The sequence below is a fragment of the Domibacillus sp. DTU_2020_1001157_1_SI_ALB_TIR_016 genome, from assembly GCF_032341995.1.
Classification (GTDB): Bacteria; Bacillota; Bacilli; order Bacillales; family Domibacillaceae; genus Domibacillus; species Domibacillus indicus_A.
The window spans coordinates 3029869-3260554 of sequence record NZ_CP135439.1 but is presented as its reverse complement, the minus strand read 5'-3'; the positions used below and the strand labels follow the sequence as shown (position 1 = coordinate 3260554).

Below are 230686 nucleotides of genomic sequence, written 5' to 3'. Positions count from 1 at the left end.
ACTCCTATGGGACTAGCAGGCAGCAGAGACCGGTGGAGCCGCAGGCGAAGTCGGGCTCAGCGCCTGCCCCATGGAAAGCGGAGCTGCCTGGACGCCGCCGATCCATCCCATTCATGTGCACGGTCATCCATATCATTTGTCTACAGTCTGAGCAGCTGGGTAAAGCCCAGCTGCTTTTTTTTGTAGTCTTGCATGAAAATTTAAATAAGCGCTACAATGTACGAAATTAGAATCAAAGAAAGAAGGAAGCAGGATGGCAACCATTTTAGATGTAGCGAAGAGAGCCGGTTTATCGAAAACAACCGTATCCCGTGTAATCAACAATCAGGATTATGTATCTGAAGAAAACCGTGCCCTTGTTCTGCAGGCGATGAAAGAGCTCGATTATCATCCAAACCCGGCTGCCAGAAGATTAAGAGGGCAGCTGACGATGACAATTGGAGTTGTGGTTCCAGCTGTTACCGACCCCTTTTTCGCTTCTTTAACCGCAGCTGTTGAGCAAACGGCGTATGAAAAGGGCTATAAAACGATGATATGCCAGAGCAGCGGAGACAAAGAAAAAGAACGTCTTTTCTTAAATCTGCTGAAAACAAAGCAGGCAGACGGTATGATCATAGCCGCTTTAGAAAACGATTGGAAGGATGTTCAGCCGTTTGTGAAGCACGGCCCAATTGTGCTGTGCGACGAAGATATTCTCGAATCGTCTGTTCCGGTTATTAAGTTTGATCAATTAAATGGAACGTATGCAGGCATTAAACATTTGATTCAACAAGGGCATCAAAAGATTGGTTATTGCACCGGCGCTCTTTTTGCTGAAAAAGGAAGAGACAAGGACCGCAACCAGGGCTACCAAAAAGCAATGGCAGAAGCAGGACTTTCTATTAATCCTGCGTGGATCTTCGTCGATCGGCATACAACCGAAGATGGAAAGCAGCTGCTTACTCATGTGATGAATATGGAAGATCGGCCTACTGCTGTTTTTACGGGAAGCGATGACATTGCTGCCGGCATGATCACACAAGCAAACGAGCAGGGGGTCCGCGTTCCAGAAGATCTGGCGATTATGGGTTTTGGCAACCAGCCGATAGCTCAGTGGATCACTCCGACATTAACAACAATCCAACAGCCTGCTGATGGCATGGGTCAAAAAGCGACCCAGGTCATATTAGAGCTGCTTCACAACAACCAGGCAGAGATGGAGCAATATGAGCTGCCGAGTGACATTATTGTTCGGAAATCTACTTAATTGCGGGATTTTTTCCCGCAATTTTTTAAAAAACAGTATGGGAACGATACCAACGCTGATTTTATAGGGGTTATATTTTTAAAAATAGTTTATTCCAATTTATTGAAAAAGGGAGTAAAAGAGCTGAAAAACCGCATCTGGGAACGATACCATAGGTGAAAATGAAGGTTTTAAACTAGTTTTATAACTAGAAAAGCGGGCTTTTTCATAAAAGGGCTGGAGAGAAGGTTTGTTTCCTGAAAAATGAGCTTTTTCTCGTACAATTAAAATAGTGGACATTCTTTGGAGGAATACGTACATAATGAGAAAGAGATCGAGATGATATTGAGGTGACGGGGTCATGTATAAAGCAATTGTTTTAGATTTGGACGGAACAACATTAACAGAATTTAACACGGTGAACGATACACTGACGGATTATGTGGCAGAACTTCGGCAAAGCGGCATGCTCGTGTTTATTGCTACGGGCAGGACATTAAAAGAAGCAAGGGATGTGCTGCCGCCTCGTTTTAAAGTAGACGGCATCGTGACAGCCAACGGTATGTCCGCTTTTTTAGGCGAGAAACAAATTTCACAGCACGCATTGCCGCCGGAACTGGTGCAGAAACTGGCCTTGAAGGCAGGAGAATGGGGCATTTATTATGAAATTCATCCGAACGAGGGACCGCGGACGGCACTTGAGAAAGACCAGGCGTTTATGACAGAGATTGCAACAGAGCCGAAGCCTGAAGCCGTTCACGAGAATGAATGGCTGTCCCGCCAGGAAGCGGTTCAGTCTAAAATCCGGTGGACGAGTGAGCTGCATGCCGAGAATGCAGCGAAGATTTACTTTTTCAGCCGGGACAAAGCGGTAATGGATGGATGGAAGGCAGAGTTGGAACAGGTAAAAACAGATATCGCTTTTACGACTGCTTCGTCTACACACCATAATGTGGAGGTAACAGTAGAAGGAGTTTCAAAAGCAACGGGTGTGAAAAAGCTGCTTGATCGCTTTTATTTGAACAGGGAAGAGATATTGGCAGTAGGCGACGGAGAAAATGACCTGCCGCTTTTCGAGCTGGCCGGTTATTGTGTGGCCATGAAAAACGCCACGGATTTTGTGAAGCAGCAGGCAGATGAAGTAACAGAGTTTTCGTATAAAGAAGATGGATTGTACCGCTTTTTAAAGAAAAAGCTCATCTAAAAAAATAAAGAGAAAAGCCTAAAGGAATTTATCCTTTAGGCTTGAGAGTATAGACAAAATAAGAAAGCAGGCTGATTGAAAACGTCTGTCTCTCCAGGAGCGTCGCCGGCTGGGAAGCAGAGTGACCTTTTCGGGGCCATGAGCATACACAGCAGGCAAGTGACGCTGAAAGCGGGCGTTTGTCAACAGCCTGAGCCTAAAGGAGTTCACCCTTTAGGCTTTTCGTGTTGGTTAAGACTGTTTGCGGAAGCGAAGTGCTGCCACAGTAGTAATAGATGCGAGCAGCAAGCCGGCTAACAGCCACATATATGGCATATTAGATTGAGAGCCGCCAAGGCCGGTTTGCGGCATTTCTTTCGGCATTGCTTCGCCGGAGAACTTATCCGGGAACTGGTCCACAATAGCCGCGGATAATCCTGCGGCCGGCATGCTCATGTGGGCGTATGCTTCACGGATGGAGCTGTATGCTGTTTCATAGTCACCCGCAACGTAGGAGTCAAAAGCCCGGAGCAGCTGATCCACGTGCATCGTCAAGCCTTCTTCAAGGTCTGCTGCCGGTACGCGTCCTTGTGTGGCTGTATCAAGGAAAGCGGCCTGCTCTTTAATGTACTCATCAAGGTCTGCTTTTGCTGCTTCCTGGGCTTTGGCATCTTTTGTACCTGTCGCTTTCACGTAATCCACAAAATAGCCGATATGGGAATTCCAGATTTTTGAAAACTGAGCTCCTGCTTCTTCACCGTAAACAGATGCTACAGCGGCAGACAAGTCATCTGCGTTAGCAGTCAGGGCTGCAGCAGCCTGCTCAAAGCTTTTCGCTCCATCGGCTCCGTCCTGCATCGCCATAGCAGCCAGGCCGGCATGCTCGGTAAATACAGAGTTTAATTGCGAGCGAAGGTCAATGGCTGGTGTGTCAGGATTCGAGTTTTTAAACTTGTCCGGGAATTGACCAGCAATGACAACTGATAATGTTTCAGCAAACATGCTCATATGATGGATGGCTTCGCGTTCATGTGTGTATGCCGTTTCAAAATCGCCTGCTGTGTATGCATCAAATGCGCCGACGAGCTGGTTAAGGTGCATGGACAGCCCTTCCACAAGCGCTGATTCAGGAAGGCGGTCTTCTGTTGCTGTTGCGAAAAAAGCAGCTTGTTCTTTTTTATACTCTTCCAATTTATCAAGTGCTGCCTGTTTCGCTGCTGCATCCCCAGCGCCTGTCGCTTTCACATAGTCAACAAGATAGTTGATGTGAGAATTCCAGATGTCTAAAAACTGTTTTCCGGCTTCGTCTCCATAAACGGATGAAACAGCAGCGGCAATATCATCGGAGTTGGCCATAAGCGCCGCGGCCGTTTGGTCAAAATCTTTTGCACCATCTGCGCCTTTGCGCATCGCTTCAACCGCTAGAAAAGCGTGTTCTGTTAAAGCGGTATCCAACGTGATGCGAAGCTCTGCTGCTGGTGTTGCTGTACTTTGTGAAGCGGCTGCTGCTTTGTTTTGATGATTCATTTCATGATGCTGTTCACCGCTGTCTGCAAATGCGGCAGTTGGAACAACGAGTGAAAATGCAAGCGGGGCGATAAGGAATTTTTTGTTCATTTTTCTTTTGTTCAAAGTAAACCTCTCCTTTTTTAACATAGGATTTGTTGTTCTTGTAACAGCTAACGGAAGAAGATTTGGATTGGATCACTTTTTTATAAAATTTTTTAAAAAGAAAAAATAAAAAAGAAAAAGCAGCGTGCAGTAAGAAAATATTGTTTTATAGGGAGCACATTTGGTTGTTTCCGTAAGAACACAAGTGGGTATGGTGGGGGAGGGGGGTGGGCCTATTGTCTGAATTAAGTCGTGATCGCATAGAACAATTGTATGGGAAATATTCATTGTTAATATGGAATGTTGCCCATGCAGCTTTGAGAGATACATATTTAGCGGAGCGAGTCGTTAGACTTGTTTTTCAAGAAATAAGAAGAAGCCCGGATAATCTAGGAAACGAAAAAAAGCAATCTATTTACTTTGTGAAACTGTGCCGGGAAAAAATCATGTATATTCAAGCAGAGGCTCAAAAAAAGCGTGAATGATAGCCGCCAGACAGCGGGCCTTCATTCACGCTTTTCGGTTAAGAAAGAAAAACAGCTCCGTAAATAAGTGAAGACAGGACGACCAGGCCGGGGTGGATTTTTCTTTTTTCCATCAGCCAGTAGCTGCCTGCCGCCAGAATGAAAATATGCAAAGGGCTGATTTGAACGTATGAGTCGAAAAAAGCTTGAAATGCCATCACGCCAAGTAAAACAGCAATAGTCGGCTTTACATAAGCGGTCATTCGTTTTACACGCGGGGAGGTCCGGTTTTTATACAAAATGCCCATTAAAGAGATCATTAATAGAAGAGAAGGCAGTACAGTGGCCAGCACCGCCAGCACGGCACCCAGCCAGCCTCCTTCCTGAAATCCGATATAACCGCCCATCTTCGTGGCGATGGGGCCGGGCAGTGCATTGCCCATCGCGAAAGCTTCGTTAAATTCCTGTACGGTCATCCACCCATAGCGGTCCACGACTTCTTTTTGAATAAGCGGAATTGTAGCTGGGCCACCGCCGTAGCCAAGCAGATTCGTCATGAAAAATACCCAGAAAATATGCAAATAAATCATGCGGGCCGTCCTTTCTTTTTGTCAGCTGTTTTATCTTTAACCGGCTTAAAGAAAGCAAACAGCAACAAAGTGGCAATTAAAATAGCAGGATGAATATGAAGAAACTCAATCAATAAAAGTCCAATCACAACATGAACAGCGACCGTTCCCCACTTCAATCCTTTCATCGAGCTTTGAAGAAAGTCTTTTGTTAACACGGCCAGCATGATGCCGACGACGGGCAAAACACCCCGTGTCATTCCTTGCACCCAGGCCAGGTCTTTAAAAGCCGTTAAGGTCGTCAGGAGAAAAATCATTAATAAAATGGTCGGCAGAATGGTTGCTAAAATCGCATTGATCGTGCCCAGTACCCCGCCGACCCGGTATCCGATATAGCCGGCCATTTTTGTATTAATGGGGCCTGGAAGTGTGTTGCCAATCGCTAAAATATCTCCGAATTCTTCATTATCCATCCATTTAAACCGCTCGACCACTTCTTTTTGAACAAGTGGGATGGTCGTCGGGCCGCCGCCGTAGCCGAGCATGCTGCTGCGGAAAAAAGCGATAAAAATATCGAGCTGCTTCATAAAAACATCCTTTCTATCATCGTGGTGAAAGTGAAACACGTTTAGAAGAGATTTTGTATTGCCAAACCAATTGTATTGTTTAGTACATCTTAACATTCGAATTGTAATAAAAAAAGATAAAATGATTACGTTTCGAATAAAATCTATGGAAGATTTTCTGCCGAAAATGAACAAGAGGCTGTTTTTTTTCTTTATGCTGTTCCTATCAATTTATGAAAAGGGGCACCGTACATGAAAAAAACACATCCTGCAGTTGTTATTTTTCTTTTTTTCCTTGGCTGGGTCTTTATGTATGCAGATCGGAATATTCTTTCACCTGTTATGGGAAGTATCGGTGAAGAGTGGAGCCTTGATAAATCGCAGCTTGGTTTAATGTCAACTGTGTTTTTCGCTGCTTATGCTGCGATGCAGATTCCAACCGGCTTTTTGGCAGACAGGTTTGGTCGTGTAAAAGTGCTGGTCATCGGCTATTTAATATTCGGCGTGGCAACTTATTTAAGCGGGATGGCGACAACCTTTCTTATATTTTTAATGATGCGCGCGCTGACGGGGCTTGGAGAAGGAACGTATTACGGCTCCCAGTACGGCATTTCTTCTACGATTACACCTAAAAAATACCGGGGCCTTGTATCGGCCCTGATCAACAGCGGGATGGCCTTCGGTATTTCACTTGGTTTTATGGCGTCCAGTTATTTTACGTACACTTTAAATAAAGGATGGCAGTATCCGTTTTACGTGTTTGCGGTACCGACTATTATCGTTGCTATTTTAATTGCGGTTTTTGTACGGGATGACACACATAAGAAAAAAGAAGCATCAGCGGAAAAAGCAGAAAAGCTGGATATGAAAAAACTGTTTACGAAAAATCATATTCTTGTCTATGTGCTTATTTTCTGCTCGCTTTATGGATTTTTCGGCATGCTCACATGGCTGCCTTACTATTTGCAGACGGTCAGAGGTGTAGAAGCTTCCCAGACAGGTATCATTGCTTCATTGGTGCCATGGGCGTCCATTCCAGGCGCTATCTTATTTGGCTTTTTGTCCGATAAAATTAAAAACAGAAAGCCGTTGATTATTTCACTGGCACTGGCCGGAGCTATCTGTCAATTCGCCATTCCATATACGGAAAACTACTCGCTTTTGCTTGTAGGTCTTGCCCTATACGGACTGCTTGGAAAACTGGCACTCGATCCGGTGCTGATCTCGTATATGGCTGATATTACACCGCCTTCTATGTATTCAAGAGTGTACGGTTTTTTTAACTTCAGCGGCATGCTGTCTTCAATTTTTGCTCCCTACATTACCGGCTTTTTTGCAGATGTGACCGGGAAATTGGAGTTTGGTTTTTATTTATCAGGGGCACTGCTTATTTTCGGAGCGATTATGTTCCTGTTTACCGATCATAAAGGCAGCCAGGAACAAGAAGGTCAAGAATTTACAGAAAGTGAGAAAGTGGTGTAAAGAAAGGAGACAACAAAAAAAGAGGCTGCCCAGCAGCCTCTTTTTCATATGTGAAAATCGTTTGCTATGTGATTACAGTTTCATGCCCATTCGGCTTTTGTACCGTTTAATTAAAATCTGGCAGTCAACACTTACGACGCCCTGAAGCGGATACAGCTTTTCTGCTAAAAAGCGCTCCATCTCCTGATTGTCTGTAAAAATCCCGTGCATATGAAGCTTGCTGGGACCGGTCATATGATACAAGCTTGTCACAGCCGGTTCATTTTGAAGGTGGTCAGCCACTTTTTCTAAAAATTGAGGCTCTACTTCTACATTGAAAAAAGCAGATACGTGCATACCGATCTTTGCCGGATTAATGACGGTTGTGAATTTTTCAATGACACCCTGCTCCATTAAGTTATTAATTCTGGCTTGAACAGCAACACGGGAGAGGTCCACTTGCTTTGCGATATCCGTGTAGGAAATGCGGCTGTTTTCATGCAGAATAGACAAAATACGTTTGTCTATTTCGTCAATATTCAAGTCGGGAATGCTGTATTTTGATAACATACTGTGTCAGCTCCATTATAAAAGTAGTGCGCGTTTAGTGTATCACGATCTGTTTATGTGTATAAACTTTTAAGCAGAAAAAGACCGATCGCCAGCTTCTATCATAGTGGAACGAGAAAAAAGAATACACCCGTTTGGCAGGTTTTCTGTCCATAAAAAAAAGAACCTGCTCAGGCAGGTTCTTTCAGACTGTAGACAAATTATAGGGATGACTGGGCCTATGAATGGGATGGATCGGCGGCGTCCAGACAGCTCCGCTTTCCATGGGGCAGGCGCTGAGCCCGACTTCGCCTGGCGGCTCCACCGGTCTCAGATGCCCGCTCGTCCCATAGGAGTCTGCGCTGCCTTCCCGCCGCCAGTGGCTTGCGACAAGATTGTATAAAGCTAACAAGGTCGTATCTTTCTGTTTAAAAAAGAGAAAACGTTTATTCAGTCTTTGTTTATTGCTCTTCAACACCATTTAGTGAAGCCTGCCGGACGAAGACTCCTGCGGGAAGTACGGTGAGTCGGGAGACCCCGCAGGCACAGCCGAGGAGGCTCCCACACTGCCCTAAGGTGCGCGAAGTCCGGCAGGCTCCACTTATCGGCTCTTTTTTAAAAGCGAAAGACTTTGTCTACACATTGAGAGAACCTGCTCAGGCAGGTTCTTTTTTTATAAAAAGCGCTGGCGTACTTCCGGTGATGGAAGCATACAGTGGTCGCTTTTTTTGCCAAACCATTTGTACCGGTTTGCCGCCACATAATCATATACGAGATTACGAAGCGGTGCTGGAACGGCTACCAGCGCATAAAGCAATTTCCATGCTCCATCCAGGCGGCGTGCTACCCTTAAAGCAGCAGTTGATTTAATATAAGCCTGTCCATCTTCTACAAGCACAAAACTATCAAGGTTTTCCGGTATATTGTGCTCTTTTAGCAGCTTTTGGCCGACATCGCTTTGAAGCGATGCGTAATTAAAATAGCCTTTCGAATCACGCTGTATAATAAATTGAACGCTAGCATCGCAAAAATTACAATCCCCGTCGAATAAAACGATTGCTGTCATGATTAAATTCCTCCTCATTTAAGCAGTCTGCTCTTATTAGTCTAACCGATTTTTCCCCTCTTCAAACTATAGACCAAAATGGAGGTGATTCAGGACAAAAGTTTAATTAAAAAATACTCATTATTTTTCCGGTAAAGTTTATAAGGTATCCAAAAAGGGGACTTAAGTAATATTCGCTATTTTTAGTGTTTATTTTTAATAAAAAGGAGTATATACACATGCCGGAAAGCTGTATTGAATGCCGGGTTCCCATTCGATTTTATGAACCGGGCCGCCTGTTTATTTCAAATGAGAAAGATTGGTCATTTGTCGATTTTCAAACGATGAAAGAAGCGGAGAAAAAGCTTCAAACTGTTCAGGAGAAGCAGGAAGGGACGTTAATAGGCGGGATCGGGCGCCCGGATGACGAGGCGCCGCTTCGCACCGCACCCATTAGAGAAGTGGCAGAATGGTTTTCTCACCAGGAAGTGATCCGTGTCATTGAAAAAGGGCAATTTGTCAGCTTTCTCCAGCCGATTGTTGACGCAGGCACCGGCAGCATATACGGATATGAATCGCTTCTGCGGACAAACAAAGAAGCTGCAATCCCGCCGGGCCGTCTGTTTGCTGCCGCTCAAAAGCTGGGCATGCACTCCTACTTGGATAAGCAGGCAAGAGAAAGTGCCATCATTGCCCGTAAAAAATACATCCGAAATGGACAGAAAAGCTTTATTAACTTTTTGCCTTCCACCATTTACAATCCGGAATTCTGCCTGCAGCATACGTTTCGGATTATCGAAAAATACAATGTAAATCCTGGCGATCTTGTGTTTGAAGTGGTTGAAACGGAGAAGATAGAAGATATTGAGCACCTAAGAAAAGTGCTGAATGTTTATAAGCAAGAAGGCATTAAAGTAGCGCTTGACGACGTCGGGGCCGGTTTTTCTACGATTGAAATGCTTGAGAAGCTAAGGCCGGACTACATTAAAATTGACCGTTCGTATGTCTCATTTTGTGATCAGGACGGGGATAAACAATTATTTATTGAAAGAGCGCTGAAAACGGCGTCAAATCTGGGAATTAAAACACTCGCAGAAGGCATTGAGCGCAAAGAAGAATATGAGTATTGTCTTGCGGCAGGCATCCCGCTTGTGCAAGGATATTACTTTGGAAAGCCCTCTGCAGAACCTGCAGCGGGTTAAAAGAAAAACCGTCCAGATTAAGAGCTGCTGGACGGTTTTTTGAGTGATTGGCTAAACACGAACACGCCTGCTGCTACAAGAAGAAAGCCGGTCCCTATGAAGCCTTGCAGCGGGGAAAGAGCAAGAGCGCCGGTTACGGAAGAACCTGCCACCACGCCAAGTGAGAAAAAAGCATAAAAGCAGCCGTACGCCCTGCCCCTGCTTTCCACTGTGACAGCGTCCACAAGCAGGGAATTAATCGAAGGAAATAAAAAAGCGAAGCCGACTCCATATATGGCCATTATGCTATGAAGAAGGACAGGCACTTCCGCCTGGCTGATAAGCAGAAGGCTCACGCCCATCATGGCCGCTCCGAACGGAAACGTTTTTTCCGGCCTTAGCCGGTCAAACAGCCGATTAACCGGAGAAAGAAAAACAACAATGGCTGTTAATCCAAACGTGCTGAGGAGCAGGCCGCTTGTCTGCGCTCCATAGCCAAGCCGTTCTACTTTAAGCGGCAGCATATAAGCAAGCACCCCTTGGGAAAACATAAGCAGAAAAGCGCCGATAAATGCTTTGCGTACAAGGGGGCTTCTGAAAAGGACAAGAAGCGGAACGCTCGCTGTTTGAGGTGAATGAGGAACAGCGGGCCGCTTTTTTTTCAGCATCACCATGGCTGTGCTCCCAAGTACCGCCATTATCACCCCTATGACGGTCAACACATATATTTCACTTGTGCGGCTGGCTAAAATGCCGCTGAAAGCTGGACCGGCAATGGCCGCTATGCCGATAAAAGCACCGGAAACAGCAGCGCCCTGGCCTTTTTTTTCATTTGCCGTATGATTAGCCAAATAAGTAAAAGCGGCTGGCGTAATGAACCCGGCAGCCAGGCCATGAACAAAACGAATGAAAAGCAGTGTCCATGCGTTTACAGCTGCCCCATAAAAAAACAAGGCTGCACCGGTCGACAGCAGGCCGATAACCAAAACGGTAAAAGGCCCGAGCTTGTCCGTCCAAAAGCCGGACAGTATATTGCCGATTGTATTAGAAAAAGAATACATGCCAACAGTCAGTCCTATTAAGAAGGGCGCCGCACCGAGTGATTCGGCAAGCGGACTCATAATAGGCAGCTGGGCAAAAAGGTCAAAAAAAGAAAAGAAGACAATAAGATAAACAAACGCCCGCATCATCGGCCGCCTCCGTTCGATCAATCGCTCATTTTACTATAGCATGGGCCAGGAACAAAAAGAAAATGAAACAGACTCCGCCAATGGAACGTATAAAAAAATAAATGAAGGCGGGAGGCAATGAATAAAAAAGCAGAAAAAAAGCGTAAAGATAAGTGGGATACAGCCCATGTTTTGCTTGAACTCATTACTTCTGGCGGGGAACTCGTTATATATGGGATCCGGGCTCTTGTGCGCTGGTGGAATTAAAAACGGCTTTGTATAAAAGAGAAAAAGCCCTTTATTCAACGATTTTTGTTGAAGTGTTTTGAAAATACAGAGTTTAAAAACTTTACATGACGGTGAATATTTTCCTTTCGATTGGGTAATTATTACTAAAAGGCTAAAAAGAAAAGTCATGCAAAGGAAGTGACAGCCATGGGAATAGCAGCAGATCGGTGTATTTTTAAGCAGGAGCTCACGTTGTTGTACATGGACTATGCACGCTGCCACAACGGCGCTATTAAAAAACAAATTGCCAAAGACATTGAATTGCTTCAAAAAGCGATCGCGCTTATTTTATAGAAAAAAGCATCCGGCTTTCACCGGATGCTTTTTTATTTGCTTTTTGACTTTTTAGCAGAACTGCTTTTGCCTCCGCTGGATGATTTAGCGGAAGGAGCAATAGACAGTGCTTTGTCTGCTTTCTCAATATCGTGTGTGACCTGCTCTTCTATGTCATACGCGTGATACATTTCATTATCAATCATATACTGGGCCATTTTATCATGCAGATCAATTGCATTATCAAGTTCTCGACGCAGCAGCTGCTTCACTTCTGGCGTAGCCGTTTCTGTAATGGCTACGGCTAAGTTTCGCACACCGGCTTTAGCCGTAATAAGAAAATCAGTCGCGATGGCCAGGTCGTCGAGTACTACATCTTTTTCACTTTTTTTTGCCATCCATGCTTACCTGCCTTTCGCTGTTTGTTTTTGGTCGTCTTCGAGCACAGATTGTAAATCTTTAATCGCTTTTTTAGAAAGCTTAATATCTTCCTTCAGCAATTTTTTTAGAATTGAATCCTTGACAAGGTCAAGCATGGCGGTGCTTTTTGTCAAGCAGGCTGTTTTAAATAAAAGAACTTCATGAACTTCCAGCTTCTCATGCATTGCTAACGATTTGGCCATGCTCATCACTCCTTTTTATTTATCAGTTGCTTTTCCGTCTAAATCATGGTGAATTGCAGTCGGAGGAACAGCCGGCATCGGTTTTTGACCTTGCGGCGCTGGATCTTTTAAATAGACATAGTCACCGGTTCCATCTGGTGCACTGCCTTTTGCCCAGCGTCCTTCAGCAGATTCCGACCCTTCTGAAAGATCCCAGAACTCAAACGCGTGCGGCTGTGCTTCCAGCTCTGCTTCTGGAGGGAAGGAGGCTGGCACGGCTACGCCGTTTTTTTCTTCCAGCTCCGCAATGGCTTCCATCCATTGATATTGGTGATAGCGGTCACGGGCAAGCATTTTACGGAATACAGCCCGGACGCCTTCGTCTTTTGTCATATGGTAAAGGCGTGCAACCTGCAGGCGTCCTTGAGATTCAGCGTGCAGATTGGAGCGCATATCAGCAAGCAGGTTGCCGCTCGCTACAATATAGTTTCCGTTCCACGGCACACCGTTTGAATTAGTTGGCAGGCCGCCAAGTCCGCTCACAAGCAAGTGCTGCGGATTAATACCGCCCATAATGGCAGCGATGGCGGGGTCTTCCGCTGCTTCGGCCTGTGCCTCTGGCGATGCTCCATCTAGAAGCTGGCTGATCAGGGCGCAAAGCATTTCCACATGCCCAATTTCCTCTGTACCGATATCCATCAGCATATCCTTATACTTTTCTTCTCCCCGGCAGTTAAAGCCCTGGAACAAATATTGCATCATGACGGTCATTTCACCAAACTGGCCGCCGAGCACTTCTTGAATCTGGCGGGCAAGCAGCGGGTCTGGACGTTCTACTTTTACTTCAAACTGTAATTCTTTCTGGTGACGGAACATAAAAAAATCCTCCTTCAGCATCATAGAATGTTGTGTCTTTATTTGTCGTACCCTCCTTTCCTGCTCCAAAATCCTTAAGTCGCAAAAATAGGAAAAAAATCACTTGCATAAACAAGTAATAAATTAATTAGAATTGTATGAACATTGTGAAAGAATGGTAACCATGATAGAGTGAAAGTGTACATAAGAATTGGAGGGACTCTGCTATGCCATTGCTTCGTTTTGATGTCATCGAAGGAAGAACTGAAGAAGAGCTGAAAGGGCTGCTTGATGCGGCTCACCGGGGGATGCTCAAAGCATTTCAAGTACCAGAACGTGACCGCTATCAAATTGTTCACCAGCATCCGGCTCATGAAATGATTATTGAAGACACCGGACTTGGGTTTGAACGCTCAAAAGACGTCGTGGTAATCAGTATTGTAAGCAAGCAAAGAACAGAAGAACAAAAACAGAAGCTGTATCAGTATATTGTGGAAGAATTGCAGGAAAGCTGCGGAATCGATCCAAAAGATGTCATGATTTCTCTTTCCATCAATGGAGATGCCGATTGGAGCTTCGGATTTGGTAAAGCGCAGTTTTTAACAGGTGATCTTTAACCTGCCATCCATTTCAGATGCTTTCTGAAATGGATTTTTTAAGTGCTTTTTAAAAGCGGGTCTTGCCCTTTCTGGAGGATCGAGCCGGAAGTGGCGGGAATGACCGATCCGTATATAAATAAACAAAATCATTTATTATAAGAAGAAGTACAAACAGGCTCTTTTTTGTCAGCGCTGACAAAAAAGAGCCTGTTTTTTTAAAATAAAAAATCATTTGCAACCACATTTTTTTCCGAGTAAAATATGAAAAACTAGTGAGAGAATTCACAAATGCCGACAGAGCAGAAAAAATAAAGGGGGAAGCGGCATGACAAATGCACTGAAAAGATTGATCGAAACAGCACAGCGCCCGGAGGAAGCGGATATTATTATTCGAAACGGGACAGTGGTAGACGTTTTTTCACTTGAAACGTTTCAAGCGGATGTTGCGATCAAAGATGGCTGCATTGTCGGCATCGGCACGTATCCAAAAGGAAAAAAGATCGTAGATGCGTCGGGCAAGTATGTGATGCCGGGCTTTATCGATGGCCATATCCATATTGAATCAACGATGGTGACACCGTCGGAGTTTTCGCGGGCTCTTATTAAACACGGCGTGACGACTGTTGTAACAGACCCACATGAAATTGCCAATGTGGCGGGACGAGTTGGCATCGACTTTATGCTGGAGGATGCAGCCGGGACGGATGTTGATATTTTAATGAAGCTGCCTTCCTGTGTACCGGCAACCCCGTTTGAGCAGAACGGTGCCACGTTAACGGCGGATGACCTGCGCCCATACCTGCTTCACAAAAATGTGATCGGCCTGGCAGAAGTTATGGATTATCCTTCTGTTTTAAATGGAGATACAGGCATGCTTGCCAAAATTGAGATGACAACAGAAGCAAATTTAACTGTAGACGGTCATGCGGCGGGACTGCCGGATGCAGCGTTGAACGTTTATAGCACAGCCGGCATCCGCAACGACCACGAAGCCGTAACAGCAGAGGAGGCGGTTGCGCGTGTACGCCGGGGGATGCATGTTCTTGTACGGGAAGGTTCAGCTGCTAAAGACCTGCTTGCCCTCCTGCCGGCTATTCATGAGCGAAACAGCAGCCGGTTTTCTTTTTGTACAGATGATAAACATTTGGATGAGCTGGCTGAAGAAGGAACCGTTAATTTTGCGGCACGCCTGGCAATCGAGCATGGGCTCGATCCACTGATTGCCATTCAAATGGCGACGATCAATAATGCGGTATGCCACGGCTTGAAAAACAAAGGAGCCATTGCTCCTGGATACACAGCAGATATTTTGATCGCGGGCAGCTTGAAGACACTCGAGCCGGAAACGATTATAAAGGACGGCCGGGTGCTGGATCTAGCTGCTTCTAAAAGCCGACGTGCTGCCGTGCCAGAATCGGTTCAATCATCGCTTAATATAAAGAAGGTTACGAAAGAATCCTTGCAGATTCCGCTGAAGGACGGACAAAAAGCCATGATCATCGGCGTTGTACCGGGACGGATTATTACAAATAAAATAGAAGCCAACGTAAAAGTAGAAAATGGCTTTTTTGTGCCGGATGCAGCGCGCGATCAGCTGAAAATTGTGGTGTGTGAGCGCCACCATGCAACCGGCAGCATCGGCGCAGGTATCGTCAGCGGGCTCGGACTGAAGCGGGGTGCGATTGCGTCAACCGTCGCCCACGATTCACATAACCTTGTCGTAGCCGGAACAAATGACGAAGACATTTTGGCAGCCATTGAAGCGTCAGAGCGCATGCAGGGCGGCCTTGTCATTGTAGAAAACGGAAAGGTTCTGGCATCAGTTCCTCTTCGTGTCGGCGGCATTATGTCAGAAAAGCCGTATGAAGAAGTGATCGAGGAGCTGCACCACCTGCATGAACAGCTGTCTCTTGTAGCGGAGGAGTCACAAAATATTTTTATGATTTTATCTTTCCTGTGCCTGCCTGTTATTCCAAGCTTAAAGCTGACAGACAAAGGATTGTTTGATGTAGATGCTTTCCGTCATATTGAAGTAGGAATTCCGGAGTGACGCCATTTACAGAAGACGTCGTTCGTGTACTCAAAAGTATTCCAGAAGGTATTGTTGTCACATATGGACAGGTAGCGCGCCTGGCGGGAAGTCCCCGTGCTGCCCGCCAGGTAGTCCGCATTTTGCATTCGATGAGTGAAAAACATAATCTGCCCTGGCACCGGGTTGTAAATGCCCGGGGCGAAATAAACGTGCCGGGTGAAGAAGCAAAAGCCGAACAGCGCCGCCGTTTGAGGGAAGAAGGCGTTTCTTTTACAGAAGACGGGCGCGTCGATTGGAATAAAATAACCCAAAAAGCGGATCAGCCAAAAAAGGGCTGATCCGCTTTTTTGGCTGTTTACAAGCCTGTCCGGCAGATTCACCCTTTTTTTGGTATAGTGGAAGTGAAAAAATATGGAAGTTGAAGTTTGGCAAAAGGGGCGCAAAAACATGAAAAAAGGGTTATTCGTTTGCTTGTATGGTGTTTTATTTACCGCTTCTGTTTATCTTTACAGCCACGTTTATTCCCGGCCAGCCGTTGAAGATGCAGGGCGTCTCCTGCCTGCGCAAGTGAAAACAATTGAACAGGCGGATGGTGAACAAACGTTGAAGAAAATTGTACAGGAAGCAAACCGTGCAGGGACTCAGCTGACGATTGCAGGAATGCAGCACAGCCAGGGCGGACAGACCTACTATCCAGGAGCCGTTATGATTGATATGAAGCCTTTTAATAACGTTATTGACTTTGATCCGGAGGAAAAATGGATTACTGTTCAAAGCGGAGCGACATGGGATGATATCCAGCGGTACATCAATCCTGATGGCCTTTCCGTAAAAGTGATGCAGTCCCAAAACATTTTTACGGTTGGCGGCTCATTAAGCGTGAATGTACATGGCCGGGATATTCGGAACGAGGCCCTTATCACGACAGTAAAATCATTTCGGCTGTTAAAGCCGGACGGCACCATTATCCGCGTCAGCAGAGAGGAAAATGCAGAATGGTTTCCTTACGTGATTGGCGGCTACGGCTTATTTGGCATTATTTTAGATGTTACGCTTTCTTTGACGGAAGATGAACTGTATCAAAAAAGAACGAGAGAACTTGATTATCGAGACTACACCCGCTATTTTGGGCAGCAGGTAAAAGAAAATGAAGCGATAAAAATGCATTTGGCACGTATTTCGGTCGCCCCTTCTTCTTTTCTGCGCAGCATGTATATAACAGATTATATAAAAGCCCAAAATCAGGACATGCTGACAAGCTATAACGAGTTGAAGGAAGAGCGGATTGTGGCGCTGCCAAAGCTTTTCCTCGGCTTGTCTCGTTACAGTGAATGGGGAAAAGAAACGTTTTGGGATATTCAAAAGCAGTATATGCTTCAAGAAGATGGATCATTTGAATCGAGAAATAACGTTATGCGTTCGGAAACGGATTTTATGGACTATGAAAGCGGCGAGAGAACCGAAGTGCTGCAGGAGTACTTTATTCCGATAGGTGAATTTGCTTCTTATATCGATGATATGCGGAATCTTCTTGAAAAAAAAGATGAGTTTAACCTTTTGAACATTACCATCCGCTACGTGGAAAAAAATGATCAGGCTGTTTTGTCTTATGCAAAGGAAGACATGTTTGCACTTGTACTTTTAATCAATCAAGGAAAGTCAAAGCAGGAAGTGGAGCAATCAAAAGCGGTTATACAGGAAATGATTGATATCACCTTGAACCACCGCGGCAGCTATTATCTGCCCTATTACTCCTTTCCAACGAAGGAACAGCTGAGGAAAGCGTACCCGCTTGCTCCTGCTTTTTTTAAGAAAAAGCAGGAGATGGACCCCAAAAAGCGATTTACAAACTATTTTTATGAGGAGTACCAGCAATGAATTATCGTCGGTTTGTCACGTCTCAAAGTCTCGTTTTAATGGCAGGAAGCATGATTTTTCCATTTTATGTTCTGCTGCTGAGGAATGTCGGGGACAGCTACTCACAGTTTGGATGGGCGTACGGACTTTTTGCGTTAACGTCTGCTCTCGCTTATCCGGTTATTGGAAAAGCGGCAGACCGATTAGGAGACCGTGTCCTGCTCGTTTTTTACTCAATGGCCATGGCTGTGCTGCTGCTGTTTTTCCCGCTTGCCACAAGTGTATGGCAGGTATATGGGCTTCAAGTGTGCATGGGGGTGCTAGGTGCTGTGCAAAAAAATACTGAAAAAGCGGCTTTAGCCCGGCATGCAGACCAGAATCAAGCCGGTGCCGATATGGGCCGCTATCACTTCTGGACTTCTATTACCGCAGCCGCGGCGGTCATCATTACCGGTTACCTTGTTGATTTCTTAACGATCGCAACCATTTTCTATCTGGCATCCCTTATGTACATTATGAGCGGACTTATCATATGGAAAGAGCCGAAAACCGGCTGATCATATTAAAACCTTCTTGCTTATAGGTACAATGCCGCTGTCAGAACAAGCAGGTGAAAGATTTGATCCACAATCATTCCGAGCCAGCCTGATTCCGGTCCCCGGGCTTTCATAACGGTCCGCACTCTCCAGGCAACGAGTGTCCGGCGTTTAATGATTACATGAGTGAGGAAAATAAAAGCAATAGCCAGCGGAGAGAGGCCGCCAAACGTCAGCCAGGAAAACAGGGAAACAATGAATGTGTATAAGAAGCAATGAGCAAGCAGTGGTACCCATCTGGATACTTTGTGCCGGGCCATCCAGCTCGTTTGAAACAAATAATCACCTATTAAATGTGCCAGTAAAAGCAGATTAAAACGGCTCCATTCCTTCATCTTAGCCAACAAAATAGATTTCTGTACTCTGGTAGAAAATATGATATATTTAAAATATCATGCTATAGATTTAGGTAATAAGGACTCTTTCGTGAGGTGTATTTTTTGAAAAAGGGCGGAACGGTTCAGCCGTTTTGATCCGCATTTGGTTGACCTGTTTCTTAATAACCTGGACGTGTTTACCTCTATAAGAGAACAATTCGCAGACGCAATTTAATTTCCCGGGAAAAGGCGGGTTTACGAGGCCAAAAGAAAAAATGAAGTGGGCGTCGTCATTAAAGTCGGATTGTTTACAGGGCTGACGAACGCGGTTAATGCGAACGGCCTGTTTGATTATTTTGGGTATACTGTAAATATGGCTGCCGTATTCAGCAGCAAAGCGAAGGCGGCGATATTATAGTCAGTGCCCCGGAATGGGAACGGGGATCGTTTGCCGGGATTGTGAAGAAATTTTCATTCAGCGCGGAAAGCACGGTTAAAAAATTATCTGGCATTCAAGACAAAGTGCAAATTGTGCAGCTTACGCCTATACCAGGGGCTGGTACATGTGCAGTTTTTCAAGGCCGGATGATGGAGGGCTGAGTATGGATATTAAATTAAAAGATTACATCAGCATTTTTATTCACCAAACAGATTTGAAAATCACAAACTGTGTAAAAGAACGCCTCGCCCCATTTCAGCTCGCCCCGGAGCAAAATTTAATTATGATGCTGCTTTGGGAGCGGGACGGACGGACTCAGCAGGAGTTGTCCGAGCAGCTTGAAAAGGACAAAACAAATATTACCCGTATGGTATCAAGCCTTGAGCAAAAAGGGTTTATTAAACGGGTTACCGAAGCCGGCGACCGGCGTTCCGTACGGATTTTTCTTACTGAAACCGGCACAGCTCTTCAAGATGACGTGATACCGGTTGTTGAATCCTTTCATCGTGCTGTTACAGAAGGCATTACAGCAAAAGAGCTGGAGGAAGTACGCAGAATTTTAACAAAAATGCGGACCAATATGGAATAAAAAAGTCCGCGCCAAATAGTTGCTATAGCAACTAAGTGTGTGGTACAATCCTTTTAGTAATAAAAAGTAACAAAATAACTGGAGGAAACAAAAATGACAAACGTTTTATTTGTAAAAGCCAATTCACGCCCAGCGGATCAAGCAGTCAGCGTGCAGCTATATAATGCATTTCTAGAGGCGTACCGCGCTGAGCACCCGGCGGATACGATCACAGAATTAGATCTTTTTGCAGAAAACCTTTCGTACTACGATAACGATAAAATTAACGGCATGTTCAAATTAGCCCGTGGAATGGAATTAACCGAAGGCGAAAAAGCAGCAACAGACCTTGTTACAAAATACTTGAAGCAATTTTTGGAAGCAGACAAAGTAGTTTTCGCTTTCCCTCTTTGGAACTTCACGATTCCAGCTGTTCTTCACACATACCTTGATTACCTTGGCCAGGCGGGGCAGACGTTTAAATATACGGCAGAAGGCCCAGTCGGTCTTTTACAGGATAAAAAGGTAATGCTTTTGAATGCACGCGGCGGTGTTTATTCAGAAGGCCCAATGGCAGACCTTGAAATGTCGGCAAAATATGTACAAACTATTATGGCTTTCTGGGGCGTAGAAGATGTACAGACCATTGTCATTGAAGGACATAATCAATTCCCGGACCGTTCAGCAGAAATCATTGCAGACGGTATTAAGCTCGCAGCAGAAGCGGCGCGGACATTTTAATTCATGAAGCTGTTCCTGCCAAAGGAACAGCTAAGACTGACGACAAAGTCGTCAGTCTTTTTTTATGAAAGTTTTCAAAGCCGAAACGAGCAGAAGACTTTTCGGGAAACATCGCTTCTTAAAAAGAGCCGATAGGGGGAGACGGCCGGGCTGAGCGTACCTTAAGGCATTGCGGAAGCCTGCTCGGTGCACAAGCCTATGGGTGAAAAAATTTTCCGTAAAAAGGAAATGAAAACATTTTCTTTTTTTGAATCGCTTGCTTATTTTTTGAAAAGCTGTTATGATAAATAAGAATTATTTTTGTTCGAGAGGTACAAGTGCTGTAAAAGCTTATTGTCTTGATATTGCTTTGAGCAGGAATAGTATTATTTTGTGCAGATGCACAACGGGAGGCAACATAACATGGAACAAGGTAAAGTAAAATGGTTTAACGCAGAAAAAGGTTTCGGCTTCATCGAGCGCGAAGCTGGAGACGACGTATTCGTTCATTTCTCAGCAATTCAAGGCGAAGGCTACAAAACTCTTGACGAAGGTCAAGAAGTAACATTCGAAGTTGAACAAGGACAACGTGGTCCTCAAGCAACTAACGTACAAAAAGCATAATTTTATATAACATCGTAAAAAGGCGGCCTCTTTGAGGCTGCCTTTTTTGTTTGCTCGCTTGAGCGAAAGTTTCTGTTCCATGACGAGCAAAAGAAGCGTTCCATAAAAAAAGCCTGCCGCATAAACGGATCAGGCTTAGTTATCAAAAAAGTTTTCCGTGAAGTAAGGCTGGTTTTCGCTGTTTAGCGCAACTCCTACTCCTAAGTAGTGGAAATCACCGTTTAAAATGTTTTTTCGATGGCCGGCAGAGTTCATTAAGCCCTCGTGAGCAAAAATACTGCTGAATTGCCCATAAGCAAGGTTTTCACCGGCAGTTGTAAAGTGAATGCGGTCTTCTTCCATCCGGTCAAATGGTGACTGGCCTTCAAGGTTTGTATGATCAAAATACACATGCTGGGCCATATCCTGGCTGTGCTCCCGTGCGGTGCCACTGACCGGATCATCCCATGTGAGTATCGGCAATCCGTGCACAACCCGGGCGGCGTTCGTCACATCAAACAGCTGGTATTCAAACCCTTTGCGCAGTACCGCACTGTTTTCACCATACATGCCCTTTTTTTCTGCTTCTAGATCTTCAGCTAAAATAAGAATGGCTGTGACGGTATCCTGTTCGTGTACATCATAAAAAATGGTTACGTAGCTGTCGTCCATATGGTAGTAATCATGTTCATTTGTTTCATTTAAAATATAATACGTCAGCCCTTTACGCATTTTATCCATTGGTTCGCCAAGCTTTTCACGGACGTTTTCCTGAGGTGTATTCAAGGCAATACCGTTTTTCGAGGAAATCAAGTTGTGGTTCGTATAAAGCCCGTTCACGCGGTTTTCTTCATCATAGGACACCATCAAAAAGTTTTGATAATTTTCGTGATAAGCATACCATTCGGTTCCATACTCATTTTGAGAATGGCGTTTCGGTGCCCCGACTTCCTGCTCCACCTTTGAACGGCTGTCCCCAATTTGAATATTGTAAACGGAAAACGTCTGGGATTCCGGAGCAGCCAGCGCCGGCTGTTCAGCTCTCTCTACAGTTTCTGGCGCTATGCCCACGAGGCTTTTTACTTCGCTTGTCACTCTGTCTACAGTACCAGTTACAGCAGAACTTTCTCTTATGTCTTCCAGCTCGTCTCTAATTACATCCACAAAAGCCAAATTCACATACGGCTCGGCATATTCTTCCCACAGCGGCCGTGTATTAAAAGCCACAACAAGCAGCAATACAACAGATAATAATTTTTTCAATCATTCACACTCCGTTCTTTCTTTATTTTAACGGAAATATGTTTATTTTTCACGCAAAGCGGCAGCAGCTGAGCAGGAAGAGCGTATGGCCTAAAACGGACCCAGCTTCTTTTAAACAGTTTAACAGATGGATTCGCACCTTTGATATCGACAGAGTACATTCAAGGAAAACCATAAAGCAGAAAATAAGCTCATTTTTATTAATATAGTTTTTCCATTAGAAGAATCATTATACATAACGGGCAAAAATCATCAGGAGAAAGAGATATAGATTTACATGTGAATAAATTCACATAGTTTTTTAAGTTTTTTATGCAGAAAAATCAGATTGAAAGCGCTATGATAGAGAAAGGAAGTTTTTTATTTTAATGGAGGTAAAACAAGCATGGCATACAATAAGTTAATTCGTACGTTAATGATCGAAATTCCATCCGTTCCGGGCAGCCTTGGAAAAGTAGCAACGGCTATCGGGCTGCGTGGCGGTGATATCGGGGAAGTAGAAACGATTAAAGTAGGCCCGGCTTACACGCAGCGGAACATCACCGTGCAGATTGAACAGGAAAATCAGCTTGCAGGCATTATTGAAAGCATCAACGAACTGGAAGGATTCCGTGTGCAGGCAGTATCGGATGAGGTGCTTCGCGCCCACGAAGGCGGTAAAGTGCAGATGAAAAGCCGGGTGCCAATCCAGACACTCGCAGACTTGAGCCGCGTGTACACACCAGGGGTAGCGGACGTGTGTAAAGTGATTCAGGCGGAGCCGGAAAAAGCGAAGATTTATACAAACATCGGCAACAGTGTGGCCGTTGTCACAGACGGAACGGCCATTTTAGGACTGGGTGATATCGGCCCGGTTGCCGGCATGCCGGTGATGGAAGGGAAAGCGGCGCTTTTTGATCAATTAGTGGATATTAACGCGATTCCGATCCTGCTCGATACGAAAAACCCAGATGAAATTGTGGAGACGGTTAAGCATATCGCACCCGGCTTCAGCGGCATCCTGCTGGAAGATATCGGCTCACCGCACTGCTTTGAAGTAGAAGAGCGGCTGAAAGCAGAACTCGATATTCCGGTTATGCATGATGACCAGCACGGCACAGCGGTTGTGACACTGGCAGCTGTCATCTCGGCCTGCAAAAGTGCCGGCGTAGACTTAAAAGAAGCCACAGTCGGCCAGATCGGGCTCGGGGCAGCCGGTCTTGCGATCTGTCGCATGCTGATGGCGTACGGCGTAAAATCGGTGTACGGTGCAGACCTGTCAGAAGAAGCGAAGCAGCGGCTCGAGCAGTACGGCGGCACACCGGTTAACGACCTTGGCGAACTCATGGGCCAGTGCGACATTGTCATTGCGACAACAGGTGTGCAGGGGCTGATTAAAAAAGAATGGGTGCAGCAGGGGCAAATTATTCTGGCGCTTTCAAACCCGAATCCGGAAATTGCGCCGACAGAAGCGCTTGAAGCCGGGGCGGCTTACGCGGCAGACGGACGCTCTGTCAACAACGTACTAGGGTTCCCGGGTATTTTCAGAGGCGTATTGAATGCAAGAGCAAATGATGTCACGCACCCGATGCTCGTAGCAGCGGCAGAAGCCATTGCATCCTGCACAAAACCGGGCGATCTTGTTCCGCATCCACTAGACCGGACTGTTCATGAACGCGTAGCAACAGTGGTGGAACAAGCAGCAGCTGCGGAGAAAATTGCGGTAAAGTAACCAGTAATGGACAAGGTAAACGAAATCAAGTATGATATGACTATACAATCGAACGAAAACTCCTAAAGGGGAGTAGCTTTAGCGGATTGGTCGTCATTTCAGAGTCTTGACTCTCGGCTTTTCCGGCAGCAATAAGCTGTTAGCGAGACCTTTACCCAGCCGGTAAAGGTCTCTTTTTATGAAAAAAACCTTTACTGGCATCGGTAAGGGTTTTTTTCTATTTTATTTGTCTATACTAATTCCAAACAAAAGGGTGGAGGAACATGATTATGATGCTGCGAAAATATATGTCACTGCTGGGGATTGGCTCAGCTCAAATTGACCTCGTTCTGCCAAAGCAGACGTACAGACCTGGAGAACAAATTGAAGCCTACTTTTTAATTCAAGGAGGAACGATTGAACAGCGGATCATCCGGATCGATTGTGACTTGATGCTGGAAAACCATGCGGATGAAACAAGCAAAACGATTGAAAGCCGCACGATTCTATCCAGCCGCACCATTGCTGCGGAAGAATTAAACAAAGTGCCATTTACATTCCGGCTGCCAGAAGTCCTGCCGGTTCCAGGCCGTGATGAATCCTATCGATTTAAAACGAAGCTGACATTTGATCAAGGCGCAGAAAGCGTCGATCAGGATTGGATCAAAATTGTCGTGTAAAACAGCGCGTCCAACTAGGCGCGCTGTTTTACATGATCCCGGCTTTCTGACCACGGAAGTGAATCTTTGAAAAACAGCATACATTCCGCCAGAAGAAGCAGAATAAGAACGGGAATGCCGGATTGAACGATCAGCTGCTGTACCATCACAAACGGGGCAGGTGCATGGGTAAAATCAATATGTATAGTAAACATGTAAAATGTGCCGAATGTAAAATTACGTGCCCATTGGGAAACATGGTAGCGGCCAATCGCTTCATGAAGAGAATAAGCTTGAAGACGGGCAGCCATACGCCATAACTCAATGCTTTCAATAATGAAAAATAATAAAGCCGCCCATATCCACATCACAAGTATAACTTCACGTGTAAAAGCTCCTGAAACAATCGCTGCTATACCTGAAATAGACATGGCCCCGTGTATGATACAATTCGTATTTTTCCAGCCATCGAGAATATCTCCCCGTCGAAAACGCTGAAAGCGGATTATAACAAGAACGAGATTTAAAAAATAAAGGGACAATCCGCCGGCAATCACAAATCGGCTGAGTAACTGCAAAACCGTTGTTTGAAACAGAGTATTAAATAGTATCACAAGCGATTGTGTACTCACTGTCGATAAAAAAACGATGCCGTGAATCCGTGTGTAATACTTAGCGGAAAGGATCACCTTGTAACTTTTCAGGCATAGAACCATATAAAACGCCCAAAGTCCTGTATTCAAGAGGGCAACAGTGAAAATAACCGGCTGTAAAAAAGGGAATTGATGAAATAAAACAAGGCATAAAATCGATGTAGCGGCTACCCATGTGCCAACGGCAAAGCTCTGGACGGGATGGGTTAAATACCGCTTTCGAAAAACACCCCTCAGTGCTGCTTTCATAAAGGAAAAAATTAAAAACAGCCAAATAAAAAAAAGCACTGCATCAATCAAATAGGAAGGCAGTACGAGCGGAATATGAAGCTGGGGAAAAACCCCGATTGAGAAAATGCCAATGGCCATAATCATCGCACCATAGGACGCATCTATACGGGTTCCCCGAAACAAGGGAGATTTAATAATTAAAAGAAGCAAAAATAAAAGCAGTCCAAAGAACAACCGATACATAACAACAGTCTCCTTTTTCCTTTTTCGATCTGTTTACTAGGTTTTTAGGAAAACAAGTACCAAAAATACTTGTTTAATCATAGCAACGGAAAAAAAGAGTGTCAATACTTGATTCGAAAGGAAGTAAGAGACTCCAGCGGTACATATTCCTCTTCAATATGATGAACTTTTGCAAAGTGGTTTCCTTTTTTTAAATCTGCTACAAAGGCGTCCAGCTCTGCCGGGGAACCCTCTGCATGAACAGCGACTGCGCCATTATCAAGGTTTTTCACCCAGCCGGAAACACTATGATCGGCAGCAGTCATTTGGGCAAAATAGCGAAAACCAACTCCCTGTACTTTTCCAGAAACCGTTAAGTGACGAGCCTGTTTCATATAAACCCTCCTTTTTGCACGTTCATCTATCCAATAAAAACCCTATTCAAAAACAATGATGTTCTGTTACTTTGGCGATTATTATAATACCCGCTTTGGGCAAACAGGTAAACAAACCGCCAGACAGCAAGCAAGTAAGTAAAATCGTTTGTCAGCATATCCCTTTATTTCTTTTGCACGCAAGGGGTGCGGCTGGCTGGATAAAAGATGATAAGGCGGCGGGCCGCTTCCCTATAGGCCCTTTTTAAAAAGTGATGCTTCCTGAAAAGCCGCTTGCCTGCTTTCTAATTTTGTCTACACTTCAAGACAGGTATAACCTGTCTCTTTTCTTTGTTTCTGGAGGTTTGAACCGTTTTTCTTCGATTATTGAAACAAAAACCTTTATACTAGTACTAATAACTGGAACAAAGAGGGGTATGAGTGATGAACGGACAAAACAGGAGTGAGATTAAACCCGGCTTGAAGGTCAACGTCATTTTAAAGAAGGACCAGCGGACCGGCACTAAAACAAGCGGTACGGTCAAAGACATTTTAACAAAATCCAGTTTTCATCCGCACGGCATTAAAGTCCGTCTTGAAGATGGGCAGGTTGGACGAGTGTGTGATATTTTATGAGCTATATTGTTCATTCCATTGTCAACGTGCCGCCGGATAAGGTTGATGAAACCATTTCTATTTATCAAAACCGGTCCAAGCTTGTGGACGAGTATGAAGGCTTCGTATCTTTCGGGCTGCTTCAAAATGAAAAGCGTCCATCTGAATTAACCGTTCAGCTCGTCTGGGAATCAAAAGAGGCTTATATGAAATGGGTAACAAGCGAAGCTTTTCAAAAAGTACACGATCTAGAAAAGAATTACCCGGATCAGGAGCTCGCCTCGATCGTCCCACAAGTGCAAAAGTATCGTGTGGTGGCTACATGAATCAAAGCCGGATTGACCAGTGTATTGATGTAATTATGAATGGAATGTACCGTGATTATCCAGAGCTTGAGGAACGATTTGGTGAGTATGGGAAAGTAAAATGCCGCGAAGACAATCATCACCATTTTCACCATTTAAAAACGGCTTTTACGCTTCGAAATGGACAGTTTTTCATTGACTATGCCCATTGGCTGACGAATCTGCTCGTTTCACGTGGAATGAAAGCGGCGCATGTGATCGATAATTTTGAACGAATTTATCATGTTTTGGAAGAGGAGCGTTCAGACGAGGCGGTATTTTACCGCACGGTGTTGACAGAGGCGATAGCCGATATTGAAAGAAGGGAAGCGAAATGAACACAGAAGCAGCGCAACTAGCCCATCTGCTGCTTGATGGCGATGTGGATGCAAGCTTTGCTTTTTTATGTGATCTTCGCGAAAAAGGGTGGACGTCGGTCGATATTTACCAGTCTATCGTCGGTGGGGCGATGCAGCATATCGGGTCTCTGTGGGAACAGGATGATATCTCCGTGGCAGATGAACATTTAGCAACGGCTACGTGTGATTTTATGATTTCCCGTTTTCATGCACAAGCGAAACGAAAAACATCCAGCCGTAAAGTGATGTTTTTATGTGTAGAAGAAGAGCAGCACACGCTCGGCATGCGGATGGCATCGCTGCTGTTTGAAGAAAACGGCTGGAGAACGCGGATGATGGGGGCGAATTTACCACTTGAACACGCCGTTTCTGCTGCAGAAAAGTGGAAGCCGGACGTGATTTGTTTATCCGTCACGATTCTGTATCATGTACCGGTCTTGAAATCGTATGCAGAAGCATTGGAGTCCTTGCCGTTCCGCCCGAAAATCATTGTCGGAAGCCGTCTTTTATCCATGTATGATTTATCACCTTATTGCACGCCGAACACGCTTTTTATAACGGATTATAAAAAGTTAACTGACTGGATGAATGATCAAAGCGAGGGGAAAGCAAGTGGGGCATCTTAAGTCTATGCCGCTGCCGACTTTTCGAGTAGATCGAAAGCTGAATGTTCTTGAATGTTCCGACTCGGCACAACGCCGATTCGGGAACCAGCGGAATTTGGAATCGATCGTAGATGAAGGAAGCCAGCGGAAATTAGCAAAACTGCAAGAACAATCAACAACCATTGAACTGGCTCTGTTAACTGTTGGGTTAAAGCCCGAAGCTTTTTCAGTGTCCGTTCAATGGGACGAGCATGAAGGGTATCTGCAGTGTGTCGGGCTTGACCGCCGGCTCACCCGTTTGGAGAAAATGGTGCACCAGCAGCAGATGAGGCTTGCCGAAGCCGATTTTCAGCTTCTTGAAAAAAAAGAAGAAGCCGAAGCCGCGCTCATTAAAATGAAGGAGCGCTCTGCTCCGCTCATTGCACTGAGCAGCACGACGGCACTCATTCCAATGTTTGGCGATCTGGACTCCGCCCTGATGGAGCACACAAAAGATGTATTATCACAATGTTTTTACGACGGGAATTATGAATACCTGTACATCGATTTTACAGCAGTGGATTTGATTACACTGTCCGGTATTGAGCATTTTAACCAGCTCGTTGACATTCTGCTCTTACTTGATGCGAACATACGAATTGTAGGGGTGAAACCTGTCCACGCGCCGTTTTTAAAAAACCATCGGCACAGCGGTCTTGTTTATGCCAGCTCCATTCAAATAGAAAGCGAAAGCCTGTCGGAGAAATAAGGCTTTCGCTTTTTTCGTGCATTATTCTTTCCAAAATGGCTCCTGAACTTTTTTCAATGTTTGCACGCTATGATCAAATAACTCTTTTTCACGTTCACTGAGTGGAATCTCCACTACATCCCGGACACCATAGCGGTTAATGACAGCCGGCACACCGATATAAACATCATGATGGCCAAACTCTCCTTCGAGAAGAGCAGAGACAGTCAGCACGACGTCCTGGTTTTGCAGGATTGCCCGGGAAATACGAGTAAGCCCCATCGCAATTCCGTAGTAAGTAGAGCCTTTTGCTTCAATAATTTCATACGCCGCATCCCGAACCTGTACAGCAATTTCCTTCATTTTTTCTTCCGGGTTTTCATGCTCATCCCGCGCAAGGTAATCCTTCAGTGGAATCCCGGCAATGTTGGCGCTGCTCCAAACTGCTACTTCGGTATCACCATGCTCGCCAATAATAGATGCATGGACGCTGTGCGGCGCAACACCAAAGTTTTCGCCAAGCAGATAACGGAAGCGGGCCGTATCTAAGATTGTGCCAGAGCCGATGACACGCTCTTTTGGCAGGCCGGAAAATTTCCACGTCGCATACGTTAAAATATCCACTGGATTTGTAGCAATCAGAAAAATGCCATCAAAGCCGGAAGCCATTACTTCACCAACAATATTTTTAAAAATCGCCATGTTTTTTTCAACCAGTTCAAGGCGTGTTTCACCGGGCTTCTGGTTAGCGCCTGCGCAGATCACGACGAGAGCTGCGTCCACGCAGTCTGTATATTTACCAAAGCTTACTTTTGTAGAAGTAGGAGCATAGAGGACGCCGTGATTCAAATCCATTACATCGCCCATTGATTTTTGTTCATTTAAATCAATCAGGACAAGCTCATCGCATACACCCTGGTTTAACATGGAAAACGCATAGCTTGATCCCACTGCACCTGTACCAATAAGAACGACTTTGTTGCCTCTGATTTCGATCATCCTAAAACACTCCTCTATTTGATAAGTAAGGGAATTGAGTTGCTAATGTGAATTTATTCACAAACTTATTATAAAACGCCGAAATACAAATTTCAATCCCATTTTTTAAAGATTGTGACAGTACACGTTTACATTTAGACACACTTTTTACATTATTCCCCCAGTTAAGGGTAAATAAAACAATGAAAAAGACATGGGGGAATAGATACAAGCAAGTTAAATAAAAAGAAACGATTTCCGTTCGAAATCCTCTTTCTCTTTTAATGAAAACTTGTAATCTATGGAATTACATATAAATAATAATAATATTTCCTCTTTTCAGAAAAAATAAGACTATTTTAAAATAATAGTAATTTTCAGAAGGAGGTTCGCAAGATGAAGAAACCTGTTTTAAAGCTGACAATAGCAGCTGCTATCACAGCCGGTACATTTAGTTTTCAAGCTGCAGCAGTCCAGGTGGAACCTGTTTATGCGCAGCAGCCGGTAAATGTTTTGGATCATAAGATTGTTCAACATTTTAACGTGGAAAATGTGTATCAAAACATTGATTATTTATCGAAAGAACCTCGTATTGCTGGAACAGAATCAGAAGAAAAAGCAGTTCAATACATTCAATCTCAATTTCAATCCTATGGTTATGAAACAGAGATTCAGCCTTTTACGTTTTTAAGTTACACGGAGCCAGAATCTATTTTTCTCTCCATCGAAGGCTCTGATGAAACATTTACACCCTCTGCTTTTACATACACAGTGAGCGGCAGCATCACAGGAGAGCTGGCGGTGGCCGGTCTTGGTAAAAAAGAAGAGCTTGCGGACTTGAATTTGACAGGAAAAATCGCTCTTATTCAGCGCGGAGAAATTAGTTTTGCCGAAAAAGTGCTTAATGCAGCCGGAAAAGGCGCTGCCGGCGTGATTATCTATAACAATACGGATGGTGCCCTAAATGGAACATTAGGAGAAGCGAATGACGCATACGTGCCGGCTGTTTCTTTAACAAAAGCCGAAGGAGAAGCGCTTGCTGCGAAAGCAGCAGCGGAAACACTGACGGCTTCCCTGACCGTTGAAGGAGCAAGCGTTGACGAAAAAACCTCGCATAATGTGATCGCGGTGAAAAAGCCAACAAATCAAACCAAAGCAACGAATGACATTATCGTCGTTGGTGCTCACCATGATTCTGTACCGGGCGCTCCCGGTGCAAACGATGATGCGTCAGGGTCGGCCATGACGCTGGAGCTCGCTCGGTTGTTTAAAGATATTCCAACCGATACGGAGCTTCGCTTTATTACATTCGGAGCAGAAGAAGTTGGACTGATTGGTTCCGAATACTATGTAGACGGGCTGCCGAAAGAAGAAGTTTCGCGCATGATCGCGAATTTTAATTTAGATATGGTCGGAAGCAGAGATGCCGGTGATTTGGTGATGATGACAGCGGATGGTGAACCCAATCTGGTAACTGAGCTGGCACAGGCATCGAGCACGCGCTTGAATGGAGAAGCAATACCTTATCTTGAAGGCGGCCGCAGCGATCATGTTCCATTCGCGGAAGCGGGGGTTCCTGCTGCTCTGTTTATTCACGATCCAGCGGAGCCTTGGTACCATACACCGGATGATACAATTGATAAAATTAGTAAAGAAAAGCTTCAGGACGTGGGTGAAATTGTTGGAACGGCCATTTATGAAAAAGCCCGTTTTGATAATCAGGAGATCAAAGTGAAGAAAGCGAACAAAGTAAAAGTTCCTCATTTATACCATAACGAAGACATTCAGTAAGACGTAAAGCAAAAAAGCCGGTGTTCCCGATTCGGAACACCGGCTTTTAGTATAGAATCAGTCGCCGTCTCCGCCGATAAAATCAAACAGCCCGGACAGTCCGCCCTCACCCTTTGATCCGCCGTTTTGCGGCATTGCCGCAAAAACACGGCTGGCCAAGCGGCTGAATGGAAGAGACTGTACCCATACCGTCCCAGGTCCCTGAAGCGTCGCAAGGAACAAGCCTTCACCGCCAAACAGGGCTGTTTTTACGCCGCCAACTGCTTCGATGTTGTAATCAACATCACCAGTCATAGCGACCAGGCAGCCCGTATCTAAACGAATCAATTCGCCCGGAGCAAGGGTTTTTTCATAAATCGTTCCGCCGGCATGAACAAACGCCATACCGTCGCCTTCGAGCTTCTGCATAATAAAGCCTTCACCACCGAAAAAACCGGTGCCGAGCTTGCGCTGCAATTCAATGCCGACTGATACGCCTTTTGCCGCTGCCAAAAATGCATCTTTTTGGCAGATAATCTTGCCTTGATGTTCACTTAAATCCATAGGAACGATTTTCCCGGGATACGGTGAAGCAAATGAAACATGTTTTTTGCCGCTGCCTTCATTGGTAAAGGTCGTCATAAACAAGCTTTCACCTGTCAGCATACGTTTCCCTGCGCCGAGCAGCTTGCCCATCAAGCCGCTGCCGCGGTTTGAGGAGCCATCGCCAAAAATGGTCTCCATCCGAATGCCATCATCCATCATCATCAAACTGCCGGCTTCAGCGATAACCGTTTCCTGTGGATCAAGCTCTACCTGTACAAACTGCATATCATCGCCAAATAATTGAAAGTCAATTTCGTGATTATTCATGATTTATCCTCCTTATGATCAGCTAAATGTACGATTTGTTCGTGTAAAAAGTTTCAGTTCAGTCAAACATTTCTTTTGAAGATTCAGTTCCGCGCAGAAAGAATTGTAAGATCGTCTCCACCTGTTCCACTGACCACAATGTCTGCGGAGTCAGTAGGGTTTTGTTCACGCATATACACTTTCTCTGCCGGCATCCACAACTCCTCCCAAAGATGCCGCTTTTCCTCGCCGTCCCGCTCAATCCCACGCTCGAGCCGGAGTTCTTCCGGGCTTTCCACCCATATTTTAAAGTGATAGTAAGGCAGAAGAGGCCGAACCATTGTATAGCAGCCTTCTACAATCACAAATCCGCCTGCCGGCACATCGTGTGCTTCTGCAAGCTGGTCCGTTTCCCAGTCATATCGTTCATACCGGGCCGGCTTGTTTTGACTAAGTGGTTTTAACACCTGTTCTTCGAGCCGCTTTAAATCCCAGCCGCCTCCAATTTCGCTGCTTCGCCTGCTCGAAAGCGCATAAAAATCATCCGCATGAACAATTACGGCTCCGCTGCTAAGTGATTGCTGCAAGGCGCGGGCGAGCGTGCTTTTTCCAGCACCGCCTCCGCCATCAATCGCAACCAGATAGGTATGCTGTTCTTTCTTGCTAAATAAAGCGGTTAATCCATTGATATCCATAAAAAACCCCCTCCCCCTAGAAATTATACCTTATCTCTTGACGGAAAACCGTTTACCTTCTAAACTAAATGCGATAAGTTTAGGGGGTAAACAATATGGAGAAACAGCTGCGTGAAGCGGTGGAATTGTTTGAGGAAGTGATCGTTTACGGAACCGAGCGAATCCTTAAGTCGATTGACGATCCGATTGTGCATGAATTTTCACCGGAACAAATTCAAATGATGAAAATTATCGAAAAGCATGGGCCCATTACATCAGGCAGCCTGGCGGTGATGCAGGGGGTGCATAAAAGTGCTATTTCCAATCGCATGAAAAAGCTGGAGGAAAAAGGACTGATCCAAATGGTGAGATCAGAAAGCGATCAGCGGACAAAATGGGTAGAGCTGACGGAGGAAGGCCGGGAATTTATTCAAAAAACGAGAGAATGTGTTTCAGACTTTATTTCTTCGCTCCTATCCAGTCATATTGATGAACAGGAAGTGGAGCAGTTTGTGAATATGTTCCGCAAGCTAAAAGAAATTATAAAGATAGGTGAGGATCATAGATGAGAAGGATCATTCAATGGCGCTGGCCGATTTTTGTCAGCCTGCTCGTTTTAACAGCAGCCCTGTTTTTACTGGCGCCTAATTTATCCAAGCAGGCCGAACAGGCAGGGTCATTCCAGCTGCCAGGTGACGCAGATTCACAGCGGGCAGCCGACCTGCTTGAGCAGGCTGGAGCTGGAGAAGAAACCATTTCGCTTGTTTTCCAGTTGGATCAGCCACTTACGGAACAGGCACAGCAGTTCATTGCCGGAAGTGTAGCATCCCTTGAGAAAATGGACGGTCCGATTACAGATGTAATGGATCCGTTTGAAAGTGAAGAAATAAAAAAGCAGCTTATATCAAAGGATCAAAAAACCGTTCTTGTGCCGGTTACAGTGGATGGAACGCAGGATGAGATTAATCGTCTGGCCGATGAGATCCGCGCGGAGGTGCTGCCGGATGATCTGACTGCATACGTAACGGGCGAAGCCATCATCAATAATGATGTCAATAAAAGCTCGCAGGAAGGGCTTAAGCGGACTGAGCTCATTACAGTTGGGTTGATTTTCGTTCTGCTTTTAGCTGTTTTCCGGTCGATTGTCACACCGCTTATTCCGCTTGCGGCTGTCGGTTTTACGTACCTGCTCAGCCAGTCACTTGTGGCATTTTTCATCGACTGGTTTGGGTTTCCTGTTTCAAACTACACTCAGATTTTTCTGGTCGCGGTGCTGTTCGGAATTGGAACAGATTACTGCATTTTGCTGCTCAGCCGGTACAAAGAAGAGCTGCAGGCAGGTCATTCGGTTGAAGACTCAATCGTGAATACGTACAAAACAGCCGGACGTACGCTTTTGGTCAGCGGCATTGCTGTTTTTATCGGCTTTTCGGCGATCGGTTTTGCGGATTTCCCAATTTTTAAGTCAGCAGTCGGCGTTGCCGTGGGGATTGCCGTGCTTATTGTTGTGCTGTTTACCCTTGTGCCGTTTTGTATGGCTGTTTTAAGAGAAAAGCTGTTTTGGCCGTCGAAGAAGTCTGTTTCCCATGACGACAGTAAGCTGTGGGCCTGGTTCAGCAAATTATCTGTTCGCCGTCCGCTTCTTTCTATGCTTGTTGTTGCCGTTATTACCGTACCGCTTCTGTTTACCTATGACGGCAAGCTTTCGTTTAACACGGTAGATGAGATTGGCAGTAACTATGAATCTGTGAAAGGACTGGATGCCATTGCAGAAGGGTTTGGCAGCGGCGATTCACTTCCAGTTACCGTGCTCATAAGCGGGAAAGAAGATATGGCAACTGAAGAAACGGTTCCGTACCTTGAATCCATCAGTAAAGATATTTTAAAAGTCGATGGTGTAAAGTCGGTGCGGACCCTTACCCGGCCAACGGGTGAAGCACTTGATGAGCTATATGTAGATAACCAGCTGGGCACACTGACAGATGGTCTTGTGGACGCGAGAGACGGCCTGCTGCAAGTGCAGGATGGCCTTGCGGATATTCAAAACGGGTTAACACAGGCAGAGGGACAGATTCCATCTGGAAGTGAAGCTGCTTCTGGTGCAGAAGGGCTGCAGCAGGCAGCATCGGGCATCGGGCAGGTCAACGAACAGATCGGCCGTATTTCTGCCGGCATTGAGCAGTCGGGCAATGCAGAGCAGGCAGCTGCCCAGCTTGGAGCTGTGCAGCAGCAGATTGGCAAAATCAGCCATGAAATCAATGCGGCGGCAGGAGAACTTGAAGGAACTGCCGGTCAGGTCGGCCAGCTTGGCGGAGGACTATCCCAGCTTGCCTTTGGAGTAGGGGATGCAAACGATGGGCTGGCAGAGATTGCACAAGGTCTTACAAAAGCCGCTCAGACGACCCGGTCTATGAGCCAATCGAAAAGTGTTCACGATACCGGTATCTATATTCCTGACGGTACATTGGAAAGAAAAGAATTTAAAGATGTGCTCGACCGCTATACATTAAATGACGAAAAAACGATTAAACTGGAAGTAGTGCTGTCTGAAGACCCGTATTCTCCTCAAGCGATTGACAGCATAGAGGAAGTGAAGCGGGCTGTGAAACGGGCATCCATTGATACTCCGTTTGAGGGAGCAACATTTGCTTACAGCGGTATTTCCAGTGTAAATAGTGATTTAAAAGATATTTCATCGAACGATTTCAGCCGTACAGTGATCATTATGCTTGCCAGTTTGTTTATTGTGCTGACGCTGCTGTTCCGTTCGGTTATTATGCCGCTTTACATGATCGGTTCGCTGCTTTTAACATATTATACATCCGTTGCTGCAGCAGAATTAATTTTTGTAAATGGGCTTGGCTATGACGGCGTCAGCTGGGCCGTTCCGTTTTTCGGATTTGTGATGCTGGTGGCGCTCGGTATTGACTATTCGATTTTCCTCCTTGACCGTTTCCGGGAAGAAGCGCGGGATGGTGTCAGCGTTCAGCAGGCGATGTCTGTGTCCATGGCTAAAATGGGCACTGTGATTATTACGGCAGCGATTATTTTGGCCGGCACCTTTGGCGCGATGATGCCGTCTGGTGTGCTTAGCCTAGTTCAAATCGCGACAATCGTAATTACAGGCCTTCTCCTGTATGGACTCATTGTTCTGCCGCTGCTCATTCCGGCGGTGACCGTCTCCTTTAACCAGGGGGTCTGGTGGCCATTCAAGCGAAAATAAAAAAGCTGCTCCGCTATGGCGGAGCAGCTTTCAGATTGTAGACAAAAGGTATGGATGACCGTGCACATGCATGGGATGGATCGGCGGCGTCCAGGCAGCTCCGCTTTCCATGGGGCAGGCGCTGAGTCCGGCTTCGCCAGGCGGCTCCACTGGTCTCAGCTGCCCGCTCGTCCCATAGGAGTCTGCGCCGCCCTCCCGTCGCCAAGTGGCTTGCAACAAGATTGTATAGAGCTAACAAGGTCGTGTTTTTCTGTTTGAAAAAAGAGAAGTTTCTATTCGGTCCTTGCTTATTGGTCTTCAAGACTATTTAGTGAAGCCTGCCGGGCGAAGACTCCTGCGGGAAGCACAGTGAGTCGGGAGACCCCGCAGGCGCAGCCGAGGAGGCTCCCGCACTGCCTTAGGATGCGCGAAGTCCGGCAGGCTTCACTTATCGGCCCTTTTTTAAAGCGAAAGACTTTGTCTACACACTAAAGCTGTTCCGCTATTGCGGGGCAGCTTTTTTGCTTAATCAATAATAACGTGCTGAAAGTCTGTCATTTTTTTATCACGGCGGAAGCTGTCAGCAGACATGCCGATCATTTTCTTAAATACCTTGCTGAAATAGTTCGCATTGTCATAGCCGGTTTGAAGAGCGATTTCATGAATGGTTTTGTTTGTGGTCGTTAATAGCTCCATCGCTTTTTGCATGCGGACTTTAGCCAAGTGCTGAATGGGTGTTGTGTTCATATATTTATGAAACTTGTTTGTAAAGTAATACTTGGAAAGCCCCGCATGATGGGCAATCTCATCAAGAGACAGCGGCTGGTCGTAATGGGCAGCCATAAATTGCAGGGCCGTCCGAATGTCATCCGGCATGCTTGCTTTTGGCTGGTCCAGTCCTTTGGCAAACCGGTATAGTCCCATAATAAATTCGTACGCACGGGCAGAAGACGTAAACGTGTCTTCAATACCTTCTTTCAGGGCAAATTGATAGGTTTTCTGCAGCAAAAAAACAAGTGGAGAGGCGTCTTCGAGCTGAACAATCGGGCCGAGCTCGTTTGTTAACTGAGTCCAGCATTCTTTTGCTTTCGTTCCTTCCAGTGTAATAAAGAGAAACTCCCATTCTGGACTTTCCGCCGGCAGGTAGTAGCAATGGTCACTTGGAACTTCTACGATAAAGGCTTCCCCCGGCCGGACCGCCATCGTCCGGTCTCCGACGTGGATTTCTCCCCAGCCTTTTACAGTATATTGAAAAATAAACGTGTTATGGTCGTTTAGCCGCATGCGCCCGTCCCAATAATAATCGGTGGAGGTGCGTTTTTCAAAGCCGATCGAAGCAATGCGGGCTGAATCTGTTAAAGGTTCCTTTGAATGGTGATAAACAAAACTATGGTGAGGATCATCTGGGAGTGAGAACAATATATTACCCCTTTTCAGATTTTATTTACCATTGTTCGAAAAATGAAAGCGTTATATTATTTGGTATAAGAAATACATTAATTAAAATTTACTAAAATTTCAACATGAACTTTTAATGGAGGCGGGCAAATGAAAAAAATTACGTTTATTGGCGCAGGAAGCACAATTTTTACGAAAAATGTGTTAGGTGACTGCATGATGTCCCCGGCACTTCAGGACTTTGAATTTGCACTGTTCGATATTGATGAAAATCGCCTGTCAGAGTCAGAAGTATTGCTTAAGGCACTGAAGAATACGCTGAAGTCCGGTGTTACGATCAACACGTACACAGACCGGAAGGAAGCGCTGAAAGATGCCAAATATGTAATCAACGCTATTCAAGTTGGAGGCTATAAGCCAAGTACGGTCATCGATTTTGAAATCCCGAAAAAATACGGCTTGCGCCAGACGATCGCGGACACCATCGGTATTGGCGGCTTGTTCCGGGCGCTGCGCACCATCCCGGTTATGCTTGATATTGCAAAAGATATGGAAGAGGTGTGCCCGGATGCATGGCTTTTAAACTACACCAATCCGATGGCTACATTAACAGGTGCTGTTTCCCGCTACACAAATGTAAAAATGGTTGGGCTTTGCCACAGCGTACAGGTATGCACAAAAGACCTGCTGAAAGATCTCGGCATCCCGCATGAAAATATTGAAGAGCGCATCGCCGGCATTAACCATATGGCATGGCTTCTTGAAATTAAATCCAATGGCAAAGATTTGTACCCGGAAATTAAAAGAAGAGCAAAAGAAAAGCAGCAAACGAAGCATCATGACATGGTGCGGTACGAGCTGATGGATAAATTCGGCTTTTATGTGACAGAATCTTCTGAACATAATGCTGAATATCATCCGTTCTTTATTAAAGAAAAGTATCCAGAGTTGATTGACCGCTTCAACATCCCGCTTGATGAGTATCCACGCCGCTGTGAAGAACAGATCGACAACTGGCTGAAAACAAAAGAAGAGCTGATGAATGACCAGAACTTAACACACGAACGCTCTCACGAATATGGCTCGCGTATTATTGAAGCGATGGAAACGAACGAGCCGTTTGTATTTGGCGGAAATGTGTTAAATACGGGCGGACTTATTTCAAACCTTCCGGAAAAAGCGGTAGTAGAAGTGCCGTGTATCGCCAATCGAAACGGTATTACTCCGGCTTATATGGGTGAACTGCCTGAACAGCTGGCGGCGCTGAACCGCTCTAACATTAATACGCAGCTGTTAACGATTGAAGCAGCGATTACAAAATCGACAGAAAAGATTTACCAGGCAGCCATGCTTGACCCGCACACAGCAGCAGAGCTATCGATGGACGACATTATCAGCTTGTGTGATGACTTGATTGAAGCACATGGCGACATGCTGCCAGAATACCAATCCTCTAAACAGCCGATCAGACAGTAAAACTGTCTGATTTTTCAAAAAATATTTTGTAAGCGCTTATCATCCGTGGTATGATCGTTTTGAAGAGTAAAATTTACTAAACGATCAGTGAGGGATGCCACATGGTAACAATCAAAGATATTGCTAAACGGATAAATGTATCTCCTTCAACCGTATCGAGAGTGTTGAATCACGACGAAACACTTTCCGCTTCTCCGGAAACAAAACAAAAGATTTTTGACACAGCAAAAGAGTTAAATTACCGGACGGTTAAAAGCAGACGGCTGCAAAGCCAGCCAAAGAAACAGGAAATTTTGAAGCATGAAACGGTTAATATCGGTATGGTGCTTTTGCAAACAAAAGAAGAAGAAGCAAGTGATCCGTACTGGCTGTCTATTCGGGAAGGAATCGAAAAAGAATGTGCAGTCCGGGGGATCAGCTCATTAAAGCTGATCCGCCTTCAGCAAATGGTGAAAGCAAGAGAGGAGCTGGCTGAGCTTGACGGGCTGCTTGTCGTTGGCCGGATCGACTATCTGATTTTGCAAACCATTCGCGAGTACAACCGCAATATTGTACTGATTAACCAGGATACCTACGAAGATCAATACGATTCGATCATTTTTGATTATGAAAAGGCCGCCAGCCAGGCAATGGATCACCTGGCGGCACAGGGATATGAACGGATCGGCTATATTGGCGGCACAGAGCGAATTTCCGTCGAACAGGAGCAGTCATTAAAAAAAATTTATACGCCTGATGCGAGGAAAACGATTTACGAAAGCAAAATGAAGGAACGTGGCTTGTATGACCCAAGCCTGCTGTTTGTTAAAGAGTATTCCATTCAGTCCGGCTACGATTTGATGAAAGAAGCCATTGAGCAGGGAAATGTGCCGGACGCTTTTTTCATTGCCAGCGATTCGATGGCCATTGGCGCGATGAGGGCGCTTCACGAAGCCGGTGTTCAGGTGCCGGATGACGTTGCGATTGTCAGCTTCAACGATATTGAAATGGCTCAATTTACATCTCCACCGCTGACCACCGTTAAAATACCGACTGAAGAAATGGGAAGGCTCGGTGTCCGAATTATGCTTGACCGGCTGGATGGCCGGGACATGCCTATTAAAATTATGGTGCCAACAGGGCTGGTTGTCCGTGAAAGCTGCGGAGCACTGCGCCAGCAGGAACGACAATAATATTCAATGAAAATCGGAGGGAATTCCATGAAAAAACGAGTCACATTATCTGTTCTTTCTTTATCTGCTATGATGGCTTTGTCGGCTTGCGGCAAGGACAGCGCAGAGGGCGGCGGCAGCGGAGACCAAGTGAAACTGACGATGATGTCGACGGCCACAACAAAAGCAGACCAGCAGATTTTCAAGGAAATCGTAGCGGATTTTGAAAAAGCGCATCCGGAAATTGATATTGAAGATACATATCCAGGCGACGGCTATGAGGACCTGGCTCGCGTTAAAATGGCCGCAGATGATATGCCGGATCTTTTTGATACACATGGCTGGGCGAAAAGCCGGTACGGGGAATATACAGAAGATTTAAGCGGGATGGACTGGGTCAAAAACCTGGATGAAGCGATGAAACCAATCCTAACTGATGACAAAGGAAAGCTTCATGCGTATCCGGTTAACCAGGCACTGGATGGAATGTCTTACAATAAAACGCTGTTGGACAAGTATGGAATCGAGCCGCCGAAAACGTTTGATGAATTGATGGCGGCGCTTGAAGAAGTGAAAAAGAAAAGTAAAGGAGAAGTGGTGCCATTCTGGCTCGGTGGCTCTGATAAAAGCCAGTTCGGCCAGTATTTTGATGAATTCGCCACACCTCTTCTTATTACAGATAAAGAAAACAGTCATGGTGAAGCTCTGCTCGACGGCTCATTTGACTGGTCCAACTACACATACCTGCCTCAAAAGCTGAAAGAAATGAATGATAAAGGGCTGTTGAATAAAGATGTCCTGACGGCACAGGTAACGCAGGGCGCTGAATTGATGGCACAAAACAAAATTGCCTTCACGATGCTGAATGGATCAGTCGGGCGTGAAGTATCCGAATTAAATCCAGAGGTCCAAGTTGGCACGATTCCGGTACCGGCCATTCATGAAGGAGACTCGCCAAGCTGGATTGGCGGTGAGCGCCATACATTTGCCATCTCAAAAAATTCCGAGCATAAGGAAGAAGCAAAGCAGTTTATTGAATACCTGACTCAGCCGGAAGTGGCTAAAAAGCTGGCAGAAGGCACATCTCTTCCAGACGCACTGACAAATGTAGATGCAGATAACTATTTCGCCGAATTTTACAAAGAGTATGAAGGCACGCAAATTCAGCCGTACTTCGACCGTGTCTACCTGCCAAGCGGCATGTGGGATCCAATGGGAGCAACCGGCCAGGAGCTGATCGCTGGAACGATGAAGCCAAAACAGGTATCCGAGAAAATGGAAGAGGAATACAAGCGTTTAAGAGCAGAATAAGGGCCGGAACAGGGAGGCAGGCAGCTGCTTCCCTGGCCGACCGGCTCGTAAAGGAGATGGATAAAAATGGCCGAGCTGACGAAAGCACCCGAAAAAACAAGCATGAAAACAAAAAGCGCCAAGTTGAAAAGAAGCCGCCGGGAATCGTCTCTTTGGTGGATGTATCTGCCCAGTGTCCTGATTGTTGTTTTGTTTATTGTATATCCGTTTATAGATGGAATTCGTATTTCCTTTACCAACTGGAACGGGTTCTCACAAACGTACGATTACATTGGGCTTGATCAATATAAGCGTATGTTCGCTGATCCTGACACATGGCTTGTTGTAAAAAATACATTGCTGTACGGCATAGGCAGTACGATTTTACAAAACATTGTCGGACTGGGTTACGCTTTATTGCTCAATCACAATTTAAAAGTACGCTCTTTCACACGAACGGTTATTTATCTGCCGGTTATTATCAGCCCGCTTATTATGGGCTACATCTGGTATTTCTTCTTTGCGTTTCAAGGAGGAGCATTAAATGATATTTTCCTTCTATTTGGAAAAGAGCCGATTAACGCGCTCGGCAACCCCGCTGTAAACCCGTATATTATTGTTTTTGTGAACACTTTCCAATTCGTCGGTATTGCCATGATTATCTATTTGGCAGGACTGCAAAGCATTTCAAAAGATTATTACGAAGCAGCGAACATCGACGGAGCAACCGGCTGGCAAAAGTTTAAAAACATTACGATTCCGCTTCTTATGCCGTCTATTACTATTAATATGGTACTGAATATTATTGGCGGATTAAAGCTGTTTGATGTAATCGTCGCTTTGACAAATGGCGGACCGGGGAATGCTTCCCAGTCGATGTCTACTTTTATGTACAATCTTTATTTTTCACGCCAGGATGCAGGCTATGCGGCGACCCAGGGGGTTTTAATGGCGGTTATTATTTTAGTCATCAGCATGGCGGCGCTCATCTACTTTAAACGAAAAGAGGTTGAAGCATAATGGAACACATATCTTCAAGGACAAAATGGCTGCTGACCGGGCTCGCTCTTGTCATTACGCTTTTTCACCTCGTCCCGTTTTATATACTGATCACCACATCGCTGAAAAAAGTGGGGGATTTCACGTCAAAATGGGCGTTTCCCACTTCCTTTGATACTGAAAATTTCGTGCTTGCCTGGGAGCAGGCAAATCTCGGCAACGCGTTTATCAACACGGCGATTATTACTATTTGCTCAGCCGTTTTATTGATCTTTTTTGGCTCAATGGCGGCGTATGCATTGGCACGCCGGACAACAAAGCTGAATAAATATGTGTACATGCTGTTTGTTGGAGTGATGGTAATTCCACCGCTAACAGCACTTGTACCCCTGTACCGGCTTGTTGTCGATGTCGGCTTGATGAACACCCACCTTGTTGCGATCTTAAATAACGTGGCAGCTTTTATGCCGCTGACGATTTTCCTTTATGCTGGCTTTATCCGTTCGACGATTCCGAAAGAATTGGAAGAAGCGGCGCGAATCGACGGAGCGAGTACACTTGGTGTTTTTTTCAGGGTTGTATTCCCACTTTTAAAGCCAATTACGGCGACTGTGTTAATCATTTCCTCCGTTTATATTTGGAACGACTATCAATTTGCGATTTTCTTCCTGCAGGATTCGAGCGTGCAGACCTTAACGGTAGCCCTGGCTGGTTTCTTCGGACAAAACTCAAGCCAGTTGAATTTAGTAGCAGCCGCCGCCCTTATGGCTTCGCTGCCAATGGTGATTGTGTTCTTGTTCCTGCAGCGTTTCTTTATTGAAGGACTTGCAGCCGGCAGTGTAAAAGGATAATAAAAACGGCCTTCTTATGAGAAGGCCGTTCCAAATTGTAGACAAATGATATGTATGACCGTGCACATGAATGGGATGGATCGACGGCGTCCGGGCAGCTCCGCTTTCCACGGGGCAGGCGCTGAGCCCGACTTCGCCTGACGGCTCCACCGGTCTCAGCTGCCCGCTAGTCCCATAGGAGTCTGCACTGCCCTTCCGTCGCCAAGTGGTTTGCGACGGGATTGTATAGAGCTAACAGGTTCGTATTTTTCTGTTTAAAAGGGAAAATGCCTGATCATTCCTTGCTTATTAATCTTCAGCACGACTTAGTGAAGCCTGCCGGATGAAGACTCCTGCGGGAAGTACAGTGAATCGGGAGACCCCGCAGGCGCAGCCGAGGAGGCTCCCGCACTGCCCGTGGAACGCGAAGTCCGGCAGGCTTCACTTATCGGCTCTTTTTTAAAAGTGAAAGACTTTGTCTACAGATTGAAACGGCCTTCTTATGAGAAGGCCGTTCTTTTTTTGGACGAATCAGCGGGAAGCAGGCTCGTCGTTGACTGAATAAAACTACATACATCTTATTTTTCTTGTGATAATATATACGTATAAGTTATAGGGAAAAGAAACAAAACGGGGAGGTGATCGCTTGGCAACCAAACACAGCATCGTGAAACAAGCGATTCAATCGCGCATTTTGGATGGTACATTTTTGCCTCACCAAAAAATCAGTTCGGAAAGTGAGCTGATGAAGGAGTTTGGAGTCAGCCGCCATACGGTCAGGCTTGCAATAGGCGATCTTGTCAACAAAGGCTGGCTTTACCGGGAGCAGGGAGCAGGCACATTCTGCGCTGACCGTCAGGCAAACGGTGCGGTTTTGGACCCGGCTGGACAGAAAAATATTGCCCTTATTACAACGTATATTTCAGATTATATTTTTCCGTCCATTATTCGGGGTGCGGAATCTGTATTAAGCGAGCAGGGCTATCATGTTACACTTTTCAGCACAAACAACAATCATCAAACAGAACGGGAGATTTTAGAGAAAATACTGTCCGGTTCATTTGATGGAGTGATTGTTGAGCCAACCAAAAGTGCATTCAGCAATCCGAATATCAACTATTATTTAAATTTAGAACGGCAGAACATTCCTTATGTGATGATGAATGCCTACTATGATGAGCTTGAGCCTCTTTATGTCGCAGTGGATGACGAACGAGGAGGTTTTCTGCAGACAGAGTTTTTAATTAAGCAGGGGTACCGGAATATTGCCGGTTTTTTTAAAACCGACGATATCCAGGGGGTCAAACGGATGAAAGGCTTCCTGAAAGCACATCGGAAGCATCGGATTCCCATTGAACCGCAAAATATTATTACGTATTACACCGAAGAAAAGGAAAGCAAGCCGGCTCAGGAACTGGATCAGCTGCTCAAACAGCAGGGAGACGGGGCACCGGATTCTCTTGTATGCTACAATGACCAGCTGGCGCTCAGCCTGCTGAACCTTCTGCGTGAGAAAAAACTCCGTGTCCCGGACGATATCGCCATGGTTGGATACGATGACTCCTTTTTAGCGGATGTATCTGAAGTCAAGCTTACCACAGTTACACATCCAAAAAGTGATCTTGGCAGGGAAGCGGCGCGGCTCGTTTTAGAGCTTGTTCAAGAGAGGAAAGGGTCAGCGGCACAGAGGGAACCAAAGCAGGAATCCATTTTATTTGAACCGGAGCTTCACATTCGGTCATCGGTTAAAATAGCAGAAGAAGCACATAAACAGTAACTTGTTTATGTGCTTTTTGTTTTTTCTGCAAGTTATTGAAAAATTATCATAATAGATATTGATTATGCGTACATATTGTACTATTATGAATCTTAAGAAGTAAATATATACGTACAAGTTGGGATAAGGAGGCTTATTATGCTGGATCAATTAAAACAGGAAGTGCTGGAAGCAAACTTATCTCTTCCGAAGCATGGACTCGTTACTTTTACCTGGGGTAATGTAAGCGGTTTCGACGAAAGGGAGCAGCTCGTTGTCATTAAACCGAGCGGCATTGCGTATGACCAGCTGACTGTAGAAGATATGGTTGTCGTAGATTTGGACGGAAATGTAGTAGAAGGGACGTTAAAGCCTTCATCAGATACAGCCACGCACTTAATTCTATACAAGCATTTTTCGGGAATTGGCGGCGTGGTTCATACTCACTCTCCCTGTGCTACAAGCTGGGCGCAGGCGGGCAGAGCCATTCCGGCGCTTGGAACCACACATGCTGATTATTACTATGGAGAAGTTCCCTGTACCCGCCCGCTGACAAGGGAGGAAATTGAACAGGCATATGAAGTGGAGACCGGTAATGTCATTATTGAAACCTTTACACACCTTGATCCAAAAGCGATGCCTGGTGTTCTCGTGTACGGACATGCGCCGTTTAACTGGGGAAAAACGCCAAGCGAAGCGGTTCATAATGCAGTTGTACTGGAAGAAGTGGCTAAGATGGGCTTGAATACGTTTCAGTTGAATCCGGACACTGAGCCGATTGACCAATTTTTGCTGGATAAGCACTATTTGCGGAAACACGGAGTTAACGCCTATTACGGGCAAAAAGGATAAACCGTTATAGCGTCGTTGATAAGGGCTTCGGGACCTGACTATAAATGAACCCTTCAGCACCCGGCAAAGTCTAATGAGGAATCGTACATTATCGATTAAAAGGAAGTGGCTGAATGATGAATAAGCTGGATCTAATAAAAGCTGATATCGCTAGCAGTCGAACAGCTTTAGGTATTGAGTTTGGTTCTACTCGCATCAAGGCCGTTTTGATTGACTCTAATCACTCGTCCATAGCTTCTGGAAGCTATGAATGGGAGAATCGTTTGGAAGAGGGAATATGGACATATTCTCTTGATGACATTTGGAAAGGTCTTCAAACAAGTTATCAAGAGATGGCAAATGAAGTGAAAGAAAAGTATGGCGTAATCCTTCAAAAGGTTGGTGCCATTGGCTTTAGTGCGATGATGCACGGCTATATGGCGTTTAATAAAGACGGAGAGCTGCTGGTTCCATTCCGTACATGGAGGAACTCGATCACTGAACAGGCAGAAAAAGAATTAACAGCCCTTTTTAATTATAATATCCCGCAAAGATGGAGTATTGCTCATTTATATCAAGCGATTATAAACGGAGAAGAACATGTAGAAAATATTGATTTCTTCACAACATTAGCTGGCTATATCCATTGGAAACTGACCGGCAAAAAAGTTTTAGGGGCTGGAGATGCTTCTGGTATGTTTCCAATTGATGTGGAAACAAAGGATTACGATACAAGGATGATTCAAGCTTTTGATGATTTGATCATGGAAAAGAATTATCCGTGGAAATTAAAAGAGATTTTACCGCAGACGATGCAGGCGGGTGATGAAGCTGGGCAATTATCAGAAGATGGCGCCAAGCTATTAGACGTGAGTGGCAGCCTTCAAGCTGGCATTCCGCTTTGTCCTCCAGAAGGCGACGCAGGAACGGGCATGGTCGCAACCAACAGTGTTGCCCAGCGTACAGGAAATGTTTCAGCGGGAACGTCAGTGTTTGCGATGATCGTGCTGGAAAAAGAATTGAAAAAGGTTTATCCAGAAATCGACCTCGTGACTACGCCTTCTGGAAGCTTAGTTGGTATGGTTCACGCGAATAACTGTTCTTCTGACATCAATGCCTGGATGAAGCTGTTCGAAGAGTTTTCAGAAGCCCTGGGTTATCAAGTAAATAAGGATAAACTGTTTGAAGTCTTGTTCAATAGGGCTCTTGAAGGGGATAAGGATTGCGGAGGACTACTGTCTTACGGTTATTATTCTGGTGAGAATATTACAGGAATGAGAGAAGGCCGGCCGTTATTCGTCCGTTCGCCAGAAAGCAATTTTAACCTTGCAAACTTTATGCGTGTACATTTATTTTCGGCACTTGGCACTTTGAAAATCGGGATGGACATTCTTTTACATGAAGAAAATATTGGGATCGACAAGATTTTGGGACATGGAGGTCTGTTTAAGACCAAAGGTGTTGGACAGAAGATCATGGCCGCAGCCATGAATGCGCCTGTATCTGTTATGGAAACTGCTGGTGAAGGCGGTGCTTGGGGAATTGCGCTGCTTGCATCTTTTACAGCTAATAAAGAAGAAAATGAATCATTAGAAGAGTATCTGGATAAAAAGGTATTTGGCGACAATGTCGGTGTGGAAGTAGAGGCAGACGAAGAAGATGTGGAAGGTTTTGAAGCCTTTATGGATCGTTATAAGCAAGGACTTGCCATTGAGCAAGCCGCTATTGATCATTTACTCATTCAGAAGAAAGTAGAGCAGCTGGTTTAAAGAAAAGGTTTCTTAGGCCGGTCTTGAATGAATCAAATATATTGAATGCACCTGTTAGGGGCGAAAATAACTCAAGGGAGCGAGAAGTATGTTAGCAATAGATAAGAAAGAATTTTGGTTTGTTACAGGAAGCCAGCACTTGTACGGAGAAGAAGCGCTGCAAGAAGTTCAGAAAAATTCAGAGGAAGTCGTAAATGGACTAAATGGAGAGGCTGAGCTGTCTTACCCGATTGTTTTTAAAGAAGTACTGACAACATCCGGAGATATTCACCAGTTGATGCAGCAGGCGAACAGCGATGAAAACTGTGCCGGCATCATTACCTGGATGCATACTTTTTCTCCGGCGAAAATGTGGATTGCTGGTTTGAAAGCGCTGCAAAAGCCGCTTCTTCATCTGCATACACAGTTTAACCGTGAGATCCCGTGGAGCAGCATTGATATGGACTTCATGAATCTAAACCAGGCGGCACATGGAGACCGTGAGTATGGATTTATCGGTACACGTATGCAAATTGGCCGCAAAGTCATTGTCGGTCACTGGCAGGATGAGTCAGTTAAGAAAAATGTAAGCGACTGGATGAATATCGCCGCTGCGGTAACTGAGGGGCCGAATATCCGGGTTGCCCGCTTTGGTGACAATATGCGGAACGTAGCCGTTACGGATGGTGACAAAGTAGAAGCGCAAATTAAATTCGGCTGGGTCGTAGACTATTATGGCATTGGTGATCTTGTAGAAGAAATGAATAACGTCACACAGGACCAAATCGATTCTCTTTATGAAGAATACAAGCAGCAATATATATTTGAAGAAAGTGATGATATTTGCGCGGCGATCAAAGAACAGGCACGAATCGAGATCGGGCTGCGTTCGTTCTTGGAACGGGGAAATTATAACGCGTTCACAACAAACTTTGAAGATTTGCACGGCATGGAGCAGCTGCCAGGCCTTGCTGCACAGCGGCTGATGGCAGACGGCTACGGATTTGCTGGTGAAGGCGACTGGCGTACAGCCGCTCTGCTCCGCATGATGAAAATCGCGGCAGGCAACAAACAGACATCGTTTATGGAAGATTATACGTATCATTTAGAAGCCGGCAATGAAATGATTCTTGGCTCGCACATGCTTGAAGTGTGCCCGACTGTTGCCGCCTCGAAACCGCGTATTGTTGTGAATCCATTGTCCATTGGAGGCAAAGCAGACCCGGCCCGTCTTGTGTTTGATGGTATGAGCGGCCAGGCAGTTAACGCATCACTTGTTGAGATGGGCGGGCGTTACCGGCTGATCGTCAATGTGGTAGACGCGGTTGAGTCACCGCAGCAAACGCCGAATCTGCCGGTTGCTAAAGTGCTGTGGAAGCCGCAGCCGTCTTTGAAAACAGCCACTGAATCCTGGATTTACGCAGGCGGAGCCCATCACACTGTTCTTTCATTCGCTGTCAGCGCTGAGCAGCTGTATGATTTTGCAGAAATGGCCGGCATTGAATGCATTATCATTGATAAGGATACAAAAACCTCCCAGCTTCGCAACGAGCTGAAGTGGGGAGAAGCAATCTGGAAATAAACAAGAGGGAGAGGCTGTCTCATTCGTGGGCCGGCCTTTTTTCTCATAAGGAAAGGAATGGACATTATGACAGGCACCATTAATGGCATCAATATAAAAGAGTTTACGCTGTCAAATAAAAATGGCATGACTGTGTCGTTTTTAGATTATGGCTGTATCATTACGAAAATCGTTGTGCCGGACCGGGAAGGAAAGCTGGAAAACGTTGTACTCGGCTATGAGAATGCAGATCGTTATGTTCAAAATCCATGGTATTTGGGGGCGATAATTGGCCGGTTTGCCGGACGGATCGGCAGCGGATCATTCGAGCTGGACGGAAAAACGTATACACTTGAACAAAACGATGGGAATAATCATCTGCATGGCGGCAAATCTGGTTTTGACAAAGTAGTTTGGAAATCGGAATGTATAGCAGGCGGTGTCCGGTTCACCCATGAAAGTCCTGATGGAAAAGGCGGATATCCGGGGAATGTGAAAGCAGTGGTTACGTACACGCTGAATGATGAGAATGAATTTGCGATTCATTACGAAGCGGTCTCGGACCAGCCGACTCTTCTCAATATGACCAACCATACGTATTTTAATTTAAGCGGCGATTTAAAGCGGGATATTACCGACCACGTGCTCCAGCTCGACAGCGACCGGTATGGGGAGCTAAATGAGGAACTTCTGCCGACCGGCATGCTGCGGCCGGTTGAAGGCACGGCTTTTGATTTCCGCGGCGGCCAGTCCATCCGAGCCGGTGTAGAGTCAGATGATCCGCAGAATAAGCTGGCGGGTGAAGGATATGATCATCCATTCTTGTTAAACGGGCAGGAGGATATCATCCTATCAGATGAGGGAAGCGGCCGTGTGCTGCGTATGAAAACGGATCAGAACTGTGTTGTTTTATATTCTGGCACGCAAATAACAGACGGAGAAAAACTGGATGGCGGAATTTCCCGAAAGTATGCAGGTCTTTGCCTTGAAACTCAGGAACTGCCAGATTCTGTTCACCAGCCGCACTTTCCGCAAAGCATTATCCGTGCAGGAGAAACGTATAAAGCCCACACGATTTATCAATTTAGCATCCAATAATGTTAAAAAGCGGACGTTTCATGTGAAATGTCCGCTTTTTCTCAAGTGCTTATAAATAGTAAAGTTTAAATACAATATCCTGGGCATGATTTCCGAATTTTTTTCCGAAAAGGGTAGCGCCTCCAACGTGTTCGGCACCTTCCTTCACTTCGATTCGAAACGTCCATCTGTCACAGGTTGTATCCAAGTTTTCCACAGAAAGATCGGATAACGGATCGCCATCGATATATGTGCCGTGTTTGGTAATACGGATTGTCTTCAACAGTCCGTATTGATTGATGTTATGCGGCCACCAGTCAGGCGTGTATTTTCCTCTTGTATCCGCAAAGTCGCCCGGGCTTACCCACGTGCCCAGCTCGATTCCATTTAGAGTAAACGTAATGTCTGAAGGCCAGACATCGTTAGAAAAAGGAAATTCCGAAGATAGTTCCAACGCAATCTCTAATTGCTGCAATGTTTCACCCGGTTTTAAAAAGTTGGCTGTATTATATTGAACAAACCCCTGGGTAAACCAGAGAATTTCTGCATCCACCCGCTGCGGATCCATAAAATACTGCGGTTCATCCACCCGGCCGATAAATTCTTTTTCCGTTGCAAGCCCGCACGTCGGCTTTACATTGAAATCAGTGTAGTGGCCGATCGGAATGGAAGACTCATACGAAGCAAACGAGTGAAAGATCTTTTTCGGAAAGTTAATCTCAATATGATCAACTTTTAAGATGGAGATTTTTTGCTGACCGGATTTTCCGGGCACTTTTTCCGTTTTAATGATTCCTGCTTCTTCAAGCTTTTTAATGTGTTTGGTGACGATCGGGCTGCTGATGCCGAGTTCCTCAGCCAGCTCTTTAATATTCATCTTATTCCGTGAAAGCAGCTGAATGATCTTTAAGCGGACTTCGCTTGCCAGCGCCTCATAAACAACGAGCGAAGAGCTGTCGATTTCTAATTGCATAAGCACTCCTTCTTTCTGTCGGAACTATGATTAACATAAACAATAACTTTATAATGATTAATTAAAACATAAAATAATTAAAAAGTTAATTATTTTTTTTATTTATGTTTTTTCAACCATGTAGTTAACATATTTATTAATCAAATAAAAATAATTAAATACATAATTTATAAATAAGTTATTGACAGCGTTTTCAACATGAAGCTATAATATGACTAAGTTAATTGATCAAAGGCCGAAAATCAATTGTCTAAACAGAATTGGGACGAATGAGGAGGAGAACATTTTGAAAAAAAGCTTTAGCCTTTCGTTGATCATTGTTTTTCTTGTAACAACCATTTTGGCGGGGTGCAGCGGCAGTGATAAAAACACAATCACGTTTTGGACACCGCTGACTGGAGAAGACGGTGCATACATGGATGAGCTTGTTAAAGCCTATAACGAAACAGATCCAGAAATTAAAGTGAAACATGTTGTAACAGCGGATATGTACACAAAAATGTCTACTGTCCTGAATTCTGGCAAAGGTGTACCGGATTTATCCATTATTCACGCAGACCGTGTACCAGGCTTTGTTAAACAAGATGTATTAAAGCCGATGACCGATATTATCTCCTCAAAAGAAGGATTAAAAGAAGAAAACTACCTGCCGCAGGCCTGGTCATCCGGAAACATCGATGGAACACAGTATACAGTACCACTCGATATCCACAGCAGTGCCATGTACTACAACAAAGATCTGCTTGAAAAATACAATGCGACAAGTTTTCTTGATGATAATGTCGTAACGATTGACGAAATGCTTTCTCTGCAAGGCAAGCTTGATAAAGGCGATTATGTTGTCAACGATGCACTTCTTGGCTGGGTAATCTTAGCACAGATCCAAAACTTCAATGGAGACATTCAAGAAAACGGCAAACCGGCAGTTGATACAGATGTAATGAGAAAAGCACTTGAATCTGTAAAAAGCTTGAATGATGCGGGAATCATGACGCCGCACGGGGAAGATGGATATTTAATGTTCCAATCCGGCAACGTATTATTCTCAACAGATGGAACATGGAGCTCTACTGCTCACGCAGATGTTGAAGGGTTGAACTTCGGCGTTACAAATGTGTACTCCCCTACTCCTGAGAAGTTTACAAACAGAGCATCTTCGCACTTGTTCGCGATGCTGAAAAATGAAGAAAGAACAGAAGAAAAAGAAAAAGGGATTGCCGAATTCCTTGATTTTATCCGTAAAAATTCAATTAAATGGGCGGAAGCCGGCCAGATTGTAGCGAGTAACGAAGTAAACCAAAGCCCAGAATACAAGAAATTTACGCAGTCTTTCTTTACATCAAATGAAAAAGAAACACAGTCGCTTCATATTTACACATATGAATATTATCCGTATGTGGCTGAAGCGGTAGACACTTATGCGCCAGACATTGTCCGCGGTGAAACGGACATCGATAAAGGGCTGAAAACGATGCAGAAATTTGTTGAGGATAAGATTTCAGAAGGCGACAACGGAGCAGCGAAGTAGAAAGTAACAGGTGATGTGCCCGATTGCGGCACATCCCTTTTCTAAAAGGAGAACTGAAAGCCTATGAATAAAAAACTGAACGCAACCCCTCTTTTCTTTGTAGGTCCACATGTGATTTTGTTTGCTGTTTTTATTTTCCTGCCGACGATTTACGGTATTTATGCTTCGTTCACTCAGTGGAATTTAATGAGTGATCCCGTATGGGTGGGGCTCGAGAATTACCGGACGATTCTCTTTGATCAAGAATCAACCTTTCATGTTCAATTCACAAACGGGTTGAAAAATACCTTAATTTTCGTTTTTCTGAGCGTACCGCTGCTGATTGTTATTCCATTAATGATTGCTGTGGCACTGGAACATAAAGCAGTAAAAATGAAAAGCCTGATCCAGTCCGTTATTTATATACCGGGTTTGATCTCTATTTCTGCTGCCGCTCTGATCTGGTCATTGATTTTTAATAAGCAGCTGGGCATCACCAATAATGTATTCGGTTCCGAAACGGTCTGGGCTGCAAACCAGCCGTATGCCTGGCTGATCATTATTGTTTTAACAGTATGGGGCGGTGTAGGTGGAAATATGATTATCTACCGTGCTTCGATTAACGGAGTATCAAAAGATTTATATGAATCAGCAGATATTGATGGTGCTGGACCGATTCGAAAATTTTTCAGCATTACACTGCCATCTATTCGTTTCCCGCTTATTTACACATTCGTTATGACGACTGCCGGTGCTTTTAACGTCTTCGGCCAGCCGCTTATGATGACAGATGGAGGCCCGCATCAAAGTACAGCCGTGTTAATGATGTACATCCGCCAGCTGGCATTTGGGCATGGAGAGTCGATTGCAGGGATGGCTTCAGCGATGGCTGTTTTGTTGGGGCTGGTTATTTTGGTGATTTCCGCATTGCAATATTTTATCATGAACCGGAATGCAGCTTAAATATTTGATCATGAGCTGGAACTACAGAATAGAAAGGCAGGGAAGCAAAATGTCAAAGCATGCAACGATTTCTAAAGAGATGGGAAGAAGCGCCGTTCGCATGAAGCCTGGAAAAATAAGCGTCTCCAAGTATTTAGCGTATTTGTTTTTAATCGCCGTTTGCGTGATTTGGGCCATTCCCGTTTTATTTGGGATTACTACATCGTTTCGTTCCCAGACAGAAGTGGTATCTACCGGATTCAGCCTGCTGCCGGTCAACTGGATAGTCGATAACTACGTAGCCGTTTTGCAAAACACATCCACGGCGCCGATCTTACGGTGGCTTTTAAACTCAATGTTTATTGCAACAATGCATACACTCCTGGTGATTGTTGTGATTTCTATTACCGGCTACGGCTATTCCCGCTTGAACTTTAAAGGAAGAGATACATTATTTTTCACACTTCTCGGTATTTCTTTTTTTCCAGGTGTCGTCAACCTGATTCCTTCCTATAAGATTATTGATGCACTTGGATGGGTGAATACAGCCTGGGCCATGATCATTCCGGGTCTTGCAGGCATGGGAAATATCTTTCTTGTTCGACAGTTTATGAAAGGGATTCCAAAGGAGCTTGATGAATCAGCCCGGGTAGACGGCGCCAGTGAATTTAGAATTTACTACTCGATTATCCTTCCTTTGATTAAGCCAGTATTAATTGTTTGCGGACTGTTTTCATTTACTGGATCGTGGAATGATTTTCTCTGGCCGGTTATTGTGTATACCGATGTAGAAAAAATGCCTGTTACAGCTGGTCTTCTGTTGCTTCAGGACATTTACGGAAACTACCGGATGATCGGGCAGCTGATGAGCTCGGCGATATTAGCCATCATTCCGACATTGCTTTTGTTTATATTCGCGCAAAAATACTTTGTTCAATCTATTAACTTGAATTCCGGCGTAAAAGGATAAGGGTCAAAAATTTGGTTTAAAAGGTGAGGAACACATATGAACAGAGGATTAGAAAGAAAGCTGCTGACAGCAGGCTCCCTGTGGAATGCATTGACAGCGATTGTGACCATTTTCGGCTATTCAACCTGGTTTAAAACAACAGGGGCGCAGGGGCTTCAAGGGGCTTCTGTTGAAGATGCAATGGCGGGCGCAACGTTACTGGACAATGTATCAAAAGTGATTGTGACGTTTGGCTTGTTTATTTTCGTCGGGGCCATTATCAACTTTTTGATTGCCAGAAGCATAAAAGACAATGCCATTCAGCCGAAAGTCGTCGTTTGGATTGCATGCTGGGGCATCCTGCAGCTGCTTGTGATGGATGTAGTCGGATTTGTCCTCTTTTTACTTGCGTTCATTGTTTACTCAGCTAAAAACAAAGCGATTAAACTGTCCCGGCAGGCTTGCTAGAAACGAACTGAACACGTACTGAATGAAAAAGGAGAGATTGGGATGAACAACGTTGTACTCAATACCGATGTAACAAAAGGAACGATTAATAAAAACATTTACGGACATTTTGCCGAACACCTTGGCCGCTGTATTTATGAAGGAATCTGGGTGGGAGAAGACTCTTCGATTCCAAATACAAACGGCATTCGCAACGATGTGCTGCAGGCACTGAAAGACATTCGCATTCCGCTGCTTCGCTGGCCAGGCGGCTGTTTTGCAGACGAATACCACTGGCGTGATGGAGTCGGGCCCCGGGAAGGGCGAAAGCATATGATCAACACACACTGGGGTGGTGTGGTAGAAAACAACCATTTCGGTACACACGAGTTTATGATGCTGTGTGAAATGCTTGAATGTGAGCCTTACATTTGCGGCAACGTAGGCAGCGGCAGCGTGCAGGAAATGTCAGAGTGGATTGAATATATGACATTTGACGGCGAGTCGCCAATGGCCAACTGGCGCAGGGAAAATGGCCGTCAGGAACCGTGGGACTTAACGTATTTTGGCGTAGGAAATGAAAACTGGGGCTGCGGCGGCAATATGCGGCCGGAATACTATGCCGATTTATACCGCCGTTTTCAAACGTTCGTCCGCAACTACGGCGATAATAAAATTTACCGCATTGCCGGTGGTGCCAACGTCGATGATTACAACTGGACTGAAGTGCTGATGCGTGAAGCGGCGCCGTTTATGGATGGGCTGAGCCTTCACTATTACACGATTCCAGGTGACTTTTGGAAAGGAAAAGGCTCTGCGCTTGATTTTGAAGAATCCGAGTGGTTCGTGACAATGAAAAAAGCATTACATATGAACGAGCTCATTACACGCCATTCAACGATCATGGATAAATACGATCCTGACAAGCGTATCGGCATGATTATTGATGAGTGGGGCACATGGCTTGATGTGGAGCCGGGTACAAACCCAGGTTTCTTATACCAGCAGAATACGATCCGCGATGCGCTTGTAGCGGCCGTACACTTCCATATCTTCCACGATCATGCAAACCGTGTGCAGATGACCAATATTGCTCAAACCGTAAATGTTCTGCAGGCGATGGTGCTGACGGATAACGAAAAAATGCTTCTTACACCGACTTATCACGTATTTGATATGTATAAAGAGCACCAGGGAGCACAGCTCCTTGATGTAAGTGTTGACAGCGGAACGTATGAAATGGAAGGGGATATGCTTCCTCAAGTAAATGCAACAGCATCGAAAAATGCAGATGGCGTTATTCATCTCAGCTTGTATAACATTGACCACCAGCACCCAGCTTCCGTTTCCATTGATATCCGGGGTATTGCTGGCGGCTCTTTATCTATTGAAGGACGCATGCTAACAGCGGATGAAATGAATGCGCATAACACATTCGAAAATCCGGAGCGCGTAAAGCCAGAAGCGTACACCGACTTTACAGTGGAAAACGGCCAATTAACGGCACAGCTGCCGAACATGTCTATTATCCAGCTCACAATCCACTCTTAAGGAGCGTGCAAGATGAAAGCGACTATGATTGTTGAAAAAGATTTTAAAATCGCAGAAATCGATAAACGAGTATACGGTTCGTTTATTGAGCACTTAGGGCGGGCCGTCTACGGCGGTATTTACGAGCCGGATCACCCTGAAGCGGATGAGCACGGGTTTCGCCGCGACGTGATCAATTTCGTAAACGAATTGCAGGTACCGCTTGTTCGTTATCCGGGCGGCAACTTTGTATCCGGCTACAACTGGGAAGATGGGGTTGGTCCTAAAAGTAAGCGTCCGAAAAAATTGGAGCTTGCGTGGCGCGCGCTTGAAACAAATGAAATTGGCACAAATGAATTTATGGAATGGGCAAAGCGGGCCGGAACAGACGTTAACATGGCAGTGAACCTGGGAACGCGTGGTATTGATGCAGCCCGAAATCTCGTAGAATACTGTAATCATCCAGGCGGCTCTTTTTATAGTGATCTGCGCATTTCGCACGGCGTAAAAGACCCATATAACATTAAAACGTGGTGTTTAGGAAATGAAATGGATGGCCCATGGCAAATCGGGCACAAAACCGCACACGAGTATGGTCGTCTTGCCGCAGAAACGGCTAAAGCAATGAAGTGGGTAGATCCGACGATAGAGCTTGTTGCCTGCGGAAGCTCGCACCGGAACATGCCGACATTTGCCGAATGGGAAGCGACAGTGTTAGATCATACGTACGAGCACGTGGAATTTATTTCACTTCACCAGTATTACGGCAACCGCGATAACGACCTTCAAAACTACCTGGCTCAAACGATGGAAATGGATGACTTTATTCGCTCGGTTATTTCGATTGCCGATTACATTAAAGCGAAAAAACGGAGCAAAAAGCACATTCATCTTGCTTTTGATGAGTGGAATGTATGGTATCACTCGAATGAGCAGGATAAGAAGCTGGAGCCATGGACTGTCGCACCGCCTCAGCTCGAAGATATTTATAACTTTGAAGATGCACTGCTTGTAGGCGGCATGCTCATTACCATGCTCAAGCACGCCGACCGATTAAAAATCGCCTGCCTGGCACAGCTTGTGAATGTCATCGCACCAATTATGACCGAGCAAAACGGATCAGCCTGGAAACAAACCATCTATTATCCGTTTATGCATGCATCTGTATACGGACGCGGCATAGCGCTCCATCCGATTGTTTCGTCACCGAAATACGACAGTAAGGATTTTACTGACGTGCCTGTGCTTGAATCAATGGCGGTATACAACGAGGAGCAGGATCAGCTGACTATTTTTGCGCTGAACCGCGAGGTAAGGGAGCCGCTTCAGCTCGAATGTGATATTCGCAATTTTGAAGGCTATGAGGTGGCAGAGCATATTGTGCTTGAAAACCGCGGCAACGTGAAACAGTCGAATTCCGCCGGTTCTACGCCGGTTAAGCCCCACTCAAACGGTGATGCTTCAATTGACGGCGGCACTGTCACAGCATCGCTTCCAGCACTTTCCTGGAATGTGATCCGCCTGCAAAAAAGAGGAGAAAGAGGATGAAGATCGAGCCGATTGTTGTGGAACGGGATGCGTTTCAACAATGTGCGGAGTACCTGAAGTCGAAGAGCTGGACCCGCGTGCTGCTTATTGCCGATCAGTATACGCAAAAAGCAGCCGGTCATGATCTGGCAGGACAGCTGACCCAGGCAGGAATTAACGTAAAGACGTGTCTCATTGAGCCGGATATTCATGGTGATGTTAAAGCAGATGAAATCTCTCTTGTGCAGGCACTTATTGCGATTGATCAAAGCCTGGATGCACTCCTGGCTGTTGGGGCAGGAACCATTCATGATATTACCCGGTTTTGCAGCGACAAAACTGGAGTTCCTTTCATTTCGATTCCGACTGCTCCGTCTGTGGATGGATTTACATCGGTTGGTGCACCGCTCATCGTCCGTGAAAAGAAAACAACCTTTAAAGCCGCGTCACCGGCAGCGCTTTTTGCGGATATTGGCGTCTTAACCGCTGCGCCGCCTGAAATGATTGCAGCCGGTTTCGGCGACATGACGGCAAAGTTTACATCGCTTGCGGACTGGCGGTTCAGCTATTCAACAGCAGGCGAGCCTTATTCGGAGGAAGCGGCAGCTATAACAGAAAAAGCTTTATGGCAATGCGTTCATCATGTGGAGCAAATTGCTGCAAAAGAAGAAGAAGGCATCCGGATTCTGATGAATGCGCTCATTGAATCTGGGAAAGCGATGCTTTTGTTTGGTCAATCGCACCCAGCTTCTGGAGCAGAGCATCATTTGTCGCATTTTTGGGAGATGGAATTTATCCGAACAGGGCGCCCGCAAATTTTGCACGGCGCGAAAGTAGCAGCAGCGACGGTGCTCATTGCTTCTATCTATAAAAAATACCAATCAGAAATTGAAAAAGCAGGAGCAGATGTAACAACGCCCGATCCGAATTTTATTGCTGAGCTGTTAAAACGTGTAGGGGCTCCGGTTTCACCGGCTGACCTTCATATTGAAGAAGGCCTTGTAGCCTCCAGCCTTCAACACGCCCACAGGCTGCGGGACCGTCACACAATGCTCCGATTTTTAAATGAACAACATATCAAATTTGAAAGAGAGGTGCTCCAATGACTGTTTATGAAAACCCGCTGCTGTTAAAGCAAGCAGATCCGTTTATCTATAAACATAAAGATGGTTTCTATTATTTTATTGCATCAAGTCCACAGTTTGACCGTATTGAATTGCGGCGTTCAACGACTATTGATGGTCTCCGTACAGCAAATGCTGTAACCGTCTGGACAAAGCATGAGGAAGGTCCGCTGAGCTGCCTGATTTGGGCACCGGAGCTTCACTATATAGAAGAAAGCTGGTACATTTATTTTGCAGCGGCTCCAAGTGAAAAAGCACATCCGGAGCATAAAACGTTTCAGCATCGCATGTATGTGATCCGAAATAAGGGTGAAAACCCGCTTGAAGGCGAATGGGAAGAAAAAGGGCAGATCAAAACGAACCGGGATTCATTTTCACTGGATGCGACTGTATTCGAGCATAAAGGCACATACTTCTATGTCTGGGCACAAAAAGATCCAGCCATTCTAGGAAACTCGAATTTGTATATTGCGGAGATGGAAAACCCGTGGACACTGAAAGCTAAGCAAGTGATGCTGACAAAGCCTGATCTGGAATGGGAAATGCGTAAAATTCCTGTGAACGAAGGACCGGCTGTGCTGAAGCGGAACGGAAAAATCTTTATCACCTATTCAGCGAGTGCGACCGATGAAAACTATGCGATGGGGATGCTTGCGGCAGACGAGGAAGCCGACCTGCTTGATGCGGCGTCATGGGAAAAAGTGCAGCAGCCTGTTTTTCAAACGAGTGATCAAAACGAAAAGTTTGGCCCGGGACATAACAGCTTTACGGTTGCCGAAGACGGCATAACCGACCTGCTTGTGTACCATGCCCGCGACCATAAAACGGGCGGCGGAGAAGCGTTAAATGATGCCGGCCGGCACGCCTGCATTCAGCCGTTTCATTATGACGAAAAAGGATATCCGGTGTTCGGGGAGCCAGTTCCAAACGCAGCACCGGCTTCTACTGTATAAAAAATGTGCGCCTTTAAAGGCGCACATTTTTTTATGCGTACGCTCATTGTAGAAAAAGCATAAAAATGCTATCTTGAAATTACGTTATACGTACAAGTTAATGCTTCCTTCGAAAGGGGCTTGCTCAATGAAAAAGCTGCTTGCTATTTATTTAGTATTAATCATCGCATTCGGTCTTTATTTTTATTTTTATCAAACGAGCGAAAGAACACTTCAGCATTCATCACCGGAATCGCTTGATGAGAAATATGTAATGGTGACGTTTCAAGCCGGTATTGATTATTGGAAGCCGGCAATCAAAGGATTTGAAGACGCAGCAGAGGAATTGGGTGTTTCGATTGAATATAGAGGAGCGCCACAAGTTGACACTTATGAACAAATTACAGTCCTTGAGCAGGTCATTGCCCGTAAGCCTGCCGGCATCGCCATATCAGCAGTAGACGCAGAAAAGCTAAATCCAACGATCAAACAGGCTGTTGAAGTCGGTATTCCAGTTGTATTGTTTGATGCAGATGCGCCAAAAAGTGGTGCAGCTTCTTTTTTAGGCACGGATAACAAAGAAGCAGGAGCAGAAGCGGCTCATAAGCTTGCGTCTCTTATGAACGAAAAAGGAAAAACAGCGGTCATTACCGCACCCGGCCAGTTGAATTTGCAGGAACGCACAAAGGGTTTTACCGAAGCCATTAAGCAGCATTACCCGAATATGCAGGTAGTCGCTGTTGAAAACGGAAGACGGGATGAAAAAACAGCCAGACAGGCAGTTCTAAATTTGTTTAAGAAGCATCCGGATATTGGCGGCTTTTTTTCAACAGAGGCAAATGCAGGAGCGGGTATTGCACAGGCAGCCAGGACAGACGGCCGGGATGTGAAAATCGTCGGGTTTGATACATACAAAACGACGCTCGATTTGATTCAATCTGGAGAAATCGATGCAGCCATTGCCCAGGGAACATGGGAGATGGGCTACCAGTCTCTGCACTTCTTGGTCCAGCTTCATCAAGATCCGGATTCGTCCATTCCAGCCCGTGTCAATACAGGGGTAACGGTCGTTACAAAAGAGAATGCCGCCTCCTATTATGCATGGTAAAGGAAAGAAGAGATAAACATGAAAATAACTAAATGGAAATTGAATAACATTCCAATTAAGCATAAGCTGGTCGCGCTGCTGCTCTGTATTACGATCATTCCTGCCATTGTCCTCAGCCTGCTTATTGCCGTGACGGTTGAACGTGTGATTGAAGATCAAGTAACCGAAAATACGCTTCAGCTCATTGGGCAGGTCAATAAATCAATCGAGTACTATGCAGGAAATATGCAGAATGTCAGTTACCTGCTTTCATTTGATCCTGAAGTAGAGACGTTTTTAGATGGGAAACGAACGGAAGAAGGAGAGTATTCAATTCGGCAATTTATGCAAAGGCTTACAACGCTTTATCCTGAAGTAGCCGGTATTTTAGCCGTAAACAGCAAGGGGGAAGCTGTCAGCAATGAATTATATGCTCCGCCTGATTGGGACCTTACGAAAGAGAACTGGTACAAGCAGGCGGTCGAAGGAGCCGGGATTTTTAAAATGATCGGCCGGCCGAAAAACCGCTCTATTACGAGCCACGTCCATTACGGTGAAGAGGAAGTGGTATCGGTTGTACGGGCTATTGTAGATCCGGACACCAAGAAAGTAAAAGGTGTGATTTTAATTGATTTAAAAATCCGGGTGATAGCAGAAGCGGCTCGAAATATTAATACAGGAAAAGCAGGTTACTTAATGGTGCTTGATGAAGCCGGCCGGCCGATTTATTCGCCTGAGCCCTCGCTGCTTAAAGGCGTGCCTGTTGAGCGATTCAAGGTGAAGAAAGCCGGTTCTTTTTCGTCTGTCATAAATGGAGAAAAAAGACAGTTTATTTATCAAAACCAGCCCTTTACCAACTGGACCACCGTCGGCGTTTTTTCAACCCAAGAATCTGTTCGAGAAGTGCGGACCATTAACTTTTTTGTTGTTTGCTTTATTTTTCTTATTTTTTTCATTGCTATTACGGCCGCTTATATCTTATCAAACTCAATGGTAAGACCGATCGAGCGAATTATTTCATTTATCCAAAAGGTGGATGCAGGTGATCTGGCGGTTCGCTACAGGGATAGTCGGAGAGATGAAATTGGCATGCTGGGCAGAAGCTTAAACCGAATGTTAATTCGTATTGAAAAACTGATGATGATGAACAAAGTGCAGGAGCAGCAAAAAAGAGAAGCGGAGCTGCGCAGTCTGCAGGCACATATTAAGCCTCATTTTTTATATAACACGCTCGACACCATTAATTGGATGGCCAGAAAGCAAAAAGCATACGATGTGGCAGAGGTTGTGGAATCACTGTCTACATTGTTTCGGATTGGCTTGAGTAAGGGGCACGATATTATTTCTCTGCAAGATGAAATCACACATATTAAAAGCTACTTGAGCATTCAAAAAGCCCGGTATAAGGATAAGCTCCATTACACGATCCATATGGCACCTGAAGTAGAAAACGCATCCGTGCTTAAACTCGTTCTTCAGCCGATAGTGGAAAACGCGATTTACCACGGAATAAAAGAAAGGCGGGGGCCGGGACATGTCCATATTTCCGCTTGTGAAGAAAACGAACAGCTTTTGTTAACGGTAGAAGATGACGGAGCCGGCATGACAGAAGAAAGGCTGGAACAAATCCGCGCCAAGCTGGCATCCGTCCAGACCGAAAAAACGATGCAGAAAACGGATTTTGGCTACGGCATGATGAACGTACAGGCAAGAATTCAGCTCGTATTCGGCTCCCAATACGGCATCCAAATAAAAAGCCTGCGGGGTGCTGGCACAAAAGTAGTGGTTGTGCTGCCATTGAATTATCGTTTAACAGGAGAATAAGGGGGAGGACTATGAAAAATTGGAAGGTGCTTATTGCAGACGATGAACCGATGATTCGAGAAGGGCTGCAGGAGTCCATTGACTGGACGGAACTCGGTATGGAAGTAACAGCATTGGCGGAAGACGGAGAAGAAGCACTGGAACTCGCCCTGGAGCACGATGTTCATATCGTACTCGCCGATTTAAACATGCCTATTATGAATGGAATCGAAATGATACGCGCCTTGAAAAAACAAAAGCCGGACTGCCAGGTCATTATTATTACCGGGCATGACGAGTTTACGTATGCGCAGGAAGCGCTTCGCTTAAATGTAACAGACTATATTTTAAAGCCGGTAAAACCGGAGCAGCTGCTTGAAGTTGTTACCCGTGTGCGTGACCAGCTTCAGAAAAATGAACGAGAATCCACCCGTGTAGAAAGAATGAGTGCGCAGCTTACCAAAAATAAACTAACACTAAAGGAAGCATTCGGAAGGGAATGGATTGAGCAGACGTTAAAAGAGGAAGAAGTCAGGGCGCAGTTGGAGTTTTTTGGACTTCCTGCTGAAATGCCAGAGGAAATTGGCATTATTCGAAGTCAGGCATACCGTTCTGGCAAGCCGATTTTAACGGATAACGACCGCCGAATGATGCTGTTTGCTGTAAAAAACATTGCAGAAGACTGGCTGAAGGAAACGGAGCATTTATTGTTTTCAAACGAAGAACATGTTGTGTTAATTACATGGGTTTCTCTTTCAGAAAAGCTTGTTTGGGAGATAGAGGAAGCGTTGAAGCAATATATGAACATACATAGCCAGTTTTACCGAGAGAACATCACGGAACACGTAGCACTTGCTTATCAAAAATGCCTGCAGCGGGCAAACCAGGATGCCTTGGCGTCCCCTATAGTCCGCCGGGCAAAAGAATATATTCATGAGCATTTTGAAGATCCGGAGCTTTCACTTGAATCTACTGCAGAAGCCCTGCAAGTCTCACCGGTTTATTTAAGCAGGATTATAAAGCAGGAGCTTGGCATTTCTTTTGTTCAGCTTGTAACAGGGAAAAGAATGAATAAAGCTGTTCATCTGCTTCAAACAACGGATCTGCCGATTTTGCATATTGCGGAAGCCGTCGGCTATGAATCCCAGCATTATTTTAGCACTGCTTTTAAAAAAGCTGTGGGCATGTCACCGAATCAGTACCGCAAAAATAGCGGATAACAAGCTGCCTCTTAAGGAAAAAGGCCGTCAGACTGTAGACAAATGATATGGATGACCGTGCACATGAATGGGATGAATCGGCGGCTTCCAGGCAGCTCCGCTTTCCATGGGGCAGGCGCTGAGCCCGACTTCGCCTGGCGGCTCCACCGGTCTCATCTGCCCGCTCGTCTGCGCCGCCCTCCCGCCGCCAAGTGGCTTGCGACAAGATTGGATAGGGCTCATAAGGCCGTATCTTTCTGTTTAAAAAAGAGAAAATATCTATTTAGTCTTTGCTTATGGATCTTCAATACTACTTAGTGAAGCCTGCCGGACGAAGACTCCTGCGGGAAGTACAGTGAGTCGGGAGACCCCGTAGGCGCAGCCGAGGAGGCTCCTGCACTGCCCGCGGAACGCGAAGTCCGGCCGGCTTCACTTATCGGCTCTTTTTTTAAAGCGAAAGACTTTGTCTACACACTGACTGCCTTTTAAGGAAAAGGCAGTTTTTTTATATGTTTATGAAAGCGTTTTTATAAAAGTTGAATTTTTATAAAAGAAGGTAATTTATTGAAAAGACGCCTATCAGGTGCGGTGCTATAGTCAAGGTAAGAAAACAAGGAACAAAAGGGGGAGCATCAAATGAGAAAGTGGCTTTCGGTTCCAATCCTTCTGCTGCTGATGTTATTTTTATCCGCATGCGGTGTCATTGATACGAGTGGAAGCGAAAAAGGGTATATCGGTATTTCCATGCCGACTAAATCATCGGAGCGCTGGGTGAACGATGGAGAAAATATGAAAAAGCAATTCGAAAAGCTTGGCTATAAAACGGATCTTCAATATGCAGAAGATGTTGTCGAAAACCAAACAGCTCAAATTGAAAATATGATCACAAAAGGTGTGGACGTTCTGGTGGTTGCGCCCATTGATGGGCAGGCAGCCTTAACGACGGTGCTTGAGCGGGCGCACAAGCAAGGCATTAAAATTATTGCCTATGACCGTTTGATTCAATACAGTGACTACATTGATTATTATGCGACATTTGATAACTTTCAGGTCGGTGTCCTGCAAGGCCAGTATATTGAACAAAAACTGGGGCTGAAAGATGGAAAAGGCCCATTTAATATTGAAATTTTTGCCGGTTCGCCAGATGACAATAACGCGTATTTCTTTTTTGACGGCGCTATGTCCATTCTTCAGCCATATATCGACAGCGGCAGGCTGGTGGTGAAAAGTGGACAAACAAAATTTAATCAAGGTGCGACTCTTCGCTGGGACGGAGCGGTGGCGCAAGCAAGGATGGATAATTTGTTAAGCGCTTACTATACGGAAGACCGACTCGATGCGGTGCTGTCCCCGTATGACGGAATCAGCATCGGTGTGATTTCTTCCTTGAAAGGAATCGGGTATGGTTCAGCCGGAAAGCCAATGCCGGTTATTACCGGCCAGGATGCTGAGCTTGCTTCGATAAAATCGATCATTCATGGACAGCAGACCCAGACCATTTTTAAAGACACACGCCAATTAGCGGAAAAAGCGGTGGATATGGCGACAGCGGTGCTTAATGGTGAGAAAGCGGACGTGAATGACACAAAAACATATGACAACGGCGCAAAGATCGTTCCTTCGTTTTTATTAAATCCTGTCTCAGTAGACCAAACCAATTATGATTCCGTGCTGGTAGGCAGCGGTTATTATACGGCTGAGCAGCTTGGCCAGAAAGAAGAGGTGGCACAATGACAGACATCATTCTCGAAATGCGCGGTATTACAAAAGAGTTTCCCGGGGTTAAAGCACTTTCCAACGTAAACCTTCAAGTTAAAAGAGGTGAAATTCATGCGTTGTGCGGAGAGAACGGTGCAGGAAAATCTACGCTCATGAAAGTACTCAGTGGTGTTTATGCGCACGGCTCTTACACAGGTGACATTTTGCTGGACGGAGAAGTATGTGAATTTAAAAACATCCGTCAAAGTGAAGAGCGGGGCATCGTCATTATTCATCAGGAGCTGGCCCTTATTCCATATTTGTCGATAGCCGAAAATATTTTCCTCGGTAATGAACTGAGCCGCAATGGCGTGATTGACTGGAATGAAACGATGATGAGAACAAAAGAGCTTTTGCAAAAAGTCGGATTAAAAGAGTCACCGCAGACAAAAGTAGAAGATATTGGCGTCGGCAAGCAGCAGCTCGTAGAAATTGCAAAAGCACTCGCAAAGGATGTAAAACTTTTGATTTTAGATGAGCCGACTGCTTCTTTAAATGAAAATGACAGTGAGAACCTATTGAATTTACTGCTTGAATTTAAGGGCCACGGCATGTCAGCCATTATGATTTCTCACAAGTTAAATGAAATTGAGCGGGTGGCGGACTCCATGACGATTATTCGGGATGGGCAGTCTATTGAAACGCTCGATATGAAACGGGATAACGTTAACCAGGATCGGATCATTAAAGGAATGGTCGGGCGTGACCTGACAAACCGCTATCCAGAGCGCACACCAAACATTGGTGAAACGGTTTTTGAAGTGAAAAACTGGACGGTGTATCACCCGGCGCACGCCGACCGGAAAATGATTGACAATGTCAGCTTCCATATCCGGCGCGGAGAGATTGTCGGTGTTGCCGGATTAATGGGCGCAGGACGCACAGAACTGGCGATGAGTATTTTCGGCAAATCATACGGCAAAAAAATCAGCGGCCATCTTGTAAAAAACGGCCGGGGAGTTCAGTTTCCCAATGTAACAAGTGCGATTAAGCAGGGGATGGCGTATGTATCGGAGGATCGGAAAGGCAACGGCCTTATCTTAATGGATGACATTAAGCAAAATATTACGCTCGCAAGCCTCGATAAAATTTCCAAGCGAAGCATCATTGATGAAAACAAAGAAAAGATCGAAGCGGAGCATTACCGTAAAAAGCTCCGGATTAAAACACCGTCTGTTTTACAGAAAGCCGGCAACTTAAGCGGCGGGAACCAGCAGAAAATTGTTCTGAGCAAATGGATTTTTTCAGAGCCGGATATTTTAATTCTGGATGAGCCGACACGTGGCATCGATGTTGGTGCAAAGTACGAAATTTACTCGATTATCAATGAATTGGCCGCAGAAGGAAAAGGCATTTTGCTGATCTCCTCTGAGCTGCCGGAGCTTCTTGGTATGTGTGATCGCGTGTATGTCATGAATGAAGGATCGATTACAGGTGAAGTAGCAAGAGAAGAGGCCAGCCAGGAAACATTGATGATGTATATGACCAAAAGAAAGGTGAGGGGATAATCGATGCAGTCACACGCTCAAAAACAAAGAAATTACTCGTCGCTTCAGCCAGAGTCTCCGATGAAAGAGCTTTTGAAAAATAATATGCGCCAATATAGCATGATTTTTGCATTGATCATCATCATGATGCTGTTTCAGGTGCTGACAAGCGGACTGCTTCTTCAGCCGCTGAATATCACCAATTTAATCCTGCAAAACAGTTACATTCTAATTTTGGCGATTGGCATGATGCTTGTCATTATTACCGGTCATATTGATTTGTCTGTCGGTTCGATCGCTGCGTTCGTCGGCGCAATTTCAGCTATTTTAATGGTCAATTACGAAATGTCCACGTTTGGCGCTGTCGTGATTTCTCTTTTGATCGGTGCTTTGATTGGCGCCTGGCAGGGCTTCTGGGTCGCTTATGTGAAAATTCCGGCCTTTATCGTGACGCTTGCCGGCATGCTTTTGTTCCGTGGTTTGACGATGATTGTATTAGAAGGAAAGTCAATCGCTCCATTCCCGGAGGCATTCCAAAAAATAAGCTCCGGCTTTATTCCGGATGGAAGCGCCGCAAATGTAGTAACTCTTTCCATTGGTGCTGTGTTGTCTGTTGTGCTTGTGATCAGCCAGCTGAGAACACGCCGCACACAAATAAAGTTTCGTTTTGATGTACAGCCAAAAGGAATGTTTATCTTAAAGCTTGTCAGCATGATTGTGCTGCTGAATGTGTTTACCTACGTACTGGCTTCCTACGAAGGCATTCCGAATGTGTTAATCCTGCTTGGCATTTTAATTGTCGTTTACACATATGTCATGAAAAAAACAAAAGCTGGACGCCATATTTATGCAATTGGCGGAAATGAAAAAGCGGCACAGCTGTCGGGGATTAAAACAAAACAAATGACATTTTGGGTATTCGTCAACATGGGCGTTCTTTCTGCGCTGTCCGGCTTGATTTTTGCGGCCCGCTTAAATGCGGCTACTCCAAAAGCCGGAAACTTGTTTGAGCTTGATGCCATTGCGGCCTGCTTTATCGGAGGTGCCTCTGCGTACGGCGGTATTGGAACTGTCCCGGGTGCGATCATCGGCGGCCTCGTGATGGGAATCATGAATAACGGGATGTCCCTTCTTGGCCTCGGCATCGACTGGCAGCAGGGGATCAAAGGGCTTGTGCTTCTCGCGGCAGTTGCATTTGATATTTACAATAAAAATAAAGCAGCGTAAAAAGAGGAACGGCAGAATAAAAAATAACCGGGAAGCCCAAAGAGGGCTTCCCGGTTATTTTTTTGTTCCCACTACACGAATCCGCCAGTAATCCGCGATCCAATGATCTTCATAAAACCGTTCTTCCGTCAATGTGGCTACAGCCCCGGATATGATCCGCTCTTTTTCTTCCGGTGTCTGTGCGCCCATGACCACATCACCAAACATATTGATCCAATTCCGCATCCCGTCTACACCTTCAAGACGGGTCGGCCGTTCAAAGTGCTCGGCAAACGCGACATGAAAGCCGGCTTGTTCCATTAAAGAAGTGTATTCTCCAATCGAAGGGAAAAACCATGGATATTGGTTATGGTCGTAATGATCAATTTGCCCGATAATAGCCCGGGAAATAGAAGCGACGTTTCCTTTGGCGCCAAACTCTGCCACAAACCGGCCGCCCGTCTTTAAACTCTTGAATATACCGCCCAGCACTTGTTCGGGCTTTTTCATCCAATGCAGAGCGGCGTTTGAAAATACCGCATCGAATTTTTCCTCAAACGGGAGGTTGTGGGCGTCTTCTACGAAAAATGGGATATGCGGGTATTTTTGTTTTGCTTCTTCGATCATGGAGGCAGACTGGTCAATGCCAGCCACCTGAATTCCTTTGTTAAACAATGAAAAAGCCAGATCACCTGTGCCGCATCCGACATCTAAAATCGCTTCGCCGGCTTTTGGTGCAAGCAGGCCTACAACATCCTCGCCAAATTTTGAGACAAATTGGTGTTTTCCATCATATAACTGTGCATTCCAGATCATATTCACTTCACTCCTTTTCATTCAGTATAGTGTTTTTCCTATATAATGAAAATTAGTTAAAAATGAGAAATTTAATAACGAAGTGGAATAAGGGGGAACGTATGAACATTTATTGGATTAAAACATTTTTAAAAGCAGCGGAAACAGAAAATTTCCGGCAGGCTTCAGAAGAATTGTTTATTTCCCAGCCGGCCGTTACAAAGCATATTCAACGGCTGGAGGATCGGCTGGATATCTCTTTGTTTGAGCGGCATGGGAAAGCGGTCAAGCTGACACCAGCCGGCTTGTTTTTTCTCCCGCGTGCAAAGGAAATCGCCGATTCATTTGACCGGAATATAAGTGAGTTTGACGCCTGGAAGCAGGGATATACAAAAAAGCTGGCGATTGCCTGTGCACCGCAGATTGCCTCGTCCTTTCTGCCCCCGGTCCTTCAGCAGTTTATGGCCCGTTTTCCGGAAATTGATGTACAGATCGACATTCATAAGTCTTATGAAATCGGCGAAAAAGTAGGGAGCGGTGAGGCAGACATTGGACTTGCGCGAATGCCTTCTGCTTTTGCCGGTACATCTGTCAGTATCATTCATAGTGAAGCGGTTATACTGGCCGGGCCGGCGGCTGAACAGATCGATGAAGCTTTTCTCTTAAAAAATTACCGGGTTCTGGCGCATAACCATCCGGGTTACTGGGAAGAGCTTTTAAAAGAATTGAAAAAGAAACATCCCCACTTGAAAACCATGACCGTCAGCCAGATGGATGTAACAAAGCGATTTATTGAAGCGGGTCTTGGGGTGTCATACATACCAAAATCGATGGTAAAAGAAGAGCTTGTTTCGGGCAGGCTAAGCACCTATCCGTCTGAAGCTGCGGAAAAACAAGCATCCCATACGTATTTAATTGAAAAAACGATAACAGAGGAAGCGGACTTGTTTAAACAGTTTCTTTTGTCAGTACAAGATGGAAAAAGCGGATGATCCAGACGGATGTTTAAGAAAGCAAAAAACAAAAGCCAAATAACAGAAAGGAGCTGCCTCATTGGAAACCTATCGCAAAAGTGCAGATGATGTGATCGCAGAATGGAATACAACCAGTCAGGGATTAACAACCGGGGAAGCGATAAAACGACTCGAAGAGCATGGCTTTAATGAGATTAAGGGCAAGAAAAAGGACCCTGTTTGGAAGCTTTTTTTAGCCACGTTTAAAGATGCCATGGTGATTGTTCTGCTTGTAGCAGCCGGCATCCAGCTTGTGCTTGGCGAGGCGGTAGAGTCCTTTATTATTTTTCTTGTTCTTTTGTTAAACGGCGTAATCAGCGTCATTCAAACAAGAAAAGCGGAAAGCTCCCTTGATGCACTGCGTGAAATGTCCGCCCCGTCCGCAAAAGTAATGCGTGATGGCGTGAGTCAAACGGTGCCCGCAAGAGAGCTGGCAAAAGGGGATGTTGTTCAGCTTGATGCAGGTGATTATGTACCGGCAGATGGACGGCTGATTGCCAGTGAATCATTGAAGGTAAACGAAGGAATGCTGACTGGAGAATCTGAAGCAGCCCAAAAAAGCACGGATACATTAACAGAGCAAGTACCTGTTGGTGATCGGCTTAATATGGTACATAGCGGTTCCCTGGTCGTAAATGGACGCGGCCGTTTTGTAGTAACGGGAACGGCCAATGAAACAGAGATCGGAAAAATTGCTAATATGATCGCGACTGCTGAGTCTAAACAAACCCCGCTTCAGCGGAAGCTGGACGAATTCAGCAAGAAGCTTGGAATAGGTATTCTCGTTTTATGTATTTTGATTTTTGCGGCCCAGGCATTGCGCATTTGGTTTGGCAATGAGCAGGTAGATACGACAGAAGGGATGCTGAATGCGTTTATGTTCGCGGTCGCTGTTGCTGTAGCTGCGATTCCTGAAGCTCTTTCTTCTATTGTAACCATCGTCATGGCCGTTGGAACAACGAAAATGGCAAAACGGCAGGCGATTATCCGGAAGCTTCCAGCAGTAGAAACACTCGGTTCAACGAGTGTGATTTGTACAGATAAAACCGGCACGCTTACCCAAAATAAAATGACCGTTACAAACACCTTTCTGCCGGGAGTAGGACAGACATTTACTGAAGCGCGTGAGGAAAGAAACAAGTCTGAGCAAATGCTTCTTTATATCGCCCTGCTTTGTAACGACTCATACGTAAATAAAGAAGGTCAAGAAATTGGGGACCCGACTGAAACCGCACTGCTTCATTTTGGAAAAAAGATGAATGAACCTCCTGAACAGCTGCGGGATCAGTTTCAGCGTGAACTGGAACTGCCGTTTGACTCTGACCGTAAGCTTATGTCAACCGTTTATACGATTGAGGGGGAACGGCTGATGCTTACAAAAGGCGGCCCCGATGTGATGTTCAAGCGATGCCGCTTTATTTTAACAAACGGTAAAGAGGAGCCGCTTACCGAAGAGAAGCTGAACGAAGTAAAAGAAGCAAATGAAGCTTTTTCAAATGATGCGCTTCGTGTTTTGGCATATGGCTATAAAAAGCTTTCCCCTGAAAAAGCTTCTATTGCAGCAGAGGATGAAAATGACTTGGTGCTCGTCGGCTTGACGGCCATGATCGATCCGCCGCGTGAAGCCGTATACGGAGCTATTGAAGAAGCGAAAAGTGCCGGCATCCGGACTATTATGATTACAGGTGATCATAAAACGACCGCGAAGGCAATCGGGCGGGATATCGGTTTAATGGATGAAAATGATATTGCTTTAACCGGCCAGGAACTGGATCGGCTTTCAGACGAAGAACTGGATGAGAAGCTGGAGAATATCTCAGTTTATGCACGTGTTTCACCCGAAAATAAAATCCGTATTGTCCGCGCATGGCAGCGAAAAGGCGCCATTACAGCGATGACGGGGGATGGCGTCAATGACGCACCTGCTTTAAAACAAGCGGATATCGGCATTGCGATGGGAAGCGGGACGGACGTAGCGAAGGATTCAGCCGCCATGGTGCTCGCAGATGATAACTTTGTTTCGATTGTGAATGCCGTCGGCGTTGGACGTACGGTATTTGACAATATAAAAAAAGCGATTAGTTATTTGTTTGCTGGAAACCTTGGCGCAATCATCGCTATTTTATTCGCAGTGTTTTTTAATCTTCCGAACCCATTTACAGCGCTGCAGCTCTTATTTATCAACTTGATTAATGACTCGCTTCCGGCGTTGGCGCTTGGAATGGAAAAGGAAGAACCGGGGGTTATGAAACGAAAGCCGCGCGATATAAACGAAGGCATCTTTTCTGGAGGAACGCTAAGAGCGGTAGTCACCCGGGGGCTGCTGATTGGAATCGTGGTTATTTTCTCTCATTACATGGGGGTGCAGACGTCGGCAGAAATGGGTATCGCCATGGCCTTCACTACACTGATCTTGGCCCGGACACTTCAAACTTTTGCAGCCCGTTCCAATACACAAACAGTATTTGGAGTAGGATTTTTCAATAATAAATATGTTCTTGGTGCCGTAAGTGTTTGCTTTTTGCTGTATGGATTAACGGTGCTGCCAGGCATACGAAACATTTTTTCGATTCCACCTTCGTTTGGCTGGGATGAGTGGCTCGTTGCTGCAGGACTTGCCTTAGCGGCGGTTGTTCTTATGGAAGTAATCAAGCTTATTCAAAATAAAAGATCCTAAAGGAAAGCCCCGGTTAAACACACGACCGGGGCTTTCTGTATAAGCAGGGTAGAAATTTGGGAAAAGGTGAAAAGAATTTTTTATATTTTTTTCGAAAAATGTATTGACCATTTAGATTGATAGATGATATATTATTAAACGTCGCTAAGACATCAAGCAAAAACACAACTGAATTAAAGTAAAGATCATCAATTATTTTACTTTAAAAAGAAGTTGACTTGCTTTTGAGAAATGCGATAGAATAAAGCCTGTCATTAAGAAGTTCTTCTAGTTAGAACGAGAGGAACATAAAGAGGTTAATAAACTTTTTGAAAAAGTTGTTGACAAATAAAAGAGCTTAATGATATGATGTTATAGCTGTCGCAAAGACGGCGTAAACGAATTGAACATTGAAAACTGAACAAAATCAATAAAAACGTCAACGTTTTAAATTTTTATCTTCCACTAAAAACACCCCGTGTTTTAGTGGGAACAAATGAGCAAGTCAAACTTTTTTGGAGAGTTTGATCCTGGCTCAGGACGAACGCTGGCGGCGTGCCTAATACATGCAAGTCGAGCGGACTTGACAGAGCTTGCTCTGTTCAAGTCAGCGGCGGACGGGTGAGTAACACGTGGGTAACCTGCCTGTAAGACTGGGATAACTCCGGGAAACCGGGGCTAATACCGGATAATATCAAGAGCTGCATGGCTCTTGATTGAAAGGCGGCTTCGGCTGTCACTTACAGATGGACCCGCGGCGCATTAGCTAGTTGGTGAGGTAACGGCTCACCAAGGCGACGATGCGTAGCCGACCTGAGAGGGTGATCGGCCACACTGGGACTGAGACACGGCCCAGACTCCTACGGGAGGCAGCAGTAGGGAATCTTCCGCAATGGACGAAAGTCTGACGGAGCAACGCCGCGTGAGTGAAGAAGGTTTTCGGATCGTAAAACTCTGTTGTCAGGGAAGAACAAGTACGGTAGTAACTGCCCGTACCTTGACGGTACCTGGCCAGAAAGCCACGGCTAACTACGTGCCAGCAGCCGCGGTAATACGTAGGTGGCAAGCGTTGTCCGGAATTATTGGGCGTAAAGCGCGCGCAGGCGGCCTTTTAAGTCTGATGTGAAAGCCCACGGCTCAACCGTGGAGGGTCATTGGAAACTGGAAGGCTTGAGTGCAGAAGAGAAGAGCGGAATTCCACGTGTAGCGGTGAAATGCGTAGAGATGTGGAGGAACACCAGTGGCGAAGGCGGCTCTTTGGTCTGTAACTGACGCTGAGGCGCGAAAGCGTGGGGAGCGAACAGGATTAGATACCCTGGTAGTCCACGCCGTAAACGATGAGTGCTAAGTGTTGGGGGGTTTCCGCCCCTCAGTGCTGCAGCTAACGCATTAAGCACTCCGCCTGGGGAGTACGGCCGCAAGGCTGAAACTCAAAGGAATTGACGGGGGCCCGCACAAGCGGTGGAGCATGTGGTTTAATTCGAAGCAACGCGAAGAACCTTACCAGGTCTTGACATCCCGCTGACCTCCCTGGAGACAGGGCTTTCCCTTCGGGGACAGCGGTGACAGGTGGTGCATGGTTGTCGTCAGCTCGTGTCGTGAGATGTTGGGTTAAGTCCCGCAACGAGCGCAACCCTTGATCTTAGTTGCCAGCATTTAGTTGGGCACTCTAAGGTGACTGCCGGTGACAAACCGGAGGAAGGTGGGGATGACGTCAAATCATCATGCCCCTTATGACCTGGGCTACACACGTGCTACAATGGATGGTACAAAGGGCTGCAAGACCGCGAGGTTTAGCCAATCCCATAAAACCATTCTCAGTTCGGATTGCAGGCTGCAACTCGCCTGCATGAAGCTGGAATCGCTAGTAATCGCGGATCAGCATGCCGCGGTGAATACGTTCCCGGGCCTTGTACACACCGCCCGTCACACCACGAGAGTTTGCAACACCCGAAGTCGGTGGGGTAACCCTTACGGGAGCCAGCCGCCGAAGGTGGGGCAGATGATTGGGGTGAAGTCGTAACAAGGTAGCCGTATCGGAAGGTGCGGCTGGATCACCTCCTTTCTAAGGATATTTACGGAAGTGAGAACTTGGTTCTCACAAACGTTTGACGTTTGATTTTGTTCAGTTTTGAAGAGTTCAATCTCTTCTTGTGCCCGCATTTATTTATGCAGGCAGCTGAAACTGTTCTTTGAAAACTGGATAGAAGCAACACATTGTATGACCAAAGCAAAAAACCGAGTAAGATACACCGCCATTTTAGGTTAAGTTAGAAAGGGCGCACGGTGGATGCCTTGGCACTAGGAGCCGAAGAAGGACGGGACTAACACCGATATGCTCCGGGGAGCTGTAAGTAAGCTTTGATCCGGAGATTTCCGAATGGGGAAACCCGCCATCCGTAATGGGATGGTACCCCTGCCTGAATACATAGGGCAGGAGGAGGCATACCCGGGGAACTGAAACATCTAAGTACCCGGAGGAAGAGAAAGCAAACGCGATTCCCTGAGTAGCGGCGAGCGAAACGGGACATAGCCCAAACCAAGAAGCTTGCTTCTTGGGGTTGTAGGACACTCTATACGGAGTTACAAAGGAAGAGGATAGGTGAAGCGATCTGGAAAGATCCGCGAAACAAGGTAACAGCCCTGTAGCCGAAATTCTCTTCTCTCTTGAGTGTATCCTGAGTACGGCGGAACACGAGGAATTCCGTCGGAATCCGGGAGGACCATCTCCCAAGGCTAAATACTCCCTAGTGACCGATAGTGAACCAGTACCGTGAGGGAAAGGTGAAAAGCACCCCGGAAGGGGAGTGAAAGAGATCCTGAAACCGTGTGCCTACAAGTAGTTAGAGCCCTTTAACGGGTGATAGCGTGCCTTTTGTAGAATGAACCGGCGAGTTACGATTTCATGCAAGGTTAAGCTGATAAGGCGGAGCCGCAGCGAAAGCGAGTCTGAATAGGGCGCATGAGTATGAGGTCGTAGACCCGAAACCAGGTGATCTACCCATGTCCAGGATGAAGGTGAGGTAACACTCACTGGAGGTCCGAACCCACGCACGTTGAAAAGTGCGGGGATGAGGTGTGGGTAGCGGTGAAATTCCAATCGAACCTGGAGATAGCTGGTTCTCTCCGAAATAGCTTTAGGGCTAGCCTCAAACGAAGAGTACTGGAGGTAGAGCACTGTTTGGACTAGGGGCCCATCCCGGGTTACCGAATTCAGACAAACTCCGAATGCCAGATACTTATGTTTGGGAGTCAGACTGCGAGTGATAAGATCCGTAGTCAAGAGGGAAACAGCCCAGACCACCAGCTAAGGTCCCCAAGTATACGTTAAGTGGAAAAGGATGTGGAGTTGCCCAGACAACCAGGATGTTGGCTTAGAAGCAGCCACCATTTAAAGAGTGCGTAATAGCTCACTGGTCGAGTGACTCTGCGCCGAAAATGTACCGGGGCTAAACGTATCACCGAAGCTGTGGATTGACACCTTATGGTGTCAGTGGTAGGAGAGCGTTCCAGGGGCTGTGAAGCCAGACCGGAAGGACTGGTGGAGCGCCTGGAAGTGAGAATGCCGGTATGAGTAGCGAAAGAAGGGTGAGAATCCCTTCCACCGAATGCCTAAGGTTTCCTGAGGAAGGCTCGTCCTCTCAGGGTTAGTCGGGACCTAAGCCGAGGCCGAAAGGCGTAGGCGATGGATAACAGGTTGATATTCCTGTACCACCAAGCATCGTTTGAGTGATGGGGGGACGCAGGAGGATAGGAGATCACGCAGCTGGATACGCGTGTTTAAGCAGTCAGGCTGGAAATGAGGCAAATCCCGTTTCCATTAAAGCTGAGCTGTGATGACGAGGGAATTTTAGTACCGAAGTCTTCGATTCCACACTGCCAAGAAAAGCCTCTAGCGAGATGTAAGGTGCCCGTACCGCAAACCGACACAGGTAGGCGAGGAGAGAATCCTAAGGTGAGCGAGTGAACTCTCGTTAAGGAACTCGGCAAAATGACCCCGTAACTTCGGGAGAAGGGGTGCTCTGGTAGGGTGCAAGCCCGAGAGAGCCGCAGTGAATAGGCCCAGGCGACTGTTTAGCAAAAACACAGGTCTCTGCAAAGCCGCAAGGCGACGTATAGGGGCTGACGCCTGCCCGGTGCTGGAAGGTTAAGAGGAGGGCTTAGCGCAAGCGAAGGTCTGAATTGAAGCCCCAGTAAACGGCGGCCGTAACTATAACGGTCCTAAGGTAGCGAAATTCCTTGTCGGGTAAGTTCCGACCCGCACGAAAGGCGCAACGATCTGGGCACTGTCTCAACGAGAGACTCGGTGAAATTATAGTACCTGTGAAGATGCAGGTTACCCGCGACAGGACGGAAAGACCCCGTGGAGCTTTACTGCAGCCTGATATTGAATTTTGGCACAGTCTGCACAGGATAGGCAGGAGCCTTGGAAGCCGGAGCGCCAGCTTCGGTGGAGGCGCTGGTGGGATACTGCCCTGACTGTGTTGAAATTCTAACCCGCACCCGTGATCCGGGTGGGAGACAGTGTCAGGCGGGCAGTTTGACTGGGGCGGTCGCCTCCTAAAATGTAACGGAGGCGCCCAAAGGTTCCCTCAGAATGGTTGGAAATCATTCGCAGAGTGTAAAGGCACAAGGGAGCTTGACTGCGAGACCTACAAGTCGAGCAGGGACGAAAGTCGGGCTTAGTGATCCGGTGGTTCCGCATGGAAGGGCCATCGCTCAACGGATAAAAGCTACCCCGGGGATAACAGGCTTATCTCCCCCAAGAGTCCACATCGACGGGGAGGTTTGGCACCTCGATGTCGGCTCATCGCATCCTGGGGCTGTAGTCGGTCCCAAGGGTTGGGCTGTTCGCCCATTAAAGCGGTACGCGAGCTGGGTTCAGAACGTCGTGAGACAGTTCGGTCCCTATCCGTCGCGGGCGCAGGAAATTTGAGAGGAGCTGTCCTTAGTACGAGAGGACCGGGATGGACACACCGCTGGTGTACCAGTTGTCTCGCCAGAGGCATCGCTGGGTAGCTATGTGTGGACGGGATAAGTGCTGAAAGCATCTAAGCATGAAGCCCCCCTCAAGATGAGATTTCCCATTACGCAAGTAAGTAAGATCCCTTGAAGATGACGAGGTAGATAGGTTCGAGGTGGAAGTGCGGCGACGCATGGAGCTGACGAATACTAATCGATCGAGGACTTAATCAATGTACACTTGGCGTGTAATCGAAAGGTTTTTTACCCATACAATAACGCTTCTATCCAGTTTTGAAAGAACACTTCTTTCAAACTTCATAGTCAGGTGGCAATAGCGAAGAGGTCACACCCGTTCCCATCCCGAACACGGCCGTTAAGCTCTTCAGCGCCGATGGTAGTTGGGGGTTTCCCCCTGTGAGAGCAGGACGCCGCCTGGCAAAAGAATTACATATGCTGCTCTTTTTATGGTTGCAAATATATAAAAAACAACATTAATTCTTGAATAGTTATTGACTAACTAGCGAAAAAATGATAATATATAATAGTTGTCGTTAAAATATTTTTATTCCGCAGTAGCTCAGTGGTAGAGCAATCGGCTGTTAACCGATCGGTCGCAAGTTCGAGTCTTGCCTGCGGAGCCAATTCAAACAGTATAAAATGGCCCCTTGGTCAAGCGGTTAAGACACCGCCCTTTCACGGCGGTAACACGGGTTCGAATCCCGTAGGGGTCACCATTTCGGAGGATTAGCTCAGCTGGGAGAGCATCTGCCTTACAAGCAGAGGGTCGGCGGTTCGATCCCGTCATCCTCCACCATTTATGCCGGTGTAGCTCAATTGGTAGAGCAACTGACTTGTAATCAGTAGGTTGGGGGTTCAAGTCCTCTTGCCGGCACCATTTACCGAGCCATTAGCTCAGTCGGTAGAGCATCTGACTTTTAATCAGAGGGTCGAAGGTTCGAGTCCTTCATGGCTCACCATGTACATGCGGGTGTGGCGGAATTGGCAGACGCACCAGACTTAGGATCTGGCGCCGCAAGGCGTGGGGGTTCAAGTCCCTTCACCCGCACTTTTGCGGAAGTAGTTCAGTGGTAGAACATCACCTTGCCAAGGTGGGGGTCGCGGGTTCGAATCCCGTCTTCCGCTCCATTATCAAGCTTATACACCCTTGCCGGGGTGGCGGAACTGGCAGACGCACAGGACTTAAAATCCTGCGGTAGGTGACTACCGTACCGGTTCGATTCCGGTCCTCGGCACCACTTTACAACAAAATAGTGCGCCCGTAGCTCAATTGGATAGAGTACTTGACTACGAATCAAGCGGTTAGAGGTTCGAGTCCTCTCGGGCGCGCCATTTATACATAAACGATCTTTCGTTTTGACGGGAAGTAGCTCAGCTTGGTAGAGCACTTGGTTTGGGACCAAGGGGTCGCAGGTTCGAATCCTGTCTTCCCGATCTGTTTAAATGGGGCCTTAGCTCAGCTGGGAGAGCGCCTGCTTTGCACGCAGGAGGTCAGCGGTTCGATCCCGCTAGGCTCCACCAATTATTTTTATATATTATGTTGGAGGAATACCCAAGTCCGGCTGAAGGGATCGGTCTTGAAAACCGACAGGCGGGTCAAACCGCGCAGGGGTTCGAATCCCCTTTCCTCCTCCATTATTCATTATTTTATCGTCGCGGGGTGGAGCAGCTCGGTAGCTCGTCGGGCTCATAACCCGAAGGTCGCAGGTTCAAATCCTGCCCCCGCAATCGTTTGGTCCGGTAGTTCAGTTGGTTAGAATGCCTGCCTGTCACGCAGGAGGTCGCGGGTTCGAGTCCCGTCCGGACCGCCATTTTTATACGGCTCAGTAGCTCAGTTGGTAGAGCAAAGGACTGAAAATCCTTGTGTCGGCGGTTCGATTCCGTCCTGAGCCACCATTTTAGCAATATGCGGGTGTAGTTTAATGGTAAAACCTCAGCCTTCCAAGCTGATGTCGTGGGTTCGATTCCCATCACCCGCTCCATTATTGTTATGATGGGCCTGTAGCTCAGCTGGTTAGAGCGCACGCCTGATAAGCGTGAGGTCGATGGTTCGAGTCCATTCAGGCCCATTTTTCATTTAAATTTTTCTCTTCATATGGAGGGGTAGCGAAGTGGCTAAACGCGGCGGACTGTAAATCCGCTCCTTCGGGTTCGGCAGTTCGAATCTGCCCCCCTCCACCATTTATAGGGGCATAGTTTAAAGGTAGAACTGAGGTCTCCAAAACCTCCAGTGTGGGTTCGATTCCTACTGCCCCTGCCAATTAAATAATATGATATAATGGCGGTCGTGGCGAAGTGGTTAACGCATCGGATTGTGGCTCCGACATTCGGGGGTTCGATTCCCCTCGATCGCCCCATATAAATGGGCTATAGCCAAGCGGTAAGGCAACGGACTTTGACTCCGTCACGCGAAGGTTCGAATCCTTCTAGCCCAGCCATTTATAATTAGCGGGTGTGGCGGAATTGGCAGACGCACCAGACTTAGGATCTGGCGCCGCGAGGCGTGGGGGTTCAAGTCCCTTCACCCGCATCTTTTACAGGCTGACGAAAGTGAATACTTTCGTCAGCCTGTATATTTGATAAAAGACTTCTTACAAAGTCTTGCATGGAAGAGGAACTTCTCCTAAGAGCGCACACGTCCTGTGTGAAACGCAGAACATCCTGTTCAAGTGCGGAAGTAGTTCAGTGGTAGAACATCACCTTGCCAAGGTGGGGGTCGCGGGTTCGAATCCCGTCTTCCGCTCCATGTATATGCCGGCGTGGCGGAATTGGCAGACGCGCTGGACTCAAAATCCAGTTCCTTCACGGGAGTGCCGGTTCGACCCCGGCCGCCGGTATCGTTTAAAGCAGCTTCTGTTTTCTTTGAAAACAGAAGCTGCTTTTTTATATGTAAAGAAGTATTAGTCCTTGTCCTTATAAAAGAAAAAGCTGTCTCCAGGGCTGGAGGCAGCTTTTTTTATTTAAACCGTTAGTGAATCAAGCAGGTTTTTCACATTTTTGAACTCATATCCTAAATCACGCGCAACGGCTTCAAAGGTTACATGGCCGCCATACGTATTTACGCCGCTTTCAAGGGCTGGATTTTGTTTAATAGCCTGCTCAAAGCCTTTATTTGCGATTTGGAGGGCGTAAGGTACCGTAACGTTGGTTAATGCGATGGTAGAGGTACGCGGAACCGCTCCTGGCATATTTGCTACAGCATAATGAACAACCTCATGTTTTTCATAAGTCGGATTTGTATGGGTTGTAATACGATCTACTGTCTCAAAAATACCTCCTTGGTCAATTGCTACATCCACGACAACTGAGCCTGGAGACATTGCTTTTACCATTTCTTCTGTTACCAGCTTCGGCGCTTTAGCACCCGGAATTAAAACGGCTCCGATAACAAGATCGGATTCTTTTACAGATTCAGCGATGTTTAATGGATTTGACATAAGAGTTTGAACACTTGCGCCAAAGATTTCTTCAATCTGGCGAAGACGGTCTGCGCTTAAGTCAATGATCGTAACGTCTGCTCCGAGCCCAACGGCAATGCGGGCTGCATTTGTACCAACCATACCGCCGCCGATAATGGTTACACGGCTTCGTTTCACACCTGGAACACCGCCGAGCAGAACGCCTTTTCCGCCGTTATTCTTTTCTAAAAATTGAGCACCGATTTGCGTAGCCATCCGCCCGGCAACCTCACTCATTGGTGAAAGGAGAGGCAGCGTGCCGCCTGCTGTAACGGTTTCATAAGCAATACCGGTTACACCGCTGTCGACTAGCGCTTTTGTAAGCTCTGGTTCAGCTGCAAGATGGAGGTAAGTGAAAAGAAGAAGGTCTTTACGGAAATATTGATATTCAGAAGCAAGCGGTTCTTTTACTTTCATCACCATATCTGCCCGATTCCAAACATCTCTTGCTGAATCAAGTACTTGAGCGCCGTACTGTTTATATTCTGCGTCTGTAAATCCGCTTCCTAAGCCGGCTCCTTTTTCGATCATGACATCATGTCCTGCGGCCACAAGTGTAGCAACTCCTGACGGCGTAATAGCCACACGGTTTTCATTATTTTTAATTTCAGCTGGGATCCCAATTAACATCACGATCATCCTCTCGTATTTGTTGCCTTTATTGTAGGAGAAAAAGAAAAAAATGACATCGTTTTGATTGTTAAAAAAAATGAAGATCATTTGTGAAAAAACACAAAAAGGAAATGGTGCTTGTTTGTAACAAAAAATTTGTAATCGGTTACTATCGCTTTATTATCGTATTTATTATGTGTTTTAAACAGTATTCAATTCACTGAAAAGAGGTTCGTATAAAGGCTCGAATAACGAAAAAACATTGTGAGAAAATCTAACAATAGAGAGGCAGGGAGAGAAAAAGAGGAAGCTGATAATAAAAAAACCGCCCCTGCTAAGGCGGTTTTTAAGATGAAAGACCGGTAATCAGGGCAAGATAAAGAGAAAAAACAAGCAGCATACTCATGAAAAATGTAATGCTCGCTTCTTTTTTCCGATATCCCCAAAAGCCAATCCCTAAAAAAACAATGGCAAGAAACATAAACAGCACATTTAACGGTGACCAGCCAAGGTGCAGCGGCAAAGCGGGCGGCAGGGAGCCGTTGTAAAAGAAAGCGAATAACGGTGAGTAACGGCCCTCGCTGACTGCATGAGGCGGCTCCTGCTGGCCAAGAAACGCTGTTGTGCCAAAGATCAATAATAAAATAAGACTTTCTGCTTTTACCCAGGGCTTCGGGTGAACGTCCCGGCGCTCTTGCAGCTTTCGTTTGAAAAGAAACCCATTTATAAACGCAAACAGCAAAACCGGCAGAACCAGTAAGTGCTTGATTAAAAGTGCCTGTCCATAATTAAGGGACCAGTCGCTTGCATAGTCACGAACGTCTAAAATGATGGTCATCATCCAAAGGCCAGACAGAGCGGTTAATAACAAACAAATAGCGGCTACTGGCGAAAACCATTTTAAAAAAGCAAGCCAGTTTGCTTCATCACGTGCAAACCAGCCAGCCATAAGCAGCAGGCCAGCCCAAACGGATACTGCTGTAAAATGCACCGCATGGGAAAGGACACCGGTCCAATCGGTTATAGAAGCAGCATGGCTTGACCAGCTGATCGATCCAATCAGCAAAAGAATAAAACCGAGTCCGCCAGCTGTAAAACGTTTATCTGTTAAAACAGGAAACGTAAACAAGTACAGTGCGAAAAAAAGCGCAACAGCAAGAGTGAATGCCCAAGCCTTCCCAATAGTAAAGCCGAGAATGACCGTTTGTGCCACAGGCATTACGCTGCTTCCTGCCGCAAGTTCCAGAATCAATACAGCTGCCGGCACAAAAGCAAAAAGAGCAATACCGGCTACAGCGCCGTAAAGCCAGCGCTCTCGAACGAGGATCGCTGGCTTTTTATGCGCAGGAACAAGCTGTATAAGGAAAGCGCCCATTAACAAAGAAAAACAGCTGTATAAAAGAGTTTCCGACGCATAAAGCACAGCCATTATTTTTTCCCTTTTCTCATAAGCAGAATAACAGCAAGCAATGCGGCAGCTACGATCACACCGATAATAATCGGCATAGAGGAAGAGGACCCGTTTTCTTCCTGCTGCACATCAGCAGCGGGTTGTTCCTCTGTTTGATCTGTTGTTGCTTCTTCCTCCGGTGCTGTTTCCTCTGCCGGCTCTTCCGCCTGCTCGGCTGCAACTGTAAATCCATACGTTCCTTCGATTAAGTGCCCGTCTTCACCGACGATCCGCCAATCAACCGTATAAGAACCGTTTTTCAGCGGTTCTGCCGCAGACCCGCTTAATACATTGTTCTGTACTTGAACATTTTCAAGCGGAACCTCTCCGGTTTCATTTTTCAGTGTAAAGCTGCTTCCCTGTTCAATTGGCGTTTCAAATGTCAAAGAAAGATTCTGAATCGGCTCTTTTACTGTGTCCCCGTCCGCAGGAGAAGAACTTTCCAATCCCGTATGGGCGGATACAGCAGGCGAAAACAGAAATAATAAGCCAAAAAGGAAAACAAAGATTTTTTTCAATTGATTCACCTCAATTCATAAATGGTTCATAAACACTATACCACTGTTGAAAACAAAACGAATGAAAACCGCTTTAGGATCACAAAGGTGTCAAAAACCAAAGAAAAAGCACACAAACTGTTCACAAAAAGAGTAGAGGAAGTCTGAACCGGGAAGTAAGTCTAAAAAAGACGAATGAAGAGAGGAACGATCCATGCACATTCCATTTAAACAATTACCTGCTGTTTCTGCCATCCATCTTTTTGGCCCGGCCCGTCCTGACATTTCTGGAGTTACATACAACTCCCAGGCAGTAAAGCCCGGTTTTGCTTTTTTTGCTATCGCAGGGGAGAACACGGACGGCCACGCTTATATTGAGCAGGCGATTGAAGCCGGTGCATCTGCTGTAATTGGCACCGATGAAGAGATTCTTTATTCGTTTCACGAGCGGTTTCCAGCTGTTACATTCGTTTCAGTAGCGGATTCTCGTGCGGCTATGGCTCATGTGTCGGATTATTTTTATGAACATGTACAGGAACGCCTCATCAAAGTAGGAGTCACGGGTACAAACGGTAAAACGACAGTGGCTACGTATGTGCAAAGTTTATTCAACCTGCTTCATATTCCATGCGGCATGCTTGGGACAACCGGGATTTGGAAAGCAGCTGAAAAAATGCCATACAACAAAAGCACACCGACTACACCAATGTCCTCGGACATTCATTTTATTTTTAAGGAACTGCACAATTCGAATCATGAAGCGGCAGCGATGGAGGTTTCTTCTATTGCACTTGACCAAAAGCGGGTGGAAGGCATTTTATTTGATGTAGCCATTCATACCAACTTTTCAGAAGAGCATTTGGAATATCATAAAACAATGGAGCATTATAAGCAGTCTAAGCTGCAGCTTTTTGAGCAGGCGTCAGTCGGTGTGGTGAATCTGGATGATGCAGGCATGTCAGAGGATATTCTCAAATCAGCTAAAGGCCGTCTTATTACGTACAGCCGTAAACCGCTGTCAGGAGCTGATTTAATTTGGACAGACTGCCGGCATCATGAGGAAGGCATGACATTTCAACTGTTGTATAGCGGGAAACCATATGCGATATCTGTGCCGCTCTACGGAGAATATAATGCCGGAAACCTTACAGCAGCGATTGCAGCGGCTTTGTCTCTTGGGATCAGTATGGAAGAAATCGTTTCTGTTCTGCCAAACATGAAACAGGTAGAGGGCCGTTTTCAAGTAATTCACGGACCGGACAATCGGAAAGTCATTATAGACTATGCTCATACGCCCGTAGCTCTTGATCAAATTTTAACTGAAGTACGGCGTATTCCGCATGCTCGTTTGATTGCAATGATCGCGGGTATTGGCATTCGAGACTTTGGGAAAATGCCAAAAATGGCACGGGCGGCAGAAGGAAAAGCGGATGTGATCGTCGTAACGGTAGATCATCCAGGTCCCCATGATCCAAATGCTATTATAGAGCATGTAGTCAGCGGATTTACTCATCCGAAAGAGCCGATTTTAAAAGCTGCAACGAGACGGGAAGGCGTCATTCGGGCACTAGCAGAAAGCGGGGCGAATGATATTATCCTTCTGACCAGCGGCTGTATTAATGGATGCCAAGTTGTCAAAGGCCGTTACATTCCCCACTCGGATGAAGCTATTATTAAGGAATATTTCCAGGGGAATCAAAAGATGAAACAAGCATTTTATGTAGATCACGGACCAGAAGCAGCATTTTTAACAAAATAACGATAAAAAAACGGCTCTCATCTACAGAGCCGTTTTTTAGCGTGCGAAGAGGCAGAGGCTTTGAGTTAAATATGAAAATTTGTCTCTGTGCCAGTAAAAACAATGTTTCGCATGAATGGAAAATTCACCTGCTTTTTCTCTTGTACCGGGGCAGATTTGTTCAATAAACAGAGAATTTTTTCTTTTTAAGTAAAAAGAATGGATACGTGAGGCTTGAAGGAATAAAATGAACGTATTTCAATTCCACTGTATGGAAGGGGTCCTTATTTTCATCAAAGATCGATTGTCACTATAACAGGCCATGATGAAAATACGCGGAAGGAAGGGAATGGAACGTGCATAGTTTAAGATGGATTTGGACGTATATGAGGGACTACAAATCCGGCCTTTTTTGGGGGTTTTCACTTGTACTTCTTGTTGCAGGATTGAACATGCTGAATCCGTATTTTTCAGGACGAATTGTCGATGACGTAGTGTATGGAGGAAAGATGGAGCTGCTTTGGGTACTGCTCGGTTTTATGATAGCGGTTACGATAGTGAAAACCGTTATCCGCTACAGCTTTCAGCTCCTGTTTGAGCGTACTTCCCAGCGGGTGATTTTTACGCTTCGCGAGCAGCTGTACGCCAGACTGAATGAGCTGGATTTTCGTTTTTATGACCGGACAAAAACGGGTGACATTATGGCGCGGATGACAGGTGATATGGAAGCAGTGCGCCATTTTACTGCCTGGACCACGTATATGATTGTGGAAAACGTATGTGTACTGTTGTTTGCCATTATTTTTATGTTTACCATTCATGCGCCGCTGACACTGGCAATGATCGCTGTAACACCGGTGATTGCTTTTTTTGCTTATCGAATGAGCAGTGAGGTCCGGCCGACCTTCTCAGAAATTCGGGCACAGTTCGCACGTTTAAACTCCGTTGTACAGGAAAACATCAGCGGCAACCGGGTTGTCAAAGCCTTCGCCAAGGAAGACCATGAGATTGGTAAGTTTTCAGCTGAAAACAAAGCTTTTAAAGAAAAGAATATTCAGTCGGCACGTGTATGGGAAAAGTATCTTCCTGTGCTTGATTCGCTGGCGGGGGTGCTGCTTGTTGTCATGATCTTAGCCGGCGGGTTTATGGTCATTCAAGGGTCACTGACTATTGGGGAGCTTGTCGTGTTCAATTCTCTTATTTGGGCGCTGAACAACCCGATGCGAATGGCGGGCTGGCTGATTAATGACGTTCAGCGGTTTATCGCATCCGCTGAAAAGATTGAAGATTTGCTCAATGAGCAGCCGGGCATTGCCAATACATTATCGAAAAAGGCACCGACGGGCAGCGAACTGTCTGTTCAGTTTCAGGATGTAACGTTCCGCTATGAAGATGAACCAGTTTTATCCAATATTACATTTGGGGTGAAGCCAGGTCAGACTGTCGCGATTGTCGGTCCGACAGGTGCTGGGAAATCGACGATCGTCAATCTGCTTTGCCGCTTTTATGATGCAGACAGCGGTGAAGCGAAAGTGGAAGGAATGGATGTGAAGGAATGGGATATCCGGTCTCTGCGCCGGCATACCGCTATGGTTATGCAGGATATCTTTTTATTCTCCGACACGATTGAAGGAAACATTGCGTATGGAATGCCGGACGCGACGATGGAGCAAGTGAAGATGGCAGCAGAAAAAGCGGAAGCGCATGCGTTTATATCCAAGCTTCCAGAAGGGTACGACACGATTATCGGTGAGCGCGGCGTCGGTTTGTCAGGCGGACAGCGGCAGCGGATTTCTCTGGCGAGAGCACTGCTTTTGGATGCGCCTATTTTAATTTTAGACGATACGACGTCCGCGGTTGATTTAGAAACAGAGATGCGCATTCAAAAAACGCTCCGGTCCATTTTGCAGAAAAAAACGTGCTTTATTATCGCCCACCGCATTTCCTCCGTTAAAGAAGCAGATCTGATTTTGGTGTTGGAGGACGGGCGGATTGTTGAGCGCGGCCGGCATGAAGACTTATTGAAGCGTAAAGGCCGTTACTTTAATGTATTCAAAAATCAATTTGGTGACTTTGACAGCCGCCAATTTGGCGAGGAAGTGATGTAAGTGGCACGCAATAAATTTGATGTAGATGAAGAGCTGGAGTCTGCCTTTGATATAAACCAGTTAAAACGGATGGTTCAGTATTTAAAGCCGTTTAAAGGAAAAATCATACTTACTGTTCTCCTGATGCTTTTGGCGAGCGGGGCAACGTTGACCGGTCCATATTTAATTAAAACGGCGATCGACGACAAAATCCCAAACGGAGACGTGGGCGGACTTGCACTGCTTGCCGGATTTTATTTAGCGGCTGTCACGGTCACAGGCTTTTGCTTAAAATATCGAATCCGAATGATGTCTCAAATCGGGCAGAGTGTCATTTTACAATTGCGGAAAGACTTGTTTGCTCATTTGCAGACGCTGTCGTTTTCGTACTACGACAGCCGGCCTCACGGCAAAATTTTAGTGCGTGTCGTAAACTATGTGAACTCACTCAGCGACCTTTTATCCAACGGTATTATTAACGTTATTACAGATTTGTTCAGCGTTCTGGTCATTGTCGGCTTTATGCTGGCGATTGACGTGAAAATGACACTGGCTGCTATGGCAGGCTTCCCATTTTTGATCGGGTTTATCTTTTTTATTAAAACAGCTCAGCGTAAAGCGTGGCAGCAGCTCAGCAACAAGCAGTCTAATATGAATGCATATATTCATGAAAGCTTAAATGGAATTAAAGTGACACAGGCCTTTGCACGTGAAGAAGAAAACGAGCAAATCTTTCGTGAAGTATCCAACAGCTACCGTTCCGCCTGGATGAAGGGAGTAAAAATTCAATTTCTTTTATGGCCTGTCATTGAAAATATTTCGGTGATTACCGTTGCGTTCGTTTATGTTACCGGTATTTTTTGGCTGAACGGAAGTGTCACAGCGGGGGAATTGGTCGCGTTTGTCGGTTACATTTGGATGTTCTGGCAGCCGCTTGCGAATATCGGCAATTTCTATAATGCCATTATCAATGCGATGGCGTATTTAGAGCGCATTTTTGAGACGATCGATGAAGAACCGGCCATTCAAAATGCGCCAAATGCTGGTGTACTGCCGCCTGTACGCGGTGAGGTAACGTTCGATCATGTCGTGTTCGGCTACGAAGGAGAGAAAAACATTCTTGAGGATGTGAACTTTACGGTAAATCCGGGAGACACGATCGCGCTTGTTGGGGCGACTGGCTCTGGAAAAACGACGATCATCAATTTAATCAGCCGGTTTTATGATACGAAGAGCGGCAGTGTACGAGTGGACGGAACAAACATTAAAACGGTCACGCTTTCGTCGCTGCGCAGCCAGATGGGTGTCATGCTGCAGGATCCGTTTATTTTTTCCGGCACAATCATGGACAATATCCGGTATGGCCGCCTTGATGCAACGGATGAAGAGGTGATTGAAGCATCAAAAGCGGTTCAGGCACACCGTTTTATTAGCGAAATGGAAGAAGGGTACGAAACAGAGGTGAATGAGCGCGGCACACGTCTTTCATCCGGCCAGCGCCAGCTTATTTCGTTTGCACGGGCTCTTCTGGCGGACCCGAAAATTTTAATTTTGGACGAAGCAACATCAAGCATTGATACAGAAACGGAAATGGCTCTTCAAAAAGGATTGGAGCAGCTGCTTGAAGGGCGAACTTCTTTTATTATTGCGCACCGTCTGTCCACGATACAAAACGCTGATCGTATTTTCTTTATTGATGGCGGTCGAATTGTGGAGCAGGGAACGCATAATGAACTAATGAAAAAAGGCGGCGCGTACTCAAAGCTTTATTTATCACAGCGCCGTGCTTTAGAAGCTGGATAATACAATCAAAACGCAGGCCCGGCGATGCCGGGCTTTTTAAAGGAGGGAGACTATGCCGAAAGCACCGCTTTTTCGTGATCCTATTTATGATGGCGCTGCAGACCCGGTTCTTATTTGGAACCGGCAAGAAAGGGAATGGTGGATCGTTTACACAAGCCGGAGGGCTTCAGTCGAAGGGCCGGGCGTTGCCTGGGTGCACGGCACAAATCTTGGTGTTGCTTCGTCACAGGACGGAGGAGAAACATGGACGTACCGGGGTGTTCTTCAAGGACTTGAATTTGAACAGGGTCAGAACACGTTTTGGGCACCGGAAATTCTCTGGCACGACGGCTTGTACCATATGTATGTGAGCTACATCCGGGGCGTTCCGTCTGAATGGACTGGACACCGAAGGGATATGGTTCACTATACGAGCCGAAACCTATGGATTTGGACATTCCAATCTGTTTTGAAGCTGAGCTCCGATTACGTGATTGACGCATGCATTCATCCAATGCCCGATGGCAGATGGCGCATGTGGTATAAGGATGAAGCAGCCGATTCTGCCACATACGCCGCTGACAGTGACGATTTATACCAGTGGAAGCCTGCAGGTGCTGTTTTAGCCCATCAGCCGCATGAAGGGCCAAACGTCTTTTTTTGGCGGAATACATACTGGCTCATTGTGGATGAATGGTCGGGCCTGGCGGTTTATGAGTCAGAAAACGGTGAGGATTGGCGCCGTAACGGAAAGATTTTGCATGAGCCCGGTACACGTGAGGATGACGGAACAATCGGTCTGCATGCGGATATGCATGTAAGCGGTGGGGAGGCCTACATTTTTTACTTTACACATCCAGACCGCAGCCGTCATCCCCAGTCGAAAAGATCTTCTTTACAGGCAGCAAAGCTTGAGCTGCAAGACGGGGTACTTACCTGTGACCGGAATGCTTTATTTTCATTTTGCCTGCGGGAGGAAACATAAGCATGAGAACAAGTGATATTCGGATTCGGGATCCATTTGTGGTGGCGGATCAGCAAGCAAAAACCTATTATCTTTACGGAACAACGGATGAAAATGTGTGGACAGGCCCTGCTTCCGGTTTTCAAGTGTATCAAAGCGGGGATTTACAGGAGTGGGAAGGGCCGTTTCAGGCTTTTCAGCCGCCGCCCCGTTTTTGGGCGGATCAGCACTTTTGGGCGCCGGAAGTGTACGAATGGAAGAACGCTTATTATATGCTGGCTACGTTCAAATCAGATAAACGGTGCCGGGGCACACAGATTTTAAAAGCTCAATCTGCGCTCGGCCCTTTTAAGCCGCTGACGGAGAGGCCGGTTACACCGAAAGAATGGGAATGCCTTGACGGAACTTTGTTTATGGATAAAAAGGGCATTCCCTGGATGGTTTTTTGCCGTGAATGGCTTCAAGTAAAAGACGGAGAGATGTATGCCCTGCGGTTATCCAAAGATTTTCAGGCTGTACACGGCGAACCGGTTTTATTATTCACAGCTTCCCAGGCGCCATGGACAAAGCCGGTGAGGGAAGCCAATTACATTACAGATGGTCCGTTTCTTTACGAAACAGAAAATGGAGAGCTTGAAATGATTTGGTCGAGCTATAGTGAAAAAGGCTATGCAGTCGGTATTGCCCGGTCCCTATCAGGAGCTGTTGAGGGACCGTGGATTCATGAGGCAGAACCGCTGCTTGATCAAGACGGCGGCCATGGAATGATTTTTCGGGATTTTACCGGCAAGAGGCGGCTGGCTATTCATGCGCCGAATCAGTCACCCCATGAACGGGCTGTTTTTCTGAATATGGAAGAGCTGATGGGGGAAAGACCGGTATAAGTGGAACGGGCGAATTCAGCTTAAAGCATGCGGGCATCTTAATAAAAGTGAGCTGGAAAAAGCAGTTTTGTTAAAGGAGGAATAGAAATGTTGACGAAGGAAGACCGGATTGTATTTATTGGAGATAGCATTACCGATTCCGGACGCCGGGCAGAGCCGGAAGAGCTGGGGGATGGGTATGTAAGGATGATTCGTGATCAGCTTATTTGCGAGTCGCCTGTGAACGCACCTGTCATTATTAATAAAGGGGTTGGCGGCAATCGGGTAACCGATCTGGAAGAGCGGTGGGAGCAGGATGTGTTAAACGAACGGCCAACAGTCCTGTCCATATCAATCGGAATCAACGATGTATGGCGACAGCTTGATTCAAAAGAGATGAATCAAATATTACCCGGGAAATTTGAACAGGTATACCGTAGTTTACTTGATCAATCTGAGGGCATCCGGCTTGTGTTAATGGAACCGACGATTATTGAAGAAGATCCGCGCTCCGAAGGCAACGAGCTTCTGAAGCCTTATGTTGAGATTGTTCAAAAGCTGGCCGGCGAATATGGTGCTGTGCTTGTGCCGATGCACCGAGCTTTCATCGAGTATGTAAGTGCGGAAGGTGAGCACAAGCTGACGACAGACGGGGTTCACATGAACTCAACAGGAAATACACTGATGGCGCGGACCTGGCTGCAAGCCGTACGCGAAAAAGGACTGTCATAAGAAAAAGGCGTTTTCCCCGCAGGAGAACGCCTTTCTTTTTAGCGGATGACCACTTCAACGCCGAAGTGATCGGATACAACCGGTTTATGGATACCATTAAAAATCACTTTGGATGATATGACCTCGATGGGCTTATTCACAAAGATATAATCAATTCGCAGATCTTTTTTGTTTCCATCCCAGCCGTCAATCGTTCCTTTAACGGTGTATCCTTCATCTTTCTCGGAAGCAAGGGTGTACGTGTCCCAAAACCCGGCTGCTAACAGATAATCGTAATTTTCATTTCGCACAGCGGCATCCCCGTTAAAGTCACCCATCAAAAAGGTAAGCTCTTTGGATGCAGCCCTGGCCAGGAGGCGGTCAAGCTGTTTTTTTGCGGGTTCCTCCTCGTCCTGCCACCAGCCGAGGTGACAGGAGAAAAAAGAGGCAGGCTCACCGTTGATATCGATCACAGCTTGAACAATTTTACGTGTTTTCCAGTTATCCATGTCGTACTGGTCTGTAATAAAAAAAGAATCATGGCTTTTTACAGGATGCTTCGTAATGATGGCCACGCCTTCTTCATAAATCTCATAGCCGAAGTGCGACATATCCCAAATGAATGTGTAACCCATTTCACCGAGGTCATGCAGTTTTTGCACAAGCAGCTCCGCGTAATTCGCGTGCCCGGCTTTATCCGACTTGCTTACCTCCTGAAGTGCCACAACATCGTATGATCTTTCGGCAATCGTTTGAGCGAGTTCCGTTAGCTTTGGGAGGGTGTTCTCTTCCTGCCAGGAATGGCAGTTCAGTGTGAGTAAATTCATGTTTACACTCCTAAGTAATCCTGTACATCGGATTTAATTACATCAGCTTTAGGGCCGTAAATGGCCTGCACGCCTTTGTCTTTTAAAATTAAACCAAGTGCCCCGGTTTTTTTCCACTCTGCTTCTCCCGATACTTTGTCCACATCTTTAACGGTCACACGAAGCCGCGTCATACAAGCATCCACATCTTCAATGTTATCGGTACCGCCCAGCAGCCGGATGATGGCAGCGGCCGCTGTTCCTTCTGCCGCCGGCGCAGCGCTTTCGGCTTTGGCGTTTGTTTCCTCATCATCTGTGTAATTGCCCGCCCGGCCTGGCGTTGGAAAGTTAAACTTTTTGATCAGGAAATTCGCGATCGTAAAGTTTAAAGCGAAAAACACAGAGCATGTAATAACAAAGTTGAAAATATCACGTGTCAGTCCTGCTTTTGCCGCCATAGGCATGCGTGTTAAAAACTCTATCAGCCCGAATGAATGAAGACGAAGGCTGATCAGATCAGCCGCAGCAAAGCTCAAGCCGGTTAAAATCGCATATACCACATATAAAAGAGGGGCAGCAAACATAAACATAAATTCAATCGGTTCTGTTACACCTGTTAAAAAAACAGCGAGTCCGGCAGATAAAAACATTGGCTTGTATTTAGCACGTTTGTCTTTGTCCACATTTTTATACATGGCCAGCGCAATTCCAATAAGTGAGGCAGTAGAAATAATCATTTGGCCCACTTTAAAGCGGGCAGGCGTTACCTCGTTCAGCAGTGCTTGATACGCCGTCATATCGCCCGCTGCTTTTAAATTGTTTAAATCTGCCGCCCAGGCAAGCCAAAGCGGGTCCTGTCCGGCTACAACCTGCCCGGCCGAAGAGCCGGTCAGCATCGTATACGTGCCGCCAAGTGACGTGTAGTTAATCGGAACCGTCAGCATATGATGCAGGCCAAAAGGCAGAAGCAGACGTTCAAGTGTACCGAATACAAAAGGCGCAATAATCGGTGCCGTATCTTTTGAAGTGGCAATCCATTTTCCAAACTCGTTCAAGGCGCCTTGAATAAACGGCCAGACGGCCGCCAGCAAAACGGCTATGACAACGGACCAGGCAATGACCACAAAAGGCACAAACCGTTTTCCGTTGAAAAAAGCAAGAGAAGCTGGCAGTTTGCTGAAGTTATAATATTTATTAAAAATCACGGCTCCGGCAAAACCGGAAATAATACCAATAAACACGCCCATGTTAAGCGCTGGAGCACCGAGCACAGAAGTAAAATAATCGCTTACAATTAACTTGCTGCCAAAAAAGGATGAGACAGATGCTTTTGGATCACTAAGCATATCACTATTTAAACCAAATAAAGCACCGGTCACCCGGTTAATCAGAACAAAAGCTAAAAGGGCTGCAAATGCGCCGCCGGCCCGTTCCTTTGCCCAGGATCCTCCGATGGCAACCGCAAATAAAATATGTAAGTTGCCAATAATGGCCCAGCCGATGTCTTCCATCACGTGTGCTGCGGTTTGCACAAAGCTGATATCACCGCTTATCATGGCAATCAGTTTACCGACGGATATCATAATCCCGGCTGCAGGCATCACGGCAACGACGACGAGCAGCGCTTTTCCAAGTTTTTGCCAAAAATCAAAAGACGTTAACTTTTTCATACCCCATTCTCTCCTTGATTAGATATAATAGTAAAACATAACGAAAACGTTTGCATGGACCTTATTCTAATAAATGCGCTTTCATTTAGCAAGAATAATTTTAAAAGAACGGATTTCTTTTATGTATTTCGCTTGTTTTAACAGAAAGATAAATATTCACTAAAGAATATTGAATTTATTTTTTGTGAAAACGATTGCATTGGTTTTTCGTCTAGTTTATACTAGGGCGTATCAAACAGCAAAAACAAAAAAGAAGGGTCAGAGGAAAGCGGGATATTCACACATGTTTTTCTGTTTTCCATGCTAAAATACACGTAAGAAGTATACGAGAGGATACGGGGGTCGTCATATGAACAAAGTATGGTGGAAAGAAGCGGTCGCATATCAAATTTATCCGCGCAGCTTTATGGATTCGAACGGAGATGGAATTGGAGATATTAAAGGGGTAATCTCCAAACTGGACTACTTAAAAGATCTTGGCATTGATGTAATCTGGATCTGTCCGATGTTTGAATCGCCGAATGATGATAATGGATATGATATTAGCGATTATAAAGAAATTATGAATGAGTTTGGGACGATGGGTGATTTTGACGAGCTTCTGGAAGCTGTACATGAACGGGGAATGAAGCTGATTCTTGACCTCGTGATCAACCATACGAGTGACGAACATCCATGGTTTATTGAATCCCGTTCCTCTAAGGACAATCCAAAACGCGACTGGTACATTTGGCGCGATGGCAAAAGTGGAGGGGAGCCGAATAACTGGGAAAGTATTTTTGGCGATTCGGCGTGGGAATATGATCGGATCACAGACCAGTTTTTCCTGCATCTGTTTTCAAAAAAGCAGCCAGATTTAAACTGGGAAAATCCAGAAGTGCGCCAGGCCCTTTACGGAACCGTTAACTGGTGGCTCGACAAAGGGATCGACGGCTTCCGGGTTGATGCAATCAGCCATATTAAGAAAAAAGAGGGACTGCCTGATTTGCCGAATCCGAAAGAAATGAAGTATGTGCCTTCTTATGATTACCATATGAATGTAGAAGGCATTCAGCCGTTTCTTGAAGAATTAAAGGCCGAAACGTTCGCTAAGTACGACATTATGACAGTCGGTGAAGCAAACGGTGTAACAGCGGAAGACGTCGATGAATGGGTCGGTGAAGAAAAAGGGAAATTCAATATGATTTTTCAATTTGAACATCTTGAGCTTTGGAATGCTGAAAAAGAAACAGGCCTGGATATTCCAGGATACAAAAAAGTGATGACAAAGTGGCAAAAAGCGCTCGAAAACAAAGGCTGGAATGCGCTGTTCATTGAAAATCATGATAAAGCGCGCGTTGTTTCCACATGGGGCAACGACCGGGAATACTGGTATGAAAGCGCCACGGCTTTTGCGGCGGTTTACTTTTTAATGCAGGGAACGCCTTTTATTTATCAGGGGCAGGAAATTGGCATGACCAATGTAAAATACGAAAGCATTGAAGATTATAACGACGTCCGTACGAAAAACATGTACCGGCTTGGCACTGCAGCCGGCATTCACCATGATGAAATGATGCAAATTATTTGGAATTCAAGCCGTGACAATTCACGCACGCCGATGCAGTGGTCGGCCGAGAGTAATGCCGGCTTTACGACGGGAACGCCGTGGATCAAACTGAATGACAACTATACGCGCATTAACGTAGAAGCGCAGCAGCAGGATGAACGCTCTATTTTACATTTTTACAAACGAATGATTCGCATGAAAAAAGCGCACGACGTGTTTACGTACGGTGCTTACAAAGAAGTGATCGAGGAAAGCGAACGCTTATTTGCATACACACGCACTCTCGGAAGCGACCGGGTAATCGTGCTTGCTAACTTGTCAGATCAGCCAGTACCGGTTCCGAAGCAGGAAGGTGTCTCTTATGATGCCGCTCAGCTGCTGCTGCACAATTATAAAGTGCAGGAAGACAGTCCGGCTCGTGAATTGGTGCTGCACCCATATGAAACACGTGTGTACCGCCTCTAATAGTCATGAAAACCGGCTTAAACCTTACCGTTTAAGCCGGTTTTGTTTTTGGTGGAGCGGTAAAGAAAAATCATGGTCTGAAAGGTTTAGAATCTGCTCAAGCCGGTTCTGCCCACCTTTTATTCTTTATTGAGCTGAATACGAGGGTAAGCTTTGCGGTATTCAGAGGGCGTCAGCTTTTCATAGTGCTTAAACAGCCTCATAAAATACCGTTCATCTGAAATGCCAACTGTCCGGGCGATGCTTCCAATGCTTTCATCCGAAAGAGTAAGTAAATCCTTCGCTTTGGAAAGCTTCAGCATATGAATGTACGACTGCACCGTCCAGCCCGTTTCTTTTTTAAAAAAGCGGCATAAATAGTCACGGTTATAGTTGAACTGATCGGCTATCATGCCGGTTGACAGCTTTTCAAGCGAATGAAGGCGAATCCATTCCAAAATAGAAGCGATTTTTCTGTCTGTACTCGTTTGTTCAGAAGTAAGGTGAAAATTTTTAACCGTCTGCTCAGACAATTCAATCAGAAGGGAAGTAGCCAGATAATCAGCCGCCCGGCTGTGACCGTAATGTCCGTTTGCTACATCGAGAAGCTGGGTAAACAAAATGGTCAGCCGCTCAATTTGTTTGGGCGTAGAGAAAAACGGAAGAAAGATGTCTGTATCTCCGTGCTGGAACCTTGGTTTTGTTTGACGCGCTTTAATGTGCTGGTCCAGCTCCTGCTCGTTTATCACGGGCGCTTCTCTTTCGTCTGGAAACAAAAAGTGAAACCAGTAAAAAGAGGTTCCAGGCGGGCATTCGTGAAAGCCCTGATGTATTTTATCGGGCGGCAAAAGAAGCGCATCACCTGGCTGTACTTCAAATTGGGTGGATTCACATTGAATATACAGCGTTTCATGAAGAGCGATAATGAGCTCGTAATCGCCCGTTGAGCGTTTCATATGTGTCCAGGGGATATCCGTAACAAATTTTCCGCCCAGCCTGTATCGAACTGGCTGTTGGATTGATGCATGTATATATTCCTTCAACATTTTCATCCCTCTTTTTTGAATCGAAACATAGTCAGTTTCGTCCACAAATTATGCGCTTTCATTTACTGATTTTTATTGTATCAATATGCTATTCTTTGAACAAGAATTCTATTGAAAGCGCTTTTCAAACAAAAAGGAAGAATGGATAAGGTCAGTTTTAGCTAATCATTGAACCAAACGCGGTACAAAAATGGGGGATGAAAAATGGCGCATACAAAAATTAAAAACGATGTATCTGTTCAAGTAACAGATTTGTTCTGGAAGCGGTATATGGATGTGGTCCGGAGGGAAGTTCTCCCTTATCAGTGGGAAGCATTAAACGATCGCGTTCCGGGTGCTGTGCCGAGCCGCGCAATTCAAAACTTTAAAATCGCCGCGGGAGAAGCGGCGGGCGAGTTTCACGGTTTCGTTTTTCAAGACAGTGATGTAGCGAAATGGCTTGAAGCAGCAGCATTCTGTTTGGAAAATGAACGGGATGAAGCGCTGGAGCAGGCGGCAGACGAGGTCATTGCTTTAATTGGCCGGGCACAGCAAAAAGATGGCTACTTGAACACATATTTTACGGTAAAAGAGCCAAATGGGCGCTGGAGTAATCTGCGGGACCAGCATGAGCTTTATTGTGCCGGCCATATGATAGAAGCAGCCGTAGCTTATTACCGGGCGACTGGGAAAAAAGCCTTTTTGGATATGATGTGCCGATTCGCCGATTATATTGATGAAACGTTTGGCCGGGAAGAGAGCAAAATCCGCGGGTACGACGGGCACCAGGAAATCGAGCTGGCGCTTGTGAAGCTGTATGATGTGACAGGTGATCAAAAGTATTTGAATTTAAGCCGCTATTTTATTGACGAACGCGGGCAGCAGCCGCACTTTTTTGATATGGAAAGAGAAAAGCGAGGGGATGATCGTCCGTTTTTTTGGAATGAAAGCTATGGTTATCATCAAGCCCATGTACCGGTCCGGGAGCAAAAAAAAGCGGTTGGGCATGCTGTCCGGGCGATGTATATGTACACGGCGATGGCGGACCTTGCGCTCAGACTGAATGATGAAACATTAAAAAAAGCGTGTGAGGATTTGTGGGAGAATGTCACGACGAAACAAATGTACATTACTGCCGGCATTGGATCAATGGAATTTGGCGAAGCATTTTCAACTGACTATGACCTGCCGAACGGAACCGCTTATACAGAAACGTGCGCGTCGATTGGCCTTGTTTTCTGGGCAAAGAGAATGCTTGAACTCCAGGCAGACGCAAAGTATGCCGATGTGATGGAGCGGGCTCTTTACAACGGAACGATCAGCGGAATGGACTTGGATGGAAAAAAGTTTTTTTATGTGAATCCGCTGGAGGTAAAGCCCGAGACGAGCCGTTACCGCCAGGATCACCATCACGTTAAAACCGTCCGGCAAAAATGGTTCAGCTGTGCATGCTGTCCACCTAATTTGGCGCGCTTGCTTTCATCGATTGGCCAATATATGTATACAGTCCGGCAGGATGAATTGCACGTACACCAGTATGCAGGCAATAAAGCGGCTGTTGAACTGAATGGACAGCAGGTCGCGATCCATCAGGAAACAAGCTATCCGTGGGATGAAACCGTGAAGCTGACAGTTATGCCTGATGAGGAGGGGACTTTTACCTTTGCGCTTCGCATTCCGGGCTGGTGTAAACAGGCTGAACTTCGAGTAAATGGTGAAAAAATAGATTATGAGGCTTTTGTAAAAAGAGGTTACGCATATTTGAAGCGTAAGTGGATGCAGGGAGATCAAATTGAGCTTCTGTTTCCTATGCCGGTAGAAAAGATCCGGGCGAATCCAAAAGTAAGAGAAAACGCCGGGAAAGCCGCTTTGCAGCGCGGACCGGTCGTATATTGCCTGGAGGAAGCGGATAACGGAAAAGAGCTGTCTTCGATTAAAATAAATAAGCATTCTGTGTTTTCTGCTGCGTTCAAGCCGGATGTACTGAGCGGAGTCGTTGTGATCGAGGGAGAAGGTGTCCGGGAAAGGGAAGAGTTATGGGGAGAGGCATTATATCAGCCCGTTCATAAGCACTCTGTCGGTGTTTCTATCAAAGCCATTCCTTACTTTGCCTGGTGCAACCGCGAGCCGGGTGAAATGGCCGTGTGGATTCGCGAGGAGAGCTGACTCGTTTTAATAGACAAAAAGCGGTTCGGGCGAAATCTTTGGCCGGACCGCTTTTTGGATGAGTTTAATGCATGATTGTTGTTTTTTTGAGCAGCCGTTTAATCGACGCATCTGCTTCTCTTAGCACAGTCGTTTTGTCGATCGTTTTCATCATGCCGTTTTCCATGACAATTCGCCCGTCGACAATGGTCGTTTCCACATCCGCACGGGTAGCAGAATAAACGATGCGTGAGACAGGATCTACATCGTAAGAAGGGAAGGTGTGGAAATGATTTAAGTTTAACATCACCAGGTCTGCCCTTTTTCCGGCTTCAATACTGCCGATTTCATGCCCCATTCCAACAGCCCGGGCGCCGCCGATTGTAGCCATACGGAAAACGGTGCGGGCGTTCATGCTAGTCGGACCGTGGATCGGTTTTTGAATCAAGGCGGCAAGACGCATTTCATTGAACATATCGAGGTTGTTGTTGCACGGAGCACCGTCTGCTCCAAGGCTTACGGATGAACCGGCATCAAGCAGCTCAGGAACATCGGCAATACCGGATGCAAGCTTTAAGTTCGAGCCCGGACAATGGCTGACATGCACACCTTTCTCCCGAATAATCCGCTTTTCTTCTTCGTCCAGCCAGATGCAGTGGGCCAGAATAAGCCGTTCATTGGCAAGACTGAGATGATCAAGATATATAACATTGCGCATCCCGGTTTCCTGCTCAACAATAGCGATTTCCCCCCTGTTTTCGGAAGCATGGGTATGCACATGGACGTTGTAGTGGACAGACAGTTTTTGTACCTCTTTCAATAATTCCTCTGTACAGGAAACGACAAAGCGCGGTGAAAAAGCATATTGGATGCGCCCGCTGTCGTACATGTGCCATTTCTCCAGCAGGTCCACGCTTTCCTGGATGGATGCTGCTGTGTTTTCCTGCAGGGCAAGCGGCACTTCACTGCCTTTATCCATCATAACTTTACCGGAGAGCGCCCGAATACCGCTTTGGGCAATCGCGCGAAATGCAGATTCGGTATGATGAACGGTTTCCATATCAACAATCGTCGTTGTGCCGCTTTGCAGAAGCTCGCCGATCCCAAGCATCGCGGAATAATAAACAGATTCTTCATCATGGGACGCTTCAAGCGGCCAAATCCGCTTTTTCAGCCAGTCCATCAATTCAAGATCATCACCTTTGCCGCGAAACAGTGTTTGGCATAGGTGCACATGGGTTTGAACAAAGCCGGGGATCACGGTTCGGCCTGAAGCGTTAATCACGCGGTCAGCCGGCGTTTCGTCCAAAGCCGGCCCGACTGCTTCAATCCGGCTGTCCCGAATAAGAATATCTCCGTTTATAATCTCTTCCTGCGCATTCATCGTTACGATTTGAGCATTTTTAATAAGTAAACTTCCCATCTCCATCCCTCCCAGTCAATAAAAAAAGCCACGAAAAAACCAGCGCCCATGCTGATTTTTCGTAGCCTGGAATTTACGGTCCCAAGTAGAGACCCCCAGCCCGTATCGCTGGGGATATACGAAAAAGGTATCTTATCATTAGAATAAGAGGAAGCGGGAGACGCTTCAACTGAAGTGGAAGAAAACCTTACATTGTTTTTTTCTGTTACTCGGAAAACGTGATTATTCAGGTGAATGATTGGGAAGGAAGTACATTCGTAAGCGGCTTTGAAAAAGCCGGTTCCTTTATGAATGTAAAAAATCATTTAGAGAGCGCGCTCAAGGCTATTGTTGTCCGACGGATGAGTATTTCGCTTTCTTTGGACGAAGTTGGAATTCCTGCATATGAAAAAGCCCGGGACAGCTCCCGAGCTTTTTCAAGCATTCAGCAGGTGTTTGATACGGAGGGCGAGGCGGACCTGCAGGGAAAAATCAGGGTCTTTCAACGAAATACCGAGCAGCTCTTCACATTTCTCCAGCCGGTACACAACTGTGTTACGGTGGACAAACAGCCGCTTGGCCGTTTCGGAAATATGGCAATGGCTTTCCATATAAACAAACAGTGTCTCCAGCAGCGATCTTTCTTCTTCTAGATTATTCAGCTTTAACTGCTGGACTGTGTGTTTATAAAACTGGCTTAAGTCTTTTGGCGGTAGCATCCGCAGCAGCTCGTTTACATCCTTTGTCCGGTGGAAGTGAATGGAGGAAGGGCCGCTGGACAGCCGATTTGTTTTTAAGGCATCGCGCGCTTCTTTATACCCCTGCTGGACAAATAGGAGAGAAGAGCATAAATGACTGACACCAAAAGAAATGGTCATGTTATGTTCCCGGCTGAGCCGGCTTTGCAGCTTTTCTAAAAAAGAAGCCGTAAATAAATGGGTGTCTTTCATATGATCGGGTACTTTTGACAGAATGATTACGGTGTCTCCTTTTGTAAATAAGTCGCAGGGAATATCCATTGTGTGCAGTTCTTTTTCGAAAAAATAATAGACTTCATCCAGTTCCTTCTGGTTCGTGTAATAAGACCATTCTTCTTCCGGTGCATCGATTCGGCCAACCGCGCACACGTATTTTTGTTTTAAAGGCAGGTCGAATTCTTTTGCACGGCTGATCGTTTCCTCTTCGCTTGAAAAAGCGTCATCTAAAAAATTGGAGAAAAACTCATTACGAATACGGCGGGTAGACTGTTTTACGGCTTCTTCTTTCAACAGCTCAAATGAGATCACATTGAGTGCTTGTTCGATCGTAAGAAGTTTCACCTGCTCTGTTGGATAAACAAAGCCTTTGAGCAAAAGCAGGGCAGCTTTTTTCTCGTGTGTGTAAACGGGAAACAGTGTGTAGCTCTCTTTCTGGTCCAGCGTGCTGAACATGGTAAAAGCAGAGCTGGCCGGAAGAAAAGAGCCGTGCTTAGACGCCCATTTCTTAAACGGCAAAAAAGCTTCAGCCAGCGAATGATCGCCGGCAATGGCAGAAAAGTACGCTGTCGATAAAAAAGCCTGGTGGCCGGTAAGCTCTGTTAAGTTTGCAAGCAGCGCATTTAATCCTTTTCCGCTTATGATATGGCTTGAAAACAGCTTGTGCGTTTCGATTGCGCCCCGAAGCTCGCTCGTTCTCTTATCTAAAATAATATTAAGTATTTGATTGACGGTTTCACCGAGTGACCAGCTTTCAGGAATTTCAACAATCGGAAACCCAAGCTGATCTGCGAGCTGGATTGCTTCTTTTGGAAGCTGGCCGAAAAAACGCTTTGTTTTAATAAAAAGGGCAGCGCAGTTTTTCTGGGCCATTTGCTCAATCAAGCTGATCAGCTCGCCTGGCTTATCTTTAACGTGATAACCGGTCGTCACGAGCAGGTCGTTCGACTTTAGATAAGGGAGAATATCCGGAGCATCCATCATCGTCACATTCGTAATATCATTTGCCATCCCTCTGGCGCCCGCGGCTAATAAAATATCTTGAAAAGGAGCGTGGGCAAGCAAGGTTTGTAATTTCAACTGAAACACTCCCTAAAAATTTAAATTATGTAATATTATATAACACAAATTATTAATAAATTGTGAAAAAGAAGAAAAAAATCTAATGTTTTGGTCATTTAAACCAGTGACAATACATAATTTTCCTTGTAAACTAATCATATGTTATTATTCATTACACAATTAAGTTAGAAAAGGGCGTGAGTGAAGTGCTGACTATGAAAGCAGTAAACGAAATGAAAAAAGTGATGTTTGTCCAGCACTTCGGCAGCGTATTTGAACATTCACTTTGGGTAGCAGAACAGGCGGTGCGGGATCGTCCATTTAAGTCTGTGCAGACTCTGTACGATAAGATGACCGCTGTTGTCCAGGAAGCGTCTCGTTCCGATCAGCTGGCTCTGCTTCGAAACCATCCGAATCTTGGGGCAAATATGAAAATGACCGACGCTTCTGTGAAAGAGCAGAAAGCTGCCGGGCTGACTTCTTTGTCAAAAGAGGAATTTGATCAGTTTTCTCTATTAAATGAGGCATACACCCAAAAGTTCTCTTTTCCTTTTATCATGGCAGTGCGAGGCAAAACAAAAGAAGAAATCTGCGTTCAGATGAAGCAGCGTCTTCAAAACGATAAGGAAACGGAATTTGAAACAGCATTAGCAGAAGTGTTTAAAATAGCCGGATTCCGAATTGAAGACATTGTCATCCAGGAAGAACCCAGCGCATGCCAGCCGTGACCACCCGGGTTTTAAATGAAAGGCAAGGACGGCTGGGCAGACCCGCTCCTTTCATCAGCCCAATTTAAGAATAGAAGAAGTGAGAAAGGGGGCTGTGATTTTTTTGAACCAGTGCCCTTTTTTGGACTATACACTGGAGGGAAACGATATGGAAGATATTCATGAATTGCTTGATGCCATGGATGCCTCCACTGTTGGTGGTGTAATGGCGGCGGTCGTTAAAGTCACAGGCTCTGCTTATAAAAAAGAAGGAGCAGCGATGCTGTTTAAACCGGATGGCACGCAGGTCGGCCTGCTTAGTGCGGGCTGCCTGGAAGAAGATTTAAATGAACGGCTGAAAACAGTGGATCAGCCGTACGGCGAATTTGTATACGATATGCGCGGTGAGGATGATTTTTCCTGGGGAGAGGGCTCGGGCTGCAACGGGGTTATCCATGTATGGACAGAACGGCTGGATGAAGAATATACGGCCCACCTGTTGCAGTTAAAAGAAGTGCTAAGGTCCGGACAGTCCGTTTTTATGATTAAAAAGCGCGGCGTCCGCCCCGGTTACCTTTTTATTCCCGATTCGGGACGCGCGTTTGGTCAGTGGGAGGGAGAAGTACCAGACGACTGCCGGGTTATTGAGCGTGGCATGTTTTTTAGTAAAGCGCTCGACAGTGAAGTGTATGTACACAAAATTCGTCCAAAGCGGAGGCTTGTTGTATTTGGGGCAGGGCCAGATGCGCGGCCGCTCGTTTCGTTCGCAGCGGCCGCTGGATTTTCGGTTACAGTTTCCGACTGGCGCCCGGCGTTTTGTTCTGCTTTTCATTTTCCTGGTGCTGAAAAACACATGGTCGGTTTTCCGAGCGAAGTGCTTTCTTCTATCGCTTTAAAACCAGAAGACTGTGTGGTCGTGATGACGCATAACTTCAAACGGGACCGGGAGCTGATCGAGGCGTTAAGGGAACAAGAGCTTCGGTATTTTGGTATTCTCGGTGCCCGAAAAAGAACGGCCCGCTTGTTTGGGGCTGAGGCCATTCCTTCACGGATTGCTTCTCCAGCCGGCTTGTCAATTGGAGCGCAGGGAGCCGAAGAAATTGCGATTAGTATTGTCGCTCAGCTGATTCAAGTGAGCCATTCCATTGGGCTGCGGGAAGCAGCTTGTTTATGAGCAGGCCGATTGTTGGTATTTTGCTTGCTGCCGGAAACAGTGTCCGGATGGGGTGCGATAAGCTGGCGCTGCCGCTTGGCAGTACCACGATTGGCAGTGCTTCACTGAATGCGGCTCTTTCCTCTGCGCTGGATCATGTTATTGTGGCAGGGAAAAGAGAGAGCCGGGCCGGCTGGATTGGGCCCGCTTTTTTTAAAAAAGAGAATTGGTCGTATGCCGTCTGTGACGAAGCCAGTCGCGGGCAGGCGCATACACTTTCATTTGGCTTGAGGGCCGCAGAACAAATGAATGCGCAGGCAGCGGTGATTCTTTTGGCAGACCAGCCGTTTACCAGGGTGGAATTAATCAATCAAATCGTCCGCACATACAAAAAAACAAAGGCTCCTTTTGTGGCAGCTCGTCTGGATGGTATTCCGCGCCCGCCTGTTCTTTTCTCGAACGGCTGTTTCCCTGTGCTGCAGGAGCTAAAGGGAGACCGGGGAGCGGGCAGTTTGCTGAAGCAGCCTTTTTTTGCGCGGCACGGACGAATGATTGATTGCCAAGAATCCCGTTCTTTTTTTGATATTGATACGATGCAGGACTATAAACAAGCGGCCGGGAGAGGATGGAATGACAATGCAAATGCCGGTGCCAACATCTGTCTGGCAGCCACAGAGTCTCGAGGAAGCGAGGTCTTTAAAGAAAGAGCTTGACGGAATATCGCGGTTTATTGCGGGTGGAACACTTATGCAAATGCAGCGGGAGCAGGGCCTATCCTTTCCTCCTCATTTAATCAGCCTGGAAGGAATTCGGGAACTCGCAGACATTGAGGAAACGGTCGACGGTTCGATCAGAATAGGGGCGCTGACCGACCTGGAAACGTGCCGGAATCATCCGCTTGTAAAAGAAAAGTGCCCGGTTTTATCAGAAGCGATCAGCACCATTGCCTCGCCAGCTGTGCGTAACCGGGGTACGATCGGCGGCAATATCCTTTATGGCGTCGGTGATGCCATTCCGGTCTTACTGGCACTTGATGCGCGCCTTTCGTGGTTTTGTGAAAACGGCATTCGGTCTGAATGGATATATGATTATGTAAGTGAGCAGGAATCTCCGGCAGCATCCGCCATTTTAACAGATATTACGGTTTCTTCTCCTATAAAAGGGCGCTGTTTTTTTCGGAAAGTCGGACGGAGAGAAGCGTTTATTCCATCTGTTGTGACGGTTGCCATGTACAGAGAAATGACAGATGAACAGACCATTAAAGAAATTCGGATGGTGGCGGGCGGCGGAGTAAACACACCGCGTCGTTTGAAGGTGTGTGAGAGAGAGCTCATTGGAAAGGAACTGACGGATGATGTGCTGGCGTCACTGTCAGAAAGCATCAAGGAAGAATCGGCTTTGATTGGTGATGTGTTCGCCTCAGCGGATTACCGTCGCACTGTCACAGCCAATCTGCTGTTAGCGGCTTTGCAATCTGACCAATAAAAACGGGAAAGGAGATTGGCTATGAAGAAAAAAATCCGGCCGGACGGCAAAGAGAAAGTAACAGGCCGCTTAAAATATTTAACGGATCTTACATTTCCAGAGATGCTCTGGGCAAAAGTGCTAAGAAGCGCTTACCCTCATGCCCGTATCCTCTCCCTCTCCACAGAGAAAGCCCGTCAGCTGCCGGGTGTACAGGCGGTTATTACTCACGAAGATGTGCCTGCCTTAAACGGATTTGGCATCGTTACCCCGGATCAGCCGGTTTTATGTAAAGATACAGTTCGATATGTGGGAGATGCGGTTGCAGCCGTTGCTGCAGAGTCGGTAGAAATTGCTGCAAGAGCGCTTGAACTGATCGAGGTGCACTATGAACCGCTTCCTGTAGTGGACAGTCCAGAAAAAGCATTGGCCAAGTCGGCTCCTCTCCTTCATCCAGGCGGCAATATCCTTCACCGTGCCGGCTTTCAAAAAGGCGATATCCAAACAGCGTTTTCACGATGCGTAAACATTGTAGAAGAAACATATGAAGTTCCCCGGCAGCTTCATGCTTATATGGAAACAGAAGGCGGCGTTATTGTTCCTGAAAAAGACGGGACGCTGACAGTATATGTCGGTACACAGCACGGTTTTAAAGACCGATTTCAATTATCTCGCATTTTAGGCATGCCGGAAGAAAAAATTCGGATTATTTCCAGTCCGATGGGCGGCTCATTCGGTGGAAAAGATGAATTGAATATTCAGCCGTATGGGGCGCTGCTTGCGCTTGCAACAGGCAGGCCGGTGAAAATTCACCAAACAAGGCAGGAATCCATACGTTCAAGCATTAAACGGCACCCGATGAGCATTACGATGAAAACCGGCGTCGATCAAAATGGGCGGCTGCTTGCCCATCAAACAACGATTACAGCCGATACAGGGGCCTACGCTACATTAGGACCGGCAATTTTAGACTTCGCTGTTGAGCATGCATGTGGCCCGTACATGATTGAGGCAGTAGACACAAAGGGTGTCTCTGTTTTTACAAACAATGGTGTTTCCGGGGAGTTCCGTGGATTTGGAGGCAATCAGATTACTTTTGCATTGGAAGGGCAGATGGACCGGCTGGCTGCTGCAATGGGGATAGATGCCTTGGAACTGCGGCGGCTTAATATCCGCCGTGAACAGGACCCTGGACCGCTCGGACAGCGGATTGTCCAGACAAATGGTGCTTTAGAGGTATTAGAGTCGGCTGCCCAAGTATACCAGGATAAAAAGCAGCAGAGGCCGAAAGAGAGCGAGTGGAAGCGGACCGGCATCGGCATGGCTGTGACGATGCACGGCGGCGGGCTTGGCTTTGGGAGAATGGACCCTGCCGGTGGTCGGCTTTCTTTAAAAGAAAATGGAAAGGTTGAAATTGCCTTTGGATTTGAAGAAGCGGGACAGGGAATTCTGGCTGTGATTGAAGCAGTGACAACAGAAGAACTAGGATGCCGAAAAGAAGACCTTTCCATTGTCATTGGAGATACGGCTCTCGTTCCTTCGTCCGGTTCCACTACCGCTTCACGCGGAACAAGTATGGTCTGGCATTCACTCCAGCGGTTAAAGGGGTCTTTTATAAAGCGGGTGCTTGCACGGGCCGTTCAAAAAACGGGTGCAGAAGAGAGTGTGCTGTCGATTGGACCGGGCGGTGTTTGGAAGAATGGAAAATGCGTGCTTTCCTTTGAATCTCTTGCAGCCGGCGAAGAGCCGATTGTGGTTTCCACCCAGTTTGATTTTCCGGTTTCTCCGGATGCAATTGACTCGGCTCACTACTTATACACGTACAGCGGTGTAGTGGCCCAGACAGAGGTTGATCTTTTAACCGGAAGAATAAAAGTAACCGGACTGCATCAGTCTACAGCAGCCGGCCCTGTTGTAAATGAAATGGGCTATAGGGGACAAATTGAGGGCGGCGGCGTGATGGCGCTTGGCTACACTTTAATGGAAGACGTGGTGATGACAGAAGGGCAGTATGCGACAGAAAACTTCGATTCTTATTTAGTTCCAGGCATTCAAGATGTACCGTTTGAACTGGAGCTTGAAGCAATTGAGACGCTTCCTCCTGGAGATCATTATGGCCCGCGGGGTGTTGGCGAAATTGGAACGGTAGCCGTAGCGCCGGCAATCGCCAATGCGATCTACGATGCAATCGGCTTTCGGGTCAGCCGTCTGCCGGTAAAGCCGGAGGCTGTGCTGCAGTCGATGGAGAGGGGTGTTCTGCATGAAAACCAATCCTGAAAAAGCAGGCGCTGAAGTGATGCGGCTGTCCTTTCGGCTAAATGGGGAGCCTGTTCAATTAACCGTTCCGCCTGTTATGAAAGCTGTTGATTTAATCCGAAATGAGCTTGGTCAAACCGGCACGAAAATTTCATGCGGCATCGGACGCTGTGGAGCCTGTTCGGTTTTGATCAATGGTAAACTGGCTGTTTCGTGCCTGACACTCGCTTATCAGCTTGAAGGGGCTTCGGTGGAAACGGTTGAAGGGCTTTCTGATCAAAACGAAGTGCATCCTATTCAAGAAGCATTTCTCGAAGAAGGCGGCTTTCAATGCGGTTATTGCACACCGGGCATGGTCATGGCGGCAAAATGCCTGCTTGAATCAAATCCAAAGCCGAGTGAAGCGGCGATTCAGGAAGCTTTTTCGGGCAATCTTTGCCGGTGCACAGGGTACGGCGGCATCATCCGGTCTGTTCAGCGGGCTTGTTCTTCTTAAATGCTGTTAAATCATTCTAACATAAGCTGTTTCTTTTATTTGAATACGGGTGGAAGCGGCGTCCATTCAAAGGAGAAAGCAGCCGGATCTATGGATAAAAAAACAAGCAATGAGCCAAAGAAGCTTCTTTGGCTCATTGCTTGTTAAGAGGAAAACAAATGGGCGGACTGCTGTAAGTCTTTTAGTGCTGTCTCTAAATTTGCTTTTACATCCAATTCGCCCACATGAATACCAAGTGTCACCATTGTTTGGGCCACTTCAGGACGAATACCGATAAGGGATGCCCTTACGCCGAGCAGGGACAAGGCCTCGATCACCTTGAAAATTTGATCGGCAACCATCGTATCAACCGTTACGACACCAGACAGGTCAAGAAGAAGGTGGGAAAGCTTAAGCTGGGCAGCTTTTTGCAGCCCTTCCTCCATCAGAAGGGCTGCCCGTTCTGTGTTCATGCTGCCAATCAGCGGAAGTACAGCTACTCCTTTTGTGATTGGCACAACCGGCACAGAAAGTTCCAAAAGTGCCTGAGCCGATTGCTCAAGTGTTTTTCGATGAAACTTCACATAAGTGATGCTTAACGCATAAACGGCTTGATCAAGCAGCGGATCGATAAGGGAGATGCTGTCAAAAACAGTTTCAATAGACATTTGCTTCTGCTTCATTTCCTGCTTTAATACATCCCAAATAGCCGTCCGGTATATCGTTGTGGTCTGCAGTACATCATCCATTGGCGCATTCAGGCTGCAGGCGATCTCTCCAGTTTTTGCTCCCCATTTGCCAAAGCGTTTTAAAGAAATTTCGTGATCAGGCTGTTCGATTAAAGTGTCTGCGAACATTTGAATAAATTGGGCACGGTGTTCGATTGCCCGTTCCTTCTCCCAGTTGGCTTTTTCTTGAATACTTGTTATATGCGATAGGCTTTGATGAATTTCCTGGGCAATTTCATATTTTACCTCAGACAGTTTCTTTCCAAGAATTCGAATTTCGTCATTCATTTTAACGGCCCCCAGAAAATAGATGCTATACGTACAAAGATACACCGTTTTTCCCTGATTTGGAATGCGAAAATCATAAAAAGCCGTGAACAAAATGAACAAAATATTGACAATGTTCTAGAGATTGAGATAAATAAAAGAAAGAGTTTTTCCATTAGAAAGCGGGAGGTTACATGTTAATTCTTTGGAGGCGGCCTAAGCTGCTCGGACAGATGATTGGTCTTATTTCTATGGTCGTTTTTTTAACGATTCTTTTTGTAAGCGCTATCTTCTTTACTCTTATGGGAGATTTGGCTGAAAAGTCACTGGGCAGCCAGGCGATGACAGTGGCTAAAATGGCTGCTCAAAATGAGACGATTATCCAGGCATTTGATGATCCAAATCCGCCTCTGCGCATTCAGCCTATTGCTGAAAGCATCAGGCAGTCAACTGGCGCAGGATATGTCGTGATCGGCAATAAACATAACGTCCGTTATTCCCATCACATAACAAAACATATCGGTAAAAAAATGGGGACGAGCAGCAGGGAAAGTCTCTCAGCAGGAAAATCTGTCGTGTACAAGGGGACAGGTATCTCGGGTTCAGCCATTAAAGCGAAAGCCCCTATTTACAACAAAAAGGGAGAAATCATTGGAGTGGCTTCCGTCGGTTTTTTAACAACAGAAGTAGATAAAGCGAGAAATGCCTATTGGTTAAAGCTGTTATGTTTCACCCTGTTTATTAGCTTATTTGGCATAACAGGAGCTGTTACGATAGCGAAACGGGTGAAAAAATTGATTTTTAATTTAGAACCGGAAGAAATTTCTTTTTTATTTAAAGAAAAAGAAGCTACCCTTGAATCTATTCGGGATGCAACCATTGCAGTAAATAACGATCATCACATAACGTCTATCAACAAAAGAGCGAGAAATCTGCTGGAGGGGCAAATTAGCGAGAAAGGAAAAATAACAAACAGCCGCCTCGTTGGGATGGCTGAATCGATCATCGACCAAAAAACAAGCATTGTGCGGCAGCGGTTTTTGTTTGGGCATCAGCTTTATGTAGCGGATGGCGCGCCGATTTGGCAGAATAATCAAACAAAGGGGGCGGTTTTAACGATCCGCCCTGTATCAGAAATCGAGAAAATAGAGGAGGAAATGTCAGCGGTCAAAAGCATTACCGACAACATCCGGGCCCAAAATCATGAGTATTTAAATAAATTAAACACCATCTATGGATTGATAGTGTTAGAGCAATATGACGAAGCAAGGTCATTTATAGCAGACGAAGTAAAAGAGCGGCAGGATGTCGTTGTGTTTTTAACTTCCTCTGTAAAAGACCCGTATATTGCGGCTTGTCTTCTTGGCAAAATCCACCGCTCCAAGGAAATGAAAGTTCATTTTCAGATAGATGAAGACAGCAACTTATCCGTTGTGCCGTCTTCTTTTGACACCAAGCTGTTTGTAACGGTGTTAGGAAATATGATTGATAATGCGATGGAAGCAGCTGTACGGTTAAGGGGAGACGAAGCGGTAGTCCGTGTTTCGTTTACTGATATCGGCCATGAACTCATTTTTGATATTGAAGACAACGGTCCGGGTATTCCGCTTGAAGAGCAGGACCGGATTTTTGAAGAAGGATTTACGACAAAGGATGGGGACAATCACGGAATTGGACTGGCGATTGTGAAAAATACACTGCAGAAGCTAAAAGGAGATCTTTATCTTTCAAAAAGCTCCTTTGGCGGTGCGCAATTTACTATTACCATTCCAAAGGCGTAAACAAAGGGGGAACCGCTTTTATGGTACCGATTAAAGTAATGATTATCGAAGACGATGAGACTACAATCAATATTTATAAAAAGTTTGTGCAAAAGGTAGATGGATTTGAAATTGTAGCATCTGCAAGCCTGGGAAAGCAGGCGTTGGAATTATTAAACGTATTTACACCGGATCTTATTTTGCTTGATGTTTACCTGCCTGATATGAACGGAACTGATTTGTTGTGGGAAATCCGCAAAGAAGTGCGGAGTGTGGATGTCATTATGATTACGGCTGCCAATGATGTTCGAACCGTTAGTGAAGCCATTCGGGGCGGTGCGTACAGTTATATGCTGAAGCCCATTATGATCAACCAATTTTTATCTACGCTCGAGCAGTACAAAGAAACAAAAAAGAAACTGTCTCAATCTGCTCTTATTGAGCAGGGAGAAGTCAATCGTTTTTTTGGCATTATGAGCCAGGCGGCCGGAGCCGAATATGTAGAGCAAACGGACCAGCTGCCAAAAGGAATTGATAAACATACGCTGAAAAAAGTACGTACGCACTTACATGAAGCTTCTTCAAGCATTAATGCGGAAGAAACAGCACGCGCGACTGGTGCCAGCAATTCCACTGTGCGAAGATACTTAGAATATCTCGTGGCAGCTGAAGAAGCAGAAGTGGAAATTATGTATGGAACGATTGGCCGTCCGGAACGAAGATATCGAAAAAAGTAAAAAGGTGCCCCACATATGTGGAACACCAGCGCTTAATTTCGTTGAACCAGGACCATCCATTCATCAATTTGAAAGGATGCAATGCTTTCACCCTGCATTTTTACTGAAAAGTACGTGGAAACAGACGTGTCTGCAGAGAGAAGGTGAGCATCCACTTCCTGAACCTGCTCAGGAGAAGCGGTCGTGCGGTGGACCCATTCCGGATAGCCAAGTTCTTTTTTGCGCACCTGCTCTTTTATCAGGCTGAATCCGGCTTCTTGAAACCAGCCCTTCCATTGGAGAATGGTATAACTGCGCACATGGCTATAGTCACGCAGAGATTCCAGCCGATTCACAAAAGCATCCAGGGCCGGGTCTTCAGGTGCAATATTATCAATTAAAACGAAGCGTCCGCCCGGCTTTAGCACGCGGGCCGCTTCCTGTACAAATAGACGTGGATTCGGAAAGTGATGAGCAGCAATCCGGCAGGTGACTGCATCAAACGTATGCGGCAGAAACGGGAGCGCTTCTGCATCTGTTGCGACGTAAAAGATATTATTGGCAGATGATGCCAAATGCTTTTGGGCGGCTTCAAGCATCGGTACAGTTAAATCAGTGGCAAACACATGAGCAGCATGAGGGGCCAGCGCTTTCGCTGCATGGCCGCCTCCTGTTGCAATGTCCAGGACAAGAGAATCGGGACCAATCTCCAGCCATTCAGGGAGAAGGGCAAGATCCGTTCCTGTTGAATGGGTACTGCTTGTAACGTAGTGTTCGGCTGATTTCCCAAACTGGCTTTTCACCCGCTGCTTGGCTGTTTCTGTTGATTCTTGCAAAAAGATTCCCCCTCCTCAAGCAGAATAAGCTTATTTTTGCATATTAAGCGATTCTAAAATCTCCTGTACCAATTTCTCTTGTTCTTCTAGGAAAGCCGTGAATTCCTCAGAATTTTTATAGCCGTCTTCCCATCCGTTTGTTTCAAGAACTTTCTGCCATTCTGGTGTTTTCACCATTTCTGAAAGTGTTTTGTTCCAGTAATCAACCGCGTAGTCCGGCATTTCTTTCGGCCCAAACAAACCGCGCCAAATCGTAAATTCTGCATCAATTCCGGCTTCCTTGTATGTTGGAATATCCGCATATGTGCCTTTTAACCTCTCTGGAGAAGATACGCCGAGAACACGAACTTTTCCTGCTTTTAAATATTCCCCTGTGCCGGAAATATCTGTAGCAAGCACATCGGCATTGCCGCCGATCAGAGCAGTCATCGCTTCTCCACCGCCATCATAAGAAACATATTTGATTTTCGCAGCGTCAACACCCGCTTTTACAGCAGGGAGCATGGCAACTAAATGATCCTGAGAACCCGGAGACGAGCCGCCTGCCAGTGTTAAACTGTCCGGCTTCGCCTTTAAGTCCTTAAACAGTGATTCTAAATCTTTATACTTTGAATCTGCCGGAACGACAATCGCTCCATAATCTTTCGTAAGTTGGGCGATTGGCGTTAAATCTTTATAGGAATGCGGGCTGTTTCCTTCTTTTTTCAAATTATTAATAAGCAATGGAACAGAAGGAAGAAACAGTCGGTAAGGGTCTTTAGGATCCTGGCTGATAAAATCTGCGAGGCCGACTGCCTGTCCGCCGCCTGGCTTGTTTTCAACCGTCATGGACTGCTCTGTTAATCCCGTTTCATTTAATACTTTCGTTAAAGCGCGTGCAGTTGTATCAAGCCCGCCGCCTGCTCCGGACGGCGCATTAATGACAATCGGCTTTTCTGGATAAGCAGCGCTTTCTTCTTTGCTTCCTCCAGAGGAAGAAGTAGTAGAATTGCTGCACGCTGCTAAACTAAGTGCAAGCGCACCGGCCGTAATCAGACTGCCCCACTTTTTTACCTTGAACGTCACACTCATTAAAATGCCCCCTTTATTTTGGTAACGCTTTCATTCACAAATGGTACCACCAACGAATGAACAGGAATAGTTTCTGCTCATTCATCTCATAAAGATCATTAAACGGCATTAACGTCATATTTTTCATGGAAAATAAATGCTGCATTGAAAATATGATCGTTATTCAAGTTATGAAGAAAAACTTCTATCGGCGGGCAGAAGCTGGTACTTTTTAAGAAAGCGTTTACATTTAAACGAAATAAATGCGGGGGTGTATAAAATGAGCAGGACATTCGATCGTTATGCCAGCATCATCTTTCTTCTAATAGGCGTCTTTTTTATCACAGAAAGCCGCAAAATTGCTGCCACTTCTTATGGAAGCAACGTGGGACCGGATATTTTTCCAATCGGACTCGGCATTTTACTCATTTTATTAAGTATCAAGCTTTTTACCGAAGCCGTAAAAAATAAACAGGAATCAAGAGGAGGAGAAAAGCCGGATTACAAAAGGTTTTTCATTATCTTTGCAGCCGCTATTCTTTACATTGTGCTGCTGGAGCCGCTTGGTTATGTGATTACAACCTTTTTATTTTTGCTAATTGGATTTCAAGTGTTGGAAAGGGGCGGCTGGCTGAAAAGCATTGTGATCGCCGCGGCGTTTTCTTTTGGCGTTTACTATATTTTTGTCGGTCTTTTACAAGGCTCGCTGCCAGGATTTCCGGTTTAAATTAAAGGAGGTGCTTACACATGGATACAGTACAATTTTTAATGAATGGGTTCGGGGTTGCCATGCAGTGGCAAAACTTATTGTTTGCTTTTTGCGGTGTCCTAATTGGAACGGCGGTGGGCGTGCTGCCGGGAATTGGGCCCATGAGCGGCGTGGCTCTTTTAATTCCGATTACCGCAACGCTTACGTCAGGCCTTGACCCGCAAAGCGCTGCCGCCAGTTCGATTATTTTGCTTGCAGGTGTATATTATGGAGCCATGTATGGAGGATCGACTACCTCGATTTTATTAAATACGCCGGGAGAATCTTCTTCAGTTGTAACGGCGCTGGATGGTTACCAGATGGCAAGGCAGGGACGGGCTGGAGCAGCACTTTCTATTTCTGCTATCGGCTCATTTGTGGCAGGGATTGTTTCGCTTCTAGGCTTGACCTTGCTGGCGAAGCCGCTGTCCGAATTAGCTCTTTCATTCGGGCCGGCTGAGTATTTTTCGCTGATGCTTCTAGGCCTGTGTGCAGTCAGCGGACTGGCAGGAAGCTCGATTACAAAAGCACTGATCATGACAGTTGCCGGCCTGCTTTTAGCGACCATTGGAATGGACAATGTATCCGGGGTTTCCCGTTTCACATATGATAACCCTTATTTGTATTCAGGTCTTGAATTCTTAACAGTAGCAGTAGGTTTATTCGCACTTGGTGAAGTATTTCGGACAATTCTGGACAAAGACAATGATGACGGCAAGATCGCCAAAGTAGGACGGATTTTGCCGACAAAACAGGATATGAAAGAAAGCACCGGACCGATCGTCCGCGGCTCACTGCTCGGCTTTTTTATTGGTGTGCTGCCAGGTGCGGGCGCGACGCTTGCCTCTTTCTTTTCTTATATTACCGAAAAGAAAATAAGCAAACGCCCGGAAACATTCGGCCACGGAGCGATTGCGGGCGTAGCTGCACCCGAGTCTGCTAACAATGGAGCATCTGGCGGCGCCATGATTCCGCTCCTGACAATGGGGATTCCGGGCTCCGGCACAACCGCTATTTTGATGGGAGCCCTTATTATGTACAACGTACAGCCGGGTCCGCTGTTATTTGAAGACAACCCGCAGGTAGCATGGGGCTTAATTGCCAGTATGTTTATCGGCAATGTAATGCTGCTTGTTTTAAACATGCCGCTTGTAAAAGTGTTTGCCAAGGTGATTGATACGCCGGCTAAATATTTGCTGCCGATTATTGTGGCGATTTCCATTTTCGGTGTGTATGCCGTACAATTTAATATTTTTGATTTGGCTTTACTGCTTGCCTGCGGACTGCTCGGTTACTTTTTAACAAAAAATGATTATCCGGTCGCGCCGCTCGTTTTAGCGCTGGTGCTTGGTCCGATGATTGAAAATAATATGCGCCGTGCCCTTACTTCTTCCAATGGTGATTTTTCTGTTTTTGTCACAAGCCCGGTGTCACTGCTGTTTCTGCTGATTGGCGCTTTATGGATCAGTATTCCGCTTATTATGAAAATGCGTGGCCGTTCCGTCATTATTAACGAAGAAGATTAAGGGGGAGCCGATATGGAAATCGGAGGGACATTTGCTCGTTTCGTGGTGGAATTAAACAAAGCGGCTCAGCCGTTTCAATCGAGCATCGTGTTAAAAACAGATCATCGCAGCATTGATGTAAAAAGTATTTTAGGACTGACGCATTCCGTTTTAACCTCCAAAACGTTTCAGCTTGAGATTCATGGGCCGGATGAAGAAGAGGCAAAGAGGGAAATGGTAAAAGTATTTCACCAGTTTCATATGCCGGTAGAAGTGAATGAATAAAGGAGCGGTCCGTACAGGACCGCTCTTTTTCTTTGTTTTATAAACTCCGCGGCTAAACACCCTTCGAAATAATCTCCTTTTTCTGCCATAATAAAATGAGGGGGGATCCAATTGCAAAAAATAATGATTATAGAAGATGATGCCAAAATCGCCAGCCTCCTTCAAACACATATTGAAAAATACGGATACGATGTGTACAGGGTAAACGATTTTGAGCATGTAGCCGATGAATTCCATCATTACAAACCGGATTTGGTCCTGCTTGATATTAATTTACCGAGCTTTGATGGCTTTTACTGGTGCCGGCAGATTCGGAAAGATTCTATTTGCCCGGTCTTATTTCTTTCTGCACGGGATGGGGAGATGGACCAGGTCATGGCGCTTGAAAATGGCGGAGATGATTACATCACAAAGCCTTTTTATTATGAAGTGGTTCTGGCAAAAATCCGCAGCCATCTCCGCCGGGCATATGGAGAGTATGCGGCCAAAGCAGAAGAGCGCATTTTACATACAGCTGGCATTATTCTATATCCAGAACGGATGGAACTGGCTTATGAAGAAACAATGACCGTATTGACCGCAAAGGAAGCTTCCATTATCGAAATGCTGATGGAAAGATATCCACGCGTGGCCAGCCGTGAAGCATTGTTGGAAAAGCTGTGGGACAGCCAGACATATGTGGATGAGAATACACTAAATGTCAACATAGCTCGTGTCCGCAAAAAATTCCAGGAAATCGGGGCTATGGAGGCGGTTGAAACAGTTAGAGGAGCGGGTTACAGGCTGAACGTGCCGGGAGAGGAAAAGAGATGAAGCTTTTCCTTCGTGAACATATGATACTGATCATTGTACAGCTGATCCAGTTCAGTACGATTTTTCTTGTGTATTGGCTTGATGGCTACCGGCATATCAAACCCGCTCTGTACGGCTGCTTTTTAGCCGTCTTTTTCCTCGGTGTTTATCTTATATACCGTTATGTGACACACCGTGCTTATTATAACCGGCTGAGCCGCCCAATCGAATCGATGGATGAGTCACTTCAGAAGCTGGAAGAAGCCCCGGTTCCGCAGGCACTTCGCACACTGCTCATGTCTCAATACCGGCAGTACGAAAATAAGGTAAGGGCATTAGAACGTCAGCAGGGAGATCACTTGACGTTTATGAATCAATGGGTTCATCAAATGAAAACCCCTTTGTCTGTTATTGAACTGACCGCTCAGCAAATGGATGAACCTGAATCATTGAGCATCCGGGAGGAAACGGAAAGGATGAGGGAAGGGCTGAACACGGTTCTGTACATGGCGAGACTGCGGACGTTTGAGCAGGATTTTCACATTAAGTCTCTTCAGCTCTCCGTCATGGTTGAGAATGTAATCAGTGAAAACAAGCGGCTGTTTATTCGGAACGGTATTTACCCGAAAGTGTATCTTCAGCGGGATATCATAGCGGAATCCGATGAAAAATGGCTGTTTTTTATTTTGCAGCAGCTTGTGCAGAATGCGGTGAAATATTCAGCTGGAAGAAGCAATGAGCTGCACATTGTTCTTTTTCCCCATTCGGAAGAAGCCGTTATCGAAGTAACCGATTTTGGGGTCGGCATTCCTCAAACAGACATAAAGCGTGTATTTGATCCGTTTTTCACCGGAGCAAATGGACGTCATTTTCGAGAGTCAACCGGTATGGGGCTTTACATAGCCAAAGAAGCGGCAGCTAAGCTTGACCACCGTCTCGATATTCAGTCAAAGCCGGGAGAAGGAACTACTGCACGGATTGTATTTCATTCGTGGCGCAACCTTACATCCTTGTAAGAAAGGTGAAAGAAAAATCGATAGAAGCAGCCGAGTGAAAATCGTACACTGATCTTACAAACGAAACGGAGAGGGGATCATTGTATGCTGAATGTGAAAAATGTAAGCAAAACATATGAAGGAAAAATAGCATACCAGGCGTTGAACGATATTCATTTAACCATTGAAGAAGGAGAGTTTGTCGGTATCATGGGGCCGTCCGGAAGTGGGAAAACCACTCTTTTAAATATGATTGCAACCATTGATGAACCTACCACTGGTGAAATTCTCCTGAATGGAAAAAATCCTCATGAGCTGAAAAAAAATGACCTGGCTAAATTCCGCCGGCGCGAGCTAGGGTTTGTGTTTCAAGATTTTAATCTGCTGCACACACTTACAGTAGAGGAAAATATCGTGCTGCCGTTAACACTTGACGGTGAAAAAGTAGGAGAAATGAAAAGGAAAGCCGCTGCGATAGCCGATCAGCTTGGCATTGCGGGGATTATGAATAAAAGAACGTACGAGATCTCTGGAGGCCAGGCGCAGCGGGCGGCGGTGGCACGGGCGATGATTCACTCACCGAGCCTGCTGCTGGCTGATGAGCCGACGGGGAATCTTGATTCCAAGTCGTCTAAAGCCGTGATGGAGATGCTGGAGGCCATCAACCATAAACAAAAAACAACGATGCTGCTGGTCACACATGATCCGCAGGCGGCCAGCTACTGCCGGAGAGTGATCTTTATCCGGGACGGAAAGCTGTATACGGAAATTCATCGCGGTGATAACCGGCAGGCGTTTTTCCAAAAAATCATTGATACACTTTCACTGCTGGGAGGCGACGCACATCACCTTTCGTCAATTCGCGTTTAACAACGTCTTCCGTAACAAACGTTTGTATGCGGCATACTTTTTAAGCAGCTTGTTTTCCGTTATGGTCTTTTTCACATTTGCCGTTTTTGCTTTTCATCCGGCGCTCGGTCAGGGAGCAATAGTACAATCTGTTTCGATTGCCCTAACGACCGCAGAAGGAATCATTTTTGCATTTGCGTTTTTTTACGTATTGTATTCAATGGGCGCTTTTTTAAAAACACGGAAAAATGAATTTGGTTTATTAATCATGCAGGGCATGTCGCCGGTTCAGCTCCGCTTAATGGTATTCCTTGAAAATCTGCTGATCGGCTTTTTTGCCACTATTGGCGGGATTGGTCTTGGCCTTGTGTTTGCGAAGCTCATTTTGCTGATTGCGGAAAATATGCTGGTGATCGGAACAGAATTGGACTTTTACATGCCGGTTAAAGCTATTGTCCTTACCTTCGCTGCCTTCGCTTTGCTGTTTTTATTTATTTCTTTTTTTACAGCTGCCATTTTGCGAAGCGGGAAATTAATTGATTTGATGAAAAGCAGAAAGCAGTCAAAAGGAGAGCCGAAAGCCTCGAAATGGCTGGCCCTTCTCGTTGTGCTTTTGATTGGCGGCGGTTATGCGGCAGCTCTTCTTGTAGAAGGAATGTACGTCGTCTATGCGCTCGTTCCGGTAGTGATAGTCGTAGTGGCAGGTACTTACTTTTTATTCACACAGTTAAGTGTATACATCATTCGCCGCTTAAAAGAAAAGCCTTCTGTTTTCTGGAAAAAAACGAATATGCTGCTGTTTTCCGATCTATCATTTCGGATGAAGGACAATGCACGGACGTTTTTTATGGTTGCGATTGTTTCGACTGTAGCTTTCAGCGCTATTGGGACATTGTATGGATTTCAATCACTTTTAAATTCTGCCATTAAAGAAGAAAACGCGTACTCGATGAGCTATACACTTTTCGAGCAAAACGAAAAAGTAGAACAGCAGGAAGTCAGCAAAATAAACAAAGTGTTAGAGAGTAAAGGGATAGAAGCCCGGCATGAGCATATGCTTCTGACCTATTTTCAGGTTGAAGGAAACGAAAATCCGTTGTTGATTGTAAAGGTTTCCGACTTTAATCGGTTTGCAGATATGATCGGACAAAAGCCGGAAGTTGTTTCAGCGGATGGCGCAGCTGCGATAGAATATACAAATGAAATGTTTGAGGCATATGAATCAGGAGAGGAACTCACAGATCTTCGAATTCCGCTTTCATCAGGCGGAAGCTTGAAGCCGAATCAGGTGATTGAAACGCATGCTATGCCGGTTTCGAGGGGATTGGTTGTACAGGACTCTGTATTTGAGCAGCTAGGAAAGCCGGTTCAGTCGGAGCCGTTTTATGTATGGATGAGCGATGATTCTTCCAAAAAGTTGGTTGATGCAGGAAGGGTCTTATCAGAGGAACTGCAAAATGGGGAGCAGCCATATTTCTTTGCATCTGACTTTGCTTTGTATACCTTAAACGCCGGCTACGGACCAACATTGTTCGTCGGACTGTTTATCGGCATGGTGTTCTTTATGTCCGCCGGCAGTATTCTTTATTTCCGTTTGTACAGTGATCTTGATGATGACAAAGAAAAATTCAAGGCGATTGCGAAAATGGGCTTAACCGAACAGGAATTGAAAAGGGTGCTGAACCAGCAGATCGCACTTTTATTTTTCTCGCCGATTGTTATAGCGCTCATTCACGGGATTGTTGCGCTGACGGCACTCTCTAATATGTTCTACCAGCCGTTTTTTATCGAATGCATCTATGTGCTTTTGATTTTTACCGCTATTCAAATCGTTTACTTTTTTATTGTCCGCTATTTTTATATCAAACAAATAAAATCCGCCCTATAAGGAGCGGATTTCTTGTTTTATGGTTTAAGGACCACTTTAATACATTCATCTGCGTGATCGTTAAACATTTGATAAGCCTCGCCCGCCTGCTCAAGCGGCACTTTGTGGGTAATGATTTCCGTCGGGTCAATCTCGCCGGCTGTGATTTTCTCAAACAGCTCCGGCATGTAATGGATCACAGGTGCCTGGCCCATTTTTACAGTAATATTCCGCTCAAATAAATAGCCAAGCGGGAACATGTTATACAAAGAACCGTAAACGCCAGTGAGCTGGATTGTTCCGAACTTGCGAACCGCTCTCAAGGCGATTTGGATCGCACTTAATGTGCCGCCCTGCAGCTTGAGTTTTTGCTCGATCGCTTCAACCGGCGATTTTTTTCCGTCCATGCCGACACAGTCAATGACAATATCCGCGCCGCCATTGGTGATTTCTTTTAAATGATCACCCATGTTTTTGTATTCTGAGAAATTAAATACTTCAACGTTATTCATCTTTTTGGCATGAGCGAGGCGATACGGAACGTGGTCCACAGCAATGACCCGCTTTGCGCCTTTCATCCAGGCGAACTTCTGTGTTAATAAGCCAACCGGTCCGCAGCCAAGTACAACGACCGTATCTCCTGCTTTCACGCCGGAATTTTCAACGCTCCAATAAGCAGTCGGTAAAATATCAGATAGGAATAAAACCGATTCATCCTCAAGCTCGCATGATTCCGGAATCACAAAAGGCATAAAGTTTCCATATGGTACGCGCAGATATTCTGCCTGGCCGCCAGGGAAGTTTCCGTAGCGCTGTGTAAAGCCGAAGTAACCGCCCGAATCAATATGAGGGTTGGCGTTGGAGTTGTCGCACTGGCTTTCCATATCGTGGTTACAATAGAAGCACTGGCCGCAGGAAACGTTAAACGGCAGCACCACGCGGTCGCCTTTTTTAACTTTTGTGACGTCCGGCCCGACTTCCTCTACAATTCCCATCGGTTCATGGCCGATTACATAATCGTCTTCTGCCGGCGGCAAGGCACCCTGGTAAATGTGTAAATCAGAGCCGCAAATGGCTGTTGAGGTAATACGGACAATAATGTCTTCCCGCTTTTGAATCGTTGGATCCGCTACATTCTTTACCTGCATGTTCTTAATGCCTTGATAGGTAACTGCGCGCATGAAAAAACCTCCTGATTTTTAGAATAGTTTTCTTTTACCCGTATGACGGAATATTATGCTGAAAAAACGCGTATTCCTTTTAAATGGTACAGGGTTTGTTTCCTGTTATAGTAGAAACAAGGAACATTTAACATAAAGAAAGGCGGATTACAAATGAATCAGTTATATGATTATCATGTATGGGCGAACGAACGAATGCTGGATCATCTGGCTTCATACCCTTCCGTTTTTACCAAACCGATGGCAGGGCCGTTTTCCTCTATCGCTCGGACATTTGAGCATATTTATGACGTAGACCGAATATGGTTTTCAAGGATGAAAGAATCCAGTGAACCGGCAGGCGGCGAAACAACCTTTTCGACTGCGGCAGAAGCGAAAAAAGCTTTTACGGATCTCGGAAAAGAAATGAGCAGGTTTTTACAGGAAGTACGAAGCGGTGATACAATGATTAACTATCGAACGAAAGAAGAGATGCTCTTTCAAAATACGTTATCTGAGCTTGTGACCCATGTGGTCAATCACGGCACTTCCCACCGTGGAAATGTGGTAGCGATGCTGAGAACAGCAGGATATGGGAGCTGCCCGACTGATTTTATTTATTTTTTGCGGGACAATCCATCTACATAAAGTAAAAAAAGGCCGCTTTAAATAAGCGGCCTTTTTTACAGCTATTCTAAATTGGCATGGCGCCCGTACATACGGCCGGAATTCATTCCGCGTTTTTCCATGATCGTTAAAATAAGCGAATCATAAAACAGCAATAAGCTTTGTTCAAACAAAGAACCCATCGGCTGAATCGATTTATTGCTTGTATCGGCTTTTGTCTGAGCAGGAATCTCAATGACGATGTCTGCAATCTGGCCGATCGATGAATCCGGCACGATCGTAATAGCCGCTACATCCGCGCCGATCGACTTGGCTTTCTCCGCCATCGCCACAAGGCTTTTTGTTTCACCCGAGCCAGAACCGACGATAAACAAATCGCCTTCTTCTACATTCGGCGTGATCGTTTCGCCCACAATGTATGGATCCAAGCCGACATGCATCATGCGCATCGCGAAGGATTTTGCCATAAACCCGGAGCGTCCTGCGCCCGCTACAAAGATTTTTTCCGCTTCAAGGATGTGATTTACAAGCTGCGTTGCATCTTCATCACGGATAAGCTGAGCGGTTGTGTGAACCTCCTGCAGAATGCGTTCAAGCTGCTTGGTCATTAAACCGTAACCGTGTCTTTGATAAGCTTCTGCATTTCGGCAGCTGCTGCTTTTTTATCATCTTGGCTTGTGATCCCGCCTCCGACGATAACAAGATCAGGCTGTTCTTTAATCACTTCCGGAAGTGTTTCAAGCTTAATCCCGCCGGCAATCGCTGTTTTCGCATTTTTTACAACGCTTTTAATTGTATGCAGATCTTCAAAGGAGTTTTTACCGACTGCCTGCAAGTCATAGCCCGTATGAACACAGATGTAATCAACGCCAAAGGCGTCAAGTTCCTGCGCGCGTGTTTTAATGTCTTTGACCGCAATCATATCCACAAGAATTTGTTTGCCTTGTTTTTTCGCTTCTTCTACGGCGCCTTTGATGGATGCATCTTCCGCCTGGCCAAGGATGGTCACAATGTCCGCACCTGCTGCTGAAGCTTGTGACACTTCGTAGCCGGCTGCATCCATAATTTTAAGATCCGCCAGCACGTCCAGGTTCGGGAACGCTTCTTTCATAGCTTTAACCGCGTGAAGCCCTTCGTTAATGATAACCGGCGTGCCAATTTCAACGATGTCAACGTGGTCCTGTACTTCCTTCACAAGCTCGATACCTTCCGGAATGTTTACAAGGTCTAACGCTAATTGTAATTTCATGATACATGCTCCTTTTTTGTTTGATATTGTTCATTGTAAAGTGAAGCTGAGCAAAAAAGAAGTACGCACTTTAAACTCATATAGTGCTGAAAAGTATACTGTCCAATAAAAAAAGAGCGTGCTCCGCACACTCTCTTGATTATTTATTATGTCCAATTTCCACAGCAGGTTCATCCACTTGTTCTTCAATAAATTCCTTATATTTCTTGCCCCAATCGTACATCGATTCAAGAATGGGCATTAAAGTCCGGCCCTGGTCCGTCAAGGAATATTCTACTTTTGGAGGCACAACCGGATACACTTCACGGTGAACGATAAAATCCGATTCAAGCTCACGCAGCTGATTCACAAGCATACGCTGCGTAATGCCGGGCATTAACGATTTTAATTCGTTGAACCGTTTTGTTCCTTCTTTCCCTAAATACCAAAGAATCAGCATTTTCCATTTCCCGCCGATCACCGCCAGCGTCAGTTCTTTTTCACAGTTGAATTCTCTTGCGCATACATGTCCCACTTGCAAGCCCCCTTTTCAAACAGTATACAATATGTATGTACAGTTCAAAAAGAAACTTGTTTGGCCGGCAGTTGATATTGGAGCGTTTTACTGAGAAAATAACAAAGAACAGCGGCTAGTATTTTGGATAAGAGAGGGATTACATATGAACATCGCAACGATTGGTACAAGCATGATTACAGAGCGGTTTATTGATGCTATCAGCAAAACAGATGCATTGACGTTTGCTGGCGCTTTCTCCCGTTCGGTCGAAAAAGCAAAGTGGCTGGGAGCACCGCGCATTTTCACAGACCTTGCGGAGCTGGCGTCTGATGAAACCGTTGATGTTGTATACATCGCTTCGCCTAATTCACTTCACTTTGAGCAGGCGCTTTTTTTAATGAAGCATAAAAAGCATATTATTTGTGAAAAACCAATGTTTTCAACGGCTGACCAGTGCAGAGAAGCCTTTCAAACAGCGGAAGAAAACGGCGTATTTTTATTTGAAGCGTTCCGCAATTTGTATACGCCAAACCATGCACGCTTAAAAGAGGCGATTGAAAAAGTCGGTCCGATCCGTCATTCATTTTTGCAGTATATGAAATACTCGTCCCGCTACGATAATGTACTGGCTGGGGAAGAACCGAATATTTTCTCACCGAAGTTTTCCGGGGGTGCGCTTGTTGACTTAGGCGTATATCCGATCAGCCTGGCTGTTTCCTTGTTTGGCAAGCCAGAGCGTATCAGCGCCCATGTGACGATGCTGCCGACAGGTGTGGATGGAAGCGGTTCGGTTATTCTGGATTACGGCACACATGTGTGTACCACAATGTTCTCAAAAATAACGGATTCGTTCCTGCCGGGTGAAATCAGCGGCGAAAACGGCACGATCAGCCTTGATCACGTGGCACCAATTGCAAGCATCCAGTTTACGGATCGTCTTTCAGGGGAGCAGGAACAGCTGGCCGTTGCAGAAGAAGAAAACGATATGATGTATGAAGCAGAAGCGATTGCAGAAGCGATTCAGTCAAATGACCGCAACCTGTATGAGCACTACCGGAACATAAGCGAAATTGTGATCGAGATCACGGAAGAAGCGCGCAGACAGGCCGGCGTCGTCTTTACTTCATAAGAAAAAACGTGTTTACCTGGCGATTTGTAACGGCCAGGCAAACACGTTTTTTTTATGGGCAAAATGAGCGAGCGGCTTTTGCTCAAAAACCGCATCCGGCAAAAAAGAAAGGGACGGCGGATCCAAAACCGTACAGCGCGCTTCTGCCACACGCCACCGGTCATGGTGAATATCTCCGCGGAAAACAAAGCCGCCTTTTTGATCAAACAGGCAATAGCGTTCAAGCAGCCAAAAGTCTATACTGCCTTCCTGCGGGATAAAGACAGAGGAAGAAGGGAAATAAACGGCACGAAAAGGATGTTTGCTTCCTGATCGAAAGTCCACCGTTTGATCGCGCACAAGCAGCTTCATTTGAGCATGGTAATACGGAAGAAGAGAAGCAGCCCGTGCCCCCAAAACGACCGGCCATTTATCGACACCAAGGCTGAAAAAGTAAACACCGGGAACGCCTTTATACGTGACGTAAGTGCGTATATTGATTTCTAAATAGGAATGATAAAAAGGAAAAGGCGGCAGGCCACGCAGGCGGGTGCCGCGGGCTAAAAAAGGCACAATGCTGACCCAGGCGCTGCCGCCGAACAAATCAAGAGAAAGAGCGGCTGGGATATGCGGTTCGAGTTTCTTGGCTGAAACAGGCCAGTGAAGAAAAAGCATAAAATCCCATTGCTGTGCTGCGATCCAGGGAGAAGAAGGGAGCGCAAAAGGACGCTGGCTCGTTTCACTGAAAGCGTTGGCCATTTCACGGGACTCCTTTCTATTTCTGTTCTGTGTCTAACCCATCTTCTTCTTTTTTAGGAGCGGATGCTTTTTCTAAAAGAGCTGTTAATTTGTCGTTGGCATCTTTCACCCATGGTTTCATTTTTTGAAGATCAGGGGTGTCTTTTTGTGCTTCGGCTATAAGCGGGTAAAGGCTTTTTTCAATAGCTGTGTATTCTTCTGGATATTGCTCTTCCACTTCAGCTTCAGCTAAATCCCAATGTTCTTCCAGGCTTTCTCCGGCTTTTTGAAGCTCCTCACCGCTTTCAGAGGATTCGATATGGGTGTTTACGCGGTCAAGCATACTTTGTACATTTTGAATTTTACTTGGCAAATCACGCGCCTGTTCCTCAATGGTATCGGTTTCGGTATCCAGTACAGGCTGTTCACTTTCGTCCGTTCCGCATCCGGCTGTCAGCATCCCTGCCAGGAAAAAAGCAGCATAGTAGGTTTTTTTCATGATGATCCCCTTTTCATCTTTTTTACTACTATTTACAAATGACACCGTTTTAAACGCTTTTTTTTGCTTCGTTTGTCTCTTAAAAGGACGGGTAAAAAGAAGAAAAAGGAGAGAAGCATAATGGCATTTGATTATTCGCTTGACTTTGACCATATTGACTTTCGAAAAGAACCCGAAAAATACCGTGTCGGCCGGGGCGAGCAGGGGGTACTGCTTGTGGAGCCCTACAAAAGTGAAATTTTGCCGCACTGGCGCTTTAAAACACCCGATATTGCCCGGGAATCATCAGAAAAGATTTACAGCATGTTTTTGGAATACAAAGAAAAAAATGATTTTGTCGGCATGGATATGGCACGCAAGTTTCTGCAGATGGGCTATACGCGGGCACGTCGTTACACAAACTACAAAGGCGGCCGCAAATATAATAAAGAAGGAAAGATAAACGAGCGGAATATTGATGAAGAAAAAGCGCAGTCAGCAGAGATTTTCCAGATGAAATGGAAAGCTGTGCGCGAAGATCAGGAGTACTTAAAATTGAAAAAAGAACATCAGAAAAAATATGGCTGATCGTAAAAAAGAACCGGCCTACTCAGGGCAGGACCGGTCCGTTAAAAGAGCTTTTATGCATTTTTGCGGTGAAAACCTTTGGCATAATATACAACCGTTAATGAAAGCAGCCAAAGCGGACCGACAATCAGGGCAATTCTTGTGTCCGCACTAAAGCCCATTACAACAATAACGCCTGCTAGAAACGCAAGAGAGATGTATGAAGTAAAAGGAAATAGCGGAACCTTGTATTTAAGTCCTTGCTGCTGTTGCGGGTTCAAGCTTTTTCGGTAGCGAATTTGTGAAAGCAAAATAACCGCCCATGTCCAAATCGCTCCGAATGTTGCAATGCTCGTTACCCATGTAAAAACTTTAGCAGGTACAAGATAGTTCAACAAAACGCCAATGAGCAGCACGCCAGCAGAAGCAATAATCGCTTTGCCCGGAACACCGTTTCGAGTCAGCGTTTGATAAGAAGAAGGTGCTTCCCCGTGTTCTGCCAGATTAAACAGCATGCGTCCTGTACTGAAAATACCGCTGTTGCAAGATGAAAGAGCGGCCGTTAGGACAACAAAGTTGATAATGCCGGCTGCTGCTGGAATACCCACTTTTTCAAATGTCAGGACAAATGGGCTTCCTTGTGTGCCAATTTCGGTCCACGGATAAATAGACATAATGACGAATAAAGCGCCCACATAAAAAATTAAAATCCGCCAAAACACAGAGTCAATCGCTCTGGATAATGACTTTTCCGGGTTTTTTACTTCCCCGGCTGTAACACCGATTAATTCAATGCCCAAATAAGCGAACATAACCATCTGCAAGGATAACAGAAGTCCTTTTGCACCATTCGGGAAAAAGCCGCCGTTCTCCCAAAGATTGCTGATTCCGGTTGCAATACCGCCGTTTCCGATTCCGAAAGCGATCATCAACACACCGATTACAATCATCGAAAGAATTGCAACAATTTTGATGAGGGCAAACCAAAACTCTAATTCCCCATATGCTTTTACCGCTAAAAAGTTAACGGTTGTCATAATGACCAAGGCGGCTAATGCCCAAATCCAGGCTGGAACATCCGGATACCAGTAGCCCATATAAACGCCGACTGCGGTAATTTCCGCCATACAGGTTACAACCCATAAAAACCAATAGTTCCATCCAGTTATAAATCCGGCCAGCGGGCCAAGATAATCACGCGCGTATTTACTAAATGAACCGGCAACAGGCTTTTCAATCGCCATTTCACCAAGCGCACGCATAATAAAAAACATCACCATGCCACTCACAGCATAAGCAAGCAAGATTCCTGGACCGGCCATTTTAATCGCGGTAGCGGAACCTAAAAAAAGCCCGACGCCGATGGCTGCGCCGAGTGACATAAGTGTAATATGCCTTTCTTCTAATCCACGGTGCAGTTCATTGCTGTTGTTTGGCTGAGGCGCTATTTTCTTTGAGTCTAGTTGTGCCATTTGTGTTCTCCCTTTCCTTAAAATAGGCTCCAAAATGGAAAAAATTTCTGAGATGCTTCAAGAAATTAACGCACTTTCTCATTGTATCCCTGTGCTGTTTCGGTTGGCAAGAAAAATAAGAAAGAAACATAACCTCCTTTTTTGCTGAAACAGGGAAGCTGGTGAAGAATGAATCAAAAAAACCCTTGATATTACTTGTTTGATACCGCTTACAATTAAGAGCGTATGCCCATTTTAACATTGATTGATAGAAAAATTGTTTGTGGAGAAATAAAAATTTTTTTTCTCTTGTTTGGGAATATAAACAAAAAGAAGAGGAATAGTTTCGTAAGAAAAGAATCCGTTTTTAGTCAGATAAATTTCAGTTTTCCCTGCTCTTTAAAAAAGAAACAGCTGGAAAAAATGGAAAAAGCACTGGTGCTTTTCACCAGTGCTTTTTCATTAATGATCCTGCCGGAACCAGCCCTTTCTCCAGAAAAAGACAAACATGGACAGGGAAATACCAGCCATGACACCAAGAACTATAAAATAACCGTAGTGCCAGTGTAATTCTGGCATATGATCAAAATTCATTCCGTAAATGCCGGCAATAAACGTAAGCGGCATGAAAATCGTTGTGATGACTGTTAATGTCATCATAATGCTGTTCATACGATTTGAGTTCACCGAAAGATAGCTGTCACGCATATCTTTTGTGAGTTCCCGGTTTGATTCAACGATTTCTGTCAGCATTAAAAGATGATCATAAATATCTTTAAAATATAGTTTGCTTTTTTTACCCATTTGAATCCGGTCTGAATTCAGTACACGGTATAACAATTCCCGCATCGGAAAAATAATCCGGCGTAGCTTCAGCAGCTCTTTTCGAATATCAAATAAATCATCTGTGCTCGCCTGGTCTGCATCCTCTGCTTCGAGCTGGATTAAGCTGTCCTCAATCTGATAGACGCTCGGGAAAAAGTGGTCGACTACTTTGTCCACAAGATGGTATAAAACCTGAACTGGGTTTAAGTTTTTTATTTTTTTAGCATCTAGAAGACGTTCCCATACTGTGTCAATTTCAACAGATTTTTTCCGATGAAAAGTTACAATATAGTTTGCACACCAAAAAATATCAATCTCTTCCGGATCAAGCGTTTTTTGATTGATGGATTGAATAATCATAAAGTTGTGATCTTCATAGTAATCCAGCTTTGGCCGTTGAATAAAATGCAAGCAGTCTTCAATCGCCAGCGGGTGAAATGCGAAAAACTCCTGTAAAATCGTCGTTTCTTCGTTTGTCGGCTGGTCAAGGTCCACCCAGTACCAAAGGATGTTGTCCCCGCGAAGGTCTTCAAGCGGGATGTTATGCAACACAGCTTGATCAGCCGTAATTGCAGCCGTTCGGATCATGCGCATCACCTTCTTCTTGTAGTAAGCCCTTAACAGTATACAGCATATCCGCATGTTTGTAAGGAGAGAAGGGAGGGAACAGGGAGCAGACAAAACAGATTTCTGACTAATTTAAAGGAGTGTTCTATTTTTAAATCAGTAACTAACCGCTCCCGTTTCCGGCAAGCGGCGCAGTAGGCCTTGTACTGTATGGTGTTTTTACCGGTGCTTCACAGGCGGCTCCTGTCCGCAACTCTATTGCAGCAGCCCTGGGAATGTATTTTCTAATTCAATGGGCAGGTGTCCCGGCTTTTGAGAATCACGGTCTTTGGCTCGCTTTTATAAGCTTTACACTGGCTCGTTCTGTTTTTCTTGTTTTTTATATGCCGGCGCTTGGACGCCGACTGTTTCCGCCTGAGAGGGACAGGGACATGGATAAAAAAGCCTTTGCTGATCAAGCTTGAATCAGCAAAGGCTTTTTTGGGTATGGATGAATAGAAAAGGAGGCAGCGATATGAACGAAAAGTACACGGGCTTAGCCGAAACGGCGATCCAGTCCATTGAAAAAATTGCAGGCACTCATCCAGGCTTTCGGAGGGCGCATGCAAAAGGCTGCTTTTATCAAGCTGTTTTTGTTCCAAATGGGGAGGCTGCACCGTATACAAAAGCCGTGCATTTGCAGCAAAGACCGGTGCCGGCAGTCGTCCGTTTTTCAGACAGCTCACCAAATCCAAATATGATCGACAGTCTATCACCAGTAAAGGGCATGTCTGTTCAGTTTCACCTGCCCAATGGAGAAGAAACCTATTTGGTTAGTGTAAATGTCCCGGTTTTTTTAACGAAAACACCAGAAGCGTTCGTGGAAATGATGAGGCTTGCCGCAGAAGGGCCGGGACCAAGAGATTTAATGAAATTGTTTATCGACTATCCCGAAAGCAAAGCGGCTTTTCAGATTTTAAAACAAATGAAGCCGTTCGTCAGCTATTCAACGAGCCGCTATTTTCCTATTCATACATTTTACTTTGTCAATGAAGCAGGCGACAGGCAGCCTGTAAAATATGAATGGATACCAGAGAAAGCGTTTAGCGCAGAAGCAAAAAAAGAAGCCGTTACCCATCCCGCGGATTACTTAGAAAAAGAATTGGAAGATGAGCTGCCTGTCAGCTTTACACTTTCTATTATTCTAGGGAAACCGGGAGATGCCACGGACGATTCAACCGTACTTTGGCCTGAAGACCGGCCGCGTATTTCTGTTGGTCGTCTGGAAATAAGAGAAAAAATTCTCCAGCCAAATGACCGGGTCATTTTCGATCCAACTGTGCTTCCGGATGGGATAGAGTGTTCGAATGACCCGGTTTTACATGCCCGCCAGGCTATTTATGCCGCTTCTTCTTTACGTCGTTTTAACGGTCTGTAACAGAAATGAAATACAAATGACCCAAAAAAAACGTTAAAATGAAATAAATAGAAAAGATATATAGGTTAAAAGCGGCATATTTTTGAATGGAGGCAACAAAGTGAAAAAATGGACGATGTTTATCACGGCATTATGCCTGGTTTTTTCTCTGCTGGGCATTCAAGCACCTGTTCAGGCAGCGGGATTTAACGATGTTCCATCGCGTGCAGTTAAGGAAGTAAATTACTTAACGCAAGGAAAAATTATTTACGGTGTTACTCCGTCATCATTCGCTCCAGGAGCAACATTGACGCGGGCGCAAGTGGCCATTTTTGTCGGCCGGACCCTGCAGCTTAATGGACAGCAGCGGGCTACTCGTTTTTCCGACGTGGGAAAAGGGAACACGGCGTCCGGCTATATTGAAGCCATGGTCGATAAAGGCATTATGCTCGGTACATCAGACAATCGATTTTTCCCTTCTAAAGCCGTTACACGCGGTGACATGGCCATCATTTTACAAAGAGCATTCGGTTATTCCGGAAATGCTGAACAGGCTCTTTTAAAGCTTGGGATTGCCAGCGGAATGGAAGACGGCACATTTGGCACGAATAAAACGATTACCCGCGCGGATTTTGCGGTGTTTCTTGCGCGTGCTGTGAATCCATCTTTTCGCTTGAAACAGTCAGCTTCTTTTGAGTCAGCACTTGTGTCAACCACAAACAACTTAAATATTCGGACTGGTCCATCAACGGATTACACGTCTATCGGCAAAATTTCAGCCAACACAAAAGTATCGGGTGCCCATTCTGTAGGCGGCTGGACTTATATAAAAGCAGGGTCACTAACCGGATTTATCAGTTCTTCTTATTTGCGCTCATCGTCAGGAAGTACGGCGCCTGATGCACCGGCTCCAGCTCCGTCACCAAATACGGATTCTGCTTTGGCCGGGCAAACGATTATTTTAGATCCGGGCCATGGGGGCAAAGATTCCGGCGCGGTCGGCAATGGCTTAAAAGAAAAAGACGTTGTGCTCAAAGCCGGCCTGCAAGTAAGCAGCCTTTTAAAAGGAACACCGTTTACGGTAAAAATGACCCGGTCTTCGGATGTCTTTATTGAACTGCTTGACCGTTCTGCGTTTGCGAAAAATGAAGACGGAGATATTTTTGTCAGTATCCATGCAAATGCCGCAACACCTGCAGCAACAGGTACAGAAGCGTATTATTATTCAGCCGGCAACCAGCATGTAGCGGACAGCAAGCTTCTTGGCGAAAAGATTCATGCACGTATGCTTGCCGCATGGGACCTTCGCGACCGCGGTACGAAACCGGGCAATTACTCGGTTCTTCGGGAAAACAGCATGCCAGCCACATTGCTTGAGCTTGGTTTTATCACAAATGCAGGAGACGCTGCCAAGATGGCATCTGATGCTCAAATGAATAAAATGTCTATTGCGATTTACAACGGGATCCTTGATTATTACAAAGCAAAAGGATTTAGCGTAGATGCGTATTACAAATAAAAAATGGCTTCCGTTTTGAACGGAAGCCATTTTTCATTGGAGGAGATTGTCATGGTCCGCATTCGAAAAACAGGAAGTTTATATCAGGTTTCTTTTATGCCATCCCTGTTTCCGGTTAACTGCTATATAGTTGAGGAAGAAAGATTTCTTACGTTGATTGATGCAGCGCTTCCGTTTAGTGCAGCCGCCATTATGAATATGGTGAAACGATTGGGCAAGCCGATTGAACACATTGTACTTACTCATGCTCACGAAGACCATATTGGCTCAGTTGATCGATTAAAAGCATTTATGCCTGATGTGCCCGTTTATATATCTGCACGCGACGCCCGAATTTTGGAAGGAGATTTGACGGTTGATGCGGGCGAAGCACAAAAACCTATTAAAGGCGGCGTTCCGAAGAGAATGAGCACAAAACCGGATGTAGAACTAAATGAAGGAGATCGAGTCGGCTCGCTCGAAGCCGTGTTTACGCCAGGCCATACGCCGGGTTCCATGTCGTTATGGGACACCCGGAACAAGCACCTGATTGTTGGAGATGCTTTTCAAACACACGGAGGAATGGCGGTTGCCGGTACGTTTAAACCGCTTTTCCCTTTTCCAGCGTTCGGAACGTGGGATAGGGAGACCGCCATCGAAAGTGCCAAACGGATTCAGGCGCTTCAGCCAGCGCTTCTTGCGGCGGGCCACGGCAAGATGGTGCCGAATCCAGAGAGCGCCATACGCCAGGCAATTGGCGAAGCAGAGAGAAAACTGAGCTGAAAAAAAGCGAAGCCCAAAGCCGGCTTCGTTTTTTTGCGTTTGCGAAAAAGAAATCCCACCTTTATAATGAGGGTATCGAACGTTTGTTTTTGTAGATAGGAGGAAAAGCCATGCAGGCGATCATTGCTGAAAAAGCATCACAGGCCGAGGCGCTTGCCGCTCCATTCCGCCATGTGAAAAAAGGAACACACATTGAGATTGCACCGTGTGAAACATTTCCAGATGGTGCGCTGCTCGCCTGGTGCAGCGGCCACTTGTTTGAAATTGTACCGCCGCATGAGATGGATCCTAAATTAAAGAGATGGCACCTTGAAACACTGCCAATGATTCCAGAAACATTTAAATATAAAATCATTCCAGCTAAAACGAGCCGCTTCAAAGCAGTCAAGGAAATTATTCGAAATCCGGCTGTAACCGAAATTATCTCCGCGGGGGACCCGGCACGTGAGGGAGAGCTCATTGTGCAGCTTGTTGTCCGCATGTCTGGTGTTAATAAACCGATGCGGCGCCTTTGGGTAAGCAGCTTAACACCGAGAGCCGTGGAGCAGGCTTTTGCTAATCTGAGGCCCATTGAAGAGACGATGCCGCTTTACCACGAAGCGATGGCCCGCAGCTATGCAGACTGGCTGATCGGCATGAATGCAAGCCGTGCTTATACGCTCTTAATTCAGTCCAAAACAAAAGGAGCAGGGCGGGATGTATACGCTGTCGGGCGCGTGCAGACACCTACGCTTGCTCTTGTCGTCAAGCGGGAAAAAGAGATTCTTACCTTTGTATCCAAGCCGTTTTATGAAGTAGTGGCGTCTTTTAACATGAATGGAGCTTTATATGAAGGAAAATGGATAAAAGAAAAAGAAACGCGCTTTTATGAACGGGAGAATGCAGAAGCAATCCGGGATGAGTGCATGGGAAAAGAAGCGGAAGCAGTGGAAGTGAAAACGGAAAACAAACCGGTGCCGCCGCCTGCTTTTCACAGTTTATCCACGCTGCAGGCACTTGCGAATAAGCGGTTTAATTTTTCGCCGAAAAAAACATTGGAGGTAACGCAGTCTCTTTATGAACGGTCTTACGTGACCTACCCCCGGACTGACAGCAATCATGTGAATCCAGAAGAAGCTGCGGCTTTTCCGGCTATCTTAAGGAAGTTATCCCAGCTTGAGCCGTACAAACAATGGGCCGCAGGGACGACACGTTCCATCCTATCGGATAAACGGTATGTAGACTCAAAAAAAGTAAGCGATCATTATGCCATTATTCCAACAGAAAAAATTCCATCTCTTCATTCATTAAGCGGTGATGAGCGAAAGATTTATGATCTGATCGCTCGTTCATTGATTGCTGCCCATTATAACCCGGCTCTGTTTGCACATTCGACTATCCGAACAGCGGTCGGGCCGCACATCTTTGTGACGAACGGAAAGCGGCTGATTGAGCCCGGGTGGCGTCCGGTTTTGTTTGAAAAGGAAAAAGAGGATGTGCTGCTGCCGAATGTGAAAGAAGGACAAAAAGGCATAGCAGAGGATGTAAAAGTCGTGGAAGGAAAAACTGTCCCGCCGAAACGGTATACAGAAGGGGAACTGATTACTGCCATGAAAAATGTCGGTTATACAGTGGAGGACAAAGAGCTTGGCAATGTATTAAAATCGGTTTCCGGCCTTGGGGAGGAAAGTACACGCTCTAATATTATCGAGCGCCTGAAGCAGCTTGACTATATGAAGATAGAAGAGCACCGTGTGGTACCGATGGCTAAGGCATTCGTCTTGATTGATGCAGTGGAAAATACGCTGCTTGCTTCACCGGAATTAACAGGCAGATGGGAGCAGCGTTTAAAAGAAATCGGCAAAGGACAAGCGCCAGCCAATGTATTTATTGAACAGTCGAAGCGGCTCGCCCAAAAAATTGTGCAGGATGCTATAGAGCACTCTGCCGGCTGGTCATTTGATGCGCCGTCTAAGCCGGCCGCGCAAGATAATCAGCCGCTCGGTGAATGCCCGAAATGCGGAAGCGTTGTTGTCGATAAAGGGAAATTTTATGGCTGTTCCGCTTACCAATCATCAAAATGCGGGTTTATACTCGGCAAAAAAATGCTCGGCAAGTCAATCAGTGCAGCGAATGTAAAAAAGCTTCTTCAGAAAGGAAAAACGAACTTAATCAAAGGCTTTAAAGGAAAGCGGCCATTTGACGCTTATCTCGTTTGGAAAGATAAAAGTGAAGGCACCGTTCAATTTGAATTTAAAGCCCCGAAAAACCAGTAGTGATATATACCTGCTTTCTAGCATCATAATCATTAAAACATGCTGTTTGCACACAGGTTCTGATAAGATAAAGAAAAAAGCGTTCAGGGGGCTGGAATGAAAACACTGATCAATATAAAGGTAAACAAAAAAGCGGCAGCAAAGCTTCGCGCGGGATACCCTCTTCTTGAAAAAGAAGCGATTGAAAACCCAAAAGCACTCAAAGAAGAAGGGGATATTCTCCGTATTTTAGATGATAAAAAAAACTATATCGGTACCGGCTATTACGGCGTACAAAATAAAGGCATCGGCTGGGTCATCACCCGGGAGCCGGAAGAATATATCGATGCTGCTTTTTTCGCCCGCAAAATAGAGGCGGCTTTTCAGCACCGTAAAGAGCTGATGAAAGACCCTGATACAACGGCTTTTCGCTTGTTTAATGGTGAAGGAGACGGAATTGGCGGGCTAATTATCGATTACTATGACGGTTTTTATGTTATTCACTGGTACAGCGAGGGTATTTACTCATTCCGGAAAGACATCCTGACTGCCATGCGCGAGAAGCTCGAATTCAAAGGGATTTATGAGAAAAAGCGCTTTGACCAGAAAGGGCAGTACATTGAAGATGATGATTTTGTAGAAGGAGAGCGCGGCGAGTTTCCAATGCTGATCAAAGAAAATGGCGTGAATTTTTGTGTGGATTTAAATGACGGTGCTATGACCGGAATTTTTCTTGATCAGCGTGAAGTAAGAAATGCGATCCGCACAAGATATGCCAAAGGTGCGGAAATGCTTAATATGTTTTCCTATACAGGCGCATTTTCTGTTTCTTCTGTGCTTGGAGGCGCTGTAAAAACAACAAGTGTTGATGTCGCCAACCGAAGCAGGCCAAAGACAATCCAGCAATTTGAAGCGAACGGAATTGATGTCTCGGAGCAGGAAATCGTTGTGGACGATGTATTTCAATATTTTAAATACGCTGCCCGAAAAAAGCGGACCTTTGATCTTGTTGTTGTCGACCCGCCCAGTTTTGCGAAAACAAAAAAACGGACCTTCAGCGCAGCAAAAGATTATACAAAGCTGCTTGAAGAAACGATTCAGTTAACGAAGCATAAAGGCATCATTGTCGCCTCTACAAACAGCAGCGCTGTGGATGTAAAAACATTTAAGAAGTTTATTAAAGAAGCCTGCAAGGAACAGGGAGCGGCTTATGAGATTGTCGAGCAATACGGGCTGCCGGAAGATTTTCGAACCATAGAGGCTTTTCCTGAAGGCCATTATTTAAAAGTGATGTTTGTAAAAATTAAAAAGAAATAAAAAAACGGCTTCCGCACAAGGAAGCCGTTTTTTTATGAGGAAAACCGGTTTAACATGTATAGCGTCCTAGCAGCGCATAGCTCAAAACTGGCGCTTCTTCTTTCATTTAACATAAGATAAAGAGGATGATATAAAAAGGAGAGATCAGCATGAATCAAAAGCCGGTCATTTTTGCCCATCGCGGTGCAAGCGGAACATGCCCCGAAAATACAATGGCCGCTTTCCGGGCAGCTGCTCAAAAAGGGGCAGACGGCATTGAACTCGATGTACAAATGACAAGGGATGGAGAGCTTGTCATTATTCATGATGAAACCGTTAATCGGACAACAAACGGCAGGGGAGCCATTGGGCGAATGACGCTGGATGAATTGGCACAGCTTGATGCAGGAAGCTGGTTCAGTCCGTCCTTCGCAGGCGAAAAAATTCCAACACTTGATGAATTTTTTAAGTGGGCGGCAGGCAATAAGCTGCAGATCAATATTGAACTCAAAACGAATAAAGTACCTTACCACGGAATCGAAAAACAAGTGCTGGATTTGATTAACGCTTACCAGATGCGGGAGAGAATCATTATTTCTTCGTTTAACTTCGACAGCATTAAGCGGGTGATTGAGCTGGACCCGTACATAGCAGTTGCGGGACTTATTTGGAAAATACGCCGTGATGCATTGGCAAGAGCGAAAGAGCTTGGTTTAAGGGCCCTTCATACACAGTCATCCTATGCGCTTAGCGGCTATGGCAGGGAAGCTGTTAACAGCGGTATGCTTCTTCGTCTCTATACAATTAACCACCCGAAAGAGTGGGAGCGGATTCGGGGCAGTGGTGTGCCAGTAGAAGCGCTTATTACCGATTTTCCTGAACGGTTTCGTTAACGCTTTGAGCGGCTGATCGTTGTAAGTTTAATACCGCATCCGCATAAAGTACTGTGCTTTAGCTTTTTCATAGCCATTTGGCAGTCAGGACAAATTTGGGCTTTTTTCAACGAATGTTCACTCCTTTTCAAAATAAAAGAGGTATCCGCAAACGGGCGGAATACCTCTTTTTTTATTTACTGTGCTGGAACGGCAAGGCCAAGCCCTTCTGCAATGCGTGTGCCGTATTCCGGATCTGCTTTATAGAAATGGGCGATCTGGCGAAGCTTAATGTCTTCACGCTCTACCGGTTTCATCGCACCAACGATGTTGTTCACAAGGCGTGTGCGCTCATCTTCAGACAATAAACGGTACAAGTCGCCTGCTTGTGTGTAATGGTCATCATGGCTGTAGCTGTGCTGACCTGCAAAGCCTTGCACTTCAAATGGTGTCAGCTTCGCTTCCGGTGTTTCAGCCGGGCCGCCAAAGCTGTTTGGCTCATAATAAACCGACTTGCCGCCATTGCCGTCGAAGCGCATTTGGCCGTCGCGCTGATAGTTGTGGTACGGGCATTTTGGCGAGTTGATTGGCAGTGTGTTATGGTTAGCGCCAACACGGTAGCGGTGTGCATCTGCATAAGCGAACAAGCGGCCTTGAAGCATTTTATCTGGTGACGGCTCAATACCTGGAACAAGAGTACCTGGTGAGAATGTAGCCTGCTCAACTTCTGCAAAATAGTTTTCTGGATTGCGGTCCAGTGTCATTTTACCAACTTCGATTAATGGATAGTCTTTTTGTGACCATACTTTTGTGACATCAAATGGATCCCATTTATACGTATTGGCATCTTCGTATGGCATAATTTGCACATACAGCGTCCAAGATGGGAAATCACCGTTTTCAATAGCGTTAAATAAATCTTCTGTATGATAATCCGGATTTTCACCAGCTAGTTTTGCGGCAACATCTACATCCAGATTTTTTACACCTTGGTCTGTTTTAAAGTGGTATTTCACCCAGACAGCTTGTCCTTCAGCGTTTACCCATTTAAAGGTGTGGCTGCCGAATCCATGCATATGACGGAGCGTTGCCGGGATACCACGGTCAGACATTAAAATCGTAACCTGATGAAGTGATTCAGGTGATAAAGACCAGAAATCCCAAACGGCTGTAGGGTTTTTCAAGTGCGTTTGCGGATGGCGTTTTTGTGTATGGATAAAGTCAGGGAATTTAATCGCGTCGCGAATGAAAAATACAGGTGTATTGTTTCCGACAATATCATAGTTGCCTTCTTCTGTATAAAACTTAACTGCAAAGCCGCGCGGATCACGAACCGTATCAGCTGATCCAAGCTCGCCAGCAACAGTTGAGAAGCGGATAAACATCGGCGTACGTTTGCCTGCTTCGGCTAAAAAGTCTGCTTTTGTATATTTTGAGATTTCATCATTTGTTACTTCAAAGTAGCCATGTGCACCAGCGCCTTTTGCGTGAACAACGCGCTCAGGTACGCGTTCGCGGTTGAAGTGAGCTAGTTTTTCAAGCAAATGAACATCTTGAATTAAAGTAGGACCGCGATCTCCCGCTGTTTGTGAGTTTTGATTATCCCCAACAGGAGCACCCCAGCTGGTTGTTAAACGATTGCTTTTTTCAATCAAAGAAATCACCTCATCAGTTATTGTTTACTATAAGTAAATGATAACACTTCTCAAACGAAAGTCAATATTTATTTATAATAATTATCAATAAAAACTTTCTCTAATATGATAATGTATGAAATCGAGATCGTCTATAGAATTATTTTTTAAAATCATAAAGGCGTAATATCCTTTTTTATCAAAAATCTATCGTTGAAAGCGCTGTCTGAAACGGTGTATACTTTTAGCAAATGAAGAAAGAGGGGAATCGAATGACAACCATTCATATTTTCGACCCGGCCATGTGCTGTTCTGGTACATGCGGCCCACGCGTAGACCCTGAGCTCGCCCGCGTGGCCGCTTCAGTTCATATGTGGCAGGAAAAAGGAGCCCATATTAAACGCTTTAACTTAGCGGATCATTCAGAGGCTTTTTTGGAAAATGAAACGGTACATACACTTATGCAAGAAAAAGGGCCGGGGATTTTGCCGATTATTTTTCTGAACGGAGAAGTAGTGAAAGAACGCATGTATCCTACGGATGCTGAATTTGCAGAATGGCTGGGCGCAGAAGCGGGCAGTTTACAGAAGTAAAACGGATAAGCTGAAAAAGGAGGCAGCTGAATGCTGTCTCCTTTTCTGTGCCTATTTTTCAGGACAGCCGTTATGAAGAAGTCCATTCGCCTCCATTAACGTGAATAGTCTGCCCGGTCATATACCGTGAATCGTCGGAAGCAAGATATACGTAAGCTGGGGCCAGTTCAAACGGCTGCCCTTGGCGATCCATGAGGTTATTAACGAGCGGAACCTGGTCTGCTGAAAAGCTTGCCGGAATAAGAGGCGTCCACACGCGGCCGGGTGCCACGGCGTTTACGCGAATTCCTTGGCCGATCAGGCTATGGGCTAAAGCCCTTGTAAAGCCAATATTTGCTGCTTTGGTGGACGTATAATCAATCAATTCTTTATGTCCCCGGTAAGCTGTAACGGAAGAAGTATTAATAATAGAACTTCCTGCTTTCAAATGGGGAAGAGCGGCCCGCGTTGTATAAAAATGAGAATAAATATTAATTTTAAAGGTGAGATCAAACTGTTCGTCTGTAATGTCGAGCAGGCTGAGCTGCTGAAATTGAATACCGACGTGATTGCACAGCACATCAAGGCCGCCAAGTGTTTTTACGGTGTTTTCCACAATGGCAGCACATTGCTCTTTTTTTCCGAGATCACCCGGCAGCAGTAAGCAAGACTGTCCGAGTTCCTGGATTCTGTTTTTAGTCCGTTCGGCATCTTCGTGCTCATCCAAATAAGCAATCGCCACATTGGCTCCTTCTTTGGCAAAAGCAATGGCCACGGCGGCTCCGATGCCACTGTCTCCCCCTGTGATCAGGGCCGTTTTTCCTTTCAGCTTCCCGCTTCCTTTTTCATTCGGATTTTCTACAATTGGACGGGGCACCATCCACTTTTCCAACCCAGGCTGCCGCAGCTGCCGCTGTTCTGGAACTGTAAGCGAAACATCTTCATATTGTGTTATTTTTCCATAATTAGGGTAAAGAGGATACGAATGTGGAGACCCGTTTTGGTTCTTATCTGTTTTATCATTCAAAATGGAAAGACCCCCCTCATTTGAAAATAACCTATCTCACTGTATGTAAGATAGGCGTTTGTGGTGAATGTTTCGAAACGAAGAAGTCGGAGTCCATTTAAATGAAAGCTGAATAAAGTAAGGAGAAACGAAACAGAAGGGAGGAAGTGCACGTGCAGGCTTATGAAGTACATGGCCAGGTCAAGCTGCTGCTTGTTCAACAATCTAATGAAAAAGAACGAATTATGTACACGGCAGATGGTGGTGCGAGCATTCAAGTACCGAAAATAGGCACAAGACCCCCATATTACTGCAATCCGCGTTATGGATGGGTATATCCGGTGATTTAAAAGGCTGCTTCTGTTTTTTATAGTTTGCTTTGGCGGAGGAATACTAACGGGCGTACCATTTACAGCAAAAAAGGAGGATGGCAGATGGAACAGCAGATGACATATGGCAGTGATTACAAATTTATTCCCGCCACTTCAGTGAAAAGCGGCGAGTCCGTTGAAGTCGTGCCGGGTATTGTCTGCCACACGATTCAAATCGTCAATATTTGCCTGGTTGGAGATCCAGACACCGGAGAATTCGTTTTAGTAGATGCAGGAATGCCCGGCTCTGCCGAAGAAATTATTTCCGTATCAGAAAAGTATTTTGGTGCCGGCAGCCGTCCGAAAGCAATCATTTTAACACACGGCCATTTTGATCACGTGGGAGCTGTCATTGAATTGGTAAAGCATTGGCAGGTAACGGTTTATGCACACGAACTGGAGCTGCCGCATTTAACGGGCCATGAGCCATACCCGAAGCCGGATGCGACGGTAGAGGGGGGCATGGTAGCGAAGATGTCGCCGCTGTTTCCGCGTGAGCCGATTAACCTGGGGGGGAATGTAGAAAAGCTTCCATCTGATGGGGAAGTCCCGCACCTGCCGGATTTTCGCTGGATTCATACGCCGGGGCACTCACCGGGGCACATATCGCTGTTCCGCGACAAGGATCGCCTTTTACTGGCGGGTGATGCATTTGTAACCGTTAAGCAGGATTCTTTTTACAAAGTGGTGACGCAAAAGGAAGAGTTAAACGGTCCTCCTCGGTACTTGACGACCGACTGGGAAGCTGCAAAAAATTCTGTAGCGGCGTTGGAGAAGCTAAAGCCGGCTGTCACAATAACGGGCCATGGGCGCCCGATGAGCGGCAGCGAATTATCGGATGGATTAGCTGTGCTCGTTCAAGAATTCGACAGAGTGGCAGTTCCCGATTATGGAAAATACGTAGATGAAGAAAAATAAATGAATGTAAAAAATGGTCTCTTTTGGAAAGAGACCATTTTTTATAGAAAAGCGTCCAAAAGTATGCCGCCCAGTGCGCCGATTATGACGACCATCCAGGGTGGAAGCTTCCAGTGTGCCAGCAGGCTGAATAATACGGCAGCTAAAACAAAATCAAGGGGACGATTAATGCTGCTCGTCCAAATAGGCATGTAAAATGCAGCAATCAATAAACCGATAACCGCAGCGTTTACACCCATCAGAGCGCCTTGAACAGCAGGCTTGCGGCGAAGTTCATCCCAAAAAGGGAGGATACCGAAAACGAGCAGAAACGCTGGCAGGAAGATGGCAGCTGTAGCGAGCAGACCGCCTTTCCAGCCATCAATCACGGCACCAATATAAGCGGCGAATGTAAAAAGCGGTCCCGGTACAGCTTGAGCAGCTCCATAGCCGGCTAAAAACTGTTCTGCTGTCAGCCAGCCCGCTGGAACAAATTCTCGTTCCAAAAGAGGCAGAACAACATGCCCGCCGCCGAACACAAGTGCACCACTACGGTAAAAGCTGTCAAACAGTGCCAGCCAGTCCAGCCCTGTCGCCTGGCGAAGCAAAGGAAGACAGAAGAGCAGAGCGAAGAAAAGCACGAGACAAGCGATACCAAATGCCCGGGAAATTGGGAAAATAAAAGGGCGGGCCGTATTTGAATCATGCTTTGGATAAAGAAAAAAGCCGATTAAAGCAGCCGCTGCAATAATGAGTACCTGCACAAACACAGCCTGCCAGAGCAAAACGACTGCGAGTGCAGCGAGCACAATGGCTTTCCGCTTAAGATCCGGGGCTAATTTTTCCGCCATTCCTAAAATGGCATGAGCCACAACCGCTACAGCCACAAGCTTTAATCCGTGAATCCAGCCGGCTTCCGCTATGTTTCCTCCTTGCAAAAGAAGGGCAAACAAAATGAGGGCTATAACAGAAGGGAGCGTAAAGCCAAGAAAAGCCAGCAAGCTGCCGATCACACCGCCTCGTGCGGCACCAATGCCGATGCCGACCTGGCTGCTTGCTGGACCGGGAATCAATTGACAGAGAGCGACCAAGTCAGCATAGCTCTGTTCATCTATCCATTTTCGTCTGCGTACATATTCTTCGTGAAAATATCCTAAGTGGGCTGTGGGGCCGCCGAAAGAAGTCAGCCCAAGCCGGGTTGATACAACTAAAATTTCCCATAGTGTCTTGGCATTTCTTTTCTTCATCGTTTACTCCTTTAATTTTAAAAACGTTTTATTTAAGGTAGCACGGCTGTTTCATTCCTTCAAGAAGCAAGAGGAAACCTTTACAAAATATTAAAGATCAGCCGTTTTGCCGGAAAGAAAAACAGGGAAAGAAAGGATAAAAGTAAGAATTTTTCCATTCAATTAAATTTTCAAAAAATTTTTTATTATTGTATTGCAACAAGTCTATTACTCTAATATAATAAATTTTCAGAAAGCGAGGAAAAAAGTATGAATCAATCATTATTTCGAAAAAAGAATATTAGGGATCTGCTTGATGGCCAGCCAAAAAGCGCGCTCAAAAAAGAATTGGGTCCCTTTGATTTAACGATGCTGGGTATTGGTGCCATCATTGGAACGGGGATTTTCGTTCTGACTGGGACAGGTGCCTTAACCGCTGGACCGGGATTAATTATATCCTTTGTGATCGCTGGTCTTGCTTGTTTGTTTGCTGCTCTGTCTTATGCGGAATTTGCGTCAACGGTACCAATCGCAGGTTCTGTTTACACATACACGTATACGACACTTGGTGAATTTATTGCTTTCATCATTGGATGGGATTTGGTTCTTGAGTATTTGTTGGCTGTAAGTGCCGTGTCAGTCGGATGGTCTGGTTATTTTCAATCATTGCTTGCTGGGTTCGGCCTTCATATTCCTACTGCTTTAACAGCAGCTCCGGGTACCATTGAAGGAACGACAACGTATTTTAATCTTCCGGCCTTTTTAATTGTTATGCTTATTACGTTTTTACTTTCAATTGGTGTGAGAGAATCAAAGCGCGTGAACAATATCATGGTTATCATTAAGGTAGCAGTTGTTCTTTTGTTTATCGTAGTAGCTGCCGGGTATGTAAAGCCGGCTAACTGGGATCCGTTTATGCCATTTGGTTTTGATGGTGTGTTTGCCGCTGCGGCACTTGTATTCTTTGCTTTTATCGGATTTGATGCGATCTCGTCTGCGGCTGAAGAAACAAAAAATCCGAAAAGAGACCTGCCAATTGGAATTCTTTCATCGCTGTTTATTTGTACAGTGCTTTATGTAGTCGTTTCTGCGATTATGACAGGTGTTGTGCCGTTTGCTCAATTTGAAGGAGTGGCGCATCCCATTTCATTGCCGCTTCAAGTCGCTGGACAAAACTGGGTAGCTGGTGTGATTGACCTTGGTGCAATTTTAGGGATGACAACAGTTATGCTCGTTATGTTGTATGGCCAGACACGTGTTATGTTTTCCATGTCACGGGACGGTTTAATGCCGCCTGTTTTGTCAAAAGTGCATAAGAAATATCAAACGCCTTTTATTGCAACATGGATTTTCGGATTGATTGCCGGCTTGATGGGTGCGCTTATTTCGCTGGATGAACTGGCGAAGCTTGTTAATATCGGTACGTTGTCAGCGTTTGTCCTCGTATCGATTGCTGTTATCGTGCTTCGATACAAGCAGCCGGACCTGCCGCGTGCATTCCGCTGCCCGGCTGTTCCGCTGGTTCCGATTTTAGCCATCCTATTCTGCGGATTCTTGATTCTGCAGCTTGGTGCAGCTACATGGATTCGCTTTATTATCTGGCTGTTGATCGGGGTCGTGATTTATTTCGTTTATTCGCGCAAGCGTTCAAAATTAAATCAATAACAATAAAAAAACCGTCCCGAATTCGGGACGGTTTTTTCTTATCTATATAACAAAGAGATTTATTTAATAAGACGTGAGCGACGCAGAATAGGGTAAATGACAACACCTAGAAGGAACAGTCCGATTCCAAGAGTAAAGGTTAACCAGTCCGCCGTTCCTGATTTAATAACCCAAAGAGAGTACACAAGCGCAATTGCGGCAATGATTCCGTGACGGATGCGCGCTTTGTCGCCTGCTTCGTACGTTTCGCCTTTTAAAGTAAGCTTTAACAGATACAGAGATGAAACCAGGTACGGAATCAAGTAAGCAAGCGTAGCGGACGTTGTTAAAAACGTGAATGCTTCGCTGATTGTTCCGGAAATCGTCGAGAAAACAAAAATCTGTGACATCGCATTTGTGATGGCCAATGAGCGAGACGGGCTGCCTTTTTTATTCACTTTTGCAAAGAAAGCCGGGAAGTTGCCTTCTTTCGCTGCAATGTATGGCACCTCAGAGGCGAGCAGAATCCAGCCAATTGTGGAACCGAACAACGAGATTACCGCAAGCAGGGCCATCACGGTTGCTCCTGTATCGCCGATCAAAACAGAAAGAGCATCGACAAATGGCTTATCAGACGATCTTAATACATCCTGCGGCAATACACCCATCGTAATCAGGGTCAGCGCTACATAAATGGCAAGGGCAATGAGCAGGCCAAGAACCGTTGCACGTCCAACATCACGCTGGGATTTCGCCCGGCCGGACAAGATAACAGCTGACTCGATTCCAACAAATGCCCAAAGCGTAGAAATAGCTGCCATGTTTACTTGACTGAACAAGCCGTGCGTCTGACCTTCACTGTCTGTAATCGGTGTATACATCTCGCCAAAATTCGATACTTGGAAAGCGAACAGAGCAGCTGTGATAAACAGCAGAAACCCGATCACTTTTGAAGCAGTAGCGACAAAATTTAACTTACCGGCAGTTTGCATGCTTGTGATCAAAATAAAATGTGTTCCCCAAAGCAGTAAGCTGCAAATGATAAATGTAATCGTCTGCCCTACAGAAACTTGCTGAGAGCCAATTGTGAAAAGAATATGCTCACTTCTCATAACCGGGAAAAACGTTGATAAGTAGCCTGCAAAACTTGTAATGATCGCGACATTGCTGATCCAGTTGGCGACCCAATAGCCCCATACCATCGAAAATCCGGCAGTGTTTCCATACTTTGGTGATTCAAACAACGACCGCGCGTAGCTTTGCGGGCCGCCTGTTAAGTCAGGCTTGCGAATTGACAATGTGCCAAAAACGAGAGCAATCATTAAAACACCGAAACCAGTCAGAAGCCAGGCAATCGTTACACCAAGCGGGCTCGCGATCTGGGCCAGCGTGCTCGGCAGCATAAAAATACCGGAACCGACCATGTTTCCGACGACAATAGCCGTCAGAAGCCATAATCCCCATTTTTTATCCATTCCATGTTCCTCCTAAATAAAAAACACAAATGCACGGGACATTTGTGTTTTATCGTTATAACCCTCATTTTCTATCTCTTTATAGTTCTCCACAGAATCAATCTGTGACAGTTTTGCACCTATTTGATACAAACCCAGCCTGAAGCATAAAATGGATGCTTCAAACTTCGGCGACCATTCCTTTCACATACCTTCACCAGCCCCATTAGACTTCTGATATGCTACTTTTAATAATCGCAACCTCTACCTCATTGAGACAGCCATGAGGATTTTATATTTAATTTTTACAAACTAGAGGATAACAAATAATATTTAGCTATGTCAATATAATATAAAAATTATCTGCTTCACGTTAAAATATTTTTCACATTATTGCTATAATAAAAGGAACAGAACGTACGGAAGGTGCAGAAAACATGACAAACAAAAAACCAACACAATCGAAGCATTTAGCCAGTGCATCACTTGCTGTGATGGGCGGTGGTTTTATTGCAACTATTCCTTTTCAAGAAACAGCCTGGAGTGCTATTTTACATGGCGGATTTGAAGCGGGCCTTGTTGGCGGTCTTGCTGACTGGTTTGCCGTAACGGCGCTGTTTCGTCATCCAATGGGCATTCCTATTCCGCATACAGCTCTTCTGCCAAAAAACCGCAAAAAAATTGTAGCGGCGCTCGTAAATACACTGGAAAACGACTGGCTTTCTAAAGAAAGCATTCAAAGTAAACTTCAAAATGTGCACGTTATTCAAAAAATGATACCGGTTATCCAAAAAGAAGTCTCGTCGGAAGCGGTAAAAAAAGAAATCAATGGGCTCCTTGATCAAATGGTCCGCTCCATCGATGTGACAAAAATAGCGCCTCTGATCGAAAAAGAACTGAAAAAGGCGTTGCGGTCTATTGATACCGGACATGTGATCGAAATGGCTGTAGAAAAGCTGATTCATCATCAATACGATGAAAAAGCGCTTGATTATATGCTTGATCGCATGGAGCAGTGGCTCAATAAAAATGAAACGAGCCGCCAGCTCGGCCGAACAGCCCTAAGAGCCATCGAAGGCTTGGAGCTGGATGGATTTATGCAGTTTGCCCTGAAATCGTTCCAGCAGATGTTAAGCGAAGAAAAACTGGGAAGCCTGCTGCAAAACCTGCTGCGGAATGCACTCATTAATATAAAGAAGCCGGAGGATATGAACCGGCAGACGCTTTTGTTAAAGGTGAAGGAAGAAATGCGGGGAATTACAGAACGGAAAGAATGGATGGAGGTTATAGAGGCCCGGAAAGAAGCAGCGATTCAGGACTGGGAGCTTTCCGGGAAAATTGAGGAGATCTTAACATCCATTCAGCAAAAAGCTTCTGCTTTTATCGAAAGCGGTGAATGCATGGAGAACTATGTTCTTCCTTTTATCAACCGGACGATTCGAAGCGTGCAGGATAATCCGGAGAAAATAAACCGGCTGGAAGCATGGGCTCAGCATCAAATAGGTGTGCTCGTTGAAGAAAACCATTCAAAAATCGGCAAGCTGGTAGAAGAAAATTTAAATAAGCTTGATAATGAAACACTTGTCCAGATGATGGAAAACCATATTGGCAAAGATCTGCAATGGATTCGAGTGAATGGGGCTGTCTGCGGCTTTTTTATCGGTCTTGTGCTGGCCGGTATTCAAACTCTCTTTTAATTTGTAATTTCTTCTTTACAGATGTTTGCGATTCAACGTATGATGAAAAACGGTTGATTTTGACAAATGGGAGGAAGAGGAAGTGGCAGGACAGAAAAAAAAGCTTGAAGCCGAGCTGGGTGAAGCGCTTATTAAGCTGCAGCGCGAATTGATCGGGCGGGGACCGCAGGAAACGAAAATCTATATCGTTCAGGATATGGTGATCGCCCGTTTCAAAGGCGTGATGACGGTAGAAGAAAAGCACTTGGCCGGCCACCAGGATGGGCGGAAGCTCGTAAAGGAAATGCGCCAGGTGCTGCGGGAAATGTACAGCAGTCAATTCGAAGAAATCGTCGAAAAGCATACAGGCTGCAAAGTGCTTTCAAGCCACAGTGATATGAGTACCAAAACGGGGGAACGTATTGAAATATTTGTGATCGACCGCAATTTGGAAAAAGAAATGACTGCTGACTAAAATTCTATTGACTTTAAAAAGTGAGCGCAGTAGAATGATGTCATCAACAAACACATAATCGGCCTAATCCCCCAGCGGGGAACGGAGGACCCAATTTTTTCGGGGCTAATTCCACGGTTTTTGTGGAAAGGATGAGAGTACTTCTTCGCCATCCTGCCCGTCAGCTAACTTCGTCGGCTAAAGCGAGGGAGGTCTAAAGACCACCTTTATTCAGGGGGCTTTTTTTTGTGGCGGTATACTGCTGCGAAAGAGGGCAGCTTGATCAAAAAAGTAGGTCTTTTTATTGTGCCTAGTTTTAAAAAAACAGCTTGGAAGACAGAACGCAAAGAGGGCAGAAGTGCTTGCTGGGCGTTACGTAGACCAATGATGTTTTTTTCAATTGCAAATCAGGAAAATTCTTTTCTTGTTTTCGCGTGGAAAAAATGTCATTGGTTTTTTCTGCGTAAAAACAGCAAGGAAAGAGCAAAAACAGTGAAATACACACTTCAAAACTGGATGGTGAACAACGTGGTGTCTTCTGTGAAACGGTTTTTGATCGGGCGGCCGTTAAAGTCAACTGAGCTTGGGGAACAAAAATTAAACAAAACAAAAGCACTTGCCATTTTGTCCTCAGATGCTCTTTCGTCTGTTGCGTATGGTCCGGAACAAATACTGCTTGTTTTAATGACTGTTAGCGCAGCTGCTTTTTGGTATTCGATTCCGATCGCGTTCGGTGTGCTCATTTTATTAACAGCACTGATCCTGTCTTATCGGCAAATTATTTATGCTTATCCGCAAGGCGGCGGCGCATATGTGGTGTCGAAAACAAACCTGGGAACCAATCCGGGGCTGATAGCCGGGGGATCGCTGCTGGTTGATTATATTTTAACGGTTGCCGTTAGTGTGTCGGCTGGTACAGACGCCATTACGTCCGCTTTTCCAGCCCTGCATGAATACAATGTAATGATCGCTGTTATATTTGTTGTGCTGTTAACGCTTCTTAATTTGCGTGGAGTGACAGAATCTGCCTCCGTGCTGGCGTATCCGGTTTATTTGTTTGTCCTTGCTTTGTTTATTTTAATTGGTGTGGGGCTGTTTCGAATCGCAACCGGTGAGGTGCCGCCGGATCTGCATACTCCGGCCGGAACCCCGGTTGCAGGCATCAGCTTATTTATTCTGCTGCGGGCGTTTGCATCGGGAAGTTCCGCTTTAACGGGAGTTGAAGCAATTTCTAATGCGATCCCGAACTTTAAAAGCCCGGCTCCGGTCAATGCAGCCAAAACGCTGACAGCAATGGGGCTTCTGCTGGCCCTCTTGTTTTGGGGTATTGTATATTTGGCTTATTATTATGGCATCTCGCCGCTGGCAGAAGTAACGGTGGTCTCTCAAATTGCAGAAGAAACATTCGGCCGTACTTTTATGTATTTCTTTATTCAAGGAACGACCGCTTTAATTTTAATTCTCGCCGCGAATACAGGATATTCGGCATTTCCTTTACTGGCGGTAAACTTGGCGCAGGATAAATTTATTCCAAGAATGTTTACCTTTAGAGGAGATCGGCTTGGCTACTCGAATGGTATTATGATCTTAGGTGCTGCTTCTATACTTTTAATTATTTTATTTGGCGGGCATACGGAAAACTTGATTCCGCTTTACGCGGTCGGCGTGTTTATTCCATTTACGCTTTCGCAAACGGGAATGATGGTAAAATGGCTTCGTGAAAAGCCAAAAGGATGGGTCACGAAATTTGTGATTAATACAACCGGAGCTTTGATCAGCTTTATTGTCACGATCGTGTTTTTCTTAACAAAGTTTGCACAGGTTTGGTCAGTACTTGTGTTTCTGCCTATTATTATTTACCTCTTTCACCGGATTAAAATGCATTATGAAGCGGTCGGTGACCAGCTGCGTATTACGACATGCGAGCCTGTTGTGCCGATTGAAGGAAATATTATTATTGTGCCGGTTTCCGGTATTACACATGTAGTTGAAAACTCTTTAAACTATGCGAAGTCTCTTTCACCCGAGCGGATCATTGCTGTTTATGTTGCATTTGAAAGAGAAGACGAAAAGAAGTTTGAAGAAAAGTGGAGTACATGGCAGCCGGATGTACGGCTGGTTACCTTACACTCGCAGTATCGCAGTATTATTCAGCCGCTGACAAAATTTGTGGACACAGTAGAGCATAAGGCGCGCGAATCGAATTATCAGGTGACGGTTCTTATTCCGCAGTTTATTCCGAAAAAAGGTTGGCATAACTTTCTTCACAATCAATCCAGTCTGCTTATCCGGGCTTTTCTGCTTTACCGTAGAAATGTCGTTGTCACAACGGTGCCTTATCATTTGAAAAAGTAAAAAAACGCCGTATAGGTTGTGCGGCGTCAGACTGTCGAAAAATTATATGGGTGACCGTGCACATGAATGGGCTGATCGGCGGCGTCCAGGCAGCTCCGCTTTCCATGGGCAGGCGCTGAGTCCGACTCCGCCTGGCGGCTCCACCGGTCTGAGCTGCCCGCTCGTCCTTCGCCGCCCTCCCGTCGCCAAGTGGCTTGCGACAAGGTTGTATAAAGCTAACAAGGTCGTGTTTTTCTATTTAAAAAAGAGAAAACGTCTATTCAGTGTTTGTTTATTGCTCTTCAACACCACTTAGTGAAGCCTGCCGGACGAAGACTCCTGCGGGAAGTACAGTGAGTCGGGAGACCCCGCAGGCGCAGCCGAGGAGACTCCCGCACTGCCCGTGGAACGCGAAGTCAGGCAGGCTTCACTTGTCGGCTCTTTTTTTAAAGCGAAAGACTTTGCCTACACACTGAAACGCCGCACAGGGTTGTGCGGCGTTTTTTTAAAGAAGTCTTTCACCAAGCAGAGAAGCAATAAGCGCCACTGCTGCATCGCCTGTTTTATTTTTCTCATCTAAAATAGGGTTGACCTCCACAAATTCCGCTGACGTAATGATGTTCGCTTCCTCAAGCATTTCCATCGCCAAGTGGCTTTCGCGGTAGCTGAGCCCGCCTGCAACAGGCGTCCCCACTCCCGGTGCTTCTGTCGGATCAAGCCCATCAAGGTCCAATGAAAGATGAACATAATCGGCGCGCTCACGCAAATATTCGATGGTTTCTTTCATAACGGTTGTCATGCCAAGACGGTCTATTTCATGCATGGTGTACACTTTAATTCCTTTTTCTTTAATGAGCTCACGCTCACCATGATCCAAATCCCTTGCCCCAATAATTACCACATTCTCCGGCTTTACTTTCGGAGAATAGCCGCCAATATGGGTGAGAGAGCGGTGTCCGATGCCGAGGCTCGCGGCAAGCGGCATCCCGTGAATGTTGCCGGATGGAGAGGTTTCCGCTGTGTTTAAATCGCCATGCGCATCATACCAGATCAAGCCGAGGCTTTGATGTTTTTTTGCGATGCCTGCAAGCGTTCCGATTGCCACGCTGTGATCACCGCCGAGTACAAGCGGAAAGCGGCCCTGGCTGACCGTTTCTTCCACTTTTTTTGCCAGCGCTTCACTAGCCTCTGCAACCGCTGTTAAATTTTTTAAGTTGGCTGTTTCTTTTGGAATGGCCCGTTCCTGAATTTCCACTTTAATATCGCCTTCATCGTGGACTGTATATCCAAGCGTGCGGATTCGCTCTGTCAGTCCCGCATAGCGGATGGCGCTTGGACCCATGTCGACACCCCGGCGTGTTTGCCCTAAATCCATTGGTACCCCTATGATTGACACTTGTTTCTTTTGCATGTAAATGTCCCCTTTGCATCGTAAATGCCCTGCTGTTTTAGTAAACATACAAAAAATAAAATGGCTCAAGCACGCATCTTTTGGAGTATTTATACTTGTTTATTCATTTTTTGAAGAGAGGCCGACTTTCTTTAAACGGTATTGAAGACTTTGCCTGCTCAGGCCCAGCTGCTTAGCGGTCCTGGAAATACTCCATTGGTTCTTATGCAGGAAATGCTCAATGTAGTATTTTTCAAAGGCATCCAGCTGATCTTTCAAATGAGTGGTTCCTTCTTCGTCGCCATTAAGGAATGAGGCAAGCTTTGATACGGGTGCAGACTGGTCGCTTGTCATTGATTTATGGCGGAAGTGATAAGGGAGATGATCATATTCGATCCATTCCTCGTCTAAAAGCAAATTCATGGATGCTTCGATCACATGCTCAAGCTCCCGCACGTTTCCAGGCCAATGATACGCATTGAGAGCATCTAGCACTTCCGGCTTTACACCGAGTACTTTCATATCAAACAGTGCATTGTATTTCGTGATAAATTGCTCGATTAACAGCGGAATGTCATCCAAGCGCTCGCGAAGCGGAGGAATAAAAATGGTCACTACTCCAAGCCGGTAATATAAATCTTTGCGCAAGTGATCGTTTGCGATTGCATCGATAGGGTCTTCATTGATCGTGGCGATAATCCGGACGTTAATTGAAATATCTTTCGTGCCGCCGATCCGTCTGACCCTTTTTTCCTGAAGAACACGCAGCAGCTTCGCCTGCAGGTGAATATTCATTGAGTTGATTTCATCAAGAAGAAGCGTGCCGCCTTCTGCCTGCTCGAACAAGCCGGCGCTGTCAATGGCTCCGGTAAAAGCCCCTTTTGTGGTACCAAATAGCAGCCCTTCAATTAAGTTGTCTGGCAGCGCCGCGCAGTTTTGTGAGATAAACGGTGCTGAAGCCCGGGCACTCCCGTTATGGATGCTTTGTGCAAACAGTTCTTTTCCTGTGCCGGTTTCGCCAACGACAAGCACATAGGAAGAAGTACGGGTAGCCCGCTTGGACAGCTCGATCACTTCCTGTATGGCATCGCTCTTGCCGATAATACTGTCAAATGTAAAGCGTGTATCCTCCTTTCGGGTACTGCTGCGCATGAGGCGTTCAATTTTCGTAACATCCTTAGCCATTTCAACGGCACCGCGGATTTCAGCCTTTTCCCGGAACGGAAATGTATGATTAATAGTTGTAATTTCCGTTCCTTTATTATTAAAGTATGTTTGTTTTACATTGACGGTTTCTTCTCCCTGCTGCAGTGCCCGGACGAGCGTACTGTTTTGGTTTTCGGGAAACATAAATACGTCCAGTACATTTTTGTGCAGCACATCCTGCGTGTCCATTGCTTCGATTTCACGCATTTTTCGGTTATAAATAATGGTTTTCCCTTCTTCGTCAATCGCATGAATCCCCACGTCGACTTGATCCATAATATATTCATATAAGGCGTTCATAAAATGCAGCTGATCTTCTTTCATCCCGGAGTCCTCCGTTTCAGGTGTGTTGCTCTCATTCACTATAGAGCAAAAAAAATAGACTGAAAAGGCAAATTTTTTCGTCACATGCAAAATAATTTTGCGTATTGAAAGAGTTTCAAGGAAACAAAAGCTGATCTTCCGCACGTTAAAAAAATGGCATGCTTCTTGCATAGTATAAAGCGAGACAGTTATTTTTCTGGAGGGATCATCATGGTAATCGCATACAAGCACGAACCATTTACTGATTTTAGTGTGGAAGAAAACAAGCAGGCGTTTCAAGAGGCGCTTGGGTTTGTAAATACAAAGCTCGGTGAAGAATACCCGCTTGTCATTAATGGAAAGCGTGTACAGACAGAAACGAAAACAGCATCCATCAACCCGGCACGCAAGGAAGAAGTGATCGGAACGGTTTCAATGGCAGGTAAACAAGAAGCCGAGCAGGCGATGCAGGCAGCGCTCACTGCTTTCCAAACGTGGCAGTATACAGATCCGTCAGCACGCGCTCAGATTTTATTCCGCGCAGCTGCGATTATCCGGCGCAGAAAGCATGAATTTTCGGCATGGCTTGTAAAAGAAGCAGGAAAACCATGGAAAGAAGCAGATGCAGATACAGCGGAAGCGATTGATTTCCTGGAGTACTATGCACGCCAAATGAACGAGCTGAAAAAGGGATCACCCGTTCAAAGCCGTCCGGGTGAGCATAATGAGTTCGGTTACATTCCGCTTGGTGTCGGCATTGTGATTTCACCGTTTAATTTTCCGCTGGCCATCATGGCCGGCACAACAGTCGCAGCCATTGTAACGGGCAACACTGTTCTGTTAAAACCGGCAGAAACCACACCGGTTATTGCGGCAAAATTTGTAGAGGTGATGGAGGAAGCAGGTCTTCCGCCGGGCGTTCTGAATTATATCCCGGGCAGCGGTGCCGAAATTGGTGACTTTTTAACAGAGCATCCGAAAACACGCTTCGTTTCGTTTACCGGCTCTCGTGCCGTTGGCTGCCGTATTTACGAACGGGCATCAAAAGTGCAGGAAGGACAAATTTGGCTGAAGCGGGTCATTGCAGAAATGGGCGGCAAAGATACAATGCTTGTTGACAGCAGCGCCGATTTGGATCTTGCCGCAACATCTATTGTTTATTCAGCCTTTGGATTTTCCGGCCAAAAATGTTCTGCTGGCTCGCGCGCGGTCATTCACGAAGATGTATATGATGAAGTGCTCGAAAAAGCAGCGGCCTTAACGAAAACGTTAACGCTGGGCAGCCCGGAATCTGCTGATACGTATATGGGCCCGGTGATTGACGAACGGGCATTCCAAAAAATTATGAACTACATTGAAATTGGCAAAGGAGAAGGCCGGCTTGTAACCGGAGGAAATGGGAATGATGAAACCGGCTACTTTATTGAGCCGACGATTATTGCTGATGTAGGGGAACGGGACCGCCTTATGCAGGAAGAAATTTTTGGCCCGGTCGTCGCATTTTGCAAGGCAAGAGATTTCGATCACATGCTGGAGATTGCAAACAACACGGATTACGGCTTAACCGGAGCACTTATCTCCAACAATCGTGAACATATTAACAGAGCCCGCAAAGAGTTCCACGTCGGAAACCTTTACTTTAACCGCGGCTGCACAGGTGCCATTGTCGGTTACCAGCCATTTGGCGGCTTCAACATGTCAGGAACCGATTCAAAAGCAGGAAGCCCGGATTATTTGATTCTTCACATGCAGGGAAAAACGATTTCGGAATTTTTTTAAACTTAAAAAGGGGGAGAAGAAAATGACATCTGCAACAAACTCATCGAAAAAAATCATTGAACAAACGGAGCAATTTGGGGCGCATAACTATCATCCGCTGCCAATCGTTGTGTCGGAAGCAGAAGGGGTATGGGTAAAAGATCCGGAAGGCAATCGTTACATGGATATGCTGAGCGCTTATTCCGCTGTTAATCAAGGGCATCGTCATCCGAAAATTATTCAGGCACTAAAAGACCAGGCAGACCGGGTTACACTTACTTCACGTGCTTTTCACAATGACCAGCTTGGTCCGTGGTATGAAAAAATTTGTGAATTAACGGGTAAAAATATGGCTCTGCCAATGAATACTGGAGCGGAAGCGGTAGAAACAGCAGTGAAAGCAGCACGCCGCTGGGCATATGACGTAAAAGGTGTGGCAGAAAACCAGGCTGAAATCATCGCCTGTGTCGGCAATTTTCATGGGCGGACAATGACTGCTGTATCGCTTTCTTCAGAAGCAGAATATAAACGCGGTTTTGGACCGATGCTGCCCGGAATCAAGCTGATCCCATATGGCGATATCGACGCGCTTGAAGCAGCCATTACCCCTAACACAGCTGCCTTTTTAATTGAACCGATTCAAGGTGAAGCTGGGATTGTCATTCCACCGGAAGGCTTCCTAAAAGCAGCTTCAACGCTGTGTAAAGAACAAAACGTGCTGTTTATTGCAGATGAAATTCAAGCCGGCCTTGCCCGCAGCGGTAAATTGTTTGCCTGCCAGTGGGAAGATGTTGTTCCAGACATGCTGATTCTTGGGAAAGCATTGGGCGGCGGAGTATTCCCGATTTCCTGTGTTGTGGCAGACAAAGACGTATTAGGGGTGTTTAACCCTGGATCGCATGGTTCTACTTTTGGAGGCAACCCACTTGCGTGTGCGGTGTCGCTCGCTTCACTCCAAGTGATTGAGGAAGAAAAGCTTGTAGAGCGTTCATTGGAACTTGGTACGTACTTTAAAGAAAAGCTGTCAGCGATTACACATCCGGCAATTAAAGAAGTGCGCGGACGCGGATTGTTTATCGGCGTTGAGCTGACAGAGCCAGCTCGTCCATACTGCGAGCGTTTAAAACAGGAAGGTCTTTTATGCAAAGAAACACATGAAACGGTGATCCGTTTTGCTCCGCCGTTGATTATTTCTAAAGAAGATCTCGATTGGGCCATCGAAAAAATTCAAAAGATTTTTGCTTAATAAGAAGCCGGCGGATAAATCCGCCGGTTTCTTTTTTGCTTCCAGACAATAAATTTTTCTGCTATACGCAAAATTTATTGTCTATTTTTATTTTTCCGAAGGCTAATCCCTTTGAAATAGCGTCCGCTGTTTTTGGCATAATCCTTGCATTCTTTTTCATAAGATCAAATAGAAAGGTGGCCGCGATGCCCATGCTGAAAAACGAAATAAAAGAAAAGCCGCTTGTTCAAAAATCAGCAGCGATTCCAAATGAAGAAAAGCAAAAACAAGTAAGCAGCTTGTTTCAATCTACCCAAACGATTATAAAGAAAGCACTTGATACACTCGGATACCCTGAAAGTGTCTTCGAATTATTAAAGGAACCTATGCGGATGCTGACAGTTCGGATTCCAGTCCGAATGGATGATGGGCATGTAAAGGTGTTTACCGGCTTTCGCTCCCAGCACAGTGACGCAGTCGGCCCGACCAAAGGCGGCGTCCGGTTTCATCCGAACGTGACGGAAGAAGAAGTAAAAGCGCTATCGATTTGGATGACACTTAAATGCGGGATTGCCAGTCTTCCTTACAGCGGTGGAAAAGGCGGCATTATTTGCGATCCGCAGCGAATGTCAGCTGGTGAGCTTGAACGGCTCAGCCGCGGCTATGTACGCGCAATCAGCCAGATTGTCGGGCCGACCAAAGATATACCGGCTCCAGATGTGTATACAAACGCGCAAATTATGGCCTGGATGATGGATGAGTACAGCCATATACGGGAATTTGATTCTCCTGGCTTTATTACCGGAAAACCAATTGTACTTGGCGGATCTCACGGCCGGGAAACGGCAACTGCACAGGGAGTCGTCATGTGCTTAAGAGAAGCGGTCAGAAAAAAAGGAATAAAAATTGAAGGCGCCCGTATTGTCATTCAAGGATTTGGCAATGCCGGCAGCTTCCTGGCCAAGTTTTTGCATGATGAAGGCGCTCGTATTATCGGTATCTCGGATGTGCTTGGCGGTATTCATGATTCAAATGGGCTTGATATTCCCTACTTGCTGGACCGCCGCGACAGCTTTGGCATGGTGACAAATCTGTTCGAAGACACGATCTCAAACCAGGAGCTGCTGGAGCTTGACTGTGACATTTTAATTCCAGCGGCCATTTCCAACCAAATCACGGAAGAAAACGCAGAGCGCATCAAGGCAGGAATTATTGTAGAAGCAGCGAACGGCCCGACGACGATTGGTGCAACGAAACAATTAACCGAGCGCGGCGTTTTGCTTGTTCCGGATATTTTGGCAAGCTCTGGAGGCGTAACGGTTTCGTATTTTGAATGGGTGCAAAATAATGGAGGGTATTACTGGTCAGAAGAAGAGGTTATGCAAAAATTGCAAAAGAGAATGGTCGATTCGTTTAACCTCATTTATGAAACGGCGCAAATACATGGGGTTGATATGCGGCTTGCAGCTTATATTGTCGGCATTAAACGTGCGGCGGAAGCAGCGACATTCAGAGGATGGGTGTAAATAAAGAGTCTGGCAGTCTTTCTTCCACGAAAATTGAAAAAAGTAAAAGAATGTCCCAAAATGAAGGGACATTCTTTTATTTGGAAAGGGATTGATCGGTATGAAAAAGCGTCTATGGGATTCACCAGAAAAACTTCGTGCCCTGCTGGATGAGCTTGTCAGCTGGAAAAGCATCACCTTGTCTGAGGATGAGCGGCAGTTTCCAATGAAGCTGCAATCGAAGCTGCTCGGACTTCACTATTTTCAGCAGCATCCTGAGCACCTGTCCCTTCATCCAGCTGATTTGCGGCGGAGGTTTTTAACGGCGCTTTACAAACATCCAAAAGCTGTGCGCACCATTTGCTTGATCAGCCATTTTGACACAGTCAGTACAGAAGAATATGGCGAGTTGGAGCCGCTGGCGACGCAGCCGGAGGAATTGACTGCCTACTGGCTGGAGCGGCCGAATGATCTGCCGCCGGACGTGCTGGCTGATTTGCAATCAGGTGAGTATTTATTCGGACGCGGGACGATGGATATGAAAATGGGGCTGGCTTTGCATATGCAGCTTATTGAGAAAGCAAGTGTGGAACAATGGCCCGTCAATCTGCTGCTGTTAACCGTGCCGGATGAAGAAGTAAACTCAGCTGGAATGCGCGCCGCTGTGCCGAAACTGTTGGAAATTCAAGAGGAATTTGATCTTGAATATGAACTATTTTTAAATAGCGAGCCTGTTTTTTCTCAGGAGCCGGGTGATAGGACGCGTAAGGTCTATACGGGTACGATTGGAAAAATTATGCCGGGTGCCCTTTTTTATGGACGTGAAACACATGCGGGCGAGCCATTTAACGGATTAACGTCCCCTTACATCGCGTCATTTTTAACACGAAAAATGGAATGGAACCCCCTGTTTCAAGAAACGGAGCTTGGTGAAACAACACCGCTTCCCGTCACCCTGCAGCAAAAAGATCTTCGTCTTGAATATTCAACGCAGACGCCATACCGTTCATCTGCTCTTTACAACGTATTTTTAATGAAGCAGACAGCACAACATATAATAGAAGGATTTGAACAAATTGCTAAAGAAGCAGCCGGAGAATGTAATGCTGCCTATGAACAAATCTGCCAAATGCACGGTGTGAAGCCGGTAGGGAAGGTCCGTGTCATCCGCTTCGAAGAGCTGCTGCGCTACTCAATCGATAAACTGGGAGAAGAAGCAATAGAAGAAATCAAAGCGGATGTGTACACTCGGGAAGAATGGGACGATCGGGAAAAGTCATTTCGGATCGCGGATAAACTGATTATCCAGTCACAGGAGCTGGCACCAGCCATTATTCTGCTGTTTGCGCCTCCTTTTTATCCCGCTGTTTATTCTTCCGGTGAGGCGCTCGTAGAAGAAGCCGTCGAGTTTCTAACAACATTGGCCCAAAAAGAGTTTGGGCTGCCGATTGAACGGGTCCATTACTTTAACGGCATTTGTGATTTAAGTTATGTGAATGGAAACGGCGAGGGAGAAGGCTGGCAGGCGTTTGAAAAAAATACACCTGTATGGCAGGACGGCTATTCCATTCCATTTGCCGATATGGCTAAGCTCAAAGCACCGGTTTTAAACATCGGGCCGTTCGGCAAAGATGCCCACAAACGGACAGAACGGCTTCACATGAAACATGCTTTTGAACAGCTTCCTGTTCTTTTAGAAAAATGGATTAAACACAGAAAGCCTTGAATCCGTTCAAGGCTTTTTTCTTCGAAAGTCTGGACAGAGCAGGCAATTTTATGATAACTTTTAATTGAAACTGATTATCAATTGCAACCGTCCGATATAGATGATAAAGGAAAAACGTAAACGAGGTGGAAGAAATGAGCAAGCTGCGTGCGGAACAAGTAAACATTGGCTATGGGGCTGCGACAATCGTCGAGGATTTAACCGTCGATATTCCAGCGGGAAAAGTAACAACGATTATTGGGCCGAACGGCTGCGGGAAATCCACATTGCTCAAAACAATGGCACGTCTTTTAAATCAAAACAGCGGTTCGGTGTACTTAAATGGTGCGGACATTCACCGTCTGTCCACAAAAGAAATCGCGAAGCAAATGGCTATTTTGCCGCAAACGCCGGAAGCTCCAGCTGGACTAACTGTCTATGAGCTGATTTCATACGGCCGCTTCCCGCATCAAAAAGGCTTTGGCGCACTAAACGCACACGATAAAGAAGTGATCCAGTGGGCGATGGATGTAACCGGTACGGCGGACTTCCGTGACCGGGAAATTGACGCGCTTTCAGGCGGACAGCGTCAGCGTGTCTGGATCGCGATGGCGCTGGCACAGGAAACAGATTTGATTTTACTCGATGAACCAACGACCTACTTAGACTTGGCCCATCAGCTGGAAGTGCTGGAGCTTTTACAGGAATTAAATGAACGGGAAGGCCGGACCATTGTGATGGTGCTCCATGATTTAAACCACGCGGCACGCTTCGCCGATTACCTCGTCGCGATGAGAAAAGGCAGTATCATATGCGAGGGAACGCCAGAAACGGTTATGACAAAAGAAAATCTGCGTTCTGTTTTTCAAATTGATGCGGAAATTGTCCGCGATCCTCGTTCCGGCAAGCCAGTTTGTTTAACCTATGACTTGGCAAAAGCACCAGAACTTGCGCTGGCAGGAAGCCGCTAAAGGAATTCAATAAAGCAGGTGACTGTGTGATTAAGTATTTTTTTTCGTATTACCGTCCATATAAGAAACTGTTTTTCTTAGACTTTTTTTGTGCGGTATTTGCGGGTCTGTTAGAGCTCGCATTTCCGCTCGTTGTGAATTATTTTATTGATACACTTCTGCCCGGGGAAAACTGGAATTTAATTGTAGCCGCAAGCATTGGCTTGCTGTTTATTTATATTGTAAACGCTGGTCTTCAGTACGTGGTTACATACTGGGGGCATATGCTCGGCATTAATATTGAAACAGATATGCGCAGCAAACTGTTTGCCCATGTGCAAAAGCTGTCATTCCGTTTTTTTGATAACACAAAAACAGGCCATCTTATTTCACGGATGACAAGTGATTTAATGGAAATTGGTGAAATGGCACATCATGGGCCGGAAGATTTGTTTATTGCACTGATGACGCTCACCGGAGCGTTTGGCATTATGCTGACAATCAACTGGAAGCTGGCCGTGTTAACATTTATTATTGTGCCGGCTGTGTTATGGCTTGCTGTTTTCTTCAATAAAAAAATGACCAGGGCTTTTCACCAGCTCTTTGGTGACATTGCTGATTTCAATGCCCGTATTGAAGACAGCATGGGCGGCATTCGTGTCGTGCAGGCTTTTGCGAACGAAACACATGAAAAGAAGCAATTTGAAGAAAACAATGGAAGATTTCGGCTGACAAAGCTTATCTCCTATAAAATTATGGCGCAGAATATGTCAATCAGCTACATGCTTATGCGCATGATTACACTGTTTGTACTTATTTGCGGAACGTATTTTGTGATGCAGGGTGAGCTTACCTACGGTGAATTTGTCGGATTTATTCTCCTATCTAATATTTTCTTCCGTCCGATTGAAAAAATTAATGCCATTATTGAAAGTTACCCGAAAGGAATTGCCGGTTTTAAACGCTATGTGGAACTGCTCCAGACGGCTCCCGATGTAGCGGATGCACCAGATGCCATAGACGTAGACGCAGTACATGGCGACATCAGCTACCATAACGTGACGTTCGGGTACGAAGGGAAAAAGCCGGTTCTCCAAAATATCAGCTTGTCGATTAAAGCCGGAGAAACAGTGGCGTTTGTCGGTCCGTCCGGTGCTGGTAAAACGACTATGTGCAGCTTGCTGCCGCGTTTTTACGATGCGCAGGAAGGATTTATTTCAATTGATGGGCTCGACACGAGAAAAATGTCGCTTGCGTCGCTGCGTCGTCAAATTGGGATCGTGCAGCAGGATGTATTCTTGTTTTCTGGCACGATTCGTGAAAATATTTTATATGGAGATCTTGGTGCGTCTGAAGAAGCTATCCTGTCCGCTTTAAAACGGGCGCGTCTTGATGAATTTGTTTCTTCTTTGCCAGATGGACTCGATACGGTCATTGGCGAACGCGGCGTAAAGCTGTCGGGCGGCCAAAAGCAGCGTCTTGCCATTGCGCGGATTTTCCTGAAAAACCCGCCGATTTTAATATTGGATGAAGCAACGTCTGCTCTTGATACGGAAACAGAGCTTGCCATTCAGCAGGCGCTTTCGGAGCTGTCTGTCGGGCGGACAACGCTTGTGATTGCCCATCGGCTCGCTACAATCAAGCATGCCGACCGGATTATTGTCGTTACGCCATCAGGCATTGAAGAACAAGGCAGCCATTATGAACTGCTCGAGCAAAACGGCCATTATCGGCGTTTGCATGAAGCGCAGTTCGGCCACGTATAAGCTTATTAAAACCTTTTACTGTTTGGAGCAGTGAAAGGTTTTTTATTTAAATGAGAGCAGTGAAGCGAAAAAATGGCTCAATTAAAAAAGGAGCATTATAATGGCTCTAACGATAAAGATAGGAGCTGAGTGAAAAATGGTGAAGCAAGTGATCTTGAATGATACGCCGATTCAGGTGGAGAACTTTCACGAAGAAACGGTTGTAAATAAAAAGACGGGTGCAAAAGTGCCAAAAATCAGCTTTCAATTTCGCGTCACAAGCGAAGAGTATCATGATATAACGGTTCTTTTATATGAAAATGATTTTCAAGTGAAGGTGCCCGAAAAAGGAATGGAGTTTCCGGCCATGATTCACACGTATTCTACCTCGGTAACGAATTTATATGAAGCGGGCGCAACAGGGACATTCAGTCTGGAACTGATCGGCCAATGACAACGGAAAAGCAGCTCGTCGGTGAAAAAGCGGCGGAGTTTGTAGAAGACGGCATGATCATTGGTCTTGGAACAGGCAGTACAGTACGGTATACCATTGAGAAAATAGGCGGGCTCGTTCAACAGGGTTTGTCCATTCAAGGCGTGGCTACGTCGATTCGAACGGAACAATTAGCGAAAGAATGCGGAATTCCTCTTCTCAGCCTGGAGGAAGTGGACGAGCTCGATCTGGCTATCGATGGCGCTGACGAAGCCGATCCTGCTTTTCATTTAATCAAAGGCGGAGGAGGAGCGCTTCTGCGGGAAAAAATCATTGCCTCTTCCGCACGGAGATTTGTAGTAGTGGCGGATCCTTCTAAAATGGTCGAACAACTCGGGCGGTTTCCTCTTCCGGTTGAGGTCGAGACATTCGGATACAAGATGACAGAGAAAAAAATCCGTTCTTTAGGAGGGGCATCTGCATTACGGGTAAAAGAAGGAAAGCCGTATATCACTGATAATGGGCATTATATTTTTGACTGCGATTTTGGTCTTATTGCGTCGCCTGAAGAATTGGAGCGGGAATTGAATCTCATCCCTGGTGTTGTAGAAAACGGATTGTTTATCGACATGGCGGATACGATCATTACTGTAAATGAAAAACAAGAGATACAGGTTAAAAAACGAACAAAACAGGAGTGATAGGATGTATTCAGTAAGCGGCATTCAAGTGTTGGCAGAGGGCAGCTTAAAAGAGAAACGAATTGAGCTGGGAGAACATAACGAAACGTATTGCCAGACGGTCAGCTTTAAAGATCGAGAAGGTGAGCATGTCGGTGACTTGGATATTTATTTTATGGTAAAAGGCTTTGGAAAAGAAGAGGGCAGCGAAGAAATCGATGTTCATTTTACGGTTCCATTTTTCAGTGCCTATGGCCCCGAAGGCGAGCGGTTTATGGAGGAAGCAGAAGCCATGCAGTTTATTTTTGTTCATTTCGCCAGTGAAGTTCAAGATGTTGTCGATGAAGTACTCGATACGTTATATGAACGATATGAAAACGAAGAAAAAGACCGCTTTTAAATTAAAAGCGGTCTTTGTTTTGCAGTGGTAAAGGGTTTCCCGCTTGTTTGACAAGGATTTTAAGTGTAACTAAAATAAGAACAAATGGTGGTGAAAAAAATGATCAACAGCCGTCTCGCAGTAGCAATTCATATTATGGTTCTCATTGCATCTAATCCCCGTGAAACGGTTTCATCAGAATGGATGGCAGGGAGTGTCAATACAAACCCCGTTGTCGTTCGGCGGATTATGGGCATGCTTCGCAAAGCCGGTCTTTTAACCTCACGTGCCGGTAAAACAGGCGCAGCTCTGACGAAGGATCCGGCAGACATTACCCTTATGGATATTTTTCGAGCCGTTGAGCCGAAAGAAGAATTGTTTGCCATCCATGAAAAACCGAACCCGGAGTGTGCGGTCGGAAAAAATATTCAGTCTGCGCTCGACGTCACGTTTGGGCGGGCTCAGTCTGCGATGGAGCAGGAGTTAAGCAGCCAGACCCTTAAAGATGTTATGAACCATCTCTTATAACAGGGATGGTTTTCTTTTTGAGAAAAAGTAAAAAAGTTTCTAAAAGTAATTGACGTTTTGAAAAAAAGCTGATATGATTATCTCGAATTCAAGATAAATAACCAAAACGTTAGTGGAATATATCGAACTTTTTTTAACTATATATCTCGAATTCAAGATAATGAAAGAGGAGGAAGAAAGAATGTTAGATGCAGGATTGTTAATTATTCGTTTAGTCATTGGGCTTGCGTTTGTCGGACACGGCGCGCAGAAACTATTTGGCTCATTTGGAGGCTACGGCTTAAAAGGAACGGGAGGCTGGTTTGACTCCATCGGCATGAAGCCTGGTTACGCCATGGCGCTGATCGCAGGGCTTTCAGAATTCGTCGGCGGTGCCCTGTTTGCGCTTGGTTTGCTCACACCGCTTGCTGGTGTATTAATTGCTTTGACAATGGTTGTTGCGATTGTAAAAGTACATGGTCCAAACGGTTTTTGGAGCACACAAAATGGCTATGAGTACAATTTAGTGCTGCTGGCTGTTGCCATCGGTATTGCCCTAACGGGCCCAGGACGCTATGCGCTGGACGCGCTGCTTGGTTAAAAAAACAAAATAGGAAGAGGGCAGCAGGGATGGTTCCCATTACAGCGGAAGTAAAAGCTGCCGCTTCCCTAGTGTGAAAAAAGAGTATAAAGAAAAGACCGTCTGTTCAACAAGGCGGTCTTTTTGTTTTTGAAGTGGTAAAGTGAACCAAACCGCGATACGATAAAAGCAGGTCTTTGATTAAAAGGAGGAAGGAAAATGGCAGACGAACAAAAACAGCAGTTGTTCAAAGATGCAATGGGCAATTACCCGACCGGTGTCACAGTTATGACAACGGTGGACTCAAATGATAGACCGGCTGGCCTGACTGTGAATTCATTCGCTTCTGTATCACTTGATCCCCTTTTGATTTTATGGTCGATTGACCATAAAGCTGCAACCCTGCCAGCTTTTATGGAAAACGGCACGTTCGCCGTACACATTTTAGCGGGCAATCAAAAAGATATTTGTATGACGTTTGCGACAAAAGGAGCCGACCGTTTCAGCACATGTAAATGGAATTTTTCACCTGAACACCATTTGCCGGTTATCGAAGGTGCATTTGCTGTTTTTCAATGCCAAACCGTTCAAACGGTGGAGGCGGGCGATCATACGATTTTGATTGGAGAAGTAGACACCATTCAAATTGATGCGGAAAAAGACCCCATGCTGTATCATCGCCGCCATTTTGCTTCGATTCCGGCCACTTTTTACGCTTCAAGGTAGTTTTTTTAGATAGAAAGGAAAGCACAGGCGAATTTGCTCGCCTGTGCTTTCAGTGTGTAGACAAAATCTTTCGCTTTTAAAGAAGAGCCGATAAGTGAAGCCGGCTGGACTTCGCGCCCCTTAGGGCAGTACGGGAGCCTCCTCGGCTGCGCCTGCGGGGTCTCCCGACTCACTGTACTTCCCCCGCAGGAGTCTTCGTCGGGTAGGCTTCACTAAGTGGTATTGAAGACCAATAAGCACAGGCTGAATAGACATTTTCTCTTTTTTAAATAGAAAGATACAACCTTATTGGCTCTATCCAATCTTGTCGCAAGCCACTTGGCGGCGGAAGGGCGGCGCAGACCGGTGGAGCCGCCAGGCGAAGTCGGGCTCAGCGCCTGCCCCATGGAAAGCGGAGCTGCCCGGACGCCGCCGATCTATCCCATTCATGTGCACGGTCATCCATATAATTTTTCGACAGTCTCAAAGCACAGACGAACTTATTCGCCTATGCTTTTTATTTTTACAAATTAAATTTTATTGGAATGAAAAAAGGATACGCTCATATATTTACTTTTGTGGTTCATTTTCATTTCAAGGGGGAAAAGCATTGGTTATGAACGGATCAAGGGTAAGATGGGCAGCGGCAGTTCTAGCAATTTTGTCTCTGGCAATAGCTTTTGTGTTTGGTTCAGCCTCAAGTGCATCTGCAACAATCAATTATGGAGAAGAAGCAGCGGCTGTGGCCAAAAGGTATGTAGGAAACCCGTACAAGCACGGAGGAACAACACCAAAAGGATTCGATGCAAGCGGGTTTACACAGTATGTTTATAAAAATGCCGCAACGAAAATGACGATTCCGCGCACAAGCGCTGACCAATATAAAATCGGAACCCCGGTAAGCCGAAGCCAGCTCAAACCCGGCGATTTAGTTTTTTATGCAACCGGCACAAAAGGAAAGGTATCATTTGCTGCCATTTATTATAAAAACGGCACTTTTATTGGTGCTACCTCCAAAGGAGTAAAAGTAGTGAAAATGAGCGATACGTATTGGAAGGAACGGTATATAGGTGCTAAAAGAATTGTCAAATAACAAGCACTATAGATAAATTAATAGAATAATCGGCCTTGTGTTAAGAAAAGCTGCGACAGCTTAGCCTGATATCAGCTTATGATTCTAGTAGCCGGAGAAGGACTGTGAATAGAACCGGACTGTCTGCTGGCAGTCCGGTTTGGTTACTTTTGGATATTTGAAAGCCTGTACAGTTCACGGGCGAGTGATTCAAGGATATACACAACCGGCACCTGCGTCGTAATATTGGAGTGTGCAAACCGCTCCTCTGAAACATAGTAGGAAAGGTTAATATCAGACATTTTGGCAATGGTGCAATGTTTATTATTTGTAATGCTGATAATGGTGCTGCCCGCTTCACGCATTTGGTGGGTATGACGAACGGTATACTCGTTTTCACCGGATACAGACAGAACAATCGTCGTACTGTTTTGAAGAAAGTTTGTATGAATCGGGTAGTGCGGGTCTTTTATGTAAAGGGACAGCTTGCCAAGGCTTGAAAAGTAGCGGGCACCGTACTCAGCTAAAATCCCCGAGCTGCCGATTCCAATAAAGATAATGCTGTCAGAAAGGGACATTATGCGGGCTGCTTCGAGCATTTGATCTTCAATCGGCCCGTTCAGCGACCGTTCAAAAAAATCTGTGACAGAATGGTGCATGCTTTTGGGCTCACATGGCTCCTGTTCTTTTAAATAAAGCTTTAACCGAACTTTAAACTCTGTAAAACCATCACAGCCTGTTTTTCGGCAAAAACGCAGAATGGTCGCTGTTGAGACATGTGTTTCCGCTGCCAGCTCCCGAATACGCATATAAATGACTTTGCTCCCATTTTTAGATACATATTGATAGACGGCGGTTTCAAGCTCATTAAACGATGAAATCATTTCATTTGTAAACAAGTGAAGCCCCCCTTACGAACAAAAAGCCGCTTCGGTCGACCGAAGCGGCTTTTGATTAATCTTCGCCGATAATTTTTACTTCTGTTTCAAGTTCTACACCAAATTTTTCGCGTACACGATCCTGCGCGTAACGGATTAAGTTTAAATAGTCCGTAGAAGAAGCACCGTCCACGTTTACAATAAAGCCGGCATGCTTTTTAGAAATTTCCGCGCCGCCGATCCGGGTTCCCTGCAAGCCGCTGTCTTGAATCAGTTTGCCGGCGAAATAACCGGTCGGGCGTTTAAATACACTTCCGCAGGACGGATATTCAAGCGGCTGTTTTGATTCGCGGAGCGCAGTAAAGGTGTCCATCGCTTCTTTAATTTCCTCAAAGCGGCCTGGTTTTAATTCAAACACTGCTTCTAGAATAATGTAGTCTTTTTCTGTGAAAATGCTTTTGCGGTAGCCGAAGTGAAAATCATCTTCTCCAAGCGTGATCAAGTCACCGTCATAAGAAAGAACCGTTGCTTTTCTCAGCACCGTTGACGTCTCGCCTCCATAAGCGCCGGCATTCATGACAAGAGCCCCGCCTACTGAACCCGGAATGCCGCAGGCGAACTCAAGACCGGTTAAATGATGATCGAGTGCCGTGCGGGAAACATCAATGATTTTTGCCCCGCTTCCTGCCGTAATCGTCGTGCCGTCCACATGAATTTGGTCAAAGTATTCAAGGGCAATGACGATACCGCGCAAGCCTTTATCCCGGACAAGTACGTTTGAGCCGTTTCCTAGAATTGTCAGTGGAAGCGCATGTTCTTTTGCGTAATAGATAACGGTTTGTAGATCGTCTATATGTTTAGGCTTAATGAAAACATCGGCTACCCCGCCTGTTTTCGTATATGTGTGCTTATGCAATGGAAACAGTGGATACACAGACTGTTCATCCACTTTCTTCTTTAAGTCGTTTGCAATTTGCAGCGCATCGATAGCTGCTCACCTTCCTTTTCTCATAATCCTCTCTATTATAAAGGATATAAGGGAATTCGTTAATGATCTTTCACGATTTGAGAAATGTTCCCCATTTTTCAGGGTATTGTATGTAAGTATAGACAAATGGGTGCCTGCCTTAAACGGTTAAAGAGGAGGGAATCGACACAATGACAAAAACAAAAAGCGCTGCTTTTGTTCAGCAGCATTTGGCGAATGAACGCACTTATTTGGCATGGACAAGAACGGCCATTGCCATTATAGGAATTGGGTTTTTAATCAGCAACCTTCACTTTAGTTTTTTGTCCCGGCATTCGACACGTGCCGATCTCCTGGCAGACATAGTCGGGTTTGCTGCTATTCTATCAGGACTGCTGGTCCTTGCTTTTTCTACACGCAGTTATTTTGTTAAAGCCAGGGCGATAGACAACGAAATGTTTAAGCCTGAAAAAGCGAGTATTTTGTTCCTGACAGGTATCATTGTCACTTTAATTTTGCTGTTCGGAGTGTATATATTATTTGTTTTTTCTTAAAAGAACTGTGCTCCCCAGTTCTTTTTTTTATGAGGTTTTTAGGGAAAATAAGGATAAATTATTACAAAAAGATCGAAATTTGTAATTTTACCGTAAAACATCGTAATGTTTATTTTTGCTAAAATAAGATTTATGAGGAATTAAGTAGAGAAAAAAGAATGGGAAATTAGGAGGTACATAGTGAACAGTTGCAAGAAAGCAATTCTTTCATTTTTAGCGGTCATCTTGTTTTTTAGCCTGTCCCCATTGGCATCTGTTAAAGCAGAAGCCGCGTCCATTGGTGAATCAGTTGTTGCTTTTGGGAAAACGTTCATGGGTGTAGAGTACGTGTTTGGCGGCACAACGCCAAAAGGATTCGACTGCTCCGGTTTCGTTCAATATATTTATAAACATGTTGCTGACATTTCTTTGCCACGCACAACAGGTGAACAGTACAATGTGGGCACAGCAGTAGCCAAAAGCGATCTTCAGGTTGGCGATCTTGTTTTTTACGCTAACACATATAAAAAAGGCATCTCCCATGTTGGGGTATACGCAGGCAACAACCAAGTATTGAATGCCACATCAAGCAAAGGCATCGCGCTTGTTCCACTAGATGGTGATCCCTACTGGTCTCCAAAGTATGCAGGCGCTAAACGTGTGATTGAAGAGCAAGCACCGGAATGGTTTACAGATATAGAAAAAACAGACCTTGCGTACAATGCAATTAAATCATTGACGGAACAGGGAGTTATTAACGGATTTACAATCGATACGTTCGCGCCGGACGAAAAAATAACGCGCGGACAAGCCGCAGCTATTATCAACCGTGTACTTGGCTTGAAACCAGAAAAAATGAGCTACTTTACCGATGTGCCGAAAACAAACCGGTTTGCTGTAGATATAGCAGCGGTTCATGAAGCGGGCATTATGAATGGCTACGGAGATAAAACATTCGGCTTAGAAGAAGAAATGACAAGAAACGAAATGGCATCTTTGATCCAGCGTGCTTTTAACTTAAAAGTGTCTGAAACGGCGGCAGCAAATGTTGTGTATACAGACATTAAGGCAGGCCATTGGGCATACGAAGGCATCGTTTCTATGGCTTCTATTGATAAAACCGGCTTTTTTAAAGGCGACAGGTTTTATGGAACACACAATGCAACACGTGAAGCATTTACAGTGGCCATCTACAATGCGATGAACACAAAATAAAAAGCACCGCCCAAACGGGCGGTGCTTTTTATTTTGTATCTGAATAAACTTCATTAAGCATGTTTTCTATTTGCTGCAGGGAAGGCAGGGAAGAGATGGCTCCTTTGCCGGTGGTTGTAATGGCACCTGCTGCATTGGCAAAACGGACGATTTCTTCTCCGCGCTGCTCAAGAAGAGCAGAAACGTTTTCTACATTGGCGCTGGCCTGAAGCAGCTGAAATAAAAAGCTGCCAATAAAAGCATCCCCGGCACCAGTCGTATCCTGTACCTGTACAGCAAAGCCGTCTGCTTGGATTTCTGTTCCGTTCACAAACAGTGAGGCACCTGCTGCACCGCGTGTATACACGACCGCTTTTACATCTCCTGTAAACAGAGAAGCAATAGCCGCTTTTTCTTCTGAAATACCTGTAATAAATTCAAGCTCTTCATCTGAAATTTTAATCAGATGCGCTTTTGGCATGAACGCTAAAATGGTTTCGCGGCACGCATTCGGATCCTCCCAAAGCGGAAGCCGCACATTTGGATCAAAGCTGATGAAAGCACCGCGCTGTTTAGCCCGGTCGATTGCTTTAATATGCGCATGCTTCATTGGACTTTCAACTAAATCAACGGAACAAAAGTGGAGAATGTCACCGGGGTGAAACAAGGATTCGTCCACTTCGTCTGCTGTCATCAGCAAATCTGCACAAGGCTTCCGGTAAAAAGAAAAGTCCCGTTCACCATCTTCACGGAGGGAAACGAACGCAAGAGCCGTATTGGCTTCACTCGTGCGGATAATGTGCTTGGTTTCCACACCTGCTTCAACCAGCTTCTCCAATAAAAAATCACCAAATGCATCGGAGCCAAGCTTCGTCAGCATGGCGGAGTGCCCGCCGAGTTTTGAAACGGCAGCGGCCACATTGGCCGGGGCTCCGCCGGGTGCGCGCTCAAAGGATACGACATCTTTAAGAGCCAGCCCTTTTTGCTGTGGGATAAAATCAATTAATACTTCTCCAATTGAAAATAATGTACTCATTTTACTCTCCTATCGTCCATTTTATCGCCTGACATGACGCGCGGCCGCCTTTTGCAAAAAAGCGGATGCCTGCCGAGTCCTTGCTTGGAAAAATACGGCTTGTAAAAACTTCGGCTCCATCGTTTATAAAGAGCTCAAGGGAAGAAGAATCCACAAATAAACGAAACGTCACTTTGTCCGCCGCTAACGAGCAGCTGCGCAGGGTTCCATATGGCGAATCCGTAAGCGCACCAGAATATGTTCTATCCAAATGAACTTTTTGCTTGAGGGCGTCGTACGTAATAACGGTTTTTTCTTTTTCGCTTACGCGAATTTCAATTCCGCATGAATCTGCATCCTCCAGCTCAAACGAACAAATCATTTCAAAAGCTGTGCCGCTGAAGCTGTCAAAAGTCTGTACTTCATCACAAAGATCAGCTGAAGCTTCCATTTGAACACCGCGCAGGCGCTCAAGCTCCCGGACTGGTCTTTGCATAAGCCGCCCGTTTTCAATCGTGATTTCCCGGGGCAGGGTCAGGCAGTGCGCCCAGCCATGTGAATCCGTTGGATAAGACATTTCAGGAAGTCCCATCCAGCCGACTAAAATACGACGTCCGTCCGGCGCTTCCATTGTTTGCGGTGCATAAAAATCAAAGCCGCGGTCCAGCTCAGCGAATACGCCATGATCTATGCTTTGTGTTTCAACATCAAGATTCCCGAGAACATAGCCGGATTGATAAATATTATGATAGCAATCACCTTTCGGCGCAATGCCCTGCGGTGAAAAAACAAGGACACCTTGTCCATCAATCGTAAAGTAATCAGGGCATTCCCACATATAACCAAAGCGGGGAAGGGCGGTTTTAATTTCACCTTCGAATGTCCATGTTTCCATATCTGGGGAGCTGTAGAGCACGATGCAGCCCGTCAGGTTTGTCCGCTGGGCACCGATAATGGCATAAAAAAGCCCATTTTCTTTCCATACTTTTGGATCGCGGAAATGATCGGTATAGCCGGGCGGCACTTCATGAATCACTGGTTTTTGCTTTTTTTGAATAATGCCCTGCTTGTCCATAATGGCAATATTCTGCTTCGGATGCCGCACCCATTGCTCATCACGTGTATTGCCGGTATATATTAAGTACAATTGGTCATTGTGCACGATACCGCTGCCAGAGTAAGCACCATGACTGTCAAGGTCACTATCTGGCCGAATCGCGATACCGGCATTTTCCCAATGAACGAGATCTTTTGATTTTGTGTGATACCAATATTTAATGCCATGAACAGGGCCAAGCGGGAACCACTGGTAAAATAAATGATATTCACCATTATAAAAAGAAAAGCCGTTCGGATCATTTAACAATCCTGTTTCAGGCTGAATATGATAAGTTTGCCGCCACGGGGAACCATCCACCTGTTTTATTAAAGCAGCCAACTCTGATTTAGATATGTCTTCAAGTCGTGTATAACGCTGTTCTGTTGTCCATTGCAATCTGATCACCTCATACTTATTAAAATGAAAAGGAGGTGGAGAAATCTTCTCCACCTAAATGTTATGCTGCTTTTTGCACAGCCTGCTTTTTCTCATCACGCTTCCCAAGGATCATCGTTACAGCAAAAGCAACTACAATTGAAATAAGCATCCCAATCACATATTGAACAAGTCCTCCATGCTGAATGGAAATGATGCCCGGAAGACCGGCTGCGCCAAGCGCAATTGCTTTTACTTTAAAGAATGTTACATATGCTGTTGCCACAGAAGAACCGATCAACGCACCAATAAACGGATAGCGGAGCTTTAAATTCACTCCGAACAGGGCAGGTTCTGTAATGCCGAGCAGGGCTGAAACACCTGCAGCAGAAGCCGTTCCTTTTAATTTTTTGTTTTTTGTTCTCATAAAGACGGCAAGTGTAGCCGCTCCTTGAGCGACGTTTGACATGGTCGCTACAACGAAGATAAAGGAGCCGCCTGTTTTTGCTATATCCGCAAGAAGTTGTGTTTCAACGGCAATAAAGCTGTGATGCATACCGGTGATTACAATAGGTGCGTAAAGCAGGCCGAACAGGGCGCCTCCTATAAAACCGGTGGTATCATAAAGCCAGATCATACCGTCAGACAGCAGGTTGCCGGCTGTACGAGTAAGCGGGCCTACAAGTGTAAACGTTAAAATACCTGTAATGAAAATTGTTAAAAGCGGCGTCAGTAAGTTATCAAAGATCGATGGAACAATTTTGCGAAGGGATAGTTCCACTTTAGCCAGAATAAAGGAAGCAGCGAGAACGGGAAGAACCGTACCCTGGTAACCGATTTTTTCAATTTCAAATCCGAAAATAGACCAGACAGGAATTTCGTTTTTAGCTAGAGCATCTGCAATATTGTAAGCATTCAATAAATCCGGGTGAACCATCAGCATACCGAGCGTGGCACCAAGATAAGGATTGCCGCCGAAGCGCTGGGTTGCAGAAAAACCAATTAAAATAGGGAGAAACACAAAGGCAGCATTGGCAAATGTATTAATAAGAGCTGCTAAATCAGCCATATTTGGATAAGCTTCAATCAGTGACTGGCCATCTACAAACAATCCCTGCGCTGTGAGCAGGTTGTTGATTCCCATCAACAGACCGCCGGCAACGATGGCTGGAATAATCGGTACGAAAATATCAGACAGCATTTTTACAAACCGCTGGAGAGGGTTCATTTTCTTGGCGCCGGCGCTTTTCACATCAGCTGTTGACATGCCGCCGGTACCAGTCAGCTTGGCAAACTCTGCATACACTTTATTAACGGTGCCAGAGCCAAAAATAATTTGGTATTGACCGCTGGTAGAAAAAGTCCCTTTGACGCTGTCCATTGCGTCGAGCTTTTCCTGATCGACAATCGATTCATCATGCAGCGCGAGCCGAAGCCGTGTAGCACAGTGGGCAGCGGCTGCAATGTTTTCCTTTCCGCCAAGCGCTTCAAGCGTTTCGCGTGCAATTTGAGGGTAATTCATTGGAGTTCCTCCTTTGTAGGTAAAGTATAACCGATACGTGTAAGATTATTTGGAACCGGTTCCTAAAAACATTAAATAAAAAAGAGGAACCGGTTCCAATAACGAGTAAATAGGGAAACCGGAATTGGAACCGGTTTCTACTTGATTATAAAAGATGATTTGTACGGATGTCAACACTTTCTCGTAAAACAAGTTCAAATCGCGAATAGGTCAATTTGGGAATGTCTTCACCTTTGATCAGCTTGGTGATATGGTCCGCTGCCATCTGGCCGGCTTCTTTAAAATGAATATGGACGGTTGTTAAAGAAGGATGCATCATAGCGGTTACTTCATAGCCTCCAAAGCCCGTAATGGAAATATCTTTTGGAACATACTGTTTTTTTCGGTAGGCTGCTTTCATGGCCCCGAAAGCAATATTGTCGGTGGCACAAATAAGCGCTGAAGGCGAAAATTCATCAAAAAGCTGTTCTGCTTTTTCGGCAGCGTCCGTCATATTAAAAGTCGTTTCAAAAAAGCGGGCTTCTACTTCTTCCGCATGTTCGCGCAGCGCCTGGGCAACTCCTTTTTTTCGCTTGACTCCGACTGCTACGTCATATTCGCCGACCCCAAGAAAAGCAATTTTTTTATGTCCGCGCTGGGCAATGTATTTACCAATGGCGTAGCCTGCTGTTTCATCATCATGGATCAGGCTGTATACCTCTTCGTGCTGCTGGCCGACAAGAAGAACCGGGATATCAATGGTGCGAAATGCTTGTAAATGTGCAGCTGTTACTTGGGTAGCGAGCAGAATAATGCCCGCCGCTTTTTGTTTGGCGAGTGTATAAATGTTTTCAATTTCCCGCTGGAGATCTTGTCCCGTATTGGAAACAAGCATATGATAATTTAATTCGCGAAGCCGTTCATCAATCCCCATCAGCGTACGGGAAGTAGCGTAGGAATCGAGCCGGGGAACGATTGTGCCGATCATATTTGTTTGTTTCGCTTTTAAGCTCTGGGCAAAAGCGTTCGGTGTATAGCCTGTTTCATTGATGACCTGTTCAATTTTCCTTTTTGTTTCTTCACTGACCGAACCGCCGTTTAAGAACCGTGACACAGTACTTTTTGCGACACCGGCAATTTTGGCAATATCTGCAATGGTTTTCATCAAATCCCACTCCGTTTCTATCTTCTACTATACATGATTGAAGAGGAGGGAGAAAACGAAAGAAAGCGAAATACAGAAAGAGAATTTTATGAAAGCGAAGAGGTTCACATCGTTTGGGGTGAAATACAGAAAAAAATCGACTATGGTGAAATGTAAGCGCTATAAAATGGCTGGGGAAGGTTTAAGGAAGTTGAGAAGTTTCATTTTAAAGCACACAAAATCGCCTGGTGTTCGTTACAAAAAGAAAAAAGTCGTTCGCTATGACTTCCGGGTGGTTAATAACCAAAATACCCCGCTTTCGCGTTCTAAAAGTTCATGGCTTGCTGCGAGGGAGCTGACAGGCGATATACCAGGAAAGGATAAACGGATGTATGCGGATATTTTGGCTCCCATACATATAAAAGGTGACTTTTAAAGTGCTGTCGGGCATTTAAAGGAGGCGGAATCAATGAAACAAGCAATTGAAAAAGCACATCACGCTGTTCGTCAGGACGAAAAGCGGGCAGCACACAGTCCGTACCGGCTCGGTTATCATATTATGGCGCCTGCCCGCTGGATAAATGATCCAAATGGCCTTATTCAATGGCGGGGTGACTATCACGTGTTTTATCAGCATCACCCGTATGACGTAAAGCCAGGCTCCATCCATTGGGGGCATATGAAAAGCCGTGACCTTGTTCATTGGGAGCATTTGCCGATTGCGCTTGCGCCAGATGAGGAATATGACAGAAGCGGTTGTTTTTCCGGCAGTGCAGTCGATCATGACGGTATATTAACGCTCATTTATACCGGGCATGCAGAAGATGAAGACGGAATAAAAGAGGTCCAGTGTATCGCAATGAGCACAGATGGCATTCATTTCGAGAAGTATCCACAAAACCCGGTTATTTCTGCTCCTCCCCGGGGAGCCGCGGCTGATTTTCGTGACCCGAAAGTGTGGAAGTATAAAGAGAAATGGTATATGGTTGTCGGCAGTCAAAAGGACAAGCTTGGTTGTGTACACTTGTATGAGTCGGCGGATCTTTTTTCGTGGAAGGATCGCGGGGCCATTGTAAAAAGCGACGGTAAGCTTGGATTTATGCTTGAATGTCCTGACTTTTTTGAGCTTGAGGGCAGGCATGTGCTTCTCGTTTCACCGCAAGGCATTGAGGCTTCTGGCGACCGTTATCAAAACCTTTACCAGACTGGAACGCTGATCGGCGATTTGGATTACGAAACGGCTGCATTCACGTACAGTGAATTTACTGAGCTTGATCAAGGCTTTGATTTTTATGCGGCACAGTCATTTGAGGATGACCAGGGACGGCGGATTGTATTCGGCTGGATGAATATGTGGGAGGCGGTTATGCCGGAACAGGCACATGGCTGGGCAGGGGCGCTGACGATTCCGCGCCAGCTGTCCTTTAATCAATCAGGACGGCTTGTGATGCAGCCTGTAGAAGAATTGAAAAAACTGCGCCGGGAAAAAACGATTGCCGGTCCAATGCCTCTTTCCGGGACACAGCTGTTCCATGTATCCGGAGACCGTCTGGAAATCAAAGCGGAATTCGAAGCGCGAAGTGCCACGTCGTTTGGCCTGCATGTAAGATGTTCAGAAGACAGCCAGGAAAAAACGACGATCCGCTTTGATGCAGCTGATCAAGCCATTACTTTTGACCGGCATTCATCTGGTAAAGGGGAAGGCGGTATCCGCAAAGCAAAAATTGGAGCATCAGCTGTTGTGAAACTGCATATATTTGTCGATCGTTCTTCGGTTGAAGTGTTTGTGAATAACGGAGAAGCGGTTATGACTGGACGTATTTATCCGAATGAAAAAAGTACAAAGGTTCAATTATTTGCCGACGGCGGCGAAGCGAGGCTGGTTTCGTTCGCGGCATGGAAACTGAAAGATGTGTGGAAACAGGAATAAATGTTTTTAAACCACCTAGAAAATAGGTGGTTTCAGACTGGAGACAAATGATATGGATGATCGCGTACATGAATTGGATAGATCGGCGGCGTCCAGGCAGCTCCGCTTTCCATGGGGCAGGCGCTGAGCCCGACTTCGCCTGGCGGCTCCATCGGTCTCAGCTGCCAGCTAGTTCCATAGGAGTCTGCGCTGCCCTCCCGCCGCCAAGTGGCTTGCAACAAGATGGTATAGAGCTAATAAGGTTGTATCTTTCTATTTAAATAGAAAAAATTTCTATTCAATCCTTGCTTATTGATATTCAATAACACTTATCGGCTCTTATTTAAAAGAGAAAGACTTTGTCTACACACTGAAACCACCTAGAAAATAGGTGGTTTTTTATTGACATAAAACAAACGTTTTATTAATATGTCTATAAATAAATAAACGTAAAAAGGAATTGTTTGATATGGATACTTCAGCAATGTTTTGGAATGCGTCGATTCAGGAATTGAAAAAAGGCTACGTAGAAGAAAATGATTTTTTTACCTGCCTGCTGTGCGGAAAAAGAATTGAGAAAGGGATCATTTATCCGGTTGAAGACAAGCTCTATGACGCGGAGCGGTATACGCAGGCTCATATTAAACAAGAACACGTCTCCGTTTTTGACTATATCATGAAAATGGATAAAAAGCTGACGGGGCTGACCGAACATCAAAATAAGCTGCTGCGCCTTTTTTACGAGGGAAAAAACAATAAAGAAATACAAGCGGAAATGGGGATCGGAAGCATTTCCACCATCCGAAACCATCGTTTTGTACTAAAAGAAAAAGAACGCCAGGCTAAAATGTTTTTGGCAGTGATGGAGCTGTTAAATGAAAGGGATGCCCATGCTCCTGTTGTCGTGCCTCCCCACAAACAGGCGAGAATGGTTGACAGCCGTTATAACGTAACAGAAGAAGAACAGGAAAAGGTGATTCAAAAGTTTATGCCAGAGGGGGTTCTGCTCACATTTCCGCCAAAAGAAAAACAGCGGCTCATTATCATGCGGGAAATGGCGAAAAAGTTCAAAGCGGGCCAGGTATATAGCGAAAAAGAAACAAACGAGATCCTGTTCGCTATTTTCAATGATTACGTCAAAATACGAAGATACTTAATTGAATATGGCTTTTTAAACCGCAAGCCGGACGGAAGCGAGTATTGGGTGAATGAATAAGGGGAGGTATTGAAAATGGAGCGAAAAAGAGAACTGAAACAGCAGTTTAAAGAAATGAAGATAGAAGCAGGCGTGTATGAAATAAAAAATACGATCAATCAAAAGATCTTTATTGGCAGCACCCGGAATTTTAAAACGTTGAATGGGCGGAAGTTCGAGCTGGAAGCAGGTTCAAGCACAAACAAGGCTTTACAGAAAGAATGGAACGAATTTGGAAAAGAAGCTTTTCAATTTACGATTCTTGAGCATCTGAAAAAGCCGGAGACCGGGTTTTTCGATGAAAAGCGGGCGCTTCAAAAGCTCGAGGGAAAATGGCTTGCTGAAAAACAGCCGTATGGAGAAAAGGGCTATAACGGGCTCAAATAAAAATGGAAACGTGGTTGAGATCGATTCCGTTAAATAAGTAAATACCAAAAAAGCCGGCCTGCTCAAATGCGAGCAGGCCGGCTTTTTTGGTGGGAACACACTTTTAAAAGCATGCATATTATTGGTAAGAAGAGGTGGTGAACATGAAAGTTTTACACAATCCAGTGGAAACCGAAAAACAGGAATGGAAGAAGGAACGTAAACGGCAAAAAGCAAAAACGGCCCTGACTGTTTTTTCTCCACTTTTTCTTCTGCTGATTTGGGAACTTTTATCCCGAAGCGGCTTAATCGATGCACGGTTTTTTCCGCCGCCGACCGCTATTGCAGCTACGTTTGTTGACATGCTTGTAAGCGGTGAACTATTCGGGCATATTCGGATTTCGTTGTTTCGTATTTTTGCGGGCTTTTTGCTTGGAGCCATTCCCGGTATTATCCTCGGTCTGTTCATGGGCTTATATGCACCAATCAGGCATTTTCTTTCTCCTCTAATTATGGCGCTTATGCCCATCCCCACACTTGCGCTGCTGCCAATTATTTTAATTTTGTTTGGCATTGGTGAAACGTCGAAAGTTGTGACGATTGCAGGGAGTGTCTTTTTTCCAGTGGTGATCAATACGGCAGCTGGTGTTCTTTCCATTGATTCCATGTACTTGGACGTAGCTAAAAACTATGGCGCAAGCCGTAAAGATTTCTTTTTTAAAATTGCCTTACCTGGTTCACTTCCCTTTATGCTTGAAGGAATTCAAATGGGGCAGGCGATTGCTCTGTTAACCATTGTAGCGGCTGAGATGATGGGGGCGCGGTCGGGAATTGGCTACTTAATTTGGACATCGTATAATGCGTTTCTGCTCAAAGACATGTTTGTCGGGCTTATTTTAATTTCATTTTTCGGCTATCTTTTTTCCCTGCTGCTGCGTGCGCTGCAGCGGAAGTTACTTCCGTGGAGGTGATCAAATGAGTGATAAGCCAAAAATAGCCATTCGCGACCTGACCAAAGTGTTCTATAAAAAGCAGGGAAGTACAACCGCCATTGAAAGAATCTCTGTTGATATTGCAGAAGGAGAATTTGTTTGTTTGGTCGGGCCGAGCGGATGCGGGAAAACCACACTGCTCCGTATTATTGCCGGTCTTGAAAAACAAAGTGCCGGCCGTTTTGACATTCAAAAAAGTGGTGCAGACCGTCCGAGCCAGTCGATGGTGTTTCAGGAGAAGGGGCTTCTGCCATGGCTGACAGTAGAAGAAAACGTCGCCTTCGGTTTGAATATGCGTCACTTGCCAAAAGCCTATGTAAAAGAAAAAACACAATATTTTTTGGCGAAAGTGGGACTGGAGAAATTCGCGAAAACGTATCCGAAAGAGCTTTCGGGCGGAATGAAGCAGCGGGTCAGCATCGCCAGGGCTTTTGCGAACGACCCTGAGATTCTGCTCATGGATGAACCGTTCGGAGCACTGGATGAACAGAACCGGTTTATTTTGCAGGAGGAACTGCTGTCGATTTGGTCCGAGACGAAGAAAACGGTTCTTTTTATTACGCACAGTATCGATGAAGCTCTTTATTTAAGCGACCGGGTTCTTTTGATGAGCGCGCAGCCCGGCCGTATTGCCGCTGATGTCCGCATTGATCTGCCAAGGCCAAGAAAGCTTGAGGATATCCGGTCCAATCCGGACATGACCGCCGCTTTTTCGAAAATCTGGCAGCATCTGCAGGAAGAAGTACAGGGATCAAGAGAATGAAAGGAGCATCAGAATGAAAAAGTGGCTTGGATTGTTAAGTGTTATGTTCCTTTTAGCGGGCTGTGGAGAAGAAAAACCATCTAGTGTAGGAAATGAAGTAAGCAAGAATAATCCATCCGGTGATCTGGCTCCTTTGGAAGAAAAAACAAAAGTCATTATAGCGGAAGACGGTTCGGCATCCGGTGCTGGGTTTTACATTGCCAATGAAAAAGGGTATTTTGAGGACTACAACATTGAAGTTGAGTTTGCGACGTTTGCTAACAGTGACGATATGCTTCCCGCTCTTGCATCCGGTGAAGTAGATATTGCCGGAGGGGTTTCTTCCGCCTCATTCTTTAATGCCATTGCTCAAGGAATCGATGTAAAAATTATCGCTGACAAAGGGCACAATGAAAAAGGGAAATCGTATTTTACTTTTGTGATTGGTACAGACAAGAAGGATAAAATTAAAGATTACAGCGATTTAAAAGGAAAAAAAGTAGCGGTATCCACCGAGCATGCAGTTGATGATTATATCTTCCGGAAAATGCTCGAACACGCCGGCTTAAAGGAAAGCGACGTAAAGTTTGTTTTAATGCCGGACTTCGGCAATATGCTGGCAGCTATCGAAAATGGCTCCGTTGATGCAGCGCTTCAAATTGAACCGCTCATTACACAGGGCGTATCGGAAGGCATTCATGTCCGCTTCGGTGATGCAACGGACTTTGCCCCGAAAGCGCAAATCGCCATGGTGCTTGGCTCGCCGCAGTTTATTAACGAACAAAAGGATGTTTCTTTGCGCTTTATGGCTGCCTATTTAAAAGGAGTCCGCGACTATAACGATGCCTTTAAGAAAGGAGAAGGCAAGGAAGAAATCATTGACATTATGACGAAGTATACTTCTTTGAAGGATGCAGCAGTGTGGGAGGAAGTGTACGTAACAGGCCTTGATCCAGATGGAGAAATGTTTGTAGACGATATCCGCCAGCAATATGATATGTACAAGAAAAATGGGGCCATTCGCGGCGAGTTTGATTTTGATAAAGCGATTGATACGACCGTTACAGAAAAAGCGGTTGAGATCATTGGCGTTTATAAATAAAAGACCAGGCATAAATATCTGGTCCAGGGCTGTCGACAAAGTCGTCGGTCTTTTTTTATGAAAGTTTTCACCGCCGAAAACGGGCAGGAGACTTTTCGGGAAACATCACTTCCCCATTTGTTTCGAAAAAGCAGTAAAGAGGCATCTTCACATGCTCTTTTACGACTTTGTTGGTAGGGCAAGTGTATCTATTAAGCTGTGCAATTTTGTCCAGCCGCACAGGCGGCGGACGTGCGAAGACTCCTGCGGGGCAAGTGGGCTTAGTGCCTGCCCCATGGAAAGCGAAGCTGCGCCCGCCGCCTTATCGGCTCTCATTCTAACTGTCCGCACTCGTTGTGTGAATAAGAAGCAATGCACAAAACGCGCAGACAGTCGAGCAGGTGGACGGGTCGGCAGGGAAAATGGCTGAGCTGATTAAAGAAGTGCGCTTTGATTCAGAGCAAAGCTCCCTCGTTGTTGATACACTTCGGCGGGCCATTGACAAATTTACACTATCAAAAGGATAAAGGTGTTTCGCGCGTTGCGAGACGCCTTTATCCTTTTGTCTGGCTGCGCGGAAAGAAAAAGAGTATGGTAAAATAAAAGAGTCAAACGAAGCCGTTAAAAGCGCACAATAATCTATCCGTAAAGATGGGAAAAGCGTCAGGGAGGAAGCGGGAAAATGGAAAACCGGTTTGCAAAGCAGCAAAAATTTTATCCGATCGGCACAAAAGGCCAGGAAGGGCTGGCGCAGTCAACGGTCGCGATTATTGGGTGCGGGGCGCTCGGTTCTGCCGCGGCAGATACACTGGCGCGTGCCGGTGTTGGCCGGCTGCTGCTTGTTGATCGTGATTATGTTGAAGTGTCCAACCTGCACAGGCAGCCGCTTTACACAGAAGCGGATGCACGCGATATGATGCCGAAAGTGGAAGCGGCGAAAAAGCGTCTGGCGGCCGTCAACAGCGAAGTGTCTGTGGAAACGTGGATGGATCATGCGGATGCAACGCTCATTGAAGGGCTGGCACAGCGCAGCGATCTACTGATTGACGGGACCGACAACTTTGAAACGCGTCTTGTTATCAATGATGCAAGTGTCAAGCATGGCATTCCTTGGATCTATGGAGCCTGCGTCGGTGCAACAAGTGTCGTTATGCCGTTTATCCCAGGAGAAGGCCCTTGCTTTCGGTGCCTGCTGCCGGTGCTTCCCTCTTCTGCTGAAACATGCGACACAGCTGGTGTGATTGCGCCGGCTGTATATATAACTGCAGCTTTTCAGTGTGCTGAAGCACTAAAGTGGTTGACGGGGAACGCTGACTCTATGCGGCGTGATATGCTGCGAATTGACGCGTGGACAAATGAAAAGCATGCATTCGGTGTGAAGAAAATGAAGCGGCCGGACTGCCCGTCGTGCGGAGCGAAACGCACGTATCCAGCCTTGAGCCGGTCAGATGAAACAAAGGCGGCTTTCTTGTGCGGCCGTGACACTATTCAGCTGACGCCTGGTGCCGGCCGGACGCTGACACTTGAAGACGGAGAGAAAATAGCCCGGAAACAGCAGTTAAAACATAAGCGGACGCCTTACTTTTTGCAGATTATGTTTGGTGAACACCGAATTGTTTTGTTCCAAAACGGTCGTTTGTTTTTTCATGGAATGCAGGATGCTAAGCAGGCTTTAAAAATTTATAACCAGCTTTTCAGTTAAGGGGGAGCGGAAGAAATGTCAGTTGATTTTCGGAAAGAAACGTCATGTTCAGCCGGCGTTCTGACTGTGAGCGACACACGAACCGTTGAATCGGATAAAAGCGGTGCTCACATCCAGGCTCTCCTGGAAGAAAACGGCCATCAAACAAGGCGGTATGCCATTGTGCCGGATGAACAGGAAGCAGTGGGCGAGATGATTGGAAAGTGGCTCGAAGATGATCAGATTGATTTGATTATTGTAACAGGCGGAACTGGCATTGCACCCAGGGATATTACGATTGAGACGGTAAAGCCGCTGCTTCAAAAGGAAATTCCGGGATTTGGAGAGTTTTTTCGTTATTTAAGTTTCACAGAAGATATTGGCACAAAAGCGATGTTATCCAGAGCGTTAGCGGGAACAGCTAAAGGCGGAAAACTGCTTTTTGCTCTGCCGGGCTCGCGCGGGGCGGTTGATCTAGCGATGCGGAAGTTGATTTTGCCGGAAGCGGCACATTTGCTTCATGAAGCTAGAAAATAAAAAGGGCATAAAAAGTGTAGAGCTTTTTATTCGGTGGTAGAGGAAAGGAAAAGCGGCCGCTTAACTGCGGCCGCGCTCATAGTCTCCGTTTTTGCCGCCTGACTTTTTCTGCAAATACGTTGGACCGATCACCATTTCTTTCCCGGATGCTTTACACATATCATAAATAGTGAGTGCAGCGGCTGAAGCGGCAGTCAATGCCTCCATCTCAACCCCGGTTACACCCTTTGTTTTTGCTTCTGCCTCAATGAATACAACAAAGCGGCCGGCTGCTTCGTCTACTTCCCAATGGAACGTGATATTAACGCCGGTTAAAGGAATAGGGTGGCACATGGGAATAATTGAAGAGGTTTGTTTAGCGGCCATGATGCCGGCTACTTGGGCAACGGCGAAGACATCCCCTTTTTTATTTGTACCTTGCGTGATCTGCTCATAAATAGATTGGTTTACTTCGATAGAGGAATGAGCGACAGCAAGACGGACCGTTTCCGCTTTCTCGGAAACATCCACCATTTTAGCGTGTCCCTGCTCATTAAAATGCGTGAATTCAGACATACAAACATCCTTTCAAGTAATAGATAATCTCAGTATAGCATGGGGAAAAGAAAGCGAGGAAAAGAGAATGGTTGAAAAGCGACAGCCGATTGCAGTAAAAGAGGCGATTGAGAGAGTGATGAAACGGGTGACACATTTAACAGAAGAAACGGTACCGCTTCATGAAGCATACGGGCGGATTTTAGCGGAGCCGGTTCAAGCCAGTCACGATGTGCCCCCGTTTGATCGTTCTCCGTATGACGGATTTGCCGTCCGCTCTGCCGACACAAAAGGCGCCTCTGGCGAGTCGCGTGTCGAGTTTCGCGTCATTGATCACATTGGCGCAGGAGCTGTGTCGCCGCATACAGTCGGCGCAGGAGAAGCAATTCGTATCATGACCGGAGCGCCGCTGCCAGACGGAGCGGACGCTGTTGTGATGCTGGAGCAGACAGTGATCACAGAGGATACGTTTACCATTCGCAAGCCATTTGAACCGCTTGAAAACGTGTCGTTAAGAGGAGAAGATGCACAAGAAGGAGAGATCATCGTCGAAGCCGGCACTTTTATCCAGCCTGGCGTGATCGCTGTCCTGGCAACATTCGGATACGCACAGGTGCGTGTAGCGAAAAAGCCGGTCGTCGGGCTGCTAGCAACAGGCACCGAGCTTGTTGACGTTCATGAGCCGCTTGCGCCGGGGAAAATCCGTAACTCAAATGGTCCTATGATTGCTGCACAGCTGGCGCGAATGGGCATAGAGTGCCGGCTGCTTGGTTCGCTTCCCGATGATGAGGATGCCTGCTTTGATATGGTGAAAGCGGCAATTAATGAATGTGATGCCGTCATCACAACGGGCGGAGTATCGGTAGGTGATTTTGACTTCCTGCCGGCCGTATACGGCCGTCTCGGAGCTGAGGTATTATTTAATAAAGTACAGATGCGTCCTGGCAGTGTTACAACGGTTGCTCATGTGCGGGATACTTTTTTATTTGGCTTGTCTGGAAACCCATCCGCCTGCTTTGTTGGCTTTGAGCTTTTTGTGCGTCCCGCTCTTCTTTCCATGATGGGGAGCGGCCGGCCGTATTTGCCTTATGAGAAGGCGGTGCTGGCGGCAGATTTTAAAAAGCCAAATCCGTTTAACCGGTTTATTCGGGCTGTTTATACATCCGCGCCATCAGGTGCGGTGGTCAGCCCGGCGGGATTTAATAAATCGAACTCGGTCACATCGATTGCAAGAGGAAACGCGTTTATTGTATTGCCTGGCGGCACGCGCGGATTCCAAAAAGGTGATGAAGTAGATGTACTGATCATTGGATCGGAGGAAGGAGCAGCAATATGGGAGCTGAATTAAAACCATTTCATGTAACAGAGGAGCCGCTTGACGGAGCGCCGTATATGGATTACGTCACGCACCCGGGAGCAGGTGCGGTTACACTGTTTGCTGGTACAGTTCGTGAGTGGACAAATGGAAAGCGGACAATGTACTTAAAATATGAAGCATACGTGCCAATGGCTGAAAAAAAGCTGGCGCAAATCGGTGATGAAATTATAGAGAAATGGCCGGGTTCACGCGTAGCGATTGTTCATCGGATTGGCGAGCTTGCTATTTCTGACATTGCGGTGATTATCGCTGTCTCCTCTCCGCATCGAAGAGCTGCTTATGAAGCGAATGAATACGCGATTGAGCAAATCAAAAAAGTGGTCCCAATCTGGAAAAAAGAAATATGGGAAGATGGAGAAGAATGGATCGGCGATCAAGCTTATAAACCGGAAGGAGGCAAAGCATGATTTATCTGTATTATTTTGCGGGCTTAAAAGAAGCGGCCGGAAAAGCCGAAGAAGAGCTTGCATGGGAGAGCGGCACTGCAGCAGATGTGCTGCAGTGGGCCAAAACATCGTATCCAGAGTTTGATTTTTCCGCTGTGCAAATAGCGGTTAATGAAGAATATGTACTCGAAGGTGAGCCTGTTCACCCAGGTGATCACGTAGCTTTTATTCCACCGGTAAGCGGAGGATAACCAAAACTATGAAAAAGGACTGAGCGCTTTGAACATAACCGATACACTTCAGCGTCCATTGCGTGATTTGCGGATTTCCGTAACTGACCGGTGCAACTTTCGCTGTACGTATTGTATGCCGAAGGAGATTTTTGGTGATGATTACGCGTTTATGCCGAAAAGCGAGCTTCTCTCTTTTGAAGAAATCACACGGCTGGCAGCGCTATTTATAGGATTTGGCGTTAAGAAAGTGCGGCTGACAGGTGGAGAACCGCTGCTGCGTCGTGATCTGCCGGAGTTAATCCGCATGCTGTCAGCGCTTGACGGACTAGAAGACATCGGTCTGACGACAAACGGACTTTTGCTGAAGCAGCATGGTAAATCGTTGTTCGATGCAGGGCTTCGGCGGCTGAACATCAGTCTAGATGCGTTATCAAAAGAAACGTTCGGGAAGATGAATGGCCGGGGAGTTTCACCGGATGTTATTCTTCAAAATATTGACTACGCGCAGTCACTTGGATTTACAGTGAAGGTCAATATGGTCGTGCAAAAAGGCGTGAACGATCATGAAGTCGTTCCGATGGCGGCTTATTTTAAGGAGCGGGACATCACTCTCCGTTTTATTGAATTTATGGATGTAGGCACAGACAACGGCTGGAGTTTTAAACAAGTCGTCACAAAAGGAGAGCTTCTTGACCGCCTTCGCGAAACAGAAGAACTCATTCCAGCCGAAGCAGCTTATTTCGGTGAAGTAGCCGGACGGTATCGTTATAAAGATGCGAAAGCAGAAGTTGGGTTCATTCCTTCTGTTTCTGAGTCGTTTTGTTCTTCCTGCACACGCGCCCGGCTTTCATCGGATGGAAAGTTTTATACGTGCTTGTTTGCGACAAATGGATTTGATATAAGAGAACTGCTGCGCTCCGGTGCTTCAGACGAAGAGCTGGCCCAGGCTATTCGCGGTGTATGGGAAAAGCGGACAGACCGCTACTCCGATGAACGAACAGAGCAAACGGCGAAAAGCCGTAAAAAAATCGGCATGTCTTATATTGGCGGATAAAAGCAGCGCTGGCTCCTTTGATCAAGGGGGCCGGCGCTTTTGTTTTATCGGCTTGTCCCGTATACTTACTTTTATAAAAGCGCTTTCTTGATCAAGGGAGGATCATGATGAACTATCGCGAACTGGGCAATACGGGATTGAAGGTAAGCGAAATCAGCTTTGGTACGTGGGCAATCGGCGGCTCTTGGGGAAAACGACAGATGAAGAATCATTAAAAGCCCTGGATTACGCAATGGAACAAAGTGTGAATTTTTTTGATACAGCCGATGTTTACGGAGACGGCCATAGTGAACGGCTGTTGGCCAACGCCACCAAAGGAAGAGAAGATGAGGTTTATGTTGCAACGAAGTTTTGCTGCCAAGGCGATATTCATGCGCCAGAAACGTATTCTTATGAACAAGTCAGTACGTATTGCGAAGCAAGTTTAAGAAGACTGGCGCGTGAGAGAATTGATTTGTATCAAATTCACTGTCCGGCTACAAAGATTTTGGAGGAAGGCGAGGTCTTTCATGTTTTGGACCGCCTTCAAAGAGAAGGAAAAGTGCAGCACTACGGAGTCAGTGTAGAAAGCGTCGAAGAGGGCCTTCTTTGCCTTGAACACCCAAACGTCAAAAGCCTGCAGGTGACTTTCAACCTTTTTCGCCAAAAGCCCGCGGAAGAGCTGTTTCAAAGAGCGAAGAAACAGGGCGTTGGTATTATCGTCCGCCTTCCGCTTGCGAGCGGCCTGCTGACGGGCAAGTTCAAGCAAAGCGATACGTTTGAAGAGGACGATCACCGCCATTTTAACAATGATGGATATGCATTTAATGTTGGTGAAACCTTTGCGGGGCTTGGCTTTCAAAAAGGCGTTGAGCTTTCGGATGAATTAAAGTGGATGGCAGAGGGAAGAGGATCGATGGCAGAAGCTTCTCTTCGCTGGATACTCGACTATCCGGAAGTAACGTGCATCATTCCCGGATTTAAAAACACGCGGCAAGTCGAGCAAAACCTGCGGGCGCTCCACACACCTTCTTTCACACAGGAAGAGCAGGAGCGGATCAAAACGTTTTATGATGAAAAAGTAAAACAGCATATTCGTGGTGTTTATTAATGGATGCCTGCTCTCCAACGGTGGAGAAGCAGGTCCTTTTTTTGATATGATACGATTAATACATATAAGGATAGGAGCGATTAGATGTACGAGGAGTATACTGCGTTTGCGATTGAGCTTGGAAAGGAAGCGGGTGCTTTTTTACGGCCGAATGCCGGAAAAGCGGGCGGACAGACAATCAAAGCAGCAAAGGATTTCGTTACGGAAATGGATATCAAAGTCGAAGCGCTTATTATCGAACGAATTCAACAGAAGTATCCAGAACATCGCATTTTCAGTGAAGAAGCTGGAGTGATTGAGGCGGACAGTGACTACGAATGGGTAATTGATCCGATTGATGGAACGATTAACTACAGCATTGGCGTACCGCAGTATGGTGTCTCCATTGCGCTTACATACAAAGGGGAACCGATTGTCGGAGTCATTGATCTGCCAGGGCTGGATGAAACGTATTGGGCATCAAAAGGCGGCGGTGCTTTTAAGGATGGTGAACCGATTCGTGTAAGGAATGTGCCTTTGGCGGAATCCTTTGTTTCACATAGTGATTTCGCGAAAGACGGCAGCAAAGAAGCGAATGTGCAGCGGCTCGATCTGCTTTCGAAGATTGTAAACGATGTATACCGTGTCCGTATTATTGGCACGGCAGCTGTTACGCTCGCATACATTGCAGCCGGAAAATGGGATGCTGCACTTTATATGAACCCGGCTTTTTATGATATTGCGGCAGGTCAGCTTCTTGTAACTGAAGCAGGAGGTGTAATGGCAGCAGCCGGTCCGTATACGATGTTTGGACAGAAACAGGCGGCTGACAAACTCGTTTCTTTACTTGAGGAAGCAAAATGAAGCTGATTGCTATAGATATGGATGGAACACTTCTCAGCAGCCAAAATAAGATTCCGCATGAAAATATAGAAGCGATACGCAAAGCGCAGAAAAAAGGAATAGAGGTTGTCATCTCAACTGGACGCTCATACCCGGATGCTTCAAAGCTTATGAAGGAGGCTGGACTGGTCACCTGGATTATCGGCGCGAACGGAGCGACAATACATGACCCGTCCGGAACCTGTGTCCAGGCTGTTTCCTTAAGCAGGGAACAGGCAGAAGAGATCCTTGCTTATTTTGAAGGGCGCAGCTTTTACTACGAGGTATTTTCGGAACAAAGCATTTTTTCACCGAACAATGGCCATGAATTGGTGAAAGTTGAAATGGACCGTATTCTAACCGCCAACCCGCATGCGGACCGTGAAGAAATGAAAGAAGCGGCCGAGCGGCAGTTTAGTCAGGAACCTTTTCGTTTTGTAACGTCTTATAAAGAGATACTGCAGGAAACGAATCAGTTTTTTAATTTGCTCGCTTTTTCTTATGATGAAGAAAAATTGCAGGAAGCATGGGACCGTTATGCGGGCCGGCGTGATCTTGCTCTGACGGCTTCAGCGAGTCATGTGTTCGATATTATGCATCCGGATGTTTCAAAAGGCAATGCTGTTCGGAAGCTGGCTGATCAATTTGGTGTCAAAACAGAAGAAACGATGGCGATCGGCGACAACTTCAATGATATATCGATGTTTGAAGCCGCCGGCCGGAGTGTGGCAATGGGCAATGCGCCGGAAGGAGTAAAAGAAAAAGCGGGGGCTGTCACACTCGCCAACGACGAATTTGGCGTCGCTCATGCGATTCGCCAGCTCTTGTAAAATCCTTCTTTCTTTATACGTATTTTGGGATTATAATGAAACGCATATTTCTAAAATTAAGGATAAGTGAGTGATAAACAATGGAGCCGAAAAAATGCAGAGAATCTCGTGTCGTGCGGACAAGCCGGGTGTTTCCAAACGATGTAAACAATCATAATACATTATTTGGGGGACGTCTGATGAGTGATGTGGACCAGGTTGCGTCCATTTCAGCTGCGCGCCACAGCCGGAAGGAATGTGTAACGGCTTCAACCGATTCTGTCGACTTTTTACATCCGATCCGCCCGAGCGATTCGGTTTGCTTTGAATCGTTTGTGACGTGGACAGGCAGTTCTTCGATGGAAGTCTTTGTTAAAATTATTGCGGAAGATTTAAAAACCGGTGCGAGAAAAATCGCGGCTACTGCTTTTTTGACGTTTGTTGCTCTTGACGACAACCGGCGTCCGGCTCCTGTTCCAGGTGTGATCCCTGTTACGAATGAAGAAAAAAAGCTGAATGAAACGGCACCAATGCGGGCACAAAAGCGGAAAGAGCGGAAAAAGGACAGTAAAGAATTAGCGGCTTATTTAACAACAGACAAATTAGAGTCGTAAGTCGTCTCGTTTGATCCCACTTCCTTTTTTTGAAATAATGAGCAGGAAATGATTTGGAAAGAGGTGCTCATATACAATGAAAGTGCTGGTAGTTGGAGCAAACGGACAAATCGGGCAAAAATTAGTCGGGCTTCTGCAGGGTAGTGAAAAGCACGAAGCACAGGCTATGGTACGCAAGGAAGAACAAGCGGAAGCGCTGAGGGAAAAAGGAATAGAAGCGGTTGTTGCCAATCTGGAAGGCAGTGTAGATGAGCTGACAGATGCGGCGTATGGCTGTGATGCGATTGTTTTTACCGCTGGATCCGGCGGTCACACCGGTCCTGATAAAACGCTTTTGATTGACTTGGACGGAGCAGCAAAAATGGTGGAAGCAGCCGAAAAAATCGGAGTAAAAAGATTTTTGATGGTGAGTGCACTGCAAGCGAACAATCGCGAAAACTGGAATAAAGCGATTCTTCCTTACTATGCAGCGAAGCACTATGCAGACCGTGCAGTTGAACAAAGCTCACTGACTTATACGATTGTGCGCCCTGGCGGCTTGTTGGATGAGCCAGGCACAGGCAGAGTGGAGGCGGGCGAACAGCTTGAGCGCGGTTCCATTCCGCGTGAAGACGTAGCATCGGTCGTTTTTCATGCACTTGACGAGGCACATACGTTTAACCGTTCCTTTGATCTGATCTCTGGAGAAAAGTCGATCAGCAGTGCGTTAAAACAAATTTAAAAACAGCTCTCCCTGTGAAACAGGAGAGCTGTTTTTTTAATGAATGGCTTTAAGATCAATTCGTTCAATAAATTCAACAAACGCTCTGACAATATTTAATTCAAGCGATTCCTCATGAAAAAACATCCAGCCTTTCCGCTTGATCAGTTCGCCGTTTGGCTGCCTTAAAGGGGTTTTATGAAGATTTTCGATGTCTTCTAAAATCATGCTTGGCAAAATGGCATAGCCGAGACCGTTTGCCACCATGTTTTTGCACGTGCCGGCTTTGTCAACGTCAATGCTGATTAAAGGAGGCTTCGCATAATTTTCTGCCCACCAGTTATCGACGACCATTTTCAGTCCTTGATCAGTCCTATAATCAATTCTCGGATGGTCAGGCAGGTTCTCCAGGTCAATTTCATGCTTCGATGCCACACAGATGGTTTCTTCAAACAGGAGGCGCTTTTGGTCTTTCCAGCCGTAATCACCTTTGACGAATCCAACGTGTACATTCTGGTTGTGTATTAAATGGGTAATATGGCTGCTCCATTCTGTCACAACTTTGAACTCGACATTTGGATATTCTTCTTTAAACATTTTTAAAAGGCCCGGCAGCTTATAATCCGTAAAAAAAGTTGAGACACCAAGACGAAGTGTGCCGGACATCGTATTTTCCATATTTAACACGTTTTCTTTGATTTTCTGCATGCGGTGAATCATATCGTCTGCACATTTTGCTAAATAATCTCCCTGCGGTGTAAACTGTACACCGCGCCTTCCACGTGTGACAATCTGCACGCCAAACTCTTTTTCCATTTGTTTCAGCCGGTTTGTCAGAGCAGGCTGGGAAATATAAAGCGCCCGCGCGGCGCTTGTAATATTTTTATGTGCATGCAGTGTTTGTAATATAAGCCAGTCGCGTTCATCCATTTGACCGTCTCCTTACAGATATAATCAATATTTATCGTTAAGTATAGATAAACGATATTTTATTTATTTCTCTTTTTTTATTATAGTAAATAGTAGAACAAGACGAAAGAAGGAGTCCCCATGAAAGAAACAAAATGGCTGTTTATTGCCATAAGCGCTATTGGAGGGCTGCTGCTTTCCATGACTGGCCTGTCGATTGGCTGGATGCTCGGCACACTTTTAGCCGCTATGCTTATTTCTTTCACTAAGCCAAACGTTTTAGGAAAGAAAGGCGTTCCGAAATACTGGCTTTATGCTGGTCAATGTATTTTAGGTATTGAGCTTGGTCAAAAAATCAATCTTTCCGTTCTTACTGTTTTTCAAAAGGATTGGGCGGTTATTATCATTATGCTCCTGCTTTCGATCGTATTTTCGCTCCTGTCAGGTGTGGTTTTGTGGAAATTCAGCAAAACAGATATGCTGACAAGCTTTTTCAGTACAGCTCCTGGCGGTTTGTCGGCTATGCCGGGAATTGCCGAAGAAGTAGGGGCTAATACAGCGGTTGTCAGCATTTTGCAGACGATGCGTGTGTTTTTGGTTATCTTTATTATCCCTATCGTTGTTTCGGTCCTCGTATTCCACCCATCTGCCGCTTCTGCTGCCCAAACAGCTCCTTCTGTATTTGAATGGACCAGCTTTGGCTGGACAGCGGTCCTCGCTGTAACAGCGTATGCGGGCTACCATGTCGGAAAAAAATTAAAGTTTCCTGCTCCCTGGCTGCTGGGAGGCATGCTGTCAACAGCAATTGTACAGGCAGGTACATCTTCTGCGGTCGGATACGATATGCAGGCTTACTGGCCGCATGAAATTATGATCCTTTCGCAGATTGTGATTGCTGCTTCCATTGGATCAAGGTTTCGAAAAGAAATGTTTTATGGGTTAAAGCAGACCATTGCTATTGCGTTTATTAGTACGGTTCTGTTTATTAGCGCTATGTTTGTTTGCGCGTATATCGTGTCAAAAGCAACGGGCCTCGCGTTTATGACGGCTGCTTTGGCTTTTGCGCCAGGCGGCGTAGCGGAAATGGCAACTACCGCAGTCGTTCTCAATGCTGATGCGACTTTTGTTGTAGCTGTTCAAGTTTTGCGTATTATTGCGGTGATCCTCGTGCTGCCGCCAGTATTCCGAATGCTGCACGCGTGGGAGAGAAGAAAAGAAGCTCATTCTCATGCATCCGTTTAGTACAATTAACTTTTAACCCTGTTTTTCTTCTCTTCTTTAGTAGAAGAGAAGAAAAACAGGGTTATTTTTTTAGTCTTCTTTTAAAAAGGTTTGACTTTTAAAAAGAAAAAGTGTTATATTTAATACCGTCGCTTGAACAGTAAGTCAAAACATGAAAATCTTAAATGGTTTTGGTTAATATCTTTTCAAAAAGATTGACTAGAATTGAGAGACATGATAAAGTGATGTATCTTCGTTAATAACTTGTCAGTGTGAAATAAATAAACTTTAAAAAAGTTGTTGACATTGAAAAGTGATTAATGATATGATGTTATAGCTGTCGCAGAGATGGCGCGAACGAATTGAACATTGAAAACTGAACAAAATCAATAAAAACGTCAACGTTTTAATTTTTATCTTCCATTAAAAACACCCCGTGTTTTAATGGAAACAAATGAGCAAGTCAAACTTTTTTGGAGAGTTTGATCCTGGCTCAGGACGAACGCTGGCGGCGTGCCTAATACATGCAAGTCGAGCGGACTTGACAGAGCTTGCTCTGTTCAAGTTAGCGGCGGACGGGTGAGTAACACGTGGGTAACCTGCCTGTAAGATTGGGATAACTCCGGGAAACCGGGGCTAATACCGAATAACATCAAGAACCGCATGGTTCTTGATTGAAAGGCGGCTTCGGCTGTCACTTACAGATGGACCCGCGGCGCATTAGCTAGTTGGTGAGGTAACGGCTCACCAAGGCGACGATGCGTAGCCGACCTGAGAGGGTGATCGGCCACACTGGGACTGAGACACGGCCCAGACTCCTACGGGAGGCAGCAGTAGGGAATCTTCCGCAATGGACGAAAGTCTGACGGAGCAACGCCGCGTGAGTGAAGAAGGTTTTCGGATCGTAAAACTCTGTTGTCAGGGAAGAACAAGTACGGGAGTAACTGCCCGTACCTTGACGGTACCTGGCCAGAAAGCCACGGCTAACTACGTGCCAGCAGCCGCGGTAATACGTAGGTGGCAAGCGTTGTCCGGAATTATTGGGCGTAAAGCGCGCGCAGGCGGCCTTTTAAGTCTGATGTGAAAGCCCACGGCTCAACCGTGGAGGGTCATTGGAAACTGGAAGGCTTGAGTGCAGAAGAGAAGAGCGGAATTCCACGTGTAGCGGTGAAATGCGTAGAGATGTGGAGGAACACCAGTGGCGAAGGCGGCTCTTTGGTCTGTAACTGACGCTGAGGCGCGAAAGCGTGGGGAGCGAACAGGATTAGATACCCTGGTAGTCCACGCCGTAAACGATGAGTGCTAAGTGTTGGGGGGTTTCCGCCCCTCAGTGCTGCAGCTAACGCATTAAGCACTCCGCCTGGGGAGTACGGCCGCAAGGCTGAAACTCAAAGGAATTGACGGGGGCCCGCACAAGCGGTGGAGCATGTGGTTTAATTCGAAGCAACGCGAAGAACCTTACCAGGTCTTGACATCCCGCTGACCGGTCTGGAGACAGATCTTCCCCTTCGGGGGCAGCGGTGACAGGTGGTGCATGGTTGTCGTCAGCTCGTGTCGTGAGATGTTGGGTTAAGTCCCGCAACGAGCGCAACCCTTGATCTTAGTTGCCAGCATTTAGTTGGGCACTCTAAGGTGACTGCCGGTGACAAACCGGAGGAAGGTGGGGATGACGTCAAATCATCATGCCCCTTATGACCTGGGCTACACACGTGCTACAATGGATGGTACAAAGGGCTGCAAGACCGCGAGGTTTAGCCAATCCCATAAAACCATTCTCAGTTCGGATTGCAGGCTGCAACTCGCCTGCATGAAGCTGGAATCGCTAGTAATCGCGGATCAGCATGCCGCGGTGAATACGTTCCCGGGCCTTGTACACACCGCCCGTCACACCACGAGAGTTTGCAACACCCGAAGTCGGTGGGGTAACCCTTACGGGAGCCAGCCGCCGAAGGTGGGGCAGATGATTGGGGTGAAGTCGTAACAAGGTAGCCGTATCGGAAGGTGCGGCTGGATCACCTCCTTTCTAAGGATATTTACGGAAGTGAGAACTTGGTTCTCACAAACGTTTGACGTTTGATTTTGTTCAGTTTTGAAGGTTCAATCCTTCAAGATGAAACTGTTCTTTGAAAACTGGATAGAAGCAACACATTGTATGACCAAAGCAAAAAACCGAGTAAGATACACCGCCATTTTAGGTTAAGTTAGAAAGGGCGCACGGTGGATGCCTTGGCACTAGGAGCCGAAGAAGGACGGGACTAACACCGATATGCTCCGGGGAGCTGTAAGTAAGCTTTGATCCGGAGATTTCCGAATGGGGAAACCCACCATCCGTAATGGGATGGTACCCCTGCCTGAATACATAGGGCAGGAGGAGGCATACCCGGGGAACTGAAACATCTAAGTACCCGGAGGAAGAGAAAGCAAACGCGATTCCCTGAGTAGCGGCGAGCGAAACGGGACATAGCCCAAACCAAGAAGCTTGCTTCTTGGGGTTGTAGGACACTCTATACGGAGTTACAAAGGAAGAGGATAGGTGAAGCGATCTGGAAAGATCCGCGAAACAAGGTAACAGCCCTGTAGCTGAAATCTTCTTCTCTCTTGAGTGTATCCTGAGTACGGCGGAACACGAGGAATTCCGTCGGAATCCGGGAGGACCATCTCCCAAGGCTAAATACTCCCTAGTGACCGATAGTGAACCAGTACCGTGAGGGAAAGGTGAAAAGCACCCCGGAAGGGGAGTGAAAGAGATCCTGAAACCGTGTGCCTACAAGTAGTTAGAGCCCTTTAACGGGTGATAGCGTGCCTTTTGTAGAATGAACCGGCGAGTTACGATTTCATGCAAGGTTAAGCTGATAAGGCGGAGCCGCAGCGAAAGCGAGTCTGAACAGGGCGTTTGAGTATGAGGTCGTAGACCCGAAACCAGGTGATCTACCCATGTCCAGGATGAAGGTGAGGTAACACTCACTGGAGGTCCGAACCCACGCACGTTGAAAAGTGCGGGGATGAGGTGTGGGTAGCGGTGAAATTCCAATCGAACCTGGAGATAGCTGGTTCTCTCCGAAATAGCTTTAGGGCTAGCCTCAAACGAAGAGTACTGGAGGTAGAGCACTGTTTGGACTAGGGGCCCATCCCGGGTTACCGAATTCAGACAAACTCCGAATGCCAGATACTTATGTTTGGGAGTCAGACTGCGAGTGATAAGATCCGTAGTCAAGAGGGAAACAGCCCAGACCACCAGCTAAGGTCCCAAAGTATACGTTAAGTGGAAAAGGATGTGGAGTTGCCCAGACAACCAGGATGTTGGCTTAGAAGCAGCCACCATTTAAAGAGTGCGTAATAGCTCACTGGTCGAGTGACTCTGCGCCGAAAATGTACCGGGGCTAAACGTATCACCGAAGCTGTGGATTGACACCTTATGGTGTCAGTGGTAGGAGAGCGTTCCAGGGGCTGTGAAGCCAGACCGGAAGGACTGGTGGAGCGCCTGGAAGTGAGAATGCCGGTATGAGTAGCGAAAGAAGGGTGAGAATCCCTTCCACCGAATGCCTAAGGTTTCCTGAGGAAGGCTCGTCCTCTCAGGGTTAGTCGGGACCTAAGCCGAGGCCGAAAGGCGTAGGCGATGGATAACAGGTTGATATTCCTGTACCACCAAGCATCGTTTGAGTGATGGGGGGACGCAGGAGGATAGGAGATCACGCAGCTGGATACGCGTGTTTAAGCAGTCAGGCTGGAAATGAGGCAAATCCCATTTCCGTTAAGGCTGAGCTGTGATGACGAGGGAATTTTAGTACCGAAGTCTTCGATTCCACACTGCCAAGAAAAGCCTCTAGCGAGATGTAAGGTGCCCGTACCGTAAACCGACACAGGTAGGCGAGGAGAGAATCCTAAGGTGAGCGAGTGAACTCTCGTTAAGGAACTCGGCAAAATGACCCCGTAACTTCGGGAGAAGGGGTGCTCTGGTAGGGTGCAAGCCCGAGAGAGCCGCAGTGAATAGGCCCAGGCGACTGTTTAGCAAAAACACAGGTCTCTGCAAAGCCGCAAGGCGACGTATAGGGGCTGACGCCTGCCCGGTGCTGGAAGGTTAAGAGGAGGGCTTAGCGCAAGCGAAGGTCTAAATTGAAGCCCCAGTAAACGGCGGCCGTAACTATAACGGTCCTAAGGTAGCGAAATTCCTTGTCGGGTAAGTTCCGACCCGCACGAAAGGCGCAACGATCTGGGCACTGTCTCAACGAGAGACTCGGTGAAATTATAGTACCTGTGAAGATGCAGGTTACCCGCGACAGGACGGAAAGACCCCGTGGAGCTTTACTGCAGCCTGATATTGAATTTTGGCACAGTCTGCACAGGATAGGCAGGAGCCTTGGAAGCCGGAGCGCCAGCTTCGGTGGAGGCGCTGGTGGGATACTGCCCTGACTGTGTTGAAATTCTAACCCGCACCCGTAATCCGGGTGGGAGACAGTGTCAGGCGGGCAGTTTGACTGGGGCGGTCGCCTCCTAAAATGTAACGGAGGCGCCCAAAGGTTCCCTCAGAATGGTTGGAAATCATTCGCAGAGTGTAAAGGCACAAGGGAGCTTGACTGCGAGACCTACAAGTCGAGCAGGGACGAAAGTCGGGCTTAGTGATCCGGTGGTTCCGCATGGAAGGGCCATCGCTCAACGGATAAAAGCTACCCCGGGGATAACAGGCTTATCTCCCCCAAGAGTCCACATCGACGGGGAGGTTTGGCACCTCGATGTCGGCTCATCGCATCCTGGGGCTGTAGTCGGTCCCAAGGGTTGGGCTGTTCGCCCATTAAAGCGGTACGCGAGCTGGGTTCAGAACGTCGTGAGACAGTTCGGTCCCTATCCGTCGCGGGCGCAGGAAATTTGAGAGGAGCTGTCCTTAGTACGAGAGGACCGGGATGGACACACCGCTGGTGTACCAGTTGTCTCGCCAGAGGCATCGCTGGGTAGCTATGTGTGGACGGGATAAGTGCTGAAAGCATCTAAGCATGAAGCCCCCCTCAAGATGAGATTTCCCATTACGCAAGTAAGTAAGATCCCTTGAAGATGACGAGGTAGATAGGTTCGAGGTGGAAGTGCGGCGACGCATGGAGCTGACGAATACTAATCGATCGAGGACTTAATCAATGTACACTTGGCGTGTAACAGAAAGGTTTTTTACCCATACAATAACGCTTCTATCCAGTTTTGAAAGAACACTTCTTTCAAACTTCATAGTCAGGTGGCAATAGCGAAGAGGTCACACCCGTTCCCATCCCGAACACGGCCGTTAAGCTCTTCAGCGCCGATGGTAGTTGGGGGTTTCCCCCTGTGAGAGCAGGACGCCGCCTGGCAGAATAATGTGATCTGTATTGAAAACACGCTCATTCAAATGTAAAATTTGAATGAGCGTGTTTTTTTGTTTTGTTTGTAAGATACTGGGTGTGATTTCAAAGGGATAAACGTTTTAACCTAATAAGGGCAGGGTAGAGTAAATTTGAATACGTGTGAAAGTGACACTGCCTTCTTCCTAGATTCCACTCCTTTAAAGGAATCATTTCGTTTATCTTTTATTATGTCTAATCGGGGTGTAAAAAGCATAAAAGGTGGAGGTGGATGAAGCATAGGAGTAATCCTCTTTTTTATTTTCCTTTTGATTTCTTTTCAAAAAGAATGTTCAAAGCATTTTTAGCTAATAATATAAGGAGTTGATACCTATACCTTCACATCGGATAAGGTCACCTAAATCATGAAGCGGGCGAGTGGACTATCCACCTGCTTGAAAAGAATGATGAATTAAGACGTAAAAGAGACGGAGGATGACAGGATGAAACCGGTAAAAATTTCATATATTATTCCAGCCTACAATGAAGCTGAAAATATCCCTAAAGTACTTCAGGCCATCAATCAAGAAATGAATGGTCAATTCTACGCATATGAAGTTATTTTTGTTGATGACGGAAGCGCTGATGATACACTGGATGTTATAAAGCAGCTGGCATTTCATTGTAATGAAGTTCAATATATCTCCTTTACCCGCAATTTTGGAAAAGAGTCTGCTATGCTGGCAGGTCTTCAGCATGCCCAGGGTGATGCGGTTATTTTGATGGATGCCGATTTGCAGCACCCGCCTTCTCTTATTTCCCAGCTGTTAAAAGGATATGAAGAAGGGTATGACCAAGTTATTGCCAAGCGGAATCGAACTGGTGATTCTCCTGTTCGCTCTATTATTTCCTCGTTCTTTTATCGACTTGTTAACCATACAGTCGATGTAAAACTGACAGATGGAGAAGGCGATTTCCGTCTTTTAAGCCGCAGAGCAGTGAATGCCTTGTTAACGTTAAGTGAAGGAAATCGATTTTCTAAGGGATTGTATTCATGGATCGGATATGGACAGAAAACTATATCTTATGAAAATGTAGCCAGAGAATGCGGCGAAACAAAATGGTCTTTCCCAAAACTTCTGAATTACGCCATTGATGGGATTGTTTCGTTCAACCATAAGCCTCTTCGTGCCTGCTTTTACACAGGAGCGCTTGTGTTATTTATGTCGCTTGTTTATATAGCCATTACTTTTGTTCAGATCATGCGGACAGGAGTAGTCGTGCCTGGATACTTTACTCTTATCTCTGCTGTTCTTTTTTTAGGCGGGGTTCAGCTTGTTTGTATGGGTATTATCGGAGAATACATTGGAAGAATTTATAACGAAACGAAAAAGAGGCCTCATTATTTAATTCAGCATACGAGTATTGGGGCACCAAAAGAAAAGAGAGAAAAACATGCTATCTATTCCTAATGAATTTTTGAAATTTATTATTGTTGGTGTCATTAACACCGGTCATTATTATGCGGTATACATACTTATGCTGCATGGATTGGGATTACATTTTTTTGCCGCGCATATGATCGGTTTTATCAGCAGTTTAATCGGCTCTTTTTTCTTAAACACGCTATATACGTACAAAGTAAAGCCGACTTGGTCCGCGTTTATCCGGTTTCCATTAACGCAGCTGTTTAATACAGGGATGACAGCTGTGTTATTATATCTGTTTGTTGAACAGTTTGGTATGAACAGTAGTTTCGCGCCGCTTGTGGCCGTTTTCTTTACGCTGCCCGCTACGTTTATTCTGACAGGGAGAATTTTAAAAAAGCCATGCGAAAAAGAGAAAACACATCTACATTCTTACATAAAATAAGCCCTTCAGGAAAAAAGGCTTCTTTTTTCTTTTTATTTTTATCGAGCTTAATTATGGCTCTTTTGAGTCATTTGTTTTTTATTATGCAATGGTTTGATGGGCATTACATGACGGGCATGAATGATGGCTTGTCACAAATGCAGCCTTTTAAGGAACTGCTTTACAATGAATTTAAAAAAGGCGAGTTTTTTTATTCTCCCGATTTTGGGCTGGGCGGGAGTATGTATACACAGCTTAGTTATTATTTTTTTAATTCGATCGTTTTTCTTCTTACAGCAGGTGTAACATTTGTTCTGGAGAGTATAGGACTTATTGGAAAGCCGGATCTTTTTTATTGGGCGGATGCCATTTTAGTTGTCAGCGTCCTTAGGCTAACCGTTATTTTGATGATAACGACGTTTTACTTTCGGTACATGACTCTCTCAAAGCTGCCTGCTTTTGTCGGTGCGGTTGTTTATGGTACAAGCATTATTTACTTTCGGTATGTGACCTACTGGGAATTTTTTTCGGATTCGATGATTTGGCTTCCACTGCTTTTAATCGGTGTCGAAAAAGTAATACGGGAAGAAAAACCATGGTTTTTTCTTGCAGCTGTTTCGATCAGCTTATTTGATAATTTTTACTTTTCGTATGTTAACTTCTTGCTTGCAGGCATTTATATTTTATTCCGGTGGATTTTCAAGCTCTCAGAAGGAGAAACATCAGTAAAAAAACAAATTAAGCTGTTTTTGCTGACCGGTATTGCGGGATTTGGCATTAGTGCTTTTTCTTTTATCCCTGCTGTATATGGATTCTTGAATAATTACCGGCCGCCTTACACGGAGCAAATTCCTCTTATTGGTTTTACTGATAACTTTTTAATCAATGGCCTAATCGTATATATACCCGCTTTTGTCGTGTTGAGTCTCTTGCTTGTTTCTTTGTACCAAAATCCGTTGTTCCGTTTTTTTGCTTTTATGACGATTTTTTTAGTCCTTTTACATATGAGCCCGTTTGCGGCGAGTGTTTTTAATGGTTTTTCAGCCCCGCAGTATCGGTGGGAGCATCTTTTGTCTCTTACAGTGGGTGGTACAGCAGCCGCTGCGCTCTCTATTCCGATTCAAATTAAACGAAAAAAGCTCATGGTTGCCTTTGCCTGCGCAGCTGTTTTATATATTCTTTTTTATGTGCTGGACCCTGTTATAACGTTCCAGCGTGCAAAAGATGCCTGGATGGGTGTTTCTGCATTTATAATCGTGGCTGTCTTTTTTGTTCTTGTTATCCGGAAAAGCCGGCACATAAAATCAGTAATGGCGCTGCTGATTATTTTAACAAGTATAGGAGTGGCGAACGCTTATCAGGAAAACCGCCTGTCGGTTTCAGGAACATCTTTTAAAGTGTCCAAAGAGTATATGAATAGTGATCAATACCGAGGTGCTGACCAGCAAAAGGTGATTGCCTTGATTCAGGAGCAGGAAACCGACCCGCTTGCCCGGATTGACTGGACACTTCAGCGTCGGAACAATACCCCAATCATTCATGGCTTCAAAGGAATGAGTGCTTACTCAAGTATTTTAAATGAGCATCTTTTATTCTTTTATTTAAAAGATCTCTATATAGATATGGGCTGGGAAAGTGTCAGCCGCTATGGGACACTTGGAGATCGTGCTAATTTAGAAAGTCTGTTAATGGGCAAATATTATATCAAGAAGAAAGAAGAAGAAGCTGTTCCGTATGGGTTCAAGGAAGCTGTCTCTGCCGGCGAATACGTTGCATATCAAAATGAAAACCTTCTTCCATTTGTCCGTACGACAAGTACCGTATTTTCAGAGCGGGAATTAAAGAATGCTTCGCCCGTGGCCAAAGAACATGCTATGCTCTCGGGAATTATCCTCGATCGTAAAGAGCCGGGAGCTCCTATACCGGAGAGTGCATCCATTATGAAACGTACATCGGTCGAACCTATTCATGCCACCTATGAGAAGGATATACTCAAGGTATCCGAAAAAGGCGGGATTGATGTAGTGGTCAATCAGCCAAATCCGTCTGTTAAAGATTACTACCTTACCTTTACTTTAAGAGGAATCGATAATAAAGATTCGTACGTACTTCAAGTCAATGAGTATAAAACAACCCGAAAAGCGGCCCGTTCTATCTATAAGACGAACGTGGATCAGCTGGTGATAAGAGTAAAAGCGAACAGCCGCATTTCCCTTCGTGTGCCAAAAGGAACCTATGAACTAAAGGATGTGCAGCTGTACGAAGAAACATATGATGTGCTGCGGAAAGCAAAAGCTGAAAGCCGTCAATCATCTGTCGAAGGGCTTCGCTGGGAAGGGAACCGCATTTCTTTTACGTACAACAATACGAACCATAATCAGTATGCCGCTATACCGCTTCCTTATGAAAATGGCTGGCGTTTAACGATAAATGGTGAGAAGCAGGAGATCAAAAAAGCGAATTATGCATTTACAGGCATTGAGCTAAAAGAGGGACGAAACAATGTCGAGCTTGTGTATTATCCGCCTTTCTTTTTCTCGCTTCTCGCTTTATCGGCTTGTACTCTTTTTCTTGTTCTTTTCTTATTTTACCGGACAAAACGATCCGCTTCTTAAAAGAGCGGATCGTTTTTTGTATAAAAAAAGTATGGAGTGGCAATGAAAAAGGGAGAGGGTTCCTGAAAGGAAGGGGGAGCGGCATGAAAATGTTAAGCTTGGCATTGGCGATCGGCTTTGCTGTTCTTCACTTTTCAGCTAAGTATATGGTTTTTTTAAAACGTGTTCCAAGAAGCCGGTTTTTATCTTTTGCTGGCGGTATTGCCGTTTCATATGTATTTGTGCATCTTCTCCCGGATTTAAACACGCATCAGCAGGTACTGGAGAAAGCTCAAAATGGTCTGCTTCGCTTTATTGAGAACCATGCTTATTTGATGGCGCTTATGGGCCTGGCTCTTTTTTATGGACTTGAAGAAGTAGTATCACAGTCCACGAAGAAAAAGGAAACAAAGTCAAGTTCAGGTATATTCTGGCTTCATGTGGGCGTTTTCTTCTTTTACAACATGCTGATTGGTTATTTGCTTATTCAAGAAACATTTGATCAAGTATTTGGAATGCTTTTTTATTTTCTTGCCCTGTCCGTTCATTTTATGACGATCGACCAAAGCATGCGTGAAGCACACCAGGATGTATATGACCAATATGGCCGCTGGATTTTAATTTTTGCCGTGTTAGTCGGCTGGGCCCTGGGTGCTTTAACAGAATTAAAAGAAGCGGTAGTGTCGACAATGGTGGCTTTTTTGTCAGGTGCGCTTATTTTAAATGTCTTAAAAGAGGAACTGCCAAAAGAAAGTGAAAGCAGCTTTGGTGCATTTGCTGCCGGATTGATTATTTATTCCGCGCTGCTGCTAGCCGTTTAAACAAGCCTTGCTTTGCTTTTGTTTTGTGCTGTTCCAATCTGCGGCTAATTGTTTAAAAAAAGAAAGAGGGGGAAGGATAAACAAAAAAGAAAAGTGGGATAAATATGCCGAGTATTGTTTCTGCCAGTACGTACCACCCTCCGCATATTGTTGAGCAGGGTCAAACTGCCGCTTTTGCCCGTGAATTATTCAAGGATGATTTCCGGGATATTGAGCGGCTTTTAACCGTTTTTCAAAATGGGCAAATTCAAAAGCGGCATTTTGCTATGCCGTTAACTTGGTTTGAGCGCGACCATAGTTTACAGGAACGAAATGATTTATATATTGAAAAAGCCGTTGAATATGGAACCGAAGCTGTTAAACAGTGTCTGGATGACGAACGCTTTTTACAGCAATCGCTGACAGCAGGCGATATTGATGCCATTTTTTTTATTTCCAGCTCAGGCATGGCAACGCCAAGCATTGAAGCGAGAATTATGAACTGTCTGCCGTTTTCTGATGAAACAAAGCGGATTCCGATCTGGGGGCTTGGGTGTGCAGGCGGAGCGGCTGGGATCAGCCGTGCTTATGAATATTGCCTCGCCTTCCCACAGGCAAAGGTGCTCGTGTTAGCGATTGAATTATGCAGCTTAACGTTCCAGCGAAATGACCGGTCAAAAAGCAATTTGGTTGGAACGTCGCTGTTTGCGGATGGGACGGCTTGTGTGCTTATGACGGGGGACGAAGCTGGGATAGAAACAAAACGGCCTGTACCGTCTGTTTTAAAAACCGCATCCAAATTAATGCCCAATTCTGAAGATGTAATGGGCTGGGAGGTTAAAAACAGCGGTCTTCATGTCGTTTTTTCACGGGATATTCCTGTAATCGTCCGAGACTGGCTGGGAGGATTTGTAGATGCTTTTTTAGAAAAGGAAGGATTATCTATGAAGGAAATCACCCACTTTGTTGCACATCCAGGCGGAAAAAAAGTGCTGGATGCATACGAAGAAACACTGAAGCTTTCAACAGAAAAAACACTTCATGCCCGGAACGTTCTTTCATCGTTTGGCAATATGTCATCTCCAACTGTTTTGTATGTGTTAGAACAATTTATGCTTGGCAATGTGAAGCAGGGAGACTACGGACTGATGACTGCTTTAGGACCCGGCTTTTCTGGAGAATTAGTGCTGCTGAAGTGGGGGGGAACAGTATGAGTGGCATTTTTTGGCTGTTTATTCTTTTTCTTTGTGTACAGCGAATTTCTGAGCTTTTTATTGCCAAACGAAATGAAAAGTGGATGCTCAGTCAGGGAGCCTATGAAGCGGGGACGCGTCATTATCCATTGATTGTGGCACTTCACACGCTTTTTTTCATAAGCTTAATTGCTGAAGTGACCATGATGGAAAAAACGCTCAGCTCAAACTGGCCGATGTGGCTGACATTATTTTTGGTTACGCAGCTTGGGCGGGTATGGACACTTCGCTCACTCGGCCCTTTTTGGAATACAAAAATTATCGTGCTTCCCGGTGCAAAAGTTGTTAAAAGAGGCCCTTATCGCTGGGTTCGCCATCCAAACTATATTATTGTTACACTTGAATTTATTGTAATACCGCTGCTGTTTCAAGCCTACTACACAGCAATTATTTTCACGCTCTTAAATGCATGGATGCTGTCTGTCCGCATCGCTGCAGAAGAGCAGGCTCTTACCGATGCTACCGATTTCGGGAAAAGCTAAAGAATAAACAGACGGCAAAGCAGAGGGCTCTGTCGTCTGTTTACCGAATAACAGCGAGCCTTTCATAAACTTGTGACAGTGTAGTGATACCCATTTCTTGAAGTTTTTCAACATACACCGCCCAAAGCGCCGCAGTAAGACGCGCATCACCAAGAGCATGGTGCCGGCCGGTTATAGGAATTTGATTGTGTTCACAGCAGTCCTCCAGGCGTACATAAGGATTGTTCGGTTCTGCAATCCGGTACATAAAGGATGTATCGATCAGCCGGTGGGAAAATGGCGTTCGAAAATATTTACGGCTCGCATACGTCATAAAAGCTTTTTCGTGGCTGGCGTGATGGGCAACGAGAGGAGAAGCCCCGGCAAATTTAAAAAATTGTGCCAGCGCTTCAGCCGGCTCAGGAGCCTCTATTAATTCTAATTCCTCAAGTCCTGTTAATTCCTTTACAAGAGGCGGGAGTGGTTCAGCAAAACGGACCAATGAATAGAATTCATCTTCAACGTGTCTTCCACATACTTTTACAGCGCCAATCGATAAAATTTGATCTCCTTTGTCTGGATGAAATCCGGTTGTCTCCAAGTCAAACACAACTACCTGCAATTTGTCGAGCGGGACCGAGGTTGCCTCCTTTGTTTTTAAATCCCGCTGAAGACTCCGCATAAAAGCGAGATCATGACGGCCGCCCTGAAGGCCTGTGAAACGGTTTCCACTTAAGTTTTTCATAAAATCATTAAAGCCCATTCTGCATCATCCTTTTGCTATGAATCGCTGTACATAATGATGAAGGGACTCTGCGGTTTTTAAAATATGGCGCAGTTCCCGTTTGCGGACCGGTCCAAGTGAATCAATGTTTATATAGTGAGAGCTATCATAATCGGGCGCATTTCTTAAGACACGCAGCCTGAATTCGAGCAGCAGCCGAAATGCTTCCTCATATTCCTGCATGCGACCGTTATGAGCAGGAACAGCTGTTAAAGCCTTCATACGCAATAAAGTAGAAGAAGCATTAATTCCTTCTTTAACGGCAAGCACGCGAATGGCATTTACGTAAGGAAGAAAAGCAGATTGTTTTAAATTAAGTGACCCGGCATGCGGGCCGTTTTGTTCCGTGAAAATTTGTCCGAAAAGGCCAATCGATTTTTTCATAAATTGAATGTTTTCAAAAAAGCGCTTCAGCTTGTGCGGATTTTTTTTCATGTTTGCAGCCACTTGTTGTTTCAAAGCGGAAACGGGTTCTTTGTCACCGTGAATCACACGGGCATCATAGATCATGTGAAGAGAACGCATCGTGTCCAGTGTTTCAGATTCAATCCATAAAGCAATTTGCTGCTTCCAACCCTCTGCTGATTGGCACCAGACTGGATTAGAACTCATGACTTTTCCTTCACAGTACGGGTACCCAGCTGCATGTAATCCATCTGAAAAAGTTTGGCCTAAATCTAAAAAATAAGCAGCGGCTTCATCGGTATGGGCCTCGAAGACGATGCCATGATCCTGGTCGCTGATGGTGCCTTGTTCAGAACGGCCGGCGCTGCCAAGCAAAAAAAGGGAATAAGAACAGGGGGGAGGGCCATACTCGTGCTCGTGAATTTGCAGAGCGATCGTAAGAACCTGCTTCATTATTTCATCGTGAAAGGTATTCAAGCGCTGTGTGGAGTGAAGGTGCCGATCCATTTTCGCTTCTTTTTCCTGGCGAATGTTTGCGTACGTTTGCTCCCGTGTTGTCATGATTTTTCACATCCTTTTAAACAATAATACGCAAAGCGCTGCCGCTTTGCGTATTATTTATCTTATTTATCGCCTGCAGCTTTAGATTTTGTGTCAGCGAATACTTCCGGATAGCCGTATGTGCCGTGTTCACTGATATCAAGCCCCATAATTTCTTCTTCTTCTGAAACGCGGAGCCCGCCAAGAAGCTTCTTGATGACGAAAAGAATGACAAACGAAGCAACAAACGCAAATGCGCCGGAGACAAATACACCCATCGCCTGCACCCCAAGCTGTTCGAAGCCGCCGCCGTAGAAAAGACCAGGACGGCCAACGGTAGCAAGATCAGGTGTAGCGAAGAAACCAGTTGATAATGTTCCCCAGATACCAGGAATACCGTGAACAGAAAGAGCAAAGATCGGATCATCAATCCCCATTTTTTCCATCCATTTTGCCCCATAGAATACGAGGATGCCGGCAATTAAGCCGATTACAACGGCTGCCCATGTGTCAACGAAAGCACAAGATGCGGTGATGGCTACAAGACCAGCGAGAGCGCCGTTTAAAATAGTCGGAATATCCGATTTCCCAAGGGTTATCCAAGAGATAATCAATGCGGCAACAGCACCTGCGCCAGCTGCAAGCTGTGTATTAAGGGCTACAAATCCGAAGAATCCGGCATCAACGGATACTGTACTGCCGGCGTTAAAGCCAAACCAGCCTACCCATAAAATCAATACGCCGAGTGATGTGAACACTTGGTTATGCCCATGAATGGCATTAGCAGAACCATCTTTATTAAAGCGGCCGATACGAGGTTTAAGAAGGATCGTAGCTGCCAGAGCCGCCATAGCGCCTGTTAAGTGAACAACGGTTGAGCCGGCAAAATCCTGCTTGCCATGCTCCGCAAGCCAGCCGCCGCCCCAAATCCAATGTGCAACAACCGGATAAACAATTGCTGAGAAAAGAATGGTGAATAAAACGTATACAGATAACTTTGCACGTTCCGCGAAACCGCCTAGAGCGATTGTAATCGCGATCCCTGCGAATGCCAGCTGGAATACAAAGAATACAGTAGATGAAAGCCCTAAATCTAAGTCAGCGCCAGAGTAGAAAAAGTTCGACATTCCTACAAAGAAGTTCGCGTTATCACCGAAAATGAAAGCAAATCCGACAGCCCAGAAAACGAGGGAAGCGAGTCCAAATGTGAAAGCTGTCTTTCCGGCAATATGGCCAGCGTTTTTCATACGAGTTGATCCAGCCTCAAGCATAATGAATCCGGCAATCATGAAAATAACTAAAATAGCACTAACCATGACCCAGAGGCTGTTCATTAAGTACAACATATCTTCCATGTTAAAACCCTCCCGAACGTTATTTTTACTAACTTATGATGTTACTTTTTATAACATGTACCTATCTTATGCGGAAAATTAAGATTCGTCAATAGATTTTTTAGGATTTTATTCTCTTGTGTAATAAAACATTACACAAACAAGACGAATAATATATAGGAAAATTGGTTTTGATGTACGGATTCATAAGATTTTCAATAGGTAGTAGATATTTGGGCATGATAAAGAAGTTTCTTTCATAGAAATAAAACAAACAGAAAGATAAATGACAAAAAAAGGATTTAACAGCTGATTTATGATACACTCATTAAAAAAGGAGGCGTAACGATGGGCTGGTTCGGCGGGAGCTATCAAAATTATGACTTCACGATGTTTTCAGGAAGCCATTTTATTGTTGTGGCAGCCGTTAGTGCAGCACTGGCCGGATTATACGTCTTTCGCCAGCAGCTGGGCAGGTTGGTCGGGAGAAAGATGGAAATAGGTACAGCTTTCTTCTTATTATTAATAGAAGCCGTTTATCATGTCTGGATGATTACCACAAACAGCTGGAAGCTGAGTCACGCTATTCCGCTGGAGCTGTGCAGCATCAGCTTATTTTTGGCGGTTCTGCTCCTTGTAACGAAACAAAAAGGCATTTATGACATTTTATTATTTACCGGTTTACTTGGAGCTTCGCAGGCGTTATTAACTCCTTATTTAAATTTTGACTTTCCGCATTTTCGTTTTCTTCATTTTTTCACGGTACATGCTTTTCTGCTAATTGTTCCTCTGTACTTTACTTGGGTAAAAGGATACAGGCCGACGCTTTATTCAGTTGGAAAAACATTGCTGTTTTTAAATTTGCTCATACCACCTGTAATGGTGATTAATAAGTGGACGGGCGGAAATTATCTTTATTTAAGCCACAAGCCGTCAAGCGCCAGTTTGCTGGATTTGCTTGGACCTTACCCGTGGTATATTGTATCTCTTGAAGCGCTGGCACTTATGCTTAGTCTGCTTATCTGGGTGATGTTTCGCGAAAAGCCGTCAGGCCATCAAGTGGAAGGGCTGTTTCGGCGTAAAACAGCAAAAAGAGCGGAATCATCCTGATCCGCTCTTTTTGCTATGCGCAGGCTGCTGTTTTAATAGAAAGAAAAAAACACCTGCTAAAATAAAAATGCCGCCTGTTATCTGCCAGCTCGTCAGCCGTTCGTTCAGCAGGAGAACAGCGAGCAGGGTGGCGCCGACTGGTTCACCGAGAATGCTCATTGAAATCGTTGTGGCATTCACGTAATTCATAAGCCAGTTGTTAATGACATGTGCAATCGTCGGAACAATCGCAAGAAGAAGAAAAATACCCCATTCGTGTTTGCTGTAACCGGTTATCTGCGTACTGGCTGCTAAGTTAAAAAGAAACAGAAAAAGGGCAGCAAACGAAAAAACACAAAAGCTGTAAATCCAATGAGATACTTTGCGCACGGTCTGCTGCCCAATGAGCAGATAACCGACAACGGCAATGACGCTTAAAAAAGAAAGCAAGTCCCCTAAAATAGCCTCTCTGCTTAATCCGAAGTCGCCCCAGCCAATCATTACTGCACCAATAATAGCAATGCCCATCGTAGCAAGAGCTGCGGCATTTGTTCGTTCCCGAAACAGTAAAAAGCCGCCCGCCAGCGAGACGAGTGGCTGCAGAGCTAAAATAATCGTCGAGCTGGCAACAGTGGTCAGCTTTAACGAGCCGAACCACAGAACAAAATGAAAAGCTAAAAACAATCCGGAGAGAATTAAAAGCATCCAGTCTTTTCTTTGAATACGCTCAAATTCGGATCTTTTTCTCCATACAATGGGTAGTAAGAAAAAGCTGGCCAGAATCATGCGGTACATACTTAAAATAGAGGCAGGGGCGTCTGACCATTTAACAAAAATCGCTGAAAAGGAGATAGCGACAATCGCAATAAATAGGGGAAGCCCGATCGATCTGTTTGCCATTACCGCTCAAACAGCTCAATCCACTCGCCGTCCGGTCCGTAGAAAAAGACATATTTTGCTCCGTTCGGAAGTGTTGTAACAGCTTCGTCAACAAAAACAATGTTATGTTCCTTTACACGAGCGATTTCTTCTTCGATATTATCGACCGTAAAGGCGATATGGTGCACCTTTCCTTCTGCCGGCAGATTTGGATTATAGCCTTCGATAATTTCAATTAACGTTTCATCTGACTGTTTAAAGCCGAGAAACGCAATACGGAGATTTGGATCAGGATGACCCTGCTTCTCAAGAAGCTCAAGCCCGAGAACCTTTGTATAAAAATCAATTGTTGCTTCTAAATCCTTTACTTGAATACCGACGTGTTCTAATTTTGAAATACCCATATGTATACCTCCTTTTTTCTCCATTATCCCCCTGCCTTGACAAATACGCCAGCAAAAATAAAGATAAAAGAAAAGCAAATAGAGAGAAGGATTTTTTTGGTTTATATATGGATTGGAATAGGGGGCGTTATGGGTGCACTGCTGCGATACAGTGTATCGGTCGTAATGGACCACGGAGCGGCTGGCGGCTTTCCATTTGCGACTCTTTTCGTAAATTGCCTTGGCTGTTTTTTGCTTCCGTTTTTAACCGAAAAAGTTAAAGGCCGTATTCCGGTACCGATACAAAAAGCTATTACAGCCGGGGTTATCGGTTCCTTTACAACGTTTTCTGCTTTTAGCGTAGAAGTGATAACGCTCATCGAAGCAGGAAGGGCAGCTTCTGCTCTTTTATATATAGGTTCAAGCATAGGTGGCGGGCTTCTGTTTGTACGCCTCGGCCGTAAAGGAGCGAAAGCAGTATGATACTAGTCGCGATTGGCGGTTTTTTCGGGGCGATAGCCCGTTTTTGGCTGAGCAGCCGGTTCAACAGCACGGCTTTTCCGTTTGGAACTTTAAGCGTCAATGTACTTGGCGCCTTTTTGCTTGGGCTGCTTATAGGCAGCGGGGCAGGAGAGAGCGATCGTTTACTGTTTGGCACGGGGTTTCTTGGCGCCTTTACTACCTTTTCAACATGGCTGTTTGAAGCGGAGCAAATGAAAATGAAAAAAGCCTTTCTTTATATCTTCCTTACATGTGCGGCCGGTTTTTTTGGTGCATGGCTTGGCCTGTAAGTCGTTTCAAGGGAAATCCATATAAAGGATATGCTATACTTTCAACGTGAATAATTTATTTGATGAAGGGATGCGGAAACATGCAATTTGTAACGTTAAACAACGGACTCAAAATGCCACAGCTTGGCTATGGTGTATGGCAGGTTGAAGACGAACAGGCAACACCGGCTGTTTTAAAAGCGATCGAAACAGGCTACCACTCTATTGACACAGCTGCTGTCTACGGAAACGAACGCGGCGTTGGCAGAGCAATCAAGGAATGCGGTGTGCCTCGTGAGGAGTTGTTTATCACCACAAAAGTGTGGAACTCGGATCAAGGTTATGATGCTACGCTGAAAGCATTTGATACGAGCCTTGAGAAGCTGGGCCTTGATTATGTGGATTTATATTTAATCCATTGGCCGATGCCGCAGGAAGACACATATGTGGAAACCTACAAAGCGCTTGAAAAGCTGTATGCAGATGGGCGTGTAAAAGCAATCGGTGTCTGCAACTTTGATATCGACCACCTGCAGCGCCTGCTGGATGAGTGCGATGTAAAACCGGTTGTAAACCAGGTGGAATGCCACCCGCACCTCGTTCAAAAAGAACTTAAAGCGTTCTGTAAGAAGCATGACATCTACGTGGAAGCGTGGAGTCCTCTTATGCAGGGCGGTGTTGTGCTTGAAAACAATATTGTAAAAGAAATTGCGGAAAAGCACGGCAAGACTCCGGCACAAGTTATTTTGCGCTGGCATTTGCAGAATGATTCGATCGTCATTCCAAAATCCGTTACACCATCTCGTATCGAAGAAAACTTCAATGTGTTCGACTTTGAACTTACACAGGAGGAAATCGATCAAATTACGGCTCTTGACCGTGGTGAGCGTACAGGCCCGGTCCCAGCAGAGTTTAACCGTAAATAATGAGTATAGGAACATAAAAAAAGACCGGCAGATTCAACTGCCGGTTTTTTTATGTTTATACACTGTCTCGTTCAATTAAGCGAAAAGGCACTTCTTTGTGGGAAGTGTCTGAAGAAATAACTTGTTCAAATGCTATTTCCCCGAGCAGATGCAACGGCAGTTCAACAGTTGTAATGCCGAGTGCACCGGCAATAGGATGATTATCAAAGCCAATAAGAGCCGCATCCTCCGGCACAGAAAAGCCAAGCCGCCTGCATTCGAGCAAAAAACCGGCTGCCACGAAATCGTTTGTAATCACCATGGCATCAGGCCGTTCGGAAAGTGCTGCCCATTCACCGGCAATTCTGATGCCGTCATCAATGGTCAGTGCCTGGTTAAATACCCAGCCGCGCTTTGCCTTGCCATACTGTTCTTCATACGCCTGCTTTCTTGCCAGGCTGCTTTTTCCCTCCGTCCGCAAAAGAGTATAACCAACTTTCTGATGACCTTTTTTCTTTAAGAAAGACAGAGCGGCCTGGAATGCTTTGTACTGGTCGACAAATACAGAGGAAAGAGACGGGTCAGCCAGTGCCTCGCATAAAACAATTTGTCCGTATTCACTGTAGTCCTTCACAATATCAATAGGACACTCACGTGAAACGATAATCACTCCGTCAACTTGTTTTCTCTTCAGCATATCCAGCGCTTCTATCTCCTGGCTCACCTGATAATTGCTTTGCGTGATCATCAGCTTGTAGCCGCTTTTTTCGGCAGCTGAAGCAATTCCGCCCAAAATTACACCGAAATAAGGATGGCTGACAAATGGCAGAATCACCCCGATGATCTTTGTTTTCCCCAGTGAAAGGTGAACAGCATTAATGTTTTTCACGTAACGAAGCTGCTCGGCTGCTTCAACGACAGCTCTTCTTTTTTCCTCTTTTACGTAGGGATGGTTATTTAACACTCTTGAAACCGTAGCGGCAGAAACACCAGCCATTCGAGCGATATCATGAATATTGCCCATCTTTATCCCTCTTCCAAAAAAAGTGCTTGTTCTGAAACGCGTTTCATCCTTTACATTGTAAAAAAAGAAGGGAAGGTGTGGCAATGATGTGGGGGATTTTATCCATGATCTTTTTGTGTACAGTAGAACTTTTATTAGCGGGTGCGGCAGTAAAGGCACGGGAAAAGCATTCTTATTGGGAATAACACGGTTTTGATTAACGAAGGGAAGGGAAGGAAATCACTAATGAAAAGCATCCGGCTTTGAAAGCCGGATTTTTCTTGCTAAATGGAAATACCTTTTATATAATTAGTAATTATAGAATTAATAATTAGAAAGAAGGCGGAGCAATGAAAAGCTATGACTCCTCCAAATACCGGACACCAGACGGTTATACAGCAGACATCGCGATCTTTACCATTTTATCGAAAAAAAGAGAAGAAAAAGCGCCTCCTGATATGAAGCTTTACATGATGCTTATTCAGCGCGCGGCAACAGACAGTGAAGGAAATCCCAATATCGAAGCTTTGAAGTGGGCAGTTCCTGGCGGGTTTATCCAGCCGGAAGAAACAGGCATCCAAGCTGCGCGTCGGGAGCTGCTAGAAGAAACAGGCGTTAGCGGTCTTCATATGCGTCATTTTGGTGTATACGATACACCAGGACGCGATCCGCGCGGCTGGATCGTTTCAAATGCCTTTTATGCCATTGTGCCGGAAGCGTCTCTTGTAAACCGGTCAGCGTCAGATGATGCGGCGGACGTACAGCTGTTTCCGATCGAAGAAGTGCTGAATCTAGACCTGGCTTTTGATCACAGGCAGATTGTTCAGGACGCGCTTGCATTGATCCGGTCAGACATGCTGAGAACAACGCTGGCGAAAAACTTTTTGCCAAAGGAATTTACACTTTCTGAATTGCAGCGGGTGCTTCTGACCGTAACGGATGATTCGAAAATCGCTTCTGATCCAGTTTTCTTCGCTCGTGCACCGAAGCTTCCATTTTTAGAGCTAGCACTGGATGAGGACGGACAGCCGAAAAAAACAACCCGTCACTCGTACCGGCCGTCCCGATTGTATACTTTTAATGATTTAGATGTAATTGAATCCATTTACGGATAAGAAAGGCGGATGTGTATGAAAGCATTGCTGAATATTGATTATACGTATGATTTTGTTGCAGATGATGGAAAATTAACGTGTGGAAAGCCAGGCCAGGCCCTTGAAGGAGTGATTGTCGATATAACAGAGCAATTTATCCAAAACGGCGACTATGTTGTTTTTGCGATTGACGTGCATGATGAGCGCGACCCTTATCACCCGGAAACGGGGCTGTTCCCGCCGCATAATATCCGCGGTACGAAAGGACGCGACCTGTACGGCTCTCTTCAATCCGTGTACGATCAAAACAAAGACCGGAATAACGTCTATTACATGGATAAAACGCGTTACTCTGCTTTTGCCGGAACAGACCTTGATATGAAATTAAAAGCACGAGGAATTACAGAGGTGCATCTTGTCGGCGTATGTACAGACATATGTATTTTGCATACAGCAGTGGATGCGTACAATAAAGGATACAAAATTGTTGTGTATGATCACGCGGTAGCGTCTTTTAACCAGGCAGGCCATGAATGGGCACTTAGGCATTTTGTAGATACACTTGGCGCCAAAAGGAGGAAAGAATTATGATGAAGCATCCAGATGACAGCTTTATGCTGCATACCGATTTGTATCAAATTAATATGGCGGAAACGTATTGGAGAGACGGCATTCACGACCGGAATGCGGTTTTTGATCTTTATTTTCGCCGGCTTCCGTTTGGGAACGGCTATGGCGTTTTCGCTGGTCTTGAGCGTATTATTTCGTTTATCCAAAAATTCGGCTTCACAGACAGCGATATCGACTATTTAAGTAAACTTGGCTACGGAGAAGATTATTTAGCTTTTTTAAAGAATATGACATTTACGGGGACGATCCGTTCCATGCAGGAAGGAGAAATCGTTTTTGGAAACGAGCCTATTATGCGGATCGAAGCCCCGCTTGCGCAGGCGCAGCTGCTTGAAACACTGCTTTTAAATGTAGTGAACTACCAGACCCTTATTGCGACGAAAGCATCACGCATGATGCAAGTTGTAGGTGATGGAACGGCACTTGAATTCGGAACACGGCGGGCGCAGGAAACCGATGCCGCTATCTGGGGAGCGCGGGCGGCTTACCTAACTGGTTTTTCAGGCACCAGCAATGTGCGGGCAGGCAAACTGTTCGACATTCCGGTATCCGGAACGCATGCCCATGCTATGGTGCAGGCATACCAGGATGAATATACAGCATTCACAAAATACGCTGAGACGCATGAGGATTGTGTATTTCTGGTCGATACATATGACACACTGCGTTCCGGCGTACCGAATGCGATCCGGGTTGCCAAGGAGTTTGGTGATGATATCAACTTTATTGGTATCCGTCTTGACAGCGGCGACCTTGCGTATTTATCTAAAAAAGCCCGCACGATGCTTGATGAAGCGGGCTTCCCGGATGCGAAAATTATCGCTTCCAATGATCTTGATGAAGAAACGATCATGAGCTTGAATGCACAGGGTGCAAAAATTGATGTGTGGGGCATCGGCACAAAGCTGATTACCGCTTTTGACCAGCCGGCTCTTGGCGCCGTGTTTAAGCTTGTCGCAATTGAGAACGACCAAGGAGAAATGGTGGATACCATTAAAATCTCCGGCAACCCGGAAAAAGTGACAACACCGGGGAAAAAGAACGTTTATCGCATCATTAACAATGCAAATGGAAAAGCGGAAGGAGATTATATCGCGCTCCAGGAAGAAAAGCCGCAGGAAGAAAAAAAGCTGAAAATGTTTCATCCTGTTCACACGTATATCAGCAAATTTGTCACTGATTTTACCGCTGTTGATCTGCATAATGATGTTTTTGTAAACGGAAAGTTTATGTACCATCAGCCATCGCTTGCCGATATACGAGAACATGTGAAAAAGGGGTTATCGGTTTTATGGGATGAATACAAGCGTCCCATTAATCCAGAACAGTACCCTGTCGATTTAAGTCCAGCCTGCTGGGAGCATAAAATGAAGAAAATTGAAGAAATGATGCCGCCGTCTGCGCGTTAAGAAAAAGCCTGCTCTTAAGCAGGCTTTTTTTAGTAGTACATTTTAAGCAGGAGGCAGCGTGCGTATTGTGAATGTTTGGCTGGTATCCTGTGGCAACGAGTGTTTTTTTTTACCTATTAACTGATAAGGTTAATAGAAAAGGAGTAAAGATATATGACAAATAACCTGATGAATATTGCTTGTGAGTATATTTGTGCCTATTTTAAAGAAGCCGCTTTGCAGGAGAAAACACTTGTGTATGTAAGATACACGTTTAATAAAACCGGTTTTTTTGCGAAGCTGTCCGGCCTTCATTACGACGTTTTCTGGCAAAGAAAGAGGACAGGAGAAAAAGAGCAGCTTATGGTGATTGTCGAGCTGCTTTTTTTAGCACTCGACATTATGGATGATATTCAAGACGGAGACGGACATGAACATCCATGGGGAGAGGTGGACACCGCACAAAATTTAAATATATTGACGGGCCTGCTGATGATTTGCTTTTTAGAAGTAAGCCGTCTGCAGATGGACGAAACGGTTAAGAGTGGGGTTCTTTATATGATTCAAGCCAATGTAGTCAAAGCGATCAACGGCCAGGCAGCTGATTTGCAAAATTGCTTGGAAACCGAAGAAGACTACTTGAACATGGTATCTATGAAATCCGGCTCTTTGATCGAAATAGCCTGCCTGCTCGGAGCGGGAGAGGTAAAGCCTGCCATCGAACAAGAAATGAAGGTGTACGCCCATTATCTCGGCATTGTCGAACAGCTTCGAAATGATGTGTACGATCTGTTTCAGCCGGAGAAAAAAAGTGATCTATATCATAAGAAAAAAACATTGCCCGTGCTTTTTTGTTTAAATAGCGAACAGTCAAAATATGAAGCAGTAAAAAGGTATTACGAGAACGGGATAAAGGAGCCATCAACAGAAGAAGAAAGGGCTGCGGTGCAGTCGCTGCTTGTTGAAGGGGATGCCCTTTCCTATTGCAGTGTAATCGAAAAGCTGTATCTTTATAAAATTCGAACCTCTGTCACTCGAATGCCAATCAGTGAAAAACAAAAGAAGCAATTAATGGCGGGCTTATTTTCATAACTTATCTCCATCCTTGAGGATGAATAGGCTGATGTTCAATAGATTCAAAGATAACGGCTAACTCTGACTCTGAATAGGTTTCAAGCAGACGGCGATCTTCTTCGCTCCAATCCGAAAGCGATGGTTTTGCCAGCAGCAGCTCGACTAGTTTCATTGCCATATTTCTCTTTCATCTCCTTTATTGGTGTATAATGATATATATTACAAAAAATTGAAAGAATCGTCACTTATTAAGCAATATGGGGAGAAAACATATGTTAAAGCATTATTGGCAGCTGGTTGTTGCTTTTGCCATTTACATTGTAAGTCATGCTTATCTTATGATAAAAATGGCGGCAGAGAAACAAAGCTTTTCATCGGATATGATCGAGTTATACGTACCTGGCTTGTTTTCACTGCTGTCCATTATTTTAATTGCACCGATTATTGGCAAGCAAACGACATCCGCCCGCCGGTTTATTTTATTCCTGCTTGCAGTGTCTCTCAGCTTGTTTGCTTCTAAAGAGTCTGGCGAAGGAGATCCTGTATCCGTCACCATCTTAACGGTTGCTTTTCAACTGGCTGCTCTTTATTTTCTTCTCTTTGTAGAAGCGATTTTAAAGGAAAAACAGCTTGATCTCGGTTCTCTCTCTGCGTGGCTGTCCGTATTCATGTGGGTAACACTTTTGTTTATCGGGTTTAATGTTGGCAATTATTTTGCATCGTGGGTCCCATCTTATGTAGTGAATAACAGTATGCTCGTTCACTTTAGTTTTTCCGTTTTTGCTGCTTTAGGTATCATCGCCTGGCAATACAATCGGACAGAAAACACGGAGCACAAAAGCTTTTTAAAGTGGATGATGATTGTGCCAGCTATTGCGTTTGTCCCTTTTATTGTAATTTATGTTCTTCCATATGTGGCGGCAGGAGTGGATGGGCTGGATCGAATCGCCGCCTTTTCTCTTTTTGCACTTCCATATGGCTATACACGCCTTTTGATGAACCGGCAGCTGTTTGATTTCGATTTTGTCCTTAGCCGTTTTTTCTACTATAGCGTGCAATCCGTTATTCCGGCTTTTTTACTGGCGGTGATCATATACAGCATCGCGGGGAAGTTTATCATTCCTTTTGCTGCTGCTCTCTTGATCATGGCTCTTTCTTTTTTAATGAAAGAGCAGTTTGATTTTTTTATTCGAAACAGCTTGTTTCAAGACCGGAAAAATATGGTGCAGGGCATTGAGATTCTAGCAGGGAAGCTGTCGGCTGTCATGAAAACGGATGAGCTGGAGCGCATGTTTGCCCTGGAAGTTCTTCATGCCCTGCATCCGTCTGCCTTGTTTATTACCGAAAAAAGAAACGGAGAGTGGCTGATCCGGCACGCGGAAGGAGTGGTTCCGGCTGTACCATCAGAAGCGCAGCGCCTGTTAATGGCAAGAGACCGTGAAAAAGGGCTGCTGGTTCATCAGCAGTGGCTTGGCATTCAGCTGTTTGAGCGGTCAGAGCAAAACATTTATCTATGGATTGGTCCGAAAAAAAACGGATTAAGGTGGAATATCAGTGAAAAAGCATGGCTGCTTGCTGGAGTTCCCTATGTCCGGCTCGTAGCCGATAATCTACAGGTGGCCCAAAAGAAAATGGAGGAATTAGAGGTGCAGGCGATGAATCACTCACCGGGCACGATTCGACTTCTTTTAGCGATTTCTGAAAAAGAAAGACGGAGGCTCGCTGCTGATCTCCACGACTCAGTGCTCCAGGAGCAGTTTGTTGTACAGCGGAAATTAGAGCGCCTTGCCCGGTCAGAGCATCTGAAAGACACGCTTTTAAAAGATGTAAAAGAGATTCAGAGGGACATGAAACAAGTGACTCGCCATATTCGGGAAACGTGCCAGGAGCTGCGTCCGGTTTTTCTTCAGGAGGAAGGACTGCGTGGTACATTAGAGGAGCTGTTTTCACGGTTTAAGCTAACATCCGATATTTATTTGCAATGTGATATTGATCTGCCGTCCCATTACAGGTCGGACCAGGACAAAGAACTTGCTGTCTATCGGATTGTACAGGAGCTTTTGCATAATGCCCGCAAGCATTCAAAAGCATCCCGTCTGTCTATTTCTGTGTGGGAGGAAAGCGAAACCTTATTTTTGGATTATCTGGATAATGGAATTGGGTTTGACATGAGCTGTATGGATGAGCAGGGAAACCAGATGGGGATATCCGGGATAAAGGAGAGAGTGGCCATGCTTTCAGGATATGTAGAGTGGATGACATCGCCTAACAGCGGTGTGCAGGTTCAAATGACACTGCCGGGGTGGAGAGAATGACATGAATTTTGCTGCTGGATGACCATCAAATTGTCGGGCTGGAAACGAAAAGCATGATTGAAGCATATTCGGATTTTCAAGTCACATGTGTATCCGATCATCAAACAGCTATTGAGATGAGCGAAAGCGAGCCGTTTGATCTGTACCTGCTCGATATGAATATTTCGGAAGAAGTGTGTGGTGTAAAGGTAGCCGAAAACATTCGTGAATACCAGCCAGGAGCGAAGATTATTATTTATACGGGATTTGATTATACGAACCGAATCGATTTAATCGTTTCATCTGGTGTTGGCGCAATTATTAATAAAGATACACCCGCAGCAGAGTTAATGACGGCGATCCATGCTGTGCTCAGCGGGTACGCCATCGTGCCGCTTGCTGCGTTGAAGCGGCTGTCATTAAAACAAAGCAGCAACCGGTCAAATCAAAAGCAGGATACCTCTTATACGTTAACAGAACAAGAGCTTCAACTGCTAACGGCTCTGGCAGTCGGAAAGAAAACCAAGGAGCTGGCAGAACAATTTTTTACAAGCAGCCGGACGATCGAGTACTGGTTGTCCAAGCTATTAAACAAAATGCAGGTACAAACAACGTCTCAAGCTGTTACTGAAGCAGTTCGACACAATCTTATTAGTCTTTAATTTGCACGCTTTCTTGATGGAAGCGTGTTTTCTTTTGAAAAAATAAAAGACCTGTCCTGCAGGCCTTTTGTCATTCAATATTCGTTTTACTTGAGCGTTTCTTCTTTTTTGACTGGAAAACGAAGCGTAATCGTTGTTCCTTTTCCTTTTGTGCTTTGTATATCAAGGGAGCCGTCGTGCTGTTTTAAAATACGCTGTGTAATCATAAGACCAAGCCCTGTTCCGTCTTTTTTTGTTGTGTAAAAAGGAGTGCCCAGCTGCCCGAGCTGTTCATTCGTCATACCGATGCCTTTATCAGACACCACTGCTACAGCTTCTCCCTGTACGTTCATATGAACGTCAACCGAAAGGGTCCCGCCGCCCGGCATGGCGTCCATGCTGTTTTTAAACAAGTTAATAAACACCTGTTTCAGCTGGTTTCCATCTCCATGTATAAAAATAGGAGAGGGATCATCAAAGTACTTTATAATCTGCACATTGCTCATGCTCGCCTGCGGCTGTGACAGGGCAATCGTATCATGAAGAATCTGTATTAAGTTTTGTTCGCCGAAACAAGTGGCCTGCGGCTTTGATAGAATAAGAAACTCGCTAATAATCAAGTTAATTCGGTCAATTTCCTCCAAAACGAGATTGAAATGCTCCTGGTCGAAAAACGATGGCTTCAGCAGCTGAATAAAGCCCCGAATCGTTGTTAAAGGATTACGGATTTCATGGGCAGCGCTGGCAGCCATTTGACCGACAGCAGCGAGTTTTTCAGTGTTAAGCAGCATCTGTTCCGTTTCTTTTCGCGAGGTAATGTCACGGAGTTGCGCGAAGGCACCGGCCAGTGTATCTGTTTGATCGAAAATCGGCAGCGCATCCAGCAAGTACGTTGTTTCACGGCCTGATGTGCTTTTAAATGTTCTTTCAATGTCTGTAGAAGGAAGTCCTTTTGACAGCGCCCGCTCAAGATAATCGCCAACGAATGGGCAGTTCGCAGCCGTTTCGGAGAGCAGTGACTGTTTATCTTGCTTCACCATCCGTTCTGCGGCCTTGTTAACGTTAATAATATTGCCTTCCTTGTCAGAGACAATCAAGCCGCTCGTGGTAGTCTCCATAATAAGCTCATTAAGAAGGCGCAGATTCTCGTTTTGCTTCATTAACTGAAGTTCACGCTCGATGGATTCCTTCATTGTCATAAGCAATGATAGAAAGAGAGGGTGGGCAAAATCAACAGCCGTCATAAATGAAAGTGTGCCGATTTCTTCATTTTGATTTCTGTTCCAAATAGGGATGCTGTAGCACGCAGCATTATGCAGATAATAATGATAATGCTGCGAGCCGACTATACCGACTGGCTGCTGGTAATCCAGCGCCAGGCAGACAGAATTAATACCATTGTATTCATTTGTCATTTGAACTCCGTTTTGAATTCCTAGTTTCATAACCATTTCTTTAATGCTGCTGTCCCCAATCATATGAAGAACGTAGCCATGCTTATCCGTTGCTGTGGCAAGAATAGGAATGCCAGGCAGCGAAGCAATAAATTTATCAAAAAAGTACGTAACCGCATGAATGAATTCAGCGTGTTGGCGCTGTCTTGCCGCTAATGCCTCTGCATCTAATATATGGTTAAAAGAAGGAATGCTCTTTGGATCAAGTCCCCTTGCTGCACATTCCTTTTTTAATGTATCAAAACAAATATTGTTTTGCTTCATTTGTTGTTATCTCCTCGCTATTTTCCTTCGTATTCCCATCTATTTCTATTATAAACGAAACAGGCCTATACGAAAGGAGGGAAGGAGAAAACGGGTTTAGGGAAAATATTTTTCTTAAAGCCTGTGATACGCTTGTTCATTGCAGATGATAAATAATGGAGCATGTTGAGGAATATACTCGTCCAGTTTTTCCATAATAGAGAGGTCGTGGCGGCTGGCGACAAGAAGAATCCCTTTTTCATCTAACGCCTGCTTAGCTTCACGATACGTCTGCCAGCCAAATGTATTTTCAATCCGGTAAAGATCGTATCCATCACTGCATGTTAACTGACGGATAATCTCACTGGATCCGTTAAACAAAATGGAACGTGCAGCTAAATGAGCTGCTGTATCATTTGGTGTAATAAACTCTTCTACATTTGCATGTGAAAAAGCGGACAGGTTAGCTGAATCCGCCACTTCGCAAATTGTGTACACATTTTGCTCCTGTCTTTGAGCAGCAGCTTCAATACTTGAAGCGATCAATAGAGTCAGGCCGTCTGCCGTCGAGGCGTTCGGCGCATGATCCGGTGAAAAAATCATAATGGATTTAGCTTTTAAAAAGTTTGCCTGCCGAAGCGTTTGCTCAGAAGCTGGAGCCCCTTTAACAAAATCGACACGTTCATGGAGGAAAGGCGTTTTCGCTTCTGTTTCATCCATAATAACGATGCAGATGTCGGGAAAGGTGTCGAGCAGTTCTAGTAAAGTAATCCGTGCCCGGTTCGTCCAATTAATCAAAATAATGTGCTGTTCACGTGTAATCGTCAATCGTCCTTCCTCCTTCAATCGTTTTCGCGCACTAAGTGTGTCAATGGCTTTTCCGATCAATACGGTCATGAGGCCAATGCCGAATACGTACAGCAGCATGGCAAAAATCTTTCCAGAAACAGATACTGGCGATAAGTCACCGTAGCCGACTGTCGCAACGGTGGTCATCGTCCACCATAGTCCGTCAAAAGGGGAGGTGAACGTTTCAGGTTCTATATAATACATAAAAAAGCTGCTGAACAGCACAAGGGACATGGTGGTGAGAAAAAGTGTCCAGCTGCTCATGTGCATGGCTTTAAAGAAAAGTCTTCGGAAAAAAATCATCTGCAGGTTCCTCCTTTCAAAGTAAATCTTCTGTATAAGATACGAGTGGAAATAGGACGGAATACTATAAATCGTTTATTTCGCCAATAATCGAGGGCATTCCTCCAAATTCGGTCTATTAACCGATTTACATTTCGGCCAATTGCCGGTATTTTGAACATAATCCATGAAAGCGGGAGGGTGAGAATATGCTGTTTCGAAAAGGAAAGCTGTCTGTCCGAAAGCTGGAAGACAGAGATGAAGGCCGGCTTGTTAAATGGTTATCAGATCCGGTCGTACTGGAATTTTACGAAGGCAGAGACAACCCGTTTGATGCGGAAAAAGTCCGGAAAGAATTTTACACAGACGAAGAGGGACTGGTTCGCGGCATCATTGAATTTGATCAAAATGAGATCGGTTACATTCAATACTATCCACTTGGAGAAAAAGAAAGAGCGTTATATGGCTATGAAGCAGATGAAGTGGTTTATGGAACAGACCAGCTGATCGGAGAAGTACATTATTGGAACAAGGGTGTTGGCAAAGTGCTTGTTAAAGCACTAGTAGAGCATTTGATCCATACGAAACAGGCACAAAAAGTGGTAATGGATCCGCAGGAATGGAATGTGCGGGCGATCCGCTGCTATGAAAAATGCGGGTTCCGGAAAGTGAAACTGCTGCCAGAGCAGGAATGGCACGAAGGAAAACACCATAATTGCTGGCTGTTAGAATATAAAAAATAAAAAGCGGAGCCAGAGGGCTCCGCTTTTTTAATTGATCATTTTATTTGGCGGCGGTGTTACAGTAAGGTCAGCCGGCGGATGAAATTCATTTTCCATCTTAGATACTACAACCGTTGCTACGCCATTTCCGATTAAGTTTGTAATAGCGCGTGCTTCAGACATAAAGCGGTCTACACCAAGAAGAAGGGCGATTCCTTCCACTGGAATCATTGGGAAAGCTGCCAGTGTAGCGGCTAGTGTAATAAATCCAGAGCCTGTTACGCCGGCCGCGCCTTTAGAAGTCAGCATCAATACGCCAAGCAGTGTCAGCTCCTGCCAAATCGTTAAATCTACTCCGTAAGCCTGGGCGATGAAGATCGCGGCCATAGAAAGATAGATTGAAGTGCCATCCAGGTTAAACGAGTAGCCAGTCGGCACAACCAGCCCGACAACTGGCTTTGAACAGCCGTAATCTTCAAGCTTTTTCATTAGCTTTGGCAGGGCAGATTCAGAAGAAGATGTTCCAAGAACAAGTAAAATTTCCTCTTTAATATACGTGATAAATTTAAAAATGTTGAATCCGTAGAATTTGGCAATACCGCCTAAGATGACGATAACGAAAAGAGCACATGTAATGTATACACCCAGCATCAGCTGGCCAAGTGACACGAGGGAGCCAAGTCCAAATTTTCCAATTGTGTAAGCCATCGCTCCGAATGCAGCGATTGGAGAAACCTTCATAATCATGTTGACGATTCCAAAGAAAATATCTGTTAAGCGTTCAAACAAGTCTACAACCGGTTTGCCGCGCTCTCCAAGAGCGGCCAGTGAAAGGCCGAAGAAAATCGCAAAGAACAAGATTGGCAGCAATTCGCCGCCTGCAAGAGCAGCCATTGCGTTGTCAGGCACGATTCCAAGAACAAAATCCATAAAGCTGTGACTGGATTCTTCTGCTCCTTTTGTATATTCAGAAATATCACCGCCATCTACAGAACCAGTATTAAAACCTGAACCCGGCTGAAGAAGGTTGACGACTAAGATACCGATTGCTAAAGCGAAAGTGGTGACGATTTCAAAATATAAAAGGGCTTTTCCGCCAATCCGGCCGACTTTCTTTAAATCACCCATGCTGCCGATTCCAATGACAACTGTGAGGAAGATAATCGGTGCAATGACCATTTTAATCATTTTAATAAAAATGTCCGCCAGTACTTTCAGCTGCTCCCCGAAAGCAGGAAAAGCCAAGCCTACCGCGATCCCTAGAAGAATACCGATGATAACACGAACCGTTAAGTTATTTAGCGCTTTCTTCATATGAAAACCTCCTTTAATTATTTGATAGCGTTTTCATTTCCTTGATAGAATCATATCAGACTCCAACAGGAATAAATATTTTTGGTTTTAATGGTTTTTTTGGTCTTTTTGGTCAAAAAAAGAACGCTTATTCAGCGTTCTTCATCAGGAGGAAATTGAATTCGTTTGATTAAGTCAGAGCCGACTTCGTTTTCAACCTGTTGATACAAAGGGTTGAAAAGGCGAAGCCACTTTTTCTGCTGTTCGGCTTTCAAGGAATGAATAGTAATCGGAGAAGTCCGCTTAATTGCTTCAAGCTGCTCCGCATTCATCTGGCCTGCTTTTTTCATGTTCCACTCGGTCGTTTCGTTCATGGCTTCCGTGATCTTTTCCTGAATTTCTTTTGGAAGCTCGTCCCAGAATTCCTGATTAATCATGACTGCGTAACCAAGATAGCCGTGGTTGCTGATCGTCAAATGCCTTTGTACTTTATAAAGCCGTTTAGAATAAATATTGGAAATCGTGTTTTCCTGCCCGTCAATTTGTCCGGATTCAAGCGCCTGATACACATCGTTGAACGGCATGACGGCAGTATCCGCTTTCAAAAGACGAAACTGTTCCGCGATAATTGGACCTGGCATTACACGAAATGTCTGGCCGCGAAAATCATCCGGCTCAAGCAGCGCATTTTGGCTGCTGGTCATCTGCTTAAATCCGTTCACCCAAAAGCCAAGCCCCTTCACCTGCGGATCCTGGATCATCGAAAGAAGCTCTTTGCTCGTTTGTCCGGTAAATACCGCTTCCGCCTGGCTTTCACGCTTGAAAATAAACGGAAGATCGAGTACCTTCCATTGGGGAACAGTATCAATGAGCTTCGGAAATGAAGCCGCTATCATTTCTACTTTTCCGTTTTGCAGTGCTTCATATTCATTATCATCCGAATAAAGAATACCGTTCGGATAAATTTCAACTTTCACCTGGCCTTTTGTTTTTTCTTCTACGAGATCGGCAAATTTCCGAACTGTCAATCCTTTTGGCGTGTTTTCCGCTACTACATGCGAAAAGCGAATCGTAATGCTTGTCTCGATCTTTTCCTGTTCATCATCATATGAAAGCAATTGTGTTTTGGCAGCTTCATTGTATTGGTAAAAATAATAGCCGGTCAGTATAAGGAGAGTAAAAAGGCAGAAGCTGATGTATTTGGCCATAGGCACCACCTGTTTTAAACATCTTTTTTCTTATCATATCACGTTTTGACCGTCCGGCTTGTTTTCTTTAACATGGTAAAATACATATACACGAGAATCTTTTAGAATGGCGGCGTTATGAATGGTACGTATTCCAATTCAGTGGAAAATAACAGGGCTGATCATATTTATACTCCTTTTCTCTTTTTTTGCACTTGGCATTGCCCTAACCGGCAATTATCTTCAGACAAGAGAGAGCGAGCTGCGGGACCGGGCCATTTTAACGGCACGCACAGTCGCTGAACTGCCTGGTGTACCGGGCGAACTCGCTTCGTCGGGCAGTGTCACGGAAGAAGCGGTGGAGGCAGTGGAAGAACTGCGGGTAATTAATGGAGCGGATTATATCGTTATTTTAAACATGAACCGTATCAGGCTTACTCATCCGATCAACAGCCAGATTGGTAAGGTATCGGAAGGGGAAGATGAAGGGCCAGCTTTTGCCGAGCATGCATATGTATCCAGAGGAAAAGGTGAAACGGGTACGATGATCCGGGCCTTTGTGCCAATCATGGATGCATCACACAATCAAGTTGGCGTTGTAATCGCAGGATACAAACTGCCGGAAATTGTAGATATGCTGCTGTCTGTAAAAAAAGAGATATTCATTGCGACTGGTATCGCATTGTTTATTGCCCTGTGGGGAGCGTATATGATGGCAAGGGACATCAAGCGGCAAATGTTTCAGCTTGAACCGCATGAAATTGCGCAGCTCGTTGTAGAAAGAACCGAAGCATTCAATGCGATGCATGAAGGAATCATCGCCATTGACAGGGATGAACAGATTACCATCTTTAATCACAAAGCAAAAGAAATGCTTGGTATCAGTGGAGAAGTGATTGGCCGCAAGATCAGGGACGTGCTTCCAGATACCTACTTGCCGGAAATTCTTATGTTGGACCGTCCCATTTTAAATAAGCAGCTGCATATAAACGATAGAGTCATTGTCTCCAATCGGATTCCCATTCGGGTAAAAAACGTTACCGTTGGGGCCATTGCCATCTTCCAGGATCGAACACAGGTTACAAAGCTTGCGGAAGAGCTGACCGGAGTGAAGGCTTTTGTGAGTGCCCTCCGTGTGCAAAACCATGAGCATATGAACAAGCTTCACACGATTGCCGGCTTGATTCAGCTCGGGAACCGGGAAAAAGCGCTGGAATATGTGTTTCAAGTATCGGAGGAGCAGGAAGAATTAACCCGCTTTTTAACAAAGAACATCCGCGATGACAGCGTATCGGGGCTTCTGCTCAGCAAAGTAAGCCGGGGAAAAGAACTTGGGGTTCAGGTGACCATTGACCGAAACAGCTCACTGCATACGTTTCCGCCCCACATGGATCATCATGATTTTGTACTCATACTTGGCAATTTGATTGAAAATGCTTTTGACTCGTTTGAAGATCCTAAAGAAGACAATGAAATTTATGTAAGTATTCAGCAAACAAGTGATATTGTTTCGCTTTTAGTTGAAGACAACGGGTCGGGGATCAAGGAAGAAGATCAGCCATTCATCTTTAAACAGGGCTTTTCAACGAAAGCGTATACAGGAAGAGGGATTGGCCTGCATTTAGTGAGCGAAATCATTGCCAAAGGAAGTGGGCGCATTCATATTGAGTCTGCGCCGGGTGAAGGAACAACCTTTTCTCTTGTATTTCC

General features: G+C 45.6%; 210 protein-coding genes, 24 tRNA genes, 6 rRNA genes, 1 pseudogene and 3 riboswitches (1 of these 244 cut by a window edge). Of the genes and pseudogenes, 175 read left to right on the top strand and 66 right to left on the bottom strand.

From position 1 onward, the window contains the following. Positions 1 to 253 precede the first annotated feature (253 nt). Positions 254 to 1246 carry a LacI family DNA-binding transcriptional regulator gene (locus RRU94_RS24850; RefSeq protein WP_315693503.1) on the top strand — a complete coding sequence of 331 codons (993 nt, stop codon included), beginning with the start codon at positions 254 to 256 and terminating at the stop codon, positions 1244 to 1246. A 340-nt stretch (positions 1247 to 1586) separates the two neighbouring features. Then, positions 1587 to 2429, top strand: a complete 843-nt coding sequence (locus RRU94_RS24845; RefSeq protein ID WP_315693501.1) for an HAD family hydrolase — start codon at positions 1587 to 1589, stop codon at positions 2427 to 2429. A gap of 231 nt (positions 2430 to 2660) precedes the next feature. Here the strand turns inward: RRU94_RS24845 and RRU94_RS24840 are convergent, their stop codons facing one another. After that, positions 2661 to 4040 carry a copper amine oxidase gene (locus tag RRU94_RS24840; protein WP_315693500.1) on the bottom strand — a complete coding sequence of 460 codons (1380 nt, stop codon included), beginning with the start codon at positions 4038 to 4040 and terminating at the stop codon, positions 2661 to 2663. A 215-nt stretch (positions 4041 to 4255) separates the two neighbouring features. Here RRU94_RS24840 and RRU94_RS24835 point away from each other — a divergent pair, with 215 nt between their 5' ends. Next, positions 4256 to 4504 (top strand): hypothetical protein, encoded by a 249-nt coding sequence (locus tag RRU94_RS24835; protein ID WP_315693498.1) that lies wholly within the window; start codon positions 4256 to 4258, stop codon positions 4502 to 4504. Between the two features lie 38 nt (positions 4505 to 4542). Here RRU94_RS24835 and RRU94_RS24830 read toward each other — a convergent pair whose 3' ends face one another. Further along, the gene (locus tag RRU94_RS24830) at positions 4543 to 5073 is read right to left on the bottom strand and encodes a chromate transporter (protein WP_242235193.1); all 531 of its coding nucleotides are present in this window, start codon (positions 5071 to 5073) and stop codon (positions 4543 to 4545) included. After that, positions 5070 to 5639, bottom strand: a complete 570-nt coding sequence (locus RRU94_RS24825; RefSeq protein WP_315693496.1) for a chromate transporter — start codon at positions 5637 to 5639, stop codon at positions 5070 to 5072. The genes RRU94_RS24830 and RRU94_RS24825 overlap by 4 nt, the downstream gene beginning before the upstream one ends. A gap of 231 nt (positions 5640 to 5870) precedes the next feature. On the opposite strand from RRU94_RS24825, the gene RRU94_RS24820 reads away from it, so the two are divergent. Then, the gene (locus RRU94_RS24820) at positions 5871 to 7100 is read left to right on the top strand and encodes an MFS transporter (RefSeq protein WP_315693495.1); all 1230 of its coding nucleotides are present in this window, start codon (positions 5871 to 5873) and stop codon (positions 7098 to 7100) included. Positions 7101 to 7172: 72 nt separating this feature from the next. Here RRU94_RS24820 and RRU94_RS24815 read toward each other — a convergent pair whose 3' ends face one another. Together RRU94_RS24815 and RRU94_RS24810 are read right to left on the bottom strand one after the other, a co-directional pair. Beyond that, positions 7173 to 7649: a chromate efflux transcriptional regulator ChrS gene (locus RRU94_RS24815; RefSeq protein ID WP_309090699.1), complete on the bottom strand. Its 477-nt coding sequence runs from the start codon at positions 7647 to 7649 to the stop codon at positions 7173 to 7175. Positions 7650 to 8301: 652 nt separating this feature from the next. Next, entirely contained in the window at positions 8302 to 8694 is a 393-nt protein-coding gene (locus RRU94_RS24810) for a thiol-disulfide oxidoreductase DCC family protein (RefSeq protein ID WP_315693494.1), read from the bottom strand. A gap of 218 nt (positions 8695 to 8912) precedes the next feature. Here RRU94_RS24810 and RRU94_RS24805 point away from each other — a divergent pair, with 218 nt between their 5' ends. Then, positions 8913 to 9875 carry an EAL domain-containing protein gene (locus RRU94_RS24805; protein ID WP_315693493.1) on the top strand — a complete coding sequence of 321 codons (963 nt, stop codon included), beginning with the start codon at positions 8913 to 8915 and terminating at the stop codon, positions 9873 to 9875. 17 nt (positions 9876 to 9892) lie between these two features. On the opposite strand, the gene RRU94_RS24800 is transcribed toward RRU94_RS24805, so the two are convergent. Continuing rightward, entirely contained in the window at positions 9893 to 11041 is a 1149-nt protein-coding gene (locus RRU94_RS24800; RefSeq protein WP_410493064.1) for an MFS transporter, read from the bottom strand. Between the two features lie 120 nt (positions 11042 to 11161). Here RRU94_RS24800 and RRU94_RS24795 point away from each other — a divergent pair, with 120 nt between their 5' ends. Together RRU94_RS24795 and RRU94_RS24790 are read left to right on the top strand one after the other, a co-directional pair. Then, entirely contained in the window at positions 11162 to 11290 is a 129-nt protein-coding gene (locus tag RRU94_RS24795) for a hypothetical protein (protein ID WP_315693489.1), read from the top strand. Positions 11291 to 11458: 168 nt separating this feature from the next. Continuing rightward, positions 11459 to 11605 carry a hypothetical protein gene (locus tag RRU94_RS24790; protein WP_242235207.1) on the top strand — a complete coding sequence of 49 codons (147 nt, stop codon included), beginning with the start codon at positions 11459 to 11461 and terminating at the stop codon, positions 11603 to 11605. 32 nt (positions 11606 to 11637) lie between these two features. On the opposite strand, the gene RRU94_RS24785 is transcribed toward RRU94_RS24790, so the two are convergent. From RRU94_RS24785 to RRU94_RS24775, 3 genes are read right to left on the bottom strand one after another with little or no spacing between them, the layout of a single operon-like run. Continuing rightward, on the bottom strand, positions 11638 to 11982 hold the full coding sequence (locus tag RRU94_RS24785) for a spore coat protein (protein ID WP_315693488.1): 345 nt from the start codon (positions 11980 to 11982) through the stop codon (positions 11638 to 11640). 6 nt (positions 11983 to 11988) lie between these two features. Further along, on the bottom strand, positions 11989 to 12207 hold the full coding sequence (locus tag RRU94_RS24780) for a spore coat protein (protein WP_315693486.1): 219 nt from the start codon (positions 12205 to 12207) through the stop codon (positions 11989 to 11991). 15 nt (positions 12208 to 12222) lie between these two features. Continuing rightward, entirely contained in the window at positions 12223 to 13062 is an 840-nt protein-coding gene (locus tag RRU94_RS24775; RefSeq protein ID WP_315693484.1) for a manganese catalase, read from the bottom strand. A 206-nt stretch (positions 13063 to 13268) separates the two neighbouring features. On the opposite strand from RRU94_RS24775, the gene RRU94_RS24770 reads away from it, so the two are divergent. From RRU94_RS24770 to RRU94_RS24750, 5 genes are all read left to right on the top strand, one after another. Next, a complete protein-coding gene (locus tag RRU94_RS24770; RefSeq protein WP_315693482.1) occupies positions 13269 to 13658 on the top strand; it encodes a tautomerase family protein in 390 nt (129 codons plus the stop codon). A gap of 307 nt (positions 13659 to 13965) precedes the next feature. Next, on the top strand, positions 13966 to 15690 hold the full coding sequence (ade, locus tag RRU94_RS24765; protein WP_315693480.1) for an adenine deaminase: 1725 nt from the start codon (positions 13966 to 13968) through the stop codon (positions 15688 to 15690). Next, on the top strand, positions 15687 to 16010 hold the full coding sequence (locus tag RRU94_RS24760) for an MGMT family protein (protein ID WP_315693478.1): 324 nt from the start codon (positions 15687 to 15689) through the stop codon (positions 16008 to 16010). Before ade ends, RRU94_RS24760 begins: the two co-directional genes overlap by 4 nt. Before the next feature lie 109 nt (positions 16011 to 16119). Then, positions 16120 to 17550 (top strand): FAD-binding protein, encoded by a 1431-nt coding sequence (locus RRU94_RS24755; RefSeq protein WP_315693476.1) that lies wholly within the window; start codon positions 16120 to 16122, stop codon positions 17548 to 17550. Further along, positions 17547 to 18086: an MFS transporter gene (locus RRU94_RS24750; RefSeq protein WP_315693474.1), complete on the top strand. Its 540-nt coding sequence runs from the start codon at positions 17547 to 17549 to the stop codon at positions 18084 to 18086. The genes RRU94_RS24755 and RRU94_RS24750 overlap by 4 nt, the downstream gene beginning before the upstream one ends. 20 nt (positions 18087 to 18106) lie before the next feature. Here the strand turns inward: RRU94_RS24750 and RRU94_RS24745 are convergent, their stop codons facing one another. Further along, positions 18107 to 18460 (bottom strand): DUF3307 domain-containing protein, encoded by a 354-nt coding sequence (locus tag RRU94_RS24745; RefSeq protein ID WP_315696134.1) that lies wholly within the window; start codon positions 18458 to 18460, stop codon positions 18107 to 18109. A 262-nt stretch (positions 18461 to 18722) separates the two neighbouring features. Between RRU94_RS24745 and RRU94_RS24740 the strand changes: the two genes are divergently transcribed. From RRU94_RS24740 to RRU94_RS24725, 4 genes are all read left to right on the top strand, one after another. Then, positions 18723 to 18860: a hypothetical protein gene (locus RRU94_RS24740; protein ID WP_315693472.1), complete on the top strand. Its 138-nt coding sequence runs from the start codon at positions 18723 to 18725 to the stop codon at positions 18858 to 18860. A gap of 184 nt (positions 18861 to 19044) precedes the next feature. After that, positions 19045 to 19470, top strand: a complete 426-nt coding sequence (locus tag RRU94_RS24735) for a MarR family winged helix-turn-helix transcriptional regulator (RefSeq protein WP_309090678.1) — start codon at positions 19045 to 19047, stop codon at positions 19468 to 19470. A gap of 93 nt (positions 19471 to 19563) precedes the next feature. Then, on the top strand, positions 19564 to 20190 hold the full coding sequence (locus tag RRU94_RS24730; protein WP_315693471.1) for an FMN-dependent NADH-azoreductase: 627 nt from the start codon (positions 19564 to 19566) through the stop codon (positions 20188 to 20190). A 402-nt stretch (positions 20191 to 20592) separates the two neighbouring features. Then, positions 20593 to 20793 (top strand): cold-shock protein, encoded by a 201-nt coding sequence (locus tag RRU94_RS24725; RefSeq protein WP_050183275.1) that lies wholly within the window; start codon positions 20593 to 20595, stop codon positions 20791 to 20793. A gap of 135 nt (positions 20794 to 20928) precedes the next feature. On the opposite strand, the gene RRU94_RS24720 is transcribed toward RRU94_RS24725, so the two are convergent. Beyond that, a complete protein-coding gene (locus RRU94_RS24720; protein ID WP_315693470.1) occupies positions 20929 to 22035 on the bottom strand; it encodes a CAP domain-containing protein in 1107 nt (368 codons plus the stop codon). Between the two features lie 385 nt (positions 22036 to 22420). On the opposite strand from RRU94_RS24720, the gene RRU94_RS24715 reads away from it, so the two are divergent. Both RRU94_RS24715 and RRU94_RS24710 read left to right on the top strand, forming a co-directional pair. After that, the gene (locus RRU94_RS24715; protein WP_315693469.1) at positions 22421 to 23746 is read left to right on the top strand and encodes an NAD-dependent malic enzyme; all 1326 of its coding nucleotides are present in this window, start codon (positions 22421 to 22423) and stop codon (positions 23744 to 23746) included. A gap of 269 nt (positions 23747 to 24015) precedes the next feature. Next, a complete protein-coding gene (locus tag RRU94_RS24710) occupies positions 24016 to 24405 on the top strand; it encodes a sporulation protein (protein ID WP_315693468.1) in 390 nt (129 codons plus the stop codon). A gap of 14 nt (positions 24406 to 24419) precedes the next feature. Here the strand turns inward: RRU94_RS24710 and RRU94_RS24705 are convergent, their stop codons facing one another. Both RRU94_RS24705 and RRU94_RS24700 read right to left on the bottom strand, forming a co-directional pair. After that, positions 24420 to 25511: a TDT family transporter gene (locus RRU94_RS24705; protein ID WP_315693467.1), complete on the bottom strand. Its 1092-nt coding sequence runs from the start codon at positions 25509 to 25511 to the stop codon at positions 24420 to 24422. 101 nt (positions 25512 to 25612) lie between these two features. Further along, the gene (locus RRU94_RS24700; protein ID WP_315693466.1) at positions 25613 to 25885 is read right to left on the bottom strand and encodes an acylphosphatase; all 273 of its coding nucleotides are present in this window, start codon (positions 25883 to 25885) and stop codon (positions 25613 to 25615) included. A 423-nt stretch (positions 25886 to 26308) separates the two neighbouring features. Between RRU94_RS24700 and RRU94_RS24695 the strand changes: the two genes are divergently transcribed. Genes RRU94_RS24695 through RRU94_RS24675 form a run of 5 tightly spaced genes read left to right on the top strand, consistent with a single transcriptional unit; the run spans position 26309 to position 28535 of the window. After that, positions 26309 to 26500 (top strand): YwbE family protein, encoded by a 192-nt coding sequence (locus RRU94_RS24695; RefSeq protein ID WP_309090662.1) that lies wholly within the window; start codon positions 26309 to 26311, stop codon positions 26498 to 26500. Beyond that, positions 26497 to 26805, top strand: coding sequence for an antibiotic biosynthesis monooxygenase family protein (locus RRU94_RS24690; RefSeq protein WP_315693465.1), 309 nt, complete (start codon positions 26497 to 26499; stop codon positions 26803 to 26805). The genes RRU94_RS24695 and RRU94_RS24690 overlap by 4 nt, the downstream gene beginning before the upstream one ends. Further along, positions 26802 to 27161: a hypothetical protein gene (locus tag RRU94_RS24685; protein WP_315693464.1), complete on the top strand. Its 360-nt coding sequence runs from the start codon at positions 26802 to 26804 to the stop codon at positions 27159 to 27161. The genes RRU94_RS24690 and RRU94_RS24685 overlap by 4 nt, the downstream gene beginning before the upstream one ends. Further along, positions 27158 to 27808, top strand: coding sequence for a cobalamin B12-binding domain-containing protein (locus RRU94_RS24680; RefSeq protein WP_315693463.1), 651 nt, complete (start codon positions 27158 to 27160; stop codon positions 27806 to 27808). Before RRU94_RS24685 ends, RRU94_RS24680 begins: the two co-directional genes overlap by 4 nt. Further along, the gene (locus RRU94_RS24675; protein WP_315693462.1) at positions 27795 to 28535 is read left to right on the top strand and encodes an STAS domain-containing protein; all 741 of its coding nucleotides are present in this window, start codon (positions 27795 to 27797) and stop codon (positions 28533 to 28535) included. Before RRU94_RS24680 ends, RRU94_RS24675 begins: the two co-directional genes overlap by 14 nt. A gap of 21 nt (positions 28536 to 28556) precedes the next feature. On the opposite strand, the gene RRU94_RS24670 is transcribed toward RRU94_RS24675, so the two are convergent. After that, positions 28557 to 29513, bottom strand: coding sequence for an L-lactate dehydrogenase (locus RRU94_RS24670; RefSeq protein WP_251272434.1), 957 nt, complete (start codon positions 29511 to 29513; stop codon positions 28557 to 28559). A gap of 375 nt (positions 29514 to 29888) precedes the next feature. On the opposite strand from RRU94_RS24670, the gene RRU94_RS24665 reads away from it, so the two are divergent. After that, entirely contained in the window at positions 29889 to 31283 is a 1395-nt protein-coding gene (locus RRU94_RS24665) for a M28 family peptidase (RefSeq protein WP_315693461.1), read from the top strand. Between the two features lie 57 nt (positions 31284 to 31340). On the opposite strand, the gene RRU94_RS24660 is transcribed toward RRU94_RS24665, so the two are convergent. Both RRU94_RS24660 and RRU94_RS24655 read right to left on the bottom strand, forming a co-directional pair. Further along, positions 31341 to 32135, bottom strand: coding sequence for a TIGR00266 family protein (locus tag RRU94_RS24660; protein ID WP_315693460.1), 795 nt, complete (start codon positions 32133 to 32135; stop codon positions 31341 to 31343). Between the two features lie 83 nt (positions 32136 to 32218). Next, entirely contained in the window at positions 32219 to 32809 is a 591-nt protein-coding gene (locus tag RRU94_RS24655; RefSeq protein ID WP_315693459.1) for a uridine kinase family protein, read from the bottom strand. A gap of 95 nt (positions 32810 to 32904) precedes the next feature. On the opposite strand from RRU94_RS24655, the gene RRU94_RS24650 reads away from it, so the two are divergent. Continuing rightward, positions 32905 to 33357, top strand: coding sequence for a MarR family winged helix-turn-helix transcriptional regulator (locus tag RRU94_RS24650; protein WP_315693457.1), 453 nt, complete (start codon positions 32905 to 32907; stop codon positions 33355 to 33357). Beyond that, the gene (locus RRU94_RS24645; protein WP_315693456.1) at positions 33354 to 36011 is read left to right on the top strand and encodes an MMPL family transporter; all 2658 of its coding nucleotides are present in this window, start codon (positions 33354 to 33356) and stop codon (positions 36009 to 36011) included. The genes RRU94_RS24650 and RRU94_RS24645 overlap by 4 nt, the downstream gene beginning before the upstream one ends. Before the next feature lie 504 nt (positions 36012 to 36515). On the opposite strand, the gene RRU94_RS24640 is transcribed toward RRU94_RS24645, so the two are convergent. Then, positions 36516 to 37409 (bottom strand): AraC family transcriptional regulator, encoded by an 894-nt coding sequence (locus RRU94_RS24640; RefSeq protein WP_315693455.1) that lies wholly within the window; start codon positions 37407 to 37409, stop codon positions 36516 to 36518. Positions 37410 to 37538: 129 nt separating this feature from the next. Here RRU94_RS24640 and RRU94_RS24635 point away from each other — a divergent pair, with 129 nt between their 5' ends. From RRU94_RS24635 to RRU94_RS24585, 11 genes are all read left to right on the top strand, one after another. Beyond that, entirely contained in the window at positions 37539 to 38864 is a 1326-nt protein-coding gene (locus RRU94_RS24635) for an alpha-glucosidase/alpha-galactosidase (RefSeq protein ID WP_315693454.1), read from the top strand. Positions 38865 to 38965: 101 nt separating this feature from the next. Continuing rightward, on the top strand, positions 38966 to 40036 hold the full coding sequence (locus RRU94_RS24630; protein WP_315693453.1) for a LacI family DNA-binding transcriptional regulator: 1071 nt from the start codon (positions 38966 to 38968) through the stop codon (positions 40034 to 40036). 27 nt (positions 40037 to 40063) lie between these two features. Then, positions 40064 to 41326, top strand: a complete 1263-nt coding sequence (locus RRU94_RS24625) for an ABC transporter substrate-binding protein (protein ID WP_315693451.1) — start codon at positions 40064 to 40066, stop codon at positions 41324 to 41326. A 102-nt stretch (positions 41327 to 41428) separates the two neighbouring features. After that, positions 41429 to 42325, top strand: coding sequence for a carbohydrate ABC transporter permease (locus RRU94_RS24620; protein ID WP_375164547.1), 897 nt, complete (start codon positions 41429 to 41431; stop codon positions 42323 to 42325). Further along, positions 42325 to 43155, top strand: a complete 831-nt coding sequence (locus tag RRU94_RS24615; RefSeq protein ID WP_309090632.1) for a carbohydrate ABC transporter permease — start codon at positions 42325 to 42327, stop codon at positions 43153 to 43155. Before RRU94_RS24620 ends, RRU94_RS24615 begins: the two co-directional genes overlap by 1 nt. A 396-nt stretch (positions 43156 to 43551) precedes the next feature. After that, positions 43552 to 43695: a hypothetical protein gene (locus tag RRU94_RS24610; protein ID WP_315693450.1), complete on the top strand. Its 144-nt coding sequence runs from the start codon at positions 43552 to 43554 to the stop codon at positions 43693 to 43695. 85 nt (positions 43696 to 43780) lie between these two features. Then, positions 43781 to 44911 (top strand): GntR family transcriptional regulator, encoded by a 1131-nt coding sequence (locus RRU94_RS24605; protein WP_315693449.1) that lies wholly within the window; start codon positions 43781 to 43783, stop codon positions 44909 to 44911. Between the two features lie 138 nt (positions 44912 to 45049). Then, positions 45050 to 45742, top strand: coding sequence for an L-ribulose-5-phosphate 4-epimerase (araD, locus tag RRU94_RS24600; protein WP_251272420.1), 693 nt, complete (start codon positions 45050 to 45052; stop codon positions 45740 to 45742). A gap of 116 nt (positions 45743 to 45858) precedes the next feature. Further along, the gene (locus RRU94_RS24595; protein ID WP_315696132.1) at positions 45859 to 47490 is read left to right on the top strand and encodes a xylulokinase; all 1632 of its coding nucleotides are present in this window, start codon (positions 45859 to 45861) and stop codon (positions 47488 to 47490) included. Positions 47491 to 47578: 88 nt separating this feature from the next. Continuing rightward, positions 47579 to 49051, top strand: coding sequence for an L-arabinose isomerase (gene araA / locus RRU94_RS24590; RefSeq protein ID WP_315693448.1), 1473 nt, complete (start codon positions 47579 to 47581; stop codon positions 49049 to 49051). Between the two features lie 57 nt (positions 49052 to 49108). Next, positions 49109 to 50128 (top strand): aldose epimerase family protein, encoded by a 1020-nt coding sequence (locus RRU94_RS24585; RefSeq protein WP_315693447.1) that lies wholly within the window; start codon positions 49109 to 49111, stop codon positions 50126 to 50128. A 49-nt stretch (positions 50129 to 50177) separates the two neighbouring features. Here the strand turns inward: RRU94_RS24585 and RRU94_RS24580 are convergent, their stop codons facing one another. Further along, a complete protein-coding gene (locus RRU94_RS24580; RefSeq protein WP_315693446.1) occupies positions 50178 to 51080 on the bottom strand; it encodes an ArsR/SmtB family transcription factor in 903 nt (300 codons plus the stop codon). A 283-nt stretch (positions 51081 to 51363) separates the two neighbouring features. Between RRU94_RS24580 and RRU94_RS24575 the strand changes: the two genes are divergently transcribed. From RRU94_RS24575 to RRU94_RS24525, 11 genes are all read left to right on the top strand, one after another. Continuing rightward, on the top strand, positions 51364 to 52608 hold the full coding sequence (locus RRU94_RS24575) for an extracellular solute-binding protein (RefSeq protein ID WP_410493063.1): 1245 nt from the start codon (positions 51364 to 51366) through the stop codon (positions 52606 to 52608). 63 nt (positions 52609 to 52671) lie between these two features. Then, positions 52672 to 53550 (top strand): carbohydrate ABC transporter permease, encoded by an 879-nt coding sequence (locus RRU94_RS24570; RefSeq protein ID WP_315693444.1) that lies wholly within the window; start codon positions 52672 to 52674, stop codon positions 53548 to 53550. Positions 53551 to 53629: 79 nt separating this feature from the next. Further along, positions 53630 to 54499, top strand: coding sequence for a carbohydrate ABC transporter permease (locus RRU94_RS24565; RefSeq protein WP_251272520.1), 870 nt, complete (start codon positions 53630 to 53632; stop codon positions 54497 to 54499). A gap of 36 nt (positions 54500 to 54535) precedes the next feature. Further along, the gene (locus RRU94_RS24560; protein ID WP_315693443.1) at positions 54536 to 54946 is read left to right on the top strand and encodes a hypothetical protein; all 411 of its coding nucleotides are present in this window, start codon (positions 54536 to 54538) and stop codon (positions 54944 to 54946) included. Positions 54947 to 54988: 42 nt separating this feature from the next. Continuing rightward, entirely contained in the window at positions 54989 to 56476 is a 1488-nt protein-coding gene (locus RRU94_RS24555; RefSeq protein WP_315693442.1) for an alpha-N-arabinofuranosidase, read from the top strand. A gap of 12 nt (positions 56477 to 56488) precedes the next feature. After that, positions 56489 to 58003: an arabinosylfuranosidase ArfA gene (locus RRU94_RS24550; protein ID WP_315693441.1), complete on the top strand. Its 1515-nt coding sequence runs from the start codon at positions 56489 to 56491 to the stop codon at positions 58001 to 58003. Continuing rightward, positions 58000 to 59088, top strand: a complete 1089-nt coding sequence (locus RRU94_RS24545; protein ID WP_315693440.1) for a sn-glycerol-1-phosphate dehydrogenase — start codon at positions 58000 to 58002, stop codon at positions 59086 to 59088. Before RRU94_RS24550 ends, RRU94_RS24545 begins: the two co-directional genes overlap by 4 nt. Then, positions 59085 to 60059 (top strand): glycoside hydrolase family 43 protein, encoded by a 975-nt coding sequence (locus RRU94_RS24540; RefSeq protein ID WP_315693438.1) that lies wholly within the window; start codon positions 59085 to 59087, stop codon positions 60057 to 60059. Before RRU94_RS24545 ends, RRU94_RS24540 begins: the two co-directional genes overlap by 4 nt. 127 nt (positions 60060 to 60186) lie before the next feature. Beyond that, on the top strand, positions 60187 to 61146 hold the full coding sequence (locus RRU94_RS24535) for a substrate-binding domain-containing protein (protein WP_315693437.1): 960 nt from the start codon (positions 60187 to 60189) through the stop codon (positions 61144 to 61146). Positions 61147 to 61164: 18 nt separating this feature from the next. Further along, positions 61165 to 62949 (top strand): sensor histidine kinase, encoded by a 1785-nt coding sequence (locus tag RRU94_RS24530; RefSeq protein ID WP_315693436.1) that lies wholly within the window; start codon positions 61165 to 61167, stop codon positions 62947 to 62949. Positions 62950 to 62960: 11 nt separating this feature from the next. Next, positions 62961 to 64148 (top strand): response regulator, encoded by a 1188-nt coding sequence (locus RRU94_RS24525; RefSeq protein WP_315693435.1) that lies wholly within the window; start codon positions 62961 to 62963, stop codon positions 64146 to 64148. Between the two features lie 27 nt (positions 64149 to 64175). Here RRU94_RS24525 and RRU94_RS24520 read toward each other — a convergent pair whose 3' ends face one another. After that, positions 64176 to 64370, bottom strand: coding sequence for a hypothetical protein (locus RRU94_RS24520; protein WP_315693434.1), 195 nt, complete (start codon positions 64368 to 64370; stop codon positions 64176 to 64178). Positions 64371 to 64763: 393 nt separating this feature from the next. Here RRU94_RS24520 and chvE point away from each other — a divergent pair, with 393 nt between their 5' ends. The 3 genes from chvE to mmsB are packed head-to-tail and all read left to right on the top strand — an operon-like array spanning position 64764 to position 68599. Next, complete coding sequence (gene chvE / locus RRU94_RS24515) at positions 64764 to 65861, top strand: multiple monosaccharide ABC transporter substrate-binding protein (RefSeq protein WP_315693433.1); 1098 nt, start codon at positions 64764 to 64766, stop codon at positions 65859 to 65861. Then, complete coding sequence (gene mmsA, locus RRU94_RS24510; RefSeq protein WP_315693431.1) at positions 65858 to 67393, top strand: multiple monosaccharide ABC transporter ATP-binding protein; 1536 nt, start codon at positions 65858 to 65860, stop codon at positions 67391 to 67393. Before chvE ends, mmsA begins: the two co-directional genes overlap by 4 nt. A gap of 60 nt (positions 67394 to 67453) precedes the next feature. Beyond that, positions 67454 to 68599, top strand: coding sequence for a multiple monosaccharide ABC transporter permease (mmsB, locus tag RRU94_RS24505; protein WP_315696129.1), 1146 nt, complete (start codon positions 67454 to 67456; stop codon positions 68597 to 68599). Between the two features lie 54 nt (positions 68600 to 68653). On the opposite strand, the gene RRU94_RS24500 is transcribed toward mmsB, so the two are convergent. Continuing rightward, entirely contained in the window at positions 68654 to 69394 is a 741-nt protein-coding gene (locus RRU94_RS24500) for a class I SAM-dependent methyltransferase (protein ID WP_315693430.1), read from the bottom strand. A gap of 101 nt (positions 69395 to 69495) precedes the next feature. Between RRU94_RS24500 and RRU94_RS24495 the strand changes: the two genes are divergently transcribed. From RRU94_RS24495 to RRU94_RS24355, 29 genes are all read left to right on the top strand, one after another. Beyond that, complete coding sequence (locus RRU94_RS24495) at positions 69496 to 70365, top strand: LysR family transcriptional regulator (RefSeq protein WP_315693429.1); 870 nt, start codon at positions 69496 to 69498, stop codon at positions 70363 to 70365. A gap of 61 nt (positions 70366 to 70426) precedes the next feature. Beyond that, a complete protein-coding gene (locus tag RRU94_RS24490; RefSeq protein WP_315693428.1) occupies positions 70427 to 73063 on the top strand; it encodes a cation-translocating P-type ATPase in 2637 nt (878 codons plus the stop codon). Positions 73064 to 73554: 491 nt separating this feature from the next. After that, positions 73555 to 75107, top strand: a 16S ribosomal RNA gene (locus RRU94_RS24485). A 198-nt stretch (positions 75108 to 75305) separates the two neighbouring features. Further along, a 23S ribosomal RNA gene (locus RRU94_RS24480) occupies positions 75306 to 78238 on the top strand. 90 nt (positions 78239 to 78328) lie between these two features. Beyond that, positions 78329 to 78444 (top strand): 5S ribosomal RNA (rrf, locus tag RRU94_RS24475). The 16S, 23S and 5S rRNA genes sit together here with 24 tRNA genes alongside, the layout of an rRNA operon. Positions 78445 to 78573: 129 nt before the next feature. Further along, positions 78574 to 78648, top strand: a tRNA-Asn gene (locus RRU94_RS24470). Positions 78649 to 78666: 18 nt separating this feature from the next. Then, positions 78667 to 78741 (top strand) — tRNA-Glu (locus tag RRU94_RS24465). A gap of 4 nt (positions 78742 to 78745) precedes the next feature. Further along, a tRNA-Val gene (locus tag RRU94_RS24460) sits at positions 78746 to 78821 on the top strand. A 5-nt stretch (positions 78822 to 78826) separates the two neighbouring features. Next, a tRNA-Thr gene (locus RRU94_RS24455) sits at positions 78827 to 78902 on the top strand. A gap of 6 nt (positions 78903 to 78908) precedes the next feature. Next, positions 78909 to 78984: transfer RNA gene (locus tag RRU94_RS24450), tRNA-Lys, on the top strand. 7 nt (positions 78985 to 78991) lie between these two features. Continuing rightward, positions 78992 to 79073 (top strand) — tRNA-Leu (locus RRU94_RS24445). Positions 79074 to 79078: 5 nt separating this feature from the next. Continuing rightward, positions 79079 to 79153 (top strand) — tRNA-Gly (locus RRU94_RS24440). Positions 79154 to 79174: 21 nt separating this feature from the next. After that, a tRNA-Leu gene (locus tag RRU94_RS24435) sits at positions 79175 to 79263 on the top strand. A gap of 17 nt (positions 79264 to 79280) precedes the next feature. Then, positions 79281 to 79357: transfer RNA gene (locus RRU94_RS24430), tRNA-Arg, on the top strand. A 28-nt stretch (positions 79358 to 79385) separates the two neighbouring features. Then, positions 79386 to 79459: transfer RNA gene (locus RRU94_RS24425), tRNA-Pro, on the top strand. An 11-nt stretch (positions 79460 to 79470) separates the two neighbouring features. After that, positions 79471 to 79546 (top strand) — tRNA-Ala (locus tag RRU94_RS24420). A gap of 21 nt (positions 79547 to 79567) precedes the next feature. After that, a tRNA-Ser gene (locus RRU94_RS24415) sits at positions 79568 to 79660 on the top strand. A 19-nt stretch (positions 79661 to 79679) separates the two neighbouring features. Continuing rightward, a tRNA-Met gene (locus tag RRU94_RS24410) sits at positions 79680 to 79753 on the top strand. A gap of 6 nt (positions 79754 to 79759) precedes the next feature. Then, positions 79760 to 79836: transfer RNA gene (locus RRU94_RS24405), tRNA-Asp, on the top strand. Between the two features lie 9 nt (positions 79837 to 79845). Continuing rightward, positions 79846 to 79921 (top strand) — tRNA-Phe (locus RRU94_RS24400). A 12-nt stretch (positions 79922 to 79933) separates the two neighbouring features. Beyond that, a tRNA-Gly gene (locus tag RRU94_RS24395) sits at positions 79934 to 80007 on the top strand. A gap of 13 nt (positions 80008 to 80020) precedes the next feature. Beyond that, positions 80021 to 80094, top strand: a tRNA-Ile gene (locus RRU94_RS24390). Between the two features lie 28 nt (positions 80095 to 80122). Further along, a tRNA-Tyr gene (locus RRU94_RS24385) sits at positions 80123 to 80206 on the top strand. Positions 80207 to 80211: 5 nt separating this feature from the next. Continuing rightward, positions 80212 to 80285, top strand: a tRNA-Trp gene (locus RRU94_RS24380). Positions 80286 to 80306: 21 nt separating this feature from the next. Continuing rightward, positions 80307 to 80382: transfer RNA gene (locus RRU94_RS24375), tRNA-His, on the top strand. Between the two features lie 6 nt (positions 80383 to 80388). Then, positions 80389 to 80463 (top strand) — tRNA-Gln (locus RRU94_RS24370). A 10-nt stretch (positions 80464 to 80473) separates the two neighbouring features. After that, positions 80474 to 80555: transfer RNA gene (locus RRU94_RS24365), tRNA-Leu, on the top strand. A 141-nt stretch (positions 80556 to 80696) separates the two neighbouring features. After that, positions 80697 to 80771, top strand: a tRNA-Gly gene (locus RRU94_RS24360). A gap of 7 nt (positions 80772 to 80778) precedes the next feature. After that, a tRNA-Leu gene (locus RRU94_RS24355) sits at positions 80779 to 80862 on the top strand. A 123-nt stretch (positions 80863 to 80985) separates the two neighbouring features. On the opposite strand, the gene ald is transcribed toward RRU94_RS24355, so the two are convergent. The 3 genes from ald to RRU94_RS24340 all read right to left on the bottom strand — a co-directional run bounded on the left by ald (position 80986) and on the right by RRU94_RS24340 (position 84063). After that, on the bottom strand, positions 80986 to 82113 hold the full coding sequence (gene ald, locus RRU94_RS24350) for an alanine dehydrogenase (RefSeq protein ID WP_315693427.1): 1128 nt from the start codon (positions 82111 to 82113) through the stop codon (positions 80986 to 80988). A gap of 328 nt (positions 82114 to 82441) precedes the next feature. Continuing rightward, positions 82442 to 83524 carry a copper resistance D family protein gene (locus RRU94_RS24345; protein ID WP_315693426.1) on the bottom strand — a complete coding sequence of 361 codons (1083 nt, stop codon included), beginning with the start codon at positions 83522 to 83524 and terminating at the stop codon, positions 82442 to 82444. After that, complete coding sequence (locus tag RRU94_RS24340) at positions 83524 to 84063, bottom strand: copper resistance CopC family protein (protein WP_315693425.1); 540 nt, start codon at positions 84061 to 84063, stop codon at positions 83524 to 83526. Before RRU94_RS24340 ends, RRU94_RS24345 begins: the two co-directional genes overlap by 1 nt. Before the next feature lie 193 nt (positions 84064 to 84256). Here RRU94_RS24340 and RRU94_RS24335 point away from each other — a divergent pair, with 193 nt between their 5' ends. From RRU94_RS24335 to RRU94_RS24310, 6 genes are all read left to right on the top strand, one after another. Next, positions 84257 to 85801, top strand: coding sequence for a UDP-N-acetylmuramoyl-L-alanyl-D-glutamate--2,6-diaminopimelate ligase (locus tag RRU94_RS24335; RefSeq protein ID WP_315693424.1), 1545 nt, complete (start codon positions 84257 to 84259; stop codon positions 85799 to 85801). Positions 85802 to 86136: 335 nt separating this feature from the next. After that, positions 86137 to 87888, top strand: coding sequence for an ABC transporter ATP-binding protein (locus tag RRU94_RS24330; protein WP_315693423.1), 1752 nt, complete (start codon positions 86137 to 86139; stop codon positions 87886 to 87888). Next, entirely contained in the window at positions 87889 to 89670 is a 1782-nt protein-coding gene (locus tag RRU94_RS24325) for an ABC transporter ATP-binding protein (protein WP_315693422.1), read from the top strand. Positions 89671 to 89722: 52 nt separating this feature from the next. Further along, on the top strand, positions 89723 to 90634 hold the full coding sequence (locus tag RRU94_RS24320; RefSeq protein WP_315693421.1) for a glycoside hydrolase family protein: 912 nt from the start codon (positions 89723 to 89725) through the stop codon (positions 90632 to 90634). Between the two features lie 2 nt (positions 90635 to 90636). Further along, positions 90637 to 91497, top strand: coding sequence for a glycoside hydrolase family 43 protein (locus tag RRU94_RS24315; protein ID WP_315693420.1), 861 nt, complete (start codon positions 90637 to 90639; stop codon positions 91495 to 91497). An 87-nt stretch (positions 91498 to 91584) separates the two neighbouring features. Further along, complete coding sequence (locus RRU94_RS24310; RefSeq protein WP_315693419.1) at positions 91585 to 92208, top strand: SGNH/GDSL hydrolase family protein; 624 nt, start codon at positions 91585 to 91587, stop codon at positions 92206 to 92208. A 38-nt stretch (positions 92209 to 92246) separates the two neighbouring features. Here RRU94_RS24310 and RRU94_RS24305 read toward each other — a convergent pair whose 3' ends face one another. Both RRU94_RS24305 and RRU94_RS24300 read right to left on the bottom strand, forming a co-directional pair. Beyond that, positions 92247 to 93014, bottom strand: coding sequence for an endonuclease/exonuclease/phosphatase family protein (locus tag RRU94_RS24305; RefSeq protein WP_315693418.1), 768 nt, complete (start codon positions 93012 to 93014; stop codon positions 92247 to 92249). 2 nt (positions 93015 to 93016) lie between these two features. Continuing rightward, positions 93017 to 94663: a PTS transporter subunit IIBC gene (locus tag RRU94_RS24300; protein ID WP_315693417.1), complete on the bottom strand. Its 1647-nt coding sequence runs from the start codon at positions 94661 to 94663 to the stop codon at positions 93017 to 93019. A gap of 349 nt (positions 94664 to 95012) precedes the next feature. Between RRU94_RS24300 and RRU94_RS24295 the strand changes: the two genes are divergently transcribed. Continuing rightward, the gene (locus RRU94_RS24295; RefSeq protein ID WP_315693416.1) at positions 95013 to 96677 is read left to right on the top strand and encodes an alpha-glucosidase; all 1665 of its coding nucleotides are present in this window, start codon (positions 95013 to 95015) and stop codon (positions 96675 to 96677) included. A 119-nt stretch (positions 96678 to 96796) separates the two neighbouring features. Here RRU94_RS24295 and RRU94_RS24290 read toward each other — a convergent pair whose 3' ends face one another. Continuing rightward, entirely contained in the window at positions 96797 to 97702 is a 906-nt protein-coding gene (locus tag RRU94_RS24290; protein ID WP_315693415.1) for a helix-turn-helix transcriptional regulator, read from the bottom strand. A gap of 204 nt (positions 97703 to 97906) precedes the next feature. Between RRU94_RS24290 and RRU94_RS24285 the strand changes: the two genes are divergently transcribed. Then, a complete protein-coding gene (locus RRU94_RS24285; RefSeq protein WP_315693414.1) occupies positions 97907 to 99847 on the top strand; it encodes a glycoside hydrolase family 127 protein in 1941 nt (646 codons plus the stop codon). A gap of 64 nt (positions 99848 to 99911) precedes the next feature. Here the strand turns inward: RRU94_RS24285 and RRU94_RS24280 are convergent, their stop codons facing one another. Both RRU94_RS24280 and RRU94_RS24275 read right to left on the bottom strand, forming a co-directional pair. Then, positions 99912 to 101249, bottom strand: a complete 1338-nt coding sequence (locus RRU94_RS24280; RefSeq protein ID WP_315693413.1) for a 5'-deoxyadenosine deaminase — start codon at positions 101247 to 101249, stop codon at positions 99912 to 99914. 42 nt (positions 101250 to 101291) lie between these two features. Continuing rightward, positions 101292 to 101391, bottom strand: a riboswitch (purine riboswitch). A 274-nt stretch (positions 101392 to 101665) separates the two neighbouring features. Further along, positions 101666 to 103282, bottom strand: coding sequence for a PucR family transcriptional regulator (locus RRU94_RS24275; protein WP_315693412.1), 1617 nt, complete (start codon positions 103280 to 103282; stop codon positions 101666 to 101668). Positions 103283 to 103479: 197 nt separating this feature from the next. Here RRU94_RS24275 and uraD point away from each other — a divergent pair, with 197 nt between their 5' ends. From uraD to RRU94_RS24245, 6 genes are all read left to right on the top strand, one after another. Beyond that, positions 103480 to 103992 carry a 2-oxo-4-hydroxy-4-carboxy-5-ureidoimidazoline decarboxylase gene (gene uraD, locus RRU94_RS24270; RefSeq protein WP_315696127.1) on the top strand — a complete coding sequence of 171 codons (513 nt, stop codon included), beginning with the start codon at positions 103480 to 103482 and terminating at the stop codon, positions 103990 to 103992. Between the two features lie 148 nt (positions 103993 to 104140). After that, positions 104141 to 105145 carry an XdhC family protein gene (locus RRU94_RS24265; RefSeq protein WP_315693411.1) on the top strand — a complete coding sequence of 335 codons (1005 nt, stop codon included), beginning with the start codon at positions 104141 to 104143 and terminating at the stop codon, positions 105143 to 105145. After that, complete coding sequence (locus RRU94_RS24260) at positions 105142 to 105837, top strand: NTP transferase domain-containing protein (protein WP_315693409.1); 696 nt, start codon at positions 105142 to 105144, stop codon at positions 105835 to 105837. The genes RRU94_RS24265 and RRU94_RS24260 overlap by 4 nt, the downstream gene beginning before the upstream one ends. After that, positions 105755 to 106609 carry an FAD binding domain-containing protein gene (locus RRU94_RS24255; RefSeq protein WP_315693408.1) on the top strand — a complete coding sequence of 285 codons (855 nt, stop codon included), beginning with the start codon at positions 105755 to 105757 and terminating at the stop codon, positions 106607 to 106609. The genes RRU94_RS24260 and RRU94_RS24255 overlap by 83 nt, the downstream gene beginning before the upstream one ends. A gap of 21 nt (positions 106610 to 106630) precedes the next feature. Beyond that, positions 106631 to 108865, top strand: coding sequence for a xanthine dehydrogenase subunit D (pucD, locus tag RRU94_RS24250; protein ID WP_315693407.1), 2235 nt, complete (start codon positions 106631 to 106633; stop codon positions 108863 to 108865). Then, a complete protein-coding gene (locus RRU94_RS24245; RefSeq protein WP_315693406.1) occupies positions 108849 to 109340 on the top strand; it encodes a (2Fe-2S)-binding protein in 492 nt (163 codons plus the stop codon). The genes pucD and RRU94_RS24245 overlap by 17 nt, the downstream gene beginning before the upstream one ends. Before the next feature lie 143 nt (positions 109341 to 109483). Here RRU94_RS24245 and RRU94_RS24240 read toward each other — a convergent pair whose 3' ends face one another. After that, a complete protein-coding gene (locus RRU94_RS24240; protein WP_315693404.1) occupies positions 109484 to 110335 on the bottom strand; it encodes an STAS domain-containing protein in 852 nt (283 codons plus the stop codon). 173 nt (positions 110336 to 110508) lie between these two features. On the opposite strand from RRU94_RS24240, the gene RRU94_RS24235 reads away from it, so the two are divergent. Together RRU94_RS24235 and RRU94_RS24230 are read left to right on the top strand one after the other, a co-directional pair. Continuing rightward, positions 110509 to 112095 (top strand): sensor histidine kinase, encoded by a 1587-nt coding sequence (locus RRU94_RS24235; RefSeq protein ID WP_315693403.1) that lies wholly within the window; start codon positions 110509 to 110511, stop codon positions 112093 to 112095. 20 nt (positions 112096 to 112115) lie between these two features. After that, positions 112116 to 112811, top strand: a complete 696-nt coding sequence (locus tag RRU94_RS24230) for a response regulator (RefSeq protein ID WP_315693402.1) — start codon at positions 112116 to 112118, stop codon at positions 112809 to 112811. A gap of 32 nt (positions 112812 to 112843) precedes the next feature. On the opposite strand, the gene RRU94_RS24225 is transcribed toward RRU94_RS24230, so the two are convergent. Both RRU94_RS24225 and RRU94_RS24220 read right to left on the bottom strand, forming a co-directional pair. Further along, positions 112844 to 113626: a class I SAM-dependent methyltransferase gene (locus tag RRU94_RS24225; RefSeq protein WP_315693401.1), complete on the bottom strand. Its 783-nt coding sequence runs from the start codon at positions 113624 to 113626 to the stop codon at positions 112844 to 112846. A 30-nt stretch (positions 113627 to 113656) separates the two neighbouring features. Next, the gene (locus RRU94_RS24220; RefSeq protein WP_315693400.1) at positions 113657 to 114697 is read right to left on the bottom strand and encodes a tripartite tricarboxylate transporter substrate binding protein; all 1041 of its coding nucleotides are present in this window, start codon (positions 114695 to 114697) and stop codon (positions 113657 to 113659) included. Between the two features lie 259 nt (positions 114698 to 114956). Here RRU94_RS24220 and RRU94_RS24215 point away from each other — a divergent pair, with 259 nt between their 5' ends. From RRU94_RS24215 to RRU94_RS24185, 7 genes are all read left to right on the top strand, one after another. Next, entirely contained in the window at positions 114957 to 115403 is a 447-nt protein-coding gene (locus RRU94_RS24215) for a tripartite tricarboxylate transporter TctB family protein (RefSeq protein WP_315693399.1), read from the top strand. Between the two features lie 20 nt (positions 115404 to 115423). Next, positions 115424 to 116950 carry a tripartite tricarboxylate transporter permease gene (locus RRU94_RS24210; RefSeq protein ID WP_315693397.1) on the top strand — a complete coding sequence of 509 codons (1527 nt, stop codon included), beginning with the start codon at positions 115424 to 115426 and terminating at the stop codon, positions 116948 to 116950. 12 nt (positions 116951 to 116962) lie between these two features. Further along, positions 116963 to 117214: an HPr family phosphocarrier protein gene (locus RRU94_RS24205; protein WP_315693396.1), complete on the top strand. Its 252-nt coding sequence runs from the start codon at positions 116963 to 116965 to the stop codon at positions 117212 to 117214. 111 nt (positions 117215 to 117325) lie between these two features. Further along, the gene (locus tag RRU94_RS24200; RefSeq protein WP_315693395.1) at positions 117326 to 118027 is read left to right on the top strand and encodes a response regulator; all 702 of its coding nucleotides are present in this window, start codon (positions 117326 to 117328) and stop codon (positions 118025 to 118027) included. Beyond that, a complete protein-coding gene (locus RRU94_RS24195; protein WP_315693393.1) occupies positions 118024 to 119022 on the top strand; it encodes a sensor histidine kinase in 999 nt (332 codons plus the stop codon). Before RRU94_RS24200 ends, RRU94_RS24195 begins: the two co-directional genes overlap by 4 nt. A gap of 84 nt (positions 119023 to 119106) precedes the next feature. Then, a complete protein-coding gene (locus RRU94_RS24190) occupies positions 119107 to 119871 on the top strand; it encodes an ABC transporter ATP-binding protein (protein ID WP_315693392.1) in 765 nt (254 codons plus the stop codon). Continuing rightward, a complete protein-coding gene (locus RRU94_RS24185) occupies positions 119846 to 121738 on the top strand; it encodes an FtsX-like permease family protein (RefSeq protein ID WP_315696125.1) in 1893 nt (630 codons plus the stop codon). The genes RRU94_RS24190 and RRU94_RS24185 overlap by 26 nt, the downstream gene beginning before the upstream one ends. Positions 121739 to 121755: 17 nt before the next feature. On the opposite strand, the gene RRU94_RS24180 is transcribed toward RRU94_RS24185, so the two are convergent. Beyond that, complete coding sequence (locus RRU94_RS24180) at positions 121756 to 122898, bottom strand: zinc-dependent alcohol dehydrogenase (RefSeq protein ID WP_251273445.1); 1143 nt, start codon at positions 122896 to 122898, stop codon at positions 121756 to 121758. A 153-nt stretch (positions 122899 to 123051) separates the two neighbouring features. On the opposite strand from RRU94_RS24180, the gene RRU94_RS24175 reads away from it, so the two are divergent. After that, positions 123052 to 123525 (top strand): DinB family protein, encoded by a 474-nt coding sequence (locus tag RRU94_RS24175; protein ID WP_315693391.1) that lies wholly within the window; start codon positions 123052 to 123054, stop codon positions 123523 to 123525. 41 nt (positions 123526 to 123566) lie between these two features. On the opposite strand, the gene hxlB is transcribed toward RRU94_RS24175, so the two are convergent. From hxlB to RRU94_RS24160, 3 genes are all read right to left on the bottom strand, one after another. After that, a complete protein-coding gene (gene hxlB, locus RRU94_RS24170; RefSeq protein ID WP_315693390.1) occupies positions 123567 to 124112 on the bottom strand; it encodes a 6-phospho-3-hexuloisomerase in 546 nt (181 codons plus the stop codon). Beyond that, the gene (gene hxlA, locus RRU94_RS24165; RefSeq protein ID WP_315693389.1) at positions 124112 to 124753 is read right to left on the bottom strand and encodes a 3-hexulose-6-phosphate synthase; all 642 of its coding nucleotides are present in this window, start codon (positions 124751 to 124753) and stop codon (positions 124112 to 124114) included. Before hxlA ends, hxlB begins: the two co-directional genes overlap by 1 nt. A gap of 139 nt (positions 124754 to 124892) precedes the next feature. Next, positions 124893 to 125267, bottom strand: a complete 375-nt coding sequence (locus RRU94_RS24160) for a winged helix-turn-helix transcriptional regulator (RefSeq protein ID WP_251273441.1) — start codon at positions 125265 to 125267, stop codon at positions 124893 to 124895. A gap of 145 nt (positions 125268 to 125412) precedes the next feature. On the opposite strand from RRU94_RS24160, the gene RRU94_RS24155 reads away from it, so the two are divergent. After that, positions 125413 to 126378 carry a Gfo/Idh/MocA family protein gene (locus RRU94_RS24155; RefSeq protein ID WP_315693388.1) on the top strand — a complete coding sequence of 322 codons (966 nt, stop codon included), beginning with the start codon at positions 125413 to 125415 and terminating at the stop codon, positions 126376 to 126378. Positions 126379 to 126390: 12 nt separating this feature from the next. Here RRU94_RS24155 and RRU94_RS24150 read toward each other — a convergent pair whose 3' ends face one another. Together RRU94_RS24150 and RRU94_RS24145 are read right to left on the bottom strand one after the other, a co-directional pair. Continuing rightward, on the bottom strand, positions 126391 to 127116 hold the full coding sequence (locus tag RRU94_RS24150) for a YqjF family protein (RefSeq protein ID WP_315693387.1): 726 nt from the start codon (positions 127114 to 127116) through the stop codon (positions 126391 to 126393). A gap of 16 nt (positions 127117 to 127132) precedes the next feature. Then, positions 127133 to 127594, bottom strand: a complete 462-nt coding sequence (locus RRU94_RS24145; protein WP_315693386.1) for a hypothetical protein — start codon at positions 127592 to 127594, stop codon at positions 127133 to 127135. A 120-nt stretch (positions 127595 to 127714) separates the two neighbouring features. Here RRU94_RS24145 and RRU94_RS24140 point away from each other — a divergent pair, with 120 nt between their 5' ends. Then, complete coding sequence (locus RRU94_RS24140; RefSeq protein WP_315693385.1) at positions 127715 to 128161, top strand: DUF4385 domain-containing protein; 447 nt, start codon at positions 127715 to 127717, stop codon at positions 128159 to 128161. Positions 128162 to 128214: 53 nt separating this feature from the next. Here the strand turns inward: RRU94_RS24140 and alaP are convergent, their stop codons facing one another. Beyond that, positions 128215 to 129612, bottom strand: coding sequence for an alanine permease AlaP (gene alaP, locus RRU94_RS24135; RefSeq protein ID WP_315693384.1), 1398 nt, complete (start codon positions 129610 to 129612; stop codon positions 128215 to 128217). A gap of 441 nt (positions 129613 to 130053) precedes the next feature. Beyond that, positions 130054 to 131004 (bottom strand): magnesium/cobalt transporter CorA, encoded by a 951-nt coding sequence (corA, locus tag RRU94_RS24130; RefSeq protein WP_315693383.1) that lies wholly within the window; start codon positions 131002 to 131004, stop codon positions 130054 to 130056. Between the two features lie 254 nt (positions 131005 to 131258). Between corA and RRU94_RS24125 the strand changes: the two genes are divergently transcribed. From RRU94_RS24125 to RRU94_RS24095, 7 genes are all read left to right on the top strand, one after another. Further along, complete coding sequence (locus tag RRU94_RS24125; RefSeq protein WP_315693382.1) at positions 131259 to 131447, top strand: hypothetical protein; 189 nt, start codon at positions 131259 to 131261, stop codon at positions 131445 to 131447. Positions 131448 to 131497: 50 nt separating this feature from the next. Continuing rightward, entirely contained in the window at positions 131498 to 132400 is a 903-nt protein-coding gene (locus RRU94_RS24120) for a catalase family peroxidase (RefSeq protein ID WP_315693380.1), read from the top strand. A gap of 100 nt (positions 132401 to 132500) precedes the next feature. Next, positions 132501 to 133898: an N-acetylmuramoyl-L-alanine amidase gene (locus RRU94_RS24115; protein WP_315693379.1), complete on the top strand. Its 1398-nt coding sequence runs from the start codon at positions 132501 to 132503 to the stop codon at positions 133896 to 133898. A gap of 51 nt (positions 133899 to 133949) precedes the next feature. Next, entirely contained in the window at positions 133950 to 134660 is a 711-nt protein-coding gene (locus RRU94_RS24110) for an MBL fold metallo-hydrolase (protein ID WP_315693377.1), read from the top strand. Positions 134661 to 134770: 110 nt separating this feature from the next. Beyond that, on the top strand, positions 134771 to 136915 hold the full coding sequence (locus RRU94_RS24105; RefSeq protein ID WP_315693376.1) for a type IA DNA topoisomerase: 2145 nt from the start codon (positions 134771 to 134773) through the stop codon (positions 136913 to 136915). A 96-nt stretch (positions 136916 to 137011) separates the two neighbouring features. After that, positions 137012 to 138211 (top strand): class I SAM-dependent rRNA methyltransferase, encoded by a 1200-nt coding sequence (locus tag RRU94_RS24100; protein WP_315693374.1) that lies wholly within the window; start codon positions 137012 to 137014, stop codon positions 138209 to 138211. Positions 138212 to 138360: 149 nt separating this feature from the next. After that, positions 138361 to 139083 carry a glycerophosphodiester phosphodiesterase gene (locus RRU94_RS24095; RefSeq protein WP_315693373.1) on the top strand — a complete coding sequence of 241 codons (723 nt, stop codon included), beginning with the start codon at positions 138361 to 138363 and terminating at the stop codon, positions 139081 to 139083. A gap of 176 nt (positions 139084 to 139259) precedes the next feature. On the opposite strand, the gene katA is transcribed toward RRU94_RS24095, so the two are convergent. Further along, entirely contained in the window at positions 139260 to 140714 is a 1455-nt protein-coding gene (gene katA / locus RRU94_RS24090; RefSeq protein WP_315696123.1) for a catalase KatA, read from the bottom strand. Between the two features lie 254 nt (positions 140715 to 140968). Between katA and arsD the strand changes: the two genes are divergently transcribed. Beyond that, positions 140969 to 141289 (top strand): arsenite efflux transporter metallochaperone ArsD, encoded by a 321-nt coding sequence (gene arsD / locus RRU94_RS24085; RefSeq protein WP_315693372.1) that lies wholly within the window; start codon positions 140969 to 140971, stop codon positions 141287 to 141289. A 70-nt stretch (positions 141290 to 141359) separates the two neighbouring features. Here the strand turns inward: arsD and RRU94_RS24080 are convergent, their stop codons facing one another. Then, complete coding sequence (locus tag RRU94_RS24080) at positions 141360 to 142295, bottom strand: SDR family oxidoreductase (RefSeq protein ID WP_315693371.1); 936 nt, start codon at positions 142293 to 142295, stop codon at positions 141360 to 141362. A 152-nt stretch (positions 142296 to 142447) separates the two neighbouring features. Here RRU94_RS24080 and RRU94_RS24075 point away from each other — a divergent pair, with 152 nt between their 5' ends. After that, complete coding sequence (locus RRU94_RS24075) at positions 142448 to 142624, top strand: hypothetical protein (protein WP_315693370.1); 177 nt, start codon at positions 142448 to 142450, stop codon at positions 142622 to 142624. An 84-nt stretch (positions 142625 to 142708) separates the two neighbouring features. Beyond that, complete coding sequence (locus RRU94_RS24070; protein WP_315693369.1) at positions 142709 to 143563, top strand: MBL fold metallo-hydrolase; 855 nt, start codon at positions 142709 to 142711, stop codon at positions 143561 to 143563. A 41-nt stretch (positions 143564 to 143604) separates the two neighbouring features. Here the strand turns inward: RRU94_RS24070 and chrA are convergent, their stop codons facing one another. Next, a complete protein-coding gene (gene chrA / locus RRU94_RS24065) occupies positions 143605 to 144789 on the bottom strand; it encodes a chromate efflux transporter (RefSeq protein WP_315693368.1) in 1185 nt (394 codons plus the stop codon). Between the two features lie 249 nt (positions 144790 to 145038). Here chrA and RRU94_RS24060 point away from each other — a divergent pair, with 249 nt between their 5' ends. Then, positions 145039 to 146433, top strand: coding sequence for a branched-chain amino acid transporter BcaP (locus RRU94_RS24060; RefSeq protein WP_315693367.1), 1395 nt, complete (start codon positions 145039 to 145041; stop codon positions 146431 to 146433). Positions 146434 to 146492: 59 nt separating this feature from the next. Here the strand turns inward: RRU94_RS24060 and RRU94_RS24055 are convergent, their stop codons facing one another. After that, the gene (locus RRU94_RS24055; protein WP_315693366.1) at positions 146493 to 147887 is read right to left on the bottom strand and encodes an amino acid permease; all 1395 of its coding nucleotides are present in this window, start codon (positions 147885 to 147887) and stop codon (positions 146493 to 146495) included. 74 nt (positions 147888 to 147961) lie between these two features. Then, a riboswitch (Lysine riboswitch) is annotated at positions 147962 to 148141 on the bottom strand. Positions 148142 to 148303: 162 nt separating this feature from the next. Here RRU94_RS24055 and RRU94_RS24050 point away from each other — a divergent pair. From RRU94_RS24050 to RRU94_RS24040, 3 genes are all read left to right on the top strand, one after another. Beyond that, a complete protein-coding gene (locus RRU94_RS24050) occupies positions 148304 to 149563 on the top strand; it encodes a DUF445 domain-containing protein (RefSeq protein ID WP_315693364.1) in 1260 nt (419 codons plus the stop codon). An 82-nt stretch (positions 149564 to 149645) separates the two neighbouring features. Continuing rightward, on the top strand, positions 149646 to 150017 hold the full coding sequence (locus RRU94_RS24045; RefSeq protein ID WP_315693363.1) for a Na-translocating system protein MpsC family protein: 372 nt from the start codon (positions 149646 to 149648) through the stop codon (positions 150015 to 150017). Positions 150018 to 150067: 50 nt separating this feature from the next. Further along, positions 150068 to 150211, top strand: a riboswitch (cyclic di-AMP (ydaO/yuaA leader). Positions 150212 to 150524: 313 nt separating this feature from the next. After that, positions 150525 to 152351 (top strand): APC family permease, encoded by a 1827-nt coding sequence (locus RRU94_RS24040; protein ID WP_315696121.1) that lies wholly within the window; start codon positions 150525 to 150527, stop codon positions 152349 to 152351. A 484-nt stretch (positions 152352 to 152835) separates the two neighbouring features. On the opposite strand, the gene rocF is transcribed toward RRU94_RS24040, so the two are convergent. Together rocF and RRU94_RS24030 are read right to left on the bottom strand one after the other, a co-directional pair. Continuing rightward, positions 152836 to 153741 carry an arginase gene (rocF, locus tag RRU94_RS24035; RefSeq protein WP_315693362.1) on the bottom strand — a complete coding sequence of 302 codons (906 nt, stop codon included), beginning with the start codon at positions 153739 to 153741 and terminating at the stop codon, positions 152836 to 152838. A 99-nt stretch (positions 153742 to 153840) separates the two neighbouring features. Next, positions 153841 to 155250, bottom strand: coding sequence for a sigma-54 interaction domain-containing protein (locus RRU94_RS24030; protein WP_315693361.1), 1410 nt, complete (start codon positions 155248 to 155250; stop codon positions 153841 to 153843). A 210-nt stretch (positions 155251 to 155460) separates the two neighbouring features. Between RRU94_RS24030 and pruA the strand changes: the two genes are divergently transcribed. The 12 genes from pruA to RRU94_RS23970 all read left to right on the top strand — a co-directional run bounded on the left by pruA (position 155461) and on the right by RRU94_RS23970 (position 167422). Next, positions 155461 to 157008: an L-glutamate gamma-semialdehyde dehydrogenase gene (gene pruA, locus RRU94_RS24025; protein ID WP_315693360.1), complete on the top strand. Its 1548-nt coding sequence runs from the start codon at positions 155461 to 155463 to the stop codon at positions 157006 to 157008. Positions 157009 to 157030: 22 nt separating this feature from the next. Then, positions 157031 to 158233 carry an ornithine--oxo-acid transaminase gene (locus RRU94_RS24020; RefSeq protein ID WP_309090933.1) on the top strand — a complete coding sequence of 401 codons (1203 nt, stop codon included), beginning with the start codon at positions 157031 to 157033 and terminating at the stop codon, positions 158231 to 158233. Between the two features lie 191 nt (positions 158234 to 158424). Then, complete coding sequence (locus RRU94_RS24015; protein ID WP_315693359.1) at positions 158425 to 159738, top strand: Glu/Leu/Phe/Val family dehydrogenase; 1314 nt, start codon at positions 158425 to 158427, stop codon at positions 159736 to 159738. Positions 159739 to 159838: 100 nt separating this feature from the next. Continuing rightward, on the top strand, positions 159839 to 161443 hold the full coding sequence (locus RRU94_RS24010; RefSeq protein ID WP_315693358.1) for a M20/M25/M40 family metallo-hydrolase: 1605 nt from the start codon (positions 159839 to 159841) through the stop codon (positions 161441 to 161443). A 134-nt stretch (positions 161444 to 161577) separates the two neighbouring features. Continuing rightward, complete coding sequence (locus RRU94_RS24005; RefSeq protein ID WP_315693357.1) at positions 161578 to 162393, top strand: ABC transporter ATP-binding protein; 816 nt, start codon at positions 161578 to 161580, stop codon at positions 162391 to 162393. Between the two features lie 26 nt (positions 162394 to 162419). Then, the gene (locus tag RRU94_RS24000; RefSeq protein WP_315693356.1) at positions 162420 to 164138 is read left to right on the top strand and encodes an ABC transporter ATP-binding protein; all 1719 of its coding nucleotides are present in this window, start codon (positions 162420 to 162422) and stop codon (positions 164136 to 164138) included. Between the two features lie 136 nt (positions 164139 to 164274). Continuing rightward, positions 164275 to 164571: a DUF3219 family protein gene (locus tag RRU94_RS23995; protein ID WP_315693355.1), complete on the top strand. Its 297-nt coding sequence runs from the start codon at positions 164275 to 164277 to the stop codon at positions 164569 to 164571. Continuing rightward, a complete protein-coding gene (gene rpiA / locus RRU94_RS23990) occupies positions 164568 to 165251 on the top strand; it encodes a ribose-5-phosphate isomerase RpiA (protein WP_315693354.1) in 684 nt (227 codons plus the stop codon). Before RRU94_RS23995 ends, rpiA begins: the two co-directional genes overlap by 4 nt. A 4-nt stretch (positions 165252 to 165255) precedes the next feature. Then, a complete protein-coding gene (locus RRU94_RS23985) occupies positions 165256 to 165630 on the top strand; it encodes a hypothetical protein (protein WP_315693352.1) in 375 nt (124 codons plus the stop codon). 99 nt (positions 165631 to 165729) lie between these two features. Next, on the top strand, positions 165730 to 166137 hold the full coding sequence (locus RRU94_RS23980) for an Rrf2 family transcriptional regulator (protein WP_315693350.1): 408 nt from the start codon (positions 165730 to 165732) through the stop codon (positions 166135 to 166137). 181 nt (positions 166138 to 166318) lie between these two features. Beyond that, the gene (locus RRU94_RS23975) at positions 166319 to 166717 is read left to right on the top strand and encodes a DoxX family protein (protein WP_251273737.1); all 399 of its coding nucleotides are present in this window, start codon (positions 166319 to 166321) and stop codon (positions 166715 to 166717) included. Between the two features lie 198 nt (positions 166718 to 166915). Beyond that, the gene (locus RRU94_RS23970; RefSeq protein ID WP_315693349.1) at positions 166916 to 167422 is read left to right on the top strand and encodes a flavin reductase family protein; all 507 of its coding nucleotides are present in this window, start codon (positions 166916 to 166918) and stop codon (positions 167420 to 167422) included. 5 nt (positions 167423 to 167427) lie between these two features. Here the strand turns inward: RRU94_RS23970 and RRU94_RS23965 are convergent, their stop codons facing one another. Further along, a complete protein-coding gene (locus tag RRU94_RS23965) occupies positions 167428 to 167595 on the bottom strand; it encodes a hypothetical protein (protein ID WP_315693347.1) in 168 nt (55 codons plus the stop codon). Between the two features lie 422 nt (positions 167596 to 168017). Here RRU94_RS23965 and RRU94_RS23960 point away from each other — a divergent pair, with 422 nt between their 5' ends. After that, on the top strand, positions 168018 to 168494 hold the full coding sequence (locus RRU94_RS23960) for a C40 family peptidase (RefSeq protein ID WP_315696119.1): 477 nt from the start codon (positions 168018 to 168020) through the stop codon (positions 168492 to 168494). Between the two features lie 143 nt (positions 168495 to 168637). Here the strand turns inward: RRU94_RS23960 and RRU94_RS23955 are convergent, their stop codons facing one another. After that, the gene (locus RRU94_RS23955; protein WP_315693345.1) at positions 168638 to 169372 is read right to left on the bottom strand and encodes a MurR/RpiR family transcriptional regulator; all 735 of its coding nucleotides are present in this window, start codon (positions 169370 to 169372) and stop codon (positions 168638 to 168640) included. 55 nt (positions 169373 to 169427) lie between these two features. Continuing rightward, on the bottom strand, positions 169428 to 170324 hold the full coding sequence (gene murB / locus RRU94_RS23950; RefSeq protein WP_410493062.1) for a UDP-N-acetylmuramate dehydrogenase: 897 nt from the start codon (positions 170322 to 170324) through the stop codon (positions 169428 to 169430). 185 nt (positions 170325 to 170509) lie between these two features. Between murB and RRU94_RS23945 the strand changes: the two genes are divergently transcribed. Beyond that, the gene (locus RRU94_RS23945) at positions 170510 to 170872 is read left to right on the top strand and encodes a YidH family protein (RefSeq protein ID WP_315693342.1); all 363 of its coding nucleotides are present in this window, start codon (positions 170510 to 170512) and stop codon (positions 170870 to 170872) included. 180 nt (positions 170873 to 171052) lie between these two features. Further along, the gene (locus RRU94_RS23940) at positions 171053 to 172066 is read left to right on the top strand and encodes a C40 family peptidase (RefSeq protein ID WP_315693341.1); all 1014 of its coding nucleotides are present in this window, start codon (positions 171053 to 171055) and stop codon (positions 172064 to 172066) included. 28 nt (positions 172067 to 172094) lie between these two features. On the opposite strand, the gene RRU94_RS23935 is transcribed toward RRU94_RS23940, so the two are convergent. The 4 genes from RRU94_RS23935 to RRU94_RS23920 all read right to left on the bottom strand — a co-directional run bounded on the left by RRU94_RS23935 (position 172095) and on the right by RRU94_RS23920 (position 177200). Further along, positions 172095 to 173081 carry a carbohydrate kinase family protein gene (locus tag RRU94_RS23935; RefSeq protein WP_315693340.1) on the bottom strand — a complete coding sequence of 329 codons (987 nt, stop codon included), beginning with the start codon at positions 173079 to 173081 and terminating at the stop codon, positions 172095 to 172097. 1 nt (position 173082) lies between these two features. Beyond that, positions 173083 to 174555 (bottom strand): glycoside hydrolase family 32 protein, encoded by a 1473-nt coding sequence (locus RRU94_RS23930; RefSeq protein ID WP_315693339.1) that lies wholly within the window; start codon positions 174553 to 174555, stop codon positions 173083 to 173085. Positions 174556 to 174616: 61 nt separating this feature from the next. Beyond that, positions 174617 to 176056: a sucrose-specific PTS transporter subunit IIBC gene (locus RRU94_RS23925; protein WP_315693338.1), complete on the bottom strand. Its 1440-nt coding sequence runs from the start codon at positions 176054 to 176056 to the stop codon at positions 174617 to 174619. Positions 176057 to 176201: 145 nt separating this feature from the next. Then, the gene (locus RRU94_RS23920; RefSeq protein ID WP_315693337.1) at positions 176202 to 177200 is read right to left on the bottom strand and encodes a LacI family DNA-binding transcriptional regulator; all 999 of its coding nucleotides are present in this window, start codon (positions 177198 to 177200) and stop codon (positions 176202 to 176204) included. A 118-nt stretch (positions 177201 to 177318) separates the two neighbouring features. On the opposite strand from RRU94_RS23920, the gene RRU94_RS23915 reads away from it, so the two are divergent. From RRU94_RS23915 to RRU94_RS23885, 7 genes are all read left to right on the top strand, one after another. Continuing rightward, on the top strand, positions 177319 to 177615 hold the full coding sequence (locus RRU94_RS23915; protein ID WP_315693336.1) for a hypothetical protein: 297 nt from the start codon (positions 177319 to 177321) through the stop codon (positions 177613 to 177615). Between the two features lie 33 nt (positions 177616 to 177648). Then, positions 177649 to 179109: a glycoside hydrolase family 32 protein gene (locus RRU94_RS23910; protein WP_315693335.1), complete on the top strand. Its 1461-nt coding sequence runs from the start codon at positions 177649 to 177651 to the stop codon at positions 179107 to 179109. Positions 179110 to 179557: 448 nt separating this feature from the next. Next, positions 179558 to 180304 (top strand): DUF2087 domain-containing protein, encoded by a 747-nt coding sequence (locus RRU94_RS23905; RefSeq protein ID WP_315693334.1) that lies wholly within the window; start codon positions 179558 to 179560, stop codon positions 180302 to 180304. Between the two features lie 15 nt (positions 180305 to 180319). Continuing rightward, positions 180320 to 180670: a GIY-YIG nuclease family protein gene (locus tag RRU94_RS23900; protein ID WP_315693333.1), complete on the top strand. Its 351-nt coding sequence runs from the start codon at positions 180320 to 180322 to the stop codon at positions 180668 to 180670. Between the two features lie 143 nt (positions 180671 to 180813). Beyond that, positions 180814 to 181620: an ABC transporter permease gene (locus tag RRU94_RS23895; RefSeq protein WP_315693332.1), complete on the top strand. Its 807-nt coding sequence runs from the start codon at positions 180814 to 180816 to the stop codon at positions 181618 to 181620. 4 nt (positions 181621 to 181624) lie between these two features. Beyond that, positions 181625 to 182404, top strand: a complete 780-nt coding sequence (locus RRU94_RS23890) for an ABC transporter ATP-binding protein (protein ID WP_315693331.1) — start codon at positions 181625 to 181627, stop codon at positions 182402 to 182404. Between the two features lie 13 nt (positions 182405 to 182417). After that, positions 182418 to 183485 (top strand): ABC transporter substrate-binding protein, encoded by a 1068-nt coding sequence (locus tag RRU94_RS23885; protein ID WP_315693330.1) that lies wholly within the window; start codon positions 182418 to 182420, stop codon positions 183483 to 183485. Between the two features lie 159 nt (positions 183486 to 183644). Here RRU94_RS23885 and RRU94_RS23880 read toward each other — a convergent pair whose 3' ends face one another. Continuing rightward, entirely contained in the window at positions 183645 to 183800 is a 156-nt protein-coding gene (locus tag RRU94_RS23880; protein WP_315693329.1) for a hypothetical protein, read from the bottom strand. A gap of 346 nt (positions 183801 to 184146) precedes the next feature. Between RRU94_RS23880 and RRU94_RS23875 the strand changes: the two genes are divergently transcribed. Together RRU94_RS23875 and RRU94_RS23870 are read left to right on the top strand one after the other, a co-directional pair. Further along, positions 184147 to 185166, top strand: a complete 1020-nt coding sequence (locus RRU94_RS23875; RefSeq protein WP_315693328.1) for a ThiF family adenylyltransferase — start codon at positions 184147 to 184149, stop codon at positions 185164 to 185166. Positions 185167 to 185181: 15 nt separating this feature from the next. Continuing rightward, complete coding sequence (locus tag RRU94_RS23870) at positions 185182 to 185682, top strand: MogA/MoaB family molybdenum cofactor biosynthesis protein (RefSeq protein ID WP_315693327.1); 501 nt, start codon at positions 185182 to 185184, stop codon at positions 185680 to 185682. Positions 185683 to 185742: 60 nt separating this feature from the next. On the opposite strand, the gene moaC is transcribed toward RRU94_RS23870, so the two are convergent. Continuing rightward, on the bottom strand, positions 185743 to 186237 hold the full coding sequence (gene moaC, locus RRU94_RS23865) for a cyclic pyranopterin monophosphate synthase MoaC (RefSeq protein ID WP_315693326.1): 495 nt from the start codon (positions 186235 to 186237) through the stop codon (positions 185743 to 185745). Between the two features lie 67 nt (positions 186238 to 186304). Here moaC and glp point away from each other — a divergent pair, with 67 nt between their 5' ends. The 9 genes and pseudogenes from glp (at position 186305) to RRU94_RS23820 (ending at position 193362) form a co-directional block, all read left to right on the top strand. After that, complete coding sequence (gene glp, locus RRU94_RS23860; protein WP_315693325.1) at positions 186305 to 187564, top strand: molybdopterin molybdotransferase MoeA; 1260 nt, start codon at positions 186305 to 186307, stop codon at positions 187562 to 187564. Then, positions 187549 to 188001, top strand: a complete 453-nt coding sequence (locus RRU94_RS23855) for a molybdenum cofactor biosynthesis protein MoaE (RefSeq protein WP_315693324.1) — start codon at positions 187549 to 187551, stop codon at positions 187999 to 188001. The genes glp and RRU94_RS23855 overlap by 16 nt, the downstream gene beginning before the upstream one ends. Then, entirely contained in the window at positions 187998 to 188231 is a 234-nt protein-coding gene (gene moaD / locus RRU94_RS23850; protein WP_315693323.1) for a molybdopterin converting factor subunit 1, read from the top strand. The genes RRU94_RS23855 and moaD overlap by 4 nt, the downstream gene beginning before the upstream one ends. 19 nt (positions 188232 to 188250) lie before the next feature. After that, positions 188251 to 189267: a GTP 3',8-cyclase MoaA gene (gene moaA, locus RRU94_RS23845; protein WP_315696117.1), complete on the top strand. Its 1017-nt coding sequence runs from the start codon at positions 188251 to 188253 to the stop codon at positions 189265 to 189267. A 107-nt stretch (positions 189268 to 189374) separates the two neighbouring features. Next, positions 189375 to 190357, top strand: a pseudogene (locus RRU94_RS23840) (aldo/keto reductase). An 84-nt stretch (positions 190358 to 190441) separates the two neighbouring features. After that, entirely contained in the window at positions 190442 to 191200 is a 759-nt protein-coding gene (locus tag RRU94_RS23835; RefSeq protein WP_315693322.1) for an inositol monophosphatase family protein, read from the top strand. Further along, the gene (locus RRU94_RS23830; RefSeq protein ID WP_315693321.1) at positions 191197 to 192048 is read left to right on the top strand and encodes a Cof-type HAD-IIB family hydrolase; all 852 of its coding nucleotides are present in this window, start codon (positions 191197 to 191199) and stop codon (positions 192046 to 192048) included. Before RRU94_RS23835 ends, RRU94_RS23830 begins: the two co-directional genes overlap by 4 nt. Positions 192049 to 192128: 80 nt before the next feature. Then, a complete protein-coding gene (locus tag RRU94_RS23825; protein ID WP_242234713.1) occupies positions 192129 to 192641 on the top strand; it encodes an acyl-CoA thioesterase in 513 nt (170 codons plus the stop codon). 76 nt (positions 192642 to 192717) lie between these two features. Then, positions 192718 to 193362 (top strand): SDR family oxidoreductase, encoded by a 645-nt coding sequence (locus RRU94_RS23820; protein ID WP_315693320.1) that lies wholly within the window; start codon positions 192718 to 192720, stop codon positions 193360 to 193362. Positions 193363 to 193398: 36 nt separating this feature from the next. Here the strand turns inward: RRU94_RS23820 and RRU94_RS23815 are convergent, their stop codons facing one another. After that, the gene (locus RRU94_RS23815; protein WP_315693319.1) at positions 193399 to 194271 is read right to left on the bottom strand and encodes a LysR family transcriptional regulator; all 873 of its coding nucleotides are present in this window, start codon (positions 194269 to 194271) and stop codon (positions 193399 to 193401) included. A 120-nt stretch (positions 194272 to 194391) separates the two neighbouring features. Between RRU94_RS23815 and RRU94_RS23810 the strand changes: the two genes are divergently transcribed. From RRU94_RS23810 to RRU94_RS23765, 10 genes are all read left to right on the top strand, one after another. Further along, a complete protein-coding gene (locus RRU94_RS23810) occupies positions 194392 to 195492 on the top strand; it encodes an AbrB family transcriptional regulator (protein ID WP_315693317.1) in 1101 nt (366 codons plus the stop codon). A gap of 449 nt (positions 195493 to 195941) precedes the next feature. Continuing rightward, positions 195942 to 197494 (top strand): 16S ribosomal RNA (locus RRU94_RS23805). Positions 197495 to 197665: 171 nt separating this feature from the next. Beyond that, a 23S ribosomal RNA gene (locus RRU94_RS23800) occupies positions 197666 to 200598 on the top strand. 90 nt (positions 200599 to 200688) lie between these two features. Further along, positions 200689 to 200804 (top strand): 5S ribosomal RNA (rrf, locus tag RRU94_RS23795). A 473-nt stretch (positions 200805 to 201277) separates the two neighbouring features. Beyond that, positions 201278 to 202246: a glycosyltransferase family 2 protein gene (locus RRU94_RS23790; protein WP_242235390.1), complete on the top strand. Its 969-nt coding sequence runs from the start codon at positions 201278 to 201280 to the stop codon at positions 202244 to 202246. Continuing rightward, positions 202230 to 202646, top strand: a complete 417-nt coding sequence (locus RRU94_RS23785) for a GtrA family protein (RefSeq protein ID WP_315693315.1) — start codon at positions 202230 to 202232, stop codon at positions 202644 to 202646. Before RRU94_RS23790 ends, RRU94_RS23785 begins: the two co-directional genes overlap by 17 nt. Next, the gene (locus RRU94_RS23780) at positions 202604 to 205240 is read left to right on the top strand and encodes a YfhO family protein (RefSeq protein WP_315693314.1); all 2637 of its coding nucleotides are present in this window, start codon (positions 202604 to 202606) and stop codon (positions 205238 to 205240) included. Before RRU94_RS23785 ends, RRU94_RS23780 begins: the two co-directional genes overlap by 43 nt. Positions 205241 to 205323: 83 nt before the next feature. Beyond that, positions 205324 to 206040 (top strand): hypothetical protein, encoded by a 717-nt coding sequence (locus RRU94_RS23775; RefSeq protein WP_315693313.1) that lies wholly within the window; start codon positions 205324 to 205326, stop codon positions 206038 to 206040. A 104-nt stretch (positions 206041 to 206144) separates the two neighbouring features. After that, complete coding sequence (locus RRU94_RS23770; protein WP_315693311.1) at positions 206145 to 207233, top strand: type III polyketide synthase; 1089 nt, start codon at positions 206145 to 206147, stop codon at positions 207231 to 207233. Beyond that, a complete protein-coding gene (locus tag RRU94_RS23765) occupies positions 207230 to 207754 on the top strand; it encodes an isoprenylcysteine carboxyl methyltransferase family protein (RefSeq protein ID WP_315693310.1) in 525 nt (174 codons plus the stop codon). Before RRU94_RS23770 ends, RRU94_RS23765 begins: the two co-directional genes overlap by 4 nt. Positions 207755 to 207794: 40 nt before the next feature. Here the strand turns inward: RRU94_RS23765 and RRU94_RS23760 are convergent, their stop codons facing one another. The 3 genes from RRU94_RS23760 to RRU94_RS23750 all read right to left on the bottom strand — a co-directional run bounded on the left by RRU94_RS23760 (position 207795) and on the right by RRU94_RS23750 (position 210817). Next, positions 207795 to 208496 (bottom strand): exonuclease domain-containing protein, encoded by a 702-nt coding sequence (locus tag RRU94_RS23760; protein ID WP_315693309.1) that lies wholly within the window; start codon positions 208494 to 208496, stop codon positions 207795 to 207797. Between the two features lie 6 nt (positions 208497 to 208502). After that, the gene (locus RRU94_RS23755; protein WP_315693308.1) at positions 208503 to 209483 is read right to left on the bottom strand and encodes a DUF294 nucleotidyltransferase-like domain-containing protein; all 981 of its coding nucleotides are present in this window, start codon (positions 209481 to 209483) and stop codon (positions 208503 to 208505) included. Between the two features lie 62 nt (positions 209484 to 209545). Beyond that, entirely contained in the window at positions 209546 to 210817 is a 1272-nt protein-coding gene (locus tag RRU94_RS23750) for an ammonium transporter (RefSeq protein ID WP_315693306.1), read from the bottom strand. Between the two features lie 327 nt (positions 210818 to 211144). On the opposite strand from RRU94_RS23750, the gene RRU94_RS23745 reads away from it, so the two are divergent. After that, positions 211145 to 211906, top strand: coding sequence for a YwaF family protein (locus RRU94_RS23745; RefSeq protein WP_315693305.1), 762 nt, complete (start codon positions 211145 to 211147; stop codon positions 211904 to 211906). Here RRU94_RS23745 and RRU94_RS23740 read toward each other — a convergent pair. Further along, entirely contained in the window at positions 211898 to 212785 is an 888-nt protein-coding gene (locus RRU94_RS23740; RefSeq protein WP_315693304.1) for a DMT family transporter, read from the bottom strand. The two genes, RRU94_RS23745 and RRU94_RS23740, sit on opposite strands and share 9 nt — an antisense overlap. Beyond that, positions 212785 to 213168 carry a VOC family protein gene (locus RRU94_RS23735; RefSeq protein ID WP_315693303.1) on the bottom strand — a complete coding sequence of 128 codons (384 nt, stop codon included), beginning with the start codon at positions 213166 to 213168 and terminating at the stop codon, positions 212785 to 212787. Before RRU94_RS23735 ends, RRU94_RS23740 begins: the two co-directional genes overlap by 1 nt. 96 nt (positions 213169 to 213264) lie before the next feature. Between RRU94_RS23735 and crcB the strand changes: the two genes are divergently transcribed. From crcB to RRU94_RS23720, 3 genes are all read left to right on the top strand, one after another. Further along, positions 213265 to 213630, top strand: coding sequence for a fluoride efflux transporter CrcB (gene crcB / locus RRU94_RS23730; protein WP_315693302.1), 366 nt, complete (start codon positions 213265 to 213267; stop codon positions 213628 to 213630). Next, positions 213627 to 213938, top strand: a complete 312-nt coding sequence (locus RRU94_RS23725) for a fluoride efflux transporter FluC (protein WP_315693301.1) — start codon at positions 213627 to 213629, stop codon at positions 213936 to 213938. The genes crcB and RRU94_RS23725 overlap by 4 nt, the downstream gene beginning before the upstream one ends. 80 nt (positions 213939 to 214018) lie before the next feature. Beyond that, positions 214019 to 214843: an aldo/keto reductase gene (locus RRU94_RS23720; protein WP_315693299.1), complete on the top strand. Its 825-nt coding sequence runs from the start codon at positions 214019 to 214021 to the stop codon at positions 214841 to 214843. A 55-nt stretch (positions 214844 to 214898) separates the two neighbouring features. On the opposite strand, the gene RRU94_RS23715 is transcribed toward RRU94_RS23720, so the two are convergent. Then, positions 214899 to 215846: a LacI family DNA-binding transcriptional regulator gene (locus RRU94_RS23715; RefSeq protein ID WP_315693298.1), complete on the bottom strand. Its 948-nt coding sequence runs from the start codon at positions 215844 to 215846 to the stop codon at positions 214899 to 214901. Between the two features lie 329 nt (positions 215847 to 216175). On the opposite strand from RRU94_RS23715, the gene RRU94_RS23710 reads away from it, so the two are divergent. From RRU94_RS23710 to RRU94_RS23695, 4 genes are all read left to right on the top strand, one after another. Further along, a complete protein-coding gene (locus RRU94_RS23710) occupies positions 216176 to 216940 on the top strand; it encodes an NUDIX domain-containing protein (RefSeq protein WP_315693296.1) in 765 nt (254 codons plus the stop codon). Positions 216941 to 216949: 9 nt separating this feature from the next. Further along, on the top strand, positions 216950 to 217510 hold the full coding sequence (locus RRU94_RS23705; protein ID WP_315693295.1) for a cysteine hydrolase family protein: 561 nt from the start codon (positions 216950 to 216952) through the stop codon (positions 217508 to 217510). Then, positions 217507 to 218958 carry a nicotinate phosphoribosyltransferase gene (locus RRU94_RS23700; protein ID WP_315693293.1) on the top strand — a complete coding sequence of 484 codons (1452 nt, stop codon included), beginning with the start codon at positions 217507 to 217509 and terminating at the stop codon, positions 218956 to 218958. The genes RRU94_RS23705 and RRU94_RS23700 overlap by 4 nt, the downstream gene beginning before the upstream one ends. A gap of 153 nt (positions 218959 to 219111) precedes the next feature. Continuing rightward, the gene (locus RRU94_RS23695; protein WP_315693292.1) at positions 219112 to 220029 is read left to right on the top strand and encodes a polyprenyl synthetase family protein; all 918 of its coding nucleotides are present in this window, start codon (positions 219112 to 219114) and stop codon (positions 220027 to 220029) included. 1 nt (position 220030) lies between these two features. Here the strand turns inward: RRU94_RS23695 and RRU94_RS23690 are convergent, their stop codons facing one another. Beyond that, positions 220031 to 220189, bottom strand: a complete 159-nt coding sequence (locus RRU94_RS23690) for a hypothetical protein (protein ID WP_315693290.1) — start codon at positions 220187 to 220189, stop codon at positions 220031 to 220033. A 94-nt stretch (positions 220190 to 220283) separates the two neighbouring features. Here RRU94_RS23690 and RRU94_RS23685 point away from each other — a divergent pair, with 94 nt between their 5' ends. Continuing rightward, positions 220284 to 222326, top strand: coding sequence for a sensor histidine kinase (locus RRU94_RS23685; RefSeq protein WP_315693289.1), 2043 nt, complete (start codon positions 220284 to 220286; stop codon positions 222324 to 222326). An 8-nt stretch (positions 222327 to 222334) separates the two neighbouring features. Next, complete coding sequence (locus RRU94_RS23680) at positions 222335 to 222967, top strand: response regulator (protein ID WP_315693288.1); 633 nt, start codon at positions 222335 to 222337, stop codon at positions 222965 to 222967. A gap of 86 nt (positions 222968 to 223053) precedes the next feature. Here the strand turns inward: RRU94_RS23680 and RRU94_RS23675 are convergent, their stop codons facing one another. Continuing rightward, entirely contained in the window at positions 223054 to 224664 is a 1611-nt protein-coding gene (locus RRU94_RS23675; protein WP_315693287.1) for an ATP-binding protein, read from the bottom strand. A 114-nt stretch (positions 224665 to 224778) separates the two neighbouring features. Continuing rightward, positions 224779 to 225795 (bottom strand): potassium channel family protein, encoded by a 1017-nt coding sequence (locus RRU94_RS23670; protein ID WP_315693286.1) that lies wholly within the window; start codon positions 225793 to 225795, stop codon positions 224779 to 224781. Between the two features lie 188 nt (positions 225796 to 225983). On the opposite strand from RRU94_RS23670, the gene RRU94_RS23665 reads away from it, so the two are divergent. After that, complete coding sequence (locus tag RRU94_RS23665; protein ID WP_315693285.1) at positions 225984 to 226517, top strand: GNAT family N-acetyltransferase; 534 nt, start codon at positions 225984 to 225986, stop codon at positions 226515 to 226517. Between the two features lie 27 nt (positions 226518 to 226544). Here RRU94_RS23665 and RRU94_RS23660 read toward each other — a convergent pair whose 3' ends face one another. Both RRU94_RS23660 and RRU94_RS23655 read right to left on the bottom strand, forming a co-directional pair. Then, positions 226545 to 227810 (bottom strand): dicarboxylate/amino acid:cation symporter, encoded by a 1266-nt coding sequence (locus RRU94_RS23660; RefSeq protein WP_315693284.1) that lies wholly within the window; start codon positions 227808 to 227810, stop codon positions 226545 to 226547. Positions 227811 to 227941: 131 nt separating this feature from the next. Then, positions 227942 to 228997: a DctP family TRAP transporter solute-binding subunit gene (locus tag RRU94_RS23655; protein WP_315693283.1), complete on the bottom strand. Its 1056-nt coding sequence runs from the start codon at positions 228995 to 228997 to the stop codon at positions 227942 to 227944. Between the two features lie 121 nt (positions 228998 to 229118). On the opposite strand from RRU94_RS23655, the gene RRU94_RS23650 reads away from it, so the two are divergent. Continuing rightward, on the top strand, positions 229119 to 230686 hold the 5' portion of the coding sequence (locus RRU94_RS23650) for a sensor histidine kinase (protein ID WP_315693282.1). Its footprint extends 37 nt past the window's final position; 1568 of the gene's 1605 nt are visible here — the first part of the coding sequence; it begins with the start codon at positions 229119 to 229121; its stop codon lies beyond the right edge, outside the window.

Bases quoted from the DNA above. Each gene is read 5' to 3' on its own strand.
- RRU94_RS24700 (WP_315693466.1), bottom strand. From the start codon at position 25,885: ATGAAACAGGCTCGTCACTTAACGGTTTCTGGAAAAGTACAGGGAGTT.
- RRU94_RS23835 (WP_315693322.1), top strand. From the start codon at position 190,442: ATGTACGAGGAGTATACTGCGTTTGCGATTGAGCTTGGAAAGGAAGCG.
- RRU94_RS23760 (WP_315693309.1), bottom strand. From the start codon at position 208,496: ATGGGCTTTAATGATTTTATGAAAAACTTAAGTGGAAACCGTTTCACA.
- RRU94_RS24015 (WP_315693359.1), top strand. From the start codon at position 158,425: ATGCTGAAAAACGAAATAAAAGAAAAGCCGCTTGTTCAAAAATCAGCA.
- RRU94_RS24655 (WP_315693459.1), bottom strand. From the start codon at position 32,809: ATGGATATCAATGGATTAACCGCTTTATTTAGCAAGAAAGAACAGCAT.
- RRU94_RS24785 (WP_315693488.1), bottom strand. From the start codon at position 11,982: ATGGCAAAAAAAAGTGAAAAAGATGTAGTACTCGACGACCTGGCCATC.
- RRU94_RS23670 (WP_315693286.1), bottom strand. From the start codon at position 225,795: ATGATTTTTTTCCGAAGACTTTTCTTTAAAGCCATGCACATGAGCAGC.
- uraD (WP_315696127.1), top strand. From the start codon at position 103,480: ATGAAAGCAGTAAACGAAATGAAAAAAGTGATGTTTGTCCAGCACTTC.
- RRU94_RS24155 (WP_315693388.1), top strand. From the start codon at position 125,413: ATGAACATCGCAACGATTGGTACAAGCATGATTACAGAGCGGTTTATT.
- RRU94_RS24105 (WP_315693376.1), top strand. From the start codon at position 134,771: ATGCAGGCGATCATTGCTGAAAAAGCATCACAGGCCGAGGCGCTTGCC.
- RRU94_RS24820 (WP_315693495.1), top strand. From the start codon at position 5,871: ATGAAAAAAACACATCCTGCAGTTGTTATTTTTCTTTTTTTCCTTGGC.
- RRU94_RS24500 (WP_315693430.1), bottom strand. From the start codon at position 69,394: ATGATCTGGAATGCACAGTTATATGATGGAAAACACCAATTTGTCTCA.
- RRU94_RS23655 (WP_315693283.1), bottom strand. From the start codon at position 228,997: ATGGCCAAATACATCAGCTTCTGCCTTTTTACTCTCCTTATACTGACC.
- RRU94_RS24060 (WP_315693367.1), top strand. From the start codon at position 145,039: ATGAATCAATCATTATTTCGAAAAAAGAATATTAGGGATCTGCTTGAT.
- RRU94_RS24215 (WP_315693399.1), top strand. From the start codon at position 114,957: ATGAGCAGGACATTCGATCGTTATGCCAGCATCATCTTTCTTCTAATA.
- RRU94_RS23880 (WP_315693329.1), bottom strand. From the start codon at position 183,800: ATGAGAGCCGATAAGGCGGCGGGCGCAGCTTCGCTTTCCATGGGGCAG.
- RRU94_RS24290 (WP_315693415.1), bottom strand. From the start codon at position 97,702: ATGTTGAAGGAATATATACATGCATCAATCCAACAGCCAGTTCGATAC.
- RRU94_RS24775 (WP_315693484.1), bottom strand. From the start codon at position 13,062: ATGTTCCGTCACCAGAAAGAATTACAGTTTGAAGTAAAAGTAGAACGT.
- RRU94_RS24790 (WP_242235207.1), top strand. From the start codon at position 11,459: ATGGGAATAGCAGCAGATCGGTGTATTTTTAAGCAGGAGCTCACGTTG.
- RRU94_RS23665 (WP_315693285.1), top strand. From the start codon at position 225,984: ATGCTGTTTCGAAAAGGAAAGCTGTCTGTCCGAAAGCTGGAAGACAGA.
- RRU94_RS24175 (WP_315693391.1), top strand. From the start codon at position 123,052: ATGAATCAGTTATATGATTATCATGTATGGGCGAACGAACGAATGCTG.
- RRU94_RS23745 (WP_315693305.1), top strand. From the start codon at position 211,145: ATGGGCTGGTTCGGCGGGAGCTATCAAAATTATGACTTCACGATGTTT.
- RRU94_RS24310 (WP_315693419.1), top strand. From the start codon at position 91,585: ATGTTGACGAAGGAAGACCGGATTGTATTTATTGGAGATAGCATTACC.
- RRU94_RS24070 (WP_315693369.1), top strand. From the start codon at position 142,709: ATGGAACAGCAGATGACATATGGCAGTGATTACAAATTTATTCCCGCC.
- RRU94_RS24660 (WP_315693460.1), bottom strand. From the start codon at position 32,135: ATGAATAATCACGAAATTGACTTTCAATTATTTGGCGATGATATGCAG.
- RRU94_RS24665 (WP_315693461.1), top strand. From the start codon at position 29,889: ATGAAGAAACCTGTTTTAAAGCTGACAATAGCAGCTGCTATCACAGCC.
- RRU94_RS24050 (WP_315693364.1), top strand. From the start codon at position 148,304: ATGACAAACAAAAAACCAACACAATCGAAGCATTTAGCCAGTGCATCA.
- RRU94_RS24805 (WP_315693493.1), top strand. From the start codon at position 8,913: ATGCCGGAAAGCTGTATTGAATGCCGGGTTCCCATTCGATTTTATGAA.
- RRU94_RS24320 (WP_315693421.1), top strand. From the start codon at position 89,723: ATGCCGAAAGCACCGCTTTTTCGTGATCCTATTTATGATGGCGCTGCA.
- RRU94_RS23855 (WP_315693324.1), top strand. From the start codon at position 187,549: ATGGGAGCTGAATTAAAACCATTTCATGTAACAGAGGAGCCGCTTGAC.
- RRU94_RS23895 (WP_315693332.1), top strand. From the start codon at position 180,814: ATGAAAGTTTTACACAATCCAGTGGAAACCGAAAAACAGGAATGGAAG.
- RRU94_RS24595 (WP_315696132.1), top strand. From the start codon at position 45,859: ATGAATAAGCTGGATCTAATAAAAGCTGATATCGCTAGCAGTCGAACA.
- RRU94_RS24220 (WP_315693400.1), bottom strand. From the start codon at position 114,697: ATGAGTGTGACGTTCAAGGTAAAAAAGTGGGGCAGTCTGATTACGGCC.
- ade (WP_315693480.1), top strand. From the start codon at position 13,966: ATGACAAATGCACTGAAAAGATTGATCGAAACAGCACAGCGCCCGGAG.
- RRU94_RS24650 (WP_315693457.1), top strand. From the start codon at position 32,905: ATGGAGAAACAGCTGCGTGAAGCGGTGGAATTGTTTGAGGAAGTGATC.
- RRU94_RS24150 (WP_315693387.1), bottom strand. From the start codon at position 127,116: ATGGCCAACGCTTTCAGTGAAACGAGCCAGCGTCCTTTTGCGCTCCCT.
- RRU94_RS23815 (WP_315693319.1), bottom strand. From the start codon at position 194,271: ATGGATGAACGCGACTGGCTTATATTACAAACACTGCATGCACATAAA.
- RRU94_RS24190 (WP_315693392.1), top strand. From the start codon at position 119,107: ATGCTGAATGTGAAAAATGTAAGCAAAACATATGAAGGAAAAATAGCA.
- RRU94_RS24305 (WP_315693418.1), bottom strand. From the start codon at position 93,014: ATGAATTTACTCACACTGAACTGCCATTCCTGGCAGGAAGAGAACACC.
- RRU94_RS23970 (WP_315693349.1), top strand. From the start codon at position 166,916: ATGGCAGACGAACAAAAACAGCAGTTGTTCAAAGATGCAATGGGCAAT.
- RRU94_RS24670 (WP_251272434.1), bottom strand. From the start codon at position 29,513: ATGATCGAAATCAGAGGCAACAAAGTCGTTCTTATTGGTACAGGTGCA.
- moaD (WP_315693323.1), top strand. From the start codon at position 187,998: ATGATTTATCTGTATTATTTTGCGGGCTTAAAAGAAGCGGCCGGAAAA.
- RRU94_RS24055 (WP_315693366.1), bottom strand. From the start codon at position 147,887: ATGGATAAAAAATGGGGATTATGGCTTCTGACGGCTATTGTCGTCGGA.
- RRU94_RS23755 (WP_315693308.1), bottom strand. From the start codon at position 209,483: ATGACAACACGGGAGCAAACGTACGCAAACATTCGCCAGGAAAAAGAA.
- RRU94_RS24525 (WP_315693435.1), top strand. From the start codon at position 62,961: ATGAAAAATTGGAAGGTGCTTATTGCAGACGATGAACCGATGATTCGA.
- RRU94_RS24710 (WP_315693468.1), top strand. From the start codon at position 24,016: ATGATGCTGCGAAAATATATGTCACTGCTGGGGATTGGCTCAGCTCAA.
- RRU94_RS23910 (WP_315693335.1), top strand. From the start codon at position 177,649: ATGAAACAAGCAATTGAAAAAGCACATCACGCTGTTCGTCAGGACGAA.
- RRU94_RS24235 (WP_315693403.1), top strand. From the start codon at position 110,509: ATGTTAATTCTTTGGAGGCGGCCTAAGCTGCTCGGACAGATGATTGGT.
- RRU94_RS24530 (WP_315693436.1), top strand. From the start codon at position 61,165: ATGAAAATAACTAAATGGAAATTGAATAACATTCCAATTAAGCATAAG.
- chvE (WP_315693433.1), top strand. From the start codon at position 64,764: ATGAGAAAGTGGCTTTCGGTTCCAATCCTTCTGCTGCTGATGTTATTT.
- RRU94_RS23975 (WP_251273737.1), top strand. From the start codon at position 166,319: ATGTTAGATGCAGGATTGTTAATTATTCGTTTAGTCATTGGGCTTGCG.
- RRU94_RS24245 (WP_315693406.1), top strand. From the start codon at position 108,849: ATGAAAACCAATCCTGAAAAAGCAGGCGCTGAAGTGATGCGGCTGTCC.
- RRU94_RS24705 (WP_315693467.1), bottom strand. From the start codon at position 25,511: ATGTATCGGTTGTTCTTTGGACTGCTTTTATTTTTGCTTCTTTTAATT.
- RRU94_RS23775 (WP_315693313.1), top strand. From the start codon at position 205,324: ATGAAAATGTTAAGCTTGGCATTGGCGATCGGCTTTGCTGTTCTTCAC.
- RRU94_RS24005 (WP_315693357.1), top strand. From the start codon at position 161,578: ATGAGCAAGCTGCGTGCGGAACAAGTAAACATTGGCTATGGGGCTGCG.
- RRU94_RS24770 (WP_315693482.1), top strand. From the start codon at position 13,269: ATGCCATTGCTTCGTTTTGATGTCATCGAAGGAAGAACTGAAGAAGAG.
- RRU94_RS24620 (WP_375164547.1), top strand. From the start codon at position 41,429: ATGAAAACAAAAAGCGCCAAGTTGAAAAGAAGCCGCCGGGAATCGTCT.
- chrA (WP_315693368.1), bottom strand. From the start codon at position 144,789: ATGAAGAAAAGAAATGCCAAGACACTATGGGAAATTTTAGTTGTATCA.
- RRU94_RS24565 (WP_251272520.1), top strand. From the start codon at position 53,630: ATGGGAAGAAGCGCCGTTCGCATGAAGCCTGGAAAAATAAGCGTCTCC.
- mmsB (WP_315696129.1), top strand. From the start codon at position 67,454: ATGAAAGAGCTTTTGAAAAATAATATGCGCCAATATAGCATGATTTTT.
- RRU94_RS24780 (WP_315693486.1), bottom strand. From the start codon at position 12,207: ATGGCCAAATCGTTAGCAATGCATGAGAAGCTGGAAGTTCATGAAGTT.
- RRU94_RS24100 (WP_315693374.1), top strand. From the start codon at position 137,012: ATGAAAACACTGATCAATATAAAGGTAAACAAAAAAGCGGCAGCAAAG.
- RRU94_RS24335 (WP_315693424.1), top strand. From the start codon at position 84,257: ATGCACATTCCATTTAAACAATTACCTGCTGTTTCTGCCATCCATCTT.
- RRU94_RS24010 (WP_315693358.1), top strand. From the start codon at position 159,839: ATGAAAAAGCGTCTATGGGATTCACCAGAAAAACTTCGTGCCCTGCTG.
- glp (WP_315693325.1), top strand. From the start codon at position 186,305: ATGGTTGAAAAGCGACAGCCGATTGCAGTAAAAGAGGCGATTGAGAGA.
- RRU94_RS23685 (WP_315693289.1), top strand. From the start codon at position 220,284: ATGTTAAAGCATTATTGGCAGCTGGTTGTTGCTTTTGCCATTTACATT.
- RRU94_RS23690 (WP_315693290.1), bottom strand. From the start codon at position 220,189: ATGGCAATGAAACTAGTCGAGCTGCTGCTGGCAAAACCATCGCTTTCG.
- RRU94_RS24585 (WP_315693447.1), top strand. From the start codon at position 49,109: ATGGACATTATGACAGGCACCATTAATGGCATCAATATAAAAGAGTTT.
- RRU94_RS24630 (WP_315693453.1), top strand. From the start codon at position 38,966: ATGGTAACAATCAAAGATATTGCTAAACGGATAAATGTATCTCCTTCA.
- RRU94_RS24495 (WP_315693429.1), top strand. From the start codon at position 69,496: ATGAACATTTATTGGATTAAAACATTTTTAAAAGCAGCGGAAACAGAA.
- RRU94_RS23780 (WP_315693314.1), top strand. From the start codon at position 202,604: ATGCGAAAAAGAGAAAACACATCTACATTCTTACATAAAATAAGCCCT.
- RRU94_RS24095 (WP_315693373.1), top strand. From the start codon at position 138,361: ATGAATCAAAAGCCGGTCATTTTTGCCCATCGCGGTGCAAGCGGAACA.
- rocF (WP_315693362.1), bottom strand. From the start codon at position 153,741: ATGCAAAAGAAACAAGTGTCAATCATAGGGGTACCAATGGATTTAGGG.
- rpiA (WP_315693354.1), top strand. From the start codon at position 164,568: ATGACAACGGAAAAGCAGCTCGTCGGTGAAAAAGCGGCGGAGTTTGTA.
- RRU94_RS23925 (WP_315693338.1), bottom strand. From the start codon at position 176,056: ATGAATTACCCTCAAATTGCACGCGAAACGCTTGAAGCGCTTGGCGGA.
- RRU94_RS24550 (WP_315693441.1), top strand. From the start codon at position 56,489: ATGAAAGCGACTATGATTGTTGAAAAAGATTTTAAAATCGCAGAAATC.
- RRU94_RS24625 (WP_315693451.1), top strand. From the start codon at position 40,064: ATGAAAAAACGAGTCACATTATCTGTTCTTTCTTTATCTGCTATGATG.
- RRU94_RS23945 (WP_315693342.1), top strand. From the start codon at position 170,510: ATGACAAAAACAAAAAGCGCTGCTTTTGTTCAGCAGCATTTGGCGAAT.
- pruA (WP_315693360.1), top strand. From the start codon at position 155,461: ATGGTAATCGCATACAAGCACGAACCATTTACTGATTTTAGTGTGGAA.
- RRU94_RS23870 (WP_315693327.1), top strand. From the start codon at position 185,182: ATGTCAGTTGATTTTCGGAAAGAAACGTCATGTTCAGCCGGCGTTCTG.
- RRU94_RS24285 (WP_315693414.1), top strand. From the start codon at position 97,907: ATGGCGCATACAAAAATTAAAAACGATGTATCTGTTCAAGTAACAGAT.
- RRU94_RS24145 (WP_315693386.1), bottom strand. From the start codon at position 127,594: ATGAAAAAAACCTACTATGCTGCTTTTTTCCTGGCAGGGATGCTGACA.
- RRU94_RS24735 (WP_309090678.1), top strand. From the start codon at position 19,045: ATGGATATTAAATTAAAAGATTACATCAGCATTTTTATTCACCAAACA.
- corA (WP_315693383.1), bottom strand. From the start codon at position 131,004: ATGATCCGAACGGCTGCAATTACGGCTGATCAAGCTGTGTTGCATAAC.
- RRU94_RS24830 (WP_242235193.1), bottom strand. From the start codon at position 5,073: ATGATTTATTTGCATATTTTCTGGGTATTTTTCATGACGAATCTGCTT.
- RRU94_RS23660 (WP_315693284.1), bottom strand. From the start codon at position 227,810: ATGAAGAAAGCGCTAAATAACTTAACGGTTCGTGTTATCATCGGTATT.
- RRU94_RS24195 (WP_315693393.1), top strand. From the start codon at position 118,024: ATGAAGCTTTTCCTTCGTGAACATATGATACTGATCATTGTACAGCTG.
- hxlA (WP_315693389.1), bottom strand. From the start codon at position 124,753: ATGAAATTACAATTAGCGTTAGACCTTGTAAACATTCCGGAAGGTATC.
- RRU94_RS23765 (WP_315693310.1), top strand. From the start codon at position 207,230: ATGAGTGGCATTTTTTGGCTGTTTATTCTTTTTCTTTGTGTACAGCGA.
- RRU94_RS23715 (WP_315693298.1), bottom strand. From the start codon at position 215,846: ATGGGCAATATTCATGATATCGCTCGAATGGCTGGTGTTTCTGCCGCT.
- RRU94_RS23820 (WP_315693320.1), top strand. From the start codon at position 192,718: ATGAAAGTGCTGGTAGTTGGAGCAAACGGACAAATCGGGCAAAAATTA.
- RRU94_RS24815 (WP_309090699.1), bottom strand. From the start codon at position 7,649: ATGTTATCAAAATACAGCATTCCCGACTTGAATATTGACGAAATAGAC.
- pucD (WP_315693407.1), top strand. From the start codon at position 106,631: ATGAAGAAAAAAATCCGGCCGGACGGCAAAGAGAAAGTAACAGGCCGC.
- RRU94_RS24545 (WP_315693440.1), top strand. From the start codon at position 58,000: ATGAAGATCGAGCCGATTGTTGTGGAACGGGATGCGTTTCAACAATGT.
- RRU94_RS24725 (WP_050183275.1), top strand. From the start codon at position 20,593: ATGGAACAAGGTAAAGTAAAATGGTTTAACGCAGAAAAAGGTTTCGGC.
- RRU94_RS24535 (WP_315693437.1), top strand. From the start codon at position 60,187: ATGAAAAAGCTGCTTGCTATTTATTTAGTATTAATCATCGCATTCGGT.
- RRU94_RS23710 (WP_315693296.1), top strand. From the start codon at position 216,176: ATGAAAAGCTATGACTCCTCCAAATACCGGACACCAGACGGTTATACA.
- RRU94_RS24680 (WP_315693463.1), top strand. From the start codon at position 27,158: ATGAACACAGAAGCAGCGCAACTAGCCCATCTGCTGCTTGATGGCGAT.
- hxlB (WP_315693390.1), bottom strand. From the start codon at position 124,112: ATGACCAAGCAGCTTGAACGCATTCTGCAGGAGGTTCACACAACCGCT.
- RRU94_RS24540 (WP_315693438.1), top strand. From the start codon at position 59,085: ATGACTGTTTATGAAAACCCGCTGCTGTTAAAGCAAGCAGATCCGTTT.
- RRU94_RS23705 (WP_315693295.1), top strand. From the start codon at position 216,950: ATGTGTATGAAAGCATTGCTGAATATTGATTATACGTATGATTTTGTT.
- RRU94_RS24260 (WP_315693409.1), top strand. From the start codon at position 105,142: ATGAGCAGGCCGATTGTTGGTATTTTGCTTGCTGCCGGAAACAGTGTC.
- RRU94_RS23885 (WP_315693330.1), top strand. From the start codon at position 182,418: ATGAAAAAGTGGCTTGGATTGTTAAGTGTTATGTTCCTTTTAGCGGGC.
- RRU94_RS24690 (WP_315693465.1), top strand. From the start codon at position 26,497: ATGAGCTATATTGTTCATTCCATTGTCAACGTGCCGCCGGATAAGGTT.
- RRU94_RS24280 (WP_315693413.1), bottom strand. From the start codon at position 101,249: ATGGGAAGTTTACTTATTAAAAATGCTCAAATCGTAACGATGAATGCG.
- ald (WP_315693427.1), bottom strand. From the start codon at position 82,113: ATGTTAATTGGGATCCCAGCTGAAATTAAAAATAATGAAAACCGTGTG.
- RRU94_RS24795 (WP_315693489.1), top strand. From the start codon at position 11,162: ATGAATAAAAAAGCAGAAAAAAAGCGTAAAGATAAGTGGGATACAGCC.
- mmsA (WP_315693431.1), top strand. From the start codon at position 65,858: ATGACAGACATCATTCTCGAAATGCGCGGTATTACAAAAGAGTTTCCC.
- RRU94_RS24205 (WP_315693396.1), top strand. From the start codon at position 116,963: ATGGAAATCGGAGGGACATTTGCTCGTTTCGTGGTGGAATTAAACAAA.
- RRU94_RS24030 (WP_315693361.1), bottom strand. From the start codon at position 155,250: ATGAAAGAAGATCAGCTGCATTTTATGAACGCCTTATATGAATATATT.
- RRU94_RS23810 (WP_315693317.1), top strand. From the start codon at position 194,392: ATGAAAGAAACAAAATGGCTGTTTATTGCCATAAGCGCTATTGGAGGG.
- RRU94_RS23825 (WP_242234713.1), top strand. From the start codon at position 192,129: ATGGAGCCGAAAAAATGCAGAGAATCTCGTGTCGTGCGGACAAGCCGG.
- arsD (WP_315693372.1), top strand. From the start codon at position 140,969: ATGACAACCATTCATATTTTCGACCCGGCCATGTGCTGTTCTGGTACA.
- RRU94_RS23935 (WP_315693340.1), bottom strand. From the start codon at position 173,081: ATGAGTACATTATTTTCAATTGGAGAAGTATTAATTGATTTTATCCCA.
- RRU94_RS24755 (WP_315693476.1), top strand. From the start codon at position 16,120: ATGAAAAAAGGGTTATTCGTTTGCTTGTATGGTGTTTTATTTACCGCT.
- RRU94_RS24210 (WP_315693397.1), top strand. From the start codon at position 115,424: ATGGATACAGTACAATTTTTAATGAATGGGTTCGGGGTTGCCATGCAG.
- RRU94_RS24255 (WP_315693408.1), top strand. From the start codon at position 105,755: ATGACAATGCAAATGCCGGTGCCAACATCTGTCTGGCAGCCACAGAGT.
- RRU94_RS24555 (WP_315693442.1), top strand. From the start codon at position 54,989: ATGAACAACGTTGTACTCAATACCGATGTAACAAAAGGAACGATTAAT.
- RRU94_RS23770 (WP_315693311.1), top strand. From the start codon at position 206,145: ATGCCGAGTATTGTTTCTGCCAGTACGTACCACCCTCCGCATATTGTT.
- RRU94_RS24635 (WP_315693454.1), top strand. From the start codon at position 37,539: ATGAAAAAAATTACGTTTATTGGCGCAGGAAGCACAATTTTTACGAAA.
- RRU94_RS24615 (WP_309090632.1), top strand. From the start codon at position 42,325: ATGGAACACATATCTTCAAGGACAAAATGGCTGCTGACCGGGCTCGCT.
- RRU94_RS24570 (WP_315693444.1), top strand. From the start codon at position 52,672: ATGAATAAAAAACTGAACGCAACCCCTCTTTTCTTTGTAGGTCCACAT.
- RRU94_RS23900 (WP_315693333.1), top strand. From the start codon at position 180,320: ATGGAGCGAAAAAGAGAACTGAAACAGCAGTTTAAAGAAATGAAGATA.
- RRU94_RS24240 (WP_315693404.1), bottom strand. From the start codon at position 110,335: ATGAATGACGAAATTCGAATTCTTGGAAAGAAACTGTCTGAGGTAAAA.
- RRU94_RS23740 (WP_315693304.1), bottom strand. From the start codon at position 212,785: ATGGCAAACAGATCGATCGGGCTTCCCCTATTTATTGCGATTGTCGCT.
- RRU94_RS23700 (WP_315693293.1), top strand. From the start codon at position 217,507: ATGATGAAGCATCCAGATGACAGCTTTATGCTGCATACCGATTTGTAT.
- RRU94_RS24845 (WP_315693501.1), top strand. From the start codon at position 1,587: ATGTATAAAGCAATTGTTTTAGATTTGGACGGAACAACATTAACAGAA.
- RRU94_RS23785 (WP_315693315.1), top strand. From the start codon at position 202,230: ATGCTATCTATTCCTAATGAATTTTTGAAATTTATTATTGTTGGTGTC.
- RRU94_RS23980 (WP_315693350.1), top strand. From the start codon at position 165,730: ATGATCAACAGCCGTCTCGCAGTAGCAATTCATATTATGGTTCTCATT.
- RRU94_RS24750 (WP_315693474.1), top strand. From the start codon at position 17,547: ATGAATTATCGTCGGTTTGTCACGTCTCAAAGTCTCGTTTTAATGGCA.
- RRU94_RS23790 (WP_242235390.1), top strand. From the start codon at position 201,278: ATGAAACCGGTAAAAATTTCATATATTATTCCAGCCTACAATGAAGCT.
- RRU94_RS24110 (WP_315693377.1), top strand. From the start codon at position 133,950: ATGGTCCGCATTCGAAAAACAGGAAGTTTATATCAGGTTTCTTTTATG.
- RRU94_RS24580 (WP_315693446.1), bottom strand. From the start codon at position 51,080: ATGCAATTAGAAATCGACAGCTCTTCGCTCGTTGTTTATGAGGCGCTG.
- RRU94_RS24180 (WP_251273445.1), bottom strand. From the start codon at position 122,898: ATGCGCGCAGTTACCTATCAAGGCATTAAGAACATGCAGGTAAAGAAT.
- RRU94_RS24300 (WP_315693417.1), bottom strand. From the start codon at position 94,663: ATGAAAAAGTTAACGTCTTTTGATTTTTGGCAAAAACTTGGAAAAGCG.
- RRU94_RS23890 (WP_315693331.1), top strand. From the start codon at position 181,625: ATGAGTGATAAGCCAAAAATAGCCATTCGCGACCTGACCAAAGTGTTC.
- RRU94_RS24140 (WP_315693385.1), top strand. From the start codon at position 127,715: ATGGCATTTGATTATTCGCTTGACTTTGACCATATTGACTTTCGAAAA.
- RRU94_RS23750 (WP_315693306.1), bottom strand. From the start codon at position 210,817: ATGGAAGATATGTTGTACTTAATGAACAGCCTCTGGGTCATGGTTAGT.
- RRU94_RS23920 (WP_315693337.1), bottom strand. From the start codon at position 177,200: ATGAAAACCATTGCAGATATTGCCAAAATTGCCGGTGTCGCAAAAAGT.
- RRU94_RS24560 (WP_315693443.1), top strand. From the start codon at position 54,536: ATGAACAGAGGATTAGAAAGAAAGCTGCTGACAGCAGGCTCCCTGTGG.
- RRU94_RS23905 (WP_315693334.1), top strand. From the start codon at position 179,558: ATGGATACTTCAGCAATGTTTTGGAATGCGTCGATTCAGGAATTGAAA.
- RRU94_RS24230 (WP_315693402.1), top strand. From the start codon at position 112,116: ATGGTACCGATTAAAGTAATGATTATCGAAGACGATGAGACTACAATC.
- alaP (WP_315693384.1), bottom strand. From the start codon at position 129,612: ATGGCACAACTAGACTCAAAGAAAATAGCGCCTCAGCCAAACAACAGC.
- RRU94_RS24645 (WP_315693456.1), top strand. From the start codon at position 33,354: ATGAGAAGGATCATTCAATGGCGCTGGCCGATTTTTGTCAGCCTGCTC.
- RRU94_RS24685 (WP_315693464.1), top strand. From the start codon at position 26,802: ATGAATCAAAGCCGGATTGACCAGTGTATTGATGTAATTATGAATGGA.
- RRU94_RS24265 (WP_315693411.1), top strand. From the start codon at position 104,141: ATGGAAGATATTCATGAATTGCTTGATGCCATGGATGCCTCCACTGTT.
- RRU94_RS24345 (WP_315693426.1), bottom strand. From the start codon at position 83,524: ATGGCTGTGCTTTATGCGTCGGAAACTCTTTTATACAGCTGTTTTTCT.
- RRU94_RS24715 (WP_315693469.1), top strand. From the start codon at position 22,421: ATGGCATACAATAAGTTAATTCGTACGTTAATGATCGAAATTCCATCC.
- RRU94_RS24825 (WP_315693496.1), bottom strand. From the start codon at position 5,639: ATGAAGCAGCTCGATATTTTTATCGCTTTTTTCCGCAGCAGCATGCTC.
- RRU94_RS24020 (WP_309090933.1), top strand. From the start codon at position 157,031: ATGACATCTGCAACAAACTCATCGAAAAAAATCATTGAACAAACGGAG.
- RRU94_RS23720 (WP_315693299.1), top strand. From the start codon at position 214,019: ATGCAATTTGTAACGTTAAACAACGGACTCAAAATGCCACAGCTTGGC.
- RRU94_RS23960 (WP_315696119.1), top strand. From the start codon at position 168,018: ATGAACGGATCAAGGGTAAGATGGGCAGCGGCAGTTCTAGCAATTTTG.
- RRU94_RS24120 (WP_315693380.1), top strand. From the start codon at position 131,498: ATGAACGAAAAGTACACGGGCTTAGCCGAAACGGCGATCCAGTCCATT.
- RRU94_RS23695 (WP_315693292.1), top strand. From the start codon at position 219,112: ATGACAAATAACCTGATGAATATTGCTTGTGAGTATATTTGTGCCTAT.
- RRU94_RS23675 (WP_315693287.1), bottom strand. From the start codon at position 224,664: ATGAAGCAAAACAATATTTGTTTTGATACATTAAAAAAGGAATGTGCA.
- RRU94_RS23995 (WP_315693355.1), top strand. From the start codon at position 164,275: ATGGTGAAGCAAGTGATCTTGAATGATACGCCGATTCAGGTGGAGAAC.
- RRU94_RS23735 (WP_315693303.1), bottom strand. From the start codon at position 213,168: ATGGGTATTTCAAAATTAGAACACGTCGGTATTCAAGTAAAGGATTTA.
- RRU94_RS24520 (WP_315693434.1), bottom strand. From the start codon at position 64,370: ATGAGCCCTATCCAATCTTGTCGCAAGCCACTTGGCGGCGGGAGGGCG.
- moaC (WP_315693326.1), bottom strand. From the start codon at position 186,237: ATGTCTGAATTCACGCATTTTAATGAGCAGGGACACGCTAAAATGGTG.
- RRU94_RS24810 (WP_315693494.1), bottom strand. From the start codon at position 8,694: ATGACAGCAATCGTTTTATTCGACGGGGATTGTAATTTTTGCGATGCT.
- RRU94_RS24125 (WP_315693382.1), top strand. From the start codon at position 131,259: ATGTATTTTCTAATTCAATGGGCAGGTGTCCCGGCTTTTGAGAATCAC.
- RRU94_RS24295 (WP_315693416.1), top strand. From the start codon at position 95,013: ATGAACAAAGTATGGTGGAAAGAAGCGGTCGCATATCAAATTTATCCG.
- RRU94_RS24315 (WP_315693420.1), top strand. From the start codon at position 90,637: ATGAGAACAAGTGATATTCGGATTCGGGATCCATTTGTGGTGGCGGAT.
- RRU94_RS24850 (WP_315693503.1), top strand. From the start codon at position 254: ATGGCAACCATTTTAGATGTAGCGAAGAGAGCCGGTTTATCGAAAACA.
- araD (WP_251272420.1), top strand. From the start codon at position 45,050: ATGCTGGATCAATTAAAACAGGAAGTGCTGGAAGCAAACTTATCTCTT.
- RRU94_RS24745 (WP_315696134.1), bottom strand. From the start codon at position 18,460: ATGAAGGAATGGAGCCGTTTTAATCTGCTTTTACTGGCACATTTAATA.
- RRU94_RS23875 (WP_315693328.1), top strand. From the start codon at position 184,147: ATGGAAAACCGGTTTGCAAAGCAGCAAAAATTTTATCCGATCGGCACA.
- RRU94_RS23725 (WP_315693301.1), top strand. From the start codon at position 213,627: ATGATACTAGTCGCGATTGGCGGTTTTTTCGGGGCGATAGCCCGTTTT.
- araA (WP_315693448.1), top strand. From the start codon at position 47,579: ATGTTAGCAATAGATAAGAAAGAATTTTGGTTTGTTACAGGAAGCCAG.
- RRU94_RS23985 (WP_315693352.1), top strand. From the start codon at position 165,256: ATGTATTCAGTAAGCGGCATTCAAGTGTTGGCAGAGGGCAGCTTAAAA.
- RRU94_RS24800 (WP_410493064.1), bottom strand. From the start codon at position 11,041: ATGCGGGCGTTTGTTTATCTTATTGTCTTCTTTTCTTTTTTTGACCTT.
- RRU94_RS23830 (WP_315693321.1), top strand. From the start codon at position 191,197: ATGAAGCTGATTGCTATAGATATGGATGGAACACTTCTCAGCAGCCAA.
- RRU94_RS24695 (WP_309090662.1), top strand. From the start codon at position 26,309: ATGAACGGACAAAACAGGAGTGAGATTAAACCCGGCTTGAAGGTCAAC.
- RRU94_RS24730 (WP_315693471.1), top strand. From the start codon at position 19,564: ATGACAAACGTTTTATTTGTAAAAGCCAATTCACGCCCAGCGGATCAA.